This is a genomic window from Gilliamella apis (assembly GCF_030758615.1).
Classification (GTDB): Bacteria; Pseudomonadota; Gammaproteobacteria; order Enterobacterales; family Orbaceae; genus Gilliamella; species Gilliamella apis_A.
The window spans coordinates 1-230686 of the sequence record NZ_CP132381.1 but is presented as its reverse complement, the minus strand read 5'-3'; the positions used below and the strand labels follow the sequence as shown (position 1 = coordinate 230686).

Below are 230686 nucleotides of genomic sequence, written 5' to 3'. Positions count from 1 at the left end.
AATATTGAGATAAGCTTGCTTAGATTCTAGTTTAATTTGCCCAAGGCAAAGTTCGTCATAAATAATATTATTAATGATTATCCTATCTTGTTCATTAGGGATTAAAACATTTAAACCTTTTTCAATTAATTTTGATTTGTAAAAGTCTTGTTCCATGGTGTACTTAGTACCAAGTAAGGCAACCGATTTTATTTTATCTTTGATCAAATGTTTGGCGGTCACGCCGGCGATATGAATGATAGGAATTGTAATTGCTTTTTGAATTTGGTCTGCAACTTTATGCATCGTATTAGTACAAATAATAATAAAATCAGCACCGGCTAATTCTAATTTTTTGGCTGCATCAGTTAAAATAATTGCGCTTTTATCCCATTCATTATTCGCTTGGCAGCTTTCTATTTCTTGAAAATCGACACTATATAACAGAGTTTTAGCTGAATGTAATCCACCAAGCGATTTGCCAATAAATTGATTAATGACTTGATAATAAGTAACGGTACTTTCCCAACTCATGCCACCAATTAACCCAATTGTTTTCATTTCTAATACTCCATAATATTTTTACTAATAGTGATTAATTATTAGGTATAATTATTAGTATGTAAAGATAATAAATTAGAATGAAATATCATTAACTATCATAATATTGTCGTGAATAAGTTATAAAAAACGAATTGTAGGCGTTGGTTGATAAATGGATGATTATTATTAATGAAAAAATATAAAAAGTATTTCGCATTGCTCTCATTTGGATTGCTAATGTTATCATTTTCATGTTTGGCTGAACCCAAAGTGATCCATGTGCTGGTTGCGTTATGTGATAACAAATATCAGGCCATCGCTCCAGTACCTGCGGCAATTGGTAATGGTCAAGATCCTAAAAATAATCTTTACTGGGGCGCTGCTTATGGTTTTAAAACGTATTTTGCTAAACAAAAAGAGTGGCAAGTTATTCAAGTTAATAAACCTGATAACGGCAAGATATTAGAGGAGATAATTTATAAACATCAAAGCAAGGATGTTTATCTTATTGCTCAGGCATATGATGGTAAATATATCAATGATACAGTAGATGATTTTATTAGTTACTCAGCTGGGAAACAGTCAGCGTCATTTTTAATCGATAAAACACAAATTGAGGCTGGAGCTAAAGCCAATTTAGTGGTTTACGTTGGTCATGATGCATTAATGGAGTGGTCATGGCGTAATTATTTACCGGATAGTTGGCGTTGGTATACCTTGTCAAAAGCAGAACAAGAAAAACAAAAATCACGCTATGCAGCCGTATTTGCTTGTAAAAGTCAGAAATATTTTACTCCGCCATTATCTCGATTAGGTATTACGCCACTTATTTTAACTTTGCACCGTATGGCTCCTGAAGCTTATAGTATTCATGCTATGATTAGTAGTTGGTTGGATGGTGAAGCAAAAGATGTAATAATGCTTAAAGTAGCAACAGCTTATAGTCAATATCAAAAATTAAGCAAGCCAGCGTTACATATATTTACGACAGAATATAGCCAATAATCGTGTTTAACTACTGTAAATAATTCAACTTGTTCATAAAAGGCCAATAAATATGTTGCAAATACCTAAAATAGTCATTTTAACCGGCGCAGGTATCTCTGCTGAATCAGGATTATCAACATTCCGTGCTCAAAATGGATTATGGGAAGGTCATAATGTAGATGATGTTGCTACTTACGAAGGTTATTTGCGTGATCCCATTGCCGTACATAGTTTTTATAATATGTTACGTAGTAAGTTACAAAATCCTGAGGTGAAACCCAATGCGGCTCATTTTGCTTTAGCGCAATTAGAACAGAAATTAGGCTCGGATAATGTACTAATTGTTACACAAAATGTGGATAACCTTCATGAAAAAGCCGGTTCCAAAAATATCATCCACATGCATGGCGAATTATTAAAAGTGCGTAATGAAAAAACAGGGCAAGTTTTTGCTTGTTATGATGATGTAATTTATCAAGATAACCACTTAATTCGTCCACACATTGTTTGGTTCGGTGAAATGCCCCTACAAATGGATGAAATCTATGATGCGCTATCGAAAGCTGATTATTTTATTTCAATTGGTACTTCAGGAAATGTTTATCCGGCCGCTGGTTTTGTGCAAATGGCTAATCAATTTGGCGTTAAAACGGTAGAACTTAACTTAGAGCCTAGTTTAGGTGAAAACTTATTTAATACTAAAATTTACGGTCCTGCCAGTCAAGTAGTACCTGAATATATTAAAAACTTTATGTAATGAAATATATCAGTTGAGTTGTTTTAGGTAATTTTTGCCACCTAAATTACTCATTTGCCCGCGGATCCATTCGGCCTTTTTTTGTATCTTATCATCAGGATTGGCCGGACTCCATTTTCTTGGATTTGGTAGTGTAGCCGCTAATAAACTAGCTTGATACGGTGTTAATTGGTTAGCACTGACATTAAAATAGTGTCGAGAAGCAGCTTCAATACCAAAAATACCCTCACCCCATTCAACACTATTTAAATAAATTTCAAGCGTACGTTGTTTTGACCAGATAACTTCAATCCAAACAGTAAACCATGATTCAACGCCTTTACGGATCCAACTTCGTGATGACCATAGAAAAATATTTTTTGCTACTTGTTGCGTTATGGTACTGGCACCACGGATTTTTCTATTTTTTTGATTATAAATTAGTGCCCGATTAATGGCTTTAAAATCAAAGCCCCAATGATCCGCAAAATTTTGATCTTCAGCTGCAATAACTGCAATCTTAATATTATCAGAAATCTGATCCCAATCTTTCCAAGTTCGCTGTTGGCTGATATTCCAGTGAGCGATTTTTCTTTCAACCATCAACATCGAACAAAATGGATTAACCCAGCGCATTAATAAAATAAGAAAAACCGAAACTAGCATAAATCCAATCACGATTTTTTTTATTATGCTTAACGTTTTCCTTAATGTAATTTTCATGTTAGTCCAGATACCACTAATTAAAAATGGTTGAATAAACAGTATTCTAATACAAAAAGAGTCAAGTGAGATAGGTTATATTAACCGTTAAATAAATAATTATTTATAAACATAACTATTTGTTCTGGCTCATTAATATCTAATACAGGTACGGATGTATTTAATGGCTCATTACTGGCAACGGCGATGGTAAAATCATCAATAAATAGTGGTTTTGCGATTGTGTTACGATGGCACATGATTTTGGGAATTTGCTCATCTTTAAATCCTTCAACTAATATGATATCAACATCGCTAAAATGGTTAATAAGTGTTTTTAAGTCAACGGGTTGATTGGGTGTTTCCTCAATCAATGCATAACGTTTATCACAAGCAATAATCGTTTGCTGCGCCCCAGCTTTGCGTAGCTCATAGCTATCTTTACCTGGAATATCTAACTCAATATCATGATGGGCATGTTTTAATGAACCTACCTTAATATTTTGTGAAACCATTAACTGAATAATCTTTTTTAACAAAGTGGTTTTACCACTCCCACTATACCCCGTGATGCCAATAATTTTTTTACTATTCATCGACTCTTGCCACTAACATGTTATATTTAAAAGTAGATATTACATTATTTTATACAAGATTAAAGGCAATGGTATGTACGATTTTTTAAATGACTATAATCAAACAGTGCACCCTGATTTATTAAAAGAATTTATCGATATCAATAATAAAAAGTTGAGTGGTTATGGTTTAGATGATTGTTGTAATGATGCCATCAATCACATAAGGAAAATATTAAAATCACCGAATGCTGATATACATTTTATGGCAGGTGGAACCATGACCAATTTGACGGTGATTTCGCATATTTTAAAACCTTATCAAGCGGTGATCGCTGCTGAATCTGGGCATATCAATGTGCATGAAACTGGCGCAATTGAGGCAACAGGGCATAAAGTGGTAACGGTTAAAACCGAAGATGGAAAATTAACGCCAGAATTAATCAAACCAGTGTTAGATTACCATTGTGATGAACATATGGTACAACCAAAACTGGTGTATATTTCTAATACCACCGAATTAGGGACTATATATAGTAAGCAAGAGTTACAAAATCTGTATCAATTTTGTCAAAAAAATCATCTTTATCTTTATTTAGATGGCGCGCGTTTAGCAATGGCATTGGCAGCTAAAGATAATGACATTACTTTTCCTGACTTAGCCAAATATACCGATGCATTTTATATTGGTGGGACCAAAGTTGGTGCTTTTGCCGGTGAAGCGTTAGTATTTAATAATCATAGCATTAATCATGACTTCCGCTTTAATATGAAACAGAAAGGGGCAATTTTAGCGAAAAGTTGGATTATAGCCGTACAATTTAAAGCATTAATGCAAAATAACCTCTATCTTTCCTTAGGTAAACATAGTAATAGTATGGCTGAAAATCTCACAACCTTATTTGAAAAAGCTGGATTTACTTTTGCTGCTAAACCACAAACTAACCAATTATTTGTTAAGTTACCTAATCAATTAGCGCAAAAAATTCTTTCTGTTTATGCGGTGGATAATTTAGGGCAAAGTGATCCTGAACATATTTGCTTACGTTTTTGTACTTCATGGTCAACTCAGCAAGCTGAAATAGAAAACTTTGCTAAACAGTTAACTACGCTACTTAAAGAAGAATAGTGCGCTTTTTTATCGGTAAGTTTAGCTTTGTTGTTATCTAAATTGAGAAATAAAAACATCTAAGGAAAGAGGATTATATGCTGTTAAATAGCTAAAAATCCCTTTTTTGTTATGCTGTGATTTAATATAAATAGATTAAAACTTCAACAGAATTGAAAATGTGTTTAGGTGTGAACTAAGTTTGTGATTAGCAAATCAACTAACTGTATTAAAAATACTAATAAACAATAATATGAAACTAAACAAAATTTTAATTTTGAGGAAAGGGGTTTTTTATAGTTTAAAATTACCGATTGGTTATTTGATATGGTTGTTTGAATGATTTAGTTATTTGTTTTGATCATAAAATTGGCGTTTTCCAGCATATCTAATGTATTAATATTGGTAAAACTAGCTGGTTTGTCACTAAAATCTACGGCAACGGCATTAATTTGCTGTAAAAATAACATCAGTTTGCGATCACCTTCTTCTAAATACTTTTTTAATTGAGGGGCGATGGATTTATTGATTAATAAAATGGTTGGGTGGTCATTTTTGCCATCAAAAGGATAGATAGCTTGATGGGTTGTAGTGAGTTTTACTAAACGAGTGATAAGATCATCAGGTAAAAAAGGGGTATCACAACTGACAAATAAATTCCAAGTAGTGGTACTGCGTAATAAGCCACTATAAATTCCGGCAAGAGGCCCTAAAAATCCCTGCAAATCATCACAAAATACTGGATAACCAAGCGAACGATATTGCTCAACATGACGGTTACAATTAATCATTAGCAAATCGATTTGTGGCTTAATTTGATCAATGACATATTGGTAAAGCGGTTTACCGGCTAATAACATCAAGCCTTTATCCTTACCATTCATGCGGTTACTTTGGCCACCAGCTAAAATAATGCCAGTAATTGGCGGTTTTTCCATAAATTCTTTCTCTTTTACATTGCTAAAAAACAAAATAGCATTACTATATAGCAAAGTTATTTTTTAGTCGCAAATAACGTATATCATCACCAGTTTATGAATCTTTGTAAATGCACTATTTAAATTTAAAGTCGAGTATATAATAGATACTTTGTAACATATAGATAGTAAAGAAGAAGATTAACATAAAGGTTTATATCATCGTCTTCAACTTAGTTGAATATTAAATAAGGTATTTATTATGAAATGTCATCGTATCGATGAGTTAATAGAATTATTACAACCAGCTTGGGAAAACGATTCAGATCTTAATTTATTGCAACTTTTAAATAAATTAGGAAATGAAGCCGGTTTTGATGGTGATCTTAAAGATCTTAGTGATGAAGTTTTAATTTATCATTTAAAAATGCGTAATTCAGATAAAAACGAAGCTATACCTGGATTAAAAAAAGATTATGAAGATGATTTTAAAACCGCACTATTAAAGGCACGCGGAATTATTGAAGAATAAGGAGAATCAATTAAATGAAAAAAACGCTTATTGCAATTGGAGTATTACTAACCTCTGTGACCTGTTTTGCTGATGAAGCACCAGCAACTAGTACAAATGATACTCAGCCAGCTACAGCAAGTGCTGCTACACAGGCAGCACCGATTGAAAGTGGCAAACAATATGGTGTTTTGCCATTTCAGCCATCTCCGGATAAAGAAGTCATTGAATTCTTCTCATTCAATTGCCCTAGCTGTTTTAAATTTGAAAGTGAATATCATGCACCAGAAATAATTGCTAAAGCTTTGCCAGAAGGTATAAAGTTTAGACGTTATCATTTAGAAAACTTTGGCGCTTTAGCTAAAGAGCTTTCTGAAGCATGGGCTATTGCTAATGTTTTAGGGATTGAAGATAAAGCTTCTGATGCGCTTTATAAAGCGGTGCAAACCGATCGTAGAATAAAAACAGCTGATGACATTAAAGCCGTTTTTGCAGAGTTAGGCGTTGATGCTGAAAAGTTTGAGAAAACCCAAAGAAGTTTTTTAGTTAAAGCGTTTATAGCCCAACAAGCAGATGCATTTAAACAATTAAGCCCAGATTCCATTCCAATGGTGGTGGTTAATCGCAAGTTTTTTGTTAACTCACGTGGTCTTAATACCAGTAACACTACTGATTTTATCAAAGACTATGCTAGAGTAACTGCTTATTTAGTTGATTTAGATACGAATGTTGACGTAGAAAAAGATAAAGCTGAGAGTCAAGAGCAAGCAAAATAATCATTAATTAATGCTTCTACGGTTTTCTAAAAATATTAAAATCCCTTTGTTGGTTTTTACGACAAAGGGATTTTATTTTATTAAAAAGTCTTTATTCTCTTTCTAATGCATAAATTGGATCAAGTTTTGCAGCTCGTTTTGCCGGAACATAACCAAAAATAATACCAATCATAGTGGAACAACTGAAGGCTGCGATAATCGAAATGATAGAAAAACTCATGGCAAATGAGGTAACAAAATAATTAAAAATAAAGCCGATAATAAATGATAGAACGATACCTAAGGTACCACCAATTAAACACACTAACACAGCTTCAATTAGAAATTGTTGTAAAATATCACTAGAACGTGCACCAACCGCCATACGGACGCCAATTTCCCGAGTTCTTTCCGTTACTGATACCAGCATAATATTCATTACCCCAATACCTCCAACAATCAAAGAAATTAATGCGATAGTTGAGATCAACAAAGTTAACACCCAAGCGGAAGAGTTAACGGTTTCTCTTACACTGTCTGAATTAAAGATAAAGAAATCTTTACTACCATGACGTTGCAACATAATTTTATTAATCGCTTGTTCGGCAATATTTAAATCCACATTATCATTTATTCGAACAGTAATACTTCTTAATGATGTTTGCCCAACCATGCGATTAGTTACCGTTGTGTAAGGTAACCAAATATTAAGGCTTTCGTTATTACCAAATCCTTGTTGCTGTCTAGTTGCAACCCCAATAATTCTAACGGGTAATTGGCCAACCATTAGAATTTTACCTATTGGATCTTGATCACTAAACAATCTTTTAACGGTATTTTCATCAATTACCGCTTCTTGGGCTGAGGTCATTACCGCTGTTTGATCGAAGGCAATACCTTTACTGATTGTATAGCCACGTACAGCAAAAAATTGCTCGCCGACACCATTTACAGTCCCTGTAACTGCTAAATTATTAATACGAAAATAGACACTAGTAGAAAGGTTAGGTGTAGTACTATGAACAAAACTTTGTTGAGCTAGAAAATCAGCATCCGATGATCTTAGTGTAGTAATTTTATCGGCATTACGATCACCAAAACCACTACCGGCATAAATTTCTAAGGTACTGGTACCTAATGAATTAATATTGGAAAGTATTTTTTGCTTCGTTCCTTCTCCTAAAGCAACCATAGAGACCACAGAAGCAATACCAATAATAATACCCAACATAGTCAAAAAAGTTCGTAATCGTTGTGACAACATAGATAATATTGCCATTTTAAACGCATCGCGAAAACGGTAATATTTAGCTGAAAAATTATCTTGAGTTTTGGTTATTTCTATTTGCTTAACTTGTCGATTATTAGCTTGTTCAGAGCAATAATTAGGATTAATTGAATCGGAAATAATATTGCCATCACTAATTTCAATAATTCTTTCGGCACTTTGGGCAATATTGGGGTCATGGGTAACGATAATGACAGTATGCCCTTGTTGATGCAACTCTCGTAAAATAGCCATGACTTCTAAACCACTTTTACGATCGAGTGCGCCAGTTGGTTCATCGGCTAATATAATTTGTCCGCCATTGATTAATGCCCGTCCAATACTTACTCGTTGTTGCTGGCCACCGGATAATTGATTGGGTTTATTATTTATTTTATCGGCAAGGCCTAAACGAGATAAAATGTTGATGGCACGTCTTTGCCGTTGTTCATTGGTCACACCAGCATAAATTGCCGGTATTTCCACATTACCTTGTGCGGTTAAAGCATTTAATAAATGATAACGTTGAAAGATAAAGCCAAAATGTTCACGGCGTAACTCAGCTAAGTCATCCGGCGATAATTGACTTGTAGTTCGGCCACCAATTGAATAAATTCCCTCTGTTGGCTTATCAAGACAACCAAGAATATTCATTAAAGTCGATTTACCAGAACCCGAGGCCCCTATAATGGCAACCATTTCCCCAGCATTAATGGTTAAGTTGATGCCTTTTAGAACTTGTATAGTAGAATCTCCAGCTGGAAATTCACGAATAATATTCTCAAGTTTTATTAATGGAGTATTATTGTTGGTCATCTTAGAATCTTATCCTTGGCCCTTTGTTATTTGGATTAAATGTTGCACCATTTGCACTGCTAACAACGACAACTTCTCCCTCTTTAAGACCTGATTTGATTTCAACATTAATATTATTATTAATCCCTAAATTAACTTCCCGCTCTTCGATACTATTTTGATTATTCAGAACATAAACGATCGCTTTATTTTTACCAGTATTTTTTTGGATAGCTTGTGATGGAATGGCAAGGACATCTTTTGCTTCTGCTAGCACAATATAGACTTGAGCAGTCATAGAAATACGTAAAATATGATCAGGATTATCGACATCTAATAAGCCGTTATAATAAATTGCACTTTTGGTGGTCGATGACGTACTTGAATTCGCTGAGCTTTCAGTATTAATTGAGTCAGGGGCTGGCTCAATCGCCCGCAGTGTTAGTCCATCAAAACGTTTGTTTGGTTGTCCCAATATAGTGAAATAAACCGGCATTCCTTTTTTAACACCGATAACATCTGCTTCGGAAATTTGTGCTTCAATAGTCATTTTGTCCAGTTGGGCAACTTTAACAATTGTTGGTGCACTTTGTACCGAGTTTACGGTTTGCCCTTGATCAACTGGAATCGCAACAATAACACCATCAATCGGTGAACGTATTTTAGTATAGCCTAAATTGACTTTTGCTGTATCAACTGCGACTTGAGCACTAACAATATCTGCATCAAGAGCGGCAATATCGGCTTTAATTGCATCAAGATCTGCTTTGGCAGAATCTAAATCAGATTGGACGCCAACCCCTTTTTTAACCAACTTTAATTGACGTTCATAGGTTAATTGGTAATTGACTAATTTTGCTTGCTTCGAGGTTCGTTGGGCTTCTAAGCTGTTAAGAGACGCCTCGGATTGTTTAAGATCATTGCTTTGCTTAAGATCATCAATCTCAGCAATCATATCACCTTGTTTAACCTCATCACCGAGCTCAACATACAATTTTTTAATTTGCCCAGAAACTTGCGCACCAACGCTAACTTGTTTGAAAGCACTTATAGTGCCATCAGCAAGTACCGTTTTCTCAATATTCGCTTTAGTGACCGTTGACGTTATATAATTAATATTTGGTTCAGCAGGAAACAAAATTAATTTTGCTATATAAAGCAGAACAAAACCAATAACCGTAATAACGATGGATTTAACGCTTAAGAATTTTGCCAATCTTTTCATCCTTTTATTTCTTTTGTTATTTTTTTGAGCATTGTAACGTATTAATTTAATTTGCGATGATAACTAAAGACAATAAATTGTAATTTTTATGAAAATTAACTAGTTTTGGTGCTAAATTTTGTTTTAAAAAACCCCCTTTCCTCAAAATTTTTTGCAAAAATTTTAATAATCATGTGATAGCAATGTAGATCCGTATTAGGAATTATTGGCGATTGCGTTATAATGGCGCCAATTTTTTTACTGGTTAAAGATATTATAGCAATGGCATTAAAAATAACCGAAAAGTGTATTAATTGTGATATGTGTGAACCCGAGTGCCCAAATGAGGCTATCTCAATGGGGTTTGATACTTATGAAATTGATCCAAATAAATGTACTGAATGTGTTGGTTATTATGATCATTCGACTTGCCAGCGAGTTTGTCCGATTCAAAATGCGATTATTGCCGATCCAGATTGTGTCGAAAGCCAAGAGCAATTATTAGAAAAATTTAAGCAACTAACTCATTCATCTTAGTTAGTTGATTTTACCTCTATGCGTAATTCTTTTGGAATTTCAAAGGTGATATTTTCTGAAATTCCTTCGGTTTCAACCAATGATGTACAACCTAGACTTTTTAAATGATCGATAACTTGTTTAACCAAAATATCTGGCGCTGATGCCCCAGCTGTTACACCGATAGTTCGAGCATTAACTAGCCACTCAAGATTAATATCGGATGCGAAATCAATCAAATAAGCGTGTTTACTGTTTCGCCTTGCCAGTTCAGCTAATCGGTTTGAGTTTGACGAGTTTTTCGAACCAACTACTAAAACCACATCGGCTTGAGATGATAGCTGTTTAACCGCTTGTTGCCGATTGGTGGTCGCATAGCAGATATCATTTTTACGAGGGCTGCGAATATTCGGAAAGCGATTTTTTAAAGCTGAGATTATCTCAGCAGTATCATCAACGGATAACGTTGTTTGGGTTGTAAAACAGAGGTGCTGGTCGTTTTTTACTTGCAGGTTCTGCACATCTTCAATGGATTCAACTAAATAAATACCACCTTCAGGATTGCTATACTGCCCCATAGTACCATCGACCTCAATATGACCAGCGTGACCAATAAGAATAACTTCTTCTCCTCGATAGCTTGCTCTAGCAACTTCCATATGAACTTTGGTAACTAAAGGACATGTTGCATCAAATATCCGTAGTTGACGACGTTTAGCTTCATCTCGAACCGCTTTAGATACGCCATGGGCGGAAAAAATAAGGATACTATCATCAGGTACTTCATTAATTTCTTCAATAAATATTGCGCCTAACTCTTTAAGACGATTAACCACGTAGCGGTTATGCACGACTTCATGGCGCACATAAACCGGTGCGCCAAACAGTTCGATTGCTCGTTCAACGATGGTTATTGCTCGATCTACACCTGCACAAAAACCACGTGGATTAGCGAGAATAATCTGCATGTTAATCCATCTTTTTTGGTTTTACATAATTGCTTAGGATAAAGACGCCAATACCTAAACAAATGGCACAGTCAGCAATATTAAAAGTTGGGTAATGCCAATCACCAAAATTAACATCTAGGAAATCAACAACAAAACCATGATAGAGGCGATCGAATAGGTTGCCTAACGCACCTCCTAAAATTAATGCTAATGAGAAGTTTTCTAGTTTTTGTTTATGCTTATTGCGATATAGCATATAAACAATTACTGCACTGACAATAAAGGCAATTGCTGCCAGTATCCAGCGTTGACCTTCAAATATACTGAATGCGGCACCAATATTGCGGACATACGTTATCGAGAAGAAGGGGAGTAGATTTACTGATTCAAAAAGGAAAAAATTCTTTACAATCCAAAATTTACTTGCGATATCTATAACAAAAACCACTACCGCCAATAATAACCAGTAAAGTCCATTATCTTTTTTCATATAGTCTATGCTCATTATTATAATACCGCCGACAATCGTCGGCGGTAAATGTACTTAGTTAATTGCTATAAGATTATTTTTATAGCTCTTTTCTATTCCTATCACTAACTGTTAGTGGTTAAGCAAAATGTCTTACTTCACCATTGCCATGAATATTTTCTTCACAGCGTTTACATAAGTGAGTGGTAGGATTGTTATCAACAGTATAATGCCAGCAGCGAGGGCATTTATCGCCTTGCGCTTTAGCAAGCTCAATTTTAAGACCTTGAATATCACTTTGTACTGCTTGTTGTGATGCGCTGTCTAACGGTTTAACACTTGCTTGTGACGTCAATAATACAAAACGTAATTCATTTTCTAATTTCGCAAGTGCCGTAGCAATTTCGCTATTGGCATAAAGAGTAACAGCAGCTTCAAGCGATCCACCAATAACTTTATCATTACGACCTTGCTCTAACACTTTGTTTACTTCACTACGAATAGTTAAAATTTGTGCCCAGTAAGCGCTGTTTAGTGTTTCACTCTCAGATAGACTAAATAGTGAGGTATACCATTCATCTTCAAACACAAATTCTGATTTTTCTGTTGCAGGTAGATATTGCCAAATTTCATCTGCAGTAAATGATAAAACAGGTGCAATCCAACGAACCATCGCTTGAGCAATATGGTATAACGCTGTTTGACAGCTATGACGGGCAATACTGTCACTTTTCGCCGTATATTGACGATCTTTGATAATATCTAAATAGAATGAGCCCATTTCAATTGAGCAGAATTGCATTATGCGTTGTACCACTCTATGGAAATCGTAGTTTTCATAAGCTTGAATAATTTGTTCCTGTGCTTCTTTAGCCACGCTAACCGCCCAGCGATCGAGTACCACCATATCTTCAGGTTTAACCATATCTTTAACTGGATCGAAACCATTTAAGTTAGCCAATAAGAAACGCGCAGTATTACGGATACGACGATAGCTATCAGCTGCACGTTTGATGATTTCATCTGAATAGCTCATTTCACCTGAATAATCGGTTGAAGCAATCCATAATCGTAGAATATCGGCACCTAATTTATTCATTACCTCTTGTGGTGTAACGATATTACCTAGCGATTTAGACATTTTACGACCTTGTCCATCGACCACAAAGCCATGCGTTAATACTTGTTTATACGGTGCTTTGTTATCAATTGCAGTTGATAACATTAACGAAGACATAAACCAACCACGATGTTGATCTGAACCTTCTAAATACATATCCGCTTCATGTCCTTCAAACTCAGGACGTACGCCAACAACTGAGTAGAATGTTGAACCTGAATCAAACCATACATCTAGCGTGTCTGGTACTTTGCGATAATCATCGGCATCGGGACCTAATAGATCTTTAATATCGGCATCCCACCATGCTTGAATACCATTTTGCTCAACTAATTTAGCGACTTTTTCGACTAATTGTAGTGTGTCTGGATGTAGCTCTTCAGTTTCTTTGTGTACAAATAACGTCATTGGTACACCCCATGTACGTTGACGTGAAATACACCAATCAGGACGATTTGCCACCATTGTTTCAATTCGAGCTTGACCCCAATCAGGGATCCAACGAACTTGTTTAATCTCTTTTAGCGATTGAGCACGTAAACCTTGTTTATCCATGCTGATAAACCATTGTGGCGTTGCACGATAAATTACAGGTGTTTTATGTCGCCAACAGCATGGGTAACTATGTTCAATATTTTCAAAGTGTAATAGCGCATTGTGTTCTTTTAATAGCTCAATGACTACTTTATTGGCTTTAAAAACGAATAAACCATCTAAACCAGCACCCGTTCCCGGTAAATAACAACCATTACCTCCAACCGGATTGGCTACTTCAAGGTCATATTTTTGACCAACAATAAAGTCTTCAGCACCATGACCTGGAGCGGTATGAACAGCACCAGTACCTGCATCAACAGTAACGTGTTCACCAAGTACAATTGGCTCATCAAAATCGAGGAATGGATGTTTGAAACGTAATAATTCAAGCGCATCACCTTGGCAAGAACCTAAGATTTTCCAATCAGTGATATCAGCACGTTTCATAACTGATTCAACTAAATCAGCAGCTAAAATTAGGCACTCTTTATCGTTGATTTGGATTAATTGATATTCAACCGTTGCATTAAGCGCAATTCCTCGGCTAGCTGGTAATGTCCATGGTGTGGTGGTCCAGATAACCGCATAAATAGTTAAGTCAGTACTAACTCCGAATTTATTTGCTACTGTTTGATTGTCAGTTGCTTTGAATTTGACATCAATTGCCGGTGATGATTTATCATAATATTCAACTTCGGCTTCCGCTAAGGCTGACATACAGTCGGTACACCAATAAACCGGTTTAGCCCCTTTGACTAAATGACCATTTTCGATCACTCTACCTAAAGCCCGAATAATATTCGCCTCAGTATCATAATTCATTGTACGATATGGATTTTGCCAATCGCCAAGTACACCCATACGAATAAAATCAGCTTTTTGTAGTTCAACTTGTGAAGCCGCATAATCACGACAAATTTGGCGAAATTCAGCTGGTGTCACTTTTACGCCTGGTTTACCAACCTGTTCTTCAACTTTTTGTTCTATCGGTAATCCATGACAATCCCATCCTGGAATATACGGGGAGTCATAACCACTTAAACCTTTAGATTTGATGATAATATCTTTAATTATTTTATTAACGGCATGACCGATATGAAGTTTTCCGTTTGCATAAGGAGGGCCATCATGCAAAATAAAAGATTTTTTGCCTTTTTTTACTTGACGGATTTTGCGATAAAGTTCTTTATCATACCAATTTTGCAACATAGCTGGTTCACGTTTAGCAAGATCGCCTCGCATAGGGAATCCAGTTTCCGGTAAATTCAATGTATTTTTATAGTCTGTCATGCTGATTTATTCCAGTTATTTTTGTTGATACTACTTTTTAATTGGTTAATTTTGCACTGATCTGTTTCGCAGTGCAAACATCTTGTGAAATTTGTTGTTTTAAATCTGCTAAAGAATCAAATTTTTTCTCATCGCGTAATTTACAGACAAAGGTAACGTCTAAATATTGTCCATAAATATCACCTGAAAAGTCAAATAGATTCACCTCTAAAATCGCTTTTTTACCTTCAATGGTTGGTCTAATACCGATATTGGCAATGCCATGATAATATTGATTGCTACAACAGTTTTTGACTTTGACAAAATAGACCCCTTGTAAAGCAGGTTTTTTTCGATTCAAATGAATATTGGCGGTTGGAAATCCTAATTGTCTTGCTAATGCATTACCATGCACCACTCTACCTTGAATGGCGTAATCACGACCTAAAAGGCAACGAGCTAATTCAAAATCACTATTAAACAGTGCTTCACGAACAGCTGTACTGCTGATTCTTAAATTATTCCAAACAAAGGTTTGCATACTTTCAACCGAAAAATGGTTATTTGGAGTATATTGTTGTAACAGATTGATGTCGCCTTTGCGGTCTCGGCCAAATTGGAAATCATCACCAATAACAATATATTTAGCGTTCAATTTATTAATCAACCAGTCTTGAATAAATGCATTGGCTGACATATTGGCAAAAGTTTGGGTAAAGGGTACTGCAATAATATAGTCGATACCGAGTTTTTCAATTAGTCGTACTTTTTCTTTAAATGAAGTTAAGCGAGTTGGTGCTCGCTTACTGAAAAACTCTAATGGTTGTGGCTCAAATAACATAACCGCTGTGGGTAAGTTTAATTTTTTACCTTGTTCAATTAAATGATTTATTAATTGTTGGTGTCCTAAGTGCACACCATCAAAGTTGCCCAATGTAAGTACACACTGAGTAAATTCATTGTTTAAATTATCAATACCGCGGATTATCTTCATTAAAGCGTGTTAGTTAATTATTATGTTTTCACTAAAATAGCTGCCAATTATACCAATCTTTCTTGAAGATGCACGCAATAACAATTGGGCTTTTTATGGTGGTGTCGGCAATATTGTGATTGATTAATATAAAAACGCTTGAGGTAGTCTCAGGCATGTTTATATTTTTCCTGTTGTGAGTATAAAATAAGCGATAACTGGTTTTTAGTCGATTACTGATAAATAATCCAACATATACTTTATATTGGATTATTTTATTGATTAATAGTGTTTTAACGCTCTTAAAAACTCTTGTCGAGTACTTGGATTAGTTTTAAATCCGCCACCTAACGCGGTAGTGGTGGTTAAACTATTTGAATCTTTAATGCCTCGGGCTTTTACACAAAAGTGTGTTGCATCAATTGATACTGCAACATTAACTGTACCAAGTAGAGTTTGCAATGCAACCAAAATTTGTTGGGTTAATCTTTCTTGTACTTGTGGCCGTTGTGAAAAAAACTGAACAATTCGATTGATTTTTGATAGACCGATCACTTTATCTTTCGGGATATAAGAAACGGTTGCTTTACCATCGATGGTGACAAAATGGTGCTCACAAACACTGGTTAAAGTAATATCACGAACAGTGATCATTTCATCAACCTGCATTTTATTTTCAATAAGAGTTATTTTCGGAAAATTATGATAATTAAGACCGGAAAATATTTCATCAACATACATTTTTGCGACTCGATGCGGCGTTTCGGCGAGGCTATCATCATGCAAATCAAGTTCCATGAGTTTCATGATTTCTCGGAAATGCGCTTCGATTTTAGCTTTCCGTTCGCTATTTTCCATAGCTAAACGACATGATGGGGTTTCAAGATTTTTAGCTGCTAATGCCTCTTTGACTTTTTGCGCAGCAAGACTTAATTCTGTCATTTATTTAGTACTCAGGCGAAAATAGATGTCACATTATATATTACTCATATAGTGATATACAGTAATTTTCATTCATTGGATTGGATAAAAGCTCGTTATTATCTGGATTATTTTTACACTATATTATCGGAGTCAGCAACAATATTACTGTTAATTAGGTTATACTTATAGTTATTAAATCTAATAACATTTGGGTAACTATTGATGCCAAATAATGAGCCAATTATTTTAATTGATGGATCTTCTTATCTTTATCGGGCTTTTTTTGCTTGTCCGCCTTTAACCAATGCCAATGGTGAACCAACTGGGGCTATATTTGGTGTTATTAATATGATTCGTAGCTTGATGAATCAATATAATCCTACCCATATAGCGGTAGTTTTTGATGCTAAAGGTGGATCATTTCGTAATGAAATTTATAGTGAATATAAAGCAACTCGTGAAGAGATGCCGGAAAATTTACGACCACAAATTGAACCCATTCACACCATTTTAAAAGCGATGGGTTTACCATTACTTTGCGTTGAAGGTGTTGAAGCTGATGATGTGATCGGGACTTTAGCCAAACAAGCAGAAAAAGAAAATCTTCAAGTACTCATTAGTACTGGGGATAAAGATATGGCGCAATTAGTCAGCGATAAAGTTACACTGATTAATACCATGAATAATACCGCACTTGATCCGCAAGGTGTTGTGGATAAATTTGGTGTGCCACCAGAAAAAATTATAGATTATTTAGCATTAAGAGGTGACAATTCCGATAATATCCCTGGGGTAGCAGGAATTGGCGAAAAAACAGCACAGGCTTTATTAACTGCTTTTGATAGTGTAAAAGATATTTATAACCATTTAGACGATATTGAGAAATTATCGATTCGAGGCGCTAAATCATTAAAGCAAAAATTAATAGACAATCAAAAGGATGCTGAGCTTTCTTATCTATTAGCTACCATTAAAACCGATGTGGCATTAGATTTTACGAATGAACAACTACTTGTTACAGATCTTAATGTAAATAAATTAGTCGAATTATTTTCCTATTATGGTTTTCATCGTTGGCAAAAAGAATTAATAGCGGGTAATTTTTTAAAACAACAAAAACTAACGGCTACTGATATTGATAATATGTCGTTATTCTCGCAGGAAAGCGATACCGTTAAAGATAAGATAGATACAGATTACCAATGCATATTGACCTATGAGCAATTAGATGATTGGGTCAGTAAATTAGCTAACTGTCAGCAGTTTGCCTTTGATACAGAAACGGATAATGTTGATCATATTCATGCTAAATTGGTTGGAATATCACTAAGTGTGGCACCTTATCAAGCTGCTTATATTCCAATTAATCACCAATATCTAGGTGTGCCAGATCAATTACCATTAGATGATGTATTAACTAAATTAAAACCAATATTAGAAAACCCAGCAATTAAGAAAATCGCCCAAAATGCCAAATTTGATTACAGTGTGTTGGCTAATTATGGTGTCCATGTGCAAGGTATTGCTTATGATACAATGCTGGAGTCATATGTCTTAAATAGTACTGAACGACACGATATGGATAGTATGGCGAATCGTTATTTGCATCTAAAAACTATTACCTATAATGATTTAACCAAGGTTGATAAAAAACAAGTCACTATCGATGCTATTGAAGTTGAAAAAACTACGCAATATGCCGCTGAAGATGCGGATGTTACTTTGCAACTTCATCAGAAACTATGGCCTGAGCTGGAAAAAGACCAAAAGCTCAGTAAGTTATTTACCGATATTGAAATGCCGTTGGCGATTGTGTTGGCCGATATGGAAAGGACAGGGGTGTTAATTGACGCTAGACAGTTAAATGATTATTCCATTGAATTAAATAAAAAAATGCTAGAAATAGAGGCCGAATTACATTTCCTAGCAGGTGAAAAATTTAATCCTTCTTCACCAAAACAGATTCAAGCTATTTTATTTGATAAACACCAATTACCTGTCTTAAAAAAGACACCAAAAGGTGATCCATCAACTAGTGAAGATGTATTGAGTGAACTTGCTGAGCAGTATGTTTTACCGCGTAAAATATTGTTTTATCGTAGCTTAGCAAAACTGAAAAACACTTATACTGATAAATTACCGTTGATGGTAAGTCCAATAGACCATCGAATTCATACCAATTACAATCAAATTGGTACGGTAACTGGGCGGTTGTCATCAAATGATCCGAATTTACAAAATATCCCTGTACGTAATGAAGAAGGACGTAGAATTCGGCAAGCATTTATTGCACCACAAGGTTATAAGATTATTTCAGCCGATTATTCGCAAATAGAGTTGCGCATTATGGCGCATTTATCACAAGATCAAAGTCTGCTTAGTGCTTTTGCTAATGATAAAGATATTCATAGGGTTACCGCGAGTGAAGTATTAAGTAAACCAGAGGCAGATGTTACGGCCGAAGAGAGACGACGTGCGAAAGCAGTCAATTTTGGTTTGATTTATGGTATGAGTGCATTTGGATTATCGAAACAAATTAATCTTCCCCGTAAAGAAGCACAATTCTATATTGATCGCTATTTTGAACGTTATCCTGGTGTACAAGCTTATATGGAAGAAACACGCCAATTGGCAACGCAACAAGGCTATGTGGAAACTTTATCAGGAAGACGATTATATTTACCAAAAATCATTTCTGGCAATGGTATTGAAAAACGGGGCGCTGAACGTGCGGCAATTAATGCACCAATGCAAGGTACTGCAGCAGATATCATCAAAACCGCTATGATTAAAATGAGTGAGTGGATAAAAAATCAACCGACAGGTAATATCAGAATGGTGATGCAAGTACACGATGAGCTGGTGTTTGAAGTAAAAGAAGAGTTGGTGAGTGAATATAGTGCGTTGATTAAATCAATTATGGAGAATTGTTATCAACTTTCAGTACCGTTAAAAGTTGATGTTGGTATTGGTAATAATTGGGATGAAGCGCATTGATCTTTTTATTAAAATTAACTTATACGTTATAGTTTGATTTTTATACTAAAATATGTAGTTAATTACTCAATACTTTTATAAAATAGTTGTTAATTTTATGCTGTTAGCGATGGCTTGCCGAAACCTTTTGGCGTGTTAGAATAAACAACTAAATTGAATTTATTACAAATTGTTATTATTTTTCTCACTTATGAGAAAAGTTTAAATAAAGAAGAGCGCGAGCAACGAATTGACGTTTGAGTGTTCTTTTTTGTTATTAATAGGATTATTTCATGAAAATTAAAACCCGTTTTGCACCAAGCCCTACCGGTTACTTACATGTGGGTGGTGCTCGTACAGCACTTTATTCTTGGCTATATACTCGCCATGCGCAAGGTGCTTTCGTATTACGTATTGAAGATACCGATCTTGAGCGTTCAACGCCAGAAGCGATTGAAGCGATTATGGAAGGTATGAATTGGTTAAAATTATCATGGGATGAAGGCCCATATTTTCAAACTAAACGCTTTGATCGTTACAATCAAGTGATTGACGAAATGTTAGCTAATGGTACTGCTTATCGTTGTTATTGTTCGAAAGAGCGATTAGAAAAATTACGTGAACAGCAAATGGCGAATGGTGAAAAAGCTCGTTATGATGGTCATTGCCGTTGTGATAACGTACAAAAACAGCATAATCATGACGAACCGCATGTTGTTCGCTTTGCTAATCCTACTGATGGAGTAGTTGTTTTCAACGATTTAATTCGAGGACCAATTGAAATTGCCAATAAAGAGCTTGATGATCTCATAATTCGTCGTACTGATGGATCACCAACTTACAATTTTTGTGTCGTGGTAGACGATTGGGATATGGAAATTACTCATGTTATTCGTGGTGAAGATCACATTAATAATACCCCTCGACAAATTAATATTCTTAAAGCGCTTGGTGCACCATTACCTGAATATGGTCATGTATCGATGATTTTAGGTGATGATGGGCAAAAACTCTCGAAACGTCATGGTGCGGTAAGTGTTATGCAATATCGTGATGATGGTTATTTGCCTGAAGCACTATTAAATTATCTAGTTAGGCTTGGTTGGTCTCATGGTGATCAAGAAATATTCTCGGTGCCTGAAATGGTGAGTTACTTTTCTTTAGATGCAGTCAGTAAGTCGGCCAGTGCATTTAATACTGAAAAACTACTTTGGTTAAATCATCATTATATTAATCATTTAGACGCTGATTATGTTGCACAGCATTTAGTTTGGCATATGAATCAACAAGGTTATGATTTAGATCAAGGCCCCGATTTGATTACTATCGTCAAATTATTTGGTGAGCGTTGTAAAACATTGAAAGAAATGGCTGAATCAAGTAGCTATTGCTATCAAGATTTTGCTGAGTTTGATGCTGATGCGGCTAAAAAGCATTTGCGCCCCGTTGCCAAAGAGCCATTAGAAGTGGTTAAGGCTAAAATTGAAGCAATTTCTGACTTTGATTGGCAAATCGATAAAATTCACCATGCCATTGAAGCAACAGCAGCTGAGCTTGAGGTTGGTATGGGTAAAGTTGGTATGCCTCTTCGGGTTGCTGTAACCGGAATTGGGCAATCACCTTCAGTTGATGCCACTGTTTATGCGGTTGGTAAAAAACGCACCTTAGCTAGAATAGATAAAGCATTGGCTTATATTGCTAACAGAGAACAAACTCAAGCGTAATCTCATTTAATCGCCGATAATAACTCGGCGATTCACTTTATCTTGTTGAGAGTTTATTATGGCTCGCTTAAAGAAACGTTATTGGATTCCGTCGCTTATATTATTGATTATAATCATAGCAAGTTTATCTGGATGGCGTTATTGGTTAGCACTTAAGGATGAATATAATCTTTCGATAGACTGGCAAGGCATCAACATCGGCTGGGATGGTTTATCTTTTGCTGAACTAAATATTGCTCAGCAATCACAATTATCAGTAACGGCCAGCGATGTGAAAATATCATGGTCACAGCTGAGCGCTAAAAATATCGATATCTATTGGCAAAAAGCCGATTTTACCAATGCACAAGCAGTAACGAAAATTGCAGATGATCAATTACAACAACTTGATCAATCTACTTTTGAACCTTCATTGATCTCGACTATTATTGCCTGGTTACCAACAAATATTAAAATTGAACATTTAATATTACACCAGCAAGATAGTGAGTTATTTAATCTGAAAGTTGCAGTGGTTAAAAATCAAAATACTTTGCAACTCAATCTAGCCAGTAATTCTCAGGATACGGCAACGCTTGCTGCTGATATCTCATTTAACCAATCAAATTCATCAGTTGAAATTGAAAATGGTGTTTTGATCACATCTTTATCGTATTTTGGTATTGAAAAAGGTCGTTTAACTTTACCATTCAGCGGTGTTTTAACCGATAAGCTATTTACTTTAAAAAGTACCGATAACGCTCTAGTTAATATTGAAAAAGCGAACTTTTCCGATGATTTAATTATTAAACCATTAATCGGAAAATTAACACTTGATGCAGCATTGTCTATTCCATTTAAAGCTAATCAAGTTAACGTCAAATCAACATTAACAATTAATAAATTTGACGGCATATATAAAGCAAGCGAATTTAAATCCGCTTTGGGGGATATAAATCTTTTATTCAACAATAATCAATTTACTGTTACAACTTCAGCATTAACCATTCAACAAGTGAATATTGGTGTTATTTTTGAAAAAGTAAAATTAGCTGGTAGTTATTCAGCATCTTTAGCTGCACCAAATAAAGGAGTTGTAAAATGGCAATTAGCACAAGCCGCTATTTTTTCTGGTTCTGTTTCTCTTGATAAAGGGCAATTGAATTTAGCAAAATTACCCCAAAAATTTAATTTAAGGTTAAAAAAGGTACAACTTAAAGATATTTTTGCAAAATATCCTGCTGAGGGGTTAGCTGGAGAAGGCGCGATTGATGGTGTTTTACCGATTACTTTATTGCCTTCTACTAAAAAAGGCACCGCTTTGACCGAAGTTATTATCAAAAATGGTCAATTAGTAACGGTCAATGAGGGCTTTTTGCGGTTTGAAAATTCAGCATTGCAAAATTATGCACAAGCCAATCCTAATATGAAAATTCTCACTGATATTATTAAAAATTTTCATTATACTAAATTATCAGGTACGGTTAATTATGCTAATGAGATTGCAAAGTTAGGATTAAATATCCAAGGCAGTAACCGAGATGTTGAAAATGGTAAAGCAGTAAATTTAAATATTAATCTTGAAGAAAATATTGCAAAATTGTTGATAAGTTTACAACTTTCCGATCAGATTAACGACCCCATACGAAAACGTATTGAAGCGTATTTGAGAGGGAAATCTTGATAGATAAGAGGCTATATTATGCTAAAAAATATGATTACTATTATCGTGTGTAGCGCAGTATTAATTGGCTGTACACCAACGGTTAAGGTACAAGCGCCAAATGAACCAATTAATATCAATTTAAATGTTAAGATTGATCATGAAATTAATATTAAAGTTGATAAAGCCTTAGATAACATTATCAATAAATCAGGTTTATACTAAATTAATATTATTATCGATCGTTATTTACTAATAATGTCGTGAATCTAAAAAATTACTCTTGCGGAACATAAGATGATTTTTTAATAATTTTTACACATATTTAATACAATTTAATATGATGTATTTAATAAGGGGGTTATTATGAATATCTATAAAAAAGCAACGATAGCATTATTATCAATAATATTAGCTTTACCAGTTTTTGCTTTAAATTTAGATCAGGCAATTAATGAATTAGGTCAAGCCAAAGCTAATGGTTTGGTTGGTGAACAAGCTGATGGTTATCTAGGCGTGGTCAAAAATGAAGGTAATGCTAGCGAAATTGCGAAATTAATTAATCAGGCTCGTAAACAGCAATATCAAAAAGTCTCTGCAGAAACTAAAGTACCTTTGTCTGATGTGCAGAGCCGTGCAGGTAGTAAAGCACAAGAAAAAACACCAGCAGGCCAATATATCAAACAACAAGGGCAGTGGTTAAAAAAATAATGGCAAACTTTATTACAACAATAGAAAAAGTATAATGATATTGTACTTTAATTGTTTACCAATAATGTGTATCCTGTTATTTTTGTGATTTACTTGCAGTGATAATTAAAATAAGTTTTATTTGTAAATAGTATCGCTTTGGCGATTTTAAATGGAGAAAATCAATGTGTTCGATTTTAGGTATTCTTGATATTAAATCAGATCCAGAACAACTACGAACAAAAGCGTTAGAACTATCAAGTCTACAACGTCATCGTGGACCTGACTGGTCTGGTATTTTTGCTTCTGATAAAGCTATTTTAGCTCATGAACGTTTATCAATTGTAGATGTTAATACAGGATCTCAACCGCTTTATAATAAAGACAAAACCCTAGTTTTAGCGGTAAATGGCGAAATTTATAATCATCAAGAACTCCGAAATCAGTACAAAGATCGTTATGAATTTCAGACAGGATCTGACTGTGAAGTTATCCTAGCCTTATATCAAGAAAAAGGTATTCACTGTCTTGATGAACTACAAGGTATGTTTGCTTTTATTCTTTATGACATCAACAAAGGTACCTATTTTATTGGTCGCGATCATATTGGTATTATTCCAATGTATATGGGATATGATGAAAATGGTACATTTTATGTTGCCTCTGAGATGAAAGCTTTAGTACCTGTTTGTAAAACCATCGAAGCATTTCCTCCTGGTTGTTATCTTTCTAGCACCGAGGGTGAAATTAAGACCTACTACAAACGAGATTGGATGGAATATGATAATGTCAAAGATAATAAGACAGATATCAATGAACTTCGTGTCGCATTAGAAGAGTCAGTAAAAAGCCATCTTATGTCTGATGTTCCTTATGGTGTTTTACTATCTGGTGGACTTGATTCTTCAGTTATCTCAGCGATTACTAAAAAGTTTTCTGCGCGTCGAGTTGAGGATCATGAAAAATCAGAAGCATGGTGGCCACAATTACACTCGTTTGCGGTTGGTTTAAAAGGTGCACCTGATCTTAAAGCTGCCCAAGCAGTTGCCGATCATTTAGGTACTGTTCATCACGAAATTAACTTCACAATACAAGAAGGGATTGATGCAATTCGTGATGTAATTTATTACATTGAAACTTATGATGTAACAACGATTCGTGCCTCAACACCGATGTACTTAATGGCAAGAAAAATTAAAGCTATGGGTATTAAAATGGTTCTATCAGGTGAAGGTGCTGATGAAGTATTTGGTGGTTATCTATATTTCCATAAAGCGCCAAATGCTCAAGAATTCCATGAAGAAACTGTGCGTAAATTAGCGGCACTGCATATGTATGACTGTGCGCGTGCTAATAAAGCAATGGCTGCTTGGGGTGTTGAAGCTCGGGTACCATTCTTAGATAAAAAATTCTTAGATGTTGCTATGCGCATTAACCCACAGGATAAAATGTGTGGTAGTAACGGTAAGATGGAAAAACATATTGTTCGTGAAGCATTTGAATCTTATTTACCAGCATCAGTGGTTTGGCGTCAAAAAGAGCAATTTTCTGACGGTGTAGGTTATAGTTGGATCGATACTTTAAAAGAGATTGCCGAAAGCAAAATTACCGATCAACAGTTGGAAAATGCAAAATTCCGCTTCCCATACAATACGCCAACTTCAAAAGAAGCTTATATGTATCGTGAAATTTTTGATGAATTATTCCCAGTTGAAAGTGCTGCGCATTGTGTACCTGGTGGTCCTACGGTGGCTTGTTCAACAGCTAAAGCGATCGAATGGGATGAGTCATTTAAAAATCTAAATGATCCATCAGGCCGCGCAGCGGTTGGTGTACATAATGATGCTTATAAAAAGTAATATTAACTAATTCAATCTGAAAAAGGGCATTATGCCCTTTTTTTATATCTAAATAATTTGTTAAAAATTTTCATGTTTAGATTATATAATTATAAAAATCGATAATATAATCAATAAATTATTTTTCAATTCTACCTTTCTTATTCATTCAATTTGCTACCAAACAATCATAGAAAATAATTTTTTATTAAATATGTGATCTAAATTCACTTTTTTAAAAAGTTTATAAACTATACTAAATGTTACCAGTCACATTGTGGCTGAATGGAAATAAAATAATATTTATATTCCTATAAATAACTTTATATAAGTATATAAATCATGAATTAGGAGCATTGAGTGAAAAATTATAAAATCGCTATAATCAACTCAAGTAGTTTTGGAAAATATTTTCCTAATCATCTAGAAAGATTAGAAAAAATAGGTGAAGTAAAACATTTTACTTTTGAAAATAATATTCCAGGGAAGGAATTAGCTGAAGCATTGCAAGATTTTAATATTGTTATTGCCAGTGTTAGACCTTTTTTTAACAAAGAGTTTTTTGATAATAAAAAACAACCGCTACTATTACTTTCCCGTCATGGCATCGGATTCAATAATGTTGATGTTGTTGCTGCCAAAGAGCATGGCACAATAGTTACTATCGTTCCTCCTTTGGTTGAACGTGATGCTGTTGCTGAAAATGCAGTGACTAATTTACTTGCATTAATTAGACAAACAGTTCAATCACAAGAAGCGGTTAAGTCAAATGAATGGAAGAAAAGAGCCTCTTTTTTAGGTATCAATGTTACGGGTAAAGTAATTGGTATTATTGGCTGTGGCAACATTGGTAGTCGCGTGGCAGAAATTTTCAAACATGGATTTAATGCTCGCCTATTGGTGGTGGATCCAAACGTTAATGTTGATTGGGCTAACCAAAATAATATTGAAATTGTTGAGTTAGATTATTTACTGCAAAATGCAGATATTATCTCGTTAAATGCCTCATTAAATGAGACTAGCTATCATATTTTAAAAGCGCCGCAATTTTCTTTGATGAAAAAAGGCGTTTATATAACTAACACTGCTCGAGCCGAATTAATTGATGAAACTGCACTTTTAAATGCGCTCGATAATGGCACTGTAGCTGGTCACGCAACAGATGTCATGTATGTTGAACCTTCATACAGTGATCATCCTTTAGTTAAACATCCTAAAGTTCTTGTTACACCACATACTTCTGCTTATGCAATTGAGTGTCTGCAAGGTATGGGGGAAAAATGTGTACAAGATGTAGAAAATTTTGTTAATAACTTAGAGCTACAATCGGTGGTTTCTTAATCATTTAACTGAAACTAACTAATTAATTATAAAAATAGTAAGGAGTTTATATATGCAAGAAATGCATGTAACGTTTCTTCAAGCAGCTATTATATCAATATGGGTTGCAATGGTCATGTCTCGGGGTCTAGGTGGTGCTACGTTAACGTTACGATTTACACCAATGATGACCGGTTTAATTGTTGGGATTGTATTTAATGACATTCCTAATGCAATGATAACAACAGCTGCTATTCAGTTGATTTATATGGGCGTTTTTTCACCTGGTGGGCAAATGCCATCAGAACCAGCTATAGCAACAGCAGTTGCTGTTCCCGTCGCATTGTTGGGTAAAATGGAACCAACAGCCGCCGTAGCTGTGGCAGTACCGGTAGGTTTATTAGGATCTTACTTGTATCAATTAAGATTTTTCTTTAATACCATGATTATGAAATTAACAGAAAAATATGCCGAAGAAGCTAATAGTAAAGGATTAACCTTTTCTATCATCGTGTTACCAATAATTTGTAGTTTTGCATTGTTCGTACCGTTTATGTTTGTTGCGTTATATTTTGGGGCACCAATTATTGCTGATGTGATTAAATCGAATGCGGGAGGACTAGTTTTCCATATTCTTAATGTAATTGGTGGTGGGCTTGCTGCGGTGGGTATTGCATTAACCATTTATGTTATTGGTAAAAAAAGCTACATCATTTTCTTCTTACTTGCCTATTTTATGGCGGTTATTGCCAAACCACTAAATATTACCATGGTAACTTATGCAATAGTTGGTGCAATAGTTGCCTTTATTTTTGTTCTTGCAAAAAATGAAGCAGTAAATTCTGCGGTAGATCAACCTAGAAATAATTCAAATAATAACAATCAAGTTGATGACGATGATTATTAATCATTAGTTATTTGATTAATAAATTAGAAAGAGGAATTTTATAATGACAGAAATAGTACAAGAAAGTATTGATCTAAAGCCAGAAACGATTACTAAAAAAGATATCACATTTGCATGGTTACGTTGGTATTATGCCAATGAAATTCCACACTCATTTGACCGTTATCTTGCGGCATCATTAATGTGGGGATTAATGCCAATTCTTAAAAAGTTATATAAATCAAAAAGTGAATTAGCTGCTGCTTACCAACGACATTTGTTATTTTTTAATACTCAAATCACGTGGGGTGGTGGAACTATTTCAGGAATTATGGCTTCACTAGAAGCTGTACGTGCTGATGAAGTTTATCAAAACAAACCAATTAGTATTGATAATGATGTGCTTTATAACACTAAAGCCGGTTTAATGGGAGCCTTGGCCGGTATCGGGGATGCGATTGACTCGGGTACTATACAATATATTTTTATTGCCATCGCATTACCATGGGCGCAAGAAGGATTAGCGATAGGTGCGTTATTCCCATTTGTTGCATTTGTTTTATATCAACTATTTGTTGGTTACTATTTTGCCCAATTAGGATTTAAATTAGGTAGAAATGCGGCAACAGAAGTCGTTGGTAATAAGATGCAGATGATCATAGAAGCCTTATCTATTTTAGGTCTATTTATGATGGGTATTCTAGCTGCAAGCTATATTAAAGTTTCCTCTAGTTTAAAATTCACCTTATCTGGTAAAGATTTCATTATACAAGATACACTGGATAAGATTTTACCTGGAGTATTACCGCTTGTTGTTGTAATGGGATTGTATTTTTATTTTTCTAAGAAAGGATTGAAAGTAACAAGAGCTTTAATTGGGCTAACTGTTATTCTTGGTGTTTTAGCCGCAATTGGTATTTTATAAAAATAATTAAATATAAATAATAATAGAGGTTTTAAATTATGGGAAAAGTTGTTTTAGCTCGGGTTGATAGTCGTCTTATTCATGGTCAAGTCGCAACAAATGTTTCAAAAGCAGCCGGCGCTAATGCTTTATTTGTTGCAGATGATTATTCGGCAAATGATGAATTCACCAAAAATATTATTCTTGGCGCAGGCGCCAGCACTGGTCATAAAATTAGAGTATTAAAAGAAGATGGTGCGGTTAGGTATTGGAACGATCGTCAATATGATGATTTTAACGTTATTTTAATTACTAAAAATATTGAAGTAATGTATAAAATTATTAAATCTGGCGTACCTGTAACTAATCTTAATATTGGCGGTTTACCACTGGTTCCAGGGCAACCTCAATCATTAAAGAAGTATCGATTAATAAAGAGCAACTCGATTTATTAATTGATTTACAAAATAGTTTTCCGAATATGGATATTTATTGCCAAGCAACGCCTTCATTAAAGAAAGTACCTTTAAGTGAAGTAATTAAAATGTTTGAATAATATAGGATTAATAACATGATCGGTGTTTTATTAGTTAGCCATGGAAGTATGGCGGCTGGAATAAAAGACAGTGTGAAAATGATTGTTGGAGAACAAAGCCAATTTGAATCATTATCACTTAATCCTGGACAAGATATAAATCAGTTAAAAACTGATTTATTCAATTGTTCAAAATCTTTAGATTCTGGCGATGGTGTTCTTATATTTGTCGACCTTTATGGCGCATCTCCATATAATGCTTCGATGCAATGCGTTCCACAATGGAATGAGCTTGGTATGAATGTTCGAGTCATTACTGGTATGAGTCTGCCTATGGTAATTAATGCAGTATGTAATAGAGATTCTATGTCATTGAATGATCTTACTGCGGAAAGTATCGAGGCTGGGCATGAAAATATTCAAGATGCCGTTGCTAACATATCTCAATCAAACAACAATGAAAATGATGATGATTATTAATGTAATAACTAATTTAATGTTATTAAGTTAATTTTTATCTTAATCTATTTATAGTTAATATGATTTTTAAAATCATATTAACTATATTGTCTAACTTTATATAAAAATAGTTTATTAATAATGGAAATATTGAAAGATCTGATTTTGCGATATGGCATCATATTTGGTAAAAGGTTTAATCCAAAAGAGAAAATCTCTTTTTTAAGGATAATATCTAAGGAATTAGCTCCATTGGGTTATCAAGTGGATGCGAAACTATCTAAATTAAAATTAGCGACTAGACGTTATCAAAATTATTATAATGCTTATATCGGCGATCTTAATAAAGCAGAGGTCGTTATTTGTACTAATTACGATACTGGGATCAATAATTTTAATTTGCAGAAAACGTATGCTTTTCAATCACAATTTAGTAAGCTGACTTACTTTATTAGTGTTGCTCCGTTTATATTTTTATTCATTGCATCATTAATATTAAATTACCTAGTTTTTTTACCTGATATCCGGATTAATGGCTTTTTCAGTGTTTCTGGCATTTCAGCTATAGTTTCAACAGTGCTGTTGTTTTTCTTAATTGCCAAATTTAAGAGTGGGATTCCAAACACTAAAAATTTCGTTTGTAATTCATCAAGTATTATTACTATTATTAATCTTATTAATAAGTTAGATAAAAAACAAAAGAAAAAAATCGCTTTTGTTCTTTATGATGGCGGCAATAGTGGCCAATATGGTCTAAAAATGTTAGAAAGCTATGCTAAGCAAATCAAAGATAAAAAATTTATTTTCTTGGATAGTATTGCCAATGGTGATGATTTAGTTTTTTTTAAACCACAAGGATGTGATCTAAATATAGCGGATGTTCATTTTCATGATGGGAGTATTGAAACGACATTATCTAATTACATTATGATCACATCAGGTGATATAAATGAAGATAATAAAATTCTAATAAAAAATGCTCACTCGTCTAAAGACAATTATTTATCTGATGAAAGATTAGAAAAACATACACAATCACTACGAGATGTATGCCGAGCATTGATGAATGAAAAATGATAATGGATTGTTGTGGAAAAGAACTTGATACCTACCGATAGAATTGAGTAGGTATCAGAATTGTGATGAACTAATGTGTAGCGCCTTTTGCTGCACCAATAGGTAGAATTGTACGACCAAATTGTTCATTTAGAACTTCAGCCATCGCAAGATAAATTGCACTCGCACCACAAATTATGCCTTCAAATCCAGCAATATGAATAATGTCATGGTTACCAGAAATATTACCAATTGCTAATAGAGCGAATAAAATGGTTAAGCTGGCAAAAACAAATTGTAATGCTCGGTTAGCTTTTAATGTACCAATAAACATAAATGCGGTAAAAATACCCCACAGTGCTAGAAAAATCCCTAAAAAGGTTGCATCGGTAGGTGCAGTTACTGGTGAAGTAGGTAAATACCAAATACCAACTAAAGCAATCCAAAAGAAACCGTATGAAGTAAACGCTGTTGTTCCGAAGGTATTTCCTTTACGGAATTCTAAAATTCCTGCGATTACTTGGGCTAATCCACCATAAAAAATACCCATAGAAGCGATTGCCGTCATAACTGGAAAAAATCCTGCATTATGAATATTTAATAAAATTGTAGTCATACCAAAACCCATTAGTCCAAGTGGACCTGGATTTGCAAGTTTTATTTGTTCCATAAGGATCCTATAAATTAATTTTCGTAAAAAAAAGAGCGGCAATAATAAGTGTTGAAAAGCTGATAATCAAGATTTTGTAAAAAATAATTTTGTATCACCCCTTGATATTAATAATATTGTTCCCATTTATGTGAAAACAAAAACATTTCTTTATCTAAAATGGGACTTGAAAACGATGTTTTCAGTCTTATATATAAGAAATAAAATACAGGTTTGAGGAGAAAAGATTATGGGTAAAATTATTGGTATCGATTTAGGTACAACAAATTCATGTGTTGCAGTAATGGATAATGGTCAAGCAAAAGTATTAGAAAATGCCGAGGGTGATCGCACAACCCCTTCCATCATTGCTTACACTCAAGATGGTGAAATCTTAGTTGGTCAACCAGCTAAACGCCAAGCCGTAACTAATCCACAAAATACATTATTTGCAATTAAACGTTTAATCGGTCGTCGTTATGAAGATGCTGAAGTACAACGTGATGTTGGTATTATGCCATATAAAATTGTTAAAGCTGATAATGGTGATGCTTGGGTTGATGTTAAAGGTCAAAAAATTGCTCCACCACAAATTTCTGCTGAAGTATTAAAGAAAATGAAGAAAACTGCAGAAGATTATCTTGGTGAGCCTGTTACAGAAGCAGTTATTACTGTTCCTGCTTATTTTAATGATGCACAACGTCAAGCAACCAAAGATGCTGGTCGTATTGCTGGTTTAGATGTAAAACGTATTATCAATGAGCCAACAGCAGCAGCGTTAGCTTATGGTTTAGATAAAGATGTTGGCAACCGAACTATTGCCGTATATGACCTTGGTGGTGGTACTTTTGATATCTCAATTATCGAAATTGATGAAGTTGACGGTGAAAAAACATTTGAAGTATTAGCAACAAATGGTGATACTCACTTAGGTGGTGAAGACTTTGACTCACGTTTAATTAACTATTTAGTTGACGAATTTAAACGTGAACAAGGATTTGATCTTAAAAATGATCCATTAGCAATGCAACGTTTAAAAGAAGCTGCTGAAAAAGCTAAAATTGAATTATCATCAGCGCAACAAACTGATATTAACTTACCGTATATCACTGCTGATGCAAGTGGGCCAAAACACTTAAATATCAAAGTGACTCGCGCTAAACTTGAATCATTAGTTGAAGATTTAGTTAAACGTTCAATGGAACCTGTTAAAACAGCATTAAAAGATGCCGGTCTTAGTGTTTCTGATATTAAAGATGTCATCCTAGTTGGTGGTCAAACACGTATGCCAATGGTTCAAAAAGCTGTTGCAGATTTCTTTGGTAAAGAACCACGTAAAGACGTTAACCCTGATGAAGCAGTAGCTGTTGGTGCGGCAGTACAAGGTGGTGTATTAGGTGGTGATGTTAAAGATGTATTATTACTTGACGTAACACCATTATCATTAGGTATTGAAACAATGGGTGGTGTAATGACTACCTTGATTGAGAAAAACACGACTATCCCAACAAAACATAGTCAAGTATTCTCAACTGCTGAAGATAATCAATCAGCTGTAACTATCCATGTATTACAAGGTGAACGTAAACGTGCAAGTGACAACAAATCATTAGGTCAATTTAACCTTGATGGTATTCAAGCTGCACCACGTGGTATGCCACAAATCGAAGTAACCTTTGATATCGATGCTGATGGTATTTTGCATGTATCAGCAAAAGATAAAAATACTGGTCGTGAGCAAAACATTACCATTAAAGCTTCTTCAGGATTAAGCGAAGAAGAGATCCAAAAAATGGTAAATGATGCTGAAGCAAATGCTGATGCAGACCGTAAATTCGAAGAATTAGCTCAAATTCGTAACCAAGCTGATCATCTTGTTCACTCAACTCGTAAACAAGTGACTGAAGCTGGTGATCAATTATCAGCTGATGATAAAACAGCTATTGAAAGCGCTGTGAGTGATTTAGAAAATGCAGCTCGCGGTGAAGACAAAGCAGAGATCGAAGCTAAAATTAATGCATTAATGGAAGCTTCAAAAAAATTACTTGAGTTAGCTCAACAACAAGCTCAAGCAGATCAATCTGCTGGTCAAGCCAATAGCGGAAGTGCTGCAGGGCAAGATGATGTTGTTGATGCAGACTTCAAAGAAGTTGATGATGAAAAAAAATAAGCATTAACTGATATGTTTTTTAATGAGTTATTGCAACGAGTTTTAAACATGTAAAACATTAAACGGGCGCGAGGTAACTCAAGCCCGTTTAGTTGTTTATATAATGATTAAATTTAAAGGTTAATTATGGCGAAGAAAGATTATTATGAAACATTAGGCGTGAGTAAAAGTGCCAGTGAAACTGAGATAAAAAAAGCCTACAAACGCCTAGCCATGAAATATCATCCGGATAAAAATCAGGATAACAAAGCTGAAGCTGAAGCAAAATTCAAAGAAGTTAAAGAAGCTTATGAAATCTTAACCGATCCACAAAAGAAAGCTGCTTATGATCAGTATGGCCATGCTGCTTTTGAACAAGGGCAAGGTGGCGCTGGTGGTTTCGGCGGATTTGGTGGTTTTGGAGGCGGTTCTGCATTTGATGATATCTTCAGTGATTTCTTCGGTGGTGGTCGAGGGCGAGGTCAAGCAGCATCGCGTGGTAATGACTTACAATATAATATTTCATTAACATTAGAAGAAGCTGCTAGCGGTGTAAGCAAAGAGATTAAAGTACCAACTTGGGTAAATTGTGATGTTTGCCATGGTCAAGGAACTGAAAAAGCTTCGGATGTTGTAACTTGTAATACCTGTCACGGTGCGGGTGTTGTGCAAATGCGGCAAGGCTTTTTTGCTGTGCAGCAAGAGTGTCCGACTTGTCATGGGCGTGGAAAAGTGGTTAAAAATCCATGTAAAAAGTGTCATGGCGAAGGACGTGTTCAAAAAACTAAAACACTTTCGGTTACTATTCCTGCTGGGGTTGATACAGGAAACCGTATTCGACTCTCAGGTGAAGGTGAAGCGGGTTTAAATGGTGCTCCAGCTGGTGACTTATATGTACAAGTACAAGTAAAACCGCATGCAATCTTTGAGCGAGATGGCACTAATTTACATTGCGAAATTCCAATTAATATTGTGTTAGCATCACTAGGTGGTGAGGTTGAAGTACCAACCCTGAATGGTAAAGTTAGCCTAACCATACCGGCAGAAACACAAACCGGTAAAATGTTTAGATTACGTGGAAAAGGTATTAAATCATTACGAGGCAGTGCTGTAGGTGATCTTTATTGCCATGTTGCAGTTGAAACACCAGTTAATCTAACTAGCAAACAAAAAGAGTTATTAAAAGAGTTAGGCGAAAGTTTTAAATCGGATAAAAACTCAAAACATAGCCCAAAAGAAAAAAGCTTTCTTGATAAAGTGAAGAAATTTTTTGGATAACATTCTTTATTGATTATACAATCGAGCCAAATAATGGCTCGATTTTTTTATTCTGCTTTTTTAAATAGTATTATTGCTGTTTTCAGATATCGTATATTTTTCTTTATTATTCAATATCCCTTATTGACATTAAACCATATCTTAATTAGCATATTAAATTAGTAAGGTGGCTAACTAATTTTATGGATATAAAGTATGCAGCTTGAAAATCGCTATTTATCTTTTTGCAATATTTTGAAGAAACAAAACACGGTAGATTTAGAAAAGATCCGAACATGCTTTACGTTGTTATCTGTTGCTAATCTAATTGATATAGAGTGTGCCAAACGTCTCCAGAAATATCATCTCTCAGAAAGTCGATTAATTATTTTAGTTTTATTAAAAGAATACCAAGAATTATCTTTGCAAGAAATAGCTAAATTATTAGGGATAACTAAAGCTTCAACAACAACACTTGTTAGTTCTCTAATTAATGATCAGCTAGTATCAAAAAGAAATGATGACAATGACAAAAGAATTTCTATTATTTGTTTAACCCCAGCAGGAATGGATTTATTGAGGGAAACGTTAAAAGAGCACAGTTTTTGGATAGAAAAAATAACTAATAATTTATCTGATAATGATGTTGCTATATTCAAAAAGGTATTAAGCCAAATTCATGAAAATGTATCAAGAAAGGAAATTGTTAAATGAAACTAATTGAAGATTTACAAAGATTAAGACGAGATTTAATTACTCAATTACCCCAAGATGTACAAAATATTTTGGATAACTCATTAGCAGATATGTTAAGTGAAAAACTAGATAGTCATTCTTTACAATGTGGAGATATTGCACCAGACTTTTCACTAATATCAACTGATAATCAAGAAATCAATTTATACAAATTACTTGAAACTCAACCCGTAATTATTAGTTTCTTTCGAGGTAGTTGGTGCCCGTTCTGTGTAAAAGAATTAGAACATTTTCAAAATAATTTAGAGCTGATTCAGCAAGTTAAAAATATGCATTTTATTGCTATTTCACCGCAGAAAGCTTCAATTAGCGCACAGTTAAAACAAGAAAAATCGATGTCGATAACGATACTATCAGATATTAAAAATAACATAGCTAATAAGTTTGGTTTAGTATTCACATTACCTGAAAAAGTTAGAGAGTTATATAATAGTTTAGGTGCTAATTTATTGGATTTTAATGGCGATGATAGCTATACATTGCCAATACCAGCAACTTATTTAATTGGGCAAGATAAAAAGATTTATTTTGCTTATGTTAATGCTAATTATATGGAACGAGCTGATATATCCGAATTGATAAATGTATTAAACTAATAAAGATTTAAATTTATTTAATAATATAAAATGTTACTAATCTGATATAAAAAGGGATAATATAAAATATTATCCCTTTTTATATTAAATTTAATTAAAACTATAAAGTTACATTTTAATCGTGAGAACATACTTAATAATATGACGTTGTTGTTCTGCTGTGAGTGAGTTATAAGGTAACAGCTTGTGAAGATAAAGAAAAAAGATTTTATTGCTCAAGATCTGTTAGGGCGAATTTATCAACAATTAAGTTTTGTTAATCAAAAATTGCCTCCCGAACGAGAGCTTGCGGAAAGTTATGGAGTCTCTCGTCATACTATACGTAAAGCGCTAGAAAAATTGCTGCAAATTGGTATTATTTCGGTTCAAAAAGGTTCGGGTGCTTTTATTAATCAACAAGCTAAAAATAATCCTTTAATTTATAATTCGCTGACTGAAAAACATTATGATCAAATCAACTCTAAACTGATTTTATTTCGTAAACGACGAGTACAGTTGGAAGAAAAACAAACATTTAATCTAACTGATGATGACTATATTTGGGAGTTTCATCGTATTCGTTTTGTTGACGGTCGAGGTACCCAAATTGAGATTTCTAAGTTACCTTGTCGATATTTTCCTGATCTGAAACAAAAAAATATTGAAAACTCTATTCAACAATATGTATTAAGTAAAGGCTATGAGATATCCCATTATCTAACTCAATATCAAGCTGTTGCCATTAATCGTCAGGAATCTGAATTACTCAAATGCAAAAAAGGCATGCCAGCAATGAAAATTATTAATCGGTGTTTTTTAAATAATGGTGCAATTTATGCCATTAGTGAAATTATTGATATTCACTATACTTGTACTTATATTACACCGTTTAATAAACCTAATTTTGAATTAAGATTAGTTGATGATAAAAAGTAAATTTATCAATCAACTTAGGTTATTTAAAAAATATTCATTATCTTGATTTATGGGGTATGTATAACTCCATTGGGCAAGCGGCTTTGTGTCCATTCATGTGGTCGATAAACCACGGGATATTTATCTGCCTGAGCTTTATCTAGTGTAACACCAATGCCTATTTTCTCTATTGGATATAAATAGCCTTGTTTGGCGGCAATAATACCAGGAAATACTGCCTGTGTATTTGCCGAATAAGGAATATATTCCTGAATTGCTGCATTATGTAAATGAATATTTAAATGAGTATTCACAGCTGCTCCAATTGGTGTCATATCAGGTGGGCAATGCCAAGCAACTCTTATCCCAAATGGTTGGCAAAAAGTAGCTAATTTTAATGCAGGTGTAATTCCGCCAATTTGTGAAACATGGCAACGAATAAAATCAATTCTACGTTGAATGATCAGCTCTTGCCATTCTAATGGATTATTGAATAGTTCGCCGGTCGCTAAAGCAACTGAAGTTTGGTTACGAATTTGCTCCAGCCATTGGTTTTGATTAGGCGGTAAAATATCTTCAATAAAATATGGTTGATATTGCTCAACTTGTTTAGCAAAAGCGACTGCTTGATTAGGAAATAATCTTTCATGTACATCATGCAAAAAATGGATTTTATAACCATATTTTTCTCGTAACTTTTTAAACATCTCTAAAGTATTTTGCATATACTGATCTTGATCAAAGTAAACACCACTACTTGACTGTTGTGGACTATGCAATTCTTCTGGTTTGCCACCGTAAAACCCTAACTGACAACGAATATGGCGATAACCTTGACTAATACATTGGTCAACTTGTTTAAAAAGTTCTGACAATGTTTCACCGGTAGCATGAGTATACACTTCTATCGCATCTTTTGATTTACCACCAAATAATTGATAAAGAGGCATATTCGCTAGTTTGGCTTTAATATCCCATAATGCCATATCAATACCAGCAATAGCATTATTAATGATTGGCCCATTACGCCAATAAGCATTAACCATTAACATCTGCCAAATATCTTCAATATGATTGGCATCTCGGCCAATTAGCAACGGTTTTAAATATTCATCAACAATGGTTTTTACGGCTAATGGGCGCTGTTGAAAAGTTGCACAGCCATAACCAATCACATCTTTATCTGTATAAATAATTACGGTAACAAGATTATGTCTATCAGGTTTAGTAATGATACATTCAATGTCAGTGATAAGGGTTGGTAACATAGGGTTAGAATCCTCTTTAAAATTTTTTCTTTTTATATAATTACCGATATTTTTCACATCTGTAAAGAGCAAAATATTAGTGAAAAATTATTGGTTCAAATTTGAATTAAAATTGTCGATAAAAAGCATACCAATTGAAAAATATAGTAAATTTCAGTGTTAAAACCCCTTTTTTTGTGATCTAGATCAAACTTTTCATTCTTGTATTGATAATTTAAAGTTTCTATTATTTTAATTAAACCAATTCTAGGGACGATTGAGGTTCTAATGAGTAAACAAGAAAGTATTAAAAAAATTATCGCTAATATTGGTGGTAAGGAAAACATTAAAAATGCTTGGCATTGTATGACACGTTTACGATTTGATTTAGTTGATCAAACCATGGTCAATTGGGATGAAATTAAAAAAATTACCGGGGTAATTGGTGCTCAATTTCAAAGTGATCAATGCCAAATTGTAGTAGGTACTCAAGTTAAAGTTTATTTTGACATTCTGGCTGATGAAATAGGATTACAAACGCCAGAAAATGATCAAGCTAAACAACTATCCAAAGAATCTGTCAAAGAACGTAAAGGCATTGTTTCTTTGTTTATGGATACGGTGTCTGGTGTTTTTGGTCCTATCGTACCGGCGATTGCTGGCGCGGGGATGATTAAAGGGTTACTTGCTGGTCTCATTGCGTTAAAAGTCGTTCCTAAAACCAGTGATACAGTTATTATTATCGATTTAATCGCTAGTGGTGTGTTTTACTTTTTACCATTTTTTTTGGCGGTTTCGGCAGCAAAAATATTTAAAACTAATGAGTATTTAGCCGCTGCAATCGCCGCTTGTTTGATGTATCCAACTTTAATTGATGCGGCAAAATTACTAGTAACTAATCCTGATGCTGCCAGTTTTTATTATTTTTTGGATATGATACCAATATCGATTTTTAACTATGCTGGTAGTGTTATTCCTATTATCTTCTCTGTACTGGCATTAAGTTATATTTATCGATTCGTTGATAAAATTATGCCTAATGTGCTCAAAACAGTTTTCACACCAACGGTAACTTTATTTATTGCTGGTTTATTGGCTCTTACCTTAATTGGTCCTATAGGTATCTATTTAGGTAAATTGTTAGCACTATTTATCCGTTCGCTATTTGATGTTTCTGCTGTGTTTGCTGGCGCTATTGTTGGCGCAATTCGACCGGTCGCTATTTTGACGGGTATGCATCATGCAATGACCCCTATAGCGTTGCAGAATTTTGCTGAATTAGGCTATGATATGTTGATGCCGATGATGTTTATGGCAAATATGGCCATTGCTGGTGCGACTGCTGCTATGTATTTTAAAGCGAAAAATAAGCAAGAAAAAACGGTTATTGTTTCTGCCGCAGTATCTGCATTATTAGGTATCACCGAGCCAGCTCTATTCGGTGTATTAACCAAGTATAAAAAAGCCTTTATTGCCGCAACTGCCGGTAGTGCGATTGCCTCCGCTTTTATTGCTTTATTTGGTGTAAGGTTATATGGCTATATTCTATCGAGTATCTTTAGTTTACCCGCCTATATTGGTCCATACTTTATCTTTGCAATATTGGGGGTATTAATATCAATTTGCTCATCGTTCATAATGGCTTATATTTTTGTTGGCAAAAAATAGGCCTAATTTTTAAATAACCTCATAACAGCTCGTGATATTACGGGCTTTATCGACCAGGTTATATCAAAAGGATGACTTAATATTGCCACCTTTTCTAAAGGTGGTTAAAGAATTTTAATATATAGCATATCTCCTCTTCAGGAATGGTAATTTTATATTTTTCTTCGAAGATAACTAATTCATCTTTAATAATTGAATATTCATTCCTATATTTACGAATATAATTTTGTTTATCAATAAATTTAACTTTGCTCTGCTCGCCATTAATTATCTGTTCAAGCATACAAGCGATATGCATAACCAGTCCAATCAAAGTATTATTTGATACTCTAATATTAAATTTACGGGTTATATTTTCATTAAAATGCTTAATATCGGTTAGTAAATCGCGCGGTTCAATATTGGATAAAATATTCGAAAGTGTTTTTTCGATTAAAGAGTAAATGGTTTCAATATCAATTAATTGCTGTAATTTCTTAATATTGTCCGGATAAATTAATGATGTTAAATCGAACTGGCTTATTGACGTATTAAAGTTAAATGGGCTCACTATAGCAACAATAGTATGGCTTTGCTGAATTTCTTCGATTTCTTTAAATAATTTATCATCTTCGTGAGATAAACTAAGTGCAATAATGTCTAAGATATTTTGTCGATATGAAAGTACATTATTTAATAAATCTATGGTGATATTGGTACTTTTATTCGGTACATTAATAATTAAAATAGCTAATTTTTTATTAACTAAACTCTCTTCTTGCGGTGCTGATACTAATGGTGCTTGATTAAGCATATGAATTTGTAACACATTCTCATATACTTCTTCTAAGCAATATCCGTTCATTGCATTTTGAATTGCTTCAATAACATGTAAAGTACTAACCAATTGAATTGTTTTGGTTTTAATACTACATTTTGCCTCTATCTCTTCACCAAAATTTTTCAAAGATCCCATATCAACCAGTAATAGCATGTCTGATTTATTTTTAGTTAATTGAATATGGTTAATAATTTTTTCGAGAATTTTTTGTGGTAATTCATCAAGTGGCACATCAAAAGCAAGTGCATATTCAATGTTAAGTAAGTCATGCGCTGTTTTCGTGATTGAAGTTGCGGTTTTATCTCCGTGAGCAATAACGACAATTTGCACATTATTTGAAGGTAAAATAGGATTATTAGTACCATAAATAAAAAACATGGCCAGATAAGCTGCTTCATCGATGGGCAGTGTCGTATCCATAATGTGTTCAATCATTGTAAGACAATCAAGTGCAGCATTAAATTGATTTGGATAATTCGTTCGGATTTTATTTAATTGCGGATGACTAATCTTTTGATTGCTATTTATTCGCTTTAGTGTCTGTTCGATATGGTTAGCTAAACTATAATAAATACGATTATTAAAGCTACACTGTAAACTGTTTTCAGCCTGTTCAATTAAGGCTTCAGTCAAACGTAATACTTTAGTTGAAATTATATTTTTCAACTTATTCTTATCATATTTTTTAGTATTATTATAAATATAAGTATAAAAATAATCCTGAATTTCTTGTTCAATTTCTTCTTCGAGTTCGAAATTTTCCCTACCTTGAGTTTTTAATTCAGCGATTTTTCGATTTACGATATCGTAAATATCATTCGATTTATTATTTTCATATAGGATCTTATTATTTTCTCCCTGAAATATAATATTTTTTCGATTAATACCAATGATTTTATTCCACGTTTGACGATGTTGTGTTTCAATCAATAATGCTTCACTGATGTGATTTGGTAATAGAGCACTATTAATATAAATATACTCTGAATTACTGTAGGAAATATGTTTGGCATAGGCGGCTGCACAAATAAAACGAATATCAGCTTCAAGTTGCCCTATATTATTGGGGCAGTTATAGCCTAACAAAGCGCGAAGGGCATTACTTGATACGACAATTTTTTCTTTTAATTGTGCAGATTCGGTATTAAAGAAATTTTGAATTAGATTAAACCGTTCCTCAAAAGTTCTTGCTCTTAAAGGCGGAATGGTTAAATTCATAGGAAAGCGACGAGTAAATGTACGCAATAATGCTGAATTAGGGTCTTCTGTCGTTGCGGCAATAATACGAACTTGTGCGGTTCGTTCTACGGTATCACCTAGTCGTCTAAAAAGGCCTTTATCAATAAAAGTAAAAAATATTTCTTGGCCTTCTGGAGGTAAACGGTGAACTTCATCTAAAAATAACAGCCCGGTGTGCGCTTTTTCAACTAAACCTTCACGATCATCGATTGCACCACTATAAGCACCTTTTTTACAGCCGAATAATTGGGTTAAAAGTAGTTGTGGATTTGAGGCGTAATCAGCACAATTAAAATGGATAAATGGCGCATCAGGACTAATTTTATTGACACTTTTAGCATAGTTATAAATCAGTTCGGCAAACAGTGATTTGCCAACCCCAGTCTCACCAGTAATTAAAATATTCATACCATGAGGAGGGTAAAATATGGCTGCTTTAGCTTGTTCAATCAAGGTATGCAAACTGGTGCTAGACTCGATGAAATTTTTGAATTCACCAAATTTGAAATTTGGTTTGTTTTCGGTTTTTATCGAAGATTTAGCAATAGAATATTTGACTGGTTTTCCTTTATCTTTAACCACTTTTCCTTGCTTAATAAGCTGATTTAATTCGTGGCTAACATTTGCGCGAGAATAATTCAGTAATGTGGCAAGTTCAGAAGTAGTAACTCCTTCACTGTTTTTTAGCGTTAATTCCTGTAATTTTTGGAAAATAATCTCAATTCTTAACATTTCACATCCTAATGTGTTTTAGCAAATCCATTCTTCAATGTGTATTAAAACACATAAAAACACATTAGCAACTTAAAAAATTACTTATTGATTATTTTTAATTTATTTTGTTTTGGCACGGTTATTGCTGTTATCTATTATATGAAATATATCAAACTGAGGAAAAATTAATGAATGAGTATGAAGAGATTGTAATGCAACTAATTACCAATAGCGGTGATGCAAGAAGTCGCTGCCTAAAAGCAATTAGAGCTGCTCGTAAAGGTAATTTTGAACAAGCCGATAGTTTAATTGAAGAAGTAAAAAAATTTTTAGCCATTGCGCATAAAACACAGACTGAATTAATTCAAAACGAGATTCAGGGTAATCATATTCCAGTTTCGTTACTGATTATTCATGCTCAAGATCACTTAATGAATGCAATTTCAATGCGAGATTTAGCCATTGAAATTATAGAAATATTAAAAGATAAATAATTAAAGGGGTAATTAATATGACTTATAACATTATGCTAGCTTGTATGGGTGGATTCTCTACCAGTATGTTAGTCAAAAAAATGAAAGAGTCTGCGGAAAAGATGGGTATTGATGTCAATATTAATGCAGTAAGCGAAACTGAATTAGATCAATATGATGATCTGGACATTATTATGTTAGGGCCGCAAATAGAGTATATCTATGAAAACTTAAAAAAACAGCATGACATTCCAATAGTTGTTATTGATTCTCTGGACTATGGAACGATGAATGGTGAAAAGGTGTTAAAAACTGCCTTAGAAATTTTAGACAATGGAATCAGCTAATAAGAGAGATTTTATTATGATAAATAATAAAGAAACGCTAATGAGTTTTAGAGCAAAATTGCAAAAAGTTATTGGCTCTATTCAATCAAGTTATTCTGTGCAAGCTGTTTCAAGTGGCATGATGATGCTATTACCTGTCATGATGGTGGGCTCGATTGTTGCGGTTTTAAATAGTTTAAATATTGAATCTTATCAGGCAGTATTAGTGGCAACAGGATTAAAATCCGCTTTTAAAGTTGCTTCAGTAGTCACCATGAACGTGATTTCACTCTATGTCGTGGTAGCTATTGCCTATAAGATGGCAGAATTACATAAAAAAGATGGTATTTTAGCTGCATTAATGGGGCTAATGGCTTTCCTTTTTATCACTCCAATGAAAACCAACGGTATTGCAGCCATTGATCTCTTGTATGTTGGTTCAAGAGGAATGATTGTTGCGATGTTAGTAGGATTATTTGCTACGCGTTTTTATATTTTCTTACTTAATCGTAAACTAACGATAAAAATGCCTGAGTCAGTACCTGATTTTGTCTCAAAATCTTTTTCGAGTCTTATTCCCGCATTTATTATTGCCGTAGTCTTTGCTCTAATTAATGCGTTAGTTGGTCTTACTGAATTTGATAATGTACATAATTTAATTTATTCCATAATTCAAGTACCGCTTCAAGGCTTAGGTGCAAGTTTAGCAGCAGCGTTATTAATTGTATTTTTAGCGGAATTTTTATGGTTCTTTGGTATTCACGGTTCAATGGCGACTTCGGCTATCTTATATGCCTTATTCTATCCTTTTGATATCGCCAATTTAGAAGCATTTCAAGCAGGTCAGGCGTTACCATTTATTGTCACAATGACATTTATTAATGCACAAAAAGGACCGCGTTATTTGGCATTATCTATTTTATTAGTACGCTGTAAGAGCCAACAAATGAAAAGTTTAGGTAAGATTGGCTTTATACCAGGTTGCTTTGGTATTAGTGAGCCTTACAAATTTGGTTTACCTATGGTATTAAATCCAATTTTATTTTTACCTTTAATTTTTGCCGGAACCATTAATGTCGGCTTATCTTATTTTGCTACATTGATTGGTATTATTCCTCGTGTTAATGGTATGCCTCTACCAACGGCTGGAACGCCTGAAATTATTAAAGGATTTATGATTGGTGGTTGGCAAATGGCAATATGGCATGTGGTATTATTGGTTGTTGCTATGTTGGTTTACTTTCCATTTGTTCGTTACATGGATAAACAAAAACTCAGTATTGAACAAGCGGCAACGGAGAAATAGTAGATGCATAATAATATTATAGTTAATGCAGTTGAACGATTATCATCAAACCGTGTGCGTCTAAGTTGGCAATCACCAGCACAATCGCAAGAGGTAAAAATTTATTTGAGTGATAGTGCTGATATAAAAAATGCAGAAAAAACTATCCTTACCCAAACAACACAATCAAGCATTGATTTAGATATTCTTGATGATAAACGTTGCTATTTTATCCTTGATATTAATGGTCAAAATTATGTGACTGCTGAACGTGTTCTACCATTGGAAGGTGCAAATAATTTTCGTGATATTGGTGGCTATAGAACTGGTGATGGTAAAACTGTTAGATGGGGTAATCTTTATCGTTCAGATCATTTACATAATTTGACAGATAAGGATATCGCATATTTAAATACAGCAAATTTTCATACTATTATTGATTATCGTAATGAAAAAGAATACAGCAAACAGCCCAATCGTTTGTGGAATAATCAACTAAATACACTTCGTTTAATTCCCGATGCATCTTCAGCAGAATTAGCTGCTAAGGCTAGTAATGATCATGAAAAAATACAGGAACTCATTAGTTTAAGCCAAATTAAAAATGGCAAGATGGTTATTGATGGTTCAGGACTAATTATGCAAGAACAAAATCGTGATTTTATCCGTAATCCTGAAACCGCCAAAATATATAGAGAACTTATTGATATTATTTTAGATAGCCGAAATTTGGCGATAGTACAACATTGTCGAGGAGGTAAAGATAGAACCGGTTTCGGTATAGCTATTATATTAGCTATTTTAGGCGTTGATGAACAAACTATATTATTAGATTATGCAATGACAAGTGAATTAAGGTATTCTCGTAATATGCGTAGAATGGAGAAATATAAAAAAGAGACTGATAATGCCGAAATTTTAGCTTTTTTGTATTCTATGATGGAAGCGCGTAGTAGTTACCTTGAAGCTGCATTTGATGAAATGCGTACAAGATTCGGGTCAATTGCGGGATATTTAACTAAAGCGTTAAAAATAACAGAAAGCGAGAGAGAAAAAATAAAACAAAATTATCTCTATTAAAAAAATTAACCCAGTATTAAACTGGGTTAATCTAATTTATACTATTTCATACTCTGTAAATTACATTTTAGTAGTAAATGTACGAGCAATAACGTCACGTTGTTGTTCAGCAGTTAGTGAGTTAAAACGTACTGCATAACCAGAAACACGAATTGTTAATTGTGGATATTTTTCTGGGTGTTGTACTGCATCTTCTAATGTTTCACGACGAAGTACGTTTACATTTAAATGTTGACCACCTTCAACTTTAATTGTTGGTGCTACATCTAATGGAACTTCACGATATTCGAATTGACCAAGTTCCGCAGTTGGGACGATTTGATCTTCTTTGTAAACTGATTTAGCAGCAACACAACGAGCTTCTTTGGTTGAATCATCTAATAACCAGAAAGAGTTAAGTAGTGCTTGATTGTCTGCTTTAGTAATTTGGATACCTGTAATCATTTTTAAATCCTCCTAATGGATCTGGACCTTATTGTCCTAAATTATTTATAAGTAATATAGCACTTTCAAAATTTGATTAAAGTCAAAAAAAGCTATTAATCTGATAAGTTTTACCGTTGATTGTGTGGGTTGACCTGATTTTTGCAAATAACTTTATATTTATTAAAAGGTAATCTTTTATTGTCATTTGCAATTTAAGTAATATTTTGATGATCTTAAACTAAACAAGGTATTTTATTCATCTTTTTATTAGTTGAACACTTATTGACTGTTGAACGAAGAGTACTTTTCTCATCATTGATTATCAGTAGGTTTATTGGTATTTTTAGGTATAATTAATATCATCAATAAATCCAGTGTTGAACTAGATAAAACAATTGTAAAGGTCAAATATGAGTAATCAATTAACATGGAATGATGTTATTGGCTCTGAAAAAGAGAAGCCCTATTTTCAACGTATAATGCAGTTTGTGGCAACGCAGCGTGCACAAGGTAAAATTATTTACCCACCTCAGCACGATGTATTTAATGCTTTTCGTTTTACGGCATTTAGTGATATTAAAGTAGTGATATTAGGGCAGGATCCTTATCATGGTCCAAATCAAGCTCATGGCTTATCCTTTTCTGTATTACCCGGAATTAAACCGCCACCCTCGCTTATAAATATCTATAAAGAATTAGCAACTGATATTGAAGGATTCACGATACCTAATCATGGCTATTTAGGCTATTGGGCTACTCAAGGTGTGTTATTACTCAATAACGTATTAACGGTTGAAGCAGGACAAGCTCACTCGCATGCCAAAATAGGTTGGGAAACCTTCACCGATCATGTTATTGCGGCAATTGATAAATATCTAGAGGGTGTTGTTTTTTTACTTTGGGGGTCACCAGCACAAAAGAAAGGTCAATTTATTGATCGTCAAAAACACCATGTGTTAACGGCGGTACACCCATCGCCATTATCGGCTCATCGTGGATTTTTTGGTTGTAAACACTTTTCAAAAGCCAATAATTTTATTTTACAGCATGGTAAAACACCTATCGATTGGCAACCACGATTACCGGAAAAAGTTAATGAGTAGTAATAAGAAACGCCGTCCTGGCTTACAGGAAATTGCTAAATTAGTTGGGGTCAGCAAAATGACAGTAAGTCGTTTTTTACGAGATCCCAAGCTTGTATCTGAATCACTTCAATTACAAATATCATCGGCTATTGATAAGCTCGGGTACATCCCTAACAAAGCTCCTGATATGTTATCAAATGCCAAAAGTCATGCTATTGGAGTTGTATTTCCCTCGTTAACTAACCAAGTTTTTGCTGATATTTTAAAAGGTATTGAGATGGTTTCCGACGTGCAAGGTTATCAAACCATGATCACTCACACCGGATATAACGCTGATAAAGAAGAGTTACGAGTGCGTTCTTTGCTGTCTTATAATATTGATGGATTAATTTTGACGGAAAGGATACATAACCCAGCTACCTTAAAGATGATTGAAATTTCAGGTGTCCCAGTAGTGGAAATTATGGACAGCGTGTCGCCTTGCATTGATATGGCGGTTGGATTTGATAATTTCACAGCTACAAAAAATATGATTCATCGCATGATAAATAAAGGACGACGCCACATAGTTTATTTTAGTGCAAGACAAGATCAACGTAGTATCATTCGGCAACAAGGTTATGAAAAAGCCATGCAAGAGGCAGGATTAACGCCTAAAACATTAGCCACTAAAGAAGCCTCATCTTATGATTTGGGGGCGAGATTTTTACACCAGATATTAAAAGAATATCCATGTGTTGATGGTATTTTTAGTACCAATGATGATTTGGCTTTAGGTGTATTACTTGAATGTCAACGTATTGGTATTGAAATACCAAAACAAATTGCGATTGTTGGTTTTCATGGCCATAAAATTGGTCAGTATATGAATCCTAAATTAGCTTCCATTCATACGCCAAGAATTGAAATGGGAAAAATTGCTACAGAATTACTCTTGAAACGTATAAATGGTGAAAATATTGCTGAAAAGGTCATCGATTTACCTGTTGAATATCTTGATGGTGAAAGTTTGTAATCAATTTTAAAATATTTTCTAAAATTTATATCATTATCACATTATTGATTAAGTTGGGATGGATTTCAGGTTTTCATGATTTGATATCTATGCTACAATCGCCTCTCAGTGGTTATTTACACCTACTAATTAGATCATCAAAGAATAACACTGAGGCCCCCATGAAAATTGTTGAAGTAAAACACCCTCTAGTTCGCCATAAAATTGGCTTAATGCGTGAACACGATATTAGCACAAAAGATTTCCGAAACCTTGCCAGTGAAGTTGGTAGTTTATTAACTTATGAAGCAACCGCTAACTTACCAACAGAAACCGTAACCATTGAAGGTTGGTGTGGCCCTGTGCAAGTAGAACGTATTAAAGGTAAAAAAATTACTGTTGTTCCTATTCTACGTGCTGGTTTAGGTATGATGGATGGCGTATTAGAACACATACCTAGTGCAAGAATTAGTGTTGTTGGTTTTTATCGTAACGAAGAAACACTTGAACCTGTTCCTTATTTCCAAAAACTCACTTCAGATATCGAAGAACGAATGGCGTTAGTTGTTGATCCAATGCTAGCAACCGGTGGTTCAATGGTAGCAACTATTGATCTACTTAAGAAAGCAGGCTGTAAAAATATTAAAGTGTTAGTTTTAGTTGCTGCGCCAGAAGGTATCAAAGTATTAGAACAAGCTCATCCTGATGTTGAACTTTATACGGCATCAATTGATGAACGTCTAAATGATAAAGGCTATATTTTACCTGGGCTAGGTGATGCCGGAGACAAAATATTTGGCACTAAATAAAATCTCAATTTTTAGACCGGTTTATCCGGTTTTTTTATGTCTGCTATTTAATAATTAATTTGCTATTAGCAAAAAGAAGTTTAAGAAGAGAGGAAAACGTGGTTAAAATCAATAATGATGAAATTAAAAAGGATACTTCACCATTAAAACCAGCCTGGCAAGATATTTTTACTGGTGCTCAAATGCTGTTTGTCGCTTTTGGTGCTTTAGTCTTAGTGCCATTGTTAACTGGTTTAAATCCAAATGTAGCATTATTTACTGCCGGTATTGGTACATTGTTATTTCAACTTGCAACTAAAAATAAAGTACCGGTATTTTTAGCCTCTTCTTTTGCTTTTATTGCTCCAATTTCTTTTGGTGTAGCTCAATGGGGAATACCGGCAACTTTAGGTGGATTGGTTGCCGCTGGTTTGGTATTTATGTTTTTTGCTTTTCTGGTCAAAATTAATGGTAACAATGTTATCGATCGGATTTTACCGCCGGTAGTTACCGGGCCAATTATTATGGTAATTGGTTTATCATTAGCCCCCGTTGCAGTTGGTATGGCTATGGGTAAAGATAGTGGACTTCAAGCCGAAAATTATCAACTTATCATTATTTCCATGGCTTCTTTGTTAACGACTTTAATTGTTGCTATCTGGGCAAAAGGCTTTTTTAGATTGGTTCCAATTATTGCTGGTATAGTGGTTGGATATGCACTTTCATGTGCTTTTGATATTGTCAATTTTCAACCAGTTATTGATGCACCATGGTTTAAAGTGCCTGATTTCACATTTCCTGAGTTTCAGTGGCAAGCTATTTTATATATGATCCCTATTGTGATTGCCCCAACTATTGAGCATGTGGGTGATATTATGGCAATTGGTGCTGTAACAGGTAAAGATTATACTCGTGAACCAGGTTACAGAGGACATTGTTGGGTGATGGATTGGCTACTACAACAGCAGGATTTTTTGGTGGGCCTCCATGTATTACTTATGCCGAAGTTATTGGTGCGGTAACCTTAACCCGCAATTTTAAAACTCAGGTAATGACTTGGGCGGCGTTATGGGCAATCTTAATGTCTTTCATTGGTAAAATAGGGGCATTTTTAAGCTCAATTCCAACTGTCGTAATGGGTGGAATCATGGTGCTGTTATTTGGTTCAATTGCTTCGGTTGGTATTAATATTTTAGTCAAACATAAAGTCGATCTTTCTGTATCACGGAATATGTGTATTGTCTCGTTAGTACTAGTATTTGGTATTGGTGGAATGATCTTTGATTTTGGTTCTTATGCATTACAGGGTATTAGTTTATGTGGGATTTTAGCCATTGTGTTAAATTTAATCTTACCGCAACAAACTAAAACAAATAACTAAGATAAACATTCTGGCCGTTAATTATAAAATCGATTAATGGCTAATCATATTTCCTCTTTTTTACTACTCTATAAGATCTCTACGTTTTACTTAATAAATAATTATTTTAGTCAGCAAGCGCTAACTTTTATAAAAAGTATTCATAAATATAATAAGCCAACTCTGATCCAAAGCGTTGGAGATAACTTAATAACTATTATTTCTGCTCAATAAAATAATAAAACATATTTCATTTATAGTATGTTATTTAGAATAAATAAGTGAGTAATAACTTTTAAATAGTAGAGCTATTTTAAAAAAATTGAGGAACGGGGTTTTTGGATATAAAGGTCGATTCTTTTGATGGTAATAATAGTGATTTTTATAATTAATTTTCCATTAAGACTTTACGAAGCTTAACCAATAAAGTGGCTAAAAAAGTTGCGAGAAATTTTTCTATCTTTATACTACTCTACTCTTTTAAGTAAAAAATTCTGACTGAATTTTTGCAAGTTTGCATATAAATTTAAATAAAAAAATATTAATTGGCGAGATCGTCTAGATGTACTGTAATTTCCAAAAGCCAATATGGGCAACATATATTTTAAATTCGTCAAAGTTGAGCTCCCAATATTCATTTTTTACTATATTTTGTTTTTTATCGAAATCAAGCAGAATTCTGCGTTTTTTTTTACAATCCTTTTGCCGTTCTTTTTTATCTCGGCGGATTTTATTAGGGTTAATAATGGTTGCTTTTATGCAACTATCCTTTTCTAGTCAAGCATTAACATCTGAAACATCAAATCTTATTCATGGTCATGCGCCTCATTTTACCTTTGATGGAGGAGGGACTCGTGTGACTAACACCGATAGCCTGCTCGGGATAACCCTCTCTAATGGAACTAAATACACTCCTACAACAAATAATTCATTTATTAAGCCAATCGAATTACCAAATTTAGGTGAAACGTTCGCTAATATCGACATGTTAGTGCCAACTGATACTTATTCAATAAATTTAAGTTCACTTGTCGCAGAACCATATAATTATTTTGGAGATGATGATGGCGATGAGAATGTTACCGCTACTGGTTCTTTAACATTATCTATCGTAGATAAAAATAATCAATCGGTTGCACGTAATGCAACATTAGATATCTGTAAAGCGCCATACAAATTAACATTATCAAATACTGATGGCGCCTTAACTACTCGTTATGGCTTTCCAAATAGTAATACTTTTAACGCGAGTAATACAACTTATTATATCAATCCTAAAATATCGCCAAAAGTATGTTTTGCTAAACCCAATTTATTATATGGTTCAAAAGTAACAAATATGGGGCATTTTGCAGGTCCTCCATCCATTTGGGATCCTGAAAATGGGTTTATTACCCAGTCGTTTGATTCGACCACTTATGGTTTAAACTTCCCAACGACAGGCGCCGATGGTTTATATTTTGATTTAATTATAGGTGGTGTTGCTCAACCCTTAAAATGGGAAGAGGTTGAACGCGAAGGTATTAAAGCAACGATGACACCAGATCCCTCAGGTACAAGTGTACGAGTTAAACTGACAGGTCCTGTTGCTACTGAGTGGGAATCAGATTCTCCTGATAATATATATAACCCTTCTTTGCCCCAGACTTTCGAGTTAGTTGGTCGAGACAGTAGTGATAATGAAGTGATTAAATACGGTTTCCAGTTAAAACAATGGTTCGTCAATCGAGGCCCTAAAAATTACAGCTATCAACAAATATCGTGGTGTGAAAAGATTGGTTATCGTATTACTGAAGTAAAGGATTTAACTAATGCAATTTGCCCATCAAATAATTATAGATGTCAAGGTTTTGTTGGTGCAACTCCTTCATCATCTGATGGTTATTATGAACGTAACATCGGTGCAGGTTTATTTGCAGAGTGGGGATCTATGGGTGATTACAATGCCAACTTTAATGACTTCCAAACCTCCCTTAGGTGGTACTGGACAGATGAGGTTCTCAACCAGGGCAATGATTATGATAAGAATTATCGGTATATAGTTTCTGCGAGATATGGTCATGTAGATTTAACAGGAAATTGGGGTGGCGGTGGAGTTAATCTTGTCTGTGTCTCTCATTAGCGGTTTAGTGGTATTGTAATGCGTAATCCATACGCCTAAAATCAAACAGATTTATTTTTGATAAATAAAAAACTCACTTATTTCTCAATAAGTGAGTTTGGTTTAATAGTAATCAACAACCATTATTTTATTGGACGCATTGTCGGGAATAAAATGACATCGCGAATAGTATGACTGTTGGTAAATAACATTACAGTTCTGTCAATACCGATCCCTAAGCCAGCAGTTGGTGGTAGGCCATGTTCTAATGCGGTGATGTAATCTTCATCATAGAACATTGCTTCATCGTCACCGGCATCCTTTTGTGATACTTGATCGGCAAAACGTTGCGCCTGATCTTCTGCATCATTAAGTTCTGAGAAACCATTACCAATTTCTCGTCCACCGATGAAAAATTCAAAGCGGTCAGTGACAAATGGGTTTTCATCATTACGACGAGCCAGTGGTGATACTTCAGCTGGATATTCGGTGATAAAAGTTGGTTGTATTAAGTTAGCTTCAGCAACTTCTTCGAAAATTTCAGTTACAACTCGACCTAATCCCCAACCTTTTTCTACTTTGATTCCCACATCTTTGGCAATTGCACATGCTTTATCAAAATCATCTAAATCCGCATTATTCGTTTCTGGACGATAATGACAAATTGCTTCACGCATCGTCATTTTGATAAATGGTTTTCCAAAATCAAAAGTATGTTCGCCATACTGTACAACTGCATCACCAGTTACTGCGATAGCTAAACGGCGGAATAATGCTTCGGTTAATACAATTAGGTCTTTATAATCGGCATAAGCCATATACATTTCCATCATTGTAAATTCTGGATTATGTCGTGGTGATACCCCTTCATTACGGAAGTTACGATTAATTTCAAATACTCGTTCAAATCCACCAACAACTAAACGTTTTAAGTAAAGTTCTGGCGCAATCCGTAAGTACATATCTAAATCTAGCGCATTATGATGAGTAATAAACGGTTTTGCTGAAGCTCCACCAGGAATCACTTGCATCATTGGTGTTTCAACTTCCATAAAGTGGTTTTCAAGCATAAAGTTGCGAATTTCAGTCACCACTTTTGAACGAGCAATAAAGGTATCTCGAGATTGTTGGTTAGTAATTAAATCAAGATAACGTTGACGATAACGCATTTCTTGATCGGCTAAGCCATGGAACTTATCTGGTAATGGGCGTAGTGCTTTTGTTAATAAGCGAATTTCTTGACAATGGATTGAAAGCTCACCAGTTTTGGTTTTGAACAAATAACCTTTAGCACCAACAATATCACCAAGATCCCATTTTTTAAATTGTTCATTATAGTAATTTTCTGGTAGATCATCACGAGTGACATAAAGTTGGATTTGTCCAGTTACATCTTGTAGTGATACAAATGATGCTTTTCCCATAATACGGCGCATCATCATGCGACCAGCAACAGTAACGATAATTTTATTTTCGATTAGCTCTTCGTTAGTTTTATCATCATACAATTTATGAAGATCGCTTGAGATTGCATCACGACGAAAATCGTTTGGGAAAGCAATGCCTTGTTCGCGAATTGCAGCTAGCTTTTCACGACGTATTGTAAGCTCGTTGTTTAACTCTTCAATATGGTTTTGTTGCTCTTGCTGTGTTGACATAATATTACCTTTTATTTATCACCAAACAGGGTTATAAACCTGCTTTTAAGCTTTCTTCAATAAATTGATCTAAATCACCGTCTAAAACGGCTTGAGTATTACGGGTTTCGACGCCGGTACGTAAATCTTTAATTCTCGAGTCGTCAAGTACATATGAACGGATTTGACTACCCCAACCAATATCGGATTTATTTTCTTCCATCTGCTGTTTTTCGGCATTCTTTTTCTGCATTTCCAGCTCATAAAGTTTCGCTTTGAGCTGTTTCATCGCTTGATCTTTATTACTATGCTGAGAGCGATTGTTTTGACATTGAGTCACAATCCCTGTTGGCACATGGGTAATACGAACAGCAGATTCAGTTTTATTAACGTGCTGACCACCTGCACCAGATGCGCGATAAACATCAATACGTAGATCGGCAGGGTTGATATCAATATCAATATTATCATCAATTTCTGGATAGACAAATACCGATGCAAATGATGTATGACGTCGGTTACCTGAATCAAATGGACTTTTACGAACTAAGCGATGAACGCCAGTTTCGGTACGTAACCAACCATAAGCATAATCACCAGATACCTTAATAGTGGCCGATTTAATGCCTGCTACGTCACCATCTGATACTTCCATCACTTCGGTACTAAATCCTTTTGATTCAGCCCAACGGAGATACATTCTAAGTAGCATTTCCGCCCAATCTTGTGCTTCAGTGCCACCTGATCCAGATTGAATATCTAAATAACAATCAGCACTATCATAATCACCTGAGAACATTCGACGGAACTCGAGGCCAGCTAGTTTTTTTTCTAATTGCTCTAGTTCTAGATTTGCTTCATCAAAAGTATCTTGATCTTCTGCTTCAACAGCAAGTTCAAGTAAGCCTTCAACATCATCAAGTCCTTGATCTAATGAATTAATGGTATTGATGATCTCTTCAAGCATTACTCGTTCTTTACCTAATGCTTGTGCTTTTTCTGGATCTGCCCAAACTTCCGATTGTTCTAATTCAGCATTGACTTCCTCAAGACGTTCTTTCTTGAGATCGTAGTCAAAGATACCCCCGAATCACATCTGTTCGCTCGGTTAATTCGGCTATTTTCGATTTGATAGGATTAATTTCAAACATATTATGCTGTTTTGTAAATTTTTAAGTTTTTTAATTAATCCTGCATTGTAACGGATTTAAGTATAACTTAGCAATTACCAATTTGCTTACATCATTGATAATAATGTAAATGAATAATAAATAAAAAATGACGCGTATTGCGTCATTTTTATAATGTGATTTTTCTAAATGAGCTTATTTTTTCGCTTCTGCGTATAATTCAGCTACTTTATCCCAGTTAATAACATTCCAAAATGCACCGATGTAATCAGCACGGCGGTTTTGATATTTTAAATAATAAGCGTGTTCCCAAACATCAAGCGCTAAAATTGGTGTGCCAGAAACGCCTGAGAATTTTTCACCCATAACTGGGGAATCTTGATTAGCAGTTGAAACCACTTCTAGCTTATCATCTTTCAATACTAACCATGCCCAACCAGAACCAAAACGAGTTGCCGCAGCAGCTGAGAATTTTTCTTTAAACGCATCAACTGAACCAAAGTCTTTTTCAATAGCAGCTTTTAGTTCACCTTTAAGTTCAGTTCCAACTTTTAATAATTCCCAGAATAGGGTGTGGTTAACATGACCACCAACATTATTTTTAACACCAGTAACTTTGTCTGCAGGGACTTTGTCTAGATTTTTTAGTAATGTTTCAGGGCAAAAGTCTTTAACTTCGGTAGGTAACGATTCCAATAATGCATTAGCATTATTTACATAAGTTTGATGATGTTTATCATGATGAAGATGCATTGTTTCAGTATCAATATAAGGCTCTAAAGCATCATAAGCATAAGGTAAAGGGGGTAATGTATAAGCCATGAAATTGCTCCTTTCATTTATTAAGTATTTTTAACTCATTTATACTATCGAGTATACGGTCTATCAATATATCCCACAAACTATTGTTTAGATAGCTTATGACTATCTAATTTAATATCATTGTCGTATGATTTTTATACTTCGTTTGGCTGCGTTAAATAAGGTGTATACATCATAATTGCATGATTTTCGCTAATGAGTTTTTCCTCTATTTGATTATCGAGCAAATGGGTTTTACGTTGCCATATCTTGTTGTGTCTAGTGTATCCGCCCCACCATTGTTGTTCAATAACGTGATCGGTTTCGAATATTTCATAGTGATAAGATAAAGGTGTATTGGCAAGCAGTTCACCATGTAAATATTCATCATCTAACCAAAGATTAAGTCGGTACGTTGTATTGGTTTTATTGAGTAATTGTAAATCGATATAGTTATAAGAAAGTGTTGCACCACAAGCAAATGGAATAGTACGGTTAACATCCGGAAAAACATCAAAACTATGACGCCATCGTTCAATAATGGTTAAATCTGAATGTAATACCATCCAGTAAATCAAATTGCCAAGTTGGCATAAACCACCACCAATATCTTTGCCGATTTGGCCATTATGTAATGAGAGACCTTCTAAAAAGCCGCGTTTCTTAGATGGTCGACCAACTTTTTGCCAAATTGAAAATCGTTGATTGGGCTTAATTATCGAACCGTCGAGCTGTTCAATTGCTAAGCGAAGGTTAGTAATTTTGTTATATTGCAAATACATATCAACATCTTTCAGTTGCCTTAACAATACCGATTGATGTTTTTTATGAGAATAGTTGCAAGTATTATTATTCTTATCAATTACACTATAGGCGTGACGGTTGCGCCACCAATCTAGTTTACGTTTGAGAATAAAATACTCCTTACCTAATTTTAACCTTAAATTACTGCGTTTTTTAGGTTTATCTACAATAGTGTTTTGCATACAACAATCATCCTAACTACTAAATTGCTTATTTTTTTATAAGTGATAAATAATTAAGGCTTAATTTATCTAAAAAGCCAAACAGTTTCTGATTCATTTCAGAATAATCATGGGAACGAAGTTGGCTAGGTGTATCAACAAAACGATATTTTGCTGCTTGATTAAGATCACTTTCTGAGTGAGCAATCAGTTGTTCAACAACATCTAAAGTTAACTCCATATGACATTGAAAACCATATACTAAAGGACCATAAGCAATGATTTGTCGTGGGCAGCCTTCACTATAGGCAATAATTTGTGCTTCTTGGGTTAAACCAGGCATGTCATTGTGCCAATGGCCGACAGCTAAACCCTTGCCAAAATCAACAAATAAAGGATTATTTTTACCTATTTCAGTTAAGGTGATAGGGAACTTACCGATTTCCTTTTCCGGACTATGACCATGTGGGGCTCCTAAAGCTTCACCAATTAATTGTGAACCAAGACAGACGCCAAGTACGATTTTTTTTGAATTGATAGCCGATAATATTACTGCTTGTTCCGCTAGCGAGTCAAAATGAGGGCACTCTTGTTTGGTTGTTGCTGGTGATTGTGGGCCACCCATAATAATCAACATATCAATATTATCTACATTGTTGGGAAGAGGTTCACCAAGATAAACACGAGAATAACTAATGGTATAATGATGTTCTTTAGCCCATTGCTCATAAGCTCCAGGAGCTTCGAAATCTTCATGAATAATAAAATGCAAATGCATTGGTAAATCTCCTTTAACCTAACTATTATCGTTCAGAGTACTCAATTGCCATTAGATATGAATATGGAAAATTAAGCGCAATAATTATTATGAATCTTTTATTAAGAAAGACAATAGCAAAGATATTAGTAGGCGATGAACGAATGAGTTATAGAACAGAGAATAATAGGCATAAAAAAATCTGCTTGAGCAGATTTCAACTTTCGGAAAGTTGGCTCCTCCAACAGGACTTGAACCTGTGACATACGGATTAACAGTCCGCCGTTCTACCGACTGAACTATGGAGGAACCGAAATGTAGCGCGCATATTATAGATTTAATGACGCTATGTCAATAGTTAAATTGTTTAAAATGCGTTTTTTGTACCAGATTATCTCGATTATTATGCTTCAAGTATTTGGATTGTCTTGAATAATGTCTTTTGTCTGAGTAGTTGTTGTGGATGTGATCCTAGTTCTCCTTCAGGGATCGTTTGATTTAATGCTTGATAATATTTGATCCAATAAGGCAGAATTTGGCCTGTGGCTAAATCGCTAAAGTTCATAGGATAACGTTGAAAATAATCTTCACCAGATGGGTACTTGAAGGCATAAGTAATCAGTTCACTACAGTAAAACCCTTTATCATCTTCGCGAAAACTATGGTTATAAGGCAATCCTAGACAGGTTTGTACTCGCATTAATGCGTTTTTAATGACGGAATCATTAAAAATGGTTGCGACTAAATTATATTGAGCGCTAGCTAAAAAGTTGTTAAGGGGCTGTTGGATTACCCCATGTTTTTGAGTGGCTTCAATGACGATATTATTGCCAATATATAAACCAACATGGCTTATCTGATTGATTATCTCATCCGAGCTAAGCTGTGAACCAGAATGCGTAATCGCTTTATTAAATTCGCTTTCTTCATGCTGGGATTGAAAAATAATATCGCCAGATTGCATTGTTATTGATTTTTTTTCGCGTGATGACGCCATAATGAAAACATGACACAAGTTGCGATGATAAATTTAAGTGCATCAACACCAACAAAAGGTAAATAACCTACTTGTATCGCTTCGCTAAGGGAAATATGTAAATACCCCATTAAATAGACCACACCAAAGACAAATAATAATTGGTGTGCACAAGCAAAGGCAACTAAGCCTAACAGAAAACGACGATCGTAACCTTTCTCTGCTGCATATCCAGCTAAATAAGCACTAAATACATAACCATATAAATAACCAGCAGAAGGAGAAGCAAGCGCCATAATGCCACCACTACCATTGGCGAAAAGTGGTAATCCTAATGCACCTAAAAAAAGGTATTGAAGAATTGCTAAAGCACCTAATTTACGCCCCAAACAAGCTCCGATCAGAAGCACGCCTAATGATTGTAGACTGAATGGTACCGGATAGGTTGGAATACTGATATTTGCGGCAACGCCTAGCAGCAATGCGGCACAAGTAACTGCGCACAACTTGCGTTGCCAAGAGGATAAGTTGAATAGTGTATTAATATAAGTTGGATAGTACGTTGTTAATTGCTGTTTCATTATTTTCTACCATTAAAAGCTAAATAGTAGCGTCATAATAATACAAAAACAAATTATGTAAACTATTTTCTTGTAAAATAGTTTACATTTGTTTAGGGAATTTTTTTAAACTAAAAAAGGATTTGTCATTCGTTCATTGCCAAAGCTCGACATCGGACCATGGCCAGAAACAAAGATAAAATCATCACCAAGCGGAAATAGTTTATTTGTGATAGAGGAAATTAAATCGGCATGATTTCCTCGAGGAAAGTCGGTACGGCCAATGCTACTTTTGAATAAGACATCACCGACAAAAGCAATTTTATCTTTGGCATTGATAAATACGATATGGCCAGGAGTATGGCCAGGACAGGACAGAACATCAAGTGTAATGTTACCCACTTTAACTTGTTCCCCTTCAGTTAACCAGCGATCAGGTAAAAAACTATCCGTATAAGGAAAGCCAAATTGCATACATTGTTGCGGTAGTCCAGAGAATAAAAACTCATCTTCTTGACTAGGGCCAATGATCTTAACATTATAGTGATTAGCTAACGCTACGGCAGCGCCAACATGATCTAAATGGCCATGAGTAAGCAAGATTTGCTTGATATTTACGCCTAGTTTTTCCACTGCTTTTCTAAGCAGTTCAGGCTCTCCACCAGGATCAATAAAGGCAGCCTCGTTTGTTTTATCACACCAAATAATGCTACAATTTTCTTGAAAAGCTGTAACTGGAATGATCTGATATTGAAACATATAATTCTCCCTTAATTGCTTAGCGCCGATTCGTTAAATTTTTACCATCTTGTGTGTTTAGTTGCGCAAAAATCATGCTTGATAGCATAGTCACAATACCTAGTATAACAAAGGTTAATTGAAATGCGTGAATAGTAGTTGTTGAATTGCTGAATAATCTTACTAATACCGCACCAAAACCAGTGCCAAAGCTAATGGCTAATTGCTGATTAACCGCCATTAAACTATTACCACTGCTGGTGCTTTCACCTTGTAAATTAGCTAATGTTATACTATTCATTGAGGTAAATTGCATTGAATTGATTCCGCCAATGCAAAATAGCAAAATGCCTAATATTACTAATGGTGTCGCTAAGTTTATTAATGACATTAAAAGAATCAGAATTCCAGCTAAGATGGTATTAGCAACCAATACAAAACGGTAACCTAAACGAGCAAGAATCCGCGTAATAAAAAATCTGGTACAAATTGAAGCAATCGCCATGGGGACTAACATCATGCCAGCAAAAATAGCTGAATAACCAAAGCCAACTTGTAGAAATAGTGGAATAAGGAAAGGCACGCCAGAAATGCCCAATCGACAGACTAAATTACCGATAATACCAATTTTAAAGGTGCGGATAGTAAATAATGATAGTGGAAATAGTGGCCCAGATTTTTTTTGCGCATAGGTTCGATAAATAAATAAAAAAATCAGACTGATGACGACAAGCGTTATTGGTAAATAATATTGTTGACCTTGATTTAAAGATTCAACACTAAGGGTAGCACTGATAAAAGTAATAACGATAAAAAGAAAACCAAAAAAATCAAAAGGCATATGTTTGCCTTTAATGTTAGGCATATACTTTAAGCTAATAAATACCCCTAAAACCCCAATTGGCAAGTTAATCAAAAATACCCAATGCCAACTTACCATATCGACTAGATAACCGCCTAAAACCGGCCCTAGTACTGGTCCGATTAATCCTGGAATTGTTGCGGTATTTAATGCCGCTAAAAACTCGTTACGTTTAAATGCTTTAATCAAAACTAAGCGAGAAACCGGTACCATCATTGAACCGCCAATACCTTGAATTACTCTTGATATATCTAAGAAAATTAATGAATTGGATAAAGCACACAGTAATGAACCTATTGTAAAGAGTAATACTGCCAGTACAAAGATATTTCGGGTACCAAATTTATCTGAAAGAAAGCCACTTACAGGAATAAACAGTGCTAATGTTAGTGCATAACAGATTACCGCTGACTGCATGTTCAGGGGGGATTCATTAAGATCTTTGGCCATAGTTGGCAAAGCAGTATTTAGAATTGAGGTATCGAGTGATTGCATAAAAAAAGCAAATGCAGCAATCCAAGGTAATATACGATAGACAAAAGGTGGTAATTGTAGTTCGCTATTCATTTTGTTCAGCCTAAAATTGATTGATATGCTGGAAGCAGAGGAATTTTATTAATCCTAAGATTATACCTCTCATACTCATCGGGTATGATTGAGTAAGAGAGCTAATGAATGCTATTTTACAATATTCACTGTTAATTACTGGATTTTTTCTTATTTTTAACGGGTTTTCCTTGCCAATAACCAGCCAATAGTGAACCAGAAATATTGTGCCAAACAGAAAAGACCGCAGCAGGCAGTGCCGATAATGCTGAAAAGTAGGTTGTACCTAATGTTGCAGCTAACGCAGAGTTTTGCATACCTACTTCTAAAGACATAGTTCGACAAGTGGACTCGTCAAAACCAAATAAACGACCGCCCCAATAACCACCAAGTAAACCAATACCATTATGAATAATGACGGCAAAGATAACGGTTATACCTACTTGAGCAATGAGAGCATGACTACCGGCAACAACAATACAAATAATTAATAAGATACAAAGCATCGACAACAGTGGTAAGAATCGTTCACATTTTTTTACCAAAGGGTTTAAAAAATGGTGGACAATTAAACCTAAAAGAATAGGGACGAGCACAATTTGGACAATATGTACCAACATATCCCAAACCGGAACTTCAACGGTAGTACCCACTAACAATAATGTGAGTAATGGGGTGACTACAACGCCAACCAGTGTTGATACCGATGAAATAGTAACTGATAATGCTACATCACCTTTAGCTAGATAAATCATTACATTAGAGGCGGTACCACTAGCAACACTCCCCACAAGAACCATGCCGACTAATAGCTCAGGTCGCATAGTGAATAGTTTAGATAAGATTAACGCAGTCACTGGCATTACAATATAATGCAGTAAAGTACAAATTATGACTGCTTTCGGTTTGGTGACGACGCGTTTAAAATCATCAATACTTAACGTTACGCCCATGGTAAACATGACAAACATTAATAATTGTGATGTATGTGGTCGCACAGGCAGAAAGGTATCAGGTGAAAAATAGGCAGCTATTGCACAAAGAATTGCCCATAAAGGAAATAATCGAGTTAATGAAATAATGGATTGTACAAAAAGTTGACTATAGCGCTGCGACATAAAACATCACCTTTTCTTGATAAATCATTAATAATTAAATGGTTATCTTTTGATTGGATTTGTAATTTCCATTCTATTAATTCTACTAAATAGCGTCAAGGTATTTGTTAAGATAGCGTTAATTATTTGTGAAGGCTGTTCTGTTCGCAATTGACTAAGAATATTAAAAATATCGACAATGTTTTCGGGGCGATTTATTTGTCCTTGGCGACCGCTTAATGGCATATCTGGAGCATCAGTTTCCAACACTAAACTTTCCAGCGGTAATTTTGCAATGGTTTGGCGAGTTTTATTGGCTCTGGTATAACTTATTACTCCACCAACACCAATATAATAGCCTAATTTAATAAATTGCAGTGCTTGTTGATAGCTACCTGAAAAGCCATGGATCACCCCACGACATGGCAAATTAGCTTGATGTAATTCATGATAGATAATGTCGTGTGTTTTGCGTGAATGGATTAAAACGGGTAAATCATAGCGCTTGGCTAATACTAATTGAGCTCGAAAAAAATCTAGTTGCTGTTGCCAATCAACAGATTGGTCATAACGGTCTAAGCCAATTTCACCAATGGCAACTAATTTTGTAGGGTGAGTACTAACTATATCTGATAGTTGTTCAAGATCAGCCGGCGAGTGTTGATAGATAGGGTGTAAACCGAGTGCAGCATAAAGTTCACTATATTGCTCGGTGAGTTGTAATATTTGACTAAAATGTGTTGCTGATACAGCAGGAATAATTAAGCTATTAATTTTAGCTTGGCGAATATTATTGATTGAATTCTCGAGATCGGTAACAAAAGCAGGAAAATTGAAATGGCAATGCGTATCGATAAACATAGTGCCTCCTATTCTTCGACTTGATGTAATAATATCGGCAATAAATATCGCTGAGCAAACTGTATTATTTGTTCTATTAGATCATCGGTTAATTCGGGATAAAGCCTTGCGTAATAACTATCACATTCTGCGGTAAGAAATTGGCCACCTTGCCAAGTGGTTAATAATTTGCTTATTGCTTTTTCACTGAGTTCAATTTGTCCAGTTTTTGGATTATATGCAGCAAGCAACCAGCTCCATGCGCTTTGTAATGGCATTAATAGTGGTTGGTTGACACCTTTTATAAAACCTTCAACGAGATCCGTTAATAGGGTTAACGCTTGTGGGGCATCAATGTGTAAAAATCGCCATTGGTTGTCTTCTCGGCCATATAAGCGACTTTGGCTGTCGGTTTTATCCCAATTCAAAATACAATAAATTAAGTGATCAATCCATAATGAAATACCATCACGAATCGAGAGTTTAGCTGGGCGCCAAGTTAAAAGACCATCTGCTTGAATGTGGGTTAGCCAACCTTGTAATTGATAATGTTGTTCATCTATCGAAATAGTTAAATTTACCTCTAAGGTTGATGGATTAGTTCTCTCTTCAATGATTTTATTGGCTAAAGGTTGCAGTGCTTCACACAATTCATCATAAATAATCTCACCAAATGCACCGTCTGGTAACTCACCAGTTAGCTTAAGCCGTTGGTAAAAGTTATCACAGCCTTGCGAGTCCTTAGCAATCATTTCATTTAAAATCTGTAGATTAAGTTGATAGCGTTTTAAGTTATCTAGGCTAAAGTTTTCAGCATCGGGCAAGGTGTTATCTAAATAATTAACATAAAAATTAAAGCGTTTTTGTAAGAAAAACCGAATAGAGTGTTGATAAAAACGTTTTAATTCATCTAGATTGATATTATCTACAATGACTTTGGTAATATCGCTGATAAATGATTGGGTTTCTCCCGCTTTTAACGCGGCAGGTAACCACTCATCAGCATAACTTTTAGGTTCATTTAAGAAATTTTGTGGATTAAATGGTGTGCGAGTATGCAACGTTCTTAAGTTATCAATTAAAGAATTGTTTTTATCTGAATCTTTATCAGTAGCATCATGATAATACTGCACAATATAATCCCAAAGCTCATCGACTAATACTGATGGATAACGTTCGCTATCATCTTTCATATCTCGACCTATATAACTGATATAGAGTTGATCTTGTGCAGATAAAATAGCTTCTAAAAACAGATAGCGGTCGTCAATACGTCGACTACGATCACCTCGACGAGGGTTTTGAGCAATTAAGTCAAAATCTAAAGGTAAAGATGTTCTTGGATAATCACCATCATTCATGCCTAATAAACATACTAATTTAAAAGGAATCGAGCGCATTGGCATCATAGTACAAAAGTTTATCTTACCGACTAAAAAACGATGGGCTAGGTGATTTTGCTCCAATCGTGATTGCATCGCATCATGTAAAATAGTTATTGAAATTTGATCGGTAAAATTAGCATTTAAACCACTGCTAATCAGTTTTTGCCACTCTTCTTGAATCATTAATAAAATTGATTCACGTGAGTCATTACTAACAAAAAAATCATTAATCAGTTCAATACAGCAGCCTTGCCATTCAGTTAATGGCTTGTCTTCACTGAGAATGGTTAACCATTTACGTACGGATTTTATAAATTCTGCTAACTGACCAATTAATTCAGCATCTAAGCCGGTAGCACCATCATAAGCTAGTATCTGTTGCCAACCACCTTGTTCACTATTCATGGTATAACCAAGTAATAACCGTTCAAGGCCAAATAGCCAGCTGTGAGCATTTTCTAGACCAAAACGAATACCTGATTCAATAATCCAAGTATGTAATAAAGTTAGTTGTGACTCACTTATGGCAAACTTTTCGGCAATGGCTGGAATTTCAAGTAGATTAAATAACTCTTCAGCGGTAAAGCGGCTTTCAGTAAAGTTTAAAATAGCAAAAAATCCTTGCACCATTGGATCAATGTTACGAGCTTTTTGATCGGAAATTGTGAATGGTAAATAGCGTTGTCCTTCAGCGTTACCGAATACTGACCGAATATAGGGTACATATTTATCGATATCTGAAACCATGATAATACAATCACGTAATTCGAGTGTTGGATCGGCATCAAATGCAGATAATAGATAATCATAAAGTACTTCGACCTCACGCTGTTCGCTATGGCAAGCGTGGAAGGTTACTGATCTATCTGTTTTCTCAATAGGTGCTTTTACATCACTGGTTTGATAAAGTTCTAAAATATCTTGCTGAATTGAATCTAATAAACCTTTTCGCTCATGATCGACAAAAATATCAATATCTTGTTTATTATTGAATTCCTGCAATAAAAATAGGTTATCTCGTCCTAATTTACCCCAAGATGTTAATAATGGGTTAGGAATATTATCAGGTGTATTTTGGATCTCTGATAGCTGTTTTTCTACAATATCGCCCCAATACCATTTGCAAGGATTATTAAACATTAAATGGACATCAATGTGTTGACCAAGTGCTGATAATAATGATAAATAAATTGGTGGTAGTGAGGTAATACCAAAAATATAGACTCGTTTCGGTAACGATTTTAATCTTGTGCAATCGAAATTATTATCTAACAAAATGTCTAACATTTGCTGATAGATATTGGCACGATGATAAGGTTGACTAATTGCAATTAGTTGTCGCCATAATTCAGATTGCCAGATTTCATCTGGATGATTATTTAGTTCAGCTACCGTTTGCTTGCTTTCCCATTTGGCTAACCAGTCAGGGCGATAAACTAAATATTGGTCAAATAATTGTGCGATTCGAGTCGCTAGTTGATACTGTTTTCGTTCTTCTTTATCAATATTAAGATAATGTTTAATGGTATCAAATTCAGGTCGTTCGATAATTTTTGGCAATAGATAATACAAACGCCAAGTCATTGATTCGACATTATAACTATTTTCCTGTGGTGAATTAGGTAACAGAGTTTGGTATAACTGCCAGATAAATTGGCTTGGAAAAAGAAAATCAACATTAGCAACTATCCCTAGATCATTGGCTAATTCAATTTGTAACCATTGTGCCATACCTTGGCTTTGCACCATAACCATATCAGGCATAAAAACCTGTTCTAGCGGATCTCTGCGCATTAATTCGCTAACGAGTGATTTGAGTAAATCGACTTGATTAGAATGATAAATGGTGAACATAGTTACATTAATATTAATAGAATTAATCAGATTATCGCTGATTGCTATTAATAAATCTAGCCATGATTAAATAGTAACTTTTTATAACTAAATAAAATGCCAATAGTTTATAAAAATTTTGAGGAAAGGGGTTTTTCAGAGGTAAAAATTACGCCTTTTAGGTAATGATAATTCGAATAGTCGTTCAGTAAATAATAAAAAAGGCTACAATTTATTAATTTGTAGCCCTTTATTGCCTAGTTTAGCTATCAATATCCTTATTGACCTATACGGCGAGTTAACTCAATAACTCGTATTTTTGCTAAGGCTTTAGAAAGTTCAGCAGATGCTTGAGCAAAAGACATATCATCGCTAGGATGATTAATGTGTTCTTGCGCTTGTCTTACTGCTTCTTGAGCCCTTGCTTCATCCAAGTCTTCACCACGAATGGCGGTGTCAGCTAAGATTGTTACCATAGTTGGTTGTACTTCTAAAATACCGCCAGATAGATAAATAAACTCTTCTTCACCATCGGCTTTAACAATCCCGACCATTCCCGGCTTAATGGTTGTCAGTAAAGGCGTGTGACCAGGATAAATCCCAAGTTCACCTTCTCGTCCTGTGACTCTGATTCGCTGAACATCACCTGAAAAAAGGTGAGATTCAGCACTAACAACTTCTAATTGATAGGAAGTTAGTGCCATAATGCTCTCTCCGTTCTATAAATCTCTTAGAGAGATTTCGCTTTCTCAATCGCTTCGTCGATTGAACCAACCATATAAAATGCTTGTTCAGGAATATGATCATAATCACCATTCATAATACCTTTAAAAGCGCTAATTGTGTCTTTTAATGGTACATATTTACCTGGTGAACCGGTGAACACTTCCGCAACGAAGAATGGTTGAGATAAGAAACGTTGAATCTTACGTGCACGAGCAACAGTTAATTTATCATCTTCTGATAATTCATCCATACCAAGAATTGCAATGATATCTTTTAATTCTTGATAACGTTGAAGAATTGACTGTACGCCACGAGCACAATCGTAATGCTCTTGACCAACAACAAGAGGATCTAATTGACGACTGGTTGAGTCAAGTGGGTCAACCGCTGGGTAGATACCTAATGATGCGATTTGACGACTTAATACGATTGTTGCATCCAAGTGAGCAAAGGTTGTTGCTGGCGATGGGTCAGTTAAGTCATCGGCAGGTACATATACTGCTTGGATTGAGGTAATTGAACCCGTTTTAGTTGAGGTGATACGTTCTTGTAATAACCCCATTTCTTCTGCTAAGGTCGGTTGGTAACCTACCGCAGATGGCATACGACCTAATAGTGCAGATACTTCGGTACCGGCTAAGGTATAACGGTAAATATTATCGATAAATAATAGTACGTCTTTACCTTCATCACGGAATTTTTCTGCCATTGTTAAACCAGTTAACGCTACACGTAAACGGTTTCCTGGCGGCTCATTCATCTGACCATAAACCAATGATACTTTATCAAGTACGTTTGATTCTTTCATTTCATGATAGAAGTCGTTACCTTCACGAGTACGTTCACCTACACCAGTAAATACTGAGTAGCCTGAGTGCTCGATAGCGATGTTACGAATTAATTCCATCATGTTTACAGTTTTACCAACACCTGCACCACCAAATAGACCAACTTTACCACCTTTTGCAAATGGACAAATTAAGTCGATAACTTTGATACCAGTTTCAAGTAATTCTGTTGAGTTAGCCAACTCTTCGTATGTTGGTGCTGCACGGTGAATTGCCCAACGCTCTTCTTCACCAATTGGACCTGCTTTATCAACAGGATCACCTAGTACGTTCATTATACGGCCAAGTGTTTTTGTTCCTACAGGAACTTCAATGCCGTGACCTGTATTTACTACTTTAAGTCCACGTCTTAAACCATCAGATGAGCCCATTGCGATACAACATACAACGCCACCACCTAATTGTTGCTGAACTTCCAGAACTAATTTATCAGTGCCAGTTTCCACTTCTAATGCATCATATACCTTTGGTACTGCATCTTCTGGGAATTCGACATCAACCACCGCACCGATGATCTGGACAATCTTTCCAGTAGCCATTTTTAATCCTCTACGTCTTTTTCTTAACTATAAGCCAATATTTAGCACTAACCTGAAACAGCAGCTGCACCAGATACAATATCAATTAATTCATTTGTGATCGCACCTTGACGGGCTTTGTTATACACAATTTGTAATTCATTAATTAAATTTGCACCGTTATCGGTTGCTGCTTTCATGGCCACCATTCTTGCTGCTTGTTCACTCGCTAAATTGTCAACCACCGCTTGATAGACTTGTGATTCAATATAACGACGTAAAATCACATCTAATAATGATTTTGCATCAGGCTCATAAATATAATCCCATGATGAAGCTTTAAGTTCTTTATCTTCTGAAGCCGGTAATGGTAATAATTGCTGTATTGTTGGCTTTTGCGACATAGTATTAATAAACTTATTGGTTACAATATATAGTTTATCAATTTTACCGTTGTCATATGCCTCAAGCATTGTTTTTACCGGACCAATTAAATCAGATAAAGTTGGTTCATCACCTAAATTGGTTACTTGGGTTAAAATGTTGGTTTTTACTGAAGAGAAAAACGAAACACCCCGAGAACCAATTAAAGCAACATCTGCTTCAACGCCTTTCTCTTGCCATGCTGACATATCAGCAATAACAGTTTTGAAAAGATTGATATTTAATCCACCACATAAACCACGATCGGTTGAAATGATAAGATAGCCAACTCGCTTAACATCCCTTTCTTCCAGATAAGGATGCTTAGTGCCTATTTGAGCTAACGCTAAATGTCCAATTACTTCACGAATCATTTCAGCGTATGGACGACTAGCCGCCATTCTATCTTGCGTTTTACGCATTTTAGAATTAGCTACCATTTCCATCGCTTTGGTGATTTTTTGCGTACTTTGGATACTGGCAATTTTCGTTCTAATTTCTTTTGCATTAGCCATTTGTTACCTCACCCTTACCAAGTTTGAGTTGATTTAAAGCTTTCAAGCATTGCTTTTAACTTGTTTTCAATCTCATCATTGTAATTGCCTGTTTCGTCGATTTGCTTAACAAAATCGGCATATTGACTATGGGCATAAGCAAGAAGTGCTGTTTCAAATGATAATACTTTAGCAAGTTCAACATCTTCAAGATAACCACGCTCTGCAGCGTAAAGTACAATTGATTGCTCAGCAACAGTCATTGGCGAGTATTGCTTTTGTTTGAGTAATTCAGTTACTTTTTCACCATGGCTTAATTGATTTCTTGTTGCTTCATCTAAGTCAGAGGCAAATTGTGAGAATGCTGCTAATTCACGATATTGTGCAAGTGCAGTACGAATACCTCCAGATAATTTTTTCATTATCTTAGTTTGTGCAGCACCACCAACACGAGAAACCGAAATACCAGGGTTTACCGCTGGACGAATACCTGAGTTAAATAAACTAGTTTCAAGGAAGATCTGACCATCAGTAATCGAAATTACGTTTGTTGGTACGAACGCCGAAACGTCACCAGCTTGAGTTTCGATAATTGGTAATGCAGTTAATGAACCAGTTTTACCTTTTACTTCACCTTTAGTGAATTCCTCAACATAAGCTTCGTTAACACGAGCTGCACGTTCAAGTAAACGAGAGTGAAGATAGAATACATCACCAGGGTAAGCTTCACGTCCAGGTGGACGACGAAGTAATAATGAAATTTGACGATAAGCAACCGCTTGTTTTGATAAATCATCATAAACAATTAATGCATCTTGACCGCGATCACGGAAGTATTCTCCCATGGCACAACCAGCGTAAGGTGCTAAGTATTGTAATGCTGCAGATTCAGATGCTGATGCCACCACCACAATTGTGTTTTTAAGTGCACCATGCTCTTCAAGTTTACGCACTACGTTAGCAATAGTTGATTGTTTTTGACCGATTGCAACATAAATACATTTAACTCCAGAATCACGTTGATTGATAATGGCGTCAATTGCTAATGCGGTTTTACCTGTTTGACGGTCACCGATGATAAGTTCACGTTGACCACGACCAATTGGAATCATTGAGTCAACCGCTTTATAACCAGTTTGTAATGCTTGGTCAACTGATTGACGGTCGATAACACCTGGAGCAACCACTTCTACTGGTGAAAATCCATCATGTTGAATAGAACCTTTACCATCAATTGGTTCACCGAGGGTATTAATAACACGGCCTAATAAACCATCACCTACTGGTACCTGTAAAATACGGCCAGTACATTGCACTTTCATCCCTTCAGATAAGTCTTCGTATGGTCCCATGACCACAGCACCAACAGAATCTCTTTCAAGGTTTAATGCCATTGCATAACGGTTGCCTGGTAATGCAATCATTTCACCTTGCATTACATCAGTTAATCCGTGGATTCGAAGAATACCATCACTTACAGATATGATAGTTCCTTCATTGTGAGCATCACTCACAATATTGAACTGAGCTATCCGCTCTTTAATTAGTTCACTTATTTCAGTTGAATTTAGCTGCATTATCAGTCCCCTTAAGACTGTAGAGCGTCATTTAGTCGATTTAGACGCCCTCTGATACTACTATCAATAACCATATCGCCCGTACGAATAATAAAACCAGAAATGAGCGATTTATCAATATGACATTTTAGTTTTACTTTTCGTGATAAACGTTTTTCGACTGCGACAGAAATTTTATCAAGTTGTTCACTGGTAAGCTCATTAGCAGAAATAACCTCAACATCTGCTTGTGCTTCTTTGTCTAAACAGTATTGCTCAAACAAACTTAACACTTCAGGAAGAAGAGATAAACGTTTGTTTTCAGCCATAACTTTAATAAAATTAGTGCTAAACTCATCTAATACATCTTTACAGATATTGATGAGTAAGTTAGCCACTGAATCAGTTTTCATGTCAGATGTTAAGATACTTCTTATTTGAGCATCTTTGCTCACTTCAGATGTTAACACCAACATTTTGTGCCATGATTCGATGCTATTTTTTTCAACAGCAAAGTCGAAAGCGGCTTTAGCATAAGGGCGAGCAATCGTAATTAAGTCAGCCATTGCTCTATTCTCCTTATAGTTCAGCTACGAGTTTATCAATGATGTCGCTGTTAGCGGCTTCATTAACAGAACGTTCAATAATTTTTTCTGCACCGGCAATAGCGAGTGTAGCGACTTGTTGTTTAAGCTCTTCTCTAGCGCGTTTGCGCTCAGCTTCAACTTCAGCAAGTCCTTGAGCAACAATCCTTTCTTTTTCACGAGAAGCTTCTTGTTGTGCTTCTTCAAGAATGGCTGCTTTGCGTTTATTCGCTTGCTCAATAATTGCATTAGCCTCAACCTTAGCCTGTTGCATTATGTCAGATGTATTTGCTTTGGCTAATTCCAAATCTTTTTTTGCTGTTTCTGCTGAAGCAAGTCCATCTGCTATCTCTTTTTGGCGTTTTTCAATCGCTCGGATAACGGGTGGCCAAACAAACTTCATACAGAACCAAACAAACAATACAAATGTAATTGCTTGGCCGAGGAGAGTTGCGTTCATATTCATGAGACAATTCCTCTTAAATTATTATTAGCCTGCAACAGCAAAAATGACATATAACGCAATACCTACACAAATCATAGGGATCGCATCAACTAAGCCCATAACGATAAAGAATTGGGTACGTAACATAGGCATTAATTCTGGTTGGCGAGCAGCACCTTCTAAGAATTTACCACCTAATAAACCAATACCAACTGCACCACCGATTGCAGCTAATCCCATCATTAAGCCTGCGGCTACATATAAAATTTCCATTATATACTCCAGTTTATTATCAAAAAAATTTAAAAATTAATGATCTTCTGTTGCCGAAGCCATCGCTAAATAGACAATCGTCAACACCATAAAAATAAATGCTTGTAAGGTAATTATCAGAATATGGAAAATAGCCCATGGTAATGATAATACCCATTGTGACCACCAAGGTAATAGTGCTGCAATTAAGATGAAGATAAGTTCACCTGCATACATGTTACCGAAAAGTCGTAATCCTAATGAGACAGGTTTAGCTAATAAACTAACAAGTTCTAGGACTAAGTTAATTGGTGCAAATGCCCAATGATTAAAAGGATGTAAAGTATATTCTTTAATAAAACCTGTAATCCCTTTATATTTGATTGAATAGAAGATGATAAGTGCAAAGACACCTAAAGACATTGACATGGTAATACTAACGTCAGCTGTCGGTACGACTCTTAAATGTGATAAACCTAAATATTGCCCAGCGTAAGGTAGGAAATCAACGGGGATCAGATTTAGTAAGTTCATTAAAAATACCCAAATAAACACAGTAAGCGCTAAAGGAGCAATAAGTTTATTTTGGCCAGTAAACATGTCTTTGACGGTATTATTGACAAATTCAAAGATCATCTCGACTGCACATTGAAGTTTACCTGGTACGCCACTCGTTGCTTTCCTTGCAACACGATGGAAAATCCATAAAAACAGCACACCAAGTAAAATTGAAAAGAACAATGAATCAAGATTAAAGGTCCAAAAACCAGAACCGACTTGCAAGTTCTCTAGATGGTGTTTTATATAAGCTTGCGGTGAAGCTGGAGAGGAAACTGCCATATAACCCTCTTACCTATTTCTAAAAATAAAAACTACAGCTTGTTATATTTTTTTACCTTAAAAGGTATAAACAATTACTGCAATAACCGAAGCTGTTATTTTAAACCTAATTGCCTATATTAAGTCAACAACTGATTAAAAAAATAAAGAATTTAGACACTTTTTACTAATTTTGCGTAAAGAATAACAGCTTTAATAGTCACTTTATTAGAAATAATTATCACCAATAGCCTAATTAATGAAGAAAAAATAGGCTAATTTGATTGTTTAACCGCATCAGCAATTTTTTCAGCAAGTTGCTGAACTTGTGATCGATTGCTACCTTCAACCATCACTCTAATAAGAGGCTCTGTGCCTGACTTACGTATGAGCACTCGTCCATTATTACCGAGTTGTTGTTCTGCCTGTGCAATGGCTGATTTGACCTCAGGATTCATTAATGGATCATCTTTACCAGAGAAACGAACATTAATTAATATTTGTGGTAGCATTGTCATACCACTACATAAATCAGCTAATGACATATTATTGCGTACCATGGCAGCTAAAACTTGTAAGCCAGCAACAATACCATCACCGGTAGTCGTTTTATCTAGATGTAGAACATGACCTGAATTTTCAGCGCCTAATCGCCAATTTTTTTCAACTAGCATTTCAAGAACATATCTATCGCCGACTTTTGCTCTTACAAATGGAATTCCAAGATTTTTAAGGGCGATTTCCAGTCCCATATTACTCATTAGCGTACCGACCACACCACCTTTAAGCTGACCCTGTCTTAATGCTTCTCGAGCGATGATATAAATAATTAAGTCACCATCAATTTTATTACCTTTATGGTCAACCATAATAATACGGTCGCCATCACCATCAAGAGCGAAGCCTAAATCGGCTTTTTCATTGATAACTTGCTCAGTTAACGCTTTTACATCAGTGGCACCACAATTTTCATTGATGTTAACTCCATCAGGATCACAGCCAATTTTGATCACTTTGGCGCCAAGCTCACGCAATACTTTCGGGGCAATGTGGTAAGTGGCTCCATTTGCACAATCCACCACAATTTTTAGGCCTGATAAACTTAAATCGTGATCAAAAGTACTTTTACAAAACTCAATATATCGACCTGCAGCATCGGTTATTCGACTGGCTCGACCTAACTGTTTTGATTCGACGCAATCGATCTCTTTCTCTAGTTGTGCTTCGATTTCTAACTCAATTGCATCATCAAGTTTGCGTCCTTCGTTTGAGAAAAATTTAATGCCATTATCATAGAAAGGATTATGTGAGGCAGAAATGACTACACCTGCATCAGCACGAAATGTGCGAGTTAAATAAGCAATCGCTGGTGTTGGCATTGGCCCAGTAAATGCAGCTGCAACACCAGCCGAAGCAAATCCTGCCTCTAATGCTGATTCTAGCATATAGCCTGAAATGCGAGTATCTTTACCGATGATGACTTTTTTTACACCATCTTTAGCCAGTACTCGCCCAGCAGCCCAACCTAATTTGAGAGCAAAATCAGGCGTTATAGGATATTCTCCAACTTTTCCACGAATACCATCTGTCCCAAAATATTTCCGATTAGACATGTTATTTCCTCATACAGAATTTTTATTTAACTCATTGCCAGCGTTATAATGTTAACGTTACTGCTATTTTATAAAAGTGCTTAGCTAAACTATTCTCGATTATCGTTAGCAAACTTCAATAATACTTGGCTTTCTTTAATAAAACGTTCGGCATAATTACCAAACCATTTGGTTACTTCATTAAAATTCTCAATGAATTTTGTTTTATCTCTTTGTTCGATTAATTCAACCATTTGCCCAAAACATTGATAGTAGCGTTTAATTAATTCAATGTTGGCATCTGACGCCATGATGATATCGGCATAAAGCACTGGATCTTGAGCAAATAATCGGCCTACCATCATTAACTCAAGTCGATAAATAGGTGATGATAGGGTAACTAATTGCTCTAAATCAGCGTGTTCTCGTTGTAAATTTACACCATATGAGAATGAAGTAAAATGACGCAATGCTTGAATAAATGACATGCATTTATCATGTTCTTTAGCATCAATTGCACATAAATTTGCTCCCCAAATCCGCATTTGTTCAATTAACCATTGGTATTGTTCTGGGTAACGTCCTTGACAGTAAACAATAACTTGTTTAGCTAAATTAGGTACATCAGGGCCGAACATAGGATGTAAGCCAACTACAGGGCCAGCATGTTTAGTTAACATCGCTTGTAATGGTTTGACTTTGATTGAAGTAAAATCAGTTAAAATGCAATCTTTAGGTAGTGGTGGTAATTGTTCAATTATTTCACAAGTTTTGTTGATAGGCACTGTCACAATAACTGCAGCTGCATCAGCGACTACTTCTGCAGCTTGATGCATCGTTTTTGAGCCTAGTGTTTTGACTTGGTAACCAGATAAGGTAAATAATCTGGCGAATAGTCGGCCCATTTGGCCATTACCGCCAATAATAACAATTGATCCTTTACCGGAGTAAACTTTTTTAAATCCTTTATCATTTTCACTAATATAAGACTCACGCATTAAACGACGTAAAATATCTTCAATTAGCGCAGGCGATATACCTAAATCTTCGGCTTCTTGTTTCCGTTTAGCTAACATATCCGCTTCACGTTTTGGATCGTAAATTGGAATTCCATGCTCGCTTTTCACCTCACCAACTTCGGCAACTAATGCTAGTCGCTGACTAATTAAAGATAAAATCGATTTATCTACTTCATCAATTTTATTGCGCAATGCAAGTAATTCCTTTGACATATTTGTTGGATCCTTTATCACAAGTTATAGCTTTTACTGTAATTGCTTAACAGTATAACGTATTTTTGGTAGCATGGGTTAATAGCAAAATTAAATCAAATACAATAAATTTATGATTAAAGTTATCTCATTTAACATTAATAGCCTTCGGGCAAGAATTCACCAATTAGCTGCGATTATTGATAAACATCAGCCTGATATCATTGGCTTGCAAGAGACCAAAGTTCATAACGATCAATTTCCAATTGAGGAACTAGCACAGTTCGGTTATCACTTACATTTTCATGGTCAAAAAGGGCATTATGGCGTGGCATTATTGACTAAGCAAAAACCATTATCAGTTCAATGTGGTTTTCCAACTGATGAGGAAGGTGCTCAATGTCGATTAATTATGGCTGAATTACCGACTAGCCAAGGTAATTTAATCGTTATCAATGGCTATTTTCCTCAGGGAGAAAGTTTACACCATGAAATCAAATACCCTGCTAAACGTAAATTTTATCAGGATTTAAATCAGTACATACAAAGCCAGCAACTTAATAGTCAATTATCCTTAATTATGGGGGATATGAATATTTGTCCAACTGATTTAGATATCGGTATTTCTGATGAAAGTCGTAAACGATGGCTGCGTACTGGTAAATGTTCTTTTTTGCCTGAAGAGCGTGAATGGATAAATAATTTAATGTCTCTTGGTTATACTGATACTTATCGTCATGCTAATCCTGAATCGCAACGATATTCATGGTTTGATTATCGCTCTAAAGGGTTTGATAGTGAAACAGGATTAAGAATTGATTTAATATTAGCCAGCGAAAAGTTACAGCAATATTGTCAGCAAACCGGTATCGATTATGATATTCGCGGCATGGAAAAGCCATCTGACCATGCACCGATCTGGGCACAATTTGATTTAGATTAAACTTCAACCATAAGGATAATAGTATGCAAAGCAGTTCGATTTTATCGGTCAAAGATCTTAACCAAATGGTTAAAGATCTGCTTTCTGATGCTATTGGACAAATTTGGTTAGTGGGGGAAATTTCTAATTTTTCTCGCCCTTCTTCTGGCCATTGGTATTTCACACTAAAAGATGAAGTTGCTCAAGTGCGTTGTGCTATGTTTCGTAATAGTAATTTTCGCACCGGATTTACTCCACAAAATGGTCAACAAGTGTTGGTAAATGCTTCGGTAACGCTTTATGAAGCACGTGGCGAATATCAATTGGTCATTAATAAAATGCAACCCGCGGGTGCCGGATTGTTACAACAAAAGTTTGAGCAGTTAAAACAAAAACTGTCAGAAGAAGGATTGTTTGATCCTATTTATAAACAAACATTACCCGATAATATTCGTACGGTTGGAATTATTACTTCCGCAACTGGAGCTGCGTTGCATGATATTTGCCAGATATTAAATCGACGCGATCCTAGTTTGCATTTGATTATCTATCCAACTCAGGTACAAGGTAATGAAGCGGCTGCCCAAATAGCAAGGATGATTGAAATTGCCAATGTACGCCAAGAATGTGATGTGCTAATAGTTGGGCGAGGTGGTGGCTCACTTGAGGATCTTTGGGCATTTAATGAAGAAGTGCTTGCAAGAGCAATTTTTGCTAGCGGATTACCGATTGTCAGTGCTGTTGGTCATGAAATCGATTTTACGATTGCTGATTTTGTTGCTGATGTTCGTGCAGCAACGCCATCCGCAGCAGCCGAGCTGGTAAGTCGAGACAAACTAGAGCAAATTAAGCGTTTGCAAGTTCAAGAACAATATTTATGCATGGCAATGGATTACTATTTAATGCGCCGACGAGAACGCTTAAATAAATGGCGCCATCAATTACAAACACAGCACCCTCAAGCAAAATTATCGAAACAATTAAATCGTTTATTAACTGGCCGTCATGCCTTGTTTGAAAATATGCAGCAATATTTATTAAGGCAATCTTATCGCCATAACCTACTTGATAAACGTTTAGTTCGTGTTTCACCACAACATAAAATTCTTTATTATGGGCAGAGCCTTGAGCAAAAACAGCAACAAATCATTAATTTGATTCAAAACAAGCTGACAGATGCTAAGCATCAGTTTGTATTACAAACATCTCAGCTGAATAGTGTTAGTCCACTAGCAACCCTAGAACGAGGTTATTCAGTAACAACTAATCAGCAACACAAAGTGATACGCTCAGTTGAACAAGTCGTTATTGGAGAAATTATTGAAACACAGTTAAAAAGTGGCAAAGTAACTAGTCAAATTATTGAGATTAATAAAAAATCTAATTCATAATAGTTGTGTTTAGGTTTGAAAAATTAACTTATTATAGCTTAATTGTAAATTAGCATTTTATTTAGCTATTTTGTTTTTATTAATAATCTATCTTTTTAATAAATTTAATGCGTGAAATTGGATAAAATTGTATCTTAAATAGTATTAAGGATATAATATTCAGCAAATTTATTAAAAAATACTAAGAGAATAAAGTGGTTATGCATCCTCCAATAGGTATTGATTTAGGTACTACCAATAGTTTGATTTGTGTTTGGCAAAATGGTCAATCAACGCTTATTCCCAACGCTATCGGCGAAGTTGTTACGCCATCGGTGGTCAGCATTGATGAAGATAACTCTATTTTAGTTGGTCATGCTGCTTTATCACGTTTAACCACTCATCCTAGCCGTAGTGCTGCGGCATTCAAACGTTTTTTAGGCTCAAGTAAAGTTTTTGAATTAGGTGAGCAAAAATTCACTCCAACTGAACTTTCCGCATTGGTTTTAAAATCATTAAAAGCCGATGCTGAAGCTTTTTTAAAACAAGAGATTCGTGATGTAGTAATATCTGTACCTGCTTATTTTAATGATGAACAGCGTAAACAGACTCGCTTTGCTGCTGAGCTAGCCGGCTTAAATGCTGTGCGTTTAATTAATGAACCTACAGCTGCCGCCATGGCATATGGATTACATGAAGAACAATCTGGAAATACCTTAGTTTTTGATTTAGGGGGTGGTACATTTGATGTTACTGTGTTGGAATATAGTATGCCAATCATTGAGGTTCATGCTTCAGCTGGTGATAATTACTTAGGTGGTGAAGATTTTACTCATGAACTTGTTAAAGCTTGTTTAAGCGAATGGGAAATCAAACAATCTGATATACCTATTGATGACTATGCTCGCTTGCTAGATTTAGCCGAACAACTAAAATGTAAACTAAGTGGAGAACAAATACATAATTTGACTTGGTCTTGGCAAGATAAGTTATGGCAATTTTCATTAAATGAAATAAGAGCTAAATCAATTTGGTTACCTTTACTTAATCGCTTACGAGCACCTGTTGAACAGGCTCTAAGTGATGCTCGCTTAAAACCTAATGAACTTGAGCATATTGTCTTAGTTGGTGGTTCATCGCAGTTAGGTGTAGTGCGAGAGTTAGTAACCAAATTATTTGCCAAATTACCTTACCGTCACATTAATCCAACGACTATTGTTGCACAAGGGGCAGCAGTGCAAGCGGCATGTCGTTTACGTGATGTTGATGTTGAAGAAGTGATTCTTACCGATGTGTGCCCATATACGCTAGGCATTGAAAGTAGCTCTGGTAATATAAATGGTTTATTTACGCCGATTATTGAACGTAATACGATTGTTCCAACGTCAAAAGTAAAAACCTTTTCTACGACACACCCACAACAAAAAAGCATTATGCTTTCGGTTTATCAAGGTGAAAACCCTCGGGTAGAAAATAATGTTCTAATTGATGAATTTGAAGTTCCTTTAAAGCCAATGGAAAAAATACAAGGGATTGATGTTCGTTTTAGTTATGATTTAAATGGTTTGCTCGAAGTTGATGTGGTATTGCTTGAAACTGGCGAATTGCATGGCAAAGTGATTGATCATAGTCCAATAGGGTTAACTGATAAGCAAAAACAAGAGAGCCATGAACGTCTAGCTGCCCTTAAGATTCATCCGCGTGATGAAATGCCAAATCGTACTTTATTAGCGCGACTAGAACGAGCATGGGCACAGTCATTGGGTGATGAACGAATATTAATTGGAGCATATATTGAAGCTTTTATGCAAGTACTTGATCAGCAGAATCCTGAAGAAATCGAGCAAGTACGCAGTGAGATCGAGGTAAATCTTAGCGAGCTTAATCGATAATCATTACCTTTTATAAAATTCCCCCCTTTGCTAATCAGAAAATAGTCTTTCAAAGGGAGGGATATTCAGATGATTTATTTTTGAGGTTATTCTTCTATTGGTGGTCCGTAGCGGTTGGTCTCATTAACAGTTGAAAGCCAACACGGCAATAATAGCAATGGTAATAAAATTGTGGCTGATACAAAATAATAGATACCTCCATTAGAATAACAGTCATTTAAGCGTCGTTTTATTGCCAAAATACTATTGATTGTTGCTAATCCGCATAATACAAGCATAATAGGATGATCTAAATTAGTTTTTTTTGCTGCCTCAATTATTAATAAAAATAAAGGTAAACTAAAAAAGCCTATTTGTTTTAAGAAACCAATTAAATTGGTTCGGCCTCTCCAACGCCAAATTTGCCACCATTCATTTGGTGGAAATGATTTTGATTGAAGCTTTTTCTGGTGATCCATATTTTTGGCTAATAGCAATGCTGAGGATAATTTAATTATGCTATTATTATCATTATTTTGTCCAATTTCTTCTAGTACTTCGATATCCTCTTCTTCGCATAGCGAATCATCTTTGTTTAACTTTTTATTTATAGCATATAATTTATCTATGTTTTGCAATTCATCATTATGTTTTTTAAGGGATGATGGAATAGATAATTTGTCACAAAATGCGTTAGCAAGTTTTTTTAACTGTAGATCATCGCCAGCAAGTTTTTGTAGTATTTGGTGTAGTTTTGTTTTTTGATTTGGTTTATCAAAAACAATCATATACAGTAACATTAAACAACTTACTGATTTGTTGGCTAGTTTATGTGCCCATCTTTGTTCAACTATTTGTTCAATTTCATCCCAATTAACCTCTTCTGGCGAGTCGGTAAACGCCTCAATCGAATTGGGATAATTAACCAACATACTGCCAATCAACTGGTTATCAGTATCGATTAAATTATATAATTCTGTATCATTTTGCCATTCGTTAGACTTAAAGGTATTGATCAGCGGCACTAGCGGATCATTTTCTGGAAGTAAAAATAAGTTATCTTTTTCACGAATAAAGTCCGCGGCTTTAATTGGTGAATTGGCAATAGTAATGGCTAATAAACAGTAACGATACCATTGCCAATAAGCATTTTTATCAGCCTCAATAATTGATTGTTCAGGTGATTTAGGTAAATTATTAACCCCCCTAAATTGATAATATATCGGCCAATCAAACATTTCCATATTTCGATAAGTTACATTGCGGTATAAATGTAATTTGGCGACAAACGGGATATCATCAAATCTATCTAACCATAATCGACCATATAAAAACTGATTGCCTTTTTCGTTATCTGGATCAAATTTAGTCGGGATAGTTGCATTTTCATCACTTTGGTACAACCATTGTTTAAACTCCTGAACAGGTGGCAAATTAGTGAGCCATTCAAGGTGTTGTCTAGCTTGACGCTGTAAATTTTGTAAAATAAATTGTTCAAACTCATCTTCACTTGAGTCAGCTAAGATTTCTTGCAAAAGAGTTTTATTACCGTGTCGTAGCATGATTGCATGTCGGTATAAACGATATAACCGATTGTTTCCATCATCGCATAATAAAGTGTGTAGAACTTGACGATAATTCCAATGATTATCCAGAGCCCAGGTTATAACAGCCGCAATTTCATTGCTGTAGTTTTGTTTCCTAAATTTCAGTAGTCGGGAAATTGTTGATGGCGTAAATTGCGGAATACTATATATATAAGTTTCCTGATCTTCTGCCGTTAAACAATAAGATTTGTTTAATGCCAGAATTAATAATGGTAGATAATCAAACCGATTCTTGGAACACCATAACATTAACCAGCTGGTGGCCTTTTCTTGATATTGTGGTAAACGATAAAGTTCTAACCAAAGTGATAAGGCGTTTTGTTCGTCTTCAAGCAGTGAATACTGCATTGCGGCGACAGATTTCCATTGTTCCTGAATTTGCTGTTCTTGATTAGGATCGGCAATACAAGTTAAGGCATAGTCTAATAATCCTCTATTTGGCGATTTAGCAAAATAATACCAATCGGCTAATTCTTGCATGAACTCTGGATTATCAGGTAGGTAAACTACAGTATGAATAGATAAATATTCTGCTAACTCTACTGCTGGTTTTTCCCAGAAAAGCCATCTAGCACAACGAGCATAGTCGATGGTTACATTTTGTATGGCTTTGTTCGTTCTTGGTAAGCTGTCGTAATCAAAAAAATCACCACGATCAATATGATCAAAAAAGTTCTCATACATATCAGCGTCGTTGGGCGAATAACTTTTTATTTGCTGACGCCAGCGTAGATTATCAGCTAATATTTTCACACATGATAGTGATATCGTCACAGTGTCATAACTGATATCTAACAGTTTCCATTTAGCAATTTCCAGTATAGACATTGGGTAATCATAAAATGAAGCAACAAATTTATGCCACTCATTCACATCATGGCATCGAGCCGGATCATCGAGTAATGCTTGATAGTTATCACTGATTTCTTTGACTTGTCGCTCTTCTTCGGTGAGGGGTTTAATGACCTCTTCAGCGAGATTTTCTTGATTTAATTCTTCAGTCATTAATTCTGGTGATTTTGCATACTGCATTGCTAATTCATAGGCTTCGCGTAGCGCTTTAAAACCATCAGGATCTGTTTCAGGATGATATTCAGGTAGTTTTGCCCGATAAGCTTGTCGAATCACGGTGATATCGGTAGTTTTCTCAATTGCTAATAATTGCCAAAAATTGTTATTCATGACCAAGCATACTCCATTAATGATTCAGGTTTTTCCAATTCTTCTATCTCAATATGCCAAGGCAGGTGATGATAAGGGGAATCTTCGTCGGTATATAATTTAGTCATGGTCCATGTTTGGGATGAACGGCATAAGTCACAACGTAATCTTTCTAAATCTTCTTTATTAGTCAATGATTCCCAATATTGATAACCGACAAACCAACCAGAAAAATAACTTTGCCATGATGAATAATAATATTGTGTTCGCAGTCCTATTCTATACAAAATCCAAAGGGCTTCTTCTTCAGTAATAAATTTATTGGTGATGCCATTACGTAATATATATCCCATACGTGCGTAATCCCAACTACGGATGCCTCCAGCACCACATTCAGAATAAGTCTGTTCAACAAATTCGAGCAAAACTTTATCATAATCGCTCTGTTTCTCGGTGTAATTCAACCAATCTAATGCCGATAGGCGAGGATACATAAAATAATGTTTAGATAAGGCTGTTGCATGACCATCATCGACCATATTAAAAACCATTGCTAATAGTGTTTCTCGAGAGTGGATGCCCCAGTCTTTTTGCATATCAATATATTCATAACCTGGGAAAAAAAATGGTGAGGTATAACTTGCACCACTCTCTTTATTTAAGGCAACCATTGGTGCTGATAGACCATATAACCAATCGATATAATCTTGATTCATCGCTTTATTCCATTAATTTTTTATACAACCTTTTTATAAACGATAACAGATTTTATAAAAAAATAAATGTTTGTTATAACAATTAAATTAATTCCTTTTTTGCTATAGATTAGCTAAAAAAATCGAAAGATTTTATTTTTTAGAACAATAAAATTATTTTGCAAAACTATATCTACAAGGCATAATAAAAGCTATTCATCAGTATTTGAATTCTACTGAGTAGTAAATAAAAGGAGTGATAATGAAAAAATTTTTCTTAGTAACAGCATTAGTAACGAGCGCATTAATGCTACAAGGTTGTGTTGCTGCTGTTATTGGCGTCGGTGCTGGAGCTACCGCAAAAGTGGCTACTGATCCACGTACCACCGGAACACAAGTTGATGATACGACCCTGAACACTCGAATGAATAATAAGTTAAGTGAAAATGGGCCTTTCTTTATTGGTTCACGTATCTCTTCAAGTACTTATGATGGCAATATTGTTTTGACAGGCCAAGCCAATGCTGAACAAATTGAAAAAGCTGAACGTTTAGCTTATCAAGTTGAAGGTGTAAAAAAAGTTTATAACCAAATTCGAGCAGGAGAGCCAGTTGGGGCAGGAACTATTACCAATGATATGTGGATAACCACCAAAGTTAAATCTCAACTTGTAATGAATTCTAAAACCAAAGCACGTAATATCAAAGTCGTTACTGAAAATGGCGAGGTATTTTTAATCGGTATTGTCAGCAACGAAGAGGGAAAACAAGCCGCTACCATTGCTAGTAAAGTTGCTGGTGTGAGAAAGGTGGTTACATTATTTACCCTTCGTTAATTACGAATGTAAAAGCTAAAAGGCTTCAAAAAGGGAGAAATAATTCTCCCTTTTTTACTTAACAACCTGCTAATTTAATACGTTCAATTATTTTTTCAATCCCTTGTAGCCGAGACAGGCTTAATTCATCAGTAATTTTTAATTGCTTTAATATTGCAAGGAAATCGATGGCTTTGATTTGTTCTGCTGTTTTATGATTGGCAATAATGATTAAAATAGCTAGCAAGCCTTTTACGATTCTACCTTCACTATCACCTTGAAAGGTAAAAGTATTATCTAATTGTTTTTCATTAGTTAACCATACTCGATTTTCACAACCATAAATTTGGTTGGATTCTATTTTTTTTAAATCCGGAAAATCAGGTAATTGTTTTGCTAAGGCAATTAATTGTCTATAACGATCTTGCCAGTTATGTTGTTTAGAAAATAATTCAAATAAAGTTTGTTGTGATAGCATAATTAAAACCGATTAGTAATTGAACAAGTCATTAACGTTTCTTTGATTAACTACATATATAGCTTAAGTGAGTAATTCAATGGCATTTTGTAATGCTGTAATAAAATGATCAATATCGTGCTGATTATTATATGGCATAAGTGAAATACGAATAACACCATGACAACCAAGTTTATCCATAAGTGGTTTAGCACACAATTCACCGGTTCGTATGGCAATATTTTGTTCGCTTAATAAAATAGCGATATCATTATGATGAATGTTTTGTATATTAAAGCTAATGATAGGGCTATTGCTAACGCTATAAAATTGTATATTAGTTAACTGGCTTAATTTTGATTCAGTATAGCTTGCTAATTGTTTTATATAATTTTCTAATTGTGCTTCATTCCACTTTGTTAACCAGTCTAAGGTTGCTTTAAAACCAATAATGCCCGCTATATTTTGTGTACCAGCTTCAAATTTATAGGGAAGATCTTCAACTGTAAATCCGGTAAATGAAGCCGCTTTTAACATTTTACCGCCGCCATGCCAAACATCCATTTGATTAAGTAAATGTTGTTTTCCATATAGTATCCCCAATCCAGTTGGGCCATATAACTTATGAGCAGAAAAGGCATAAAAATCAATATTTAATTTTTCAACATCAATCGGATGATGTACAACGCCTTGAGCGCCATCCACGACTAATACCGCATTGGTTTGATGAACTAGTTGACTAATTTGGGCTAAATCTGGACAAAAACCAGTAACGTTAGACATTTGAGTTATGGCAACAATTTTGGTTTTCGCTGAGAGTAATCTTGAAAGCTCATCAATATCTGCTGACCACTTAATGATCTTTGCGCCAGTTTGTTTCGCTACAATAAGCCAAGGTAACAAGTTGCTGTGATGTTCTAACTCACTAACAATGATCTCATCACCTATATGTAATTGTGCTCTAGCATAACTTTGAGCAATTAGGTTGATTGATTCGGTTGTGCCACGAGTCCAAATTATTTCACAATGTGACTTAGCATGAAGTAGATCAGCAATATTTTGCCTTGTTTGATCAATCGTTGCGGTGACTTGTAGCGCATCTTGATGCAAACTACGTTGCGCTGTTGCAGTGTTATGCCCGTAATACTCAACGGTTGCATCGATCATGGCTTGCGGTTTCAGCGCGGTAGCGGCTGAATCAAGATACACATTATGGCTAGTTAGGGCAGGGAAATCTGCCCTAAATTTTTCGAGTAGCAGCATATTATTGTGTAAGTTCAAGTCCTGCAATTCCATTCCAATAACCGTTACAGTCTCGTTTATGTTCAATGTGTAAAGGATTTAGTCCTTCTTCATTAGCTCTAAATTGCTTAACTACCTCGAGTGTTTCAATTCCAAGCGGAGAAATTCGCACGATATCAACTAATCCTTTCATCTCTTTTAGATTATTACCTAAGTTATAACAGTAGCCACTTTGTGTTTGAATACCGTTAAGAACAAATACTTTTTGTTGTTCTTGAGAAAATACTTCTCGACCAACGGGATATTTAATACAGCAAGTCTCACATTTATCTTTTGGTTTATCTTCCGATCTAGCAGTAAAACAGCGGGCAGAATAGGCTAATGGTAAATAGCCATAACTAAATACTTCAACTTCAAAATTGCGCTCAATTTTCAATGCATCAAATTGTTTTAAAACATTACTTAACCAATCGCGAGAAAGTTCAACTGGCATACACCAACGCACCATACCTTGTTTTTGTAATAATTTTAGGGTTAATGCGTTATAACAGTTAATAGCCGGACCCGCGACAAAAGGTAAATTATTGTCATGAGCGACATTAATTGCTGCTAAATCATTAGCTTCAATTAAAAAATCACCATTATTAACTAGTTGTTTTAAATCAATTAGTTCTGATGGCGCTTCAAGCAGTGCTAGGGTAGAAAGTACGACTTGTTTACCAGATTTGGCAATTTCTTTGGCTAAATCTAACCAATTAGGTACTTTCATTTCCCGACGCTTGGTGCATACCGTTTCGCCCATATAAATAATATCTGCGTCACTATCTTTTGCTGCTTGGTAAAAAGCTTCGGTTTCAATTTTAGGCCAATAATAAAGCACAGGGCCTAACGCATATTTCATAGTCTTGCTCACTATATCTGTATTTAATTATTTTAAATAGTCAATGTTTGATAGCTATTTTCTAGCGCTAATATCAAAAGTCATCTAGATTAGTATCATATTTATTTTATTGGTAAATATGAGTAAATATGTTTACGCTTTATTGCCATTTACGATGGTAAGCACCTAATGTTGTTTGTGTGCCTTCTGATACTGATCCTAATGTATCCATCCAGTTCTTTTCTGCTTGGAATGTTTGAGGATTAGCTTTATAACGATCAATAGCTTGTCGCCAAACTTTGGTTACTTGTTCCACATAAGCTGGACTACGCTGCCGACCCTCAATTTTTACTGAGGCAATGTTGGCAGCAAATAGTTCAGGTAACAGTTCAATGGTATTTAAACTTGTTGGTTCTTCAATCGGGTGATACAGTTCATCGCCAACAAAATAGCGTCCTTTACATAAGGTTGGGTAACCCGCATTTTCACCTTTCTTATGGCAATCGATTAATACATTATTTAGTCTAGATTCAAGCCCTTTATCGGTCTCTTCCCAACGGACAAATTTTGCTGGTGAACAAGCTCCTACTGTATTGGGGGATTCGCCGGTTAAATATGAAGATAAATAACAGCGACCTTCTGCCATAATACATAAACTACCGAATGCAAATACTTCCAATGGTACTGGAGAGACTTGTGATAACTGTTTTACTTGATGCATGGATAACACTCGCGGTAAAACAATACGATGTACCTGAAAGTTATTATGATAAAACTTAATTGATTCTTCATTGGTTGATGATGCTTGAACCGAGACATGGCGCTCAAGATTAGGATGTTTTTCAGCTGCATAATCAAGCATGGCTAAATCAGCAATGATTAGGGCATCGGCGCCAATATTCGCCGCTGTATCGACTGCATATTGCCAGCGTTCAAAGTTTTCCGGATGAGCGAAGGTATTAATTGCGATGTGTAACTTTTTACCATGCTTATGTACATATTCAGATGCTTCAATTAAACGCTTTTCATTAAAATTTAATCCCGCAAAATGGCGAGCATTGGTATCATCTTTCAAACCAATATAAACGGCATCAGCACCGTTATCGATTGCTATTTTTAATGATGGTAACGAGCCAGCAGGGCAAAGAAGTTCCATATTTATACCTTTAGATTCTGCATTTTATTCGCCGTGTATTATGCAATAATTCTGGCTGTAATGCGAATAGAAAGCAGGCAAAGTCACTAAAATCATAACAAATGATAGCTCAATAGTGTCATGTAAAAAGACTAAAAAAGATAATTAATGGTGAAATTGTTTCTGATATCAACTACCTAGGCATAATCTTTGCCATACCTAGGTAAAAGTTAGTGACTTGCGCATGCGACTTAGAAATGTTTATTTTATATTATTCCCCAATAAAATATAGCAACATGATTAATTCACCATTGCTTATTGTTGAATGAATGATATTCAATACTTCATCGTTGTGGTAATAAACGAGGTTATCCACCAATCGGTGAAAAACTGTCATTACCAGTAACAGTTCTAATTGGTGATTATATTTTTTAGATAATGGTTATTTTGATTTGCTTTATTTAGGTTTATTTTGTAAAAATTATTGAGGAGTGTATACCGTCTTATTGATATTAGGATATGAATGAAATGGTAGAGTTTGCGAGAATTATGTGTAAAAGAGCTAACTATGTCTAAAGTATATTCTAAGCTAAAATCAACCACATGCAAAGAATCGACACCGCTACCCACCGAGCGGTTTTATACTATTGGTTACACACCTAACGGCGGATTTAGCAACCCCCAGCCGCAGCTCACTATTAAGGAGCGCTGGCTTGAGCAGATAGGCTTCTTTGCTGGGCACCCGGTCATCATTAAGGTTGAGCAGGATAAGTTAATTATTGAACTTGCTATGCAGATCTAGAAATGGATAAAAATAAGATCCCCACAGCGTGGGGATCTTATTTTTATAGGGTTTATCGGGTCAATCTAAGAGCATTAAATGCCCCGCACTTGTTACATAACATCTGACGCTCAATTTCAGAAGGATTATTTTCATTTGAAATATCCGTTACCTGCAAATAAGTTTTTTGGCACACAGGGCAAAGTACTTTTATTGTTGGATCTGTAGCAATACTTTTTCCTGCTTCAATCCATTTCATAACTGTTTCACTACTCATATTATTTGTTCCCTAAAATATTTGATGCTTTTTCTGCAAAATCAAATGCAGCTTTTGCTTCTTGTGCTGCTAAAGCTCCAGATACGCCACCTGCGGAGGATGATGTATATAAGCGATGTAATTCATGCAATATTGTTTTTTGTAATTCAGCTTGTGACTTAAACGCTGCTTTACCAATTTATACCATTGGCTACGTGCCACAAGGCATAAAACCTAACCCACGACCACAACTGACCATTAAAGGCAGGTGGCTGGAGCAGATAGGCTTTTATGTGGGCAGCCCTGTTATCATTAAGATTGAACAGGGCAAGTTGATTATAGAGATTGATTTACGAGTTTAAAAAACTATAACTTATAAATAATCTTTAATTCTTTTATATAAAAATTCATAAAAATTAGTAGCATAAAACTTACATTCAGCAGATGGGAACATAATGTATATTGGACATTCCCCATTATCAAATTTAGTATAATCAAAATAATACACATCACCAAAATCTGTTTGGCTAACAACAAGTTGTGTGTTTTTTATAATGTTATTTTTCATATCAATGATATGATGATAAACAATATCCCCACCATTAACCGATTCAAAATCTAATCCGTAAATGCTGTATATTTCCTCTCCACATATTTCACCACCACGGTATTCACGTAAAAACCATTTATAAGAAGTAGTTAAAGGAAAACCTAAATATTTTTCAGCTTTTAAAATCCATGATTCATCAACCGCATCTTCCGGAGTACCAAAATTAACTATATTTTCGTTTTTATTGATGAATTCAATTAGTACATTTTTTGTTATTTCATTCATAATTTTTACCTATATGTTTTTGCTCTTTCGATCCAATATTGAGTTTTCCATTTATTGAACTCACCTCTATTAATTCCCGAAGGAATAGTATTAGGATTAACATGAATCACAGTTTTATTTTGTTGATGAAATGTTTGCGTAACTTCAGCAATAGCTCCATTTTTATTTTGTGTCATATGGTGTAAATTAATCGGATTTCCATCATGACCAATAGGTGCTCGACCAGATGCCATTCTTTCTAAATTTGTTCCTTCAATTATTTTCCCTTTATCTGTCCAAGTTGTCATCAAATTCGGATCAAACAAATCATTACGTTGATAAACCTTATTACCATTAAACTCTATAGGATCTTTGCTCCAATATTTTCGCTCTTGCCCAAAATATTTTGCTGCATCAGCCTGTGTTGCACTATTCGTTCCCTTTCCAGCATTCTCCAAGCCTTTCTCATTTACTACAACCTTATTTGTAGCGGAAGATCCTTTGGTGACAATATTTGTTTCAGGTGTTTTATTAAGAAACTCTTTTAGTTTTTTAGCTAGTCCAGGCGTAAGTTCTCCACTTTTTTCCATTGCCATTAACGCTGATAGTTCTTTTAATTGCGCTTTAGATAATGACTTAGCCAATTCAGCCGCACTCATTCCCAACCCAGCAGCAGGCATTGCTTCTGCGCCAATAGTTTCCATCACCCAAATTGCTACTTGATTTGCGCATAATACTGGATTAACGGAACAAGCAGCCATTCCCGCTTCTGCTGCTGCAATAGCGGCTGGAGCTACAATAAGCGTTCCCAAAACTATTACTTGTAGCGTACCACCTTCTATTATCATTTCATTATAACTATCTATTCCCTCCTTGATAACCTGCTGTTCACAGGCTTTATCTCCGTTACATACCGCTTCTGCGGCTTTAACCATAGCTAAACCAACATTAACGTAATTATTCTCAACTGCATTTTTACTGCTGCTAATAGCTGCACTAGCATCGCCAATATTACCACCGCCGGCAGCTACCGCAAGGCCGGAGGCTAGTTGAGATAGTGCACTTATGGTTTCTTTTTCCTCTTCGGTTAAATCTTTGACTTCTTTGCCATACAGTTGTTTGCGGATGATATCTGCTGCTATTTCTCCGACCACAGCACCAGCTCCACCGGCAAGTCCTGAGTTACCTTGTAGTTCCGCAACCACTGCGCCGAGTATGGAATGCGCAATTAACCTTGCAGCTTCATTATCGCCTGTATGCAGTTTTATCTGCTCCGCTAACCATGGAGCACTGGCGCCAGCAAGGCCACCAGCAATATCGCCAGTGATAATGCTGGTAATAATTGCTACGGCTGAGTCAACCCCTTTACTAAAGTCATTGCCCATTTTACCATCTTTTGAGTCTTTACCGGCATCTTTATGAATGGTGCGTTCAAGCTCTTTAACCTGTGACGCTAACTCTTGTAAGCTAGTGACAATGTTTTGTTTGGTCTGTTCATCCTCTTTATTAAAGATAGGTTTGAGCTTACTATGGGCATTTTCGGTATCACGACTAAGTTCATTAATATCTTGTGTTTGCTTATCTTGGTCACGAATGATTAACTCACCGTCACTGATTGCCGAGTGCGTAATATTCGAGGCTTCATCGTTATGGTCATAAACGGTTGGTTGGCCACTAGTCGGTGAAAAACCACCACTACCAGGTCCTTTACTTACCCCAATAGAGCCCGAGGCGCTACTGACATCATATTCGGCTTTGTTTTTAATATCAGTAAAGCCAATAGTGCCGGTATCTAAGCGATTTTTTGACCGGTCAGCTTCAGAGGCTATCACCGCACCATTTAGTTGGGTATGTTCACCCACAGTAATATCATAACCACCACTACCAGCAAATATGCCCGATTGCTCGTTAACCGATTCATAATTACTCTTCATCCGGTCTTGAGCAAAATTAGCACTCGCACTACTTGCACCATAGCAAAATGGCGGTACACAGATGCTGGCACTTGCACCAACACTGGTGTGTTTAGCATCATATTTTTCTTTATCTTGTTCACTACTGATGGTTAAGTGACGACCTATATCGGCAATGACTTGCTCACCAGACAGCTCCGCGCCCGTTAAAATAACATCTCGACCACTCTGGATGTTAAGTGTATTACTGGCGGTGATGGTGCTGTTGTGATTGATATCACTGGTACCGTTTTCTTTACCTTTGGATTGACTGGCGGCTAACTCAATTGAAAAACCATTTTGCCCGCCCACTAATCCAAAGCCGACACCAACACCATAGTGACTGCCAGAATCCGTGCTTTTCAATTTTTCAGTGCTGTTTGCTGAGTCAAATTTGATATCATTACCCGCATTGAGATTGACATCTTTACCTATAATTTTAACGCCTTTGCCTTCAATATTTTCTTTTGCATTGATATTCACATTTTGACCAGCATGAATAACCGTACCGGCTTGAGTATGACTGTTATACTCTGTTTTTTGTTTTGAATTATCAGCGGTTATGCTTGCGTTGACTTTAATCAAAGAAGAGCCACCACCATTAGCATTACTCTCCGCGTTTGCTGTTGGTTGATTTACTTCTACCGGTGCATCGGACATATTTAAATCAGCTTGTGCCGCATTTACACCGGCTTGTGCCATATAAATAGCGGCTAAACGTTTATCTTCCTTATTTTCAATCGCTTTTGCTGCTTTTTCAATTGACTGTGCTGCGGTGACCGCATAACCAGAGGCCGAGACTGTTACTCCATATTGTTTATTTTGAGTCTCTACTTTTTGGTAAATATTGTCCTCACTGGTTTCCATAATGACATTTTTACCCGTTAAGTTTACTGATTTACCAGCGGTAATATCGACACCCGCTAGTTTGACGTCATCACCAGCAATAACATTGATATTGCCTTTAGCACTGTTTAGTCCACTACGGATATTGCTTTGTGTTGCTTTATCTTCTAATTCTTTATAACGGGAGTGTTGGTAGCCAACTGTACCACTGTAGCCATTGCCATTTAATTCACCTACGACTTTATTGTAACCTTTACTTTCACTATGTGATTGATTCGTACTAGCACCAATATCAATATTGCCTTTTTCCGCACGTAAGTTGATATCATCTTGAGTATTTAATAGGCTACCTTTAATGTCGATGTTGCCTTCATGGCTATTGATGGCAATGTTATTTGCCGTGAGCGTGGAGGCATTTTGACCCACTACATCACTATTACTTCGATTCCCTGAGCTTTCACTACCAAATGGTAAGATGCTTGCACCATGATTTGGGCTACCATTGATAAATCGTACTGATGAGCCCGCCGTTGGTCCAGCCGTCGTTGCACTCCAGTTTTTACTTTTAGTTTTACTGTATTCCGATTGTTTATCGGTAGCAGTTTCAATAATGACGTGACGATTAGCATCAATAATGATGGCTTCACCGGCGGTTAAGTCACTTCCACTAATGACGACATCGCCATGCGTTAATTGTCCTTGTGCATCCCTTTCCTGACTATTAGTGGCATGAAGTTGTATATTGCCAGCTGCAGTTAATGTGCTACCGTTACTATATTCACCGTGTAAACTTGATTCACTTTTCGTTGACGATTTATGGTATGAAATTGGGGATGAGGCTGGGTTACCTATATCCATAGCTAATGCAGCCAGTTCACCGGTAAATTGTTTCGCTTTTTCAACCTTATTACCTGAGGATTTGAAAATATCATGAATATTTTGCACACTCTCAGTTATTGGATTACTAAACGAAATACCAACACCCGAAGATTTTGATTTGAAAGTCTGTTTTCTATCAACAATATCATGGCCAGGGATAATCGAAATATCTTCACCACTGATGTCTATATGACCTGTGGCGCGTTTATCATCACCTTCTGCTCGACCGGCAATAATGTCACTGCCACTAATGGTTACTTGTTTATTGGCCGAGATAATCACATTACCACCGGAGGTACCGACTAAACTGCCTGCTTGAGATTGATTAACTTCATTAGAGGTTGAGGTAGCCTTGGTTGATTGCGAACCAACACTTATTCCTTTTGAACTTGTTGATACTCCAGATGTTTTTGTTTTTTGTTTCTCATAGCGGTAATAAGTTTCTTCTGCCGCTTCAATATTTACATTATTACCCGCATTGAGGTAGACATCTTGCGCCCCTATTACCATGCTGCCCGATATATCTAAATCATGCCCTGCTTTTATTGTTACACTATTGGCACTTAGTTCACTTCCTTTAGAAGTATTATTATCTATTACTGTATGTGAACTACTTTTTGTTTTACTCAAAAAGCCTTTAGATTTACTTTTATGAAATTCATCTAAATCAAAGTGCTCTTTTGAAGCTTCTATACTGATATCATTTCCTGCTTGTAAACCAAGGTGATTACCGGTAGCAATGTCTACGGTTTTAGCTGTTATATCGTTACCAGCAGTTAACTGAACATTATTAGCCGCTGTAATTTGTGTACCTACAACGCTTTTTTCGTTTGTTCTGCGATAATCTTTTTTACTGGTAATATCAAATTTTTCTTCCAGCTCTGCGGTAGTAAAGCCTATGTTATGGCCAGCTTGTAACCAAGTGTTACCTTCGTTGCCATTATTGACAATATAACCGGCTTTTGCATTAATATCGTGACCGGCATCAATCACAATATTGCCATTATTCACCAAAATCGTACTGGCCTGATCAATATTGGTCAGCCGATTTCGATCGCGGGTTTGGGTACGCGTGCTTGATAATAAATTAATATCGTTATCGGCTGATAAATAAACTAATTTGTCACCAAATAGGTGACCCAAATTGGTAATATCATTTTCGGCTTCAATTTGAATTCGGTCACCATAGATGGTCCCTTTGTTAGTGACATCATGGCCTTGTAATAACGCATCTTGTTTGGCGGCAATTAAGCCGGTGTTATTGAGTTGTTCACCTTTAACAAAAATATTGTCACCCGCAATTAATGCGCCATCAGTACCTAATTGAGGTCGGTTAACCATATAGACTTGTGGTACAAGTACCTCAGTTGGTTGACCATTTACCATAATGCTTTTTTTCACTAACAAGACGATATCGTTGGTTAATGCCCGCATTTGCTCGCCGGTTAATTCCACCCCAATTGCAATACCAAATTCTTTAGCAAAACTGATACCCGCATCCATTAATGCCTGATATTGTTCCATATCAGATTTATAGCCGTGCAAGTAACGGTGACCGGTTAAGCCAACAATTTGTTGTTGAATAAGTTGTTGTTCATAGTAACCATCTCCTAACCGTTTTAATACTGAATCTGGGTTGCCACTTAGACGATTAATCATATAATCAGAACTTAACCATTTTTTACGGTTAGTAAAACGCGGATCGGTTTCAACAATATAATTTTTGTCAGTCTCTTTATTGACTATCCATAAGCTATTATCTGGTAAGGTTAAGTCCGGCTCATAAACACTAATGGTTTTCGATGGTGTTATGTCATTGCCGGCTTCAGGTAGTGTCGATTCATCAACGGCAGGGGGATTATTTTCCTGATGAGGTAAATCCTCTTCAATTGTTGTTGTCGGTTTTGGCAGAATCGACGTAATGGTGCCTGGTTGATGGTTGGCATCAGTTTTGATATGAGTTCTATCTGATTGATTTGAATTAATGGCAATACTTTGTGCTGAAACCACTTTAGCTTGTTGGGTCAGTGTATCATTGACGGTTTTATCCACCGCAACTTGGTTATGTTTGTTTTCAACATTCACTTCACTGCGTGGTTGCTCAGTCAATGATGTTTTTTCAACAATTTGATGGTCGACAATATTTTTATTTAATGCATTATCAACGAAAATTTCATCGGCTTTATTATATTCACCTTGATAGTAACAGCCATATTTGTCCTGCTTATGCCTTTTATGTAGATAAATACTTCCTGAATACACATATTTAGAGACTGCTTCTTGAGCATGATTATTAAGTTGGGTTGCATTAATATTGACCGTGTTACCCGCAACTATTTTACTGTCTTGATTATTAATGGTTTGTCCGTGAATAATCACATTACCCGCAGCACTGATTTTACTTGGATCTGTCTCTAAAATAACGGTACGGTATTTATGTTTAATGACATTAAATTCCCATGAGTCGGCAACACCATTAATCCCTTTTGATGGAACACTCATTCGTTGTAAACTACCCGAATGCCGTAAATGCTCAGGAATATCATTCCACCAATAAAAACATCGTTTATGGCTTGCACCACTTTGACAAGCTATACCGGGCATACGTTTTCTATGGATACGATATGTCACTTCATTAGGTGAATATTTAGCTTGACCATCCCCGTTTGAAGTTTGGAAGTAGGTTTCGGTTTCAGGTGGCTCATCCGTTGGGCGCATTTCAGTAACAATATGATCATTCATATTATTAAGTTCATTAGTCGCTATATATAAATCACCCTGTGCTTCAATCGTGGCTGAGTGGTTATTAATTTGCTTGGCAGAGCCAGTCACACTCCAGTTTTCATCCAGTTCACCGCCAATCACAAAATTACCTAAACTAAGTAATTGGGCATGGGCATAGTTATTTAACGTACCCACACCTAAATGGAAATTTTGTCGAGCTGCAATGACCGGAGCCATGTTATTGTTTGCCAGATTATTTAATATATTGGCATGAATAGCTAAGTTATCTGCATAAATTCGGCCACCGGCTAAATTATCTAATTGATGGGTTCGCATCACCGCCGTTGTTGCATCAATTAAGCCATGGTTGGTCACGTTTTGGTGTTTTAATGAGAGATACTCAGCACTAATTTCAGCGTGTTGTTCATTGGTTAACTGCTGGCTTTCTAAGGAAACTTGTTGACCTGCAGTAATTTTATTTTTATTAACAATATCTTTTTGTGTGCGAATCGCTAAATGCCCATTTGCAGACAATTCACTTTCATTAATAAAACTGTCTTGTAAATCCAGTGATAAATTATTTTGGCTTTTCATGGTGCCATCACCACGATATGCTTTAGTTTTTAAATAGATATCATTGGCCAGTAATTGCCCTTGCGTGTTATCAAAGTCTTGGGCATTGATTATCAGATTTTGATTGGCGGTTAATTTGGCTTGTTGGTTGTTTAAATCATCAATTTCAAGCACGATATTATTGGCCTGATATTCAGATGCTTGATTATCAAGTGAGTTTGCTTTGATATCTATCAGTCCATTGGTTTTTAATGTCGCCGATTGATTTATCACATTTGCTGATTTTAAAACTATACCCTTATTAGAGAGTAAGTTAGCCTGTGAATTGTCGATATGATGGGTTGATTGAATATCTATCAACCCATTTGCGGTGAACTGTGCTTCACGGTTATCTAAACTCTCAGTGGCTTTTAGTTTGATATCGTTTTCCGATAATATTGTCGCTTGCTGATTATTTTGCTCAGTTGCGTCAATCGTGATATTGCCTTTAGCCTGTAATTCGGCATGTTGATTGTTTAACTGGTCAGTATGAATATTCAAGGCTTTTTCAGCAATCATTTTAGCATGTTGATTATCCATGCTCTGGGTGTCGATTGTTAAATCCCCTTTAGAATAAAGCTGCGCTTGCTGATTATTCAGGTTTTGGCTGGTGATATTAAGCCCTTTATCACCCGCGAGCAGTAATGCTGACGCATTATTTAGCTGATCGGCTTTTAACACTATTTGTGATTGGGATTGAAGTGCTGCTTTGGTATTATTCAGTGTGTTGGCATGGATCTGAATATCCTTTTCAGCAACAAAAATAGCTTGATTATTATCAATGTTTTGACTGTTAATCGTAATTTCATCCGCTGCTTTAATCACCCCTTCACGGTTAATTAAGTGATTTGCCGCTATGATAACAGATTGGTCACTAAATAATTTTGCTTGGCTGTTATCTAGATCATCAGCATCAATGGCTATAGTTTCTTTTGCACTAAGCACGGCATGCTGATTGTCAATTTGCTTAGCATGGATATTGAGTGATTGATGACTGGCTAATTGAGCAGCTGTATTGGCTAACTGCTGCGCATTAATGCTGATGGCTTTTTTAGCTATCCATTTAGCTTTATTATTGTTAAGTGTTATGGCGCTGACGTTGATATCCCCCTCTGCGCCTATTTCACTCTCAGTTGTATCTATCGTGTCAGCGTGTATGGTGATGCTCTTGGTCACTGATGAGTGAGGCTTTATCATTCTTTACGGTTTGTGCGGTAATATCAATATTACCTAAACTGTAAATGTCTGATGCTGAGCTATTAAGTGTGTTGGCATTAAGCTGCATATTTTTTAGTGACGTTAGCTGTGCCTCTTGCATCGACAACGTTTGTTCACCGACAATGTGCATGTTACCTTTACTGGCAATTTTTGCTTTATTAAGCGAGGCATCTTGGCTATTAAGATTGAAATCCCCTTCAGTGAGATAATCCGCTTCATCACTGGCTAATGAATCGGTTTGGATATCAATGCCTTGCTTCGCTTTAATTTCACTCTTTTCATTATTAATAATGTTACTTGTAACGTTTATTTTACCACCAGTAAAAAATGTACTATGTTGGTTATCAAGATGCTGAGCATTGATAGCGATAGATTGATTACTGGATAACTGGGCATGAGTATTACTTATCACATTAGCATGAATATCAATGTCATTTTCAGTGATAAGTTTGGTGTTATCATTAAATAATTGATTATTGGCATTAATAGTTATGCCGTCTTTAGTCTGAATCTGCGCTGAGGTATTATCAATATCTGTTGCATTAATAATCAGACGACCATCAGTTAATAATACCGTCTCTTGATTATTAAATTGTGTAGCATCAATATCAATATTTTGTTTGGCTTCAAGGATCGACTTTTGATTATTAAACTGATTTGCAAACAGTGAGATAGTACTTTCACTTAACCAATTTGAATGTTGGTTATTCAGTGTTGTTACGTCTATATGCATACCCGATTTTGCATACATCTTTGATTCTGCCGTATCGGCTTGCTCGGTTTTAATCTTTAATTGTTGATTGGTAACAAGCTGTGCTCGATTAAATGCCACAAAGGCTAATGCATTAATGATTATATCTTTTGCGGACTTAATAATGGCATCATCCGCATGAATATTGGCAGCAGTAATTGCAATTTGGCCATTAGAGAGGAGTTCACTTTCGTTTAATTGTTGATGTTGCCCTTTTAATGTAATATCACCTTTCGAACCGACATAGGCCTGATTTAAATCGATTTTATCACTATTAATTTCAATTTGCTGGTCTGAATATAACGTTGCTGATTGGCCATCAAACTGTTCACTGGCCGTTAATTTAAGGGCTTGCTCGGCTTGTAATACGCTATTTTCACTGGCTAATTGTTTGCTATTAATAGTTAATGACTTGCCTGAAATTAAATCGCCATCATTGTTATTTATTGTTAGCGCCCGTATCGCTAATTCACCTTTTGATACAATGAGGCTTGATTGATTATCAAATAAACCTGTTATATTGATGGTGGTGTTATGACCACTTTGCCATTTTGCGTTGATATTTTGTAATTTATCACCAGTAAAGATTAAATCTTGACCACTGACTAAGACGGTATCGTTGTTATTTAAATGCGTAAATAGATAATTAATCGAACCCGTTGCTTTTAATTGACTTGATTGGTTGTCAATGTCCTCAGCTTTAACATTGATATCCTTGTCAGCAATCCAACGTGATTGTTTATTCTGTAGTGTTTTAGCGGCAACATCAAGATAACCTAATGCACTGATTTGTGAATAATTTAACACTAAATGATTCGCCTTTAGTGATAACGCATCAGTGGTCAGTAGTTTAAGATATTGTGCATAAAGGTTATTGGCATTGATATGAATTGACTTCTTCGCTTGTAAATCCGCTTGGTTAGCCGATAAATTTTGTGCCTTAATCTTTAGGTCCTGTTCAGTGATAATTTCAAGCTCATCAGCATTGATGTTGCCAGCGGAAACAGTGATAGCATCTTTAGCACTTAACGCGGCTTTTTGCATATCTATATCATCGGCATCAATGGTCAATTTGCCATACGTTAAGATGTTAGCAGCTTGACTTTGCACATGATTTGCCTTCACTGCAACATCTTCGTCAGCAATGAATGTGCCATTGTTATTGGTTAATGTCTCGGTTGATACGGCAATCCCTTTTTTGGTTTGCAATGTGGCGTTGGAGGTATCAATTGATACGGTATGATTTAAATTGAGTTGTTGCTCAGTTTGTAAATGTGCTGATTTAATCGAAAGTTGGTCACCAATCAGATTTATCTCATTGGCATACGTTTGGCTATCATCAAGATTAATGGCTTGCTTGGCCTTTAATGATAATTTGTCACCGGCTTTATTTTGACCGTTTAAGGCAATGACATTAGCATCGGCGTTAATATTACCTGATTGCGTCAGTTTACCTTGTGTATCAATACCCGCAATGATGGCACTCTTTTGCTGACTATGGATGTTATTGGCACTAAGTTTTATATCTTTTTGTGCAATTAACGTTCCATCATTATTAATGGTTTTACCACTATTGAGTTTAATATTTTGTTTACTGTAAATTTGTTTTTGATTATCAATATTATCTCGGCTACTGATTTGAATATCTTTTGTCGCCTGTATCGCTCCGCGGTTAGTTATTTTACCCTCGGCACTAATGCTAATATTGTTGATGCTGGCACCTAATTCACCTGCATTATGTACACCGACCCCTTTTTCGGTGCCCACCATGCGTATTGAGCCAGCATACATCCCGCCAAATTGCGAGACATCAATAGATACCTCAGGTCTTTCACTTGAATTAGTATCATCTAAAGGCTCAACGGTTTGGCTGTCTTGGCTAACCTTATTTTTCCCCGTTACCACATTAAGCTCATTTGCCCAAATAGCTGAGTTGACTGATACTGTATGGGAAATTAAATCGGTATAGCTTTGCTCTGAACTATCTAATCCTTTTCCGGTGACCGTAATCTTACCTTGCTCAACCTGATAACCGGTTAAGTCACCATTTTGTAGAATAGGTTTACCTGTCGTGAGCGTTGAGCGACTGGCATTAATAAAGCCACAACCATTACAGGTAATGCCTGAGGGGTTGGCAATGATAACTTGCGCCTTTTGACCGGCGACTTCAAGTACACCATTAAGTTGACTTGGGTTACGAGAATTGACCTCATTTAAAATGATTTTAGCCGGTCCACTGTTTTTTAAAAATTCATTACCTTGTACATGACCCGCAATTTGAGTTTGACTGATTTTACTGCTGTTGTTTAATATCGCCCCTTGCTGTGCAACATCAAATTGCTGATATTTATTGTGAGAAACCCCTTTTTTGTTTGGCGTTTGAATATTGACTTGTGTAATACCGTTAGCGGTATTAATCACTTGCGGTTGTTGATGTTTCGCGGCTTGTTTATCGGCAACAATATCGCTGGCACCATAAACAGGTGAACAGAGGGTGACAAAACCTAACGAGAGAGATACGAATAAGGTTATCGGTTTAAGTGTGTAAAAAAGTGATTTGAGTGCCGGTAGTTTTTCATCCGTAGCTGTTTTTTCTTTACCACCTGAAGTTTTAGCGATTTCCGCTACCACCATTTGTAAACCACGCTTTTTATTAAAAATAACTCGATATAACTTCTTATTCATCATCTATTCCTTACTTAATACTGCTTATTCTTGTTTTAGATTGACTACGGTACAACGTTAGGACTTGCTTTTGTTTGTATTTATTGCTTCGTATGACTAAATAATAATTTTAATAGTTCCAGTTAACATTAAAGCCCAATGTTAATGGGTTGGTTTTAAAACCTTTGGGTTTGCGGATTGGTTTACCGGCAAAGAAATCATAATAAAAACCATAATTATTTCCACGAATACCAACCACGCCACCGGTTAAGTGTCGACCTAGTAGGGACTCACTTTTAGCACCCGACACTTCACCCGTATCGATACCTAAATATGGTTCATGATTAAATGGCCCTTGCCAGGAAAGTTCATTACGCAAGTACCATCCACGGTCTGCTTTTAATGTTAATTCCCCATCAAAACCACGTACAGACCAACGGCCACCAATTGAAAATTGGTCTGGTGAAGTTAAGTCATCGCCACGGGTATATTGGCCTTGATAGTCTAAACGATAGCGAAACGACTGCTCTTTCACTTTAAATGGCACATTGGCGGAGAAATTAACCAGAAAAATATTTGACAATGCACTGCTGGTATCTTCAGGATTGTCTTCTTCGGGGGCTTTTTTGGCGTTAAACCAACGAACCCCTTTTTGATAGCTAACACCCACATCTAAAGTCATATCGTCAATATAATGTCGATGTTGTAACCCTAATTGCCAATGCGTAGTTTTACGTTGTTCGTTCTCTATTTCAGTGTCATTAATATAGTTATGGGATTCACGAAGGGTTATGCCATAACTTAAGGTTGTTTTTTGTGATTCATTACGATGAATTACTCGGCTGATTTGTACATTAGCATTGCGGCTGCGACCACTATACTCAAAATTCTCATTTTGACCGGCTATCGTTTGATGGTATTTATTGCCGGATAATGATGCGCTCAGTAACCAATAGCCATAAGGGATAGAATAAGATAAAAGGAAGTTACGTGAGCCATATTTTCCTTTACCATTAATATCATGACCACCGGAGACATAAAACGCATCGCTTAAGGATAATAGATTGTCTAAATATAAAGTCGCACCAGCTTGGTCTCGGCCAGTCGCTTTTGTTCCCGAATCATCAACCGATAACCCTAATCGCCACATTTTGCTTTGCTCTCGCGTGATAACCACATCACTTTCCCCTGCTTATCGCCCGGTACCAGTTTCATTTGACTGGAAACTGTCGGTAACCGCTGTAGGTTTTCCAGACCTTGTTCGATATCACGTAAGTTAAGAGGTTGATTTTCTCTTACTGGCATTGCGCTATACAATTGAGCATATTTATCACTATCATCACTGTAGTAGAGTTTTCGTACTTTTCCTTCCACTAATAATAGTTTTAATGTGCCTGACGTTAAATCTTGCTCAGGCGCCACCACGCGAGTGGTGATATATCCATAGCTAATTAAGCGGTCTTGTATTTTGGTCATCAATAAATTGACACCTTCTACACCTAAACAACGGTGCTCGGCTTGACGAGCCAGTTTATTGATAGGAATAAACCAAGGTAATTTATCTCGTTCTAATAATTGCACCTGATGAATATTGAAACAAAATGACTCTGTTGGAAAATGGATGTCACTTGTTTCATGAGTTGGTGGTAATAAATGGATGTCAGGTGCCGAAGGCGTTAATGTATCTTGAAGGGCTCTATCACGCTCTTGTTGGCGGATCAGTTGCTGATCACTCAGTTGTTGCGTTTTTGGCGGTGGTTCAGCTAACGCAACAAACGAGGGTATGATAATGGCACCCCAGGCAAATAAATGTTTTTTAATCGATAAATTTATCATATTAATTACAACATAACATCACATAAAAATAGACATAAAAACCATGCTAACAACAAAATACAGGAAGATCCACGCGTAAAACTGATATATATCAATTTATAATATCTTTTAATGATATATTCAATATCATTCGTATTGTTTATTTCAATTACTTATTCGATTAACCGCTCCTTTTTTTATAAACATCAGTAATAAATGTTTTGGGGGATTTTGCTTAAATCTTTAAATATATTTATTAGATTAATCAAGTAATTACTCTGATTTTATGTTTATTTTTAGTACAGAGTGGTTAGATGAGTAACAGTAAAATGACGAAGATATATTGATGATGAAACACCAAAAATATATTGTGACTAGTATTAATATGGCTAATTATTATTGCTAGTTATGTTTTTACTTGTATAAATATTGCTGATTCGACTAATTTTTTTATTTTAAGTTTTCCTCTATTAACAATGGCTGGCAAAGTAAGTATAAAACCTTTATACTATGTGGCAATTTTTAGTAATACTTGCTGTGTTGCTAAATCAACCCGTTCTTTAACATCATCAATTGGAAGAAAATTATGCATCCGATGCTGAATATTGCTATTCGTGCTGCTCGTAAAGCAGGTAATGTGGCCATTAAGGCTTATGAAAATCCAAGTTCAATCGAAATTGACACTAAAGGTGCTAACGATTTTGCTACTAACGCTGATCGTGCTGCTGAAGCCTTAATTATCGAAACGATCAAGAAAGCGTATCCTGATCATACTATTATTGCTGAAGAAAGTGGATTAGCTAAAGGTAATGATGCTGAAACGCAATGGATAATTGACCCAATTGATGGTACTACTAATTTTATTAAAAATATTCCTCATTTTGCTGTTTCGATTGCCGCTCGAGTTAAAGGTAAAACTGAAGTTGCTGTTGTGTATAATCCAATGAGTAATGAACTTTTTACTGCTGCACGAGGTAAAGGCGCACAACTAAATGGTTACCGTATCCGCGTAAGTAATGCTAAAGACTTAGATGGTAGTGTTTTGGCAATGGCTTTCCCTTTTAAAGCTAAACAACACAGCGATAGTTATTTTGCAGTGTTGCAAAAGCTATTTACTAAATGTGGTGATTTTCGTCGTACAGGTTCAGCAGCATTAGATTTAGCTTATGTCGCATCAGGGCGTTTAGATGGCTTTTTTGAAATCGGCTTAAAACCATGGGATATTGCTGCTGGTGAGCTGATTTTACGTGAAGCTGGTGGCGTGGTTACTGATTTTGCTGGCGGTAATAATTATATGGTTTCTGGTAACATAGTTGCAGGCAATCCAAGAATCGTTAAAGATCTGCTTGTTTCTACTCAAAATGATTGGCCAGAAAATTTGCGTAATTAATTTTACTTTCTTTATCTAAATGCAGGGCTGTCTTATCCCTGCATTTTGTCTTTATATCTTTTATCAAAAATATAAATTTGCTATTGGTTATTGTGGATCAGTTATTGCTGTCATGGAACAATTAACTTGTAAGCCTTGATTGTTTAAATAGTCACTACCCCAAATATACATCGATTCGAGAACAGGCCTGATACTTTTGCCAAAGTTGGTTAAAGAATATTCTACTTTAGGTGGTACAACGGGATAAACGTGTCGATGAATTAGGCCATTTGCTTCAAGTTCACGTAGCTGTTGGGTTAGCATTTTAGGTGTAGCAGTTGGAATTTCTTTCTGTAATTGTGAAAATCTTAAGGTGGTTTCGGTCATCAGTTTCCATAAAATGAGCGATTTATATTTACCACCAATCATATTAATTGTAGCATCAACTGGACAACAGGTGATAGGTTGATGTTCTTTTCCACAACAAGTGGTATTAATCGGATTATTTTTCACATTATTATCTCAATGGTATCTTTTTAGGTAGTATATATCAAAAAAGTGCATTCTTGTTAAAAGGATAATTAATATTAAAATAGCTATATAAATCACATCAAAAACCAAGGGAAACATCAAATGAAAACCATCGAATATAATTTTTTTGTGGAAGAGATGAGTTGCGCATCATGCGTTAGTCGTGTTGAAAAAGCATTAAAAAAGATTGATGGCGTGATTAATGTTAGTGTTAACCTTGCGACCGAAAAGGCAACAGTTGAAACCAATACTAATGTGCAATTAGAAGCCTTAATGGCAGCAGTCGATAAAGCTGGTTACCACGCCGTAAAGATTACTGAACCAGAAATTCATGCCCAAGATATGAGTAAACAAGCATCAATTTGGCCGATTATTATCTCTGTTATCTTAGCGATTCCTTTTGTGTTGCCGATGTTACTTGAACCGTTTGCTATTCATTGGATGATGCCCGCTTGGTTGCAATTAGTGATTGCTTCGATTGTGCAATTTGGTCTTGGCGCTAAATTTTATCGAAGTGGTTTTAATGCCGCCAAAGCATTATCAGGAAATATGGATTTGCTAGTTGCTATTGGTACCAGTGCTGCTTATGGATTGTCGCTTTATCAACTTATCATCGGTAATGATGATCATCTTTATTTTGAGTCGTCGGTTGTTATTATTACATTAATCTTAATTGGTAAATGGTTAGAGTCAAGAGCCAAACATCAAACGACTCAAGCGATTGAGGCACTTTCTGCACTTCGCCCTGAAGTTGCGTTAGTTCGACAAGGCGACCAAGAAGTGAGTTTACCGATAAGTCAAGTTAAGGTTGATGATGTGGTTGTGATTAAACCCGGTGAGCGAGTTCCTGTTGATGGTGTTGTTATTGAAGGCGCATCAAGTTGTGATGAATCTATGTTGACAGGAGAAAGTTTTCCCGTTAATAAAACCCCCAATAGTGTGGTAACCGGCGGCACTATTAATGGTGAAGGATTATTGATAGTAAAAACAACAGCGGTACAAGCTGATTCGACTTTGTCTAAGATTATCGCTATGGTCGAATCTGCTCAAGCTAAAAAAGCGCCCATTCAACGTATTGTCGATCGAATAAGTGCTATTTTTGTTCCTGTAATTTTAATCATTGCTCTGATTACTCTACTTGCATGGGGCTTTATTTCTCAAGATTGGCAACAAGCTTTGCTACATGCCGTTGCTGTGTTAGTCATTGCTTGCCCATGTGCATTGGGACTGGCGACACCAACGGCGATAATGGTTGGTACGGGTGTTGCTGCTCGCCATGGTATCTTAATTAAAGATGCTGAGGCACTTGAAACTTTACATAATGTTAATACGGTAGCGTTTGATAAAACAGGCACATTAACGGTGGGTAAACCAGAGTTAGTTGAATTAGATGTGATGGGCACTGAAACAGCCGATGAAATTGTTTCACTTGCTGCATCGATGCAAGCAGGTAGTGAACACCCATTAGCAAAAGCAACTTTAGCTAAGGCTAAATCGTATAACTATGCTCAGAATATTACTTCGGTTGCTGGTTCAGGTGTAATGGCAACGATTGATAATCATCAGTTTTATTTAGGCAGTTTACGTTGGATGAAATCGTTAAATGCTTATTTTGTGGATATGCAGGATAAAATTAATGAACTTACCCAAAAAGGCTATACAATCTCATTTTTAGCTAAACAGCAATCAGAAAATGGTGTTGTGATATTAGCTTTATTTGGTTTTGCTGATGTAATTAAACCAGAAGCAAAAAATGCCATTAATGCATTACATAAATTAAACGTAAATACAGTTATGTTAACTGGTGATAATCAACAAGCCGCTAATTATGTAGGGCAACAATTAAGTTTAGATAAAGTTATTGCTGATGTTTTACCGCAAGATAAAGCCAATTATATTTATCAATTACAAAAAGAAGACCAAAATATTAAAAGTAGTAATAGCAATCATAAAGTGGCAATGGTTGGTGATGGTATTAATGATGCACCTGCGTTAGCAGCTGCTGATATTGGTATTGCTATGGGAACAGGGACTGATGTCGCGATGCATGCAGCAAGTATAACGTTGATGCGTGGCAATCTATTTTTAATTGCCGATGCTATTGATATCTCTCGCCGAACCTATAATAAAATTAAGCAAAATTTATTTTGGGCTTTTTTCTATAATTTAATTGGCATTCCTCTTGCTGCCTTCGGCTTCTTAAATCCAATGATAGCCGGCGCTGCTATGGCACTTAGCAGTGTAAGTGTAGTGACTAATGCTTTATTGTTAAAACGTTGGCAAGCACGTTCTCGGTCAAAATAATTTATTTTGAACAAATGCTTTATGGTAATAAATTAATTTTAGATCAAGTAATTAATGCAAATATTGTCCCAAATTAATCGATTTTGGATCCTTTTTATCGCTCGGATCTAATAAGGGTAATATCTATAGTAGATTAGTGGTGAATATAATATAAATCAGAATGAAACTAATTGAAAAAACGATTAATTGGATAAGTATAAATATTTCACTATGCGAAGATTCAAATACTTGATTGAAAAAGCACCATCTTATAGGGTGTTTTTTCAATCGGCATTTTCAGATAAATTAAAGCCAAAAACCGGCAAAATTTTCCTATCGGAATAGCATCATGCTAAACAATGATAAATAGCATCTCTAATTTTTACTGGATAGTGTCCCAACATTCCTTCAATTGCGGTATTAGTCAAAATGACTACAGCTAATTCTTGTTGAGGATCATAAAACCAATTATGACCATACACACCGCCCCATTGAATAGTTCCTTTACTCTGTGGTGTTTGCGCTAAGATCGGGTCATCAAGCACCGCACCACCATAACCGAATCCCCATCCTGGCCCTTTTGTACCATATTCACTACTTATATAACACTTCGCCATTGTATCCATTAGTTTATTGTTACTTAAATCAGTATTTATTGAAGTTAATGATAACAGAAATTGCATAAAATCAGGGGCAGTACCAACCATACCAGCCCCACCTGAATGATAGGCTTTATGATTAAATATGCGTTTAGGATCATAAGAAACAATCCCGTTATTCGATGATTCATCTAATTGCATAAAATAAGGGCTTGGCATAGGTAATGGTTCCGGTAAAGCATTATAATAGTGAGTAACTAATTGATTATTATCTGGTATGGTAAAGCCGGTTTTTGCCATATTCAAAGGAATCGTTATGGTAGTTTTTATTATTTCTTCTAATGGTTGTTGAGTGACAGCAGTTAATACTCCACCTAGGACATCTAATGCCAATGAATAACACCAATTTGTTCCAGGAGCAAAAAGAAGAGGAGCTTTTGATAATCGATGAAGATTTTCATCTAAATCAGTTGCTATTTGATCAAAGCCGTCTGAAATCTGTAATGTATTATAAATGCCTTCACCATGAGGTTCGCAAAAACGATATTTTAGTCCCGCACTATGGGTTAATAAGTGATGCAAAGTAATAACTGGTTGCTGGCCATTTTCTAGTTTTGGAGTGAAATAAGGTAGATAATCAGTAACAGGCGAATCCAATTTTAGTAGCCCTTTTTCTGCTAAACATAATGCGGCTGCACTAACTATCGGTTTGGTAACGGATGAAAGCAAAAATTGTGAGTCAACTTGCATGGTTGATTTTTGTTCTTTATCAGCATAGCCGGATGCTTGTTGATAGATTATTTGTCCCTCTTTAGCAACCATAACAACAGATCCAACTATATGTTTTTTATCTATCGCATATTGATTCACTTTATTGATTGCTTGTCCAACATTTGCAGAAAAACAACTAACTTTCATTTTTGTCTTAACTCTTGATTGATTATTATTTCACCTAATAGTATATGTTTTTTTGTAAGCATAATAAATATGCTAAATGAATTTATTTTGACGATGTTTAGTTGGTTTCCTATTAAGAGTTATACTTATGTAATTTAACATTATTTTTCTATTATCAGTTCCATTTAATTTGTTAGTGTAAAGTGTATGCTGTTTAGCCATGAAGAACGATAGCTCTGTTATGTATGAGGTTACTTAATTATATAATCCAATTCAGGTTAGTATGATTGGATTGAATTCGATTTCGTGTCAATTAGACTCAAGCACATTTTATTTTTATGATTTATTTTAGATTAAAACCAACTTGTGATCCTTTACCTTGCTCAGTAACAAATACCCCAACGGCAGTAATCAATTGCTCATTATAGTAAATTAATGGAATACGAGTGCGCATCCATGGTGGAATATGGTGTTCTTGCCATAATTTTTTTATTGATCGTGATCCTTGGCGCTGCACAATTTGAAATTGACCTTGCGCATGAAAACGCACCGAAACCGTTTCATCTTTTTGTGGTAAACGGCAGGTTAGTTCAGTTTGATAATTAGGCTGTAAATGGCCTAAATTATCAGGCAAAGTGAGTGACGTAGCTAAATCCCACGGCAGGATTTGCTGTTCAATATCTTGATATAAAGGTAATAAATAGAGTTGGTTTTGATAGCGGCGAATCTGTCGATTATGCAAAATAAATTGTGGATTGGCATCTTCTTTAGCTTGAATAACGGTTTGCCAAATTAACGACAGTTGCTTTTGACTTGGCATGCCGATATGTTGCTCTCTAAACCACATTCGCAATATTGCATTACGTTTGTATTGAGAATAATCCCGTAAAGGTTGAATATTGAGTTGTTTAGCATTACCAATAATTTGCTCAAATTCAGCCAATAACAGCTCATGAATTAAAGCTTCTTGCTGTTGACATAATTCAGCACTACGAGCCACCATTTGTGAAAAATGTGGCCAACGTTGATTAAGTATTGGCATTACCTTTAAGCGTAAAAAATTACGATCATAATGGTCGTCTTGATTACTTTCATCTTCAATCCAACTTAATAGATGTTGATTGGCATATTGTTCAATTTCTTGGCGAGAGATCGTTAATAATGGTCTAAGATGTTGGCCATTTTCCAGAGGCATAGCGGATAAGCCTGTTGGGCCACTACCACGTTTTAAGGCTAGGAAGAAAGTTTCACATTGGTCGTCAAGATGTTGTGCCGTACATAACAACTCATCACTTTTTAAATGTTGATAAATGGCTTGATAACGGGCTTCTCTGGCCTGTTCTTCAATATTGCCAGAACTACGATTAAGTTTTACTTTTTCAATAATCAATGGCACTTGCCACGTTTGGCATTGTCTCAGGCAATGTTCAGCCCAATTATCGGCATTTTTACTTAAACCGTGGTGAATATAAATTGCTCTTAGTTGTAAATTTTGTAGCCGTTGCTTTAAGGTGACTAATGCTTGCATTAATACGGTTGAATCGACACCACCACTAAAGGCAACCAATAACGATTGCCGACCGTTTAGATGTTGTAAAATAGTTTGCTCAACAATATTGTCTATTTGGGTTTGGCTTTGATGGCTCATGTGCTATCCATTTATACTAAGCTTTGTAACGCATTAACCTTATTTTTGTGTAGATTGATTCGATCTAGGCCAGCAGCAAGATCGGCGATTAAATCATCGGGATCTTCAAGGCCAATATGTAATCGAATTAATGTACCTGTGAAATCCACACCGGATACTGGACGTATTTTCGCAAGATCTTCAGGTTGATTGGCTAAAATCAATGATTCGAATCCACCCCATGAATAAGCCATCGAGAAGTGAGTCATATTATCTAAAAAATCAGATAATTGCACTTCGCTCAAATGATCTTTAAGTACAAACGAAAATAGGCCACTAGCGCCACTAAAATCACGTTTAAAAAATTCATGCCCTTTACAGCTTGCTAATGCAGGATGGTTAACCGTGGCAACTTTAGGGTGATTTGCTAACCAGTTAGCCACTTTTAGTCCACTTTCGTGATGTTGTTTTAACCTGACCGCTAAGGTTCTTAATCCTCGTGCTGCCATATAAGCGGTATCAGCATCACACATTTGTCCCATTAAATAAGAACGTTCACGTAATTGATCCCAACATCGTTGATTAGCAACCGCAGTACCTAACATAGCATCAGAGTGACCAATTAAATATTTAGTACCGGCTTGAATAGAGATATCAACATCATGCTCTAATGCTTTAAATAAAACACCAGCAGCCCAAGTATTATCCATCATAATGACAATTTCTGGATTAACACTGCGAATAGCTTTAACTATGGCTGGCACATCATGCAGTTCCATAGTGATTGAAGCTTGGTGATTCAAGAAATACTACTTTGGTATTGGGTTTAATATGATTAGTAATATAGCGACCAATCAAGGGTGAAAAATAATCGGTTTCCACACCAAAATCTTTTAATATATGTTCGCAAAATTCTTGCGTTGGCTCGTAACTGGCTTCTGAAACCAAAATATGATCACCTGATTTGACAAAAGCTAAGATAGCATTCGCAATTGCCGCTGCACCACAAGGATAAAGATAACAACCTGCGCCACCTTCAATTTCGACCATGGCATCTTGTAAGGCAAAATGAGTCAAGGTACCGCGTCGACCATAAAATAATCCGCCTTTGGCTCGATTTTCCATCGCGTCTTTTTTCGCTTCTAATGAATCAAAAACAAGCGATGATGCTCTCTGAATAACGGAGTTAACAGCACCTTGGGTATAACGTTTTTTTCGACCAGCATGAACTAATTTTGTTTGTAATGACATGATGCATCCTTAGTGAACCGATAAATTTCGATAACAGTTAGCATAGCATGCTGTTAAAATAGTAAAAAATAATTTTTGTTTAAATTGGCTTACATAAAATGTTAATTGCTCAACTTGCTCATTTAGATACGACAGAAGTGAACTATTCATTATTATCACCAAAAATCATTAATGATGCTGAGTCATTAAGTGGTTCACGAAAAAAACAGTTTTTAGTTTGTCGTTCAATTTTAGCTAGTTTACTTAAACAGTATTGTGATATTGATAGTTTGCCACCCATCATTATTGGTGATAATAGCCGTCCTTGCTTTTTACAACATAACCTGCCTGATTTTAATATCAGTCATAGTAAAGATTGGGTGGCAGTTGCCATATCCTTAAATGGTAGAGTTGGGATTGATATTGAAGTTGCTAGGCAGCGTAAAAATTATCTGAGTGTCGCCAAAAATTATTTTGCTAATGAAGAATACCAATGGATATTAAAACAATCGGATGCATTAGCGGCATTTTGGCAACTTTGGACATTAAAAGAATCTGCACTTAAATTATATGCGAAAGGTGTTTGGCAAATAAAATCAGTAAAAATAGATGTTGAAAAACAGCTGATTAGTGCGCCATTTGGACAGGATTTTTATTATCAATATCAGCAAGTAGAATCAGTTCATCTTGCGGTGAATCATAATAAACCTATTACAGATTTTATTTTGCAATCTTAACAGGATAATCATCTGCTACACCATGATGGTTGCAGCAGATTAATATTATTAATTTATTCTGCGCTGGAAGCAAGTAAACCAGACTCACTTAATGTTTTATTAAAATCTTTATCCATAAAGAATAAATCTCGTTTGTTTTCACCAACTAATTCCAGTTTATCAACAATGCTTTTAAAAAGTTTTTCTTCTTCATGTTGTTCAGCAACGTACCATTGTAAAAAGTGAAATGTTGAGAAATCTTTTTGGGTTAAAGCATAGTCAACAAGCTCATTTATCTCTTTGGTAATTTTAAGTTCATGTTGATATGCCGCTTTAAACACATCAAGCAGTGATTTATATTCTGATTCTGGTGCTTCAATTTTGCCAATAAGCGCTAATGCACCGCAATCTAACACATAATCAAATAACCGTTCCATATGTTGTCTTTCTTCGCTAGCATGATCTCTTAAAAATTTTCCAAACGAAGGAAAATTTTGATCATCACACCATGCGCTCATTTGTAGGTAAAGGTTAGAAGAATAGAATTCTAGATTTAATTGGTCATTGAGTTTTTTGACCATTTGGTTGGTTAACATTTCATTTTCCTCACATTGCTTTTTTAGTATTTCACTTTTTATTGAGATAAAGTGATTATTGATAAGTGTATGATAGTTATTCATACACTTATATTAGTTAAATTAGATAAATATCTTGAAGGATCTTTCTGTTGTTATCATCTAATTGATACTCTTGGTGTAACCAATTATCTATTGTGTTATAGCGTTTTTTTATTTCATCGATAGCTGCAGTTAAGAACTCTTGCTTAGCTGAAAAAATGATTTTCTGTTTTTCAAATTCTTCAGCCGATAATTTACTTTTATTTTGACTAAGTACAGCTTGACGATAATCATTTAAATATTGTTCGGTAAGCAAATAATCTTGCATAACAACGTCTTCGCTGACACCTAATGCAAATAGGGTTAAGGCGACGCCGACACCAGTTCTATCTTTACCTACTGCACAGTGCTGTACTAATGGTTTGCCATTCGCATTGAGTAATATTGATATTAATTTTTTATAAGCTGGATTATTAAACGGTAATAGCTGATAAAGTTTAATCATAAAATCCAACGGCGAATATTTTTTAAGTACGAATATATCATCACTAACTAAGCTTGCTGTAATTTCATCACTTAATGGATTTGCTGGGATATTAAAATATTGGCTATTGTTCCAAAGATTATCAGGATTACGATCGATTTCAAGTTGATCACGATAATCTAATACATAATGTAAATTAAGCTCATCAGATAAGAACTTTTTTTCCTCATCACTAAGGCGAGAGAATTCACCTGAACGATACAACATTCCTGAACGAATTTGGCGACCATCACTGGTTTTAATGCCACCTAAGTCTCGAAAATTAATTCCATTTTGGATTGGTACAACTGATGTCATTATTGGTCCTTATTTCTGCTTAACTTTGCTTGCTATATTAACATGTTTCTGATTAGAATTGATTCATCGTTTTTGCATTATTATTGCTTGAGGAATCTATTATGTCGACTTTATCTATCTTATTATCGGAAAAAACTGCTCCATCTAAATGGGGTAAAGATGCTTTACTTAGTTTTTCTGATGATGCTATTACCATTCATTATCAACCTGACCATCGACATGGTGCCATTCAGCGAGCAGCTCGAAAACTAGATAATCAAGGTATTAAGTCAGTTAAACTTAGTGGTGATAATTGGGATTTAGAATCTTGTTGGCATTTTTGGCTCGGTTATCGTAATGCTAAGAATAATAATAAAGTGAGTTGGGCCAAACTTGATAGTCAAGATAAGCAAGAACTAAAACATCGTCTCGCAATTATTGATTGGTGTCGAGATATTGTTAATCAACAAGCTGAAACATTAAGCCCGTTAGAACTGGCAATGCAAAGTGCAAACTTAATTAGTAATTATTCCTCAGATATTACCTATAACATTACTTCAGGTGAAGCATTAAAAGAACAGGATTATATGGGTATTTACACGGTTGGCAAAGGATCAGAACGACCGGCAGCGTTGCTTGAGCTTGATTATAATCCGACTAAAAATCCTAAAGCCCCAATTGTTGCTTGTTTAGTCGGTAAAGGTATTACTTTTGATTCTGGTGGTTATAGCTTAAAACCAAGCAGTTTTATGGAATCAATGCGATCGGATATGGGGGGCGCAGCATTGGTAACTGGTGCTCTGGCACTTGCTATTGCTCGAGGTGTTAAACATCGTATCAAACTTTATCTGTGTTGTGCTGATAATTTGGTGAGTGGTAAGGCATTTAAACTGGGTGATATTATTCGATATCGTAATGGTAAAACTGTTGAAGTTGATAATACTGATGCAGAAGGACGGTTAGTTTTAGCTGATGGATTAATTAGTGCCGACAACGATAATCCTCATTATATTATTGACTGTGCAACCCTTACTGGTGCAGCAAAAATTGCTGTAGGTAACGATTACCAATCATTACTTTCGTTTGATGACCTCTTTGCAAATCAGTTATTAGCTAGTAGCCTCGTGGAACATGAAGCTTTTTGGCGATTACCATTAGCTGATTTTCATCGTAGTCAATTTCCATCATCTTTTGCTGATATGGCCAATTCTGGATTACCAAATACCGCTGGTGCAAGTACTGCTGCGGCATTTTTATCTCATTTTATTAAAAATTATAAACAAAATTGGCTACACATTGACTGTTCAGCTACATTCCGCAAAAGTGCCACCGCTTTATGGGCAACTGGTGCAACAGGTATCGGGGTAAGAACGCTGGCTAATTTGTTAACTATATTAAAATGATTAGTAATGATTTTATGATGCATTAAATAGAATTTTAAAAAAGTTTATAAATATATAAGGAATATCATGAATATAAAAAAGTTACTATTAGTTATGCCCCTCTTATTTTCTTTTGTTACTTATGCGAGGGATTGTACAACAGAATATGAAAATAAAAATTATGAAAAGGCACTTATTGAATGTACACAAGAAGCAGAAAAAGGTAGTTCAGAAGCGCAGTATCTTTTAGGTGACTTATATTATCAGGCTATAACAGGAGATGAGCAAGATGATTCACTATATCAAAAGGCTATTTATTGGTTTACAAAATCAGCCGAACAAGGTTATGTAGATGCACAATATACTCTAGGCATATTGTATGATCAAAGTGATGATGAAACACAAGATTCCCAAAAAGCGTTATTTTGGTATGAGAAAGCTGTAGAACAAAATGACCCCCCATCACAATATAATTTAGGTATTATGTATGAATATGGTCATGGCGTTGAACCAAATATACAAAAAGCTTTAACTTTGTATATAAAATCAGCTGAACAAGGTTATATGGATGCACAATACGCGTTAGGACTTATGTATGATAAAGGTGATGGAATAGAACAAGATAAACAAAAAGCGATATTTTGGTATGAAAAAGCTGCAGAACAAGGTGACTTCAACTCACAATTTAATTTAGCTCTTATGTATGATGAAGGTGATGGAGTTGAACAAAATAAACAAAAAGCAGCATTTTGGTATACTAAATTAGCGGAGCGGAATGTCGTCCCTGAAGCACAATACAGGTTAGGAATTATGTATGATAAAGGTGATGGGGTTGAGCAAAACAAATTATTAGCTAATAAGTATTTTAAACAGTCCTGTGAGCGGGGTTTTGAAAAAGCTTGTAATAAATTAAAAAAATAATCCTAAGATTTAATAAAAAACCACCTTAAATCACTAAGGTGGTTTACTTGAAGTGTTGATTAATTTTAGAACAACCTATTGTTTATCTTCAATCACAGTTGCTTTTTTAATATAGATTGGTTCAACAGGGACATTTTGATGTGGTCCCATGCGTTTTGTAGCGACATTAACAATTTTATCAACGACATCCATTCCTTTAATGACTTTACCAAAAACAGCATAACCATATTGGTCTGGTTATCGGTAATTAAGGAAATCAATAATAACGATTATTTTCGATACATACTTTTATCTAAATAAATAAAAAGTATCAATGTCTGCTTTAACATATATAGGAAATACAATGAAAAAATTTATACCTGTTGGATTATTAATTTTGTGTTCTTTTTCAAGTTATGCTAGTCAGTGTAAAACAGATTATGAACAAAAAAATTATGAAAAGGCCTTTATTGAATGTAAACAAGAAGCAGAACAAGGTCATTCCAGCGCACAATATAATTTAGCTTTTATGTATGATGACGGTGAAGGAATAGAGCAAGATAAAGTTAAAGCTGCATATTGGTATACAAAAGCAGCGGAGCAAGGAGAGGCCAACGCACAATATAATTTAGCGCTTATGTATGATAAAGGAGACGGCATAGAGCAAGATAAACAAAAGGCATTATATTGGTATACAAAAGCAGCGGAGCAAGGAGAGGCCAACGCACAAAATAATTTAGCGCTTATGTATGATGAAGGTGATGGCATGGAACAAGATAAACAAAAGGCATTATATTGGTATACAAAAGCAGCGGAGCAAGGAGAGGCCAACGCACAATATAATTTAGCGCTTATGTATGATGAAGATGATGGTATAGAGCCAAATAAACTTAAAGCTGCATTTTGGTATGAAAAATCAGCGGAACAAGGTAATGTAGATGCACAGTATAATTTAGGCGTTTTATATGATGAAGGTGATGGTATAGCACAAGATAAACAAAAAGCTACATATTGGTATACAAAAGCAGCAGAGCAAGGAGAGGCCAACGCACAATTTAATTTAGCGCTTATGTATGATGAAGATGAAGGTATAGAGCCAAATAAACTTAAAGCTGCATTTTGGTATGAAAAATCAGCAGAACAAGGTCATTCAGGCGCCCAAAATAATTTAGCTAGTATGTATGATGACGGTGAAGGCATAAAGCAAGATAAACAAAAGGCGATATATTGGTATACAAAAGCAGCGGAGCAAGATAATTCCACAGCCCAATATAATTTAGCGCTTAAGTATGATGAAGGTGATGGGATTAAGCAGAATAAATCTTTAGCTAAAAAGTATTTTAAACAGTCTTGTGATCAGGGATTTGTAGAAGCTTGTAATAAATTAAAAAAATAATCCTATTATTTAATAAAAAACCACCTTAAATCATTAAGGTGGTTTACTTGAAGTGTTGATTAATTTTAGAACAACCTATTGTTTATCTTCAATCACAGTTGCTTTTTTAATATAGATTGGTTCAACAGGGACATTTTGATGTGGTCCCATGCGTTTTGTAGCGACATTAACAATTTTATCAACGACATCCATTCCTTTAATGACTTTACCAAAAACTGCATAACCATATTGGTCTGGTGATTGGTAATTTAGAAAATCATTATTGACAACATTAATAAAGAATTGGCTAGTTGCGCTATCTACAGCATTGGTTCTTGCCATTGCGATAGTTCCACGATCGTTTTTCAAACCATTATTGGCTTCATTTTTAATTGGTTGTTGAGTTTCTTTGAATTTTAATTGATCATCAGCTCCACCACCTTGAATCATAAATTCAGGAATGACTCGATGGAAGGTTAAATTTTCATAATAACCGCTATTGACATAATCAAGAAAATTTTTCGTGGTAATTGGGGCATGTTCGCTATCTAATTCAATTTCAATATCGCCCATACTGGTTTGTAATAATACTTTGCTATCAGCCAATGCAACAGTTGAAAAAAGGCTTAATAGTAATGATATAAGTAATAGTTTGATTTTTTTCATTTAACAAATCCTTACTCCAAAATAGTGGGCAAATTATACCGAATATTAGATGAATTGAAATGATTAATATAAATAATTAACTAAAATTCTGCGTGATAGATTCCAATGTTGCGATTAATAGATAAAAAATAGTTTTTATTTATTATAATTCATATTATTAGCGAGCTAATTTTCTATTTTCTTTCCATTTTAAGCATATTTTGTAGATAAAAAACCTGTTCCTCAAAATTTTTTGCTAAGCGATGAATCATTATGCGATGTATTTTATGTAATATGCCTTTAGTGTTGCCTCATCATGGGATTTGTAGTCAATGTGTTAAAAACTTACCAAAATTTAATAAGATTTGTTATCAATGTAGTCTTCCTCATTCATTATCAACCAAAATCTGCTATCGATGTCGTGATAATCGGCCTTATTGGGATGAAATGATTGCTGTAACAGAATATATGGCACCGTTAAAAAGATTAATTCAACATTTAAAATTTTATCGAAAAACTGAGTTAACTAATGCTCTGGCTAGATTAATGTTTTTAGCGTGGTATCAACGACGGTTGAGTAGTGGTTTGGTTAAACCAGATATTGTAACTTGTGTTCCATTGCACCATTTTCGTTATTGGTCTAGAGGATTTAATCAAGCGGCATTATTAGCGAGACCAATAGCCAGATGGCTTAATTGTGATTTTCAACCTTATCTGTTATCACGAAAGTCAGTGGCACACGATCAAAAGTATCTATCGCTTAAGCAACGAATAGCCAATGTTGAAACCTTATTTAGTTGCCGCGATGATTTAACCAATCAATCGATAATGCTTATTGATGATATTGTTACTACCGGCAATACCATAAATGCCATTAGCCAACAGTTAAAACATTGTGGGGCAAACTATATTCAGGTAGTTTGTTTATGTCGCACCATCTTGTAAAATCTAAAACACCCCCTATAATGACCAACAAGGTTAGTCAACTATTATCGATGATGTTAGTGATGATTAATGTCAATCGTGTCAAAGTGAGGGATTATGTCTATTATTACCATTTCTGAATCAGCGCAACAACATTTTAAAAAATTACTTGCTAATCAGCCTGATGGTACACAAATTCGGGTTTTTGTTATTAATCCTGGCACACCATCAGCAGAATGTGGGGTTTCATATTGCCCAGCAGATACTATAGAAGATAGCGATATCGAAGAACAACAACAAGCAGGTTTTGCTATTTATATTGATGAAATTAGCGCTCCTTTTCTAGAGGAAACGGTGATTGATTATGTAACAGATGAATTAGGTTCTCAATTAACTTTGAAAGCGCCGAATTCAAAAATGAAAAAGGTTGCCGATGATGCGCCGTTAATTGAACGCGTCAATTATGTTATTCAAGCACAGGTTAATCCACAATTAGCTAGTCATGGTGGTCATGTGAGTTTGGTTGAATTAACCGATGATAATTATGCGATATTACAATTTGGCGGTGGTTGTAATGGTTGTTCGATGGTCGATTACACTTTAAAAGAGGGGATTGAAAAACAGCTACTTACTGAATTCCCTGAACTGGCAGGCGTAAAAGATATTACCGAACATCAAGCTGGAACCCATTCATATTGTTAAAAAATTTTCGATTTACATCTTGCTTATTGCTGTGATTAAGTCATAATCGCATAATGTTTGCCAATTCACATCATGATGGGGTTATATGAATCAAGTTAGTATTATTTCAGATCTTATCGTTTGGATTGAAAAAAATTTGGAGCAACCCTTATCTATTGATAATGTCGCCCAGAAATCAGGTTATTCGAAGTGGCATTTACAACGGATGTTTAAAGAAGTAACTGGTCAAGTACTTGGTACTTATATTCGTCACCGCAGATTAACTTATGCGGCATTATCTTTGCGCATGACAAGTAAACCTATTTTAGATATTGCTATGCAATATCGTTTTGATTCGCAGCAAACTTTTACTCGTTCTTTTAAAAAGCAATTTAATGAAACACCAGCAAGTTATCGTCGTGGTGAATTTTGGGATCCTACCGGGTTAACTCCTGCTATTGAATTAAATAAAAATCGACTTTCTTTACCTGAGCCTAAATTTGTGAATATGCCGAAACAAACTTTTTGGGGGATCTCTTACAAAAATAATTGTAATTTGAGTCAAATTTTAGATGAAGAAAATAAATTAAGATCGCAGTTTTTTCAAAATTATTTATCCCATTATGCTCACAATAGCGACAGTTTACCGGATAAGATTTTTGCTTTTAGCCGTATCTTGAAAAGTAAAGATAATGCTAATGAACAAGAACTTTTATATACAATTGCCTTAGATCATAATAATAATCTTGAGCATATAGAACCAATTGTTAATGAAGGTGGTTTATATCTTTGTTTTAAATATATCGGTTCGCTAGAAAATTTCAGCGATTTTATTTCTCAAGTCCATTTAGCTGCAATGCCAGCATTGAAAGTTCGGTTACGCACTTCAAGCTGTTTAATTGAGATTCATCATAATCATCATGATGATACGATTAAATGTTTTGAAGATATTCATACTATGGAATGCGATTATTGTGTACCAGTGGTTGCAGATGATGAAGTCAATATCCAGTCAAACTTGTTATAGTCTACTTTAACTAGTTTTTATAAATATTGACTATTATTTTATTTATCTGATTTCAATAGAATGTTTTCCAACCACACTTTAAATTCAGGAGTTGCTTCTTTTAAACTATTCGAGCCTCTGGTCACAGTGGCAATGCCAATTTTCAATTGCTCTTTAAGTTGGCGTTGATTAATTGAGCCATCCAGTAATGAACGGACAATTTTAACTCTTGTGATTAATGCATCCCGCTCATCAGCTGTCATCAGTAATTTCAATATATCTAATGAATAACCGCTATTAAATGCTTGGTGTAATATTTCAACCGTTTGGTTCCATTCTTTAGTTTTCATGTAATGCACCATTAATATTGTCTATTAAATTCGTTTGTTGTCAGTATATGAGGGTGTTGATTTCCTAAAATATATTGGTAAATATAATCATAAACTAATACACTTTTGACATAATTTCGAGTTTCATTAAAGGGAATACTTTCAATAAATGCGATAGCATCAAGTTTTCCATTACTATTATTCAACCATTTTTTTACTCGGCCAGGACCTGCATTATAGGCCGCCGAGGATAAAATACGATTGTTATCATTTTGTAAATAAACGCTATTTAAAAAATAAGTACCTAACTGTATATTCGTTGTCGGTTCAAACAGTTGGCTTGGTGAATAATAGGTAATATTATTGATTTTTTTGGCTGTTTCCTTAGCTGTTGCTGGCATTAATTGCATTAAACCACTGGCTCCAACTGGAGATTGTATCATTGTGTCAAATGCACTTTCTTGCCGAGTTATTGCTAAAGCATAAGATAATGGAATCGCTTTATCTTTCAAGGCATCATTATATAAGTTTTTATACATGATAGGTAGGCGTTCAGTCCAATTATCCCATAATTTACCTGATATTGTTGCTTGTATACTTAGTTCTCCCCAACCTTTCTGATAAGCGTATTTAGCTAAATCTAAATATTCATTTTCTGCTGCTTGGTTTTTAAGTACATATCGCCATTCTTGTTTTGACTCCGTTAACATACCTAATAATCTTAATTCTTTGATTCTAATGACATATGGTTGCTGGTCATACTTGGCTTTTAGTGCATTGACTTCTGTACTCGGGATCTTTTTCGATAAATTATTGATAGTATATGGTTGATTAAGAGCTTGTGCACTTACCATTCCGTAAAAACCACGTTTATTAGTTAAACTTTTTAAGATATGTTTTGCTTCGTTAGTTTTTTTGTTATTGAGTAATACTCGAGCGTGCCAGTATTGCCACTCTTCTTTTAATTGATCTTCTGGAGTTAGTTGTTTTAGCCAATGTGCAATATCTTTGTAATTATTAGCATCAATAGCCATGCGAATACGTTTTTCAACTAAAGTCGAGTCATGACTTTTGCTAATATAATTATCCCGCCATTTTATCTGTTCTGGGGTTGCTGAATCACTAAAATAACTATTGGCTAAGCTTTGTTGTAATCTAATTTGCTCATCATCAGTGAAATTCTGTTTTTCAATTAGTTGTGGTAATAATGCTGCAGCCACATTTTTGTCAGCTTTAACTAACCGAGGGTAAGATGCTAAGACAATTTTTTTTGTGAAGGTGCTCGTTTTAATATTTTTTGAAAAAGCTTCAATTTTTCGTGGATTATCGAAAATAGCTAATAAATGATTTTTGGTTGTTTGATAGTTATCATCTAGTAAGTTGGTTAAATGGCGAGCTAATTTTAAATTGTTGTTTTCCAGTGCAAGTTCTATACGTAACAAAATAAGATTTGCTGTGCGTTTACCACTTTTTGACCATGTATCTAATAAAGGATCACAAGCTGAAGGTAATTCTTTACCTGTTAACCATAGCGATTCGACATTATCTAACACTGATTTGTCTTGATGTTGCTGTAATTTTGCATACTGGTATCGACAATTAGAAGCAATAGAATTATCTATAGGAAAAGTGATAATTGCATTCCAGTCTTGACGATTAGCTAGCTCAGTTATATAAGCTTGAGTTAATGACGATGTTAATGGGAAATCATGATATTTTTTTGCAAAATCACTTACTGCTTGTGTTGATACTGTTTTAATATTATTTTGAAAAAATTGCACGGCAGCATAAGGGTATAATGGATAGTTTTTTAACTGTTTTAGTAATGTTTGTTGTTCATCAAAAGTTAATGATTGATAAGTATTTTGCCACTTTTGATAATTTTGTCGCAAATCACTCAAAGTAGGCTCTGCAAACACACTTTTAGCCCAAAGTATGCTTAATATCAAACACCAACGTATCACTAAATTCATTCTTAAACTCCTGTATCAAATTAGTTTATTAGATTAGCATATTCCCTTATATTTCGTCGATGAAGAACTGATAACTTAATTCCCACTAAAATAGTCAACTAAATACTTGACTAAAAATAAAGGATATATAAAATATTTACTGTTAAATATAGGGGAATGATTAATGAAATTGACATCAAAAGGGCGATATGCAGTGACAGCTATGTTAGATGTAGCACTGCATTCAGAATCAGGCCCTGTTTCACTTGCTGATATTTCAGAACGTCAGGAAATCTCATTATCTTATTTAGAACAACTGTTTTCGCGATTGCGTAAAAATGGTTTAGTTTCAAGTGTTAGAGGTCCTGGTGGTGGTTATGTACTTGGCCGTAGTATGGAGCAAATTGCGATTAGCTCAATTGTAAAAGCTGTTGATGAAACTGTTCATGCGACTAAATGCCACGGTAATACCGGATGTCAAAACGGTGTAAGATGCCTTACCCATAGCTTATGGAATGACTTAAGTGAACGAATCAATGATTTTTTGACCAGCATCACTTTAAGCGAATTGGTTAATAATCAAGAAGTGAAAGCCGTCTCTAATCGACAAAGTCATCTTCATCAAAACAGAATTAATTAAAAATACAGAATTTGTAATTGGGAGTAATTAATGAAATTACCTATTTATATGGATTATGCAGCAACAACGCCTGTAGATCCAAGAGTAGCTGAAAAAATGATACAGTATTTAACACCCGATGGTGTTTTTGGTAATCCCGCTTCTCGTTCACATAAATTTGGTTGGCAAGCAGAAGAAGCAGTTGATATTGCACGAAATCAAATTGCTGACTTAATTGGTGCCGATTCACGTGAAATTGTATTTACTTCAGGTGCGACAGAAGCAGATAACTTAGCCATTAAAGGTGCGGCTCATTTTAATTATGCTAAAGGTAAACATATTATTACCTGTAAAACTGAACATAAAGCAGTGCTTGATACTTGTCGTCAATTAGAACGAGAAGGTTATGAAGTGACTTATTTAGCACCAGAATCAAATGGTATTCTTGATCTTGATAAACTGGCTGCGGCGATGCGTAATGACACAACTGTTGTATCAATTATGCACGTTAATAATGAAACTGGTGTTATTCAGGATATCGAAAAAATCGGTGAAATGTGTCGTGAAAGAGGTATTGTATTTCATGTTGATGCAACCCAGAGTGTTGGTAAATTACCGATAGACTTAACCAAATTAAAAGTCGATCTTATGTCGTTTTCTGGACATAAGATCTATGGACCAAAAGGCATTGGTGGACTTTATGTTAGACGTAAACCTCGCGTGCGTATTGAAGCCCAAATGCATGGTGGTGGACATGAACGCGGTATGCGTTCTGGTACTTTACCGGTACACCAAATTGTGGGTATGGGTGAAGCATACCGTATAGCAAAAGAAGAGATGGCAACAGAAATGCCACGTCTTTTAGCACTAAAAACTCGTTTATGGAATGGATTAAAAGATATTGAAGAAGTCTATCTTAATGGTTCATTAGAGCATGGTGTGGCTAACATTTTAAATGTAAGTTTTGCTTATATTGAAGGTGAGTCGCTCATGATGGCGCTGAAAGATTTAGCTGTATCATCTGGTTCAGCATGTACTTCTGCAAGTTTAGAACCATCTTATGTATTACGAGCGCTAGGACTTAATGATGAACTAGCCCATAGTTCAATAAGATTTTCATTTGGTCGATTTAGTACTGAAGAAGAAGTAGATTATGTAATCAAATTAATCAAAGATTCTATCGGTAAATTAAGAGATCTTTCTCCGCTTTGGGAAATGTTTAAAGATGGTGTTGATTTAACAAAAATTAAATGGTCAGCCCATTAAAAATTAGGAGTAAATTATGGCATACAGTGAAAAAGTCGTCGATCATTATGAAAATCCTCGCAATGTAGGTTCTTTCGATCAAAATGATCCGAATGTTGGAAGTGGTATGGTTGGTGCACCAGCATGTGGCGATGTAATGCGATTACAAATTAAAGTTAATGATGATGGCATTATTGAAGATGCCAAATTTAAAACTTATGGCTGCGGTAGTGCAATTGCCTCAAGTTCATTAGTGACTGAATGGATTAAAGGTAAATCATTAGATGAAGCTGAAGCAATAAAAAATACTGATATAGCAAAAGAATTAGCTTTACCTCCGGTTAAAATTCACTGTTCAATTTTAGCTGAAGACGCCATCAAAGCAGCAATTGATGATTATAAAACCAAAAAAGGACAACGTTAATGGCAATTACATTAACTGATAGCGCAGCAAATCGAGTTCAGGCCTTTTTAGCTAACAGAGGTAAAGGTGTTGGGCTTCGGTTAGGCGTTAAAACTTCTGGCTGTTCTGGAATGGCTTATGTATTAGAATTTGCTGATATTATTAATGATGATGATAGTGTTTTTGAAGATAAAGATGTCAAAGTTATCGTTGACAAAAAGAGCTTAGTTTATATTGATGGAACAGAGCTTGATTTTGTCAAAGAAGGTCTAAATGAAGGCTTTAAATTCAATAACCCTAACGCTAGCAATGAATGTGGTTGTGGCGAAAGTTTTAATGTTTAATGGGACATGAATTGTGATTAATTACTTTGAATTATTTCAATTACCAATCCAATTACCTATTGATAGTGGTCAGTTAACGGCCAACTATCAACAATTGCAACGTCAATATCATCCCGATAACTTTGCCAATGCAAATGATAATGAAAAAATGGCCATTATTCAGAAATCAGCAATGATCAATGATGGTTATCAGACCCTGAAAAATCCGATAAAAGCGGCTGAATATTTTTTGTCTTTGCAAGGTTTTGATGTGGCAACAGAGCAAAATATTATTCATGATGCCGATTTCTTAATGGAACAATTTAGTTTGCGTGAAAAATTGGACGATATTGAAAATCAGAATAATGTTGATCTGTTAGATGATTTTCATTCCGAAATTTCGCAACGAAAAAAACAAGTCTATCATCAGCTATTGCAACATATGTCCCAACAAGATTGGCAAAACGCAGTTAATCAAATCTATAAACTCCGTTATCTGACTAGATTGATTGAACAGATCGAAAAGTTACAAGAAAAGCAATTTGCTTTATAATTTAAGATTAAGTAACACATCAATTAGAGATAGATCAAATGGTATTATTACAGATTAGTGAACCGGGACAAACACCAGAACCCCATCAACGTCGATTAGCTATTGGCATAGATCTAGGTACAACTAATTCTTTAGTGGCAACAGTTCGTAGTGGGCAAGCAGACGTTTTACCTGATTTAGACGGTAATGCATTATTACCATCGGTTGTGCATTATGGCCTAGACTATGATGATAATACTATTATTACGGTCGGTAAAAATGCTAAAACTAATGCAGCCAATGATCCATTTAATACGGTTAGTTCCGTAAAACGCTTAATGGGAAGGAGCTTAACTGATATTGATAGTTCGCGCTTTCCTTATACTTTTTCACAAACTGATAATGGTGTTCCTTTATTAAATTTACCTAATCAACAAGTTAATCCAGTACAAGTTTCAGCTGAGATTTTGATTGCTTTGGCTGATCGAGCTAAACAAAGCTTAGGTGGTGAGATTGATGGTGCAGTAATAACAGTTCCAGCTTATTTTGATGATGCGCAAAGACAAGCAACTAAGGATGCAGCTAAATTAGCCGGATTACATGTTTTAAGATTACTGAATGAACCAACAGCTGCTGCTATCGCGTATGGCTTAGATTCAGGTAAAGAAGGTGTTATTGCTGTTTATGATTTAGGTGGTGGAACATTTGATATCTCTATTTTACGCCTACATAAAGGTGTATTTGAAGTTTTAGCAACTGGAGGCGATTCAGCACTTGGTGGTGATGATTTTGACCGATTACTTGCTGATTATTTAAAAACACAGTTAGGTTTAAATAACAATTCTGACCCATATATAAACCAGAAAATTATCGATGAAGCTGTTAAAATTAAAATTTTACTAAGTCAGCAAGATTCTGCTTTAGTAAATATACAAGGGCAGTCTTTCTCAATAACCCGTAAACAATTTGAAGACTTAATTGAGCCTCTAGTTAAACGAACATTGGCTGTTTGTCGCCGAGCGTTGAAAGATGCGCAAATTGATTTTGATGAAGTTAGTGAAGTTGTGATGGTCGGTGGTTCAACTCGAGTGCCATTAGTAAGACAATTAGTTGGTCACTATTTCAAAACAGAACCATTAACGTCGATTGATCCCGATAAAGTTGTTGCCATTGGCGCAGCAATTCAAGCTGATATATTGGTTGGCAATAAACCTGATTCAGATATGTTATTGCTGGATGTTATTCCTTTATCTTTAGGGATTGAAACTATGGGGGAATTAGTTGAAAAAATTATTCCTCGTAACAGTACAATTCCATGCGCTCGTGCACAAGAGTTTACCACATTTAAAGATGGTCAAACGGCGATGATGATTCATGTTTTGCAAGGTGAACGAGAAAGTGTTGCTGATTGCAGGTCGTTAGCAAAATTTACTTTGCGAGGGATCCCTCCTATGCCTGCAGGTGGTGCGCATATTCGAGTTACCTTTCAAGTCGATGCTGATGGTTTATTGAGTGTCACTGCAATGGAAAAATCGACAGGGATTGAGGCGGCGATTCAAGTTAAGCCTTCTTATGGACTGTCTGAACATGAAATTGCTAGCATGATTCAAGATTCAATCAATTATGCAAATCAAGATAAACAACTAAGAAAGCTCGCCGAGCAGAAAGTAGAGGCAGCCAGAGTCCTTGAAACATTACAATCTGCTCTAGATAAAGATGCCGATTTATTAAATGAAGAAGAACTTAATCTTATCTTGAATACTAAACAACAATTGCAACAAGCAACGGATTCTGACGATTGTTCTTTGATTGAGCAGCAAATAAAGATTGTTGATAACGCAACACAAACCTTTGCTGCTAAACGTATGAATAGATCAATACGTGATGCCTTAACAGGGCATAGCGTTGATGATATTTAACCAATGAGATTATTATGCCAAAAATTACCTTTTTACCAAATGCTGAGCTTTGTCCTGAAGGAAAAACTGTTGAGGCTGAAGAAGGCGAATCGATATTAGATGTCGCTTTGCGCAATGATATCGAAATAGAGCATGCTTGTGAAATGTCTTGTGCATGTTCAACTTGTCATTGTATTGTTCGAAAAGGATTTGACTCACTTGAAGAAAGTGATGAACAAGAAGATGATATGCTAGATAAAGCTTGGGGTGTCGAGCCTCATAGTCGTTTAAGTTGCCAAGCTAGGGTGACCAATGAAGATCTTGAAGTGGAAATCCCAAGATATAGCCTAAATCATGCTAAAGAAGATCATTAATTAGTCGCCTTCATGGCGACATTATTCTGTAAAAACCCCTTTCCTCAAATTTTTTACTTGTGATAATTATCACATTTTATTTACCTAATTTACTTAACTGCTTTTAACTTAATAATGATTCTGATATAGTCATAGGCTAAACATATGCTTAAAAATAAACAGGTGTTTATGAATAAAAGAGAAAAACAGATCCTCACGATTATTCGCAAAGATCCCTTCATCCAACAACAAGCGATAGCTGAAATGTTAGGCATTACTCGTTCTAGTGTCGCTGGTTACATTATGACTTTGACTCAAAAAGGTTATATAAAAGGAAAAGGTTATCTTTTGTCTGAACATAATCATGTAGTTGTTGTTGGTTCTTGTAACATGGATGTGACTGGATATTCAGATGAAAAATTAGTTTATCAAGATTCTAATCCTGGTAAGATTCGTTGTACGCCTGGTGGTGTGGGGCGAAATATTGCTGAAAATTTGGCGCTTTTAGGACTTGATACCCATCTTATTTCAATGATTGGTGATGATTTCTATGGTGCCCAGCTTATTGAACATACCCGAAAAGCAGGTGTTAATATGGAGCATTGCCATGTGATAAAAGGCGATAGTACTTCAACTTACCTCTCTCTGCTTGATGAATCAGGAGAAATGGTGATAGCTATTAATGATATGGATATTATTAACAAACTAACACCAAGTTTATTAAATGAATCTAAGCAGTTAATTCAGCATGCTAAATTACTAGTTATCGACTGTAATTTGCAACAAGAAGCATTAACATGGCTGTTTAATAATGCTGGGGAAGTGCCTATTTTTGTTGATACTGTATCTGCATTTAAATCTCATAAGATTAAAAGCTTGGTTGTCATATATTCATACTTTAAAACCTAACCGATTAGAAGCTGAAATTTTAAGTGGAATAAAAATCGAAACCAATGACGATATTCCTAAAGTGGTTGATTGGTTCCATCAGCAAGGTGTGCAACGAATTGCAATTAGTGCTGGTGCTGATGGTGTTTATTATAGCGAAATCAATGGTGATCGTGGTTGGTCTGCATCCATTCCAACTGATATTGTCAGCGTTACTGGTGCTGGTGATGCCATGCTTGCAGGGCTTGTTCAAGGTTACTTGAATGGACTGAGTTTTTATCAAAGTGTGCGATTTGGTCAAGCTTGTTCGGCATTAACATTATCATCTGAATTTACTAATAATCCTAATTTATCAATTAATTGTGTTCAAAATATTTTGGAGTCCCTTTCATGAACAATGTGTCTAAATATAATCAATATCTTGATATTTCGCCTGAAGTTAAACAAGCTCTTGAAAATAATCAACCGGTTGTGGCATTAGAATCTACCATTATTTCACATGGTATGCCATATCCACAAAATGTTGAAACTGCATTAAAAGTAGAAGAAATTGTCAGAAAAAATGGCGCAATACCTGCCACTATTGCTGTAATTAATGGTCGTTTAAAAGCTGGTTTGTCAAAAGAAGAGATAACAATTCTTGGTAAAGAAGGATTAAATGTAACTAAAGTGAGTCGTCGAGATTTACCAGTAGTTGTAGCTAATAAACAAAATGGTGCAACTACCGTTGCCGCAACTATGATTATCGCTGAATTAGCCGGTATTCGTGTGTTTGCAACTGGTGGTCTAGGTGGTGTTCATCGTGGGGCAGAACATACATTTGATATTTCAGCCGATCTTCAAGAACTTGCGAATACTAGTGTTGCAGTTGTTTGTGCTGGAGCTAAATCAATTTTAGACTTAGGTTTAACTATGGAATATCTAGAAACATTTGGTGTTCCTGTGGTTGGCTATCAGACTGATAAACTACCATCATTCTTTAGTCGAACCAGCCCATTTGATGTTAGTGTCAAACTAGATAGTGCAAAACAAATAGCTGAAATGATTAAGGTAAAATGGGATTTAGGCTTAAATGGTGGGGTTGTGGTTGCTAATCCTATTCCAACAGAATATGCAATGGATGAAGAGTTAATTTCAACAGCAATTGAAAAAGCATTAAAAGAATCAGTTGAACAAGGCATTAAAGGTAAAGAAACTACCCCATTTTTATTGGCAAAAGTGGTGGAATTAACTGGTGGTGATAGTTTAGAAGCAAATATCAACCTAGTCTTTAATAATGCAAAATTAGCTTCTGAAATTGCGATGAATTATTGCAATAGCAAATAAATTTAATGCAAATAAAGATTGTATTTTGTAATCTAAACTGCTTTTAAATAATGAAACAGCATCACTATGATTACTGTTTCATTATTAGCTAATCAATTAGATAATTATACACAAGTTTTTATAATTACTCCTTGCATTAGCAAATAAATCCCGTATAATTGTCGCACTTTGTTTGCTGATTTTTCAATAAACAAATGCGTAAAAAGATATAGTCTTTATGTCAAAATATCGAATTATATCAACAATATCTCCGATTTGGGGATTACGAAAAGAACGGATTACACTCTCCTGTCAATCGAAACAGGGCAAGAGGAGTAATCTTTTGTTATAACTTTTAAATAGTGGAGCTCTGGTCTCATGTCGAACCAAAGAATCCGTATCCGGTTAAAAGCGTTTGATCATCGTTTGATTGATCAATCAACTGCTGAAATTGTAGAAACTGCGAAGCGCACTGGCGCACAAGTTCGTGGTCCTATTCCATTACCGACACGCAAAGAGCGTTTCACAGTATTGATTTCTCCGCACGTTAATAAAGATGCGCGTGATCAATATGAGATTCGCACTCATAAACGTCTAGTTGATATTGTAGAGCCAACTGAAAAAACAGTTGATGCTTTAATGCGTCTAGATCTTGCTGCCGGTGTTGATGTGCAGATCAGTTTAGGTTAATCCTAAGCTGAATGATTGAGAGGTCGAAACAATGATTGGTTTAATCGGTCGTAAAGTAGGAATGACACGAATCTTCACCGAAGAGGGTGTTTCTATTCCTGTCACCGTAGTTGAAGTTCAAAGCAACCGCGTTACTCAAGTTAAAACACTTGAAAATGACGGTTATCAAGCTATTCAGGTTACTACTGGCAGCAAAAAAGCAAGCCGCGTAAACAAACCTGAAGCAGGTCATTTCGCTAAGGCTGGCGTTGAAGCTGGTCGTGGTCTATGGGAATTCCGTTTTGAAGAAGGCGAATATACTGTAGGTCAAAGCATTAACGTTGATATTTTCACAGACGTTAAAAAAGTTGATGTTACTGGTACATCTAAAGGTAAAGGTTTCGCTGGCGTAACTAAACGTTGGAATTTCCGCACTCAAGATGCTACTCATGGTAACTCTTTGGCACACCGTGGTCATGGCTCTATTGGTCAAAACCAAACTCCAGGTAAAGTGTTCAAAGGTCGTAAAATGGCAGGTCACTTAGGTAATGAACGTGTAACTGTTCAAAACTTAGATATTGTACGTGTTGATGCTGAACGTAACCTTTTATTAATTAAAGGTGCAGTACCAGGCGCGATCAATAGTGACGTAATTGTTAAACCGGCAATCAAGGCTTAACGTCGAGGAGATAGAGATGGAATTAGTAGTAAAAGACGCGCAAGCGCTTTCTGTTTCCGAAACTACCTTCGGACGTGAGTTTAATGAAGCGTTAGTTCACCAAGTAGTTGTTGCTTATGCATCTGCTGCTCGTCAAGGCTCTCGCGCACAAAAAACTCGTGCAGAAATCGCTGGTTCAGGCAAAAAACCATGGCGTCAAAAAGGCACAGGTCGTGCTCGTTCAGGTTCTATTAAGAGCCCAATCTGGCGTAGTGGTGGTGTAACATTTGCAGCAAAACCACAAGATCATAGCCAAAAAGTTAACCGTAAAATGTATCGTGGTGCATTAAAGAGTATTTTCTCTGAATTAGTGCGTCAAGAACGTTTAATCGTGGTTGAAACATTTACTGTTGAAGCACCTAAGACTAAATTATTAACTCAGAAATTAAATGATATGAACCTAAAAGATGTTCTAATCATTACCTCTGAAGTTGATGAAAATCTTTTCTTAGCAGCACGTAACTTATATAAAGTTGATGTGCGTGATGTGGCAGGTATTGATCCAGTTAGTTTGATTGCATTTGACAAAGTGGTTATCACTGTTGATGCCGTTAAACAAGTAGAGGAGATGTTAGCATGATTCGTGAAGAGCGTCTGCTTAAAGTCCTGCGAGCACCACATGTTTCTGAAAAAGCATCTATTTCAATGGAAAAAACAAATACATTAGTATTGAAAGTTGCTAAAGATGCTACTAAGAGAGAGATTAAAGCCGCAGTTGAACAACTATTTGAAGTCAAAGTAGATGACGTTAATACTCTTGTTGTTAAAGGCAAAGTAAAACGTCGTGGTCAACAAATCGGTCGCCGTAGCGACTGGAAAAAAGCTTACGTTACTTTAGCAGAAGGTCAAAATTTAGACCTTGCTGGCGTCGCTGAGTAATTCGGAGGAGTAAGAACAATGGCAGTTGTTAAGTGTAAACCTACATCTCCGGGTCGTCGCCACGTTGTTAAAGTGGTTAACCCAGAGTTGCATAAAGGTAAGCCTTATGCACCGTTGCTTGATACAAAAAGCAAAACTGGTGGTCGCAATAATAATGGTCGTATCACTACCCGTCATATCGGTGGTGGTCATAAACAACATTATCGTATTGTCGACTTTAAGCGTAATAAAGATGGTATTCCAGCAGTTGTTGAACGTTTGGAATATGATCCGAACCGTAGTGCAAATATTGCATTGGTTCTATATAAAGACGGTGAACGTCGTTATATTTTAGCGCCTAAAGGCTTAAAAGCAGGTGATCAGATCCAATCTGGTGTTGATGCAGCGATTAAAACAGGTAACTGTTTACCAATGCGCAATATTCCAGTAGGTTCTACCGTGCATAATATTGAAATGAAACCAGGTAAAGGCGGACAACTTGCTCGCTCAGCTGGTAGCTATGTTCAAATCGTTGCTCGTGATGGTGCTTATGTAACATTACGTCTACGTTCAGGTGAAATGCGTAAAGTATTATCTGATTGCCGCGCCACAATTGGTGAAGTGGGTAACTCAGAACATATGCTTCGCGTACTAGGTAAAGCGGGTGCAACGCGTTGGCGTGGTGTTCGTCCTACTGTTCGTGGTACAGCAATGAACCCGGTAGACCATCCACATGGTGGTGGTGAAGGTCGTAACTTTGGTAAACATCCTGTGTCTCCATGGGGTCAAAAAGCCAAAGGATTGAAAACGCGCAGCAACAAACGTACTGATAAGTATATTGTTCGCCGTCGCAATAAGAAATAATTAATATAGAGGATTAGCTATGCCACGTTCTCTCAAGAAGGGTCCTTTTATTGACCTACACTTGCTGAAGAAGGTAGAGAAAGCGGTGGAAAGCGGGGACAAGAAACCAATTCGTACTTGGTCCCGTCGTTCAACGATCTTTCCTAACATGATCGGATTGACCATCGCTGTCCATAATGGTCGTCAGCACGTTCCAGTTTATGTTTCCGACGAAATGGTTGGTCATAAATTGGGTGAATTCGCGCCGACTCGTACTTATCGCGGCCACGCTGCGGATAAGAAAGCTAAGAAGAAATAAGTAGGAGAAAGAGATGGAAACAATTGCAAAGTACCGCCACGCTCGTTCTTCTGCACAAAAAGTTCGCTTAGTTGCAGATCTTGTTCGCGGTAAAAAAGTGTCTCAGGCACTTGATATTTTAACGTACACCAATAAAAAAGCGGCTGTACTTGTTAAAAAAGTATTAGAGTCTGCTATTGCTAATGCAGAGCATAACGATGGTGCTGATATTGATGATCTGAAAGTTGCGAAAATTTTCGTAGACGAAGGCCCAACCATGAAGCGTATTATGCCTCGTGCGAAAGGTCGTGCAGATCGAATTTTGAAGCGTACGAGTCACATCACCGTGATCGTCTCAGATCGCTAGGCTGGAGAATAGCAATGGGTCAAAAAGTAAATCCAAATGGTATCCGACTAGGCATCGTCAAGCCTTGGACATCTACATGGTATTCGGGTACAAAGACATTCGCTGATAATTTAGAAAGTGATTTTAGAGTGCGTGAATTCTTAAATAAAGAATTAGCACAAGCATCAATCTCTAAAATTGTTATCGATCGTTCAGCAGAAACTAACGTTCGCATTACTATTCACACTGCTCGTCCAGGGTATTGTGATTGGTAAAAAAGGTGAGGACGTTGAAAAATTACGTAATGCCGTAGCTTCTATTGTCAATAAATACAAAGACAAAAAAGAGAAACGTGATGTTGCAGTACAAATTAATATTGCTGAAGTTCGTAAACCAGAACTAGATGCTAAGTTAGTTGCTGACAGTATTACCTCTCAGTTAGAACGCCGTGTTATGTTCCGTCGTGCAATGAAACGTGCGGTACAAAATGCAATGAAGGCGGGTGCTAAAGGTATCAAAGTTGAAGTAAGTGGTCGTTTAGGCGGCGCTGAAATTGCTCGTAGTGAGTGGTATCGTGAAGGTCGCGTACCATTACATACATTAAGAGCGGACATCGACTATGGTTTATCAGAAGCATTGACAACCTATGGTATTATTGGTGTTAAAGTGTGGATCTTCAAAGGTGAGATCCTTGGTGGTATGGCTGCCGTTGAACAAGCAGAAAAACAACCTGCTGCTCAACCGAAAAAGCAGCGCAAAGGCCGAAAACAATAAGGAGCGTCGCTGATGTTACAACCAAAGCGTACAAAATTCCGTAAAGTGCACAAGGGCCGCAATCGTGGTCTTGCTGTGAGTACTGATGTAAGTTTCGGTACATTCGGTCTTAAGGCTGTGGGTCGTGGTCGTTTGACTGCGCGCCAGATCGAAGCAGCACGTCGTGCAATGACTCGTGCAGTTAAGCGTCAAGGTAAAATCTGGATTCGAGTTTTCCCTGATAAACCAATTACTGAAAAACCACTTGAAGTGCGTATGGGTAAAGGTAAGGGTAACGTTGAATACTGGGTTGCTCAGATTCAACCAGGTAAAGTCCTTTATGAAATGGACGGTGTACCGGAAGAAGTTGCTCGTGAAGCATTTGCGTTGGCAGCTGCAAAACTGCCAATTAAAACCACCTTTGTGATTAAGACGGTGATGTAAATGAAAGCAAAAGAGCTACGCGAAAAAAGCGTTGAAGAGTTAAATACTGAACTTCTTAATTTATTACGTGAGCAATTTAACTTACGTATGCAATTAGCTGGAGGTCAGTTAACACAAACTCATATGTTAAAACAAGTGCGTCGTAATATTGCACGAGTTAAAACGTTATTAACTGAGAAGGCGGGTGCGTAATATGACTACTGAAGTAAAAATTCGTACTCAGCAAGGTCGTGTTATTAGCGACAAAATGGATAAATCTATTACTGTAGCTATTGAACGTAAAGTGAAGCATCCGTTATATGGTAAGTTCATTAAACGTACGACTAAATTGCATGTACATGATGAAAACAACGAGTGTGGTATTGGTGATACTGTAGAAATTAAAGAGTGTCGTCCATTATCAAAAACCAAATCTTGGACTCTTGTTCGAATCGTTGAAAAAGCAGTTAGCTAATCTTTTTGATTAAAAACTGTACATAATATAATAAACGGCTCACCGGCCGTTTATTTTATGCTATCCATTTCATTTGAGTGGTGTTATACTATGCGCCCTCACGTAAGTGGGTTTTTGGTTGTCTATTCTTATCCATGGTAGTTGAGGTGGATGAAGGTAGATTAGACAATAATTAATTTATACGGAGCATTAAAATGATCCAAGAACAGACTAGGCTCGATGTTGCTGATAACTCTGGCGCACGTAGCGTAATGTGTATCAAGGTTCTCGGTGGATCGCATCGTCGTTATGCAGCGGTAGGTGATATCATCAAAGTTACCATTAAAGAAGCTATTCCTCGTGGTAAAGTTAAAAAAGGTGATGTACTTAAAGCTGTGGTGGTGCGCACTCGAAAAGGTGTTCGTCGTCCTGATGGATCTGTCATTCGTTTCGATCGTAATGCTTGTGTTATTTTAAATAATAACAGTGAGCAACCGATTGGTACGCGTATTTTTGGACCGGTCACTCGTGAACTTCGTTCTGAGAAGTTTATGAAGATCATTTCATTAGCACCAGAAGTACTGTAAGGAGCGGGTAATGGCAGCTAAAATCCGTCGAGAAGATGAAGTTATCGTGTTAGCCGGTAAAGATAAAGGTAAACGCGGTAAAGTAAAAAGTGTTTTGTCTACTGGTAAAGTGATTGTTGAAGGTATCAATTTGGTGAAAAAACACCAAAAACCAGTACCTGCATTAAATCAAGAAGGTGGAATTGTTGAGAAGGAAGCGCCAATTAACGTTTCTAACGTAGCAATTTTTAACCTTGATACAGGCAAAGCAGATCGCGTAGGCTTTCGTTTTGAAGACGGTAAAAAAGTCCGTTTTTATAAGTCTACTAATAAATTAATCAATTAAGTAATTTGGAGTGTACGATGGCGAAACTGCATGATTACTACAAAGCACAGGTAGTAAATAAACTGCAAGAACAGTTTGGCTACAAATCTGTCATGCAAGTCCCTCGGATCGAAAAGATCACCTTGAATATGGGTGTGGGTGAAGCAATTACTGATAAGAAATTATTAGATAATGCTGTTGCAGATTTAGCAGCAATCAGTGGTCAAAAACCACTAGTCACTAAAGCACGCAAATCAGTTGCTGGTTTTAAAATCCGTCAAGGGTATCCTATTGGTTGTAAAGTCACTTTACGTGGCGAACGTATGTGGGAATTTTTTGAACGTCTAGTTTATATTGCTCTTCCTCGTACTCGAGATTTTCGTGGTTTAAGCGCAAAATCTTTCGATGGTCGTGGTAACTATAGCATGGGTGTTCGTGAACAAATCGTTTTCCCTGAAATCGATTATGATAAAGTTGATCGTGTTCGTGGTTTAGATATCACTATCACAACAACTGCACAATCTGATGAAGAAGGCCGAGCTTTATTATCTGCCTTTAACTTCCCATTTCGTAAGTAAGGTAGGGCATAATGGCTAAACAATCAATGATTGAACGCGATAAGAAACGCGTAAAGCTAGCAGAAAAATATTTTGCAAAGCGTCAAGAATTAAAAGCGATTATCTCTGATCTTAATGCATCAGATGAAGATCGTTGGAATGCAGTGCTTAAATTGCAAACGCTTCCTCGTGATTCTAGTCCATCACGTCAACGTCGTCGTTGTCGTCAAACCGGTCGTCCTCATGGCGTCCTTCGTAAGTTTGGTTTAAGCCGTATTAAGGTTCGTGAATCAGCCATGCGTGGTGAGATTCCTGGTCTTAAAAAGGCAAGTTGGTAATCAGGGGAGTGTTATAGATGAGCATGCAAGATCCTATAGCAGATATGTTGACCCGCATTCGTAACGGTCAAGCTGCGAATAAAGTTGCAGTCACCATGCCTTCCTCTAAGCTAAAAGTGGCAATTGCCAATGTGCTAAAAGAAGAAGGTTATATCGGGGACTATAAAGTAGTTGGTGACACTAAACCAGAATTGGAAATCACTTTAAAATATTTCCAAGGTAAGGCTGTAGTAGAAAGTATTAAACGTGTTAGCCGTCCAGGTTTACGTATTTATAAACGTAAAGATGAATTACCAAAAGTAATGGCTGGATTAGGTATTGCAGTTGTTTCTACTTCTAAAGGTGTTATGACTGATCGTGCAGCACGCCAAGCAGGTCTTGGTGGTGAAATTATCTGCTACGTAGCGTAAGGGAGAAAAAAATGTCTCGTGTTGCAAAAGCACCTGTCGTTGTTCCTGCGGGCGTAGAGGTAAAACTCAATGGTCAGGTAATTACGATTAAAGGTAAAAATGGCGAGTTATCTCGTGAAATAAATAAAGCTGTTGTTATTAATCAAGAAGAAGGCCAAATTACATTTGCGCCTCGTGACGGTTTTGCTGACGCTTGGGCTCAAGCAGGTACTGCTCGCGCATTGATTAATGCAATGGTTATTGGTGTTACTGAAGGTTTTACTAAAAAACTTCAGCTAGTTGGTGTCGGTTATCGTGCACAAGTTAAAGGTAATACAATTGGTTTATCTCTTGGTTATTCACATCCAATTGATCATGAATTACCTGCAGGTGTAACAGCTGAATGTCCTTCTCAAACTGAAATCGTTCTGAAAAGTGCTGATAAACAGTTAATTGGACAAGTAGCTGCTGATATCCGTGCTTATCGTCGTCCTGAACCTTATAAAGGTAAAGGTGTTCGTTACGCAGATGAAGTTGTGCGTACTAAAGAAGCTAAGAAAAAGTAAGGTAACACTATGGATAAGAAATCAGCTCGTATCCGTCGTGCAACTAAAGCGCGTCGTAAGATGCAAGAACTACTTGCAACTCGCTTGGTAGTTCACCGTACTCCGCGTCATATTTATGCGCAGATTATCGCACCAAACGGATCAGAAGTACTGGCAGCGGCTTCAACATTAGAAAAAGCTATCAGTGAAAGTTTAAAATACACTGGAAACAAAGATGCAGCAGCAGCAGTTGGTAAAGCAATTGCAGAACGCGCATTAGCGAAAGATATCAAAGAAGTTTCTTTTGATCGTTCAGGTTTCCAATATCATGGTCGAGTTCAGGCGCTAGCAGATGCTGCTCGCGAAGCTGGCCTACAGTTCTAAGGTAGGAGTTAAAGATGTCAAACATCGAAAAACAAGCTGGTGAACTGCAGGAAAAACTAATCGCAGTTAACCGAGTTTCTAAAACCGTAAAAGGTGGTCGTATTTTTAGTTTTTCTGCACTAACAGTGGTTGGTGACGGTAATGGCCGCGTTGGTTTTGGATATGGTAAAGCACGTGAAGTGCCAGCAGCAATCCAAAAAGCAATGGAAAAAGCACGTCGTAATATGATTAACGTTGCGTTAAATAACGATACTTTACAGCATCCAGTTAAAGGTGCTCACACAGGTTCTCGTGTTTACATGCAACCAGCATCAGAAGGTACTGGTATCATCGCCGGTGGTGCAATGCGTGCTGTATTAGAAGTTGCTGGTGTTCGTAACGTTCTAGCTAAAGCATATGGTTCTACTAACCCAATTAACGTGGTTCGTGCGACTATTGATGGCTTAGAAAATATGAAATCTCCAGAAATGGTTGCTGCTAAGCGTGGTAAAACCGTCGAAGAAATTTTGGGGTAATTAGCCATGGCAAAGACAATTAAAATTACACAAACTCGTAGTTCTATTGGCCGTCTACCGAAGCATAAAGCAACGTTAGTTGGTTTAGGATTACGTCGTATTGGTCATACTGTTGAACGTGAAGATACACCTGCAATCCGCGGTATGGTAAACCAAGTTTATTACATGGTTAAAGTTGAGGAGTAATAGTAATGCGTTTAAATACTTTATCTCCTGCTGAAGGTTCAAAGCATGCATCTAAGCGCGTGGGCCGAGGAATCGGTTCAGGACTAGGTAAAACAGGTACTCGTGGTGTTAAAGGTCAAAAATCACGTTCAGGTGGCGGCGTTCGTCGTGGCTTCGAAGGCGGTCAAATGCCTTTATATCGTCGTTTACCAAAATTTGGTTTTACCTCACGTAAAGCTATGGTAACAGCACAAGTTCGTCTTTCTGATTTAATGAAAGTTGAAGGTGATATTGTTGACCTAAATAGCTTGAAAGTTGCTAATGTGATTAATTCACAAATCGAATATGCAAAAATTATGTTATCTGGAGAAGTGACTAAACCAGTAACAGTTCGTGGTATTCGAGTAACTAAAGGTGCTAAAGCTGCAATTGAAGCTGCTGGCGGAAAAATTGAGGAATAATTAGAAAGATGGCAAAGCAACCAGGATTAGATTTTCAAAGCACACGAGGCGGTAGTGGTGAGCTTAAAAGACGTTTATTATTTGTGCTTTTAGCGCTTATTGTTTTCCGTCTTGGTTCTTACGTTCCGGTTCCTGGTATTGATACTAAAGCGTTATCGGACTTACTACAATCATCATCTAATGGTATTGTTGGTATGTTCAATATGTTCTCTGGTGGTGCTTTAAGCCGTGCTTCAATTTTTGCTTTAGGGATAATGCCTTATATTTCTTCATCTATTATTGTGCAGTTATTAACGGCAATTAACCCTAAACTAGCAGAATTGAAGAAAGAAGGTGAATCAGGTCGTAAAAAAATCAGTCAGTACACCCGTTATGGCACATTAGCTTTAGCGATTGTACAAGCGGTTGGTATTGCGACTGGTTTACCGAATATTCCTGGTTACAGTCATGTTGTGATTAACCCAGGATTTTCTTTCTATTTTATTGCATCGATTAGCTTAGTTACTGGCACTATGTTTCTTATGTGGTTGGGTGAGCAAATCACGGAACGCGGTGTAGGTAATGGTATTTCTATCATTATCTTTGCTGGTATTGTGGCAAGTCTTCCTCATGCAATATATGAAACAATTGAACAAGCTCGTTCTGGTTCATTGCATCCGATTTTATTATTAGTCGTTGCAGCATTAGTGGTTGGTGTGACTTACTTTGTTGTTTTTGTTGAACGTGGTCAACGACGTATCGTTGTTAATTATGCACAAAGACAGCAAGGCCGTCGTGTGTATGCCGCACAAAGTACACATTTACCATTGAAGATTAATATGGCAGGTGTTATTCCTGCAATATTTGCTTCAACAATTATTATGTTACCATCAATGATGGCTTCTTGGTTCCAAGGAAATGGTGAAGGATGGAGATATATCTTTGTTCTTGTTGGACAATATTTTTCTCATGATCAACCGTTATACATAATCTTTTTTGCAGCAGCGATTATTTTCTTCTGTTTCTTCTACACAGCATTGGTTTTCAATCCTAGAGAAACAGCAGATCAGTTAAAGAAATCTGGTGCATTTATTCCAGGTATCCGTCCAGGCGAACAAACATCGAAGTATATTGACAAAGTAATGACTCGTTTAACGCTAATTGGCGCTATTTACATTACTCTTGTATGTTTGGTACCAATGTTTATGACAAGTGCAATGAAAGTTCCAGTTCAATTTGGTGGAACATCATTATTAATTGTAGTTGTTGTAATCATGGATTTTATGGCACAAGTACAGACTTTAATGATGCCAAATCGTTATGAGTCAGTGTTAAAGAAAGCGAATCTTAAAGGCTACGGCCGATAAGTTAGCCAGAAGTTACGGAGAAAAAAATGAAAGTTCGTGCTTCAGTCAAGAAATTATGCAGAAATTGTAAAATCATCAAACGCAATGGCATCGTTCGTGTTATTTGCATTGAAGGTAAACATAAACAACGTCAAGGTTAATATTATTTAACTGTAAAGTTGAACTTTTGCATATTTTACTTGCCAAAGTATAGTAAAGCTGGCTAGAATAGCCAGCCTAAAAAATTTTTTTGTAGATCCATCGTTTGAGTATCCTGAAAACGGGCTTTTCAGTATGGTGGATCTGCTGAACATTAACAATAAAGGAGTGCATAGTGGCCCGTATAGCAGGCATTAACATTCCTGATCAACAACATACTGTGATTGCGTTACAAGCAATTTATGGTATCGGTAGTACTCGTGCAAAGACAATTTGTGCTGAAGCGGGTATTCCTGAAAATGTTAAGATCAGAGAACTATCTGAAGATCAGATTGAACAGTTACGCGAACAAGTCGCTAAATTCACTGTTGAAGGTGATTTACGTCGTGAAGTAACTATGAGTATCAAGCGTTTATTAGACCTTGGTTGTTATCGTGGTGTGCGTCATCGTCGTGGACTTCCTGTCCGTGGTCAACGCACTAAGACTAACGCTCGTACCCGTAAGGGACCGCGTAAGCCAATCAAGAAATAATTGAGGTGATAATAAATGGCAAAGACACCTGTTCGTACACGTAAACGTGTTAAAAAGCAAGTTTCTGATGGTATAGCTCATATTCATGCATCATTTAACAATACAATCGTAACAATTACCGATCGTCAAGGTAATGCGTTGGGTTGGGCAACCGCTGGTGGTTCTGGTTTCCGCGGCTCTCGTAAGTCAACACCTTTTGCAGCTCAAGTAGCAGCAGAACGTTGTGCCGAAGCTGTAAAAGACTACGGAATTAAGAATCTGGAAGTTATGGTTAAAGGACCTGGTCCTGCCGTGAGTCAACAATTCGTGCATTAAATGCAGCGGGTTATCGCATCACTAATATTACTGATGTTACTCCGATTCCTCATAACGGTTGTCGTCCACCAAAGAAACGTCGTGTTTAATTTTTTATTAAACATTGAATGTTTATAGGATTATTGGAGAAAAAAAATGGCAAGATATTTGGGACCAAAGCTCAAATTAAGTCGTCGTGAAGGTACCGATTTATTTCTTAAGTCTGGCGTCCGAGCGGTTGACAGTAAATGTAAGTTAGAACAAGCTCCTGGACAACATGGTGCGCGTAAACCGCGTTTATCAGATTATGGTGTTCAGTTACGCGAAAAACAAAAAGTTAGACGTATTTATGGAATTCTAGAGCGTCAATTCCGTAATTACTACAAAAATGCAGCACGTATTAAAGGTAATACAGGTGAAAACCTACTTGCTCTTTTAGAACGTCGCTTAGATAACGTTGTTTATCGTATGGGATTTGGTGCAACTCGCGCTGAAGCTCGTCAATTAGTTAGTCATAAAGCTGTTCTTGTTAATGGTCACGTTGTGAACATCGCATCTTATCAAGTTTCACCTGAAGATGTTATCAGTGTTCGCGAAAAATCAAAAAAACAAGCACGTATTAAAGCCGCTTTAGAGTTAGCTGAACAACGTGAAAAACCAACATGGTTAGAAGTTGATGCTAGCAAAATGGAAGGTGTGTTCAAACGCTTACCAGAACGTTCAGATTTATCTGCTGACATCAACGAACATTTGATTGTCGAACTTTACTCTAAGTAAAGTTTAGCACTTAAGAGAGGACATAATGCAGGGTTCTGTAACAGAGTTTTTAAAACCTCACCTAGTTGACGTTGTTCAATACAGCCCAACTCATGCGAAAGTGACTTTAGAGCCACTTGAGCGTGGTTTTGGACATACTTTAGGTAATGCACTACGCCGCATTTTATTATCATCTATGCCGGGATATGCAGTGACCGAAGTTGAAATTGACGGTGTTCTGCATGAGTATAGTACTAAAGAAGGCGTTCAAGAAGATGTGCTTGATATTCTGCTTAATTTGAAAAAATTAGCGGTTCGTGTACATACCAAAGATGATGTTATGCTGACTTTAAATAAATCAGGCGTTGGTGCTGTAACTGCATCAGATATCACTCATGATGGTGATGTTGAAATTGTTAATCCTGATTTAGTAATTTGTCATCTTACTGATGCCAATGCTTCAATTAGTATGCGTATTCGTGTACAACGAGGACGTGGTTATGTCCCTGCTTCTGCTCGAGTTAAGTCAGAAGATGAAGAGCGACCTATCGGTCGTCTATTAGTTGATGCATGTTATAGTCCAGTTGAGCGTATTGCCTATTCTGTCGATGCTGCTCGTGTGGAACAACGTACCGACTTAGATAAACTTGTTATCGATATGGAAACTAATGGTACTATCGATCCAGAAGAATCTATTCGTCGTGCATCTACTATTTTGGCTGAACAACTTGAAGCTTTTGTTGATTTACGTGATGTACGTCAACCAGAAGTCAAAGAAGATAAACCGGAATTTGATCCAATTCTTTTACGTCCAGTAGATGACTTGGAATTAACTGTTCGGTCTGCTAATTGCTTAAAAGCAGAAGCAGTTCATTATATTGGTGATTTAGTGCAACGTACCGAAGTTGAGTTACTTAAAACCCCTAATCTTGGTAAAAAATCTCTTACTGAAATTAAGGATGTGCTCGCATCTCGTGGTTTATCTTTAGGCATGCGTCTTGAGAATTGGCCACCAGCAAGTATTGTTGAAGACTAAGATAAAATTTATATAAGAAGGATAAAGTTATGCGCCATCGTAAAAGTGGTCGTCAACTGAACCGAAATAGCAGCCATCGTCAAGCGATGTTTCGTAATATGACAAGTTCATTAGTTGAACATGAAATTATCAAAACAACATTGCCTAAAGCAAAAGAGTTGCGTCGTGTCGTTGAGCCGTTAATTACGTTAGCTAAAAGCGATAGCGTAGCTAATCGCCGTCTGGCTTTCGCTCGTATCCGTGATAAAGATACAGTAAAAAAATTATTTTCAGATTTAGGTCCACGTTTTGCTACCCGTCCAGGTGGTTATGTTCGCATTTTAAAATGTGGTTTCCGTGATGGAGATAATGCTCCAATGGCTTATATTGAATTAGTTGATCGCCCTGCAGTAGAAGCAGAAGCAGCAGCTGAATAAATAATTAAAGCTTAAACTAAAACCGGCTAAATGGCCGGTTTTTTATTATCTAGATATTACCAATTTGAGTATTTTTATTTAATTATCACATATAAGTCTTTTTTTATATCATTTTTAAAACTTAATATAAGTTATTGTTGATATTTTCTCAGTTAAATTATAGTTTTAATATTATCAAACTAGTTTTAAGTAAAGTAGTAGTAAGATGATTAATGTTAAACGAAATGGCGAATGGATTTTAGTACTAGTTACTATGTTAGCTGCAGTTGGTTGAGTTTCTTCAAAAGAAGCAATTTTAGAAATGCCTCCTTTAGCTTTTATGGGATTGTGATTTCTCTCTTCCTCTATTATTTTATTTGTAGTCTGTTTAAGTACTAAACAACGAATCAATCTTACACATTTACCTAAAGCAATAATAACTGGCTGTTTGCAATCAACTAATGTTATTTTATGGATATTAGCAATAAGTATTGGCGGACAATTAGGTGAAGGCTCTTTTATTATGAGTTTATCGGTGTTAATGGCTCCAATTGTTGGTTGGTTCTTTTTTAGAGAAAGGCGATTAGTTATATTTTGGCTCTCATTACCGATTGCTATTGTTGGTCTTGCTTTTTTGTCTTTATCAAATGGTTGGCATTTAAATGTTAATCAACTCTGGTTTTTAATTTCTGCATTAGCTCAAGCAATATTTTTTGTTTTTAATAGTCGATTAGTCCAAAAAATAGCAATTTTGCCATTAATTTGTGTACAAATGCTTTGTACTGGCACGGCAAGCCTAATTATATCTGTATTTACTGAGAGTTGGCCGTCAAGCATCAGTTTAATCACTTTAATGTGGCTTATCGTTAGTATTGTTATTGCTACAATTTTACGATTTGCTTTGCAATTTGTTGGACAGAAATACGTACCTGTAAGCAATGCAGCAATAATCATGATTTTAGAGCCTGTATTTACAACTTTGGCTGGCGTAATTGTTTATTTGGAACCTATGCCATGGACAAAATGGGTTGGTTGCTTCTTGATTTTAATTTCTCTGCTTTCTTATCGAGGGTATAATTTTATTGGTAAAAAGTAGATTTTAGAGTCCCTCGAATTATTAAACTCGTAGTTAATAGTGAGGAGGCGGAGTTTCTTCTGATAAATTAGCAATATTTGAGGTTTGTGTAGCTTGTAACTTTTGTGACAATAACATTAATTGTTCTTTAAGTTTGCTGATATCTGCTTGAAGATTAATAACCATTTGATTGAGTTCCTCAATGGTCATTTCTTGGAATGCGACTTTAGTTTCTAATAATTCCAGTTGTTGGTTCATAGTTTATTCATTAATTGGTTTAGTAATTTTATATTGTAAGTAAAAGTAATTATAAAATCCATCCTCGTTCTGCAAAAGAAACGTACTCTCCCTTACCAATCACAAGGTGATCAACAATGCGAACATCTATTAATTCACAAACTTGTTCAATTTTCTTTGTTAATATCCGATCAGCTTGACTTGGTTCAGCCAATCCTGATGGATGATTATGAGCTAAAATTAATGCTGCTGCATTGTGTTGTAATGCCCGTCTAGCTACTTCTCTTGGATGAACCTCTACACAATTATAGGTTCCAACAAACATCTCTTCAGAAGTAATAACATGATGCTGATTGTCTAAAAATATCACCATAAAAATTTCACGATCTTTATCCATTAAGCGACTAGCTAGGTAATGATGGGTCAAGCTTGGCGATGTTAAGTAATTTTCATGGCTTATTTTAACTTTCAAATAACGATTAGAAAGTTCAACAACTGCTTTTAACTGAGTATATTTTGCTGTTCCAAGACCTTGCTTTTTACAAAATTCGTCGTGGCTAGCATTTATTAAATGATAAAATGAGCCAAATTCATTTAATAACTTTTGCGATAAATCTAGGACAGGTAAATTACGTATACCTGTGCGTAAGAAAAGAGCGAGTAATTCCGCATCAGATAGTGTTTCGACACCAAATAGTAATAATTTTTCTCGAGGCATTAAGGTGGTTTTTTTTTCTGACATAATTGGATTCTTGTTATTCACACAAAATGCGATTATTAGCTATCTTGTGAAAAATAATAAGTAGAGATATATAACGTTGTGAACTAGCTCGCAGTAATGAAATTATTTTTACAGCAAATAAAAAAAGCGCTTGTTAGCGCTTTTTAACTGGTTATTTATTCGAAAATTAATGACAGCCACATCCGCCGTGACCACCGCCACAACAACCGCTTTCTTCTTCATCTTCATCATGATCATGTCCGCCACAACCGCAGCCACCATGCCCGTGGTCGTGACCGTGTGCACCATGAATATGTCCATGCGATATTTCATCTGGTGTTGCTTCACGAATTGCCAATACTTCGACATTGAAATTCAGATCTTGGCCTGCCAGCATATGATTTCCATCGATAGTTACACTATCGCCATCAATTGCAGTAATTTCAACAGGTAAAGAGCCTTGATCAGTGTCAGCAAAAAAACGCATACCGACTTCAAGTTCGTCAACACCAACAAAAACGTCACGTGGCACATTTTGTACTAGTGCATCATTAAAATCTCCATAAGGATTAACTAGTTCAACGTCAAATTTATCACCAACTTGATGGCCTTCTAAGGAATTTTCAAGATCTTGTAATAAGTTTCCTGCACCATGTAGATATTCGAGCGGTGCAACTGTTGTTGCTTCATCAACTAAAACACCATCTTTAGTACGAACTTGATATGCTAAACTTACCACTGTGTTTTTTGCTATTTTCATGTTTTCTCCAACAAACTGTTACTGAGCAAATAGTGTTAGATTTTAACGGAAAAAAATCCATCTGTATGCTATTTTTTCGTATTTTAACAAGTTTTGCTAATGTTTTATTTTGTGAAGTACTTTTGTTTCAAGAGACCGATTTTAATTGGTAAATAATAGTTGGATAGCTAGTTGAAATCAATTAAGCTGATAGCGTGAATTTTACACAGTATTTTATTGTAGCTAATATTAAATTATTGCTAATGACTAAAAATAGTGAGAAAAGGGGGATTTTATGTTGAAAGTTAATGATTATTTTGAAGGGAAAGTGAAATCTATCGGCTTTGAAAATGGTTCTACCGGTAAAGTCTCTGTTGGTGTGATGTTACCAGGTGAATATATTTTTAATACTGATAATCCAGAGGAAATGACCGTCATAACCGGTTCACTTAAAGTGTTATTGCCTACAGCAAATGATTGGCAAATATTTGAAGCTGGCCAAGTTTTTCATATTGCTAAAGAAAGCAAATTCGATGTTCAGGTATCAGAACCAACAGCTTATTTGTGTCGTTACCTGGCAAAATAAAGATACATCAATGTGTTAAAAATAATATTATTAAATTAACCATTGGATTCTACATTACGATTTATATTCTATTGTAAAATTTGATCATATGTTATTTGGGTAATGATAATTTATTAGATTTTTAAGGTTCTATAAAATAGACTTAATGATTATTAAATCATCATTATTATTGTATTTTAATTGTTAAAAAGTGATAGATAATTTTTAGAATTAAGATACTGAGCTTTTAATTTAGATTAGCTGATATAGCAAGAATTTACAAATAAAATGGATTAGTAACAATTTTATGTTTTGAATTAGACAGCAATATCAATTTACTCTATACAAAAGTTTGATTATCTAGAGGTTAAGATAAAAAATATCACGGTGATAAATTAAAAAAATAAGGTGTCAGTTATTCATTCTGGCACCTTATTTACATTTAAGGTTATATTATTTAAGTTCTAATTCATTCATAGCGGCGATACTAAACCCACCATCTACATGAATAACTTCACCAGTAATACCTGAAGATAGGTTTGAACATAAGAATGCTGCTGAATTACCCACATCTTCGATGGTTACTGTACGACGAATAGGGGTAACTGATTCACAATGTGATAACATCTTTTTAAAATCTTTAATACCTGATGCAGCTAAAGTACGAATAGGACCAGCTGAAATCGCATTTACACGTATACCTTCAGGTCCCATTGCATTTGCCATATAACGTACATTTGCTTCTAAAGATGCTTTGGCAAGGCCCATAACATTATAGTTAGGAATTGCACGTTCAGCACCTAGATAAGAAAGAGTAACTAATGCTGAATCAGGATTAAGCATTGAACGACAAGCTTTAGCCATAGCTACAAAGCTATAAGAGCTGATATCGTGGGCAATAGCAAAACCTTCTCGAGTTACCGCATTAACATAATCACCATCTAATTGATCTCCTGGCGCAAACGCAATAGCATGTACAAAACCATCAAATTTGTCCCATGTTTTTGCTAGCTCAGTAAATAATGATGTGATGCTGTCATCATGTGCAACATCACAAGGTAAAACGATATTAGAATTAAAATCAGCAGCAAACTCTTCAACACGGCTTTTTAATTTCTCGCTTTGATAAGTAAAGGCCAATTCTGCGCCTTCTCGATGCATTGCTTTTGCAATACCATAAGCGATAGAACGGTTGCTTGCAACGCCGGTGACCAGAATGCGTTTACCTGTTAAAAATCCCATAAATTATTCCTCTAATATTTTTTCTATATAGTCTAGAATGCTGATGATTATATGTTGATATAGTTAACTTCGCTACTATAAATTTATTTTTTAATTGGTTATTTGCTCTTTTTATTTTAGTCGCAAATAGTTATAGTTAATTTGAATAGTAATTGACAATTATTGTTTAGGATAAGGTAAGCCATAAACTATTTTAAAATATTACAGGGCATTGCCCTGTAATAAGTTTGGTTATTTTTTCGGTAATAATGTAAATATTTTAGGATTTTGACCTATCAATTTTTGCGCAAGTTCGTTGACGGTTTCTAATGAAATATTTTCAACTTGTGTTATCTGTTGATTTAATTGTACAAAATTACCATCATCTGTTGCTGTTTGAGCGATGGCAGTACTCCAATATTGTGCACTTTTTTGTTGTTCTCTGTAATCTTCTTTCCATGCTTTTTTCGCTATGATGAGCTCTTGAAGATTAATACCATGTGAACGAATATTGTCCATAACTTGATTAACTAAGGATTTAATTTCATTGACCCGTTTAGGATCGGTGGTGAAATTAAGTCTAGCAAGGTAGTAAGATTCTGGTTTCTTGATTATCTGCTCTGAAAAAATAATAGTATAAACACCAGAGTTTTGTTCTCGAATAGAAGTATGTAAGCGAGCATTTACAACTTTATCAAGCAAATTTAAAGCAAGTTGATTGTTTTGACTCCAATCTGCTTCACTTGTATACAATAGACTTACCATTGCTTTATCACTGGTACCATATGGATAATTAAATTGCATTGGCTTGTTAATTGGCGTGATATGATTGTTATGCCAATGTAACTTAGTGGAATTACCGTTAATCCCTGCAAGCCATTTTACAGTTAATGCTTTTAGTTGCTTTGTATCTACATTACCAGAAATCGTTAAAACCATCGAATTTGGTGATGAGTAAAGCATTTGATAAGTCGATTGTAATTGTGTGCTAGTAAAGTGACGCCATGTACCATTTGGATGAACCATTAAACGTTGACTATTATTAAATGTATTTTTATGGATAAAATCTAAAAATTTTCTTTCTATTGGTAATTTATTTTGCATCAACATCGCATTTTGCTGTGCTAATGACAATTTTTGTGAATTAAATTGTGGCGCTGTTAATTTTAAATAGAGTATAGAAAATAACGTTTCTAATTGATCATCGGTTGTACTACCTTGAAAACCATGATGTAGAAGCTCAGCATAAGGTTTTAATTCTCCATATTGCCGTAATTCTTTACTGCTATAATTGCCATAACCGCTGAGTTCAGCTAATTGCTGAGACCAAGTTACTGCTCCTAATTGTGAATTAGCATCTAATGATTGACCGCCTGGAATTCTTAAATTGATTTGGATATTATCAGTTAATTTTTGATTTGGGTATACAATAACCCTCATACCATTATTAAGAATCCACTCTTCGCTATCAAGCTCTTTTAATGCATTTGTTTTAACGATAGTACCTTGTACTGGAGGTGCAATAATTAAGGGTTTATTTTGAGTTTGATAAGAAAATTCACTCAGTTGAGTATCATCTTTATGTCGAGTTGCTTTCCATAGTGCAACAATAGCACTTTGTGATATTATTTTTTTATCATTATCAGGTCCGATAATTGCAAGGCGTAAATGACTTTGCTCTAAACGACGAGAAATAACTTGTTTAAGCTTTTCCGGCGTTATTTGATTAATAATTGATTGTGTTATAGCTAATTGCTGTTTTTTATTTATCATTGGCATTTGGTATTCGACTGCCGTGGTTAAGCGTTCAGCTAATTGGTTATTACGATAATTATTTTCACTTGCTGCTTGTTGTGATAATTTGATTAATATCTGTTTAGTGGCCTGTTCGTACTCTTTTTTAGATACAGGTATTATCGCTAATCGTTGCAGCTCATCAAACATTAATTGTAGGGTTTCTTGATAATGATTTTGATTTGGAATAGCAAATAGTAGGTATTGTATTCTTTTTTCATCTAATAAAACACTTTGCTCTTTCACTTGAGCTAGTTGCAATTTTTGATTTTCAGTAATCAATTGCAGGCGTTTATTTAGAATAGATAGCCAAATTTGATCTACAATATCATCAGTCATTCCTTGTGAAGTATTTAATGGTGCAATAGCATCGCGTTGCAGCATAATTTGGATCAATCGTTGTCCTTGCTCTGCATCAAATATCATTTTAACTAGCGGAGTCGGCTGAGAAGAAAATTGTCGTAAAGATGGTATATCTACTGGTGAGTTTCCTTTATCTGCAACACCAAAATATTTGTTTATCTGTTGGCGTATAGATTGTTCATTAAATTGACCAACTACAATTAAGCTCATTCTTTGTGGTTGATACCATTTTTGATAAAAAGTTTTAGCTTCTTCAACCGGACTATTTTTGATTAAAGATAACGATCCAATAGGTGAGCTATTAGCGTATAAACTTCCTTGGTAACGTAATTGATCGAGTTGTTCATTAATTCGATAAGCAACACCTTGTCGTAAGCGCCACTCTTCGACAATTACATTGCGTTCTTGATTAAAATCTGCAGGATCAAATGAGATATTATAAGCCCAGTCTGCCATTACCTGTAGACCAGTTTGAATGGCTTGTGGATTGGTTGGTAATGATAATTTATATATTGTAGAGTTAAAACTAGTAACGGCATTAATATGCGCTCCAAATGTTATACCATATTTTTCTAACTGTTTCCGGCTTGATTGGTTAGGGAAGTTTTTTGTACCTTTAAATGCCATATGTTCAACAAAATGTGCTAGCCCTTTTTGCTGTTCTGTTTCTTGCACTGATCCACTATGGACAACTAATCTTAATTCAGCGTTATCACTCTGTTTTGGCATTAAAATTACTGTTAAACCATTATCCAATTGATAACGTTTTATCATGGGATCTTGTGGGAGTGATGGGCTTTGTACACAGGCTGTTAGTACAAATAAAACACAACAAACAATCAAATTTTTCATTTTTCGTCCTATAAAAATACTTTAGATATTGTTATCTATATAAATATCTACAATGTTTTATTAATATTAATTACTTGGTTAACTAATGGCTCTAATTCATTTTGATGTGAAACTAATACTATCGCACTATGTGTTAACGTTTTTTTTAAGCGATCTATCATGATTATTGCACTGTCAACATCTAGCCATGATGTGATTTCATCAAGTAATAATAAGTCAGGTTTATTCAGGTATAACCTAGCAAATAATAATCGTTGCTTTTCACCGCCAGATAATCTTATTTCCCAGTTATCTTCTTTTTCTAGCTCATGATTTAGCTCTGTTAATCCAGCAAACTCTAATGCTTTTTCTAATTCATTTTGATTATAAACATTGGCATTTTGTGGATAACTTATTAGATCAGCTAATTTGCCAAAACCAATATAACTTTTTTGTGGTAACCAAATATAGTTATCTGTCCGATTTATCGATCCAGAAAAATGAGGCCAAAATCCAGCTAAACTTTTTAATAATGTTGATTTACCACTTCCTGATACACCTTTTATTAGTAATGATTGTCCCGCTTTTAATTGGCAAGAGATGGAAACTAATGGGAAATTATTAGTATTCATGACTTGTAAATTAGCTACCTTTAATAGATAGTTAGATTCTAAATCATCATTTTTTATATTAGGTTCAATTGGTTCTTCTAGTAATATGGCAAAATTATAAAGTCTTGTTACTGTTGCTTGCCATACTGCGATATCTTTATAACTGAAAATAAACCAGCTTAATGCGCTATTGAGTTGAGTAAATGCCATCCTAATTTGCATCAATCCTCCTAATTGGATTGCACCGCTAATAAATTTAGGTAAAGCAAAAAATATTGGAGCTAATGATGAGATGTGGCTAAAGCCATTGACGAAAAGCAGTAAGTTTCGTTCTTTATTGATCAACTGGTACCAATTGCGGATGATAGCTGAAAAATGGTGTTGTAGTTTTGTTTGTTCTTGCTCCTGTGCATGCTGCCCAGCAATATTATCACTATTATCGCGACATCGAATTAGGGCACTACGATAGTTTGCTTCATTTTTTTGTTTTTCAACATTAATACCATGTAGTTTTCTACCAATTAAATGGGTAATTAATATACCAAAAGTGACGTATAAAAGGCAGACGAAAAACATATAACCAGGTATGGTTATTGTGACGTCAAACAAGGTGAATGAAATTGATCCTGATAAATTCCATAGGATCATTGAAAACGAAACAAAAGTGAATGTTGATGTTAAAAAAGAAATGAGTAGACCTAATGATTGCGAAATTAATAGATGTATGTCTTCAGCAATACGTTGATCTGGATTATCAGGTTCAAGTTGTCGATTTTGTAAATGGTAATGCTGCCCATTTTTTGACAGCCATTTTTGGGTAATATGCACTGTCATCCAATTACGCCATTTTATTAATAATTTTTTTCTTAAATAATCAGCATAAACAACTAATAAAATGAGAATGGCAATCAATAGAATGAATTGTAATAATAAACTGTAAATAGTAGTACTATCAAGACGTTGTAAAGCATCAAAGAACTTACCATTCCATTCATTGATTAAGACATTAAACCAGATTGATGTTAAACTCAATCCAATAGTAACAATTAGTAATAACCAAGCGACCATTGATTGTGATGATCGCCAAAAAGGTTTAACTAAAAAATAAAATTGTTTTAACTTGCTCACGATCTTATTATTTCTATTAAGTTACTTAAAAAACAAAATGATAAATGATGGTAGACTAGAAATCATAGCCGATTTGCATCCAAAATTGGCGACCTATATCATAAGAATTTAAGATAATAGGGTTGCCATTAGCGTCAACACCATAATTATATCGATCAGTTACATTGCGTTTATTTAATAAATTATTGACTTCCAATGACATATTCGCACCATAAGCAAAACTCGGTTTCCATAGCATTTTTACATCCCAACGAAATGTACTACCAAAATCTTCACGATCATAACGTGCTAATTGGCCTTTGTCTGGATCCCATTTGTATGAGCTTTCATATCTCACAGCTTGAGAGCGTTGAGCATGCCATTGGAACTGATTATAAATTGACAGGTCATAATCAGGAAACGCAGTCGTAAGCTCTAAATTAAATCTTAATGGAAGATTAAAATCAGTTGCTGGTAATTTGGACGCTTTAATAACTTTGCCATTATAATAAACATAATCTTTATTAATTCTTCCTCCGGCAGCATCATAATGAGCATAACCTACTTTTGGTGTATTACTCTGATTTTTTTCCCAGATAATCGATGCTTTTAAGGTATTTTCAGTTGTAGCGATCTTCCATTTTTCAGGATTAGTTACACTAATAGCAAAACTGTTATGTTCACTTTTACCTGTATTGTCAAATTTGCGTACCGAAGATCTAGCATATTTAGGTTTACTGACTACTTCGTCACGGCTATTACGGTGTACATATTCAAATTTCCACAGTGTATCAAGAATTTTTTGTTCAATACCAAAGTTAATTTCATCACTGTAAGGTGTAGAAAGATGATTTAAACCTTCAAAATCAGTTTCGTTTATCCACTTATCATCAATGACATCACCTGGCTTACATCCGTAACAGTTATATAATCCACCATTTTGTGCACCATATAATGCATAGCCCATCATTGTTCTACCGTAATAGCGGTTATAACCAGCAATTAAATTAGTCTGTTTAGTACCAAATAGGTCATAGGTTGTCGCTATTCGTGGAGCGACATTATAATTTTTCACAAAATTGTCGTAGTCAACCCGTATTCCTGGTTGTAAGGTTAAACGGTGATAGGTGATAGTATCGTCAGCATAAAGTGCGTAGTTTTTATAATCTGCACTATAAGTCCCTTTCTTAAAGGCATTGATCATCCAATTCTTCCAGACATCATTATAATTAACAAAGTTATATCTAAAAAAGTCTTTATTACGGATATAAGATGCGTTTGTTTTTTTGAATTCAAATCCAGATTTTGGTTGATGTATCGTGTTACCCCAATTAATTGGTGTAAATGTGAATTTACCTTTTAATTCGGTATTTTTTTGTTTAGTTTTTAAATCACCAATACCACCAGATTGTTTTTCAAAGTTTTCATCTTGTTCTATCCAATTTTCATAACGATAAGAAACATAATATTTTTGGTCATCTTTACGTTTATCTTCTAGCACTTGGTAACCGGTAGTCAATTCTAATTCACCTAAATCTTGTTGCGAAGTTAACTGTAATGATGAGCCAATGCCAGTATGGTTAGTTTTAAATCCAGAATTAGCAACATTGGCAGAAAATGAATAGTCCTGGTAATTAGAATAATTTACTGACCAATCTAAATAGGTATTATCTGTCATATACCAACTAAATTTAGATAAGTAGTTATTGGATGTTCGTGTTTGATCTTTATAGCCACCAGCAGCTTCAATATCTGCAATTTCGTTTGATGAGTCTAGAATAATTGCTTCACCGCGATAAGCGTAAGATGAAATATCTGATTCTTTTCGAGAAGCGGAGAAAACAAAACCTAAATTATCAGTGATACCAGATTCAAACCATCCGCCAAAGTTTTCTTTTTTATAATGTGGTTGAAAACGATTTGGTCGGTTTGAAGTATTTTGTGTAGGACTAAAATCAACACGTTTATCGGTATGTATTTTATTCCAAGCTGAACGAGTAGTATTGTAGTAAACACTACCTCCTGTAGTATATTTCCAACGACGTCCGGTAACATCAATAACACCGCCAGTAAATCCACCATATTCTACTGGAATGTTCTTATCATAAACTTTAACATTATCGATTAAACGACTGTCAATATATAGACCTTGCTCATCAGAATTAATACGTGTAGCCGTAATATCATCATTAGGATTTGACGGATCAATATCGTTGTTAAAACTAATGCCATCTAGCATAAAGTTATTTTGATAGCTTGATGCGCCATGAATTGTAACTTTAGAGGGTTTGATTTCCCCTTGTTGATTGCCATTATTGCTGCTATTTGATACTTGAATTGACGGTAATGTTTTTAAAATATCGGTAATATTGCCGTTACCCATTGTACCGGTACGAATTTCTTCTGATGTAATAAGTTCTGGTTGTGATGCTATAGGATTGGAGTTAAATTTTGCTTTTACAACCATAACCTCTTTTTTATTATCCTCTTTATTTTCTTCAGTTAGTACTTCTTTGTTATCTTGATGTTTTTTTTCATCTTGAACATCTTTGGCTTGAATATAAATTGGAAATAATAAACAACAGAAGATTGAGTAGATTTGATAAGGTTTACGCATGATAAATTTAATGATAACTAATTTAAATAAGAATGGATCTTATTATCATTATCATTTAAATCAATTTAATTTGACAGAAATGTGACATATATCACATTTTTTATGCATAACTATGTATTATGTCTTTATTAAATAAAAGTTTTTAAAAAAAGTTGTTGAATTGACTAATAGTTGACTATAATAGTCAACTATTATGTGATTTTATTAATGGTATTGTGATGAAAAATTTAGTTTGTTATAAAACGTTACCTATTTGGGATGTTAATACTTTACCAACTTTGTTTCGCGAAAAGCATAATACACAAATAGGTACATGGGCAAAATTAAACATTATTAAAGGTTATGTGAATTTTGATATGTTAACCGAACAGGGAGATATTATCTCTCAACATATTTTCGATGTTGATCATCAACCTCCATTTATTTTGCCTCAACAATGGCATCGAATTGCGCAAGTATCTGATGATCTACAGTGTCAACTGGCTTTTTATTGTCAACCTGAAGATTATACCCAGAAAAAATATCAAATGACGAAAACGCATTCTGATGTGTTAGATGTTTGTCAAATTATTCAAGCAGGAAAAGCTTTAGATTTAGGGTGTGGTTCTGGTCGTAATTCACTTTTTTTGCAGCTGACTTGGCTTTGATGTTGATGCTGTTGACAAATCGGAGATGACTATCAGTAATTTACAACAAATTATTGCCAATGATGATCTCTCTCATATCAAGGCATCTATTTATGATATAAACCAAGCTAATCTTAAAGGTAATTACGATTTAATTATTTCAACAGTTGTAATGATGTTCCTACAACCAGATCGAATTCCTGATATTATTGATAATATGCAAACTATAACCAAAACGGGCGGTTATAATTTAATTGTATGTGCCATGTCAACAGACGATTTTCCTTGTTCTGTCGGGTTTTCATTTACGTTTAAAGAGAATGAATTACGTAATTATTATCAAGATTGGGATATTCTAAAATATAATGAAGATGTTGGTGAATTGCACAAGACGGATATTAATGGTAACCGGATAAAACTTCGTTTTGTGACTTTACTAGCAAAAAAACGATAATATTACAGGATATCATCCTGTAATATTTTGTTTTTGACTATTGATTACTACCTAGTATTTTACCCACTTCAAACCAAGATTTACGAGAATTTAGTAGGTCTTGGGCGGACATTGGTTTTTTACCTGCTGGTTGTAATATTGTCATGTTTAATGATCCATCACTTGTGGCAATACAAATTCCTTTCTTATCCGCCTGTAAAATGGTGCCAACGGGTTGATTATGTTGAGTTGTCATAACTTGAGCTTGCCAAACTTTTATAGGTTCACCATTTACTTCAAAGTAACTAACTGGCCAAGGGTTAAATGCTCGCACACATCGTTCCAGTTGTATTGCTGATAAATTCCAATCTAATTTAGCCTCTTGTTTAGATAATTTTTCTGCATAAGTGGCTTGTGATTGTTGTTGCTTTTCTGGTTTAATTTTTCCTTGATTAATCAGTGTTAGTGTCTCAAGTAATGCTTGTGGCCCTAATTTAGCTAACTTTTCATATAGTGTTGCACTGGTGTCAGACGGTTCAATAGGGCATGCTAACTTATAAAGCATATCACCAGTATCAAGTCCGGCATCCATTTGCATAATGGTGATACCTGTTTCACTATCTCCAGCCCAACATGCACGCTGAATTGGCGCTGCACCTCGCCATTTAGGCAATAAAGAACCGTGGACATTTAAACATCCAAGTTTTGGCATATCAAGTACTGCTTGAGGTAAAATTAATCCATAAGCAACCACAATCATAATATCGGCATTAAGATTAGCAATGACGTGCTGATTTTCTACGGTTTTGAGTGTGGTTGGTTGATAAATGGGAAGATTATTTTCGATTGCTAATTGTTTTACAGGGCTTGCCGTTAACTTATTTCCTCGACCTGCGGGTCTATCTGGTTGACTGAAGACGGCGATGACATTATGGTTTGAGTCAATTAAAGCTTTCAAATGTTTGGCAGCAAAATCAGGTGTGCCTGCAAAAATAATATTTAAGGGTTTAGTAGCTTGTAGCATATGCAATATATCCATAATCAAAATATTATGGATATTATACTTTAAATTAAATTAAGAATCTGCAACCACAAAAATGAGTTTTTAATATCTATCACTTTTGGATTGTATAAAAGTATTGACTGAGTTATAGCGGTAAGTTACGTTCAATCATGCCTTGTTTGTAAAGTTCGTAGGTGTTGGAGAAGATTTTTTTGTATAAAAAATAATAAAAAATTCCACCAAAAACGCCACCACAAAATATGCCGGTGACAATTGCAAGGATAATAAGCTTTGATTTATTATCCTTGCTAACCTTCATATTATTGTACATTTTGGTTAATCTTTCATCTGTCAGCTTACTATTCTTTATTGTTGATTTTACTACGAACATGTATAATTTCATTAATAGATAAATAAATGTGCAAAAAATTAAAATAATACATGACATTATACCTATAAACATTAAAAATTGTTGAGCATTACTCATTTTCTAAAACCTTATTCCTTAAATTAGCTGGTCATCCAGACACTTTATAGTAACCATAAAATATAGTTTAATAAATATTTTTTTACTTAGAATGGGAAGAAAATTGGCACTAATGCTATATCAACGGCCATCACTAGAAAAGTTAAAGGTAGGCCAATTTTAACAAAATCACTAAAGCTATATCCTCCTGGAGCCACTACCATTGTTTTAACTGGTGATGAAACAGGTGTAATAAATGAAGCCGATGTTGCAATCGCCACTGTCATAGCAAATGGATAAGGTGAATAGCCAAATTTTATAGCTAAATCAATTGCAATTGGTGCAATCAAAATTGCTGTTGCGGTATTTGAAATAAATAGTCCAACTGTGGAACACAATAAAAAGATAAAGGTTAACACCATATAAGGACCAAACGATCGTAAATGAATTTCAAGCCATTCCGAGATTAATGAAATTCCTCCCGTTTTATTTAAAGCTACTGCGAAAGGCATCATACCAATAATAAGAATTAATGTTGGCCAATGAATTGACTTATAGGCATTAGCCATATCGATACAACGAGTTGCTCCCATTAATAGGCAGGCAATAAGTGCTGCAACCACATTTGGAACAATTCCTGTAACCATTAAAATTATCATCAAGGCTAGATTAAATAGTGCTACATAAGCTTGCGAGCTAGCGGGGGCAACATCATCAATATCTGAAGGATAATCTAACACTACAAAATCACTAGTACGAGTTTGAAGTTTTTGGATTGAACCCCAATCACCGCAAACTAATAACGTATCACTCATTTCTAAGCGTTCTTGGAATAAGTTATTTGTCTCAACAGGAGCATGATTTCGCCAAATACCAATCACGGTTAAAAAATATTTACTTCTAAAATCTATCTCATTAAGCGTTTTACCACATAATGATGATTCTGGTAGTAATGCTACCTCGGCCATACCAACTTCTTTTACTTGTTCAGAAAAATATTCACCACGTAGAATTTTCGGTTCAAGATTATTGGTCGTTAAAAATGTACGATAATCAGCTTCGGAATGGGACATATCCAACAAAAGAATATCGTTTTCTCTAAATTCGGTAGATCCGTTAACCGGAATGAGGACTTTTTGAAACTTTCGCCAACGCTCGATACCAATAACATTTACCCCGTGCTCACTACGTAAATGTAAACCGTCAATAGTTCGACCAACAAAAGGAGAGCCAGCAAGAATTTGTGCTCGATGCGCTCGACCAATTAATCTATAATCTCTAATTAGGTCGGTAATTTTGCGTCTTTGTGGTTGACTATTGGTTGGTGTGATTTGGTCGGCTGTCAGTAACCAATTGCGAGTTAGTACACAATAAATAACACCGACAATTAATACCCCTATACCTATTGGCGTAATAGAAAAGAAACCAAATTCAGTTAAAGTTGCTCGACTCAGTTCACTATTCACTACTAGGTTTGGTGCGGTAGCAACAAGGGTCATCATGCCACTAATTAGCGCAGCAATACATAGCGGCATCATTAATTTTTTAACATGTATACCGGTATGATTGGCAATGCTAATCGCTACAGGAATAAATATCGCCACCACGCCTGTTGAGCTCATCACCGATCCTAATAATGCTACACCTAACATAATAAATGTTATAATACGTATATCATTTTGACCGGCGGCTTTTAATATGTATTCACTCATTTTGTAAGAGATACCGGTTCTTACTAAGCTTTCTCCAATAACAAATAGTAATGCGATTAAAATAATGTTTGGATCGCTAAATCCTGAAAGTGCTTCAGCTGGTGTTAAGACACCGGTAACGGTGATTGCAGTTATAATGAGAAGTGCAATAATATCCATTCTTAATTTACTGAATGAAAACAGTAAAATAGCAATAAAAAGTAATAAACAAACAGTAATAAGAGGATAATATTCGATTATATAATTAGGCAAAAAAGCCGACATTGATGATACAAAACTATGTCCAGATGACAAATGTTCCACAAAAAGTAGCTCTATAGTATTGAGTAGATTTTCGACATAATACCTTGATTCATTGTAATAGGGAATATCTTCAAATAAAGATTATTGCGGCAATCCTTTACCATTATGACATTTTTAACATTTTCTGCTGTTTTATTTTTCGACTATTCGTATTCATAAAACTAGATGTAAGTTAGTCAATTTGAATTGTTTAAATCTAAACCATGTTGAGGAGACCATATGTCATCAAAAAAATCAGTTGCACAGATTATTGTTGATGTTTTAGCTCAAGCCGGTGTGAAACATTGTTATGGTATTGTTGGCGATACGTTAAATCAGATTACTTCTGCTATTAAAAAAAGTGATGATATTGAGTGGGTACATGTTCGTCATGAAGAAGTTGGTGCTTTTGCTGCTGGCGCTGAAGCCTATTTGACCGATCAAATAACTGCATGTGCAGGATCTTGTGGACCGGGAAGTTTACATTTTATTAATGGTATTTATGAAGCACAACGAAATAAAGTACCGCTTATTTTATTGGCTAGTCAGTTGGTTACTTCTCAACAGGGAACGGACTTTCCGCAAGAAGTTGACTTTGAGGCAGTTTATAAAAACTGTTCTGTTTTTTGTCAGCAAATTACTGACCCAACCCAAGCAAGACGAATTACAACTGCTGCGGTTCAAGCTGCGATTAATCAGCGTGGGGTTGCTGTTTTAGTTATTCCTTACAATATTAGTTTAACCAAAGTTGAGGATAACAGTGGACACAAAATCTATCATCCCAAACCAATAATTCGTCCATCTGATGATGAATTGGCTAAAATTTCTGAAATTTTAAATAAAAATAGTAGAGTGACAATTTTTGCTGGGTATGGAGTGTCAGATGCTCATGATGAGTTAGTTGCTCTAGCCAATAAATTAAAATCACCGATAGTCCATACATCAAGAGCTAAAGATTTTGTTGAATATGATAATCCTTATAATGTTGGTATGACGGGGATGTTTGGTATGGAATCAGGTACCACGGCTATTAAAGAGTGTGATGTGCTTTTAATGTTGGGTGTTGATTTTGCATGGTCTCAGTTTTATCCAGATAATGCAATAATTATTCAGGTCGATATTGATGCTACTCATCTTGGTCACCGTCATAGTGTTGAGGTTGGTGTAGTCGGGGCTAGCAAACCAACCTTAGCAGACTTATTACCTCTAATTGATGAAAAAACAGATACGACATTTTTAGATAAATGCCGTGAGTTACACACTAAAGCAATCGATAAATTAAATAAAAAAGCGATACCATCAAAAACCGTCATTCATCCACAATATTTAACCGAATTGATTGATAAGTATGCTAATGATGATGCAGTACTGTGTGCTGATGTTGGTTCGGCGATGGTTTGGGCATGCCGCCATTTTTCAACCAATGGTAAAAGACGAACTGTTATTAGTCTAAAACACGGCACTATGGCCAATGCGATGCCACAAGCATTGGGTGTGCAAAAGGCCTTTCCTAATCGTCAAGTTATTACCTTATCAGGGGATGGTGGTATTAGTATGCTTTTGGGAGATTTATTGACCACAATTCAGGAGAATCTACCCATCAAAGTTATCGTGCTAAATAATAGTTCACTTAATTTTGTTGAATTAGAGCAAAAATCGGAAGGGCTTGTCGATCACTATACTGATTTAAAAAATCCTGACTTTGCAAAAGTTGCCAATGCAATGGGTCTGTATTCAATTAGAGTTGATAATTCCGATTTGCTTGAAGTGGCTGTGCAATCATTCTTAGCTCATCCAGGTCCAGCTTTATTAGATGTAAAAACAAGTGAGTATGAACTAGTTATGCCGCCAGAAATACATAGTTCACAAGTGATGGGAATGGCGCTTTATAGTGTAAAAGCATCATTGCATGGCAAAATGAAAGATGTGGTTAATTTGTTAATTGATAATTTTGTTAAAAAATAAATCATTAAGTTAACAGTTAAGTATTATCTTAAAAAATTTTGAGGAAAGGGGTTTTTTAGCCTAACTTTAACGATATCTGCCGCATATGGCGGCAGATAAGTTGAATTAAAAGCTAACGGCCCCTTCTTCCGCTGAAGTAAGATTCTCTCGAATAACCGAATAAAGTTCTCGACCAAAGCCTTGATGTGAATCAGTTAGATCGATTGGTTCTGCTTGTCGCATTGCTAGTTCAGCTTCGTCGACCAATAATGTGATTTCGCCAGTTTGACCGTTGACTCGAATCATGTCACCTTGTTGTACTTTGCTCAATAATCCTCCAGCATAAGCTTCAGGGGTGACATGAATTGCAGCTGGTACTTTACCTGAGGCGCCAGATAAGCGACCATCAGTTAATAAGGCAACTTTATAACCGCGATCTTGTAACACACCCAATGGTGTTATTAATTTATGCAGTTCCGGCATACCGATTGCTTTTGGACCTTGATAACGTACAACTACAACACAATCTTTATTGAGATTGCCAGCTTTATACTCTGCATCTAAATCATATTGACTGTTAAAAACTACTGCAGGTGCTTCAATAATTTGATGCTCAGCAGTAACAGCAGACGTTTTCATTATGGCTCGACCTAAATTGCCCGACATGACCTTTAGTCCACCATGGGAATTGAAAGGTTTTTTAATTGAAGCAATCACATTTTCATCTAAAGATTTGGTTGGGCCTTCACGGAAGATGAGTTTGCCATTTTCTAAAATTGGTTCTTTGGTATAACGGCTTAATCCACGCCCCACAACTGTTTCAACATCTTCATGTAATAAGCCTCCAGCTAATAATTCTCTTACTAGTAATGACGTTCCACCAGCCGCTTGGAAATAATTGATATCAGCTGGCCCATTCGGGTATATTCGACTAAGTAGAGGTACAACAGTTGATAAATCAGAAATATCATCCCAATTAATAATAATACCAGCAGCTTTAGCCATAGCAACAATGTGCATGGTTAAGTTGGTTGACCCACCTGTTGCTAATAGAGCAACTAAGCCATTAACAATGACTTTTTCATCAACCATTTTACCGACAGGCATATAATTACCTGATTGGTTTGTTAAGCGCGTAATCTGTTTTGCTGCTGCATTTGTTAATTCGTAACGTAATGCTGTTTCTGGATGTACAAAGGCTGCGCCAGGTAAATGTAAACCCATTAATTCGATGACCATTTGGTTACTATTCGCGGTACCATAGAAAGTACAGGTTCCGCTAGAATGGTATGATGCAGATTCAGATTCTAATAGATCTTCACGTGATGCTTTTCCTTCTGAATAAAGTTGGCGAATACGGACTTTTTCTTTATTCGATAGGCCTGAAGGCATTGGTCCTGAAGGGACAAAGATAGCCGGTAAATGCCCAAAAGATAGAGCGCCAATAAATAACCCTGGTAAAATTTTATCGCAAACGCCAAGATAAAGAGCACCATCAAACATATTATGCGACAAGCCAACAGCAACTGACATTGCAATGACATCTCGGCTCATGAGGGAAATTTCCATCCCTGGTTCACCTTGTGTTACTCCATCACACATGGCGGGTACGCCACCTGCCATTTGACCAACAGCACCTATTTCATGTAATACTTTGCGAATTTGTTCGGGGTAAGATTCATAAGGTTTATGTGCAGATAACATGTCATTATAAGAACTGATAATGCCGATATTACTTTTTAGTATATTTTTAAGATCATTTTTATCATCTAAGCAACAAGCAGCAAAGCCATGTGCTAAGTTGCTACAAGGTAAACTTGCACGAGTGACTTTTTTTAACATAGCGTGTTCTATTTTTTGTAAATAAGCCTCACGTGATGCTTTAGAACGATTAATAATTCGCTGCGTTACAGCTAAAATAGTGGAATTCACATTAACCTCTCCGATCTTTTTATTTTTTATTGTTATAAATTTATTCACAATTACATATTGAATTAATAACCTGCGTAGTTTCATTAATAACATCAATTAGCGATTGTTCAATATTGATGGCATAGACATCTTTTTCATCGGCAGTAGGTTCTTCTAAGGTGTCAAATTGTGACTGTAACATGCCAGATTTTTGGTAATGTCCTTTACGTTCAGCTAGACGCTGTTCAATAACCGCAAAACTTCCTTTTAGGTAAATAAAGTGAATATTTTCATTTTCGCCACGAATAATATCTCGATATTGTTGTTTTAATGCGGAACAAATTATGATCGAAACATCATTGACGTTACTCATCGCAAATGCGGCGTTACTAATTAGATTTAGCCACGGCAGCCTATCTTCATCATTTAGCGGAATACCACTACGCATTTTTAATATATTGGCTTTGGGATGTAGAAAGTCGCCATCTAAAAAAGCCGCATTTAGGTTATCGGCAATTTGTTTAGCAACAACTGATTTACCACTCCCAGATACTCCCATAAAAATGAAAATATTTTTCTTTTTTTCGGTCATTAGCTGATTCTCTAAACCATTCTGTTACGGGTAACATTTTGTCACTATAATCTTTTATTGCAATATAAAAAAGTTTCTTTTGTGACCTAGATCATATTTTTATTTGCGATCAAAAAATATTCATGTAGCTATTTTTCTTTGTTTTGTTGTTTTCGCTATTATTTATAGCCATTTTTGGCAACCAAGTTAAAGTGAATGTACTGGGGCTTGTAGATATGAAACTAGTTGCTAGTTAACGATTTGAAAATAATTTTTATAATCAAAATGTTACATCCATGTTGATTAAATTAGTTATTAATGTTGTGGTAAACTTTTTAGATAGTGTGTAGACTTAGATAAGTCATTATTTAAATATAAATTACTAATGTAACGATTAAATAATAACTTTTTGATTGTATGCCTAAATTTTTATTAAAACTAAGCATACAATCAATATATCAAGCATTATTTAGTAACATCATTCATGATTTTTTTAAATGCAGAAAATGAACAAAAACCATCTTTATTAATTGGACAATTTTCCATTTCTAATACAATTTTTTGCGGAGGAGTTTTCCTATTTAATTGGGTCAAATTACGAATTTGATCGGTTGACTGATAAAAATATTCAATTTTCATTAATGCTTCACCAGTCTTGTTATCGCGCCATTTTTGAAATACAACTTTTCCACCAATTGGCGTAGTTTCAAATTGATTTGCCAGTGTATACGACTTAATTTTTATGGCGGAAAATAGTGATGCAACATTTGAGTCATGGCCGACTAAAAACGTAAATTTGCTTTTGTTGTTTTTTTCTGAAAATGTTTGATTGATATAATTAACTAAATTGGCTGCGATTTGTTTGGCTACAACAGGCGAACCAAATAATACGGTATTATAATTTTCTTTGATAGCGACTAATTTCTCAAACTGCTCGTTATTCTTTATTTTACCCCAGGCTATATCTGTTAATGGTGCCCCTTCGTAATATTGTAATATAAAGGCATCCGCAATTGATGTTCCAGTACGAAGCGGGCCTGTTATACCGGGTTCTTTGCCTTTTTCAATAATGAGTTTGGTTGGTAACGCAGTAAAATCACATTGTTTATCATTTAGACAATTTGCCGAATTTGCATAATTGATTATTTTGGACATGTCATTATAGGCGTTATCCAATTTTTTATTTAATCCTTCAATACCATTTGCATCAGCAATTTGATTGATTGATGCAATGGCAGACTCTTTAAATGTTGGGCTATCATCTTTAATTACAGGAAAGAATGTAGGATCCATAGTCCCTAATTTTTCTTTATGAACAATTGGAACAATGCAACCAGGAAAAGCGCCAACCGCAAAGTACTGACCAGTTGCGATAGTTCGTTGTAAGCTATTAGTATAAATATATACTTCTTTTTCTGTTGGACATGTATTTTCGCTTAATAATTTATTATCAACTAACCATTCACTAAAATAATGTCCAAAATAACTTTCTAATACTCCACCTCGGGTAGTTAAATAACTAGCAGGTGTATCCCATTGTGGCCATTGATTAGGAGTTACTTTACCTAAAGTACTATTTGGGCTAGCTAATGGAGCTCGCAATCCATGACGGCTGAAAACCACCACTTGTTCTAATGTATAATTATCTATTGTTTCTAATGCTTGTGTTGAGAAAGATAAAGCAAAAGATAGGCCTAATATTAATTTTAATTTTCGCATAAATAACCTCTTAAGTAACGTTCGAGGAGATAAGATCACCATGATATTGCTTGTGATAAGTAGGAGGTAAACACCAATAATTACTTCAATTAAATAGTATATTTTTACTCTATATTACTTATCGATCCTAATATAATAAGAGGAAAGAAAATAGATTTAATAGACATATAAACGTCTACACGATTAACCTTTATGCCTCTTAATTTTGTTAAAAAAGTGTATAGATTTTTAAATCAAAATATTGCTAAGATCAGCTGATGTTTGATAAACAACATTACCGTTTATAATGGTTGCAACAATTTGATTATCATCATTTAATAATACTAAATTGGCTAATTTGTTCGGTGCAATACTACCTAAAATATCGTCAATTCCTAATGCTTTAGCTGGATAATAACTACCATGCAACCAAGCTTGTTCGAAAGGCATATTAGTATAATCAGCAAAATTAGTTACCGCATTCTCAAGGGTCAATGTGCTACCAGCTAAACCACCATTGTTAGTCCGAACAACACCATCTTGCATATGTACTTGTAATTTACCTAGATAATAATCGCCATTTGGCATTCCCGTTGCTTGCATCGCATCAGTAATTAGTAACAGATTTTTTCCACAACATTTATGGGCGATGTTAATCGCAGCTGGATGAACATGATGTCCATCGGCGATAATTTCGGTTTGACAGTTATCGATACTTAATGCTGCACCAACAACTCCTGGTTGTCTATGATGTAATCCGGACATACCGTTATAGCAATGTACCACGCCGCTGGCACCAGCTAATATTGCATCTTTAATTGTTTGATAGTCGGCATTAGTATGACCTAACATAACACGGATATTTTGTTCATTTAGCCATTTGATAATAGCGAGGGCATTTGGGTATTCTGGTGCTAGAGCAATGCATTTTAATGTCCCTTCAGCCAATGATAACCATTTTTCAATTATTGCTCGATCCGGTGTGCATAGAAACTCTTCAGGATGAGCGCCCTTATGTATATCACTAAAAAAAGGTCCTTCTAAATACGAACCTAATATTGTTGCGCCTGAAACGCCTTTTTTTATACTGTTTTTGACTTGTATTAATGCTGCTTCAATCTTTTCATAACTTTCAGTTACTGTTGTCGCTAAAAAAGCACCCACTCCGTGTTTTGCTAAAAAACAGCTTATGGTATTTAATGATTCATGAGTAGCATCCATAGTGTCAGCGCCCATAACACCATGAATATGAGTATCTATGAGCGCTGGTAAGAGTTTTATTTGGTTCGTACAAGGTCTATCATTAGGCTGAATATCAATAATTTTTCCATTATTAATACTGATAATTGCATTATCAATCCAACCAACAGGTGTTAAAACCTTTTGAGCACAAATTTGTTTAAATTCCATCAGAACATTCCTTATCAATAGTTGATTGTTTTTGATGTTCATGCCATAAGCTAGTTATTGTTTGCTTACCATTTTCAATAGTTTCTTGACGAATGGTTGTGATATCTAAATTTTCACGTAGTAACAAAATTTCAAGTAACAGCGGCATATTAACACCGCTAATTACTTCAATATTTTGGTGTTGATAACTTAAAACTGCCGCTAATCGAAATGGTGAACCACCGACAATATCAGTTAAAAATAAAACACCGTCACCACAATTAGTTTCCTGAAATGCTTGGTGCAATTGTTCCTCTAATTGTTCGCTACTCATACCATCAGGAAAATTTATAGCCGTAAATTGTGGTTGTTTACCAATAATTTGTGTGGCGGCTTCGTAAAGCCCGGTAGCAAAGCTACCGTGGCCGGTTAATATTATTCCTAACATAATTCCCTCTATAAAAATCCGACTAATTTACCTACAACACCAATAATAACCGTTAAACCAATTAGTTTTACTGGTGAGAAATTACGTTTCATCAAACTATAAACAATTAACGTAAAGCCAAGTGGTAATATATTTGGCATCAATTTATCTAATACATCAGCTTGAAGCGCAACATGAGCCTGTCCTGCATTTATTTCTAATGGCGTAGATAAATGTACATATGAGGCAACTAATGCTCCTATTACTGTCATACCGATTATAGATGCAGCATGTGAGATACGTTTAGTATGCGTTTTTAATAAAGGTAAGGCACTGGTACCGGCATGATAGCCATAATGAGCTAAACCAAAACGTAAGCCAAAATGTACAATATTAAACATTAGTAGGAAAATTATTGGCCCAAAAAAACTACCTTCTAAGGCTAATGATGCACCAATTCCAGCGCATATTGGCAGTAAAGTTAACCAAAATAATGCGTCTCCTATTCCACCTAAAGGTCCCATTAACGCGACTTTCACCGCGCGTATAGTTGAAATATTTTCTTTGCCTTTTTCCATGGCAAGAACTAATCCTGAAAGGAAAGTGGCGTCAAAAGGATGGACATTAATAAATTCCATATGCATATGCATCGAATTTTTAAGGTCATCTTGGTTTTTATGTATTTTACGTAATGCTGGCAAGATAGTATAAAGCCAACCTCCAGCTTGCATACGTTCATAGTTGAATGACGCTTGTAAAGCAAGGGAACGAAACGCCATTCGGTTAATATCACCTTTGGTTAGTGTTACATCTTGGCTTTGATCATAAAAAGTATCGGCTGTGGCTTTACTTGTCGCTAATGCTTGTTCCATACGTTTTGCTTCTTTCTCGGCCATTTTTTTATCGTGATCGTTATTAAATTCCATCTTCCACCTCCATTGAATCTGAGCTTACTGGCTTGTTACTATCGTTGTTTTCACGGCCATAATTAAAGAAATCAATCATTGCTATAGCTAGAGCGCCTAATGCAATCGCTAAAATTGGTAAATTAAGGAAAGTCACACCAAGAAAACCTAAAATGAAATAAGCAATATAGGTTTTCTTCATCATAATTTTCATTAACATTGCAAAACCGATGGCCGGCATCATACCACCAGCAACACTAAGTCCATCAAGCAACCATTGTGGTGATTTTTTAACTAGTGCTGTTGCTGCGTCAGCACCAAAGTAGATAGGTAAGAAAGCAACAATAAAATAGAAACAAAAAAGAATAATCATGCCAAGATAGTTTACCCATTCAATTCCTTTAAAATTGAGTTGATCAACGAAGCGATCACATTTATGCATCATTGGTGAGTATATGGTGAATAAAATAGTGATACATCCTTGTACTGCAATAGCAAATGGTACGGCAATACCTATTGCAACTTTAGGATCTGCATGAGTTAAGATTGCAAAACTGGTACCAATCACACCACCAATAACCACATTAGGTGGCTGTGCTCCTGCTAGCGGTACCATTCCCATCCATACCAGTTCTAATGATCCTCCAACATATAAACCGGTTGTAACATCGCCTAAAATTAATCCAACTAACGGCCCTATTACGATAGGTCTGTGTAAATGAGTCAGGCCATCAAATAAATCTACGCCAGCTATACCAGCTAGAAGTCCAATTAATAATGCATCCATTAACATAGTATGCTCCCTCAAGTTAAGATAGATTGATTAAATCCGCAATTTTTTCGCCAGCTTCATCAGGTACTCGGCGGATTTCGCAAGTTACACCTAATTGTTCAAGTTCTTTAAATGCTGCGATATCTGATTCATCGACAGAAACTGTTTTATGAATTTGTTTTTTACCTTCGGAAAAATGCATATTACCAACATTGACAAATTTGATTGGTACGCCACCTTTAACGAGGGTTAATACATCTTGTGGTGTTTTACAGACAATAAAAATCTTTTGTCTTTCAGCGGCTTTGCCAATAATGTCGATAGTTTTTTGTAAGGTAAAATAACGAGTTTGAATGCCTTCAGCAATAACCATGTCCATTAGATTTTGTTGGACTGGATCTTGCGAAGCACTGTCATTGGCGACTAATAATAGATTCGCACCAAGTGCATTAACCCAAGTTACGCCAACTTGACCATGAACTAAACGATTGTCTATACGTGTCATAAGAATATTAGGTGTGCTCATTGCTATTAAGTCCTTTTGTTTATTTGTTTAACAGATTCAGGTAATTAGTTTTTATTAAATGGATAAATATTAACGCCTTTTACTACTCGATTAACTTCTCCGGTTGGACAAGGGTTATCTGGAGTCAGTCCAAGATGAAGTGATTTTTCAAACGCTAACATTTGTGCGAAAACTAGATAAGGAAAAATCAACCAACAATCAGGGAGTTTACAATCTACCGATAATATTTGTTGATCTATACTCTCTTGACTTGTCAGTGCTATGACGTCGGATGCAATTTTGTCATGAACAAGCTCATTAAATAGGTCAATATCGTATTGGTGAACATATGGCTCGCTTGAGAAAAAACAGACAACTAAACTTTTTGTATCAACCATAAATTTTGGGCCATGACGTAGTCCTAATATTGAATCAAAGCGGGTTGCTACTTTACCGGCGGTTAGTTCTAAAATTTTTAAGGCAGATTCTTGTGCAATACCTGTGAAGCAGCTACTACCAACATAGATAACGCGATCATGTTCTTTACTAGCTAATTGTTTAGTTATTGATTGCCAGCTTGATAGTTTGTCTTCACAAATACTAGCAATTTCCATTACAGCATTGTGTGCTTTTTCAAGATCAAGCTTGTCTAGAAGTAGAAGTGTGGCAAGCATCATACTACTTATACTTGACGTCATTGCAAAACTTAAGTCATGTGTTCCTTCAGGCATGACTAGATGAAAAATACGCTTAGGATTGTTTTCTTTTGCCATATATTCTGTTAATGCACAGGTTGGGTTACAGGTTAAAAACAGATGGTAGCAGTCAGAAACTATTTGATCTGCTAATTTGACTGCAGCAACACTTTCTGGACTATTTCCTGATCGCGCAAATGAGACAATTAACGTTTTTTTATTTGGTGATAAATATTGCTGAGGATTAGTGACAATCTCTGTTGTCGCATAAGCGTGAACGTTACGATGAGTCTGTTCTCTTAGCCATGGTGCCAGAGCTACACCGCCAAAAGCGGACGAGCCAGCACCTGTCAATATTATTTCTAAGTTTGGATCGGAAAGTAAAGGTTGTAAAAATGATTGTAATTGACTTTGCTGTTGTGAAATGATTTGTAATAAATTTCGCCAAATTTGTGGTTGCTGACAAATCTCTTTCGCAGTATGTTGAGCGCCGTGTTGTTCTAACCAATCTAACGAATAATTCAAATATTTTTGCATAATCTATATCCTTTTTAATCATTCCAATAAATTTATAAAGTTTAATAATCTACAATGACTACATTTATTCCTAGTTGATGTAATTGTTCTAGATAATCCTGTGGAATTTTTGTGTCAGTAATGATAGTGTTAATTAGATTAATTTTTTCAATCGTACAGAAACTTTTACGACCGAACTTTGTTGAGTCAGTCATTGCGATAATTTGCTCTGAAACTTGACACATTACCTTGTTGACATTAGCTTCACCGAAATTTGGTGTAGTAATGCCAGCATTTAGATCAAAACCATCAACACCTAAAAAAAGCTTGTCAAAATGGTACATTCTTAATTGTTGTTCTACTGTAGGGCCGGAAATAGAGTAAGCTTTTGTTCTGATGTTCCCTCCAGCAATAATTACTTCTATGTCATTATTATTTGATAATTCATAGGCAATATTTACTGCATTAGTAAAAACAATTAAGTTTTTTTTGTTACGTAAATAGGGAACCATAGCTGCTGTTGTCGATCCTGAATCGAGAATGATTCGGTCTCCATCATTAACCATTTCAGCTGCTTGCTGAGCAATTTTATTTTTAATGTTCGAATTGATACGGCTTTTGTCTAATAATGGTTTATCTAAAGCAAAGGATTTATTTAACATTGCTCCACCATAACAGCGCAATATACAACCTTTTTCTTCAAGGTGTCTTAAATCGTTTCGGATGGTAACGCTTGATACTTTAAATAATTTACTTAATTTGTTAACTGATACGGTATTCTCTGTATCAAGTAAATGAATAATTTTTTCTCTACGTTGTAAAGTATTGATTATTTCTTTATTCATTTTCTACCACTCATTTGACTTTCGTTTCTTTATTAAATTTAAACATAGATAAGGGATCGAAAAATGATAGATAGGTCACAAAATTGGTTAGGTAAGAAAAAATTGAAATATTATTTCCATTTAAAATAAAACGAAAGCTTTCAATGTGAAAGATAAGCAGTAAAAAGAATATTAATGTTATTTTTCAAATTTTTAACTTAAAAGAGAAATCATATAAAAGAAAGACAGCTAAACAATAAAAAAATATCCGCTTTCATTGTTTAGAGTGATCTATGTCACAAATTTGTAAATTTCATTGATTATAAGATTGTTAATCGAAAATTATAACTAAGAGAATATAGAGATTGATATAGATATTGAAACACCAATTGGTGTTTCAATAACTTAATTGTGGTTATTTTTTCATTCTGGTTGGCTATTTTTACTGCGCTTAACAAACATCATCACGGCAAAAGCAATAACGGTTAAATAGATAATGAAGATACCATATGTTGATAACATATCGACAAATGAACGTCCGCGTATACCTATGTCACGGAAGAAGCGAAATAACCAAACTAATGGAAAGGCATGACTAACATAAAAGGCCCATATTGGCATAATGCCTACTGCCATGGTTGAACCGCCCATAATAAAGCCGGGAGGAACAAGGAAAATCATTTTACTTGCTCCTTCGCCGGGATGGTTAGTTTTCCAAGATAGTAGTAAACCTAACCAACCAAAAGCTAAACCAGTCATAAAAATGCTTGGTACGAAAGTAAAATAGTTACCATCAAAACGTAGTTGACCGAATATTACCAATATTGCCGTAATCAAGGTTAAAGCAGTGGTATAAAATAGGGCATAAGGCACTGTTCGGGCTAATAATGGTAAAAAACCACGTTCAATTACTGTATTCCACATCCCCATGGTTTTTAATCGACCAATAATCATTAATGAGGTTAATCCATAAGTTAATGATGAAAAGAAGTAAACAAAATAGATAATAGTGGATATTGTTGATGAACTAGCCGGATTAAACATGGTTCTCGTTTTTAATTGCATTGGTGATAAGGTCGCTTCTGTTGCTTCTCGACCTAGTCCTAATGCTGCTACTTTACCAACACTTAATTCTGCACCTGATTCAGGGATAATTTCATTAAGGCTTTGCATTACTTTGGCATTTTGGGCATCATTTGAGTCATCAGCAAAATAACCTAATTTAACCGTACGGTCCCCTTTCTTTAATGATTTTTCTAGCCCTTTAGGGATATATAACACGCCTAAATTACGATCATGTGAAACCAAGGTAATTGGATTAACTGGCGATCGAATCACTTCTGTTATTTCAATAAATGGTGATGTATTTACCTTACTGATTAATTCAGTTGAATAATTAGAACCATCAAGATCTATAACGGCAATTTTTCCTTCAAAAACTGAACCATGACTCAGAACAATTGAAAAAATAAGTGATACGATGGCTGCTAAACCTAGGCATACTTTATAATAAGGAATGAAGTGGCCTGACAACATAGCGTCAAGCTCTTCAAGCATAGATTTAATGATGTTTTGTCGCATCATTGATCAACCTCAATTGTCATACCGGTTAATAGTTGTGGAATAGATTCCATATAAATTCTGACTTGGTAAGATGTTAAATCGGCCTGTCCACGTTCTCGAGTCATGCGTAAGTCAGCAAATGATGGCGCAGCAGTTGCAAATCGAACGGTGCCTTTTACGGTTTTATCTAATGCAATAACATTCGCCTTTACCTTTGTGCCTGGTTGATAATCATTGACCATTTTTTCATTAACATAAATATCGACATATTTGCGATCAGTTTCTAATAATACAGCTGGAGCTCCAGTAGGTGCCATCTCACCATCTTCAAACATCAGTTTTAGTACTTTGCCATCTTCTGGCGCAACTAATGTTAGTCGATCGTAATTGACTTGTAATTGTTTTAAATCAGCTTGAGCTTGTACTAATTGCGCTTTAATCTGAGCAAGCTGATTTTGACGATTTTGCAGTTTTTGTCGATCAATAGTGATCGATTGCAATGTCATACCCGTAGCATTTCTAGTTTGTTCAAACTGGTTAATTTGGTCTTGAGTTGCTCCAATCATTAAGGTTGATAATTGGCTTTCAATCTGTACCACTTGCATTTTGGTACTAATGTAGACATTTCGTGCAGCGTCAAGTTGTGATTGAGAAGTACCGCCCGTTTTTCTTAATTGAGTATGGCGTTGAAACTCAGTATTAGCTAGATCACGAGCAGACTTTGCCGCTTCAAGATTAGCTTTAACTTCCTCAATTTTTCGCCATGTTGATAACTCATTAAGATTGATTTCATTTTCAGTGATTTCGATTGCTGCTTGTTCTTGATTAACAGCAGCAGTTTGACTATCAACTAGTGCTTGCAAGCGATCAACTGATAGCTTGGTATCAATATCTTCAAGTTGCATTAATGGGTCGCCTTTTTTAACGAATTGTGATTCTTGGACAAATCGTTTAATCACTTTTCCACCTACATTTTGAAAGGCAACATTGATTTCATCAGCGGTTAATACCCCTGATTTGATACTTTTAGCAACAGTTACTGCATCATTTCTTGAACCAAGACAAATTAATGTAGATCCAAATAGAAGTAGCAATAAAAATATAGCAGGAATTTTAATGTTTTTTGGTAAATCTAAGTTTAATTTATTTTTCATTTATTTAGTCAGCTAAGTATATTGTTAAAATATCATGATTATGAATAATTATTGGCAATTATTTACGTAATAACTTGCGTAACATTGCAATTAAAGATTCCTGCTCTTGTGGATTTAAGACTTGAGCAAAAGCACGAATCGATTTTAAGTGATTAGGTAATGCTTTTTGGATAAGATTTACCCCAGTTGCAGTAAGGGTGATTAGTCGAGAACGGCCATCTTCTCCACTTTTTGTCATTGATATTAAAGGATCGGGTGCTGCTAACATTCGTTTCACCATTACCGAAACGGTTGCTGGTGTTACGCCAACTCTTAATGCTAACTCGCTAGCGCAAGTTTCTCCTTCACTATACAATGACATTAGCAAGGCAAATTTTCCTTCAGATACATCATAATCTTTGGCTAGTTGTGCATAAATATTTGATCGAATTAAATCGGCGGTGGTGATTAAACTTAAGACAAGATCAACGCCTGAAACCTCAATAATTTCATCATTAAATCTTTGTGCTTTTGCTAAAGTTTCGCGAGAAGGAAGTATTCTTGAATTGTAATTCAATTGTCATTACCTAATTTATTTAGTCGGCTAATTATACTTATTTAACCCTAATTGGCAATCCTTTTTTTATTCGTAATTTGTGATGTTTATCATAATAATATTCTAATGTTACTTGATACTTAAATCGTGAAAAATGATAACTCATTGTTTTCAAAATTATTATTTTATCTACTACTAAAGAGGTAATCCTTGAGGATAATTATATTCTGTTTAAAGTTCCTTAAAATATCAATTAGATAAAAATTAAATAATTGAATTAAAAATAAATTTGGAGCTTTTTATGAGTAAAACCAATCTCGTCATTATTGGCAATGGGATGGTTGGCCATCGTTTTGTTGAAGAAATTATTGATAAAATGCAGGCTGATAAGTTCAACATCACTATTTTTTGCCAAGAACCTAGAGTTGCTTACGATCGTGTTCATCTTTCATCCTATTTTTCAGGACATACCGCAGAAGCATTATCTTTAGTTAGAGAGGGTTTATATCAAGAAAATGATATAAATATTCTACTTAATGAGCGGGTTATATTAATCAACCGACAACGTAAAGAAGTGCATTCACAAACAGGACGAATAATCTCTTATGATAAATTGATTATTGCAACGGGATCTTATCCATGGATACCACCAATTAAAGGTGCTGATGGTGCGAATTGTTTTGTTTATCGTACTATTGAAGATCTTGATGCTATTCGTAATTGTGCCAGCAATTGTAAAACTGGCGCAGTAGTGGGTGGCGGTTTGCTTGGGCTTGAAGCTGCTGGGGCGCTAAAGAATTTAGGCATTGAAACTCATGTCGTTGAATTTGCGCCAGTGTTAATGGCAGAGCAACTTGATTCTATGGGAGGTGAACAGTTACGTCGAAAAATTGAGGAGATGGGGGTTGGTGTTCATACCAGTAAAAATACCCAAGAAATTATTCATACACCATCAGGTAAAATTATGCAATTTGCTGATGGTTCATCACTTAAAATTGATTTTATTGTTTTTTCAACAGGTATTCGACCTAGCGATCAATTAGCTAAAGCATGTGAGCTTGATATTGGCCCTCGTGGTGGGATTGTTGTTAACGATTATTGTCAAACATCAGATCCTGATATTTATGCGATAGGGGAATGTGCTTGTTGGCAAGGTAAAGTTTATGGTCTTGTTGCCCTGGATATAAAATGGCGCAGGTCGCGTTAGCCCATTTAATCGGCGAAAATGCTAAATTTGAAGGCGCTGATATGAGTGCTAAACTCAAGTTGATGGGAGTCGATGTCGGTAGTATTGGCGATGCCAAAGCTAAGACGCTCGGTTGTCGGAGTTATGTTTACTTAGACGAAAATATCCCAGTTTATAAAAAATTAGTGGTTTCAAATGATAATCGCAAATTGCTTGGTGCTGTATTAGTTGGTGATACAGCAGACTATAGTAATTTATTACAATTAATGCTTAATAATATGGATCTGCCAGAGCATCCTGATAGCTTAATTTTACCTTCTCATGCCGGAGCTAAACCTGTATTAGGCGCTGATGCTTTGCCGGATAATGCACAAATATGTTCCTGTTTTGATGTAACAAAAGCAAAAATTGTGCAAGCTATTCATGCTGGTTGTCATACGGTGGCAGCAATTAAAGCCGAAACGAAAGCAGGTACTGGCTGTGGTGGCTGTATTCCATTAGTAACACAAATCCTTAATTTAGAATTAGCTAAGCAAGGTATTGAAGTCAGTCATGCCCTTTGTGAACATTTTAAATATTCTCGTCAAGAGCTTTTCCATCTTATTCGAGTTGAAGGATTAACTTCTTTCAGTGAAGTGATTACAAAACATGGTACTGGTTATGGTTGTGAAGTCTGTAAACCAACAATAGGGTCAATATTAGCATCATGTTGGAATAATTATATTCTTAAACCAGATCTTGTTCCTTTGCAAGATAGTAATGACATTTTTTTAGGTAACATCCAAAAAAATGGTACTTATTCCATTATCCCACGTAGTGCTGGTGGTGAAATTACACCAGAAGGCTTAATTGCGATAGGCCAGATTGCAAGGAAATATAATCTGTATTCGAAAATCACCGGATCTCAGCGAATTGGTTTATTCGGTGCACAAAAAGACGATCTTCCAGCTATCTGGAAAGAGCTCATAGCCGCTGGTTTTGAAAGTGGTCATGCCTATGCGAAGGCGTTACGTATGGCTAAAACATGTGTGGGTAGTACTTGGTGTCGTTTTGGTGTTGGCGATAGTGTCGGTTTTGGCGTTGAATTAGAAAATCGTTATAAAGGTATTAGAGCACCTCATAAATTTAAACTTGGTGTTTCAGGTTGTACTCGGGAGTGTGCGGAGGCGCAAGGTAAAGATATTGGTGTTATTGCTACTGAAAAAGGTTGGAATCTATATGTTTGTGGTAATGGAGGTATGAAGCCTCGTCATGCTGATTTACTTGCTGCGGATTTAGATAAAGAGACGCTTATACGTTATTTGGATCGTTTTATCATGTTCTATATTCGCACAGCTGATAAATTACAACGAACTTCCGTTTGGTTTGAGAATCTTGAAGGAGGAATCGATTATTTACGTAGTGTGATTATTGATGACAAGTTAGGTATTAATGCCGAACTAGAAAAAGAGATGGATCGAGTTCGACAATTAGTAGTCTGCGAATGGAAAGAAACAGTGGATAACCCAGCAGCACAAATCCGTTTTGCCCATTTTGTTAATAGTTCTAAGCGTGATGATAATGTTCAATTTGTGCCTGAACGCGATCAACATCGCCCAGCAACTCTTGAAGAACGTCAAACTATGTTAGGAGAATAGATCATGAGCCAATGGATTACTATTTGTAAATTACAAGATATTTTACCTGAAACAGGAATATGTGCTCTAGTCGGCAAAGAACATGTTGCAGTTTTTCGTCCCTACAATACTAATGAGCTTTATGCGATTAGTAATATTGACCCTTTTGCGAATGCCAGCGTCCTTTCTCGTGGCATTATTGCTGAACATGAAAATGAGCTATGGGTCGCAAGTCCTCTTAAAAAACAGCGTTTTCGTTTAAAGGATGGTTATTGCCTTGAAAATAAAGATTATTCTGTTACTCATTATGAAGTCAAAGTAGATAATGATGAATTTGTGCAAATAAAATCTAATTAATTAATCGCATTAGGAATAGAAAATGTATACAGAAACAATTAACAAATGTGCAGCTAATGCTGCGCGGATCGTTCGACTAGCTAAAACCAATCCAATTGGATTTTGGTTAAGTTCTGCTATGGCAGGTGCTTACGTTGGTTTAGGAATTATATTAATTTTCACACTAGGTAATTTGCTTGATCCATCCGTTAGGCCTTTAGTTATGGGGGCAACCTTTGGTATAGCATTAACTTTAGTGGTAATTGCCGGCTCAGAATTATTTACTGGCCATACCATGTTTTTAACTTTTGGCGTGCAGGCTAAAAAAATTACTCATTGTCAAATGTGGTGTGTATTGCCACAAACATGGTTAGGCAATTTGCTTGGATCAATTTTTGTGGCCGCTTTGTTTTATTGGGCTGCAAGTCCATTATTGGCAACAGATACTTCGCTTGTGCATACCGCTGCATTGGCAAAAACATCTGCGCCAGCAACAGCATTATTCTTTCGGGGAATTTTATGTAACTGGTTAGTTTGCTTAGCTATTTGGATGGCAAACCGAGTAGAGGGGTCAGCAAAATTTATTGCAATATGGTGGTGTTTATTAGCCTTTATTGCTTGTGGTTATGAACATAGTGTTGCCAATATGACGTTATTTTCACTTTCTTGGTTTGGTAATCATTCTGATTCTTACACATTAGCCGGCATTGGTCATAATTTGTTATGGGTTTCATTAGGAAATTTAGTATCCGGCGCACTATTTATGGGGTTAGGATATTGGTTTTCAACACCTAAATCAGATCGACCTTAATTATAAATAACAGAAGTTTTTATTGTTCAATTTACTGATTGGTATGGTAATTAGCAATCAGTAAATTGCTCTTAAATCAAAAATATATTAATGGTTGTTTTGAAATTGTATGGATTATTTACCTTTATTTTGCAAATTAGAAAATCGTGATTGTTTATTAGTTGGTGGTGGCGAAATAGCTGAGCGTAAAGCTCGATTATTACTTGAAGCTGGTGCAAAATTAACTGTCAATGCACTTGAATTTAACCCACAATTTATCTGTTGGCAGCAACAAAAGCAGTTAGTTTTAATAAAAAGTGAGTTTAACGAGCAACTGCTAGATAATAAATGGTTAGTTATTGCTGCAACTAACTGTCAAAAAACCAATCAACAAGTTAGTAGCGCCGCAGAAAACCGTCGTATCTTTTGTAATGTGGTCGACTCTCCCAAAGATGCAAGTTTTATTATGCCTTCAATTATTGATCGTTCCCCTATTATGGTCGCCATCTCTTCAGAAGGGCATGCTCCTGTATTAGCTCGCTTGTTACGTGAAAAATTTGAAGCAATATTGCCACAACATATTGGTAAATTAGCCATATATGGCGGTTATTTACGCAATAAAGTAAAAGCGACTTACCGAAGTATGACTGAACGTCGACGATTTTGGGAGAAATTGTTTTCTCATGATAGATTAGCTCAAGCAATAGCGAATAATGATTCAGAAAATGTCGATACATTAACTAATGAATTATTTGATGATTCGTTGGATTGTCGTGGCGAAGTGGTCTTAGTTGGTGCTGGCCCTGGTGATCCAGGGTTGTTAACTTTAAAAGGTCTTCAACAAATTCAACAAGCGGATATTATTGTTTATGATAGATTAGTCTCAAAAGAAATAATGAATTTAACTCGACGAGACGCGCAACGAATTTTTGTTGGTAAACACCCCGGTTTTCATTGTGTTCCGCAAGAACAAATTAATCAAATATTATTGGAACAAGCACAAAAGGGCCTGAGAGTGGTACGACTTAAAGGTGGTGATCCTTTCATTTTTGGTCGAGGAGGAGAAGAGCTTGAAACATTATTCAATGCTAATATTCCTTTTTCGGTAGTACCTGGCATTACTGCGGCTTCTGGATGCTCGGCGTATAGTGGAATACCACTAACTCATCGTGATTACGCACATAGTGTACGTTTAATAACTGGTCATCTAAAAGATGGATCTCATCTTGATTGGCGAAGTTTAGCGGCTGAAAAGCAGACTTTGGTTTTTTATATGGGGCTATCGCAAGCAGAAAATATTAAAGCGAATTTAATTAAACACGGTATGGATGGTCAGACTCCTATTGCTATTGTTGAAGAGGGTACCACTACTAAGCAAAAAGTCATCAATGGTTTATTATCCGAACTTGGTCAGCTAGCTTTACAAGCTCGTAGCCCTAGTTTAATTATCGTTGGTCCGGTGGTGGCATTACGAGAAAAACTTAACTGGTTTTCACAGAATTAGTATAAATTGGCAAGGAAATGATAGGATATCTTATAATATTCTTTATTTTCTTGCCTTTTGTTTCCAAACAATTTGACTAAAAAATATTGTTACAAAGTGTTTTATAACAATATCGACTTTGCTTTTTTTATCAAAATTTAAGAAGGCGTATCGACATCATCCCAATCGGCATTTTCAAAGTTTGTTAGCCAATTTAAAGCATGTTGTCTTTCTTGAATAACGCCTTCCATTATTTCTACAGGTAGTATTTTATTATTAAGCCGACAATCTCTTGCTAGCCAATGTAATCGGTAATTTAAATCTAATGCATCTAGCAGTTCACTTGTTGGTCTTAAGGTTAAAGTAGATAGTTCGGGATTACTATTTTCTAAACCAGTTTCGACTAATGAAGATACATTACAAAAAGTATCCGCAAAAGGTAATTTTGATTGCCAATTTAGTGCCCATTGTAGTGGTAATAAGGCTTCATAGCGCCAACTCATATTCATAACATCTTGTTCTTGCGGTTGAGGTGCGTGAATAAAATCATATTCAGTATTTGATAAAGCAGCAAACCCTAACGGACAACGCGCTTTGAATTCCTCAGGATCTAATGGGGCATTTTCTCGAAAGCTTTCGGCTTGAATTCCTGTTAACATCAGGGCTAAGGATCGTTTTTTTACTTCATCGGGTGTTCTAAGTATTACTTCAGATTCAGCAACGACAGGAGGTAAGCTTACAAGCGGATGTAATCCTAACGTTGCTAAATACTGCTCAGTTTTTGCTTTGCGTTGTAATGCTTCTGACGGATAAGGCATTTTAACATTTATATCAAATTTACCATCTGGATCTTGTAAAACATCCATCTTAGGATTGCGAATCGTACCATCGGGGATAAATAAAATAACATTAGCCTGCTCAGCCCAATGCGCTAGTTCATTAAATTGATTTTCTTCTATTTCAAACGTAAACTGATGTTTAGTTTTTTGAATATGTCGATAAAGTTCATAACGGCGGGAATTCATTTCACCGTCACCTGCTTGCATAACATAGCCAATAAAACCATTAAGATGATCTGTAAAATAGAGTGAGTTCAATCCACGTTGATTTAATTTTTTACAACTAAAATTAATTGCTGTTGGATTTGTGAGTGTAGAGTAAGCATTGACTAATAGAGACATTTACAACTTCATCCTATTTTTTAATTTTTTGTTTTTTAATTTTGTTCAATAAATCAATTTAATTGATTTAACTAATTATAAATATTGTTTTTCAATTGAATCAAGTAGAAGAAAACGGTTGTTATAGAAAATTTTTAATGATTAGGATTAGATATTCTATCCAATTAAAAGTGTAAGCGGATATATGATATAAATCGGTATTAATACATTGCCAAGGTTATTCTTTACTCTGCAAATACCATACAGTCATTTCCATACGTGACTTAAAGTTGAGTTTTTTAAAAATACTTTTAATATGAACTTTTACCGTACTTTCAACAATATCTAACTCTTTTGCGATAAGTTTATTCGATAATCCTTGCACTAATAAGTTAAATGTTTCATGTTCTCTTGGGGTAAGTAAATTGATATCATGGGATTGGTTGGTTGTCTGGTTTTTATCATCACGCATATAATTAAGAATGATATGTGAAATAGCTTCATCCATAATGACTTTCCCTTCCGAAATATCCTTTAAGGCTTTAAGAAAATCTTCCGGTTCCATATCTTTTAACAAATAACCATCAGCACCAGTTTTGAGCGAGGTAATAATATCTTCTTTTGCGTCTGAGACAGTAAACATAATGATTCTGCTTGAAATGTTTTTCTCGCGTAAATAGCGTAGAATTTCTAGTCCACTGACATCATTCATATTGATATCTAACAAAATAATATCAGGATCAAGTGTTTCAGCCAGCTTAACTCCTTCTATCCCTGAACCAGTTTCACCGATAATTTCAAAATTATTGATGGTGTTAATAAGTTGCTTTACCCCATTTCTTAACATGGGATGATCATCAATAAGTAATATTGAACTTTTAACTTGATCCATTGGTTACTCTTTTATCATCTTGCAAGGAATTGTGTTTGTTGCTTTAAATGTTACCACAATTTCTGTTCCCATATTAGGCTTACTATTAATGATTAGATTGCCGTTTAATACGCCAACTCTATCACGCATAATAATTAAACCATAGTGATTATCTTGATGTGTATTATTTTGTAAACCAATACCATTATCTTTTATGCTAACGGTAATAATTTGATTCTCATCAATCGTTAAGCTTATTTTGACTTGGGTGGCATTGGCGTGTTTATAGATATTATTTAAAGATTCCCGGACACATTGCAGTAAATGAAAGGCATATTTGCTATTGATGATATTGAGAGGTAATTGATATTCAATCTGAATTGTAAATTTCAATTTTTGATTAAACTCATCAATTAACTCCATGAAACTGGCATAAAAACCGGTTTGGTTAAGACGTAAGCGAAACGAGGTAATTAACTCTCTTAATTGAGAGTAGGTTATATTAACCTCTTTACGCATAGTCGTCAGCAAATCGATACTAGTTTGGGAAGTTAAATCCGATTGCATCTGTAAGCAACTAAGATGTATTTTTAAACAAGAAAGTGATTGCGCTATCGAGTCATGTAGTTCCCTAGCCATTGCTGAACGTTCTTTCATTAATAGATATTGTTTTTGTTGTTCTATTTGCCTATCAAGCATTAGTGCTGTAGTCATTTGTTCAACTAAAGCAGTAATTAAATTTTCTTGTTCTGTTCCTAGTTGTACTTTTGATGGCTGTATTGCAAATAAAATGCCAAATTTTTCTCCTTTTTCTTGCAGATACCAATAGCGCTGAAAACCATTTTCTTGATAAGATTTTGATGGAATAAGACAAGCATTACATTCTGAATTTTGGCAATAAGGGAGTTTTTGTTGGTTGTCATAGCTGAATTGTTGAAAATGTTCTATGTTATCTGATTCATAAAATCGGATTTGAAACTGTGTTAATGGTACTAATTCTTCTAGTCCACGAAGTATAATTAAAAAACGCTCACATAAGGGGTCTGAGGTATGGAGTTGCTTGATGGCTTGATATTGAAATGACACAATTTTATTGATTTGTTGTAATTCAGCTGTTTTTTCTGTGACGCGCTCTTCTAACAATAGATACTGTTGTTCAATTTGTTCCGCCATTTTATCAAAGGCTTGCCCCAGTAAATCAAACTCACTTTTGGTTGTTTTACTATTAAAGCGTTGACTAAAATTCTGTTGCGAAATCGATTCTGCCATATGAATTAATTTACGCCATGGCGCAAGAAGATAACGACGTAAATAGTAAATTTGTGCCAGAAGAAATAGTGCAATTAGAATGATAAAAACGAGTTGTAATTGTGAAAGATAATGGATTTGATTTTCTGTCTTTTGATCAATTTGATGAACCAGTTTATCGGTGTGAGCAACAAAATTATCAATTTCATTTTTTATCTCATTTATATTGTTTGCTTGTTGAAGTTTCGGAACAATATGCTTGAACCACTGCGACTGTAATTGATTAAAATCATCAATTAACTGATAACGTTCAAATAATTTTAATTGTTGTGATGATGGGATATCATTAAAAATGTTAAGTCGATAAATATCCTTTTTTTCTATAGGTGTCATTGCTAAAAGTTGATAGCTCTTCATTCTGATTAACCCTAATTGATTAATCATATAAGCGCTACCTTTAGTATCATTAGCGACTTGTATTGACAAAAATAGCGCCAATAATGCCATAGCGCCTAAAAAGAGCATTAAAAGTGTTAAACGATTAATAATAGAAGCACTGTAGCGAAATTTTCTTTTTAGCATATAGGTACTCAATATTTTTGCGTTAAATATTATGCAAATAAATAATAATTTAACTATATTGTAGCGTGAAAATAGCTGGTCTAAGATCTTTTTTGTGACTTTTTGCGATCTTTTATTAAACAGCGCTTGCAACAAGCATAAATTTTGCGTAAAATTCACGCCCTATAAGATTAATCAATGCAGACATATATTTTTAATCAGGAATCGTCTGCTTTTTATTGCGGAGTTAAGTATGTACGCAGTTTTCCAAAGTGGTGGTAAACAACACCGAGTTAGCGAAGGACAAGTCGTTCGCTTGGAAAAAATTGAAGTCGAAACAGGTTCAGAAGTTGTTTTCGATAAAGTTTTAATGGTAGCAAATGGTGAAGACATCAAAGTTGGTGCTCCGTTTGTTGAAGGTGCAACAATTAAAGCAGAAATTGTTGAGCACGGTCGTGGCGAGAAAGTGAAAATTGTTAAATTCCGTCGTCGTAAACACTATCGTAAACAACAAGGTCACCGTCAGTGGTTCACTGATGTGAAGATCACTGCAATCGCTTAATAGGAGTATCGAACAATGGCACATAAGAAGGCTGGTGGTTCATCACGTAATGGTCGTGATTCCCAGAGTAAACGTTTAGGTGTTAAACGTTATGGTTCTCAAGAAGTTCTTGCGGGTAACATTTTAGTTCGTCAACGTGGAACTCAATTCCACCCAGGTACTAACGTAGGTTGTGGTCGTGATCATACCCTATTCGCTTTAGTTGATGGACAAGTTAAGTTCGAAGTTAAAGGACCTAAAAACCGCCGTTATGTTAGTGTAGTTGCTAACAGCTAATAAACCAGCGGTTTAATAAGTTATAGAAGCCTCACAGTCATTGTGGGGCTTTTTTCATTTCTTGAAAATTTATATAATTCATTATGATAAAACAGCAAAATGTTAAATTAGGTTTTGCATTAGCCATGTTAACAGCCGTTATGTGGGGACTAGTGCCAATTGCTATGAAATATGCATTAGTTGTTATTGATCCATTAACATTAGCTTGGTCACGATTAAGTATCTCAGCTATCGGTATTACACTATGGCTGGCTTATAAAAAACAGTTTCCTAATTTAGCTATGTTCAAAAAACGTCGCCGTTTTATCTTATTGATGATTGCTGGGTTTGGTCTACTGGGTAATTTTGCACTTTTTGCTACAGCTGTTCAGTATTTATCTGCAACTACTGCTCAAGTTGTTGGACAAACCGGAATTATAATATTTATGATTTCTAGTGCAATTATTTTCAAAGAAAGATTAAGACCAACGCAAATTATTGGTATTACCATATTATTAATTGGATTAGGATTGTTTTTTAATGAAAATCTAGCCGATCTTTTTGCTAATATGTCTTCATATGGCATAGGTGTTTGGCTGGCTTTGCTGGCTTCAATCTCATGGGCATGTTATGCGTTAGCGCAAAAAGTATTATTAAAAAAATTACGAGCAGAACAGCTACTTTGGTTGATTTATCTTATTTGTAGTATTTTTTTATGGCCTTTAGCATCACCAACGAAAATAGCCAGTGCTGATTTTAGCCAACTGTTTGCCATTATTTTTTGCGGACTTAATACTATTATTGCTTATGGTGCTTTGGTTATGGCAATGGAACGTTGGCAAGCGGCACAAGTAAGTGCAATAACCACATTAACACCACTTTTTGCACTGATTTTTTCAGATTTATTTGCTTTACTATGGCCAGAAAAGTTTGCAATGCAATATTTAAATATTTTAGGTTATATTGGCGCAGTATCAGTGGTCGCTGGTGCAATGTTTGCAACGGTTGGACACTACTTGTGGCAACCACGAAAGGGCTGGCTAATTAACCGAAAGAAAGAGGACAAATAATGAAATTTGTAGATGAAGCTTCAATTCGTGTCGAAGCCGGAGATGGCGGAAATGGTTGTGTTGGTTTCCGCCGAGAAAAATATATACCTAAAGGTGGCCCTGATGGTGGCGATGGTGGAGACGGTGGTGATGTATTTTTTATTGCTGATGAAAACTTAAATACATTGGTTGATTTTCAATTTGAAAAAAACTACCGAGCAGAACGTGGTCAAAATGGACAAGGTTCTGATTGTACGGGGAAACGAGGTAAAGATATTACCGTTAAAGTGCCAGTAGGAACTCGTATAACTGATAAATATACTGGTGAAATTATTGGTGATTTAACACATCATCAACAAAAAGTTCTGGTTGCTAAAGGTGGTTTTCATGGACTTGGTAATGCCCGTTTTAAATCATCAGTGAATCGTGCTCCACGACAAAAAACCGATGGTACGCCTGGTGAAAAACGCGATGTGTTATTGGAATTATTATTGCTAGCTGATGTGGGTATGTTGGGTTTACCTAATGCTGGTAAATCAACATTTATTCGCAGTGTTTCAGCTGCTAAACCTAAAGTCGCTGATTATCCATTTACAACATTAGTACCTAGCTTGGGTGTTGTGCGAATGGATAATGAACAAAGTTTTGTTGTTGCAGATATCCCTGGATTGATTGAAGGGGCATCTGATGGTGCAGGGCTTGGTATTCGCTTTCTAAAACATCTTGAACGTTGTCGCGTATTAGTGCATTTAATTGATATAGCGCCAATAGATGGTTCAGATCCAATTGAAAATGCGAAAGTTATTATTCAAGAATTGCATCAGTATAGTGATAAATTAGCAAATAAACCGCGTTGGTTAGTTTTTAATAAGATGGATGTATTAGGTCCTGATGAAAGTGAAAAACGTGCAGCTGAAATTGCGAAAGCCTTAAATTGGGATGAGAAATATTATCTTATTTCAGCGGTGAATCACGAAGGCGTAAAAGCATTATGTTGGGATTTAATGGATTATATTACGGCTCATCCTCGAGAGGCAGAACAAGAGGAAACATCGCCTGAAAAAGTCGAATTTATGTGGGATGATTATCATCAACAAGCAATGGATGATGCATTTGATGACGACGATGATTTTGATGATTGGGATGAGAGTGATGAAGAGGGTGTGGAGTTTATCTATCAAAAATAAAACTATTCCCAAAAATTAATTATAATAGTTTGTTTATAGTTAAGTTTTCCAAAAAGCAGGGGCAAATTACCCTGCTCCTCTCAATTATATTTTTTATAAAAACAAAATTTTAATATAAAAACACATGTTAAATTGACAAAATTTTGTCTTTTTTTTGGAAATAGTCAAAAAAATAACTTGCTTTTAATAATGAGAATGATTATCATTCAATTGTACTTTGTTAGAGCGTCGAAAGACTTCTAAAAAAGTATGACATTGCTCACATTGCTTCCAATGTTTGCCAGCCTAGTAAAACTAAGCTGGCTTTTTTATTATTAGTGTATATTTATTAGTAATTATCTTAGGTTAACAGATGGATTATTGATATCAAATAAAACTAATAATGCAGCATTACCGCCAAATTCTTTTGGTGCTTGATGGAAACACATTACATGTGGGTGTTGAGCTAACCACATTGGTGTTTGTTTTTTTAATATGTTTTTACCATGGCCATACATAATACAAGCACAATTGACATTTTCACGTAAACAAGCAGCAATAAGTGCTGCAATTTCTTTTTTTGCTTCTTGCTGGGTTAATCCATGTAGGTCTAAAAAAAACTCGGGTGAATAAAATCCTCGTCGCAATTTTTTTAACTCATTGTTATCCGTATTTTCACGAATGTAACGAATAGGATCTTCTTGTAGAAGTGGTTGGTAATCATCGGAAAAATAAAATTCATTATTTACTTTTTCATGTTGAAGCTTTTGATTATCAATTAGCTTTTGGGATCGTTTTACTGGTTTATGAATAACGGTATCTTGTTTAAGTTGTTTGGTATTACCAATACTACTTTTAAACAAGTTGATATCTTCATCTTCTAATTTAAATTTATTTGGCATTGATTTTTTACTCTGGATAAATTTTTTCTTTATATTCACACAAATCTTCAATAACGCAAGATCCGCAGCGTGGCTTCCTAGCTATACAGGTATATCGACCATGTAATATTAACCAATGATGACAATTTATTTTATAATCATCTGGAACCACTTTAAGTAGTTTTTCTTCAACAGCTTCAACCGTTTTGCCTGGTGCAAATCCTGTTCGATTACTTACTCTAAATATATGGGTATCCACAGCAATAGTTGGCCAGCCAAATGCGGTATTTAAGATTACGTTAGCTGTTTTTCTTCCTACGCCAGGTAGCGCAATTAATGAGTCAAAATTTTCTGGTACTTCACCTTGGTATTTATCTACGAGAATCTGACAGGTTTTAATAATATTTTCTGCTTTGCTATTATATAAACCAATTGTCCGAATATAGTCTTTTAATTTATTGACTCCTAGTGCCAGAATTTGCTCTGCGGTATTTGCGATAGCAAATAATGGTTTAGTTGCTTTATTCACACTAACATCGGTGGCTTGAGCGGATAGTACAACAGCTATAAGTAACTCGAATGGTGTTTTATATACCAATTCAGTTGTAGGATCTTTAATATGCTCTTTTAATCTTTCTAAAATTTCAATTCGAGTTGATTGTTTCACAATATCTTATAAATAAAAAAGTTAATTAATATTACATACATTATATTATATTTAACCTTAGGATATATTGAGTTTTTATATAGGTTGAAACTATTAACAATGTATCTATTTAAAAAATTGAAGATATTTTTATTTTATGGATTGAATTGTAATACTAGCTTTTATAGCTGAGATAGATATAGCAAAATCGCCTGCTTTTTAGCAGGGGCTTTTTATGATAAGCTAGCCAACTATTTTTAATTTCATCGATCAAGGTTTATTATAAAAATGTCATTACCAATGATTGTCACCTTTGCTGTTTACATATTAGGAATGATTGCGATTGGTTTCTTTGCATTTCGTGCAACACGAAACTTTGGTGATTATATATTAGGTGGACGTCGCATAGGCAGTGTAGTTACTGCACTTTCTGCTGGTGCTTCTGATATGAGTGGTTGGTTATTAATGGGATTACCGGGTGCAGTATTCTTATTTGGTATCTCGCAAAGCTGGATTGCTATAGGATTAATAATTGGCGCTTATCTAAATTGGTTGCTGATTGCCGGTAGATTAAGAGTTTTCACAGAGATAAATCATAATTCATTAACTTTACCTGACTATTTTGCTCGTCGATTTGATGACAATAGTTCACTATTAAGAATTATTTCAGCAGTAATAATTTTAATCTTTTTTACCATTTATTGTGCTTCAGGCGTAGTTGCTGGTGCTAAATTATTTGAAAGTACATTTGGGCTTAGTTATGGCTGGGCAATGCTAGCAGGCGCTGGCGCGACAATTGCTTATACTTTTATTGGTGGTTTCTTAGCAGTAAGTTGGACCGATACAATTCAAGCTAGTTTAATGATGTTTGCTCTAATATTAACACCAATTATGGTAATGATTAATGCGGGTGGTTTTACTGATGCAATGGCTAATATTCAATCATTAAATCCTGATTATACTAATATCTTTGCTCATATGGATTTGATTGCCATTATTTCATTGTTAGGTTGGGGACTTGGTTATTTTGGTCAACCACATATTTTAGCTAGATTTATGGCTGCTGATTCTCATGAAGTCATGAAAAATGCTCGTCGAATTAGTATGACATGGATGATTTTATGTTTAGCTGGCGCAATTACAGTTGGTTTCTTTGGTATTGCTTTCTTTGCCAATAATCCTAACTTAGCTTATCTAATTGATAATGGGAAACATGAACGTATTTTTATCGAATTATCTAAATTACTATTTAACCCATGGGTTGCTGGTATTTTGCTTGCGGCTATTCTAGCCGCAGTAATGAGCACCTTAAGTTGTCAATTATTGGTTTGTTCAAGTGCATTAACAGAAGATTTTTATCGTGCTTTTATCCGACCTAAGGCTAAGCAACGAGAATTAGTTTGGGTTGGCCGTATAATGGTGCTATTAGTTTCTGTTATTGCTATTTTATTAGCGATCAATCCTAATAACAGTGTGCTTGATTTAGTTAGCCATGCTTGGGCTGGTTTTGGTGCTGCGTTCGGTCCGATTGTTGTATTCTCGGTGTTTTGGGCTCGAATGACTCGCAATGGTGCATTAGCAGGAATGATAACTGGTGCAATCACCGTCTTGCTTTGGATTAATTTTAATTGGCTTAATTTATATTCACTAATTCCTGGCTTTTTATTTGCGTCAATAGCAATCATTATTTTTAGCTTATTAGATAAAAAACCGAACGAAATAGTTGAAGACCATTTCAAACAAGCGTATAAAAAATACCACAATAAAACAGTATAGAATTTAATTAAGTAGAATATAAACGTAACAAATTTAATAGGTAAAATATCATGACAAAAAATGTGATCAAACAACTGCAAGAGCGTGGACTGATTGCTCAACTTACTGATGAAAAAGCGTTAATGGAACTGATTGAGCAAAATCCTATTGCACTATATTGTGGTTTTGATCCAACCGCTGATAGTTTGCATCTTGGTCATTTAGTTCCATTGCTTTGTTTGAAACGTTTTCAATTGGCTGGTCATAAACCAATAGCTTTAGTTGGAGGTGCGACAGGATTAATTGGCGATCCAAGTTTTAAAGCTGTTGAACGTAAACTCAATACTGAAGATACGGTAATTGAATGGAGTGAAAAGATTAAACAACAAGTATCGCCATTTTTAGATTTTGAATGTGGTGATAACGCCGCTATTGTTGCTAACAACTATGATTGGTTTGGTGGCATGAATGTTTTATCTTTTTTACGAGATATTGGAAAATATTTTTCTGTTAATGCAATGATTAACAAAGAATCCGTTAAACAACGTATTGACCGTGATGAATCAGGTATATCTTTTACTGAATTTTCTTATAGTTTGTTACAGTCTTATGACTTTGCAAGTCTTAATAAAGCTCATAATGTTGTGTTACAAATTGGTGGTTCTGATCAATGGGGTAATATTACTGCTGGTATCGATTTAACGCGTCGTTTACACCAGAAGCAAGTATATGGTTTAACCGTACCATTAATTACTAAATCTGATGGAACTAAATTTGGTAAAACTGAAAGTGGTGCAGTATGGTTAGATCCGAAAAAAACTAGTCCATATAAATTTTATCAATTTTGGATTAACACTGCTGATGCTGATGTTTATCGATTCCTTAAATTCTTTACCTTCATGTCATTGGAAGAAATTGATGCTTTGGAAGAAGAAGATAAAAACAGTGGCGTTGCACCGAGAGCTCAGTATGTCCTTGCCGAACAAGTGACTCGATTAGTTCATGGTGAAGAAGGACTAACAGCTGCTAAACGTATTACTGAAAGTCTATTTTCTGGTAAATTAACTGATTTATCTGAAGCTGATTTTGAACAATTAGCTCAAGATGGTATGCCTACAGTCAGTATTGAAGGTGATGTAGATCTACAACAAGCTATTGTTAATGCTGAGTTTGCACCATCAAGAGGGCAAGCAAGAACAATGATTGATTCCAATGCTATTTCTGTTAATGGTGAACGTAATTCAACAACAGATTATCGTTTTTCTGATAGTGATAAGTTATTTAATCGTTACACATTACTGCGTCGAGGTAAAAAATACTACTGCTTACTTATTTGGAGATGATTTCATGAAAAATATTTTATCGATTCAGTCTCATGTTGTATTTGGTCATGCAGGTAATAGTGCGGCTGTATTTCCAATGCGTCGTTTAGGTGTGAATGTTTGGCCATTAAATACGGTACAATTTTCAAACCATACTCAATATCGGCAATGGACTGGAACGGTAATGCCTGCATCTCATTTAACCGATATCGCTGATGGGATTAATGCTATTGGCGAATTACAACGATGTAATGCCGTATTAAGTGGCTATATGGGGTCACCAGAACAAGGTAATGCAATTATTGAAATTGTGAAAAAAGTAAAAGCTGAGAATCCTGAAGCAATTTATCTTTGTGATCCTGTAATGGGGCATCCCGAAAAAGGATGCTTTGTCGCTCCTGGTGTAGCAGAATTTTTATGTAATACAGCCTTGCCCATATCTGATATGATGGCACCAAATATTTTAGAATTAGAAGAACTTAACGGTAAACAGCCGATCAATAATGTCAAGCAAGCAATCTCAGCATGCCGTTCAATTTGTGAAAAAGGGCCTAAAGCAATTTTAGTTAAACATTTAAGTCGAGCTGGCTATCAACAAGATCGTTTTGAAATGTTGTTAGTAACAGAAAATGAAGCTTGGCATATTGATCGCCCGTTAGTTGATTTTGGCGTCAAACAACCAGTTGGTGTTGGTGATATGACTAGTGGGCTGTTTTTAGCAAATATCATGCTTGGTAAATCCATTGTTGAAGCATTTGAGCATACTACATCGGCGGTTTATGCGGTTATGCTTGAAACATTAAGACAAAATGAATATGAATTGCAATTAGTTGCCGCACAAAATGAAATAGAAACCCCTAAACAGTGGTTTAATGCGAAAAAAATTGATTAATTGCGAAAATATGTAAAAATAACAAAAAATTGCGGATAGTAAGACAATGAGGGGGGGTATGGAAGAAAATATTTCATTGGGTAAGATTCTTTCCGATTTAAGAAGTAATATGGGTTTATCGCAAAAAGATATTGCTGAACAAATTCATGTTAGAACAGCTGTCATTTCTGAAATTGAAAATGATCAGCTACTTCATGCCCCTTTTGTTTTTGTTAAAGGTTATATTCGTTCGTATGCCAATATTGTTGGTTTATCAGCTGATGAATATCAACCTTATCTCGAAATTTTAGCTGAACAATATTTAGTAAAAGAAACTAAAAAACCTAAACCAATATATAGTAAAACAAATCGTAGTAAGAAACCGTTCTTTTTTGGTTTGTTTGCTTTAATTTGTGCATTAGGTGGTGGCTTATACTATGTCAATTCTCAAAATAAAAGTAACTTTATTGAAGTTAGTCATTATATTTCTCCACAGCCTTCAGATCGCGTTAACAGTTAGCAAATTTTCTCATTCACATACAGACATTTGTCTTAAATCTTGTTAAGATTGCGTCCTAGTTATTTTGTAATATGATTAGGCATCTTATGAGTCATCAAGAGTCACCAATTATTAGGCGAGAATCAACCCGAATTTATGTTGGTAATGTGCCAATCGGTGGTGGTGCGCCGATTGCTGTGCAATCGATGACAAATACTCGAACAACAGATGTGGAAAAAACAGTAGCTCAAATTCAAGCCCTTGAGCGTGTAGGGGTTGATATTGTCCGAGTTTCTATTCCAACTATGGATGCTGCTGAGGCGTTTAAAATAATTAAGCAACAAGCAAAAGTCCCCCTTATTGCTGATATTCATTTTGATTATCGCATTGCTTTAAAGGTTGCTGAATATGGAGTGAATTGTTTACGGATTAATCCTGGTAATATTGGTAATGAATCACGGATTCGCTCGGTTGTTGATTGTGCCAAGGATAAAAATATTCCTATCCGAATCGGCGTAAACTCTGGTTCGCTAGAAAAAGATATCCAAGAAAAATATGGCGAGCCGACACCAGAGGCTATAGTCGAATCAGCTATGCGACATGTAGATATACTTGATAGGCTAGGTTTTGACCAATTTAAGGTAAGTGTAAAAGCGTCAGACGTTTTTACTGCGGTTGATTCATACCGATTATTAGCAAAACAAATTAAGCAACCTTTACATTTAGGTATAACTGAAGCTGGTGGAGTGCGTAGTGGAGCGGTAAAATCAGCGATTGGGCTTGGCTTATTATTATCGGAAGGGATTGGTGATACATTAAGAGTTTCACTAGCAGCTGATCCAACGGAAGAAGTTAAAGTTGGATTTGATATTTTAAAATCGTTACGCATTCGAGCAAGAGGTATTAATTTTATTGCTTGCCCAACCTGTTCAAGGCAAGAGTTTGATGTAATTAGTACCGTTAATACATTAGAACAGCGATTAGAAGATATAATAACACCAATGGATGTATCAATTATTGGTTGTGTTGTAAATGGACCTGGTGAGGCTTTAGCTTCTACAATGGGTGTTGCTGGTGGTCACAACAAAAGCGGTTTTTATGAAGATGGTGTGCGCATAGGGCGTATTGATAATGAACAAATGATAGATGAGTTGGAAGCTAAAATTCGTGCTAAGGCATCAATTTTAAAAAATAGAATTGCAACAACTGAACTATAACCTTATTAGATAGCGAATAAACAAATGGCAGAGAAAAAAATCCAATCAATACGGGGAATGAATGATTTACTCCCTAATGATAGTGCTACATGGCAACAAATTGAAAAAATTGTTAAAGGTGTACTAAATAGTTATGGTTATAATGAAATTAGAACACCAATCGTTGAAGATACCGCACTATTTAAACGTGCAGTTGGTGAAGTTACCGATATTGTTGAAAAAGAGATGTATACTTTTAATGACCGTAATGATGAAAGTATTACTCTTCGCCCTGAAATTACAGCTGGTTGTGTCCGTGCAGGTATTGAACACGGTCTATTTTACAACCAAGAACAACGACTATGGTATTTAGGGCCGGCATTTCGTTATGAAAAACCGCAAAAAGGGCGTTATCGTCAATTTCATCAATTTGGTGTTGAAGTTTTTGGCCTTGAAGGGCCTAATATTGATGCAGAGCTTATCTTATTAACTGCACGTTTTTGGAAAGCACTTGGTATTGAAGAGCATACGACACTTGAACTTAATTCTATCGGTTCAGTTGAAGCAAGAGCAAATTACCGTAATGCTTTAGTCAGTTTTCTTGAGCAACATAAAGATAAATTAGATGAAGACTGTTTACGTAGAATGTATACTAACCCATTACGGGTGTTAGATTCGAAAAATCCTGTTATTCAAGAATTACTTAATCAAGCACCGAAATTATTTGATTATTTAGATAAAGAATCTAAACTTCATTTTGATGGCTTGTGTCAATTATTAGATAGCGCAGGAATAAAATATAATATTAACCAAAGATTGGTGCGTGGTTTAGATTATTATAACCGTACTGTTTTTGAGTGGGTAACAAGTAGTTTAGGCGCTCAAGGTACCGTTTGTGGCGGAGGTCGTTATGACGGTCTAGTTAGCCAACTTGGTGGACAACCAACACCAGCCGTTGGTTTTGCTATGGGGGTAGAACGTTTAGTATTATTAGTGCAGGCGGTTAATCCTTCATTAAATCGAGATAGTTCAATTGATATTTATATGATATCTTCGGGTGATGAAAAAACGACAGCTGCAGCCCAAAAAATGGCAGAAGTACTCCGTGATGGGTTATCTGATAAGCGAATTGTGACTAATTATGGTAGTAGTAATTTTAAAAAACAATTTGCCAAAGCGGACAAATTAGGTGCTAAAATAGCTGTAATTATTGGTGAAAACGAAATTATTAATCAATCAGTTACAATTAAAAATTTACAAACAGGCGAACAAGTTGAAGTTGCAGAAAAAGAGATTGTTCAAACTTGTTTGGCGATATTGTAAATTAAAGGAAATAGGAGAAAAACGTGAGTTATCAGTTATCTGGCGAAGAACAATTTTCAGAGATAAAAGAATTTCTTGCTAAAAAGTGGAAAATTATTGTTGCGGTTATTGTAATTGGATTACTGGCTTTTTATGGCTGGCGTTATTGGCAATCTTACAAATTAGAAAAAGCGATAGAATCTTCAGATCGTTATGAACAATTAATTGCTAAATTAGATAACAACAATCCTGATTCAGTTAATGAATTAGTCTCTTTTGCTAAAGATAATAATACTATTTATAGTGTTTTTGCTAATTTTAGAGCAGCAAAATTTTATGTTGAACAATTAAAAGATTATGCTGGAGCAGAAAAATTACTTACAGATACGTTAAGTAAAACTGATTCAGATGTTATTAAATCAATAAGTTATATTCGTATTGCAAAAATACAATATCAACTTGAACATTATCAAGAAAGTTTGGCTACTTTAAATAAAGTAACCGAAAAAAGTTGGGCGCCAGTAGTTAATGATATTCGTGGCGATATATCGGTGAAAATGAATAATTATGATGAAGCAGTGGCTGCTTACAATGTTGCATTAAGTTCATCACCGACTCAAGCATTAGAGCAAAATATCAAAATGAAGTTAAATCAAGCTCAATATCTTAAAGATAAACAACAAGCTGAAAAAGCTAAACAAGAAGAAGCTGCCGCCAAGGAAAAAGCTAAGCAAGAAGCTGAAGCCAAAAAAAATGCAGCTCACGAAAATGAAGATTAATTTATCCTGATATAAGGATCTATACAATGAAGTTATCAAAATGTCTGTCTATGAGTGTTTTTATGTTATCACTTGCAGGGTGTTCATTGTTTGGTGGAGAAGAAGAAATTGTCCAGATTTCACCTTCACCAAAAGTGGATAACCAATTTCCAATTCAAGAAATGTGGCGAAATAGCACAGCAGGCAATACAAATGTTTATTCATTATTGGGGCCGATTAATTACGATAATGCTATTTATGCTGCTAGCCGTAGTGGGCAAGTTAAAGCAATTGATTTATCAACTGGCCATACTATATGGGACAAAAATTTATCACAAAGTACATTATTTAGCAGTAAAACAGCGTTATTTTCTGGCGGTGTAAGCGCTGATGATAGATATGTTTATGTCGGTAGCGAACGTGCAGTTGTTTATGCATTAGACCGTAATGATGGTAATGTGGTTTGGGAAAAATCGGTACATGGTGAAGTACTTGCTCGTCCAGTTTCTTCTGATGATAAAGTCATAATCCATACCGCTAGTGGTAATTTACAAGCTTTGAATCGTAACACAGGTGAAGATGTATGGGATGTAGTGCTTGAAGTGCCAACACTTTCATTGAGAGGTAATTCTACACCAACTATTGCTCATGGTGCGGCTATACTTGGCGATGATACTGGTCATGTGAATGCTTACTATCTTAATGATGGACAACTTATTTGGCAGCAACGAATATCTCAACCAAGTGGATCGACTGAAATTGACAAATTGAATGATGTTGATTCAACCCCAGTTATTGAAGGTAATTTAGCTTATGCAATTGGCTATAATGGTAATGTTGTTGCACTTGACTTAAGTAATGGTCAAATTGTGTGGCGTAAAGAAATGGGATCTACACATAGCTTTGCGGTTGATTCACAGCAGTTATTCATTGTGGATCAAGATGACAATGTTCAAGCTGTGACTAAAAATGGTGGTGCAGTGAATTGGACTCAGACAGGTTTGTTACATCGTCAATTAACCGATCCGGTTATTTATCAAAATTACATTGTGGTTGGTGATTTCGAGGGTTATCTTTATTGGTTAAATAAAGATAATGGTGAGGTAGTTGCAAAAACACAAGTAAGTAGCAGTGGATTGATTTCGAAACCATTAGTTGTCGATAATAAAATTATTGTCCAAGCTAAAAATGGTGATATTTACGCATTTGCAAAAAATTAAGGTAATTAGAGAATAAATATGGTACCTGTTGTCGCACTAGTTGGTCGTCCGAATGTAGGAAAATCGACTCTATTTAATCGATTAACTCGAACTCGAGACGCCTTAGTGGCTGATTTTCCTGGATTAACTCGTGATCGTAAGTATGGCCGAGCTGAAATCAAAGGGCATGAATATATAGTCATTGATACTGGTGGTATTGATGGCACTGAAGATGGGGTTGAAAGCTTTATGGCGGAACAATCCTTACAAGCAATAGAAGAAGCGGATATTGTGCTCTTTCTTGTTGATGCGAGAGCCGGTGCTATGCCTGCAGATCATGCAATTGCTAAACATCTTCGATCTCGCCAAAAAGCAACGTTTTTAGTTGCTAATAAAATTGATGGTATTGATGCAGATAGTGCAATTTCTGACTTTTATAGTTTAGGATTAGGTGATATTCATCCGATTGCAGCGAGTCATGGTCGTGGTGTCAGCGTACTAATCGAGACAGTTTTAGATCCTATTTTTCATTTTGAAAGTGACAAAATTGATACTTCAACAGCAGATCTTCAAAATGAGATGCTTGATGAATCTTATGAAGATTTTGAAGATGACGCAGATGATGCAGAATCGCTGATTAATCAGCCAATAAAAGTTGCTATTGTTGGTAGGCCAAATGTTGGTAAGTCAACACTAACCAATCGGATTTTAGGTGAAGAAAGGGTTGTAGTTTATGATATGCCAGGTACAACTCGTGACAGTATTTATATACCAATGACACGAGATGATCGTGAATACATCATGATTGATACAGCTGGTGTTCGTAAGCGAGGTAAGGTAACGGAAACCGTTGAGAAATTTTCGGTTATTAAAACGTTACAAGCAATAGAAGATGCTAACGTCGTAATTTTGGTTATTGATGCCCGAGAAGGTATTTCTGATCAAGATTTGTCTTTGCTTGGTTTTATTATTAATAGTGGGCGCTCACTGGTTATTGCTGTTAATAAGTGGGATGGATTATCACAAGATATTAAAGAACAAGTGAAAACTACGTTAGATGATCGACTCGATTTTATCGATTTTGCTCGTTTACACTTTATCTCTGCGCTTCATGGTAGTGGCGTAGGAAACCTATTTGATTCAATTCAAGAAGCATATGATTGCGCTACACGCCGTGTTAATACCGCATTATTAACTAAAATAATGCAAATGGCACAAGATGACCATCAACCACCATTGGTCAGAGGACGTCGGGTTAAATTAAAATATGCCCATGCCGGAGGTTATAATCCTCCAATTGTGGTTATTCATGGTAATCAAGTTGAAGATTTACCTGATTCTTATAAACGTTATTTAATGAACTATTTTAGACGTTCATTAAAAATTATGGGGTCGCCAATACGAATTCAATTCAAAGAAGGCGCCAATCCATTCGAAGGTCGAAAAAATAGTTTGACTGCTTCGCAACAACGTAAACGTCGTCGTTTAATGAAACATGTACGAGGTCGTAAATAACTTATGACAGAAACAAAAATAATCGATGGTGGGCAAGAAGGTATTTGTCCTAAGTGTCATAATAGAATGAGTATTGTTTCGCCACAATATTATGATTGTCCTCATTGCCAACAGCATTATCAAGAACAGTATATTTGCCCAATTTGCCGACAAAATGCGCAAATGGTTAAAGGCTGTGGCGCTATTAACTATATTTGTCACACTGATGGCTTAATTTCCAGCAGTAAAGTGATATTTCATTATTTACCAGAATAGAAAATTGTATCTATATTTAAAGCCATAAGAGGTTATTTTATGCGAATTATTTTATTAGGCGCACCGGGAGCAGGAAAAGGAACTCAAGCACAATTTATTATGCAACAATACGGAATTCCGCAAATTTCAACTGGCGATATGTTGCGTGCAGCAGTAAAAGCAGAGAGTCCATTAGGTTTACAAGCAAAAGAGCTAATGGATAATGGTAAGCTTGTTACTGATGAGTTAGTTATCGCATTAGTCAAAGAGCGTATTGCGCAAAGCGATTGTAAAAATGGCTTTTTATTAGATGGTTTTCCTCGTACTGTGCCACAAGCAGATGCAATGAAAGAAGCGGGTATCAATGTTGATTATGTACTTGAGTTTGATGTACCTGATGAAGTGATTATAGATCGTATGAGTGGTCGTCGTATTCATGCTGGTTCAGGGCGTGTATACCATGTTCGTCATAATCCCCCAAAAGTTGAAAATATTGATGATGTAACTGGAGAACCATTAACTATTCGTAAAGATGATAGTGAAGAAATCGTCCGTAAACGTCTTGTTGAATATCATGATTTGACTAAACCATTAGTCAAATATTATCAACATGAAGCCAAAGAAGGCCGAACTCAATATTTCCGTATTGATGGTACACAAGCTGTTTCATCTGTGACCAATGAATTGACTAAAATTTTAGGCTAATTGCTATTAAGAGGGATGATAGACTTTTTCATCCCTCATCTTAACCAATCAATTATTTCGCTAAGTTAAGCGCTTGTTCTAAATCAGCAATAATATCATCAATATGTTCAATACCAATTGAGAGGCGTATCATTTCTTGACTTACTCCAGCCTTTTGCAATTCCTCATCATTAAGTTGTCGATGGGTAGTTGATGCTGGATGACAAGCTAATGAACGGGTATCACCGATATTAACTAAACGGATAATCAATTTTAAAGCATCGATAAATTTGGCTCCAGCTTGTTTACCTCCTTTGATACCAAAGGATAAAATACCAGCAGGTAAACCATTGTCCATCTGTTTTACCGCTAAATGATGCTCAGGATGATTAGCCAGACCTGCATAATTGACCCATTCAACTTGAGGATGTGAAGCCAAATAATTGGCTACTTTAATCGTATTCTGGCAGTGTCGCTCAATGCGTAAAGAGAGTGTTTCAAGACCTTGTAGTAATAAAAAAGTATTAAATGGTGATAAAGCTGCTCCCATGTTACGCAGTGGTATTACTCGGCAACGAGCAATATAAGCTGCGTCTCCAAAGCTTTCAGTATATGAAACACCATGATAAGAAGGATCAGGTTGATTGAGCATTGGATACTTATCTGCATGATCTTTCCAAGGAAATTTACCTGAGTCAACAATCATTCCGCCTAAGCTATTACCATGCCCACCAATATATTTAGTTAATGAATGTACTACTATATCAGCTCCAAATTCAAATGGTCGGCAAAGCGCAGGGCTGGCAACTGTATTATCAACAATTAGCGGTATACCATGGCGATGGGCAATATCAGCCAGTACTGATAAATCAACAATATTACCTGCTGGATTACCGATACTTTCACAGTAAATGGCTTTAGTTTTGTCATCAATTTGCTTTTCAATCGCATTTAAATCATTGTGTGGTGCAAACTTTGTTGTGATACCGAAATTAGGCAGGGTATGAGCCAATAAGTTATAGGTGCCACCATAGAGTTTGGAAACCGATACAATATTTTCACCAGCAAATGTAATGGCTTGTATAGCATAAGTAATTGCTGCCATTCCAGAAGCTACCGCTAATGCTCCTATACCGCCTTCTAGTGCGGCAATACGCGCTTCAAGTACAGCATTAGTTGGATTGGTTATCCGTGTATAGATGTTTCCAGCAACTTTTAAATCAAATAAATCGGCGCCATGTTGGGTATCATCGAATGCATAAGATGTGGTTTGATAGATCGGAACAGCGACGGCATGGGTTGTTGGTTCAGGGGTATAGCCTGCGTGTAAAGCAATCGTTTCTGGTTTCATGTTAGAGCCTCATATTTATAACTATTTTTCAACTATAAGGCTCTTATTTTGTGCAAAGAATTACTAAAAAGTAAAGAATTATAAAACCATTCTTACGATATCGATTTCACCTAATTCTTTGTATAGATTTTCTACCTGATCAATATGGGTTGCATTAATGGTAATGGATACTGAATGATAATTACCTTTACTACTTGGTTTGATCGACGGCGTATAATCCCCTGGTGCATGACGTTGAATCACGGATACAACTTTATCAACTAATTCTGGTTTTGCTTCACCCATTACTTTATAAGTGAAAGAACAAGGGAAATCTAATAATTCATTTAATTTTGTTTGTTGCATAATAGTCTTTTTCTCGTTTTATCAGTATAGCTATTAAATATATTGCATATATATAGTCAGTTTATTATTCTTCAAGTTCAGAATAATAAACATTACTTTTTAAAGCCTATAATTTGATCTATGATAGTCAAATTCTAACATAGCTTAGTAAAACCTACCTTACTATTATTTTAAAAGGCTAAAATAACATGTTATCCCAATCAGCTAACAAAGAACCTTTTGGTACATTACTTGGCTATGCGCCGGGTGGTGTTGCTATTTACTCTTCTGATTATGAAACATTGGATCCTGAACAATACCCTAATGATGCATCATTTCGAAGTTATTCAGGTCATGAGTATATGGGTTATAAGTGGCAATGTGTCGAATTTGCTAGAAGATTTTTATTTCTAAATTATGGGATAGTCTTTACCGATGTCGGTATGGCACATGAAATATTTTCATTAAGATTTCTTCGTCAAGTGATTAATGAAGCCATTTTACCATTGCAAGCATTTGCTAATGGTAGCAAAAAAATGCCAGAAGCGGGAGCATTGTTAATATGGGATGATGGCGGTATGTTCGATAGGACAGGCCATGTAGCGATTATTACTGAAGTTTTTGATAATAAAATTAGAATTGCCGAACAAAATGTTGTCCATACTCGGCTCCCCATTGGTCAACAATGGACTCGAGAATTAAAAATGACGGTATCCAATGATGGCTACTATTTACACGATACTTTCGATGATACCAAAATTTTAGGCTGGATGATTCAAACTGAGAATACTCTTCATAGCTTACCACAACCGAATGTTGCTAAGCATTTACTTGATATTCATAGTGTCCATATCGAAAATCATGGTCAATTTGATAAGAAATGGTTGAACGAAAGTGATACATTAGAAAGTGCCTATGTGTCAGCAACTGGACACGCCATCAGCCATGATGATCAGTATCGTTATTTTACTATTTCGGAAAGCGCTGAGCTGGAGCTTATTCGTGCAACAAACGAACTTCATTTGATGTATTTGCATGCTACCGATAAAGTTTTAAAAAATGATAATTTATTGTGTAATTTCAATATTCCTGAAATTCTTTGGCCACGGCTTAGATTATCATGGCAACAACGCCGTTATCAGATGATCACCGGACGGTTAGATTTTTGTATGGATGAAAGGGGCTTTAAAGTTTATGAATATAATGCTGATTCAGCCTCATGCCATACCGAAGCAGGGCAAATTTTGCAAAGTTGGGCAATACAAGCCGAATTAAATGCTGGTGTTAATCCTAGTGCGGGTTTACTTAATGCATTAGCCGACTGTTGGAAACATAGTGATGCAAAAGCGTTTGTACATATCATGCAAGATAATGATAGTGAAGAAAACTATCATGCATTATTTATGCAAAAAGCACTAACTCAAGCCGGATTTGAAAGCAAAATTTTACGCGGACTATCGGGACTCAGTTGGGATAAACGAGGACGATTAGTAGATGATGAGCAACGCCAGGTCACCTGTGTATGGAAGACTTGGGCATGGGAAACTGTACTTGAACAACTTCGCCAAGAAAGTGAAGCTCAAGTGGCAGGGTTACCAATTAGAACATGGCATCCGGAAAATTCGGTTAGATTAATAGATGTATTACTTCGACCTGAGGTATCGGTTTTTGAGCCTTTATGGACGGTGATTCCAAGTAATAAAGCTATTTTGCCAGTGCTATGGTCATTATTTCCTAACCACCGCTATTTACTTGAATCTTCATTTGAACTCAATGACAATTTAATTAAAAAAGGTTACGCAATTAAACCGATTGCTGGGCGTAGAGGTAGCGATATAGAGTTAGTTGGTTGTCATGAGCAAATATTGGATAAAACGGTTGGCCGATTTGCTAAACAAGAAAACATTTATCAAGAGCTATGGTGTTTACCTAAAGTTGATGATCGTTATTTACAAATTTGTACATTTACTGTTGGTGGCCATTATGGCGGTGCTTGTTTACGTTCGGATCCCTCTTTAGTTATAAGAGGGGAAAGTGATATGCAGCCTTTACGAGTATTAACTGATGAAGAATTTATTAAACAACTTTACAAAAAAAGTTGAGGAAAGGGGTTTTTTAAGCATAATTTGTCAAATTGATCGTTCAATTTATCAATGACAGATGGTGAGTTTTGTTATTTAATTAAACATAGCTAATTAAGTTATCTTTATCTTATTAAAAATAACTAAAAATATTATATCTATTTGATTGACAATGACAATAACCTAGTTTTTTTGATAGAATTGATTTAATACAAATAATAATTATAAAAAATATAATTAAAATAAAGGAATATCAGGATATATGGCAAATACATTATTGCGCAGTGGCGATATTAAAGATTTTAAAATGCTCGGACATGACGGTAAAGCTGCTTATCTTGTCGCTTCGCAAATTCGTGAAATGTTTCGAGTTAAATTAGGTCGCCAATACTCTGATTGTTTAGCGATACCTCAACGTAATGATCAAGGTAATATTGTTGATTGGTACATTCCCTTCGACTCAGAACAACCTGATGGTCAATATGATATTATCCCGTGGACTTCAGCTAGTGAAGATGAACAAAAGTCTGCATTAGGCTTACTGAAAGAATTCGAAAGTAAAGTTATTGAGTTAGGCCAAAAATTAGCTAGTAATCCTAATCTAGAAGGCGATCAATTACTTTTTAGTCGATTGATTTACGATCCAAAACAAAACGAAAATAGTCTTGAACCGAATTTGATGGCGATACGTTTCCCTAGCAATCAATTTGTTTATATTGTTAATGGTAAACCTGTTATCACTTTTTGGGGATTTGTTAACCCTCAGACGCCACAAGCAACTTCACCTTTCTACTGTTTAGAAGCATTTCGAAAAGCTGCTCCAAAGGTTGCAGCCACTGCTCCAGTACAAGCCCCTGTTATTGTTAAAAAACCTTGGTGGAAGCGCTGGTGGATATGGTTGTTAGGATTATTACCTTTGTTATTACTACTATTATTAGCAATTTTTTGGTTAAAAGGTTGTAGCTGGAACCCAAGTATATCTATCGATCCCAAAATATCATTAGATGATAAAGTTGATATTCCTGAGCCAACAGTTGTAAATGATAAAGAGGACAAACAAGAGAAAAAAGAGCCTGAGCCAGAAATCAAAGAGGTTAATAATAAACCTGTTACTATCGTTAATGGCGTAGTACCAAATGGAAAAGTTGCAGTAGATCCTAACGCACTACCTGTTAATGGTATTGCTACAGATCCAGCTGTAGTAGATAATTCGGCAGCTACCGCACCAGATCAAGGAATGGCTAATAATGTAAATCCAGATGGTGTTACAGATCAACCACAACCTACGTCTTCACCTGATGATAAAGGAAATAATGGAGAGCAAGGTGAACAGGGAAATCAGGTTGATAAAGATGATAAAGGCAGTAATACAAATCCATCTGATGATAAAAAAGATAATCAAAATGGACAAGTACCTCCAACACCTAATTTAGATAGTAAATCTGACGTAACGAATAGTAATTCTGATCAAGGTAATCAACCTAATGTAAATGCTAGCCAAGCAAATAATTTAGCCTTACCTGCTGACGTGTTAAAACAGGGATCAACGAATTTCTTAAATGGTCAATGGTCAGTTGGTGCTGGTATTCAAGATAAAGCAACAGGTAAGCCATTGCAGTTAAGTTATAATTTTAATCAAGGCAATGGTGAAGTAACGGTTACTCGCAGTGATGGTGTTAAATGTGTTGGTAACGTGGGTACTGGGATCCAGAATTCTAATTTAAATATTACTGGCAATTCTGAAGCCATTTGCAGTGATAATACTAAATATCAATTACCTAAAATTCAGTGTAAATCAGGTAAAGACAATCAAGCTGATTGTCAGGGAATTTATGATAACGGGACTTCGTTCCCAATTACGATGAAAAAACAATAGGATTGTATATGCTTCCAGAAATACGCAACTATGGTCAAGAAGTTACACTGATCATGAATAGTGGAATTCAATTTCTTGATTTTGCATTGAAAATAGATTGGAAAGATAATCAATGGCGCAGTAAAGTTAATGGTTGTTTTATTGATCCATCAGAAAGTGGAGCGTTAGTTAGATTAATTGAAGATATCGATAATGGTAAATTTTTTGCACCAGATAATCTCTCTTTTGCTGTCACACCTACTCAAGAGATTAGTGTTGAGCAATCCTTAAAACTATATGATGGTATTTGGTTGCCTATTCCAATTTTAAGATCTATTCCACCAGAGCGTTTTGATAAAGGACCTCATAACTGGAGTCGAGTGCGAATTGTTAATATTCCAGAAGGTGAAGACCCAGATGGCAATACTCATCGTATTACCTTTGCCTTTGATACAAAAATTTTTACCAATATGCAGGATGTTGCTTATTTGGCACCAACGGAAAATGATGTGAAAACTGGAGCAGTATTTAGTTTAGCTCATCGTTCAGATCAAGTCTCATGGTATTTAGAGCAAAAATGGATCACCAGTTGGTTAATTGATTTATTTCAAGAATTAGCCCCTCAAGCTGAACGTTTAAAAGTACATAAAGATGATATTAATTTAGAAATAGCTAATAAAGCTTATTATGGACATTATTTAAATATTCTCAATTTGTTAGCTGATTCATTACAGTTACCAAAAATTAAAATTGTTTCAAATAATCGAGATGATGTGATTAAATCGATTCCTGTTGATATGATTTTAGATGTTGGTAATTCAAGAACTTGTGGCATATTAATTGAAGATCACGTTCAAGATAAAGATAGTTTAAATCGTCGTTATGAGCTTGAAATTCGGGATTTAACTCAGCCGGAACATATTTATAATGAACCATTTGAGAGTCGAGTAGAATTTGCACAAACTTTTTTTGGTAAAGAACATTTTTCGCTTCAAAGTGGAAGACGAGATACATTCCGCTGGCCAAGTATTGTTCGGGTCGGAAAAGAAGCGAGCCGTCTAGCTAGTCGCCGTGAAGGAAATGAAGGGGCTACCGGACTTTCAAGCCCAAAACGTTATTTATGGGATCAAGAAAAGTATGAGCAAGGCTGGCGCTTTAATTCACATTATGTCAAAAGTGATCATGAGCCATTTGCAACCGCAGAGCCGTTTTCTAGTCTAATCAATGAGTATGGTGAAGCACTGCATATCCTCAGTAATGAAATTGAGGAAGAATTTGACCGAAAAATGCCCGTTTTTCACCCAAAATATTCACGTAGTTCATTAATGACATTTATGCTATGTGAAGTATTGATGCATGCTCTAATGCAAATCAATAGTGTCGCTCAGCGCAACAAGCTTGAACATGCAAGAACACCGCGTAATTTGCGTTCTATTATTCTAACTATTCCACCGGCAATGCCAAAACCAGAACAAGCGATATTTAAAAGCTGTGTTTATCAAGCTATTGGCTTAGTTTGGAAAAGCTTAGGTTGGGATAATTCTGATGATAATATTGATTTTAGTAATCCTGAACAATTGAAAAGTATTTGGCCAAATATCCCTGAAGTTTATATTCAATGGGATGAAGCAACTTGCGGACAAGTTGTTTATCTCTTTAACGAAACGCAAAACAATTATAATGGCCGTTCAGAAGAATTTATTGCTTCAATGGTGCGACCAGACAAAACCAATAAACAGAAACTAACAATTGCCACTGTTGATATTGGAGGTGGAACAACAGATTTGGTCATCAATGATTACGAACTTGATTATGGTGCCAATAAACAACTTAATAGTAGTAATGCTTATCTTGTTCCAACTCAACGTTTTCGTGATGGATTTAAAGTTGCAGGTGATGATATTTTGCTTGATATCATCCAAGATACTGTTTTGACTTCATTAACTAATGGATTAAAACAGGTTGGACTTGTTGATCCTAATCCGATTTTATCGACAATTATTGGTTCACAACAGGTATCAATTCAAGACGCAGTACTACGACAACAATTAACTTTACAGTTATTTACACCTGTCGGATTACAAGTATTAAAACTTTATGAGCTTTATGAACCATTACATGCTGAAAAACATGTTTATAATATGACTTTTGGTGAGTTATTACAAAATAATGTGATGACAGATAATGTTCTGAATTTTATTAATGAACCAGTTCGCCGAGCTCTAAATAATCCTGAATTTTCCGTTCTTGATTTAAATGTTGAAATAAATCTTAAACGTATTCATCACTTATTTATTCGTGGTGATTATTATAATATTTGTAAAACGTTCGATGCTTTATCTGAAATTATTAGCTGTTACCAATGTGATGTGCTGTTATTGACCGGACGACCATCTCGTTTACCTGGTGTACAAAGTTACTTCCGTTCTCGTTTATCTATCCCGGCAGGACGTGTTTTGCCGCTACATGGTTATTATACTGGTGGTTGGTATCCTTTCCATAAACAAGAGCGCATTGATGATCCTAAAACAACTGCTGCAGTTGGTGCTATGTTATGTTTCTTAAGTAAAAATCTAAGATTAGCGAATTTTTATTTTAGATCAGCAAATATGGAGTTGTACTCAACAGTTAAATACATTGGTCTATTAGATAATCTAAATATGATAAAAAAAGAAAATATCTATTATCAAGATATCGATTTAGATAATCCTGATTATGATTTTCCTGAAGTCTCTTTTGAAATTCGAGGCACGACAAGACTTGGTTTTAAACAGTTAGAAATTGACCGTTGGCCTGCTTCACCAATTTATATTTTAACGATCGAAAATAGTGATGTAGCTAAAAGATTGAGTGCTGAAGGGGTTGTTTTAGAAGTAACATTAGGAATAAAAAATCGACAAAAAACAGTTGAGAATTTCTATATTAAAGATGTTAAAGCTTCAGATGGACGTGCTTGCAGTAAAACCAAGGATATAAAGCTTAGTCTGAATACAATGGTAAATTCTGGCTTAATTAGCACACAATATTGGCTTGATAGTGGAATGATAAAACGATGAAAAATTTAAACGAACAACTTCCTAAATCTTGGGAGCAGATTTATCAAGCATCAGCACAGGCAATTGAATGGGTCAATCAAACCCGAGACTCATCAAAGCGTTTGCATAATGAAGCTGATAATTTAATTCTTGATCTACGCCGATTACGTAATAGTGCTAAACGTTTAGGTGATGTGTCGACTAAGTCGGTTGCGGTCGGTTTTTTTGGTTTGTCACAAGCAGGTAAATCTTACCTTATTTCAGCATTAGCAGCAGGTGAAAATGGAAAACTTGAAACAGTGGTTGATAATGAAATCTTAGATTTTATTGATCACGTCAATCCTGTCGGCGGGGGTAAAGAGGCTACTGGTCTTGTTACTAGATTTAGTCGTACTGCTAAAGGTGGTATTGCCAACTATCCACTAGAGCTAAAACTATTTCAAGAAATAGAAATTGTTAAAATCCTGATTAACGCCTATTTTAAAGATTTTGATCAGCAAAAAGTTATCAATAAAGTTGAGTTTTCTGAGCTAAATCAACTTATTCAACGTATCGAAAGTAAAAAGCAAGTCGATTATACCGGCGGTATAACTGAAGATGATATCGTTGATTTGTATGATTATTTATCTGAAAATTTTGGCAATTCACTTGAAGGATTGAAAGGTGGTTATTGGGAAAAAGCCATGTCATTGCTACCTTATCTTTCAATTACCGACCGTGGTACTTTATTTTCTGTGTTATGGGGTGGTATCAGTGAACTTACGGCAATTTATATTCAATTGGCGACAACCTTATCAAGCTTAAATCATGTAAATACCGTTTATGCGCCCCTTAACGTGTTAGTCAAGGACAATGGTGATGGTACCAAGTCGCAGATTGATAGCATCATGAATGTTGATATGCTTGAAAGGTTAAATACTGAAAATGATTCATCGGTAACCGTTACGCCATTTAATGGAGTGCCAACTTCAATATCATTAGCGCAATTAGCCTTTTTAACAGCAGAATTAATCTTCCCATTAGTGAATAAAACTCGTGTACCTACTTTTGAGAATGTCGATCTGCTTGATTTTCCAGGATATCGAGGTCGATTAAATTTAATTTCTATTTCTGATGTCAAAGAGGGTAATCCTATCGCTCAACTTTTATTACGTGGTAAAGTTGCTTATCTTTTTGAGAAATATACTGATAGCCAAGAGATGAATGTTTTGGTGGTTTGTACGCCATCGGATAAACAATCAGATGTTAATGATGTTGGTCCAGTATTAGAAAGATGGATTGATAAAACCCAAGGCGAAACAGCTGATAAAAGAGCAACAAAAAAAGCTGGATTGCTATGGGCTATTACGATGTTTGATAAACGAATTGGAGCATCATTGTCACTGTCCCAAGACAATTTAAGAAATACCTGGGGTAAAGGTGGCTTATTACAGCAGACCATTTTAGAACGTTTTGGTAGTTATGATTGGCTATCCAATTGGTCAAATGATGGTAAATTTAACAATGTATTCTTGGTACGTAAACCAGGATTTGATGTGCCATTTTTAAATGTCGATGCTAAAGCAAACGTTGAATTATCCTACAATGATAATTATCAACAAGAAATGTTAATGTTGAAAAATACATTTGTTGAAAATCCGGATATTCAAGAGTATGTCAACGCTCCTGATCAAGCGTGGGATGCGATGTTACAATTAAATGATGGTGGCATTGGTCGAATTAGCCAGTATTTAGAACAAGTCGCCATTACTGAAGTTAAACAACAGCGGATTGTTGAACAACTTAATGAACAAATTGATTATATTATCAATATACGTTTTGATACTTGGTATCAAGCTGGTAGCGATGAAGAATTAGGTAAGAAAAAACAGATAATTAATAATGTTGTAAAAGAACTACAAGGAAAAGCATTATTATTAGGTGAATTACTTAAAGTTTTAGAATTGCCGGATCAAACTATTCGAGCTTTGTATCATTCTAGCCATATGGATAATGATATCAGCAATACTAGCGGTGATGACGTAATCGATAATTCTTCAAATGATTTTGGCTTAAATACCGATTTTGAACTTTTTCCGGAAGTAAATTCGCCTTTACAACCTCAGGTAGTTGCTAATATCGCAAGCGAATCAAAATTTGCTAAAAATGTGTTTACTGCATGGCTAGAACATTTAAGAAATATTGTATTAGATAAACATATTCTACAATTTTTCAGTATTGATCAGAAAGCACTCTCTTTTATTGTTGAAGAGTTGATTACTGGTGCTAACCGTTTGAAACTTGAAACAAGCTTAACTGAAAAAGTTTTAGCTAATGAAAATGTAGGCAGTAAGCGTGATGAGCTTGAGTCTCGGCAGATTAGCTCTATTAATATGTTATTGGCTGACTTTATTGCATGGCTTGGTTTTATTCCTGGGCAAACAAACGATATTCCTGATAGCCGAGTTAATCAAGGTAAGCCGATATTTTCATCGCCATTGACTCAATTTTCAAGTCAATTATCACATCCATTGCCAGTACTTGATGATAAGACCAAAAATTATTCTCAATTTGCTATATTTGATTGGTTTATTGCCTTTGCGACGCTTGCTCAAGAAAATGTTGGTCATCATGCTGGTCGTGAAATAAGCCAAGAACAAAACTCTCGTCTTGGTGAAATTTTAACTTGTTTTAAGGAATCACAATTATAATAGTATTATTGTGAATATATTTAATAACAACAATTTAATAATTATTAATAACAATAAGGTGGTTTTTAAAACTACCTTACATATATGAAATATCCATAAAATAATATTAATACAATCATAGTGATGAAATAGAGGATATCATGGCATTAAGAATTGAATTAGAAGGCGATAAACCGGGTGTTGCTAAGTTTTTGGCGCAAAAATGGAGTGGTAGTGCAGATATTGATATACTTATTCAACGTAACCAAGATGGTTATTATTTGTCCGGTCTTAATCAATGGGGACCAGAAAAAAATTGGCATACTGTAACTAGCATGTCTGTCGAGAATGAGCAATTAAGTGGTCTCGTTGATGAATGGCTAGTTGATTCTCTGTTATCTCAAGAAAATAGTGTTAGATTTCTTGCTGAAATTCGTGATAAACAGAATCAAAGCTATATTGATAGAGGGGTGGTAAATATTGCTGAAACAGTATTCCCTTCGTCTGCTTTAAATACCCAATTATCAATATCTGATGAGACTAAGCAAAATACCTTTGAGTCGGATAAAGTAGCTTCTAATCTTGTTGAATCTGATGATTCTCAGCCTGTAGAACCTGAAACCGAAGAACAAACAATTGGGATGGAAAATGAGGTAATAGTAGAACCTGAAATGGAATCTGAAATAGAGGTAACGCCAACACCAACGATAACACAACAAGAGGTGTCAGCTTCACAACCCACTAAAGCAAAAAGTAAATTAGGGTTGATTATTATCATTTTTGTCATTCTACTGACTTTAGCTGGGATTGGCTTTGCAGTATGGTATTTTTTATTTTCTCAAGATAAAAATCCTTTAACTTCTCTAACTCAAAGTAATAGTCAATGTAATATTGCTAATGCAACAACTGATGATTTATCTTTTATTCAACAATGTTTACAGAGTAAACCAGATGCTGGTGCAGTAATTGATGTCATAAATCAGGCTAAACAAGCTAATAAATGTAATATCGCACAACGTTTATATGCCAATCAATCTTTATTGAATGCCAAAGTGGCCTTACTTTATGCGAAAGAATACGATGTGAAGTTTTATCAAGATAACCAGTGCTTCAAGGCAGATAAAGAAACGGCAATTTATTGGTATGAAACGTCATTAAATAATGATCCAAATAACGAGTTGGCTAAAGAACGGTTAGCTGAATTACAAAAATAATTAAGGTGCAGCTATGAAAAAAACAGTAATTTCAACATTGATTTTCGGATTTAGCCTGACTTGCTTACCTTTGGTTAGTTCGGCTTTAGAACCATTAAAGCAAGCCGGTAAAACAACGCTTTATCAGCGAGTCTTGAGTACACCAACTTGTGAGTTAAAAAAAAATATTAATGATGCTACTGGTCAATCAGTACCTGCCTTTTCTCGTTATTATGTGTATGAACGGAAAAATGAAAATAATCAAGAATGGTTGAATGTGGGGCCTGATTCATATGGCAAAACTGTTGGTTGGATTAATAATTCCTGTGCTGTTGCTTGGAATATGCAACTGACTTTAGTTTTTACTAATCCTGTTGAACGTGATCCTTTATTATTTTTCAAAGATAGAGACTCTTTATCAGCAATTGTTGATGCTGATAAACCAGAAACATTAATAAAACCTATTCGTGATGCACTAAAAGAAAATAAAACCACACCACAAGTGGTGGCACAAGAACCTAAAGAATTTATTGATTTTAAAAGTAATTTCTATTTATTACCTATCTTACAGGGGGAAGAGGTAATGAATGGCCAAGGCTTTTATGAAAGAATTTTAGAGGTTGCTTCGGTTAGTAAACAAGAAACAGTTGTTAAAAATAATAACAAGTCGACTAATCAGTCTGCTGATGATAATACTAATCAAGTTGCCCCATTTAAGGCAGCTATTGTATTTGTTATCGATTCAACTATTTCAATGGATCCTTATATTTCTAGAACCAAGGAAGCAGTGGAAAGAGTTTATCAACATATTGAAAAAGAACATTTACAAGATCAGGTTAAATTTGGTTTGATTTCGTTTCGCTCAAGTTTAAAAGCCTCAGATAAATTAGAATTTGTCAGTAAAGTTTTTGCAGATCCAAATAAAGTAAAAAATAAAGATGATTTTAAAAAATTAAGTGCTTCACTCAAACAAGCATCTGTATCCACCGCTTATTTTGCTGAGGACTCTTATGCAGGTGTATCTCAAGCATTAAATGATATTAATTGGAATAGCTTTGGTGCTCGATATATGATTTTGATTACCGATGCAAGTGCTATTCCAGGTGATGATAAACTTTCAAGTACCGGAATGGATGCAGCCCAGTTGCGACTTGAAGCACAGCATAAAGGAGTTGCAATTTATGCTTTACATTTAAAAACACCGAGTGGTGAAAAGGATCATCAAGTAGCAGCTGCCCAATATTCTGATTTGACTTATAACGATTTTATTCATAAATCATTGTATTATCCCGTTAATGCTGGTGATGTTAATGAATTTGGAAAGAAAGTCGATTCATTAGCACAAGCTTTATCAGAACAAGTTAAATTAGCTTATAAAGGGGAATCATCAGTTGGTAATGCGCTTAATGCTAAAGATGATGATGCCGATATGTTAAAAGATGCTTTACTATTGAGTAAGGCGATGCAATTAGCTTATCTAGGTGATACTAAAGGAACTAAAGCGCCAACTGTTTTTAAAGCATGGATTGCTGATAAAGATTTTGTTAAACCGACTATTCCAACTGCGGAACCACGAATTTTGTTAACTAAATCGCAATTAAGTGATTTGAGTGATATTGTGACTAAGATAGCTAATGCAGCTAATGATGGATTAATTTCAGCTGATGATATGTTTTCACAACTACGTTCTGTTGCTGCTGCAATGGGACAAGATCCAAATAAATTAAAATCAGATTCTGTCACTAAGATTGCTGATTTAGGTTTACTTGGCGAGTATTTAGATAATATTCCTTATAAAAGTGATGTAACTGGTCTTGATCAAGAAACATGGAAGAGTATGAGTGGAATTGAACAAGAAAAGTTTATCCGTAATCTAAATAGTAAAGTTCGTTATTATCAAAAATGTAATGCTGATGTTGATCGTTGGATTTCATTATCTGAAGGTAGTGATCCGCGCGAAAATGTCTATCCTGTACCATTAGAAATGTTGCCATAAAAAATGTTAACTATTAATAATCTGGTAATTTCCAGACCGATAGGCAAATCTTTTTTTAAAGTTTGCCTACCAGAGCTTTCGGTTAAAGCCGGTCAAGTTGTTGTCATTAAAGGTGATAGTGGTTGTGGTAAAAGTACTTTACTCGAAATGATTGGTATGATTCTTCAACCTGATGAAATTAGCCATTATCATCTTATAGTTGATAATCAAAATTACGATATTGCTGATGTGATTCAACGCAATGATGTAAATGAATTAGCGACTATACGCGCAAAATATTTGGGATTTATGTTACAAACGGGTGGATTATTACCTTTTTTAAATATTAAAGATAATATTTTATTATCAGCGAAGTTATTACAAAAAAATATTGAACCAACCAGATTTGATTACTTAATTGATAAATTGAATATAGGTCATTTGTTGAATAAATATCCTAAACAGTTATCAATAGGTGAAAGACAACGAGCATCTTTCATTCGTTCGATTATTCATAGACCTGCGTTACTGTTAGCTGATGAACCAACTTCCGCACTTGATCCTTATAATGCTAATTTATTATTTGATCTAATTATAGAGCAAGCCCAGCAAGATAATATTGCGGCTATGATTGTCACTCATGATTGGCAGAAAATTGAAAATAAAGGATTGTTTACTTTATCGGCAAAATTAACTTCTACACAATCATCAGAATTTTTACCGTTATCAAGTAAGGTATAGAAGATGGATAATGTAACCTCAAAATGGCGATTTATTATTCGGTTATCATTAGCCGATTTATGTTATGATAAGAAAGTATCATTTTGTATTATCGCATCTATAATATCAGTCATTACACCATTGTTGCTATTATTTAGTTTGAAGTATGGTGTTGTCGCTCAGCTACGCCATCAATTACTTAATGATCCACAAAATTTAGAGATAAAAATTGTTGGTAATCTACAACTTGATCAACAGATGTTCGATTGGATTGCAAAGCAACCTGAGACGGCATTTGTTATTCCTCTTACTCGTTCTTTGAATACACAAGCTGATTTGCTTAATGATTCAAGTCATTTTGTTAATAATGCTGAAGTTATTCCGACCGCTAAAGGTGATCCAATAACTCAAGATATGCCTTATCTTCCTCATAAAAATCAAATTCTATTGAGTTCTTTGGCGGCCGAGAAAATGCAAGCAGCAATTGGTAGCCGAATAAAAATGGTTATTACTAGACAACTAGATGGTAAATTGGAAAAAGGAAGAACTGAATTAGAGGTTATAGGTATCATTCCTGAAGTATATTATAGTCGTGCAGCAGGTTTTATAAGCTTAGATCTTTTAATTGAAATGGAACATTTTTATGATGGTTATCAAAGTGAAATTTTTCTAACCGGAACAGGTTTAACTGATTCTTCCTACCCTAACTCATTTGCAAGAGCGCGAATTTATGCTAATTCGCTTGATAATGTTGCTCCTTTAGCATTTAAATTGCGTGAAAAAAATATAGAAACGCGAACTCAGGCTAATGCGATTGAAAATATGCAAGCTATTGATCGAGTCTTAGGTTTTATTTTTAGTGTGATTGCTATTACCGCAATTTTTGGATGTATATTATCTTTCAGTGGCTCATTTTTATCTAATATCGAGCGAAAACGTAAAGATATTGCTTTTATGAGGCTTATAGGATTTAAGTCTAAGCAAGTTATGTTCTATTTACTGATACAAGCAATGACGTTAAGCTTTTTAGCTTTTATCGTATCATGTTTGCTATTTTTATTAGGAAATTGTGCATTTAATCTGGTTTTAGGTAAAAATTTAGTTTCACAACCAATCGTTAGTCAATTACAATTTTATCATTTCATTATCGCATTTATATTAACACTATTAATATCATTTGTTGTTGTTGCGATAGGAGGACGAGGTGCTATCAGTATTCAACCAGCCGAAAGCCTACGTGAAGCGTAAGTTTAAGCCTATTTTTTTGGGGATTATTTTCGGTTTTATTCCTAGTATGGGATATGCTCAGTCATGGGATAGTAAATTTTATAATCCTAAACCGGCCAATGATGATGTTATTCTGCCTATGCCGTGTGAAGGTAGTTTGGTGATGAGAAAAGTTTTTACACCAACACGTAAACCATTGGATGATGTTAAAATTGTTTTAGGTAATAACCAAAAAGAACTTGGTTTCGCTGAGTATGCAACACCTAATTATATCTCAGGTAGTTTTTCTGATGATGGTGCAGAAAGATATTATCTTATTGGTAAATATGAAATTACCGCTCTTCAGTATCAATCAGTTATGAATGATAATTGCCCAACAGCCAAAACTAATCTTGCTTTTCCTATTACTGATATCAGTTGGTTTGATGCTGTAGCTTTTACTGATAAATATAATCGTTGGCTAATTGAACAAGCAAAAAATAGATCAAAAGACTTACCCAAAGGGTATGTTCGTCTACCAACTAATACTGAATGGGAATATGCGGCAAGAGGTGGTTCTAAAGTTAGCGAATCAGAATTCCGTGAATCAAAATTTCCTATGGTGAATAGTTTAGAAAATTATGCTTGGTTTTCTGGTGCAAAATCAGCCAATGGTAAACTGCAACTTATTGGTCGGTTAGATGCTAATCCGCTTGGTCTTTACGACATTTTGGGTAATGCGAATGAAATGATGTTCGATTCATTTCGCATGAATAAACTAGATCGTTATCATGGTCAGCAAGGAGGTATGACTGTTCGCGGTGGAAGTTATTTAACGCCAGAAGCATCGATAACTACTGCATTCAAAATAGAAAAACCTTACTATGATCTTCAAAGTGCTTATAGAAGCAAAGATGTTGGATTTCGGTTAGTTTATACAACTGAAGTTATGCAGTCGAATGATCTAGTAAAAGAACTGGACAAAGAATGGAATGAACTGGGTAACCAAGCGGGTCTTTCAAAAGATGATAATGTGGTTAGCGAGCTGGAAAAAATTACCAAGCAAGTCGATGATGAAAAAACTAAAAAAGAATTAAATCAACTTAATTCTCTTTTACGTAGCGCTAATCAAGCTCGTGATGAACAGAGAGATCGCTCTATTCAATCAGCTTTACAATTAGGTGCTTTTTTATGTGCTAATGTTTCCGATTTAAATGCTAAATTTGAATATAACAATAATTTATATGAAATAATGACTAATGAGGTATGTGATCCAAATGAAATAGAAACATTGAATGAAGATAATATGTGTTCCAAAGTGAAGCTAAATGATTTAAAAAATGTCCTAAATGAATCTAAAAATTCCCGTGATTTTATATTAAAATATTATTCAGATACTATTGTAAATACTGCAACAAATTATGAGAAGGATACCATTAACAATCAATCTAAGCCTACGCAATTTATACTTGAAAATAGTGGTAAAGCCAACATGAGCGATTACTTAAAACTCTATTTCAAACATATTAATAAATATATTGAATCCGGGAAGATCAATCGAGCAAATTGGCTTGAGACGTGTAATGAAATAAAAGGAAAGTAATAATGAATAAATTAATAGTAACAATGACCTTGTGTATCTCACTGATTCTATCAGGTTGCCAAGCATCAGGTGGTGCAAGTTCAAAAGATGTTGATCCAGCTTTAAGCAAAAGTAATAGTGCCAAATTTTTTAGTAAATCAGCATGGCAGTCTTGTGCTATAGGGGCTGGTATCGGTGGTATTGGTTGTGTATTATTGGGCGGTAAAACTGGCACATGTCTTGCTTCAGCGGCGGTTGGTTGTGGTGTAATGATGGGGGCCAATTATTATCTTGATAATAAACGAGCTGAATATGCTGATGCTGAAATGCGACTTGATGTTTATATTCAAGATGTTCAGCAAAATACTTATGAAGTCCAAGCAGTGACTGAAAGTGCAAAAGCTGTTTTAGATAAAAACTTGGCAACATTAAAATCATTAAATAAACAAATTAATTCTCAATCCGTTACTAAAACACAGGCCCAAAAAGATCTGACTCAAATAGACGCCAATATTGCTTATTTGAAAGATAAATTATCTCGCATGAAAAAAGTTGAAAATGATTGGGTTTCAATTTCATCACAAGAACGACAATCGGGTGTAAATGTGTCAAAACTTGATAAAGAAATTAATCAGTTACATAAACAAATTGCGGTACTTGAAAAACAAATTAATCTTGTTACTCAACAACGTTCAGCTGTAAGGGTAAGCTAATTATGAAAAAGATATCTGTTCTATTTTTACTTAGTCCATTGTTACTTATAACTGGGTGTTCGACAACGCCAGAACAATGTGACCCCACTAATACTAACATAGGTATTATGGATAAAATTAGTTGCAATTATTCAGGTAACTATCAAGCTCGTATTGATAAAAAAGAGCAAATTTTAGAGAATGAAAAACGAGCTAATGCACAATTCAGAGAAATTTATGCAACGATTGAAAGACAAAAAAATTCGACTTCATCAAGTGTTAAACAAAAGCAAGCACAGTTGCAAAAGTTAAAAAAAGAATTGACTCAATTAACTAATGAAGTAAAACAAAAGGCTAAAAATCGTGATGATTTACAAGCACAAGTTAATGATATTGAGCAACAGTTGAAGAAAGTTAACAATTCCAATTCATCTGAACTTGAAAAACAAGTTGAATTAGATAAGTTAAATAAAAAACTTCAACAGCTACAAAAAGCTTTAAATTTAGGTAAATAATTTAGCCATGCAACGTATAACAAGAGTTATATTTGATCAGGGTGAATCGGATAAGATTTCTTTGTTAAAAGAATATAATTCTTTGTTAGTATTGCTAAAGAATAATTTAACTGAGCGAACATTTTCAATTTTAGGTCAGCCAAAGTTAATTGATAATAATCAATATATTGGTTGGTATAGTAATTTAGAAGGTCAACCTATTTTACTCAATGATATTGAAAATGAAGAACATAAAAAACAGATAGAAAAAACGCTGAATACACGAATTAATGACCTTGAACTCGTAATCAAATCAATGTCATTGACAAGAGAGGAACAAGCTTTAATATCTGCATGGTTACCGAGAATAAAAAACTCAGGAAATACCATTTATGTAATTAATGATGAACCTGTTATTGTTAATTCATTTAAAGCTCCGATTTTACCTGAACCTACAGCAATACCACCAACATCAAAATCATTTTGGCGTTGGTGGTATTTTTTATTACTCGCACTGTTTTTAATTATATTGCTTGGTTTTATTTGGTTCTTTTTTTGTCCTTATGGCAAAGAAAAAGCATCAGATTCTCCATCAATAATGGCACAAAATACAGAGAAAAATAGAGTTGAATCAACCCCAGTAGTTGAACAAACTAATGTTTTAGAACCAAAAAACGAAACTGTAACAGAAGTTAAGAATTGTATAACTAAAGAAGAAGCTACTAATAAGATATCGGCTTCTAAAATGGTGATGATATTTGATAATTCAGCCTCAATGACTTTAACCTTGATGGAATCACAAGAAAGTATCGATAAATATTTAAAAAGTAATTTTTATTCGATGACAGAAAAAGAAGCCGAAGCTTATGAAAGAAAAATGACCAGATTACCTAATCGTTTATCAAGTAGTAAAGAAGTAGCATTAACCAGTATTGATAAAATACAGCAAAATATAGATATTTCTCTTGTCACGTTAACAAGTTGTCCGGCTGCGCAAACTACATCATTCTATCCTTATGAAGATAGAGAAAAATTAAAAAGTAAAATTAAACGGTTGCAGCCATTAGAATATAATAGTGCGACGCCATTATATAGTGGTGTTAAACAGGCAAGTAAAATGCTTGATGGTATTAATCGTGATGATTATATATTAATTATTAGTGATGGTGAGGATAATTGTACTAAAAGTAATATATGTACTCTTGCTAATGAAATAGCCACAGCGCAACCTCGTTTAAAAATTAATATTGTTGATATTGCCGGACAGCATAAAATAGATTGTGTAGCAAAAAGCACTGGTGGTAACGTTTATATAGCTCAAAATCCAACCGAGCTTATTAAACAAATGAGTAATGCCGTTTCAGATATGAATATTAGTAAACCTATTTGTAAATAAGATATAATAATTTTGATTTAATTGACAATTTATAAATTAAATATTTAGCTAACTAATAGACTTTTATAAAGACTTTTTAAGTAACAAGGAATAAGTTGAGAGATGCAAAGAATAACTCGTATTGCTTTTGATCATAGTAACATAGACAAGATGCAGTTACTGGAACAGTATAATTCTTTACTTTCAATACTTAAACCTCATTTGACCGCAAGAACATTTTCAATTTTTGCTTCATCAAGATTAATAGAAAACAACCAATATATTGCCTGGTATACTGATCTTGAAGGCCAACCTGTATTGCTTAATGATATAAGTGACTCGTCGCAAAAAGCAGTAATTGAAGACGCCTTACATACTCGAATCAATGATATTGAGACTACAGTCAAATTAATTCCCTTAGATCATCAACAAAAAGCTTTAGTGTCTTCATGGTTATCAAGAATTAAAAATCCAAATAATCAAATTTATGTAATTAATAATGAACCAGTTATTATTGATACTTTTGAGCCAATTGTATTACCTGAACCGCCAATTGTCGCACCAAAAAGTTTTTGGCGATGGTGGTATACCTTAATTTTAGTTTTACTTTTATTATTAATTTTAGGTTTGATATGGTTCTTTTTTAATCCTTTCAAAAAGACTAGCAAGGTGGAACCAATCGTCGAACCAGCGATTACACAACCAATTGAACCGAAAAAAACGGAACTAACCGTTGAATTTGCAAAACAACCAGAACTTGTCATTAAACCTAAACCTGAATTAAAACCAGAACCACAGGTTTCAGAGCCACAACCTGTAGTTGTACCTGACCCAACACCAGAGTCGGTTAGCAAATCAGAACCTAAACCAGCGCCAAAAGTAAAAAATCCACCAAATTGTATTACTAAGGAAGAATTGGTAAAAAACTCTAATCCATCCAAGATGGCGTTGATCTTTGATAATTCTTTATCAATGACGGTAACATTAGCAGAGCCTCCTTCACAAGTTCAGCAATATTTTAATTATTTAACCCATGGCTACCCTAGCTATATGCCTGCATCAGAAAGAATTGCGTATGAAAAAAGGATGTCTCGACTACCGACTCGTTTATCAACCAGTAAAAAAGTAGCATTGACTAGTATCGATAAAATTCAACAAAATATTAATATAGCATTAGTGGCATTAAATAGTTGTTCAGCGGCAGATACAACACCATTTTATAATTATTCCGGCAGAGGCGCTTTAAAAAGTAAAATTAATCGATTAACACCAAGTGCAGCTGGTGGCGGAGGTACACCACTTTATAGTGGATTAGAGAAAGCAAGTAAAATGCTTGATGGTGTAAAACGAGATGATTATATCCTTATAATTAGTGATGGCGATGATAACTGCACAAGAAGTAATATTTGTACTCTAGCTAATTATATTGCAGCTCAAAAACCTCGACTCAAGATAAATATCGTTGATATAGCGGGTGAACATAAAATAGATTGTGTAGCTAATGCTACTCGAGGCAAAGTTTATATCGCACAAAGTCCTAAGGATATGATTAGACAGATGAATAAAGCGGTATCTGATTTAAAAATTAATCGTCCTGTTTGTCAGTAAACAGATAAATAAAATTGATAATACCAAATGATTAGTACTAGATTTTACTCAATAGCTATCTTTAAGAAAAATAATTAATAAATAAAAAAAACAGACAAAATGTCTGGTTTTTTTATTTATTAAACAATTGTTATTAGAAGTCTAAGTTAGCTGCTTTTAATGCATTTTCCTCAATAAATAGTCGGCGAGGTTCGACTTCATCTCCCATCAATGTGGTAAACAATTGATCTGCTTCAATTGCATCTTTAATGGTAACTTGCAACATACGACGACTGGTTGGATCCATGGTTGTTTCCCATAATTGTTCGGGGTTCATTTCTCCTAAACCTTTATAACGTTGGATTGTTAATCCACGGCGAGATTCTCGAATTAACCAATCAACAGCCTCTTCAAATGAGCTCACTGGTTGTTTTCGTTCGCCTCGTTGTATAAATGCACTTTCTTCAAGTAAATCTTTCAATTGTGAGCCTAAATGGCAAATATTTCGATATTCATTACTATGAATAAATACTTGATCTAAAGCATAACTGGTATCAACTCCATGTGTTCTTACTTTGATTACAGGTATATATAACTCTGCTTTTTCATTGTAATCCGCACTATAATGGTAGCTACTGCCGTGTTGTTCTTTATTTGATAATTTTTCAACAATTGATTTTGCCCAGTATTCAGATTTTTGTTGGTCTTTTAAAATATCTTCATCTAATACTTCTTGATAGACTAATTCTGATAACAATGCTCGAGGATAGCGACGTTCCATTTTAGTAATTAGTTTTTCAACTTTTTGGTATTCAGCAATTAATTTTTCTAAAGCTTCACCGGCTAAAGCAGGGGCATGATCATTAACATGTAGTGATGCATCTTCCAAAGCTAGAGCAATTTGGAATTGAGTCATTGCATCATCATCTTTAATATATTGTTCTTGTTTGCCTTTTTTAACTTTATAAAGTGGTGGTTGTGCAATATAAACATAACCTCGTTCAATAATTTCAGGCATCTGACGGTAGAAGAAGGTTAACAATAAAGTTCTAATATGTGAACCATCCACATCCGCATCAGTCATGATGATAATGCTGTGATAACGCATTTTATCTGGATTATATTCATCACGACCAATACCACAACCTAAAGCAGTAATTAAAGTTGCAACTTCTTGAGACGAAAGCATTTTGTCAAAACGGGCTTTTTCAACATTAAGGATTTTACCTTTTAACGGTAAAATTGCTTGATTCCTACGGTTACGGCCCTGTTTTGCAGAACCACCCGCAGAGTCCCCTTCCACTAAGTAAAGTTCTGATAATGCAGGGTCTTTTTCCTGACAGTCAGCTAGTTTACCTGGTAAGCCACCTAAATCTAAAGCCCCCTTACGGCGTGTCATTTCGCGCGCTTTTCGTGCTGCTTCGCGAGCTCTAGCTGCATCAATAATTTTGCCAACCACAATTTTGGCATCCGATGGATTTTCCAGTAAATACTCGGCTAATTTTTCACCCATCACTGATTCAACTGCTGATTTTACTTCAGACGAAACTAATTTATCTTTGGTTTGTGATGAAAATTTAGGATCTGGTACTTTTACTGATACTACTGCAATTAGTCCTTCACGTGCATCATCACCAGTGGCACTGATTTTAGCTTTTTTGCTATATCCTTCAGCTTCCATGTAGTTATTTAATGTACGCGTCATCGCTCCACGGAAGCCGGCCAAGTGGGTACCACCATCACGTTGAGGAATATTATTGGTAAAACAATAGATATTTTCTTGATAGCCGTCGTTCCATTGTAAAGCAACTTCGACACCAATATTATCTTTCTCAGTACTAAAATAAAAAATCTTCGGATGGATTGGATTTTTATTTTTATTTAAATATTCAACAAATGCTTGAATACCACCTTCATAATGGTAGTGTTCACTTTTACCTGTTCGTTCATCTGTAAGTTTTATTGAAACACCAGAATTTAAAAATGATAATTCACGTAATCTTTTAGCTAAATGATCGTAGACAAACTCGATATTAGAAAAAGTTTCTGGGCTTGGCCAGAAGCGAACATAAGTACCAGATTCGGTTGTTTCACCAATCACTTTTAGCGGTTCTTCTGGTACGCCTAAATGATAAGTCTGTTTATGAATTTTACCTTCACGGTAAATAACTAATTCTAATTTATCCGATAATGCATTTACAACCGAGACACCAACACCATGTAAGCCACCAGAAACTTTATATGAGTTATCATCAAATTTACCACCAGCATGTAAAACGGTCATAATAACTTCTGCAGCAGAAATACCTTCTTCTTCATGGATGCCGGTAGGTATTCCTCGACCATCATCTCGTACTGAAACAGAATTATCAGGATGGATAGTAACTTCAATATGGTGACAATAACCCGCTAATGCTTCGTCAATGGCATTATCTACCACTTCAAAAACCATATGATGAAGGCCTGTACCATCATCAGTATCACCAATATACATTCCTGGACGTTTTCGAACCGCATCAAGTCCTTTAAGTACTTTAATGCTTGAAGAATCATAAGAGTTAGACATGGATTTCTCGACTTGTTTAATTATTTATATCATTCTATATATTTAAGAAATTATACCAGATTTTATGTGAAAAATCTTATCATTTTCATCGATCATATGGGTAATTTGCTCTTGATTAACCGCGGTAATAAAAACTTGAGATTTGGCTGATTTTAATCGTTTAGCTAATAGATTACGTTTATTTTGATCAAGTTCAGAAGCAAAGTCATCTATTAAATAAATACATGATAATCCAGTTTTTTCTGAAAAATATTCCCCTTGTGATAAACGTAATGCACACATAAGTAATTTTAGTTGCCCACGAGATAGTAGATCTTCTACTGGAATATTATCTATACGTAATTTTATATCGGCTTTATGTGGGCCTAATGAGGTATAGTTAATGAATTTATCTCTCTCAAATTGTTTATATAAAATATCAGAATAATTCATCCCATATTCCCAGCCTTGATAATATTGGCAATTAAGTTGATACTCGGGTAAAAAATGCCGACAAGTTTCTATAATTTGCGGAAATATATTTTGACTATAATCAGCTCTAATTTGACTGATTTTTTCGGCAATTGGTGTTAGTTCTTTATCCCAAGGTAATAATTGATTATAGTTAGACGATTGTTTTAATAATGCATTTCTTTGTTTAAATAACCGTTTTAAATTATTCCATAGTGATACAAATTCTGGGTAATGGTGAAAACATCCCCAGTCTATAAACGATCGACGATATTTTGGACCACCAGTAAGTAAATCAAATCCTTCTGGAGTAATTAGTTGAATAGGTAATAGTTTAGCTAAGTCAGTTAATCGAAATCCCTCATCACCGTCAATTTTTATCGTATTATCATTATTTCTTGTTTTTGATAATCCTATTGTACGAATTTGTTGCGATGATTCTATTTGGCTGAATAAAACTAACTGAGGCTTTTCATGTTGTATGATTCTATTCGATTGAATATGTCTAAATGCACGGCCATGGCCGAGCATATAAATAGCCTCAAGTAGACTAGTTTTTCCACTACCATTATCACCAACTATATAGTTGAAATGATTTGATAATGATAATTCAGCATAATCAATGTTGCGAAAATTATGGATTTTGATTTGTGAAAGAGTCATGTTGGTAAAGTTTCCGGCCGAAGCCGGAAGTTTGATAGAGAGTTATTATAAACGCATTGGCATAACAACATAAGTAGCCGATTGGTTATTGATATCTTCAATTTGCACACTAGATGTTGCATCCGTTAATAATAGTTGTACACTATCACATTTTAGTGTGTTTAATATATCTAATAAATAAGTCACATTAAAGCCAATTTCAAGCTCTTGTGACTCATATTTCACATCAATCACTTCTTCCGCTTCTTCTTGTTCAGGATTATTTGCTGTGATTTTTATTTGGTTATTATGTACATATAATCTTATACCGCGGAATTTTTCGTTTGAAAGAATTGCTACTCGTGATAACGCATTTCTAAGTTCTTCGCATGAAACTTCAAGTGGTTTATCCGGATTACGCGGCATTACTCGTTTATAATCAGGAAATCTTCCATCAATAAGTTTTGAGGTAAAGGTAAAATCACCAAGATTAACACGCAAATTATTATTACCAATCTGCATATTTACCAGTTCATCGTTGTCACTAACCAGTTTAGCGAGTTCTATTACCCCTTTTCTAGGTAAAATAACTGAACAGGATTCTGAGATATTTTGACCTACGGGTTGAGCACACACAGCTAAACGGTGACCATCTGTCGCAACGGTTTTTAATAATCCATCTTCGATCTCAAATAGCATACCATTTAAATAATATCTGACATCTTGATTAGCCATTGAAAATTGGACTGCATCAATAAGTCGTTTGATTGTCTTTTGTGGTATAGATAGATCAACATCACTTTGCCAATTTTCTAAATTAGGAAAATCTGTAGCCGGTAATGTGGCTAAGGAAAATTTACTACGCCCAGATTGAATGATTAATCGATTATCGTCAACGCTTATCGAAATTTGGGCATTACTTGGCAGATTTCGGCAAATATCGAGGAACTTTCTTGCCGGAACTGTTGTTGCTCCTGGCTCACAAGATTCGGTTAAAGGAAGATGAGATATCATCTCAATCTCTAAATCGGTTCCGGTCATTGATAGAGTATTATCGATGACTTGTAATAATAAATTACCTAAAATAGGTAAAGTAGGGCGACTGCTTAATGGTGCGCTAACAAGCTGTAAGGGCTTAATAAGTTTTTCACGATCTATAATAAATTTCATAGTGTTAATTCTTTTTTAAGTTGATAATGTTCTAATTAAATTGGAATAATCCTCTTTAATATCATTGCTTTCTTCTTTTAATTCGGCAATTTTTCGGCATGCATGTAATACAGTTGTGTGATCTCTACCGCCGAAACCATCTCCAATCTCTGGAAGGCTCTTATTCGTCAACTCTTTTGCTAACGCCATCGCGACCTGTCTTGGTCTTGCAACTGAACGGGAGCGACGTTTTGATAATAAATCAGAAACTTTGATTTTATAATATTCAGCAACCGTTTTTTGAATATTTTCAATAGTAATCAATTTTTCTTGCAAGGCAAGTAAATCTTTCAAAGCATCTTTCACAAAATCAATAGTGATAGATTTACCTGTAAAATTGGCATTGGCAATCACTCGATTCAATGCTCCTTCTAATTCACGTACATTTGAACGTAAGCGTTTAGCAATAAAAAATGCTACCTCTTCAGGTAGTTTTATATTATTTTCTTCTGCTTTTTTCATTAGAATTGCAACTCGAGTTTCCAGCTCCGGTGGTTCGATAGCAATGGTTAAACCCCAACCAAATCTTGATTTTAAACGATCTTCAACGCCATTAATTTCTTTTGGATAACGATCAGACGTTAAGATAATTTGTTGATTACCTTCTAATAACGAGTTGAAGGTATGAAAAAACTCTTCTTGAGATCGTTCTTTATTAGCAAAAAATTGTATATCGTCAATAAGTAGAGCATCAACAGAACGATAATAATTTTTGAATTCTTCAATAGCATTATTTTGTAGTGCTTTTACCATGTCTTGCACAAAACGTTCTGAGTGCATATAAACCACTTTGGCATTTGCTTTACCAGCCATAATCCCATTACCAACTGCATGTAATAAATGGGTTTTACCTAAACCGGTTGAACCATATAAAAATAACGGGTTATAAGCTTTTCCTGGATTTTCCGCTACTTGTTTTGCAGCTGCTACAGCTAGTTGGTTAGATTTACCTTCAACAAAACTATTAAACGTATGTTTATGATTAATCCCTGAATAGTAAGTATGGTTACTATTGCTTTCTTTAGTTGTTTTCCAAGCTGGAACAACATCAGATTTAGATTGGTTAACTTCAGATTTTTTTTCTACCGATAGAGTGGAGCCGACTTCAAGGTATAATTTTAATGAATCATTACCTAAAAGTGTGTTCAATAACTGTGAAATAGTCGTTAAATATTTATTTTTGACCCAATCTAATACAAACCTATTAGGTGCATAAATATAAAGTTTATTCTCAATCATTTCTGCTTGCAAAGGGCGAATCCATAAGTTGAATTCTGTTGTTGGAAGAGCTTCTTGTAATTGAGAAAGACAATCTTGCCAAATCGCAGTAGACAC

The 230686-nt window shown here is 35.3% G+C and carries 207 protein-coding genes, 1 tRNA gene and 8 pseudogenes (1 of these 216 cut by a window edge); 121 read left to right on the top strand and 95 right to left on the bottom strand.

Translation table 11 applies throughout. The annotated features are described in order from the left end of the window. Positions 1–540: the 5' portion of an aspartate/glutamate racemase family protein gene (locus tag RAM17_RS01100; RefSeq protein ID WP_110446888.1), read on the bottom strand. The gene continues 150 nt to the left of window position 1, outside the view; the window shows 540 of its 690 coding nt (coding positions 1–540); it begins with the start codon at positions 538–540; its stop codon lies off the left edge, out of view. Positions 541–711: 171 nt separating this feature from the next. On the opposite strand from RAM17_RS01100, the gene RAM17_RS01095 reads away from it, so the two are divergent. Beyond that, positions 712–1527 carry a hypothetical protein gene (locus tag RAM17_RS01095; protein ID WP_146208305.1) on the top strand — a complete coding sequence of 272 codons (816 nt, stop codon included), beginning with the start codon at positions 712–714 and terminating at the stop codon, positions 1525–1527. Between the two features lie 52 nt (positions 1528–1579). Further along, positions 1580–2266, top strand: a complete 687-nt coding sequence (cobB, locus tag RAM17_RS01090; protein ID WP_110446890.1) for a Sir2 family NAD+-dependent deacetylase — start codon at positions 1580–1582, stop codon at positions 2264–2266. Positions 2267–2275: 9 nt separating this feature from the next. Here cobB and mtgA read toward each other — a convergent pair whose 3' ends face one another. Further along, positions 2276–2968, bottom strand: coding sequence for a monofunctional biosynthetic peptidoglycan transglycosylase (gene mtgA, locus RAM17_RS01085; protein ID WP_110446891.1), 693 nt, complete (start codon positions 2966–2968; stop codon positions 2276–2278). 80 nt (positions 2969–3048) lie between these two features. Beyond that, positions 3049–3543: a molybdopterin-guanine dinucleotide biosynthesis protein B gene (mobB, locus tag RAM17_RS01080; protein ID WP_110446892.1), complete on the bottom strand. Its 495-nt coding sequence runs from the start codon at positions 3541–3543 to the stop codon at positions 3049–3051. A gap of 73 nt (positions 3544–3616) precedes the next feature. Here mobB and RAM17_RS01075 point away from each other — a divergent pair, with 73 nt between their 5' ends. After that, positions 3617–4651, top strand: a complete 1035-nt coding sequence (locus RAM17_RS01075; RefSeq protein WP_110446893.1) for a threonine aldolase family protein — start codon at positions 3617–3619, stop codon at positions 4649–4651. A 323-nt stretch (positions 4652–4974) separates the two neighbouring features. Here RAM17_RS01075 and mobA read toward each other — a convergent pair whose 3' ends face one another. Continuing rightward, positions 4975–5568, bottom strand: coding sequence for a molybdenum cofactor guanylyltransferase MobA (gene mobA / locus RAM17_RS01070; protein ID WP_110446894.1), 594 nt, complete (start codon positions 5566–5568; stop codon positions 4975–4977). Between the two features lie 241 nt (positions 5569–5809). On the opposite strand from mobA, the gene RAM17_RS01065 reads away from it, so the two are divergent. Both RAM17_RS01065 and RAM17_RS01060 read left to right on the top strand, forming a co-directional pair. After that, the gene (locus RAM17_RS01065) at positions 5810–6079 is read left to right on the top strand and encodes a YihD family protein (protein ID WP_110446895.1); all 270 of its coding nucleotides are present in this window, start codon (positions 5810–5812) and stop codon (positions 6077–6079) included. Between the two features lie 14 nt (positions 6080–6093). Beyond that, entirely contained in the window at positions 6094–6834 is a 741-nt protein-coding gene (locus RAM17_RS01060; protein ID WP_110446896.1) for a DsbA family protein, read from the top strand. A gap of 91 nt (positions 6835–6925) precedes the next feature. Here RAM17_RS01060 and RAM17_RS01055 read toward each other — a convergent pair whose 3' ends face one another. Next, entirely contained in the window at positions 6926–8896 is a 1971-nt protein-coding gene (locus tag RAM17_RS01055; protein ID WP_110446897.1) for a MacB family efflux pump subunit, read from the bottom strand. A 1-nt stretch (position 8897) separates the two neighbouring features. Beyond that, positions 8898–10100, bottom strand: a complete 1203-nt coding sequence (locus RAM17_RS01050; protein ID WP_110446898.1) for an efflux RND transporter periplasmic adaptor subunit — start codon at positions 10098–10100, stop codon at positions 8898–8900. Positions 10101–10361: 261 nt separating this feature from the next. Here RAM17_RS01050 and RAM17_RS01045 point away from each other — a divergent pair, with 261 nt between their 5' ends. Beyond that, a complete protein-coding gene (locus RAM17_RS01045) occupies positions 10362–10616 on the top strand; it encodes a YfhL family 4Fe-4S dicluster ferredoxin (RefSeq protein WP_065614797.1) in 255 nt (84 codons plus the stop codon). Here the strand turns inward: RAM17_RS01045 and ispH are convergent. The 5 genes from ispH to folE form a co-directional block, all read right to left on the bottom strand. Further along, on the bottom strand, positions 10613–11563 hold the full coding sequence (ispH, locus tag RAM17_RS01040) for a 4-hydroxy-3-methylbut-2-enyl diphosphate reductase (RefSeq protein WP_065614774.1): 951 nt from the start codon (positions 11561–11563) through the stop codon (positions 10613–10615). The two genes, RAM17_RS01045 and ispH, sit on opposite strands and share 4 nt — an antisense overlap. Position 11564: 1 nt before the next feature. Next, a complete protein-coding gene (gene lspA / locus RAM17_RS01035; RefSeq protein WP_086360956.1) occupies positions 11565–12035 on the bottom strand; it encodes a signal peptidase II in 471 nt (156 codons plus the stop codon). A 118-nt stretch (positions 12036–12153) separates the two neighbouring features. Then, positions 12154–14961, bottom strand: a complete 2808-nt coding sequence (gene ileS / locus RAM17_RS01030) for an isoleucine--tRNA ligase (protein WP_110446899.1) — start codon at positions 14959–14961, stop codon at positions 12154–12156. Positions 14962–14998: 37 nt separating this feature from the next. Continuing rightward, complete coding sequence (gene ribF / locus RAM17_RS01025; protein WP_110446900.1) at positions 14999–15934, bottom strand: bifunctional riboflavin kinase/FAD synthetase; 936 nt, start codon at positions 15932–15934, stop codon at positions 14999–15001. A gap of 261 nt (positions 15935–16195) precedes the next feature. Beyond that, entirely contained in the window at positions 16196–16855 is a 660-nt protein-coding gene (folE, locus tag RAM17_RS01020; RefSeq protein ID WP_086363232.1) for a GTP cyclohydrolase I FolE, read from the bottom strand. Positions 16856–17059: 204 nt separating this feature from the next. Between folE and polA the strand changes: the two genes are divergently transcribed. The 12 genes from polA (at position 17060) to RAM17_RS00960 (ending at position 30888) form a co-directional block, all read left to right on the top strand. Next, positions 17060–19834 carry a DNA polymerase I gene (gene polA, locus RAM17_RS01015; protein ID WP_110446901.1) on the top strand — a complete coding sequence of 925 codons (2775 nt, stop codon included), beginning with the start codon at positions 17060–17062 and terminating at the stop codon, positions 19832–19834. A 272-nt stretch (positions 19835–20106) separates the two neighbouring features. Further along, complete coding sequence (gltX, locus tag RAM17_RS01010; RefSeq protein WP_110446902.1) at positions 20107–21537, top strand: glutamate--tRNA ligase; 1431 nt, start codon at positions 20107–20109, stop codon at positions 21535–21537. 58 nt (positions 21538–21595) lie between these two features. Next, positions 21596–23200: an intermembrane phospholipid transport protein YdbH family protein gene (locus RAM17_RS01005; protein ID WP_110446903.1), complete on the top strand. Its 1605-nt coding sequence runs from the start codon at positions 21596–21598 to the stop codon at positions 23198–23200. Between the two features lie 18 nt (positions 23201–23218). Further along, positions 23219–23404 (top strand): YnbE family lipoprotein, encoded by a 186-nt coding sequence (locus RAM17_RS01000; protein WP_173795303.1) that lies wholly within the window; start codon positions 23219–23221, stop codon positions 23402–23404. A gap of 141 nt (positions 23405–23545) precedes the next feature. After that, complete coding sequence (locus RAM17_RS00995) at positions 23546–23890, top strand: YdbL family protein (protein ID WP_110446904.1); 345 nt, start codon at positions 23546–23548, stop codon at positions 23888–23890. Between the two features lie 164 nt (positions 23891–24054). Further along, positions 24055–25728: an asparagine synthase B gene (gene asnB / locus RAM17_RS00990; RefSeq protein WP_110446905.1), complete on the top strand. Its 1674-nt coding sequence runs from the start codon at positions 24055–24057 to the stop codon at positions 25726–25728. Positions 25729–26067: 339 nt separating this feature from the next. Next, positions 26068–27048 (top strand): D-isomer specific 2-hydroxyacid dehydrogenase family protein, encoded by a 981-nt coding sequence (locus RAM17_RS00985; RefSeq protein WP_110446906.1) that lies wholly within the window; start codon positions 26068–26070, stop codon positions 27046–27048. Between the two features lie 61 nt (positions 27049–27109). Further along, complete coding sequence (locus RAM17_RS00980) at positions 27110–27934, top strand: PTS mannose/fructose/sorbose/N-acetylgalactosamine transporter subunit IIC (RefSeq protein WP_065614796.1); 825 nt, start codon at positions 27110–27112, stop codon at positions 27932–27934. Between the two features lie 43 nt (positions 27935–27977). Beyond that, positions 27978–28838, top strand: coding sequence for a PTS system mannose/fructose/sorbose family transporter subunit IID (locus RAM17_RS00975; protein WP_065577935.1), 861 nt, complete (start codon positions 27978–27980; stop codon positions 28836–28838). A 38-nt stretch (positions 28839–28876) separates the two neighbouring features. Further along, the gene (locus RAM17_RS00970; protein WP_306240448.1) at positions 28877–29272 is read left to right on the top strand and encodes a PTS system mannose/fructose/N-acetylgalactosamine-transporter subunit IIB; all 396 of its coding nucleotides are present in this window, start codon (positions 28877–28879) and stop codon (positions 29270–29272) included. Between the two features lie 116 nt (positions 29273–29388). Then, a complete protein-coding gene (locus tag RAM17_RS00965) occupies positions 29389–29832 on the top strand; it encodes a PTS sugar transporter subunit IIA (RefSeq protein ID WP_110446907.1) in 444 nt (147 codons plus the stop codon). A gap of 231 nt (positions 29833–30063) precedes the next feature. Next, positions 30064–30888 (top strand): hypothetical protein, encoded by an 825-nt coding sequence (locus RAM17_RS00960; RefSeq protein ID WP_110446908.1) that lies wholly within the window; start codon positions 30064–30066, stop codon positions 30886–30888. 70 nt (positions 30889–30958) lie between these two features. Here RAM17_RS00960 and satP read toward each other — a convergent pair whose 3' ends face one another. Then, complete coding sequence (gene satP / locus RAM17_RS00955) at positions 30959–31537, bottom strand: acetate uptake transporter (RefSeq protein ID WP_110446909.1); 579 nt, start codon at positions 31535–31537, stop codon at positions 30959–30961. A 229-nt stretch (positions 31538–31766) separates the two neighbouring features. On the opposite strand from satP, the gene dnaK reads away from it, so the two are divergent. The 5 genes from dnaK to RAM17_RS00930 all read left to right on the top strand — a co-directional run bounded on the left by dnaK (position 31767) and on the right by RAM17_RS00930 (position 37189). Further along, positions 31767–33686 (top strand): molecular chaperone DnaK, encoded by a 1920-nt coding sequence (gene dnaK, locus RAM17_RS00950; RefSeq protein ID WP_034903492.1) that lies wholly within the window; start codon positions 31767–31769, stop codon positions 33684–33686. A 126-nt stretch (positions 33687–33812) separates the two neighbouring features. Then, positions 33813–34943: a molecular chaperone DnaJ gene (gene dnaJ / locus RAM17_RS00945; protein ID WP_110446910.1), complete on the top strand. Its 1131-nt coding sequence runs from the start codon at positions 33813–33815 to the stop codon at positions 34941–34943. A 195-nt stretch (positions 34944–35138) separates the two neighbouring features. Next, on the top strand, positions 35139–35636 hold the full coding sequence (locus tag RAM17_RS00940; RefSeq protein ID WP_110446911.1) for a MarR family winged helix-turn-helix transcriptional regulator: 498 nt from the start codon (positions 35139–35141) through the stop codon (positions 35634–35636). Next, positions 35633–36274, top strand: a complete 642-nt coding sequence (locus RAM17_RS00935; protein ID WP_110446912.1) for a peroxiredoxin-like family protein — start codon at positions 35633–35635, stop codon at positions 36272–36274. Before RAM17_RS00940 ends, RAM17_RS00935 begins: the two co-directional genes overlap by 4 nt. Before the next feature lie 192 nt (positions 36275–36466). Next, positions 36467–37189, top strand: a complete 723-nt coding sequence (locus RAM17_RS00930) for a GntR family transcriptional regulator (RefSeq protein ID WP_110446944.1) — start codon at positions 36467–36469, stop codon at positions 37187–37189. 47 nt (positions 37190–37236) lie between these two features. Here RAM17_RS00930 and RAM17_RS00925 read toward each other — a convergent pair whose 3' ends face one another. Beyond that, positions 37237–38436 carry an enolase C-terminal domain-like protein gene (locus tag RAM17_RS00925; protein ID WP_110446913.1) on the bottom strand — a complete coding sequence of 400 codons (1200 nt, stop codon included), beginning with the start codon at positions 38434–38436 and terminating at the stop codon, positions 37237–37239. A 267-nt stretch (positions 38437–38703) separates the two neighbouring features. Here RAM17_RS00925 and RAM17_RS00920 point away from each other — a divergent pair, with 267 nt between their 5' ends. After that, positions 38704–40083, top strand: coding sequence for a PTS transporter subunit EIIC (locus tag RAM17_RS00920; protein ID WP_110446914.1), 1380 nt, complete (start codon positions 38704–38706; stop codon positions 40081–40083). A 94-nt stretch (positions 40084–40177) separates the two neighbouring features. Here the strand turns inward: RAM17_RS00920 and RAM17_RS00915 are convergent, their stop codons facing one another. Then, a complete protein-coding gene (locus RAM17_RS00915) occupies positions 40178–42874 on the bottom strand; it encodes a sigma 54-interacting transcriptional regulator (RefSeq protein WP_110446915.1) in 2697 nt (898 codons plus the stop codon). 170 nt (positions 42875–43044) lie between these two features. Here RAM17_RS00915 and RAM17_RS00910 point away from each other — a divergent pair, with 170 nt between their 5' ends. From RAM17_RS00910 to RAM17_RS00895, 4 genes are read left to right on the top strand one after another with little or no spacing between them, the layout of a single operon-like run. Then, positions 43045–43350 carry a PTS lactose/cellobiose transporter subunit IIA gene (locus RAM17_RS00910; RefSeq protein WP_034902898.1) on the top strand — a complete coding sequence of 102 codons (306 nt, stop codon included), beginning with the start codon at positions 43045–43047 and terminating at the stop codon, positions 43348–43350. A gap of 17 nt (positions 43351–43367) precedes the next feature. Beyond that, the gene (locus RAM17_RS00905) at positions 43368–43676 is read left to right on the top strand and encodes a PTS sugar transporter subunit IIB (protein WP_110446916.1); all 309 of its coding nucleotides are present in this window, start codon (positions 43368–43370) and stop codon (positions 43674–43676) included. Positions 43677–43692: 16 nt separating this feature from the next. After that, the gene (locus RAM17_RS00900; RefSeq protein ID WP_165755923.1) at positions 43693–44961 is read left to right on the top strand and encodes a PTS sugar transporter subunit IIC; all 1269 of its coding nucleotides are present in this window, start codon (positions 43693–43695) and stop codon (positions 44959–44961) included. Positions 44962–44964: 3 nt separating this feature from the next. Continuing rightward, positions 44965–46020 (top strand): tyrosine-protein phosphatase, encoded by a 1056-nt coding sequence (locus tag RAM17_RS00895; RefSeq protein WP_110446917.1) that lies wholly within the window; start codon positions 44965–44967, stop codon positions 46018–46020. Positions 46021–46080: 60 nt separating this feature from the next. On the opposite strand, the gene grcA is transcribed toward RAM17_RS00895, so the two are convergent. After that, a complete protein-coding gene (grcA, locus tag RAM17_RS00890) occupies positions 46081–46464 on the bottom strand; it encodes an autonomous glycyl radical cofactor GrcA (RefSeq protein ID WP_034902904.1) in 384 nt (127 codons plus the stop codon). Positions 46465–46856: 392 nt separating this feature from the next. Here grcA and ung point away from each other — a divergent pair, with 392 nt between their 5' ends. The 5 genes and pseudogenes from ung to RAM17_RS00860 all read left to right on the top strand — a co-directional run bounded on the left by ung (position 46857) and on the right by RAM17_RS00860 (position 52795). Then, positions 46857–47549: a uracil-DNA glycosylase gene (ung, locus tag RAM17_RS00885; RefSeq protein ID WP_110446918.1), complete on the top strand. Its 693-nt coding sequence runs from the start codon at positions 46857–46859 to the stop codon at positions 47547–47549. After that, positions 47542–48546, top strand: a complete 1005-nt coding sequence (gene gntR, locus RAM17_RS00880) for a gluconate operon transcriptional repressor GntR (protein WP_110446919.1) — start codon at positions 47542–47544, stop codon at positions 48544–48546. Before ung ends, gntR begins: the two co-directional genes overlap by 8 nt. A gap of 161 nt (positions 48547–48707) precedes the next feature. Continuing rightward, entirely contained in the window at positions 48708–49334 is a 627-nt protein-coding gene (gene upp / locus RAM17_RS00875) for a uracil phosphoribosyltransferase (RefSeq protein WP_034902911.1), read from the top strand. Positions 49335–49516: 182 nt separating this feature from the next. Then, positions 49517–50694: pseudogene (locus tag RAM17_RS12485) on the top strand (uracil-xanthine permease family protein). Between the two features lie 724 nt (positions 50695–51418). Next, entirely contained in the window at positions 51419–52795 is a 1377-nt protein-coding gene (locus tag RAM17_RS00860) for a hypothetical protein (RefSeq protein WP_110446920.1), read from the top strand. 122 nt (positions 52796–52917) lie between these two features. Here the strand turns inward: RAM17_RS00860 and lysS are convergent, their stop codons facing one another. The 23 genes from lysS to tyrA form a co-directional block, all read right to left on the bottom strand. After that, on the bottom strand, positions 52918–54432 hold the full coding sequence (gene lysS, locus RAM17_RS00855; RefSeq protein ID WP_086353725.1) for a lysine--tRNA ligase: 1515 nt from the start codon (positions 54430–54432) through the stop codon (positions 52918–52920). A 31-nt stretch (positions 54433–54463) separates the two neighbouring features. After that, positions 54464–55562, bottom strand: a protein-coding gene (gene prfB / locus RAM17_RS00850; protein ID WP_108720963.1) for a peptide chain release factor 2 whose coding sequence is annotated in 2 segments (ribosomal slippage) — positions 54464–55486 and positions 55488–55562 — 1098 coding nt in all. Because the reading frame shifts where the segments join, the coding sequence is not laid out codon by codon here. Positions 55563–55736: 174 nt separating this feature from the next. Continuing rightward, on the bottom strand, positions 55737–56363 hold the full coding sequence (locus RAM17_RS00845) for a Fe-Mn family superoxide dismutase (protein ID WP_110446921.1): 627 nt from the start codon (positions 56361–56363) through the stop codon (positions 55737–55739). A 134-nt stretch (positions 56364–56497) separates the two neighbouring features. Beyond that, positions 56498–57328: a VanW family protein gene (locus tag RAM17_RS00840; protein WP_110446922.1), complete on the bottom strand. Its 831-nt coding sequence runs from the start codon at positions 57326–57328 to the stop codon at positions 56498–56500. A gap of 28 nt (positions 57329–57356) precedes the next feature. Continuing rightward, a complete protein-coding gene (locus RAM17_RS00835; RefSeq protein ID WP_110446923.1) occupies positions 57357–58085 on the bottom strand; it encodes a type 1 glutamine amidotransferase in 729 nt (242 codons plus the stop codon). A 212-nt stretch (positions 58086–58297) separates the two neighbouring features. Then, a tRNA-Asn gene (locus tag RAM17_RS00830) sits at positions 58298–58373 on the bottom strand. 94 nt (positions 58374–58467) lie between these two features. Beyond that, positions 58468–59061 (bottom strand): YiiX/YebB-like N1pC/P60 family cysteine hydrolase, encoded by a 594-nt coding sequence (locus tag RAM17_RS00825; protein ID WP_110446924.1) that lies wholly within the window; start codon positions 59059–59061, stop codon positions 58468–58470. Next, positions 59031–59621: a biotin transporter BioY gene (locus RAM17_RS00820; protein WP_110446925.1), complete on the bottom strand. Its 591-nt coding sequence runs from the start codon at positions 59619–59621 to the stop codon at positions 59031–59033. Before RAM17_RS00820 ends, RAM17_RS00825 begins: the two co-directional genes overlap by 31 nt. Before the next feature lie 105 nt (positions 59622–59726). Beyond that, positions 59727–60359, bottom strand: coding sequence for an MBL fold metallo-hydrolase (locus tag RAM17_RS00815; protein ID WP_110446926.1), 633 nt, complete (start codon positions 60357–60359; stop codon positions 59727–59729). A gap of 19 nt (positions 60360–60378) precedes the next feature. Continuing rightward, positions 60379–61767 carry an MFS transporter gene (locus tag RAM17_RS00810; RefSeq protein WP_110446927.1) on the bottom strand — a complete coding sequence of 463 codons (1389 nt, stop codon included), beginning with the start codon at positions 61765–61767 and terminating at the stop codon, positions 60379–60381. Positions 61768–61898: 131 nt separating this feature from the next. Further along, positions 61899–62864, bottom strand: a complete 966-nt coding sequence (panS, locus tag RAM17_RS00805) for a ketopantoate/pantoate/pantothenate transporter PanS (RefSeq protein ID WP_086362705.1) — start codon at positions 62862–62864, stop codon at positions 61899–61901. Between the two features lie 42 nt (positions 62865–62906). Continuing rightward, positions 62907–63704, bottom strand: coding sequence for a TatD family hydrolase (locus RAM17_RS00800; RefSeq protein ID WP_110446928.1), 798 nt, complete (start codon positions 63702–63704; stop codon positions 62907–62909). A gap of 8 nt (positions 63705–63712) precedes the next feature. Then, on the bottom strand, positions 63713–66922 hold the full coding sequence (gene recC / locus RAM17_RS00795) for an exodeoxyribonuclease V subunit gamma (RefSeq protein WP_110446929.1): 3210 nt from the start codon (positions 66920–66922) through the stop codon (positions 63713–63715). A 257-nt stretch (positions 66923–67179) separates the two neighbouring features. After that, positions 67180–67605, bottom strand: a complete 426-nt coding sequence (locus RAM17_RS00790; RefSeq protein ID WP_110446930.1) for a F0F1 ATP synthase subunit epsilon — start codon at positions 67603–67605, stop codon at positions 67180–67182. A 26-nt stretch (positions 67606–67631) separates the two neighbouring features. Continuing rightward, positions 67632–69014, bottom strand: coding sequence for a F0F1 ATP synthase subunit beta (gene atpD / locus RAM17_RS00785; protein WP_034901521.1), 1383 nt, complete (start codon positions 69012–69014; stop codon positions 67632–67634). Between the two features lie 47 nt (positions 69015–69061). Further along, the gene (gene atpG / locus RAM17_RS00780) at positions 69062–69931 is read right to left on the bottom strand and encodes a F0F1 ATP synthase subunit gamma (protein ID WP_065614742.1); all 870 of its coding nucleotides are present in this window, start codon (positions 69929–69931) and stop codon (positions 69062–69064) included. A gap of 14 nt (positions 69932–69945) precedes the next feature. Beyond that, positions 69946–71487, bottom strand: coding sequence for a F0F1 ATP synthase subunit alpha (gene atpA / locus RAM17_RS00775; protein WP_034901516.1), 1542 nt, complete (start codon positions 71485–71487; stop codon positions 69946–69948). A gap of 11 nt (positions 71488–71498) precedes the next feature. Beyond that, positions 71499–72032, bottom strand: coding sequence for a F0F1 ATP synthase subunit delta (gene atpH / locus RAM17_RS00770; protein WP_065614741.1), 534 nt, complete (start codon positions 72030–72032; stop codon positions 71499–71501). 13 nt (positions 72033–72045) lie between these two features. Continuing rightward, on the bottom strand, positions 72046–72516 hold the full coding sequence (atpF, locus tag RAM17_RS00765; protein ID WP_034901512.1) for a F0F1 ATP synthase subunit B: 471 nt from the start codon (positions 72514–72516) through the stop codon (positions 72046–72048). Between the two features lie 24 nt (positions 72517–72540). Further along, positions 72541–72768, bottom strand: coding sequence for a F0F1 ATP synthase subunit C (gene atpE / locus RAM17_RS00760; protein WP_370527378.1), 228 nt, complete (start codon positions 72766–72768; stop codon positions 72541–72543). 36 nt (positions 72769–72804) lie between these two features. Beyond that, a complete protein-coding gene (gene atpB / locus RAM17_RS00755) occupies positions 72805–73587 on the bottom strand; it encodes a F0F1 ATP synthase subunit A (RefSeq protein WP_306240424.1) in 783 nt (260 codons plus the stop codon). A gap of 254 nt (positions 73588–73841) precedes the next feature. Continuing rightward, complete coding sequence (glmM, locus tag RAM17_RS00750) at positions 73842–75179, bottom strand: phosphoglucosamine mutase (protein WP_110446933.1); 1338 nt, start codon at positions 75177–75179, stop codon at positions 73842–73844. Between the two features lie 89 nt (positions 75180–75268). Further along, on the bottom strand, positions 75269–76390 hold the full coding sequence (tyrA, locus tag RAM17_RS00745) for a bifunctional chorismate mutase/prephenate dehydrogenase (RefSeq protein ID WP_110446934.1): 1122 nt from the start codon (positions 76388–76390) through the stop codon (positions 75269–75271). Between the two features lie 115 nt (positions 76391–76505). On the opposite strand from tyrA, the gene xthA reads away from it, so the two are divergent. The 3 genes from xthA to RAM17_RS00730 all read left to right on the top strand — a co-directional run bounded on the left by xthA (position 76506) and on the right by RAM17_RS00730 (position 80553). Then, complete coding sequence (xthA, locus tag RAM17_RS00740; protein ID WP_110446946.1) at positions 76506–77312, top strand: exodeoxyribonuclease III; 807 nt, start codon at positions 76506–76508, stop codon at positions 77310–77312. A gap of 23 nt (positions 77313–77335) precedes the next feature. Next, positions 77336–78682, top strand: a complete 1347-nt coding sequence (gene xseA / locus RAM17_RS00735) for an exodeoxyribonuclease VII large subunit (protein WP_110446935.1) — start codon at positions 77336–77338, stop codon at positions 78680–78682. Positions 78683–78882: 200 nt separating this feature from the next. Further along, positions 78883–80553: a molecular chaperone HscC gene (locus tag RAM17_RS00730; RefSeq protein ID WP_110446947.1), complete on the top strand. Its 1671-nt coding sequence runs from the start codon at positions 78883–78885 to the stop codon at positions 80551–80553. A gap of 86 nt (positions 80554–80639) precedes the next feature. Here the strand turns inward: RAM17_RS00730 and RAM17_RS00725 are convergent, their stop codons facing one another. Both RAM17_RS00725 and RAM17_RS00720 read right to left on the bottom strand, forming a co-directional pair. Further along, complete coding sequence (locus RAM17_RS00725) at positions 80640–83321, bottom strand: J domain-containing protein (protein ID WP_110446936.1); 2682 nt, start codon at positions 83319–83321, stop codon at positions 80640–80642. Further along, positions 83318–84016 (bottom strand): DUF1266 domain-containing protein, encoded by a 699-nt coding sequence (locus tag RAM17_RS00720; RefSeq protein ID WP_110446937.1) that lies wholly within the window; start codon positions 84014–84016, stop codon positions 83318–83320. Before RAM17_RS00720 ends, RAM17_RS00725 begins: the two co-directional genes overlap by 4 nt. 241 nt (positions 84017–84257) lie before the next feature. Here RAM17_RS00720 and dolP point away from each other — a divergent pair, with 241 nt between their 5' ends. Beyond that, positions 84258–84830, top strand: a complete 573-nt coding sequence (gene dolP / locus RAM17_RS00715; protein WP_110446938.1) for a division/outer membrane stress-associated lipid-binding lipoprotein — start codon at positions 84258–84260, stop codon at positions 84828–84830. A gap of 58 nt (positions 84831–84888) precedes the next feature. Here the strand turns inward: dolP and csdE are convergent, their stop codons facing one another. The 4 genes from csdE to ubiU all read right to left on the bottom strand — a co-directional run bounded on the left by csdE (position 84889) and on the right by ubiU (position 88544). Beyond that, positions 84889–85287, bottom strand: coding sequence for a cysteine desulfurase sulfur acceptor subunit CsdE (gene csdE, locus RAM17_RS00710; protein WP_110446939.1), 399 nt, complete (start codon positions 85285–85287; stop codon positions 84889–84891). A gap of 63 nt (positions 85288–85350) precedes the next feature. Continuing rightward, entirely contained in the window at positions 85351–86562 is a 1212-nt protein-coding gene (gene csdA, locus RAM17_RS00705; RefSeq protein ID WP_198222455.1) for a cysteine desulfurase CsdA, read from the bottom strand. Then, positions 86531–87409 (bottom strand): U32 family peptidase, encoded by an 879-nt coding sequence (locus RAM17_RS00700; RefSeq protein WP_086362690.1) that lies wholly within the window; start codon positions 87407–87409, stop codon positions 86531–86533. The genes csdA and RAM17_RS00700 overlap by 32 nt, the downstream gene beginning before the upstream one ends. 139 nt (positions 87410–87548) lie before the next feature. Beyond that, positions 87549–88544 carry a ubiquinone anaerobic biosynthesis protein UbiU gene (gene ubiU, locus RAM17_RS00695; protein WP_065651370.1) on the bottom strand — a complete coding sequence of 332 codons (996 nt, stop codon included), beginning with the start codon at positions 88542–88544 and terminating at the stop codon, positions 87549–87551. Positions 88545–89091: 547 nt separating this feature from the next. On the opposite strand from ubiU, the gene RAM17_RS00690 reads away from it, so the two are divergent. Continuing rightward, a complete protein-coding gene (locus tag RAM17_RS00690; RefSeq protein WP_110446941.1) occupies positions 89092–89325 on the top strand; it encodes a SymE family type I addiction module toxin in 234 nt (77 codons plus the stop codon). A gap of 52 nt (positions 89326–89377) precedes the next feature. Here the strand turns inward: RAM17_RS00690 and RAM17_RS00685 are convergent, their stop codons facing one another. Next, positions 89378–89581, bottom strand: coding sequence for a hypothetical protein (locus tag RAM17_RS00685; protein ID WP_110446942.1), 204 nt, complete (start codon positions 89579–89581; stop codon positions 89378–89380). 1 nt (position 89582) lies between these two features. Further along, the gene (locus RAM17_RS00680; protein WP_255518866.1) at positions 89583–89711 is read right to left on the bottom strand and encodes a hypothetical protein; all 129 of its coding nucleotides are present in this window, start codon (positions 89709–89711) and stop codon (positions 89583–89585) included. Between the two features lie 64 nt (positions 89712–89775). Here RAM17_RS00680 and RAM17_RS12480 point away from each other — a divergent pair, with 64 nt between their 5' ends. Continuing rightward, the gene (locus RAM17_RS12480) at positions 89776–89922 is read left to right on the top strand and encodes a SymE family type I addiction module toxin (RefSeq protein WP_372339530.1); all 147 of its coding nucleotides are present in this window, start codon (positions 89776–89778) and stop codon (positions 89920–89922) included. Between the two features lie 11 nt (positions 89923–89933). Here RAM17_RS12480 and RAM17_RS00675 read toward each other — a convergent pair whose 3' ends face one another. From RAM17_RS00675 to RAM17_RS00655, 5 genes are all read right to left on the bottom strand, one after another. Next, entirely contained in the window at positions 89934–90395 is a 462-nt protein-coding gene (locus RAM17_RS00675) for an SMI1/KNR4 family protein (RefSeq protein WP_110446943.1), read from the bottom strand. 5 nt (positions 90396–90400) lie between these two features. Next, complete coding sequence (locus RAM17_RS00670; protein WP_306240412.1) at positions 90401–98584, bottom strand: hemagglutinin repeat-containing protein; 8184 nt, start codon at positions 98582–98584, stop codon at positions 90401–90403. Beyond that, the gene (locus RAM17_RS00665; protein WP_306240410.1) at positions 98535–102041 is read right to left on the bottom strand and encodes a two-partner secretion domain-containing protein; all 3507 of its coding nucleotides are present in this window, start codon (positions 102039–102041) and stop codon (positions 98535–98537) included. Before RAM17_RS00665 ends, RAM17_RS00670 begins: the two co-directional genes overlap by 50 nt. A gap of 109 nt (positions 102042–102150) precedes the next feature. Further along, complete coding sequence (locus RAM17_RS00660; RefSeq protein WP_306240407.1) at positions 102151–103197, bottom strand: ShlB/FhaC/HecB family hemolysin secretion/activation protein; 1047 nt, start codon at positions 103195–103197, stop codon at positions 102151–102153. Then, complete coding sequence (locus tag RAM17_RS00655; protein ID WP_306240405.1) at positions 103158–103856, bottom strand: POTRA domain-containing protein; 699 nt, start codon at positions 103854–103856, stop codon at positions 103158–103160. Before RAM17_RS00655 ends, RAM17_RS00660 begins: the two co-directional genes overlap by 40 nt. A 565-nt stretch (positions 103857–104421) precedes the next feature. Here RAM17_RS00655 and suhB point away from each other — a divergent pair. After that, complete coding sequence (gene suhB / locus RAM17_RS00650) at positions 104422–105225, top strand: inositol-1-monophosphatase (RefSeq protein WP_110446950.1); 804 nt, start codon at positions 104422–104424, stop codon at positions 105223–105225. 87 nt (positions 105226–105312) lie between these two features. Here the strand turns inward: suhB and RAM17_RS00645 are convergent, their stop codons facing one another. Next, the gene (locus tag RAM17_RS00645; protein WP_110447045.1) at positions 105313–105633 is read right to left on the bottom strand and encodes a winged helix-turn-helix transcriptional regulator; all 321 of its coding nucleotides are present in this window, start codon (positions 105631–105633) and stop codon (positions 105313–105315) included. A gap of 204 nt (positions 105634–105837) precedes the next feature. Here RAM17_RS00645 and RAM17_RS00640 point away from each other — a divergent pair, with 204 nt between their 5' ends. Continuing rightward, positions 105838–108039, top strand: coding sequence for a heavy metal translocating P-type ATPase (locus RAM17_RS00640; protein WP_110446951.1), 2202 nt, complete (start codon positions 105838–105840; stop codon positions 108037–108039). Between the two features lie 326 nt (positions 108040–108365). On the opposite strand, the gene RAM17_RS00635 is transcribed toward RAM17_RS00640, so the two are convergent. The 3 genes and pseudogenes from RAM17_RS00635 to metC form a co-directional block, all read right to left on the bottom strand. Further along, positions 108366–109535 (bottom strand): serine hydrolase domain-containing protein, encoded by a 1170-nt coding sequence (locus RAM17_RS00635; protein ID WP_110446952.1) that lies wholly within the window; start codon positions 109533–109535, stop codon positions 108366–108368. A gap of 322 nt (positions 109536–109857) precedes the next feature. Beyond that, positions 109858–111162 carry a tRNA lysidine(34) synthetase TilS gene (gene tilS, locus RAM17_RS00630; RefSeq protein WP_110446953.1) on the bottom strand — a complete coding sequence of 435 codons (1305 nt, stop codon included), beginning with the start codon at positions 111160–111162 and terminating at the stop codon, positions 109858–109860. 11 nt (positions 111163–111173) lie between these two features. Continuing rightward, positions 111174–112392: pseudogene (gene metC / locus RAM17_RS12475) on the bottom strand (cystathionine beta-lyase). Positions 112393–112490: 98 nt separating this feature from the next. On the opposite strand from metC, the gene RAM17_RS00615 reads away from it, so the two are divergent. Beyond that, positions 112491–113108 carry a 4'-phosphopantetheinyl transferase family protein gene (locus RAM17_RS00615; protein WP_110446955.1) on the top strand — a complete coding sequence of 206 codons (618 nt, stop codon included), beginning with the start codon at positions 112491–112493 and terminating at the stop codon, positions 113106–113108. Between the two features lie 53 nt (positions 113109–113161). On the opposite strand, the gene ftnA is transcribed toward RAM17_RS00615, so the two are convergent. Both ftnA and RAM17_RS00605 read right to left on the bottom strand, forming a co-directional pair. Continuing rightward, positions 113162–113683 (bottom strand): non-heme ferritin, encoded by a 522-nt coding sequence (gene ftnA / locus RAM17_RS00610; RefSeq protein WP_086362683.1) that lies wholly within the window; start codon positions 113681–113683, stop codon positions 113162–113164. Positions 113684–113780: 97 nt separating this feature from the next. After that, the gene (locus RAM17_RS00605) at positions 113781–114545 is read right to left on the bottom strand and encodes a tyrosine-protein phosphatase (RefSeq protein ID WP_110446956.1); all 765 of its coding nucleotides are present in this window, start codon (positions 114543–114545) and stop codon (positions 113781–113783) included. A gap of 101 nt (positions 114546–114646) precedes the next feature. Between RAM17_RS00605 and pepB the strand changes: the two genes are divergently transcribed. Together pepB and RAM17_RS00595 are read left to right on the top strand one after the other, a co-directional pair. After that, entirely contained in the window at positions 114647–115927 is a 1281-nt protein-coding gene (gene pepB / locus RAM17_RS00600) for an aminopeptidase PepB (protein ID WP_110446957.1), read from the top strand. A gap of 66 nt (positions 115928–115993) precedes the next feature. Beyond that, positions 115994–116827, top strand: coding sequence for a tetratricopeptide repeat protein (locus tag RAM17_RS00595; protein WP_110446958.1), 834 nt, complete (start codon positions 115994–115996; stop codon positions 116825–116827). Positions 116828–116902: 75 nt separating this feature from the next. Here the strand turns inward: RAM17_RS00595 and RAM17_RS00590 are convergent. Then, positions 116903–117055: pseudogene (locus tag RAM17_RS00590) on the bottom strand (peptidylprolyl isomerase); the annotation flags it as partial. Between the two features lie 115 nt (positions 117056–117170). Between RAM17_RS00590 and RAM17_RS00585 the strand changes: the two are divergent. Continuing rightward, the gene (locus RAM17_RS00585) at positions 117171–118202 is read left to right on the top strand and encodes an SEL1-like repeat protein (protein WP_110446959.1); all 1032 of its coding nucleotides are present in this window, start codon (positions 117171–117173) and stop codon (positions 118200–118202) included. Between the two features lie 75 nt (positions 118203–118277). Here the strand turns inward: RAM17_RS00585 and RAM17_RS00580 are convergent, their stop codons facing one another. Beyond that, on the bottom strand, positions 118278–118847 hold the full coding sequence (locus RAM17_RS00580) for a peptidylprolyl isomerase (protein WP_110446960.1): 570 nt from the start codon (positions 118845–118847) through the stop codon (positions 118278–118280). A 252-nt stretch (positions 118848–119099) separates the two neighbouring features. Between RAM17_RS00580 and RAM17_RS00575 the strand changes: the two genes are divergently transcribed. The 3 genes from RAM17_RS00575 (at position 119100) to robA (ending at position 121458) form a co-directional block, all read left to right on the top strand. Beyond that, positions 119100–119771, top strand: coding sequence for a phosphoribosyltransferase family protein (locus tag RAM17_RS00575; protein ID WP_110446961.1), 672 nt, complete (start codon positions 119100–119102; stop codon positions 119769–119771). A gap of 102 nt (positions 119772–119873) precedes the next feature. After that, a complete protein-coding gene (nfuA, locus tag RAM17_RS00570; RefSeq protein WP_110447046.1) occupies positions 119874–120452 on the top strand; it encodes a Fe-S biogenesis protein NfuA in 579 nt (192 codons plus the stop codon). 85 nt (positions 120453–120537) lie between these two features. Continuing rightward, complete coding sequence (gene robA / locus RAM17_RS00565; RefSeq protein WP_065651351.1) at positions 120538–121458, top strand: MDR efflux pump AcrAB transcriptional activator RobA; 921 nt, start codon at positions 120538–120540, stop codon at positions 121456–121458. Positions 121459–121496: 38 nt separating this feature from the next. On the opposite strand, the gene trpR is transcribed toward robA, so the two are convergent. Both trpR and sltY read right to left on the bottom strand, forming a co-directional pair. Further along, the gene (gene trpR, locus RAM17_RS00560; RefSeq protein WP_207463508.1) at positions 121497–121787 is read right to left on the bottom strand and encodes a trp operon repressor; all 291 of its coding nucleotides are present in this window, start codon (positions 121785–121787) and stop codon (positions 121497–121499) included. Between the two features lie 11 nt (positions 121788–121798). Beyond that, a complete protein-coding gene (gene sltY / locus RAM17_RS00555) occupies positions 121799–123739 on the bottom strand; it encodes a murein transglycosylase (protein WP_110446962.1) in 1941 nt (646 codons plus the stop codon). Positions 123740–123902: 163 nt separating this feature from the next. On the opposite strand from sltY, the gene iscR reads away from it, so the two are divergent. The 38 genes and pseudogenes from iscR to RAM17_RS00360 all read left to right on the top strand — a co-directional run bounded on the left by iscR (position 123903) and on the right by RAM17_RS00360 (position 146484). Further along, complete coding sequence (gene iscR / locus RAM17_RS00550) at positions 123903–124358, top strand: Fe-S cluster assembly transcriptional regulator IscR (RefSeq protein WP_065577890.1); 456 nt, start codon at positions 123903–123905, stop codon at positions 124356–124358. 30 nt (positions 124359–124388) lie between these two features. Continuing rightward, positions 124389–125603, top strand: a complete 1215-nt coding sequence (locus RAM17_RS00545; RefSeq protein ID WP_110446963.1) for an IscS subfamily cysteine desulfurase — start codon at positions 124389–124391, stop codon at positions 125601–125603. Between the two features lie 16 nt (positions 125604–125619). Continuing rightward, the gene (iscU, locus tag RAM17_RS00540; RefSeq protein ID WP_034884104.1) at positions 125620–126006 is read left to right on the top strand and encodes a Fe-S cluster assembly scaffold IscU; all 387 of its coding nucleotides are present in this window, start codon (positions 125620–125622) and stop codon (positions 126004–126006) included. Beyond that, the gene (gene iscA, locus RAM17_RS00535) at positions 126006–126329 is read left to right on the top strand and encodes an iron-sulfur cluster assembly protein IscA (RefSeq protein ID WP_065577888.1); all 324 of its coding nucleotides are present in this window, start codon (positions 126006–126008) and stop codon (positions 126327–126329) included. Before iscU ends, iscA begins: the two co-directional genes overlap by 1 nt. A gap of 13 nt (positions 126330–126342) precedes the next feature. Next, positions 126343–126861 carry a co-chaperone HscB gene (hscB, locus tag RAM17_RS00530; RefSeq protein WP_165601579.1) on the top strand — a complete coding sequence of 173 codons (519 nt, stop codon included), beginning with the start codon at positions 126343–126345 and terminating at the stop codon, positions 126859–126861. Between the two features lie 38 nt (positions 126862–126899). Next, complete coding sequence (gene hscA, locus RAM17_RS00525; protein WP_110446964.1) at positions 126900–128759, top strand: Fe-S protein assembly chaperone HscA; 1860 nt, start codon at positions 126900–126902, stop codon at positions 128757–128759. A 14-nt stretch (positions 128760–128773) separates the two neighbouring features. Continuing rightward, positions 128774–129112 (top strand): ISC system 2Fe-2S type ferredoxin, encoded by a 339-nt coding sequence (gene fdx, locus RAM17_RS00520; protein ID WP_065577886.1) that lies wholly within the window; start codon positions 128774–128776, stop codon positions 129110–129112. 144 nt (positions 129113–129256) lie between these two features. After that, positions 129257–130373: pseudogene (locus tag RAM17_RS00515) on the top strand (PfkB family carbohydrate kinase). After that, on the top strand, positions 130370–131305 hold the full coding sequence (locus RAM17_RS00505; protein ID WP_065577884.1) for a pseudouridine-5'-phosphate glycosidase: 936 nt from the start codon (positions 130370–130372) through the stop codon (positions 131303–131305). Before RAM17_RS00515 ends, RAM17_RS00505 begins: the two are co-directional and overlap by 4 nt. Positions 131306–131662: 357 nt before the next feature. Further along, a complete protein-coding gene (gene rpsJ, locus RAM17_RS00500; protein WP_006120582.1) occupies positions 131663–131974 on the top strand; it encodes a 30S ribosomal protein S10 in 312 nt (103 codons plus the stop codon). A 31-nt stretch (positions 131975–132005) separates the two neighbouring features. Next, on the top strand, positions 132006–132632 hold the full coding sequence (rplC, locus tag RAM17_RS00495; protein WP_034902384.1) for a 50S ribosomal protein L3: 627 nt from the start codon (positions 132006–132008) through the stop codon (positions 132630–132632). Positions 132633–132648: 16 nt separating this feature from the next. Continuing rightward, positions 132649–133251 carry a 50S ribosomal protein L4 gene (gene rplD, locus RAM17_RS00490; RefSeq protein ID WP_034902381.1) on the top strand — a complete coding sequence of 201 codons (603 nt, stop codon included), beginning with the start codon at positions 132649–132651 and terminating at the stop codon, positions 133249–133251. Next, positions 133248–133550 carry a 50S ribosomal protein L23 gene (gene rplW, locus RAM17_RS00485; RefSeq protein ID WP_034885052.1) on the top strand — a complete coding sequence of 101 codons (303 nt, stop codon included), beginning with the start codon at positions 133248–133250 and terminating at the stop codon, positions 133548–133550. Before rplD ends, rplW begins: the two co-directional genes overlap by 4 nt. An 18-nt stretch (positions 133551–133568) precedes the next feature. Beyond that, positions 133569–134393: a 50S ribosomal protein L2 gene (gene rplB, locus RAM17_RS00480; RefSeq protein ID WP_034902376.1), complete on the top strand. Its 825-nt coding sequence runs from the start codon at positions 133569–133571 to the stop codon at positions 134391–134393. A gap of 19 nt (positions 134394–134412) precedes the next feature. Then, positions 134413–134691 carry a 30S ribosomal protein S19 gene (gene rpsS / locus RAM17_RS00475; RefSeq protein WP_024496505.1) on the top strand — a complete coding sequence of 93 codons (279 nt, stop codon included), beginning with the start codon at positions 134413–134415 and terminating at the stop codon, positions 134689–134691. 13 nt (positions 134692–134704) lie between these two features. Further along, the gene (rplV, locus tag RAM17_RS00470; protein WP_034884235.1) at positions 134705–135037 is read left to right on the top strand and encodes a 50S ribosomal protein L22; all 333 of its coding nucleotides are present in this window, start codon (positions 134705–134707) and stop codon (positions 135035–135037) included. Between the two features lie 14 nt (positions 135038–135051). Next, a pseudogene (gene rpsC, locus RAM17_RS00465) lies at positions 135052–135790 on the top strand (30S ribosomal protein S3). Positions 135791–135802: 12 nt separating this feature from the next. Next, on the top strand, positions 135803–136213 hold the full coding sequence (rplP, locus tag RAM17_RS00460) for a 50S ribosomal protein L16 (RefSeq protein ID WP_025314389.1): 411 nt from the start codon (positions 135803–135805) through the stop codon (positions 136211–136213). Continuing rightward, complete coding sequence (gene rpmC / locus RAM17_RS00455) at positions 136214–136405, top strand: 50S ribosomal protein L29 (protein WP_034902373.1); 192 nt, start codon at positions 136214–136216, stop codon at positions 136403–136405. A 1-nt stretch (position 136406) separates the two neighbouring features. Beyond that, on the top strand, positions 136407–136667 hold the full coding sequence (gene rpsQ, locus RAM17_RS00450; protein ID WP_025314391.1) for a 30S ribosomal protein S17: 261 nt from the start codon (positions 136407–136409) through the stop codon (positions 136665–136667). Positions 136668–136861: 194 nt separating this feature from the next. Next, positions 136862–137233 (top strand): 50S ribosomal protein L14, encoded by a 372-nt coding sequence (rplN, locus tag RAM17_RS00445; protein WP_025314392.1) that lies wholly within the window; start codon positions 136862–136864, stop codon positions 137231–137233. A 10-nt stretch (positions 137234–137243) separates the two neighbouring features. Continuing rightward, the gene (gene rplX, locus RAM17_RS00440) at positions 137244–137558 is read left to right on the top strand and encodes a 50S ribosomal protein L24 (protein WP_065651344.1); all 315 of its coding nucleotides are present in this window, start codon (positions 137244–137246) and stop codon (positions 137556–137558) included. A 17-nt stretch (positions 137559–137575) separates the two neighbouring features. Continuing rightward, complete coding sequence (rplE, locus tag RAM17_RS00435; protein WP_025314394.1) at positions 137576–138115, top strand: 50S ribosomal protein L5; 540 nt, start codon at positions 137576–137578, stop codon at positions 138113–138115. 11 nt (positions 138116–138126) lie between these two features. Next, entirely contained in the window at positions 138127–138432 is a 306-nt protein-coding gene (rpsN, locus tag RAM17_RS00430; protein WP_025314395.1) for a 30S ribosomal protein S14, read from the top strand. Between the two features lie 17 nt (positions 138433–138449). Then, positions 138450–138842 (top strand): 30S ribosomal protein S8, encoded by a 393-nt coding sequence (rpsH, locus tag RAM17_RS00425; protein ID WP_034902370.1) that lies wholly within the window; start codon positions 138450–138452, stop codon positions 138840–138842. Between the two features lie 11 nt (positions 138843–138853). Next, positions 138854–139387 carry a 50S ribosomal protein L6 gene (gene rplF, locus RAM17_RS00420; protein ID WP_110446965.1) on the top strand — a complete coding sequence of 178 codons (534 nt, stop codon included), beginning with the start codon at positions 138854–138856 and terminating at the stop codon, positions 139385–139387. A 9-nt stretch (positions 139388–139396) separates the two neighbouring features. Then, the gene (rplR, locus tag RAM17_RS00415; protein WP_034902364.1) at positions 139397–139750 is read left to right on the top strand and encodes a 50S ribosomal protein L18; all 354 of its coding nucleotides are present in this window, start codon (positions 139397–139399) and stop codon (positions 139748–139750) included. Between the two features lie 14 nt (positions 139751–139764). Beyond that, complete coding sequence (gene rpsE, locus RAM17_RS00410; protein WP_025314399.1) at positions 139765–140265, top strand: 30S ribosomal protein S5; 501 nt, start codon at positions 139765–139767, stop codon at positions 140263–140265. 6 nt (positions 140266–140271) lie between these two features. Then, on the top strand, positions 140272–140451 hold the full coding sequence (gene rpmD, locus RAM17_RS00405; RefSeq protein ID WP_025314400.1) for a 50S ribosomal protein L30: 180 nt from the start codon (positions 140272–140274) through the stop codon (positions 140449–140451). 5 nt (positions 140452–140456) lie between these two features. Next, positions 140457–140891, top strand: coding sequence for a 50S ribosomal protein L15 (rplO, locus tag RAM17_RS00400; protein ID WP_110446966.1), 435 nt, complete (start codon positions 140457–140459; stop codon positions 140889–140891). An 8-nt stretch (positions 140892–140899) separates the two neighbouring features. After that, positions 140900–142237: a preprotein translocase subunit SecY gene (gene secY, locus RAM17_RS00395; RefSeq protein WP_110446967.1), complete on the top strand. Its 1338-nt coding sequence runs from the start codon at positions 140900–140902 to the stop codon at positions 142235–142237. 26 nt (positions 142238–142263) lie between these two features. After that, positions 142264–142377, top strand: a complete 114-nt coding sequence (gene rpmJ, locus RAM17_RS00390; RefSeq protein ID WP_034884218.1) for a 50S ribosomal protein L36 — start codon at positions 142264–142266, stop codon at positions 142375–142377. A gap of 173 nt (positions 142378–142550) precedes the next feature. Next, the gene (rpsM, locus tag RAM17_RS00385; protein ID WP_110446968.1) at positions 142551–142907 is read left to right on the top strand and encodes a 30S ribosomal protein S13; all 357 of its coding nucleotides are present in this window, start codon (positions 142551–142553) and stop codon (positions 142905–142907) included. Positions 142908–142922: 15 nt separating this feature from the next. Next, positions 142923–143311: pseudogene (gene rpsK, locus RAM17_RS00380) on the top strand (30S ribosomal protein S11). A gap of 46 nt (positions 143312–143357) precedes the next feature. Beyond that, on the top strand, positions 143358–143978 hold the full coding sequence (gene rpsD, locus RAM17_RS00375) for a 30S ribosomal protein S4 (protein WP_065577881.1): 621 nt from the start codon (positions 143358–143360) through the stop codon (positions 143976–143978). A 25-nt stretch (positions 143979–144003) separates the two neighbouring features. Further along, the gene (locus tag RAM17_RS00370) at positions 144004–144993 is read left to right on the top strand and encodes a DNA-directed RNA polymerase subunit alpha (protein ID WP_034902352.1); all 990 of its coding nucleotides are present in this window, start codon (positions 144004–144006) and stop codon (positions 144991–144993) included. Between the two features lie 29 nt (positions 144994–145022). After that, positions 145023–145409 carry a 50S ribosomal protein L17 gene (gene rplQ, locus RAM17_RS00365; RefSeq protein ID WP_034884211.1) on the top strand — a complete coding sequence of 129 codons (387 nt, stop codon included), beginning with the start codon at positions 145023–145025 and terminating at the stop codon, positions 145407–145409. A gap of 427 nt (positions 145410–145836) precedes the next feature. Then, the gene (locus RAM17_RS00360) at positions 145837–146484 is read left to right on the top strand and encodes a DMT family transporter (RefSeq protein ID WP_110446970.1); all 648 of its coding nucleotides are present in this window, start codon (positions 145837–145839) and stop codon (positions 146482–146484) included. Positions 146485–146517: 33 nt separating this feature from the next. Here RAM17_RS00360 and RAM17_RS00355 read toward each other — a convergent pair whose 3' ends face one another. The 3 genes from RAM17_RS00355 to slyD form a co-directional block, all read right to left on the bottom strand. Further along, the gene (locus RAM17_RS00355) at positions 146518–146721 is read right to left on the bottom strand and encodes a SlyX family protein (RefSeq protein ID WP_110446971.1); all 204 of its coding nucleotides are present in this window, start codon (positions 146719–146721) and stop codon (positions 146518–146520) included. A 49-nt stretch (positions 146722–146770) separates the two neighbouring features. After that, positions 146771–147442: a RadC family protein gene (gene radC / locus RAM17_RS00350; protein WP_034902346.1), complete on the bottom strand. Its 672-nt coding sequence runs from the start codon at positions 147440–147442 to the stop codon at positions 146771–146773. Positions 147443–147608: 166 nt separating this feature from the next. Next, on the bottom strand, positions 147609–148181 hold the full coding sequence (slyD, locus tag RAM17_RS00345; RefSeq protein WP_034902343.1) for a peptidylprolyl isomerase: 573 nt from the start codon (positions 148179–148181) through the stop codon (positions 147609–147611). Positions 148182–148455: 274 nt separating this feature from the next. Here slyD and ppnP point away from each other — a divergent pair, with 274 nt between their 5' ends. Further along, entirely contained in the window at positions 148456–148746 is a 291-nt protein-coding gene (gene ppnP, locus RAM17_RS00340; protein WP_034902339.1) for a pyrimidine/purine nucleoside phosphorylase, read from the top strand. 432 nt (positions 148747–149178) lie between these two features. On the opposite strand, the gene fabI is transcribed toward ppnP, so the two are convergent. The 4 genes from fabI to RAM17_RS00320 form a co-directional block, all read right to left on the bottom strand. Continuing rightward, entirely contained in the window at positions 149179–149967 is a 789-nt protein-coding gene (gene fabI, locus RAM17_RS00335) for an enoyl-ACP reductase FabI (RefSeq protein ID WP_086362662.1), read from the bottom strand. Between the two features lie 231 nt (positions 149968–150198). Next, positions 150199–152955 carry a M16 family metallopeptidase gene (locus tag RAM17_RS00330; RefSeq protein ID WP_306240360.1) on the bottom strand — a complete coding sequence of 919 codons (2757 nt, stop codon included), beginning with the start codon at positions 152953–152955 and terminating at the stop codon, positions 150199–150201. A 47-nt stretch (positions 152956–153002) separates the two neighbouring features. Beyond that, complete coding sequence (locus RAM17_RS00325) at positions 153003–154673, bottom strand: ABC transporter ATP-binding protein/permease (protein ID WP_110446973.1); 1671 nt, start codon at positions 154671–154673, stop codon at positions 153003–153005. 55 nt (positions 154674–154728) lie between these two features. Beyond that, the gene (locus RAM17_RS00320) at positions 154729–157269 is read right to left on the bottom strand and encodes a TonB-dependent receptor plug domain-containing protein (protein WP_110446974.1); all 2541 of its coding nucleotides are present in this window, start codon (positions 157267–157269) and stop codon (positions 154729–154731) included. Between the two features lie 218 nt (positions 157270–157487). Here RAM17_RS00320 and tehB point away from each other — a divergent pair. Further along, a pseudogene (tehB, locus tag RAM17_RS12470) lies at positions 157488–158349 on the top strand (SAM-dependent methyltransferase TehB). Positions 158350–158386: 37 nt separating this feature from the next. Here tehB and fmt read toward each other — a convergent pair. The 3 genes from fmt to RAM17_RS00295 all read right to left on the bottom strand — a co-directional run bounded on the left by fmt (position 158387) and on the right by RAM17_RS00295 (position 161773). Next, positions 158387–159352 (bottom strand): methionyl-tRNA formyltransferase, encoded by a 966-nt coding sequence (gene fmt, locus RAM17_RS00305; RefSeq protein ID WP_110446976.1) that lies wholly within the window; start codon positions 159350–159352, stop codon positions 158387–158389. A 124-nt stretch (positions 159353–159476) separates the two neighbouring features. Further along, entirely contained in the window at positions 159477–159818 is a 342-nt protein-coding gene (locus tag RAM17_RS00300; RefSeq protein WP_110446977.1) for a hypothetical protein, read from the bottom strand. 86 nt (positions 159819–159904) lie between these two features. Next, positions 159905–161773, bottom strand: a complete 1869-nt coding sequence (locus RAM17_RS00295; RefSeq protein WP_110446978.1) for an SLC13 family permease — start codon at positions 161771–161773, stop codon at positions 159905–159907. Between the two features lie 258 nt (positions 161774–162031). Between RAM17_RS00295 and RAM17_RS00290 the strand changes: the two genes are divergently transcribed. Then, on the top strand, positions 162032–163756 hold the full coding sequence (locus RAM17_RS00290; RefSeq protein WP_110446979.1) for a thiamine pyrophosphate-dependent enzyme: 1725 nt from the start codon (positions 162032–162034) through the stop codon (positions 163754–163756). A gap of 105 nt (positions 163757–163861) precedes the next feature. Here the strand turns inward: RAM17_RS00290 and edd are convergent, their stop codons facing one another. The 13 genes from edd to RAM17_RS00225 all read right to left on the bottom strand — a co-directional run bounded on the left by edd (position 163862) and on the right by RAM17_RS00225 (position 177221). Next, a complete protein-coding gene (gene edd / locus RAM17_RS00285; RefSeq protein WP_065614709.1) occupies positions 163862–165667 on the bottom strand; it encodes a phosphogluconate dehydratase in 1806 nt (601 codons plus the stop codon). A 40-nt stretch (positions 165668–165707) separates the two neighbouring features. Then, positions 165708–166238, bottom strand: a complete 531-nt coding sequence (locus RAM17_RS00280; RefSeq protein WP_181414607.1) for a gluconokinase, GntK/IdnK-type — start codon at positions 166236–166238, stop codon at positions 165708–165710. 444 nt (positions 166239–166682) lie between these two features. After that, positions 166683–167936, bottom strand: coding sequence for a bifunctional glucose-1-phosphatase/inositol phosphatase (gene agp / locus RAM17_RS00275; RefSeq protein ID WP_110446980.1), 1254 nt, complete (start codon positions 167934–167936; stop codon positions 166683–166685). 228 nt (positions 167937–168164) lie between these two features. Then, positions 168165–169325 carry an N-acetylglucosamine-6-phosphate deacetylase gene (nagA, locus tag RAM17_RS00270; protein WP_110446981.1) on the bottom strand — a complete coding sequence of 387 codons (1161 nt, stop codon included), beginning with the start codon at positions 169323–169325 and terminating at the stop codon, positions 168165–168167. Next, positions 169315–169752 carry a PTS galactosamine/N-acetylgalactosamine transporter subunit IIA gene (agaF, locus tag RAM17_RS00265; protein WP_086362649.1) on the bottom strand — a complete coding sequence of 146 codons (438 nt, stop codon included), beginning with the start codon at positions 169750–169752 and terminating at the stop codon, positions 169315–169317. The genes nagA and agaF overlap by 11 nt, the downstream gene beginning before the upstream one ends. A gap of 8 nt (positions 169753–169760) precedes the next feature. Next, positions 169761–170657 carry a PTS system mannose/fructose/sorbose family transporter subunit IID gene (locus tag RAM17_RS00260; protein WP_110446982.1) on the bottom strand — a complete coding sequence of 299 codons (897 nt, stop codon included), beginning with the start codon at positions 170655–170657 and terminating at the stop codon, positions 169761–169763. Next, on the bottom strand, positions 170647–171429 hold the full coding sequence (gene agaW / locus RAM17_RS00255; RefSeq protein WP_086362647.1) for a PTS N-acetylgalactosamine transporter subunit IIC: 783 nt from the start codon (positions 171427–171429) through the stop codon (positions 170647–170649). Before agaW ends, RAM17_RS00260 begins: the two co-directional genes overlap by 11 nt. Positions 171430–171445: 16 nt before the next feature. Beyond that, positions 171446–171934, bottom strand: a complete 489-nt coding sequence (gene agaV / locus RAM17_RS00250; protein WP_086362646.1) for a PTS N-acetylgalactosamine transporter subunit IIB — start codon at positions 171932–171934, stop codon at positions 171446–171448. A 44-nt stretch (positions 171935–171978) separates the two neighbouring features. Continuing rightward, positions 171979–173145, bottom strand: coding sequence for an SIS domain-containing protein (locus RAM17_RS00245; RefSeq protein ID WP_110446983.1), 1167 nt, complete (start codon positions 173143–173145; stop codon positions 171979–171981). A gap of 41 nt (positions 173146–173186) precedes the next feature. Beyond that, complete coding sequence (gene agaR, locus RAM17_RS00240; RefSeq protein WP_086362644.1) at positions 173187–173969, bottom strand: transcriptional repressor AgaR; 783 nt, start codon at positions 173967–173969, stop codon at positions 173187–173189. 402 nt (positions 173970–174371) lie between these two features. Then, entirely contained in the window at positions 174372–175532 is a 1161-nt protein-coding gene (locus tag RAM17_RS00235; RefSeq protein WP_198201665.1) for an ABC transporter permease, read from the bottom strand. Continuing rightward, positions 175529–176665, bottom strand: coding sequence for an HlyD family secretion protein (locus RAM17_RS00230; RefSeq protein ID WP_110446984.1), 1137 nt, complete (start codon positions 176663–176665; stop codon positions 175529–175531). The genes RAM17_RS00235 and RAM17_RS00230 overlap by 4 nt, the downstream gene beginning before the upstream one ends. A 58-nt stretch (positions 176666–176723) precedes the next feature. Next, complete coding sequence (locus tag RAM17_RS00225; protein WP_086362642.1) at positions 176724–177221, bottom strand: MarR family winged helix-turn-helix transcriptional regulator; 498 nt, start codon at positions 177219–177221, stop codon at positions 176724–176726. Between the two features lie 280 nt (positions 177222–177501). Between RAM17_RS00225 and nirB the strand changes: the two are divergent. The 4 genes and pseudogenes from nirB to cysG all read left to right on the top strand — a co-directional run bounded on the left by nirB (position 177502) and on the right by cysG (position 182632). Beyond that, positions 177502–180023: pseudogene (gene nirB / locus RAM17_RS12465) on the top strand (nitrite reductase large subunit NirB). Positions 180024–180026: 3 nt separating this feature from the next. Continuing rightward, positions 180027–180359, top strand: coding sequence for a nitrite reductase small subunit NirD (gene nirD / locus RAM17_RS00210; protein ID WP_110446986.1), 333 nt, complete (start codon positions 180027–180029; stop codon positions 180357–180359). A gap of 22 nt (positions 180360–180381) precedes the next feature. Next, positions 180382–181149 carry a nitrite transporter NirC gene (gene nirC, locus RAM17_RS00205; RefSeq protein ID WP_110446987.1) on the top strand — a complete coding sequence of 256 codons (768 nt, stop codon included), beginning with the start codon at positions 180382–180384 and terminating at the stop codon, positions 181147–181149. A gap of 109 nt (positions 181150–181258) precedes the next feature. Next, a complete protein-coding gene (gene cysG / locus RAM17_RS00200) occupies positions 181259–182632 on the top strand; it encodes a siroheme synthase CysG (RefSeq protein WP_110446988.1) in 1374 nt (457 codons plus the stop codon). Positions 182633–182769: 137 nt separating this feature from the next. Here the strand turns inward: cysG and RAM17_RS00195 are convergent, their stop codons facing one another. The 3 genes from RAM17_RS00195 to narX form a co-directional block, all read right to left on the bottom strand. Next, positions 182770–183792: a DUF4272 domain-containing protein gene (locus RAM17_RS00195; RefSeq protein WP_110446989.1), complete on the bottom strand. Its 1023-nt coding sequence runs from the start codon at positions 183790–183792 to the stop codon at positions 182770–182772. 217 nt (positions 183793–184009) lie between these two features. Further along, complete coding sequence (gene narL / locus RAM17_RS00190; protein WP_086359388.1) at positions 184010–184663, bottom strand: two-component system response regulator NarL; 654 nt, start codon at positions 184661–184663, stop codon at positions 184010–184012. A gap of 3 nt (positions 184664–184666) precedes the next feature. Beyond that, complete coding sequence (gene narX / locus RAM17_RS00185) at positions 184667–186472, bottom strand: nitrate/nitrite two-component system sensor histidine kinase NarX (RefSeq protein ID WP_110446990.1); 1806 nt, start codon at positions 186470–186472, stop codon at positions 184667–184669. A gap of 232 nt (positions 186473–186704) precedes the next feature. On the opposite strand from narX, the gene rplU reads away from it, so the two are divergent. The 4 genes from rplU (at position 186705) to cgtA (ending at position 189504) form a co-directional block, all read left to right on the top strand. Further along, entirely contained in the window at positions 186705–187013 is a 309-nt protein-coding gene (rplU, locus tag RAM17_RS00180; RefSeq protein ID WP_065577863.1) for a 50S ribosomal protein L21, read from the top strand. 15 nt (positions 187014–187028) lie between these two features. Next, positions 187029–187289: a 50S ribosomal protein L27 gene (rpmA, locus tag RAM17_RS00175; RefSeq protein ID WP_034883716.1), complete on the top strand. Its 261-nt coding sequence runs from the start codon at positions 187029–187031 to the stop codon at positions 187287–187289. An 83-nt stretch (positions 187290–187372) separates the two neighbouring features. Continuing rightward, on the top strand, positions 187373–188338 hold the full coding sequence (locus tag RAM17_RS00170; RefSeq protein ID WP_110446991.1) for a DMT family transporter: 966 nt from the start codon (positions 187373–187375) through the stop codon (positions 188336–188338). Beyond that, positions 188338–189504: an Obg family GTPase CgtA gene (cgtA, locus tag RAM17_RS00165; RefSeq protein WP_086362637.1), complete on the top strand. Its 1167-nt coding sequence runs from the start codon at positions 188338–188340 to the stop codon at positions 189502–189504. The genes RAM17_RS00170 and cgtA overlap by 1 nt, the downstream gene beginning before the upstream one ends. A gap of 335 nt (positions 189505–189839) precedes the next feature. Here cgtA and smrB read toward each other — a convergent pair whose 3' ends face one another. Together smrB and nth are read right to left on the bottom strand one after the other, a co-directional pair. Further along, a complete protein-coding gene (gene smrB / locus RAM17_RS00160) occupies positions 189840–190385 on the bottom strand; it encodes an endonuclease SmrB (RefSeq protein ID WP_110447050.1) in 546 nt (181 codons plus the stop codon). 7 nt (positions 190386–190392) lie between these two features. After that, entirely contained in the window at positions 190393–191031 is a 639-nt protein-coding gene (nth, locus tag RAM17_RS00155; protein WP_110446992.1) for an endonuclease III, read from the bottom strand. A 267-nt stretch (positions 191032–191298) separates the two neighbouring features. Here nth and putP point away from each other — a divergent pair, with 267 nt between their 5' ends. The 11 genes from putP (at position 191299) to adk (ending at position 202366) form a co-directional block, all read left to right on the top strand. Next, complete coding sequence (gene putP, locus RAM17_RS00150; protein ID WP_181414608.1) at positions 191299–192786, top strand: sodium/proline symporter PutP; 1488 nt, start codon at positions 191299–191301, stop codon at positions 192784–192786. A 50-nt stretch (positions 192787–192836) separates the two neighbouring features. Next, positions 192837–194108 (top strand): tyrosine--tRNA ligase, encoded by a 1272-nt coding sequence (gene tyrS / locus RAM17_RS00145; protein ID WP_220000008.1) that lies wholly within the window; start codon positions 192837–192839, stop codon positions 194106–194108. A 4-nt stretch (positions 194109–194112) separates the two neighbouring features. Then, positions 194113–194979 (top strand): pyridoxal kinase PdxY, encoded by an 867-nt coding sequence (gene pdxY / locus RAM17_RS00140; protein WP_110446995.1) that lies wholly within the window; start codon positions 194113–194115, stop codon positions 194977–194979. Positions 194980–195037: 58 nt separating this feature from the next. Then, on the top strand, positions 195038–195478 hold the full coding sequence (locus tag RAM17_RS00135; protein WP_181414609.1) for a helix-turn-helix domain-containing protein: 441 nt from the start codon (positions 195038–195040) through the stop codon (positions 195476–195478). A gap of 86 nt (positions 195479–195564) precedes the next feature. Further along, positions 195565–196674 carry a flavodoxin-dependent (E)-4-hydroxy-3-methylbut-2-enyl-diphosphate synthase gene (gene ispG / locus RAM17_RS00130; RefSeq protein WP_065614694.1) on the top strand — a complete coding sequence of 370 codons (1110 nt, stop codon included), beginning with the start codon at positions 195565–195567 and terminating at the stop codon, positions 196672–196674. A gap of 24 nt (positions 196675–196698) precedes the next feature. Beyond that, positions 196699–197976, top strand: coding sequence for a histidine--tRNA ligase (gene hisS / locus RAM17_RS00125; protein WP_110446997.1), 1278 nt, complete (start codon positions 196699–196701; stop codon positions 197974–197976). Positions 197977–197999: 23 nt separating this feature from the next. Beyond that, positions 198000–198734 (top strand): YfgM family protein, encoded by a 735-nt coding sequence (locus RAM17_RS00120; protein WP_110446998.1) that lies wholly within the window; start codon positions 198000–198002, stop codon positions 198732–198734. 26 nt (positions 198735–198760) lie between these two features. Continuing rightward, on the top strand, positions 198761–199933 hold the full coding sequence (gene bamB / locus RAM17_RS00115) for an outer membrane protein assembly factor BamB (protein WP_110446999.1): 1173 nt from the start codon (positions 198761–198763) through the stop codon (positions 199931–199933). An 18-nt stretch (positions 199934–199951) separates the two neighbouring features. After that, a complete protein-coding gene (gene der / locus RAM17_RS00110) occupies positions 199952–201427 on the top strand; it encodes a ribosome biogenesis GTPase Der (RefSeq protein ID WP_110447000.1) in 1476 nt (491 codons plus the stop codon). Positions 201428–201430: 3 nt separating this feature from the next. Further along, on the top strand, positions 201431–201682 hold the full coding sequence (locus tag RAM17_RS00105) for a YfgJ family double zinc ribbon protein (RefSeq protein WP_110447001.1): 252 nt from the start codon (positions 201431–201433) through the stop codon (positions 201680–201682). Positions 201683–201721: 39 nt separating this feature from the next. After that, on the top strand, positions 201722–202366 hold the full coding sequence (gene adk, locus RAM17_RS00100) for an adenylate kinase (protein ID WP_086362625.1): 645 nt from the start codon (positions 201722–201724) through the stop codon (positions 202364–202366). Positions 202367–202418: 52 nt separating this feature from the next. Here adk and RAM17_RS00095 read toward each other — a convergent pair whose 3' ends face one another. Next, a complete protein-coding gene (locus RAM17_RS00095) occupies positions 202419–203696 on the bottom strand; it encodes a bifunctional O-acetylhomoserine aminocarboxypropyltransferase/cysteine synthase (protein ID WP_110447002.1) in 1278 nt (425 codons plus the stop codon). Positions 203697–203774: 78 nt separating this feature from the next. Next, on the bottom strand, positions 203775–204041 hold the full coding sequence (ybeD, locus tag RAM17_RS00090) for a DUF493 family protein YbeD (protein WP_065577848.1): 267 nt from the start codon (positions 204039–204041) through the stop codon (positions 203775–203777). 188 nt (positions 204042–204229) lie between these two features. On the opposite strand from ybeD, the gene gss reads away from it, so the two are divergent. From gss to RAM17_RS00025, 13 genes are all read left to right on the top strand, one after another. Continuing rightward, a complete protein-coding gene (gene gss / locus RAM17_RS00085; RefSeq protein ID WP_110447003.1) occupies positions 204230–206122 on the top strand; it encodes a bifunctional glutathionylspermidine amidase/synthase in 1893 nt (630 codons plus the stop codon). A gap of 241 nt (positions 206123–206363) precedes the next feature. Further along, complete coding sequence (locus tag RAM17_RS00080) at positions 206364–207977, top strand: SrfA family protein (protein WP_110447004.1); 1614 nt, start codon at positions 206364–206366, stop codon at positions 207975–207977. An 8-nt stretch (positions 207978–207985) separates the two neighbouring features. Next, positions 207986–211012, top strand: a complete 3027-nt coding sequence (locus RAM17_RS00075; protein WP_110447005.1) for a virulence factor SrfB — start codon at positions 207986–207988, stop codon at positions 211010–211012. Next, complete coding sequence (locus RAM17_RS00070; protein ID WP_110447006.1) at positions 211009–213681, top strand: putative virulence factor; 2673 nt, start codon at positions 211009–211011, stop codon at positions 213679–213681. The genes RAM17_RS00075 and RAM17_RS00070 overlap by 4 nt, the downstream gene beginning before the upstream one ends. 140 nt (positions 213682–213821) lie before the next feature. After that, a complete protein-coding gene (locus tag RAM17_RS00065) occupies positions 213822–214874 on the top strand; it encodes a hypothetical protein (RefSeq protein ID WP_110447007.1) in 1053 nt (350 codons plus the stop codon). A gap of 13 nt (positions 214875–214887) precedes the next feature. Next, entirely contained in the window at positions 214888–216849 is a 1962-nt protein-coding gene (locus RAM17_RS00060) for a vWA domain-containing protein (protein ID WP_086359269.1), read from the top strand. A 3-nt stretch (positions 216850–216852) separates the two neighbouring features. Continuing rightward, on the top strand, positions 216853–217569 hold the full coding sequence (locus RAM17_RS00055) for an ABC transporter ATP-binding protein (protein ID WP_110447008.1): 717 nt from the start codon (positions 216853–216855) through the stop codon (positions 217567–217569). Between the two features lie 3 nt (positions 217570–217572). Then, positions 217573–218796, top strand: coding sequence for an ABC transporter permease (locus RAM17_RS00050; protein WP_110447009.1), 1224 nt, complete (start codon positions 217573–217575; stop codon positions 218794–218796). Beyond that, entirely contained in the window at positions 218753–220357 is a 1605-nt protein-coding gene (locus RAM17_RS00045; protein ID WP_306240312.1) for an SUMF1/EgtB/PvdO family nonheme iron enzyme, read from the top strand. The genes RAM17_RS00050 and RAM17_RS00045 overlap by 44 nt, the downstream gene beginning before the upstream one ends. 2 nt (positions 220358–220359) lie before the next feature. Next, a complete protein-coding gene (locus RAM17_RS00040; RefSeq protein WP_086361445.1) occupies positions 220360–221049 on the top strand; it encodes a hypothetical protein in 690 nt (229 codons plus the stop codon). A gap of 2 nt (positions 221050–221051) precedes the next feature. Further along, the gene (locus RAM17_RS00035) at positions 221052–221543 is read left to right on the top strand and encodes a hypothetical protein (protein ID WP_110447011.1); all 492 of its coding nucleotides are present in this window, start codon (positions 221052–221054) and stop codon (positions 221541–221543) included. A gap of 7 nt (positions 221544–221550) precedes the next feature. Beyond that, on the top strand, positions 221551–222918 hold the full coding sequence (locus tag RAM17_RS00030; protein ID WP_110447012.1) for a VWA domain-containing protein: 1368 nt from the start codon (positions 221551–221553) through the stop codon (positions 222916–222918). Positions 222919–223020: 102 nt separating this feature from the next. Beyond that, on the top strand, positions 223021–224505 hold the full coding sequence (locus RAM17_RS00025) for a VWA domain-containing protein (protein ID WP_110447013.1): 1485 nt from the start codon (positions 223021–223023) through the stop codon (positions 224503–224505). Positions 224506–224638: 133 nt separating this feature from the next. Here the strand turns inward: RAM17_RS00025 and gyrB are convergent, their stop codons facing one another. Genes gyrB through dnaA form a run of 4 tightly spaced genes read right to left on the bottom strand, consistent with a single transcriptional unit; the run spans position 224639 to position 230686 of the window. Next, a complete protein-coding gene (gyrB, locus tag RAM17_RS00020; protein ID WP_110447014.1) occupies positions 224639–227050 on the bottom strand; it encodes a DNA topoisomerase (ATP-hydrolyzing) subunit B in 2412 nt (803 codons plus the stop codon). A gap of 42 nt (positions 227051–227092) precedes the next feature. Next, the gene (gene recF / locus RAM17_RS00015; RefSeq protein WP_110447015.1) at positions 227093–228163 is read right to left on the bottom strand and encodes a DNA replication/repair protein RecF; all 1071 of its coding nucleotides are present in this window, start codon (positions 228161–228163) and stop codon (positions 227093–227095) included. Positions 228164–228208: 45 nt separating this feature from the next. After that, positions 228209–229312, bottom strand: a complete 1104-nt coding sequence (gene dnaN, locus RAM17_RS00010) for a DNA polymerase III subunit beta (RefSeq protein WP_110447016.1) — start codon at positions 229310–229312, stop codon at positions 228209–228211. A gap of 15 nt (positions 229313–229327) precedes the next feature. After that, positions 229328–230686, bottom strand: coding sequence for a chromosomal replication initiator protein DnaA (gene dnaA / locus RAM17_RS00005; protein WP_110447017.1), 1359 nt, complete (start codon positions 230684–230686; stop codon positions 229328–229330).

Bases quoted from the DNA above. Each gene is read 5' to 3' on its own strand.
- nagA (WP_110446981.1), bottom strand. From the start codon at position 169,325: ATGGAATTTAAACAAATTTGTGCTCAAAAGGTTTTAACACCTGTTGGT.
- hisS (WP_110446997.1), top strand. From the start codon at position 196,699: ATGGCAGAGAAAAAAATCCAATCAATACGGGGAATGAATGATTTACTC.
- RAM17_RS00260 (WP_110446982.1), bottom strand. From the start codon at position 170,657: ATGGAATTTAATAACGATCACGATAAAAAAATGGCCGAGAAAGAAGCA.
- rpsJ (WP_006120582.1), top strand. From the start codon at position 131,663: ATGTCGAACCAAAGAATCCGTATCCGGTTAAAAGCGTTTGATCATCGT.
- RAM17_RS00585 (WP_110446959.1), top strand. From the start codon at position 117,171: ATGAAAAAATTTATACCTGTTGGATTATTAATTTTGTGTTCTTTTTCA.
- adk (WP_086362625.1), top strand. From the start codon at position 201,722: ATGCGAATTATTTTATTAGGCGCACCGGGAGCAGGAAAAGGAACTCAA.
- glmM (WP_110446933.1), bottom strand. From the start codon at position 75,179: ATGTCTAATCGGAAATATTTTGGGACAGATGGTATTCGTGGAAAAGTT.
- RAM17_RS00815 (WP_110446926.1), bottom strand. From the start codon at position 60,359: ATGTTTCAATATCAGATCATTCCAGTTACAGCTTTTCAAGAAAATTGT.
- RAM17_RS00790 (WP_110446930.1), bottom strand. From the start codon at position 67,605: ATGGCACTAACTTCCTATCAATTAGAAGTTGTTAGTGCTGAATCTCAC.
- agaV (WP_086362646.1), bottom strand. From the start codon at position 171,934: ATGAGCACACCTAATATTCTTATGACACGTATAGACAATCGTTTAGTT.
- narX (WP_110446990.1), bottom strand. From the start codon at position 186,472: ATGCTAAAAAGAAAATTTCGCTACAGTGCTTCTATTATTAATCGTTTA.
- ftnA (WP_086362683.1), bottom strand. From the start codon at position 113,683: ATGTTAACCAACCAAATGGTCAAAAAACTCAATGACCAATTAAATCTA.
- rplX (WP_065651344.1), top strand. From the start codon at position 137,244: ATGGCAGCTAAAATCCGTCGAGAAGATGAAGTTATCGTGTTAGCCGGT.
- atpD (WP_034901521.1), bottom strand. From the start codon at position 69,014: ATGGCTACTGGAAAGATTGTCCAGATCATCGGTGCGGTGGTTGATGTC.
- RAM17_RS00895 (WP_110446917.1), top strand. From the start codon at position 44,965: ATGCATAATAATATTATAGTTAATGCAGTTGAACGATTATCATCAAAC.
- RAM17_RS00925 (WP_110446913.1), bottom strand. From the start codon at position 38,436: ATGTTACCAACCCTTATCACTGACATTGAATGTATCATTACTAAACCT.
- rpsQ (WP_025314391.1), top strand. From the start codon at position 136,407: ATGACTACTGAAGTAAAAATTCGTACTCAGCAAGGTCGTGTTATTAGC.
- RAM17_RS00035 (WP_110447011.1), top strand. From the start codon at position 221,052: ATGAAAAAGATATCTGTTCTATTTTTACTTAGTCCATTGTTACTTATA.
- RAM17_RS00245 (WP_110446983.1), bottom strand. From the start codon at position 173,145: ATGCAAAAATATTTGAATTATTCGTTAGATTGGTTAGAACAACACGGC.
- RAM17_RS00065 (WP_110447007.1), top strand. From the start codon at position 213,822: ATGGCATTAAGAATTGAATTAGAAGGCGATAAACCGGGTGTTGCTAAG.
- RAM17_RS00170 (WP_110446991.1), top strand. From the start codon at position 187,373: ATGATAAAACAGCAAAATGTTAAATTAGGTTTTGCATTAGCCATGTTA.
- rplW (WP_034885052.1), top strand. From the start codon at position 133,248: ATGATTCGTGAAGAGCGTCTGCTTAAAGTCCTGCGAGCACCACATGTT.
- atpB (WP_306240424.1), bottom strand. From the start codon at position 73,587: ATGGCAGTTTCCTCTCCAGCTTCACCGCAAGCTTATATAAAACACCAT.
- rplV (WP_034884235.1), top strand. From the start codon at position 134,705: ATGGAAACAATTGCAAAGTACCGCCACGCTCGTTCTTCTGCACAAAAA.
- rplR (WP_034902364.1), top strand. From the start codon at position 139,397: ATGGATAAGAAATCAGCTCGTATCCGTCGTGCAACTAAAGCGCGTCGT.
- RAM17_RS00685 (WP_110446942.1), bottom strand. From the start codon at position 89,581: ATGAGTAGTGAAACAGTTATGAAATGGATTGAAGCAGGAAAAAGTATT.
- rpmC (WP_034902373.1), top strand. From the start codon at position 136,214: ATGAAAGCAAAAGAGCTACGCGAAAAAAGCGTTGAAGAGTTAAATACT.
- RAM17_RS00645 (WP_110447045.1), bottom strand. From the start codon at position 105,633: ATGATTGGTGGTAAATATAAATCGCTCATTTTATGGAAACTGATGACC.
- agaR (WP_086362644.1), bottom strand. From the start codon at position 173,969: ATGAATAAAGAAATAATCAATACTTTACAACGTAGAGAAAAAATTATT.
- folE (WP_086363232.1), bottom strand. From the start codon at position 16,855: ATGACAGAATTAAGTCTTGCTGCGCAAAAAGTCAAAGAGGCATTAGCA.
- RAM17_RS01075 (WP_110446893.1), top strand. From the start codon at position 3,617: ATGTACGATTTTTTAAATGACTATAATCAAACAGTGCACCCTGATTTA.
- robA (WP_065651351.1), top strand. From the start codon at position 120,538: ATGAATCAAGTTAGTATTATTTCAGATCTTATCGTTTGGATTGAAAAA.
- tyrS (WP_220000008.1), top strand. From the start codon at position 192,837: ATGACAAAAAATGTGATCAAACAACTGCAAGAGCGTGGACTGATTGCT.
- rplB (WP_034902376.1), top strand. From the start codon at position 133,569: ATGGCAGTTGTTAAGTGTAAACCTACATCTCCGGGTCGTCGCCACGTT.
- rpsD (WP_065577881.1), top strand. From the start codon at position 143,358: ATGGCAAGATATTTGGGACCAAAGCTCAAATTAAGTCGTCGTGAAGGT.
- rplU (WP_065577863.1), top strand. From the start codon at position 186,705: ATGTACGCAGTTTTCCAAAGTGGTGGTAAACAACACCGAGTTAGCGAA.
- recF (WP_110447015.1), bottom strand. From the start codon at position 228,163: ATGACTCTTTCACAAATCAAAATCCATAATTTTCGCAACATTGATTAT.
- narL (WP_086359388.1), bottom strand. From the start codon at position 184,663: ATGGATCAAGTTAAAAGTTCAATATTACTTATTGATGATCATCCCATG.
- pdxY (WP_110446995.1), top strand. From the start codon at position 194,113: ATGAAAAATATTTTATCGATTCAGTCTCATGTTGTATTTGGTCATGCA.
- rpsN (WP_025314395.1), top strand. From the start codon at position 138,127: ATGGCTAAACAATCAATGATTGAACGCGATAAGAAACGCGTAAAGCTA.
- RAM17_RS00355 (WP_110446971.1), bottom strand. From the start codon at position 146,721: ATGAACCAACAACTGGAATTATTAGAAACTAAAGTCGCATTCCAAGAA.
- RAM17_RS00690 (WP_110446941.1), top strand. From the start codon at position 89,092: ATGTCTAAAGTATATTCTAAGCTAAAATCAACCACATGCAAAGAATCG.
- ubiU (WP_065651370.1), bottom strand. From the start codon at position 88,544: ATGGAACTTCTTTGCCCTGCTGGCTCGTTACCATCATTAAAAATAGCA.
- ribF (WP_110446900.1), bottom strand. From the start codon at position 15,934: ATGAAGATAATCCGCGGTATTGATAATTTAAACAATGAATTTACTCAG.
- RAM17_RS00835 (WP_110446923.1), bottom strand. From the start codon at position 58,085: ATGCATTTGCATTTTATTATTCATGAAGATTTCGAAGCTCCTGGAGCT.
- RAM17_RS00675 (WP_110446943.1), bottom strand. From the start codon at position 90,395: ATGAATGAAATAACAAAAAATGTACTAATTGAATTCATCAATAAAAAC.
- rplF (WP_110446965.1), top strand. From the start codon at position 138,854: ATGTCTCGTGTTGCAAAAGCACCTGTCGTTGTTCCTGCGGGCGTAGAG.
- rpmD (WP_025314400.1), top strand. From the start codon at position 140,272: ATGGCAAAGACAATTAAAATTACACAAACTCGTAGTTCTATTGGCCGT.
- RAM17_RS00845 (WP_110446921.1), bottom strand. From the start codon at position 56,363: ATGGCTTATACATTACCCCCTTTACCTTATGCTTATGATGCTTTAGAG.
- RAM17_RS00070 (WP_110447006.1), top strand. From the start codon at position 211,009: ATGAAAAATTTAAACGAACAACTTCCTAAATCTTGGGAGCAGATTTAT.
- suhB (WP_110446950.1), top strand. From the start codon at position 104,422: ATGCATCCGATGCTGAATATTGCTATTCGTGCTGCTCGTAAAGCAGGT.
- RAM17_RS00605 (WP_110446956.1), bottom strand. From the start codon at position 114,545: ATGACATCAGTTGTACCAATCCAAAATGGAATTAATTTTCGAGACTTA.
- upp (WP_034902911.1), top strand. From the start codon at position 48,708: ATGAAAATTGTTGAAGTAAAACACCCTCTAGTTCGCCATAAAATTGGC.
- rpmJ (WP_034884218.1), top strand. From the start codon at position 142,264: ATGAAAGTTCGTGCTTCAGTCAAGAAATTATGCAGAAATTGTAAAATC.
- RAM17_RS00595 (WP_110446958.1), top strand. From the start codon at position 115,994: ATGAATATAAAAAAGTTACTATTAGTTATGCCCCTCTTATTTTCTTTT.
- RAM17_RS01065 (WP_110446895.1), top strand. From the start codon at position 5,810: ATGAAATGTCATCGTATCGATGAGTTAATAGAATTATTACAACCAGCT.
- cgtA (WP_086362637.1), top strand. From the start codon at position 188,338: ATGAAATTTGTAGATGAAGCTTCAATTCGTGTCGAAGCCGGAGATGGC.
- rplE (WP_025314394.1), top strand. From the start codon at position 137,576: ATGGCGAAACTGCATGATTACTACAAAGCACAGGTAGTAAATAAACTG.
- iscR (WP_065577890.1), top strand. From the start codon at position 123,903: ATGAAATTGACATCAAAAGGGCGATATGCAGTGACAGCTATGTTAGAT.
- RAM17_RS00505 (WP_065577884.1), top strand. From the start codon at position 130,370: ATGAACAATGTGTCTAAATATAATCAATATCTTGATATTTCGCCTGAA.
- RAM17_RS00935 (WP_110446912.1), top strand. From the start codon at position 35,633: ATGAAACTAATTGAAGATTTACAAAGATTAAGACGAGATTTAATTACT.
- RAM17_RS00820 (WP_110446925.1), bottom strand. From the start codon at position 59,621: ATGAAACAGCAATTAACAACGTACTATCCAACTTATATTAATACACTA.
- RAM17_RS00915 (WP_110446915.1), bottom strand. From the start codon at position 42,874: ATGTTAAGAATTGAGATTATTTTCCAAAAATTACAGGAATTAACGCTA.
- RAM17_RS01060 (WP_110446896.1), top strand. From the start codon at position 6,094: ATGAAAAAAACGCTTATTGCAATTGGAGTATTACTAACCTCTGTGACC.
- RAM17_RS00055 (WP_110447008.1), top strand. From the start codon at position 216,853: ATGTTAACTATTAATAATCTGGTAATTTCCAGACCGATAGGCAAATCT.
- gltX (WP_110446902.1), top strand. From the start codon at position 20,107: ATGAAAATTAAAACCCGTTTTGCACCAAGCCCTACCGGTTACTTACAT.
- asnB (WP_110446905.1), top strand. From the start codon at position 24,055: ATGTGTTCGATTTTAGGTATTCTTGATATTAAATCAGATCCAGAACAA.
- slyD (WP_034902343.1), bottom strand. From the start codon at position 148,181: ATGAAAATAGCAAAAAACACAGTGGTAAGTTTAGCATATCAAGTTCGT.
- nirD (WP_110446986.1), top strand. From the start codon at position 180,027: ATGAGCCAATGGATTACTATTTGTAAATTACAAGATATTTTACCTGAA.
- rplP (WP_025314389.1), top strand. From the start codon at position 135,803: ATGTTACAACCAAAGCGTACAAAATTCCGTAAAGTGCACAAGGGCCGC.
- sltY (WP_110446962.1), bottom strand. From the start codon at position 123,739: ATGAATTTAGTGATACGTTGGTGTTTGATATTAAGCATACTTTGGGCT.
- RAM17_RS00615 (WP_110446955.1), top strand. From the start codon at position 112,491: ATGTTAATTGCTCAACTTGCTCATTTAGATACGACAGAAGTGAACTAT.
- RAM17_RS00635 (WP_110446952.1), bottom strand. From the start codon at position 109,535: ATGAAAGTTAGTTGTTTTTCTGCAAATGTTGGACAAGCAATCAATAAA.
- mtgA (WP_110446891.1), bottom strand. From the start codon at position 2,968: ATGAAAATTACATTAAGGAAAACGTTAAGCATAATAAAAAAAATCGTG.
- fabI (WP_086362662.1), bottom strand. From the start codon at position 149,967: ATGGGATTTTTAACAGGTAAACGCATTCTGGTCACCGGCGTTGCAAGC.
- RAM17_RS00655 (WP_306240405.1), bottom strand. From the start codon at position 103,856: ATGATAAATTTATCGATTAAAAAACATTTATTTGCCTGGGGTGCCATT.
- RAM17_RS00720 (WP_110446937.1), bottom strand. From the start codon at position 84,016: ATGAATCAAGATTATATCGATTGGTTATATGGTCTATCAGCACCAATG.
- lspA (WP_086360956.1), bottom strand. From the start codon at position 12,035: ATGAAAAAAGATAATGGACTTTACTGGTTATTATTGGCGGTAGTGGTT.
- RAM17_RS00105 (WP_110447001.1), top strand. From the start codon at position 201,431: ATGACAGAAACAAAAATAATCGATGGTGGGCAAGAAGGTATTTGTCCT.
- agaW (WP_086362647.1), bottom strand. From the start codon at position 171,429: ATGTTAATGGATGCATTATTAATTGGACTTCTAGCTGGTATAGCTGGC.
- ybeD (WP_065577848.1), bottom strand. From the start codon at position 204,041: ATGCAACAAACAAAATTAAATGAATTATTAGATTTCCCTTGTTCTTTC.
- rplN (WP_025314392.1), top strand. From the start codon at position 136,862: ATGATCCAAGAACAGACTAGGCTCGATGTTGCTGATAACTCTGGCGCA.
- rplO (WP_110446966.1), top strand. From the start codon at position 140,457: ATGCGTTTAAATACTTTATCTCCTGCTGAAGGTTCAAAGCATGCATCT.
- nirC (WP_110446987.1), top strand. From the start codon at position 180,382: ATGTATACAGAAACAATTAACAAATGTGCAGCTAATGCTGCGCGGATC.
- secY (WP_110446967.1), top strand. From the start codon at position 140,900: ATGGCAAAGCAACCAGGATTAGATTTTCAAAGCACACGAGGCGGTAGT.
- RAM17_RS00825 (WP_110446924.1), bottom strand. From the start codon at position 59,061: ATGGCGTCATCACGCGAAAAAAAATCAATAACAATGCAATCTGGCGAT.
- RAM17_RS00235 (WP_198201665.1), bottom strand. From the start codon at position 175,532: ATGATGCGACAAAACATCATTAAATCTATGCTTGAAGAGCTTGACGCT.
- rpsH (WP_034902370.1), top strand. From the start codon at position 138,450: ATGAGCATGCAAGATCCTATAGCAGATATGTTGACCCGCATTCGTAAC.
- csdA (WP_198222455.1), bottom strand. From the start codon at position 86,562: ATGGAATTGCAGGACTTGAACTTACACAATAATATGCTGCTACTCGAA.
- RAM17_RS00970 (WP_306240448.1), top strand. From the start codon at position 28,877: ATGGGAAAAGTTGTTTTAGCTCGGGTTGATAGTCGTCTTATTCATGGT.
- fmt (WP_110446976.1), bottom strand. From the start codon at position 159,352: ATGCTACAAGCTACTAAACCCTTAAATATTATTTTTGCAGGCACACCT.
- RAM17_RS00060 (WP_086359269.1), top strand. From the start codon at position 214,888: ATGAAAAAAACAGTAATTTCAACATTGATTTTCGGATTTAGCCTGACT.
- RAM17_RS01050 (WP_110446898.1), bottom strand. From the start codon at position 10,100: ATGAAAAGATTGGCAAAATTCTTAAGCGTTAAATCCATCGTTATTACG.
- RAM17_RS00320 (WP_110446974.1), bottom strand. From the start codon at position 157,269: ATGCGTAAACCTTATCAAATCTACTCAATCTTCTGTTGTTTATTATTT.
- RAM17_RS00800 (WP_110446928.1), bottom strand. From the start codon at position 63,704: ATGTTTATCGATACGCATTGCCATTTCAATTTTCCTGCTTTTGTTACC.
- RAM17_RS00545 (WP_110446963.1), top strand. From the start codon at position 124,389: ATGAAATTACCTATTTATATGGATTATGCAGCAACAACGCCTGTAGAT.
- RAM17_RS00975 (WP_065577935.1), top strand. From the start codon at position 27,978: ATGACAGAAATAGTACAAGAAAGTATTGATCTAAAGCCAGAAACGATT.
- RAM17_RS00860 (WP_110446920.1), top strand. From the start codon at position 51,419: ATGGTTGCTTTTATGCAACTATCCTTTTCTAGTCAAGCATTAACATCT.
- gss (WP_110447003.1), top strand. From the start codon at position 204,230: ATGTTATCCCAATCAGCTAACAAAGAACCTTTTGGTACATTACTTGGC.
- polA (WP_110446901.1), top strand. From the start codon at position 17,060: ATGCCAAATAATGAGCCAATTATTTTAATTGATGGATCTTCTTATCTT.
- RAM17_RS00965 (WP_110446907.1), top strand. From the start codon at position 29,389: ATGATCGGTGTTTTATTAGTTAGCCATGGAAGTATGGCGGCTGGAATA.
- putP (WP_181414608.1), top strand. From the start codon at position 191,299: ATGTCATTACCAATGATTGTCACCTTTGCTGTTTACATATTAGGAATG.
- dnaJ (WP_110446910.1), top strand. From the start codon at position 33,813: ATGGCGAAGAAAGATTATTATGAAACATTAGGCGTGAGTAAAAGTGCC.
- rplQ (WP_034884211.1), top strand. From the start codon at position 145,023: ATGCGCCATCGTAAAAGTGGTCGTCAACTGAACCGAAATAGCAGCCAT.
- RAM17_RS00905 (WP_110446916.1), top strand. From the start codon at position 43,368: ATGACTTATAACATTATGCTAGCTTGTATGGGTGGATTCTCTACCAGT.
- RAM17_RS00900 (WP_165755923.1), top strand. From the start codon at position 43,693: ATGATAAATAATAAAGAAACGCTAATGAGTTTTAGAGCAAAATTGCAA.
- cysG (WP_110446988.1), top strand. From the start codon at position 181,259: ATGGATTATTTACCTTTATTTTGCAAATTAGAAAATCGTGATTGTTTA.
- xseA (WP_110446935.1), top strand. From the start codon at position 77,336: ATGCAAAGCAGTTCGATTTTATCGGTCAAAGATCTTAACCAAATGGTT.
- tyrA (WP_110446934.1), bottom strand. From the start codon at position 76,390: ATGTCAAAGGAATTACTTGCATTGCGCAATAAAATTGATGAAGTAGAT.
- atpE (WP_370527378.1), bottom strand. From the start codon at position 72,768: ATGGAAATTTTATATGTAGCCGCAGGCTTAATGATGGGATTAGCTGCA.
- ung (WP_110446918.1), top strand. From the start codon at position 46,857: ATGAGTAATCAATTAACATGGAATGATGTTATTGGCTCTGAAAAAGAG.
- csdE (WP_110446939.1), bottom strand. From the start codon at position 85,287: ATGCTATCACAACAAACTTTATTTGAATTATTTTCTAAACAACATAAC.
- RAM17_RS01055 (WP_110446897.1), bottom strand. From the start codon at position 8,896: ATGACCAACAATAATACTCCATTAATAAAACTTGAGAATATTATTCGT.
- panS (WP_086362705.1), bottom strand. From the start codon at position 62,864: ATGTCGCAGCGCTATAGTCAACTTTTTGTACAATCCATTATTTCATTA.
- RAM17_RS00135 (WP_181414609.1), top strand. From the start codon at position 195,038: ATGGAAGAAAATATTTCATTGGGTAAGATTCTTTCCGATTTAAGAAGT.
- RAM17_RS00640 (WP_110446951.1), top strand. From the start codon at position 105,838: ATGAAAACCATCGAATATAATTTTTTTGTGGAAGAGATGAGTTGCGCA.
- rpsS (WP_024496505.1), top strand. From the start codon at position 134,413: ATGCCACGTTCTCTCAAGAAGGGTCCTTTTATTGACCTACACTTGCTG.
- recC (WP_110446929.1), bottom strand. From the start codon at position 66,922: ATGTTCACCATTTATCATTCTAATCAAGTCGATTTACTCAAATCACTC.
- radC (WP_034902346.1), bottom strand. From the start codon at position 147,442: ATGTCAGAAAAAAAAACCACCTTAATGCCTCGAGAAAAATTATTACTA.
- atpA (WP_034901516.1), bottom strand. From the start codon at position 71,487: ATGCAGCTAAATTCAACTGAAATAAGTGAACTAATTAAAGAGCGGATA.
- RAM17_RS00920 (WP_110446914.1), top strand. From the start codon at position 38,704: ATGAGTAAACAAGAAAGTATTAAAAAAATTATCGCTAATATTGGTGGT.
- RAM17_RS00575 (WP_110446961.1), top strand. From the start codon at position 119,100: ATGCGATGTATTTTATGTAATATGCCTTTAGTGTTGCCTCATCATGGG.
- hscA (WP_110446964.1), top strand. From the start codon at position 126,900: ATGGTATTATTACAGATTAGTGAACCGGGACAAACACCAGAACCCCAT.
- mobB (WP_110446892.1), bottom strand. From the start codon at position 3,543: ATGAATAGTAAAAAAATTATTGGCATCACGGGGTATAGTGGGAGTGGT.
- RAM17_RS01095 (WP_146208305.1), top strand. From the start codon at position 712: ATGAAAAAATATAAAAAGTATTTCGCATTGCTCTCATTTGGATTGCTA.
- RAM17_RS00840 (WP_110446922.1), bottom strand. From the start codon at position 57,328: ATGCAAAACACTATTGTAGATAAACCTAAAAAACGCAGTAATTTAAGG.
- RAM17_RS00290 (WP_110446979.1), top strand. From the start codon at position 162,032: ATGTCATCAAAAAAATCAGTTGCACAGATTATTGTTGATGTTTTAGCT.
- bamB (WP_110446999.1), top strand. From the start codon at position 198,761: ATGAAGTTATCAAAATGTCTGTCTATGAGTGTTTTTATGTTATCACTT.
- RAM17_RS00295 (WP_110446978.1), bottom strand. From the start codon at position 161,773: ATGTCGGCTTTTTTGCCTAATTATATAATCGAATATTATCCTCTTATT.
- RAM17_RS00330 (WP_306240360.1), bottom strand. From the start codon at position 152,955: ATGAAAAATTTGATTGTTTGTTGTGTTTTATTTGTACTAACAGCCTGT.
- RAM17_RS00940 (WP_110446911.1), top strand. From the start codon at position 35,139: ATGCAGCTTGAAAATCGCTATTTATCTTTTTGCAATATTTTGAAGAAA.
- RAM17_RS01045 (WP_065614797.1), top strand. From the start codon at position 10,362: ATGGCATTAAAAATAACCGAAAAGTGTATTAATTGTGATATGTGTGAA.
- RAM17_RS00050 (WP_110447009.1), top strand. From the start codon at position 217,573: ATGGATAATGTAACCTCAAAATGGCGATTTATTATTCGGTTATCATTA.
- RAM17_RS00730 (WP_110446947.1), top strand. From the start codon at position 78,883: ATGCATCCTCCAATAGGTATTGATTTAGGTACTACCAATAGTTTGATT.
- gyrB (WP_110447014.1), bottom strand. From the start codon at position 227,050: ATGTCTAACTCTTATGATTCTTCAAGCATTAAAGTACTTAAAGGACTT.
- RAM17_RS00980 (WP_065614796.1), top strand. From the start codon at position 27,110: ATGCATGTAACGTTTCTTCAAGCAGCTATTATATCAATATGGGTTGCA.
- cobB (WP_110446890.1), top strand. From the start codon at position 1,580: ATGTTGCAAATACCTAAAATAGTCATTTTAACCGGCGCAGGTATCTCT.
- RAM17_RS00670 (WP_306240412.1), bottom strand. From the start codon at position 98,584: ATGATAAAGCCTCACTCATCAGTGACCAAGAGCATCACCATACACGCT.
- RAM17_RS01005 (WP_110446903.1), top strand. From the start codon at position 21,596: ATGGCTCGCTTAAAGAAACGTTATTGGATTCCGTCGCTTATATTATTG.
- RAM17_RS00725 (WP_110446936.1), bottom strand. From the start codon at position 83,321: ATGAATAACAATTTTTGGCAATTATTAGCAATTGAGAAAACTACCGAT.
- der (WP_110447000.1), top strand. From the start codon at position 199,952: ATGGTACCTGTTGTCGCACTAGTTGGTCGTCCGAATGTAGGAAAATCG.
- atpG (WP_065614742.1), bottom strand. From the start codon at position 69,931: ATGGCTAATGCAAAAGAAATTAGAACGAAAATTGCCAGTATCCAAAGT.
- RAM17_RS00080 (WP_110447004.1), top strand. From the start codon at position 206,364: ATGGCAAATACATTATTGCGCAGTGGCGATATTAAAGATTTTAAAATG.
- agp (WP_110446980.1), bottom strand. From the start codon at position 167,936: ATGCGAAAATTAAAATTAATATTAGGCCTATCTTTTGCTTTATCTTTC.
- rpsE (WP_025314399.1), top strand. From the start codon at position 139,765: ATGTCAAACATCGAAAAACAAGCTGGTGAACTGCAGGAAAAACTAATC.
- pepB (WP_110446957.1), top strand. From the start codon at position 114,647: ATGTCGACTTTATCTATCTTATTATCGGAAAAAACTGCTCCATCTAAA.
- tilS (WP_110446953.1), bottom strand. From the start codon at position 111,162: ATGAGCCATCAAAGCCAAACCCAAATAGACAATATTGTTGAGCAAACT.
- RAM17_RS00810 (WP_110446927.1), bottom strand. From the start codon at position 61,767: ATGAATAGCGAACTACAATTACCACCTTTTGTCTATCGTATATTACCT.
- RAM17_RS00025 (WP_110447013.1), top strand. From the start codon at position 223,021: ATGCAAAGAATAACTCGTATTGCTTTTGATCATAGTAACATAGACAAG.
- ispG (WP_065614694.1), top strand. From the start codon at position 195,565: ATGAGTCATCAAGAGTCACCAATTATTAGGCGAGAATCAACCCGAATT.
- RAM17_RS00300 (WP_110446977.1), bottom strand. From the start codon at position 159,818: ATGAGTAATGCTCAACAATTTTTAATGTTTATAGGTATAATGTCATGT.
- rpmA (WP_034883716.1), top strand. From the start codon at position 187,029: ATGGCACATAAGAAGGCTGGTGGTTCATCACGTAATGGTCGTGATTCC.
- ispH (WP_065614774.1), bottom strand. From the start codon at position 11,563: ATGCAGATTATTCTCGCTAATCCACGTGGTTTTTGTGCAGGTGTAGAT.
- RAM17_RS00280 (WP_181414607.1), bottom strand. From the start codon at position 166,238: ATGACCGAAAAAAAGAAAAATATTTTCATTTTTATGGGAGTATCTGGG.
- RAM17_RS00095 (WP_110447002.1), bottom strand. From the start codon at position 203,696: ATGAAACCAGAAACGATTGCTTTACACGCAGGCTATACCCCTGAACCA.
- lysS (WP_086353725.1), bottom strand. From the start codon at position 54,432: ATGTCAACACAGCAAGAGCAACAAAACCATATTGAAGAGTTAAACAAC.
- RAM17_RS00040 (WP_086361445.1), top strand. From the start codon at position 220,360: ATGAATAAATTAATAGTAACAATGACCTTGTGTATCTCACTGATTCTA.
- RAM17_RS00580 (WP_110446960.1), bottom strand. From the start codon at position 118,847: ATGAAAAAAATCAAACTATTACTTATATCATTACTATTAAGCCTTTTT.
- rplD (WP_034902381.1), top strand. From the start codon at position 132,649: ATGGAATTAGTAGTAAAAGACGCGCAAGCGCTTTCTGTTTCCGAAACT.
- RAM17_RS00700 (WP_086362690.1), bottom strand. From the start codon at position 87,409: ATGAAATATGCGTTAGGCCCTGTGCTTTATTATTGGCCTAAAATTGAA.
- RAM17_RS00195 (WP_110446989.1), bottom strand. From the start codon at position 183,792: ATGTCTCTATTAGTCAATGCTTACTCTACACTCACAAATCCAACAGCA.
- ileS (WP_110446899.1), bottom strand. From the start codon at position 14,961: ATGACAGACTATAAAAATACATTGAATTTACCGGAAACTGGATTCCCT.
- mobA (WP_110446894.1), bottom strand. From the start codon at position 5,568: ATGGAAAAACCGCCAATTACTGGCATTATTTTAGCTGGTGGCCAAAGT.
- RAM17_RS00665 (WP_306240410.1), bottom strand. From the start codon at position 102,041: ATGAATAAGAAGTTATATCGAGTTATTTTTAATAAAAAGCGTGGTTTA.
- trpR (WP_207463508.1), bottom strand. From the start codon at position 121,787: ATGAAAACTAAAGAATGGAACCAAACGGTTGAAATATTACACCAAGCA.
- rplC (WP_034902384.1), top strand. From the start codon at position 132,006: ATGATTGGTTTAATCGGTCGTAAAGTAGGAATGACACGAATCTTCACC.
- iscA (WP_065577888.1), top strand. From the start codon at position 126,006: ATGGCAATTACATTAACTGATAGCGCAGCAAATCGAGTTCAGGCCTTT.
- dnaK (WP_034903492.1), top strand. From the start codon at position 31,767: ATGGGTAAAATTATTGGTATCGATTTAGGTACAACAAATTCATGTGTT.
- atpF (WP_034901512.1), bottom strand. From the start codon at position 72,516: ATGAATATGAACGCAACTCTCCTCGGCCAAGCAATTACATTTGTATTG.
- RAM17_RS01000 (WP_173795303.1), top strand. From the start codon at position 23,219: ATGCTAAAAAATATGATTACTATTATCGTGTGTAGCGCAGTATTAATT.
- satP (WP_110446909.1), bottom strand. From the start codon at position 31,537: ATGGAACAAATAAAACTTGCAAATCCAGGTCCACTTGGACTAATGGGT.
- atpH (WP_065614741.1), bottom strand. From the start codon at position 72,032: ATGGCTGACTTAATTACGATTGCTCGCCCTTATGCTAAAGCCGCTTTC.
- grcA (WP_034902904.1), bottom strand. From the start codon at position 46,464: ATGATTACAGGTATCCAAATTACTAAAGCAGACAATCAAGCACTACTT.
- RAM17_RS00995 (WP_110446904.1), top strand. From the start codon at position 23,546: ATGAATATCTATAAAAAAGCAACGATAGCATTATTATCAATAATATTA.
- RAM17_RS00910 (WP_034902898.1), top strand. From the start codon at position 43,045: ATGAATGAGTATGAAGAGATTGTAATGCAACTAATTACCAATAGCGGT.
- gntR (WP_110446919.1), top strand. From the start codon at position 47,542: ATGAGTAGTAATAAGAAACGCCGTCCTGGCTTACAGGAAATTGCTAAA.
- dnaN (WP_110447016.1), bottom strand. From the start codon at position 229,312: ATGAAATTTATTATAGATCGTGAAAAACTTATTAAGCCCTTACAGCTT.
- smrB (WP_110447050.1), bottom strand. From the start codon at position 190,385: ATGCCAAATAAATTTAAATTAGAAGATGAAGATATCAACTTGTTTAAA.
- RAM17_RS00230 (WP_110446984.1), bottom strand. From the start codon at position 176,665: ATGAAAAATAAATTAAACTTAGATTTACCAAAAAACATTAAAATTCCT.
- RAM17_RS00075 (WP_110447005.1), top strand. From the start codon at position 207,986: ATGCTTCCAGAAATACGCAACTATGGTCAAGAAGTTACACTGATCATG.
- RAM17_RS00370 (WP_034902352.1), top strand. From the start codon at position 144,004: ATGCAGGGTTCTGTAACAGAGTTTTTAAAACCTCACCTAGTTGACGTT.
- fdx (WP_065577886.1), top strand. From the start codon at position 128,774: ATGCCAAAAATTACCTTTTTACCAAATGCTGAGCTTTGTCCTGAAGGA.
- agaF (WP_086362649.1), bottom strand. From the start codon at position 169,752: ATGTTAGGAATAATATTAACCGGCCACGGTAGCTTTGCTACCGGGCTT.
- dolP (WP_110446938.1), top strand. From the start codon at position 84,258: ATGAAAAAATTTTTCTTAGTAACAGCATTAGTAACGAGCGCATTAATG.
- RAM17_RS00030 (WP_110447012.1), top strand. From the start codon at position 221,551: ATGCAACGTATAACAAGAGTTATATTTGATCAGGGTGAATCGGATAAG.
- ppnP (WP_034902339.1), top strand. From the start codon at position 148,456: ATGTTGAAAGTTAATGATTATTTTGAAGGGAAAGTGAAATCTATCGGC.
- iscU (WP_034884104.1), top strand. From the start codon at position 125,620: ATGGCATACAGTGAAAAAGTCGTCGATCATTATGAAAATCCTCGCAAT.